The sequence below is a fragment of the Citrobacter farmeri genome (genome assembly GCF_019048065.1).
GTDB classification, from domain to species: Bacteria; Pseudomonadota; Gammaproteobacteria; order Enterobacterales; family Enterobacteriaceae; genus Citrobacter_A; species Citrobacter_A farmeri.
The window spans coordinates 4,082,479-4,311,225 of the sequence record NZ_CP077291.1; the positions used below are offsets into that span (position 1 = coordinate 4,082,479).

Annotated in this window: 237 protein-coding genes, 3 tRNA genes, 1 other RNA gene and 2 pseudogenes (2 of these 243 cut by a window edge); 105 read left to right on the top strand and 138 right to left on the bottom strand. The window is 53.0% G+C overall.

Annotation, left to right across the window (positions count from 1 at the left end; genetic code table 11):
- Window positions 1-532 carry the 3' portion of a glycerol-3-phosphate 1-O-acyltransferase PlsY gene (gene plsY, locus I6L53_RS19105; RefSeq protein WP_042324298.1) on the top strand. It extends 86 nt beyond the left edge of the window, so 532 of the gene's 618 nt are visible here — the last part of the coding sequence; its start codon lies beyond the left edge, outside the window; the stop codon is at window positions 530-532.
- A 33-nt stretch (window positions 533-565) separates the two neighbouring features.
- Here plsY and ttdR read toward each other — a convergent pair whose 3' ends face one another.
- On the bottom strand, window positions 566-1,498 hold the full coding sequence (gene ttdR, locus I6L53_RS19110) for an L-tartrate utilization transcriptional activator TtdR (RefSeq protein WP_042324300.1): 933 nt from the start codon (window positions 1,496-1,498) through the stop codon (window positions 566-568).
- Between the two features lie 211 nt (window positions 1,499-1,709).
- On the opposite strand from ttdR, the gene ttdA reads away from it, so the two are divergent.
- The 10 genes from ttdA to ureG all read left to right on the top strand — a co-directional run bounded on the left by ttdA (window position 1,710) and on the right by ureG (window position 9,791).
- Complete coding sequence (gene ttdA / locus I6L53_RS19115) at window positions 1,710-2,621, top strand: L(+)-tartrate dehydratase subunit alpha (protein WP_094464815.1); 912 nt, start codon at window positions 1,710-1,712, stop codon at window positions 2,619-2,621.
- The gene (ttdB, locus tag I6L53_RS19120) at window positions 2,618-3,223 is read left to right on the top strand and encodes a L(+)-tartrate dehydratase subunit beta (protein ID WP_042324302.1); all 606 of its coding nucleotides are present in this window, start codon (window positions 2,618-2,620) and stop codon (window positions 3,221-3,223) included. The genes ttdA and ttdB overlap by 4 nt, the downstream gene beginning before the upstream one ends.
- Window positions 3,224-3,271: 48 nt before the next feature.
- Complete coding sequence (locus tag I6L53_RS19125) at window positions 3,272-4,735, top strand: anion permease (RefSeq protein ID WP_042324304.1); 1,464 nt, start codon at window positions 3,272-3,274, stop codon at window positions 4,733-4,735.
- 123 nt (window positions 4,736-4,858) lie between these two features.
- Window positions 4,859-5,683 carry an urease accessory protein UreD gene (locus I6L53_RS19130; RefSeq protein WP_232231106.1) on the top strand — a complete coding sequence of 275 codons (825 nt, stop codon included), beginning with the start codon at window positions 4,859-4,861 and terminating at the stop codon, window positions 5,681-5,683.
- A gap of 10 nt (window positions 5,684-5,693) precedes the next feature.
- A complete protein-coding gene (locus tag I6L53_RS19135; RefSeq protein ID WP_042324306.1) occupies window positions 5,694-5,996 on the top strand; it encodes an urease subunit gamma in 303 nt (100 codons plus the stop codon).
- 9 nt (window positions 5,997-6,005) lie between these two features.
- Window positions 6,006-6,326 carry an urease subunit beta gene (locus I6L53_RS19140; RefSeq protein WP_042324308.1) on the top strand — a complete coding sequence of 107 codons (321 nt, stop codon included), beginning with the start codon at window positions 6,006-6,008 and terminating at the stop codon, window positions 6,324-6,326.
- Window positions 6,319-8,022, top strand: a complete 1,704-nt coding sequence (gene ureC, locus I6L53_RS19145; RefSeq protein WP_042324310.1) for an urease subunit alpha — start codon at window positions 6,319-6,321, stop codon at window positions 8,020-8,022. Before I6L53_RS19140 ends, ureC begins: the two co-directional genes overlap by 8 nt.
- Window positions 8,023-8,031: 9 nt before the next feature.
- Window positions 8,032-8,490, top strand: a complete 459-nt coding sequence (ureE, locus tag I6L53_RS19150; RefSeq protein WP_042324312.1) for an urease accessory protein UreE — start codon at window positions 8,032-8,034, stop codon at window positions 8,488-8,490.
- On the top strand, window positions 8,490-9,164 hold the full coding sequence (locus tag I6L53_RS19155; RefSeq protein WP_042324314.1) for an urease accessory protein UreF: 675 nt from the start codon (window positions 8,490-8,492) through the stop codon (window positions 9,162-9,164). The genes ureE and I6L53_RS19155 overlap by 1 nt, the downstream gene beginning before the upstream one ends.
- A gap of 9 nt (window positions 9,165-9,173) precedes the next feature.
- Window positions 9,174-9,791, top strand: coding sequence for an urease accessory protein UreG (ureG, locus tag I6L53_RS19160; RefSeq protein WP_042324316.1), 618 nt, complete (start codon window positions 9,174-9,176; stop codon window positions 9,789-9,791).
- A 72-nt stretch (window positions 9,792-9,863) separates the two neighbouring features.
- On the opposite strand, the gene tsaD is transcribed toward ureG, so the two are convergent.
- Complete coding sequence (tsaD, locus tag I6L53_RS19165) at window positions 9,864-10,877, bottom strand: tRNA (adenosine(37)-N6)-threonylcarbamoyltransferase complex transferase subunit TsaD (protein WP_042324318.1); 1,014 nt, start codon at window positions 10,875-10,877, stop codon at window positions 9,864-9,866.
- 227 nt (window positions 10,878-11,104) lie between these two features.
- Between tsaD and rpsU the strand changes: the two genes are divergently transcribed.
- The 5 genes from rpsU to I6L53_RS19190 all read left to right on the top strand — a co-directional run bounded on the left by rpsU (window position 11,105) and on the right by I6L53_RS19190 (window position 18,418).
- The gene (rpsU, locus tag I6L53_RS19170) at window positions 11,105-11,320 is read left to right on the top strand and encodes a 30S ribosomal protein S21 (protein ID WP_001144069.1); all 216 of its coding nucleotides are present in this window, start codon (window positions 11,105-11,107) and stop codon (window positions 11,318-11,320) included.
- A gap of 115 nt (window positions 11,321-11,435) precedes the next feature.
- Complete coding sequence (gene dnaG, locus I6L53_RS19175) at window positions 11,436-13,181, top strand: DNA primase (protein ID WP_042324320.1); 1,746 nt, start codon at window positions 11,436-11,438, stop codon at window positions 13,179-13,181.
- A 170-nt stretch (window positions 13,182-13,351) separates the two neighbouring features.
- Window positions 13,352-15,199, top strand: coding sequence for an RNA polymerase sigma factor RpoD (rpoD, locus tag I6L53_RS19180; protein ID WP_042324322.1), 1,848 nt, complete (start codon window positions 13,352-13,354; stop codon window positions 15,197-15,199).
- Window positions 15,200-15,360: 161 nt separating this feature from the next.
- Window positions 15,361-16,410, top strand: a complete 1,050-nt coding sequence (gene yncE, locus I6L53_RS19185; RefSeq protein WP_042324324.1) for a 7-bladed beta-propeller protein YncE — start codon at window positions 15,361-15,363, stop codon at window positions 16,408-16,410.
- 10 nt (window positions 16,411-16,420) lie between these two features.
- The gene (locus tag I6L53_RS19190; RefSeq protein ID WP_042324326.1) at window positions 16,421-18,418 is read left to right on the top strand and encodes a TonB-dependent receptor domain-containing protein; all 1,998 of its coding nucleotides are present in this window, start codon (window positions 16,421-16,423) and stop codon (window positions 18,416-18,418) included.
- Between the two features lie 30 nt (window positions 18,419-18,448).
- Here I6L53_RS19190 and mug read toward each other — a convergent pair whose 3' ends face one another.
- The gene (mug, locus tag I6L53_RS19195) at window positions 18,449-18,955 is read right to left on the bottom strand and encodes a G/U mismatch-specific DNA glycosylase (RefSeq protein ID WP_042324328.1); all 507 of its coding nucleotides are present in this window, start codon (window positions 18,953-18,955) and stop codon (window positions 18,449-18,451) included.
- 124 nt (window positions 18,956-19,079) lie between these two features.
- On the opposite strand from mug, the gene I6L53_RS19200 reads away from it, so the two are divergent.
- Window positions 19,080-19,155, top strand: a tRNA-Ile gene (locus tag I6L53_RS19200).
- Between the two features lie 157 nt (window positions 19,156-19,312).
- Here the strand turns inward: I6L53_RS19200 and I6L53_RS19205 are convergent.
- From I6L53_RS19205 to I6L53_RS19245, 9 genes are all read right to left on the bottom strand, one after another.
- Window positions 19,313-19,531, bottom strand: a complete 219-nt coding sequence (locus I6L53_RS19205) for a DNA-binding transcriptional regulator (RefSeq protein ID WP_042324329.1) — start codon at window positions 19,529-19,531, stop codon at window positions 19,313-19,315.
- Between the two features lie 66 nt (window positions 19,532-19,597).
- Window positions 19,598-20,767, bottom strand: coding sequence for a phage late control D family protein (locus I6L53_RS19210; RefSeq protein ID WP_072015754.1), 1,170 nt, complete (start codon window positions 20,765-20,767; stop codon window positions 19,598-19,600).
- Window positions 20,764-21,249, bottom strand: coding sequence for a phage tail protein (locus I6L53_RS19215; RefSeq protein ID WP_042324331.1), 486 nt, complete (start codon window positions 21,247-21,249; stop codon window positions 20,764-20,766). Before I6L53_RS19215 ends, I6L53_RS19210 begins: the two co-directional genes overlap by 4 nt.
- 14 nt (window positions 21,250-21,263) lie before the next feature.
- Entirely contained in the window at window positions 21,264-23,708 is a 2,445-nt protein-coding gene (locus tag I6L53_RS19220; protein WP_042324334.1) for a phage tail tape measure protein, read from the bottom strand.
- Window positions 23,701-23,820: a GpE family phage tail protein gene (locus I6L53_RS19225; RefSeq protein ID WP_001630833.1), complete on the bottom strand. Its 120-nt coding sequence runs from the start codon at window positions 23,818-23,820 to the stop codon at window positions 23,701-23,703. The genes I6L53_RS19220 and I6L53_RS19225 overlap by 8 nt, the downstream gene beginning before the upstream one ends.
- A 32-nt stretch (window positions 23,821-23,852) precedes the next feature.
- Window positions 23,853-24,188: a phage tail assembly protein gene (locus tag I6L53_RS19230; protein ID WP_032448432.1), complete on the bottom strand. Its 336-nt coding sequence runs from the start codon at window positions 24,186-24,188 to the stop codon at window positions 23,853-23,855.
- Between the two features lie 63 nt (window positions 24,189-24,251).
- Window positions 24,252-24,770: a phage major tail tube protein gene (locus I6L53_RS19235; RefSeq protein ID WP_042324336.1), complete on the bottom strand. Its 519-nt coding sequence runs from the start codon at window positions 24,768-24,770 to the stop codon at window positions 24,252-24,254.
- A gap of 15 nt (window positions 24,771-24,785) precedes the next feature.
- Window positions 24,786-25,964 (bottom strand): phage tail sheath protein, encoded by a 1,179-nt coding sequence (locus tag I6L53_RS19240; RefSeq protein ID WP_042324338.1) that lies wholly within the window; start codon window positions 25,962-25,964, stop codon window positions 24,786-24,788.
- A 97-nt stretch (window positions 25,965-26,061) separates the two neighbouring features.
- Window positions 26,062-26,616, bottom strand: coding sequence for a recombinase family protein (locus I6L53_RS19245; RefSeq protein WP_042324340.1), 555 nt, complete (start codon window positions 26,614-26,616; stop codon window positions 26,062-26,064).
- A gap of 215 nt (window positions 26,617-26,831) precedes the next feature.
- Here I6L53_RS19245 and I6L53_RS23850 point away from each other — a divergent pair, with 215 nt between their 5' ends.
- Together I6L53_RS23850 and I6L53_RS19250 are read left to right on the top strand one after the other, a co-directional pair.
- Complete coding sequence (locus I6L53_RS23850) at window positions 26,832-27,032, top strand: gp53-like domain-containing protein (RefSeq protein WP_420914405.1); 201 nt, start codon at window positions 26,832-26,834, stop codon at window positions 27,030-27,032.
- Entirely contained in the window at window positions 27,022-27,453 is a 432-nt protein-coding gene (locus I6L53_RS19250; RefSeq protein WP_042326298.1) for a tail fiber assembly protein, read from the top strand. Before I6L53_RS23850 ends, I6L53_RS19250 begins: the two co-directional genes overlap by 11 nt.
- Here I6L53_RS19250 and I6L53_RS19255 read toward each other — a convergent pair.
- From I6L53_RS19255 to I6L53_RS19280, 6 genes are read right to left on the bottom strand one after another with little or no spacing between them, the layout of a single operon-like run.
- Complete coding sequence (locus tag I6L53_RS19255) at window positions 27,425-27,847, bottom strand: tail fiber assembly protein (protein WP_052425435.1); 423 nt, start codon at window positions 27,845-27,847, stop codon at window positions 27,425-27,427. The two genes, I6L53_RS19250 and I6L53_RS19255, sit on opposite strands and share 29 nt — an antisense overlap.
- 1 nt (window position 27,848) lies before the next feature.
- The gene (locus I6L53_RS19260; protein WP_247751667.1) at window positions 27,849-28,799 is read right to left on the bottom strand and encodes a phage tail protein; all 951 of its coding nucleotides are present in this window, start codon (window positions 28,797-28,799) and stop codon (window positions 27,849-27,851) included.
- Complete coding sequence (locus I6L53_RS19265; protein ID WP_042325392.1) at window positions 28,796-29,404, bottom strand: phage tail protein I; 609 nt, start codon at window positions 29,402-29,404, stop codon at window positions 28,796-28,798. Before I6L53_RS19265 ends, I6L53_RS19260 begins: the two co-directional genes overlap by 4 nt.
- A complete protein-coding gene (locus I6L53_RS19270; protein WP_042325390.1) occupies window positions 29,397-30,305 on the bottom strand; it encodes a baseplate assembly protein in 909 nt (302 codons plus the stop codon). Before I6L53_RS19270 ends, I6L53_RS19265 begins: the two co-directional genes overlap by 8 nt.
- A gap of 6 nt (window positions 30,306-30,311) precedes the next feature.
- Window positions 30,312-30,659 carry a GPW/gp25 family protein gene (locus I6L53_RS19275; RefSeq protein WP_042325387.1) on the bottom strand — a complete coding sequence of 116 codons (348 nt, stop codon included), beginning with the start codon at window positions 30,657-30,659 and terminating at the stop codon, window positions 30,312-30,314.
- Complete coding sequence (locus I6L53_RS19280; RefSeq protein WP_042325385.1) at window positions 30,656-31,297, bottom strand: phage baseplate assembly protein V; 642 nt, start codon at window positions 31,295-31,297, stop codon at window positions 30,656-30,658. Before I6L53_RS19280 ends, I6L53_RS19275 begins: the two co-directional genes overlap by 4 nt.
- A gap of 319 nt (window positions 31,298-31,616) precedes the next feature.
- On the opposite strand from I6L53_RS19280, the gene I6L53_RS19285 reads away from it, so the two are divergent.
- Complete coding sequence (locus tag I6L53_RS19285) at window positions 31,617-32,471, top strand: trypsin-like serine peptidase (protein WP_198034317.1); 855 nt, start codon at window positions 31,617-31,619, stop codon at window positions 32,469-32,471.
- A gap of 219 nt (window positions 32,472-32,690) precedes the next feature.
- Here I6L53_RS19285 and I6L53_RS19290 read toward each other — a convergent pair whose 3' ends face one another.
- The 11 genes from I6L53_RS19290 to I6L53_RS19335 form a co-directional block, all read right to left on the bottom strand.
- Window positions 32,691-33,137 carry a phage virion morphogenesis protein gene (locus tag I6L53_RS19290; protein ID WP_042325381.1) on the bottom strand — a complete coding sequence of 149 codons (447 nt, stop codon included), beginning with the start codon at window positions 33,135-33,137 and terminating at the stop codon, window positions 32,691-32,693.
- Window positions 33,130-33,597, bottom strand: a complete 468-nt coding sequence (locus I6L53_RS19295) for a phage tail protein (RefSeq protein ID WP_042325379.1) — start codon at window positions 33,595-33,597, stop codon at window positions 33,130-33,132. Before I6L53_RS19295 ends, I6L53_RS19290 begins: the two co-directional genes overlap by 8 nt.
- Window positions 33,560-33,820 carry an Rz1-like lysis system protein LysC gene (gene lysC, locus I6L53_RS19300; RefSeq protein WP_232231115.1) on the bottom strand — a complete coding sequence of 87 codons (261 nt, stop codon included), beginning with the start codon at window positions 33,818-33,820 and terminating at the stop codon, window positions 33,560-33,562. Before lysC ends, I6L53_RS19295 begins: the two co-directional genes overlap by 38 nt.
- Window positions 33,705-34,118, bottom strand: coding sequence for an Rz-like lysis system protein LysB (lysB, locus tag I6L53_RS23670; protein WP_042325375.1), 414 nt, complete (start codon window positions 34,116-34,118; stop codon window positions 33,705-33,707). Before lysB ends, lysC begins: the two co-directional genes overlap by 116 nt.
- On the bottom strand, window positions 34,115-34,624 hold the full coding sequence (locus I6L53_RS19305; RefSeq protein WP_042325373.1) for a lysozyme: 510 nt from the start codon (window positions 34,622-34,624) through the stop codon (window positions 34,115-34,117). The genes lysB and I6L53_RS19305 overlap by 4 nt, the downstream gene beginning before the upstream one ends.
- Window positions 34,608-34,829 (bottom strand): phage holin family protein, encoded by a 222-nt coding sequence (locus I6L53_RS19310; protein WP_001437784.1) that lies wholly within the window; start codon window positions 34,827-34,829, stop codon window positions 34,608-34,610. The genes I6L53_RS19305 and I6L53_RS19310 overlap by 17 nt, the downstream gene beginning before the upstream one ends.
- On the bottom strand, window positions 34,820-35,023 hold the full coding sequence (locus tag I6L53_RS19315; protein ID WP_042325371.1) for a tail protein X: 204 nt from the start codon (window positions 35,021-35,023) through the stop codon (window positions 34,820-34,822). Before I6L53_RS19315 ends, I6L53_RS19310 begins: the two co-directional genes overlap by 10 nt.
- A complete protein-coding gene (locus tag I6L53_RS19320; protein ID WP_042325368.1) occupies window positions 35,023-35,532 on the bottom strand; it encodes a head completion/stabilization protein in 510 nt (169 codons plus the stop codon). The genes I6L53_RS19315 and I6L53_RS19320 overlap by 1 nt, the downstream gene beginning before the upstream one ends.
- A 93-nt stretch (window positions 35,533-35,625) precedes the next feature.
- Entirely contained in the window at window positions 35,626-36,375 is a 750-nt protein-coding gene (locus I6L53_RS19325; protein ID WP_042325366.1) for a phage terminase small subunit, read from the bottom strand.
- A gap of 4 nt (window positions 36,376-36,379) precedes the next feature.
- A complete protein-coding gene (locus I6L53_RS19330) occupies window positions 36,380-37,447 on the bottom strand; it encodes a phage major capsid protein, P2 family (protein WP_042325364.1) in 1,068 nt (355 codons plus the stop codon).
- Window positions 37,448-37,521: 74 nt separating this feature from the next.
- On the bottom strand, window positions 37,522-38,376 hold the full coding sequence (locus I6L53_RS19335) for a GPO family capsid scaffolding protein (protein WP_042325362.1): 855 nt from the start codon (window positions 38,374-38,376) through the stop codon (window positions 37,522-37,524).
- Window positions 38,377-38,541: 165 nt separating this feature from the next.
- On the opposite strand from I6L53_RS19335, the gene I6L53_RS19340 reads away from it, so the two are divergent.
- Window positions 38,542-40,311 carry a terminase ATPase subunit family protein gene (locus I6L53_RS19340; protein ID WP_042325360.1) on the top strand — a complete coding sequence of 590 codons (1,770 nt, stop codon included), beginning with the start codon at window positions 38,542-38,544 and terminating at the stop codon, window positions 40,309-40,311.
- Window positions 40,311-41,357 (top strand): phage portal protein, encoded by a 1,047-nt coding sequence (locus I6L53_RS19345; RefSeq protein ID WP_042325357.1) that lies wholly within the window; start codon window positions 40,311-40,313, stop codon window positions 41,355-41,357. Before I6L53_RS19340 ends, I6L53_RS19345 begins: the two co-directional genes overlap by 1 nt.
- Before the next feature lie 340 nt (window positions 41,358-41,697).
- Here the strand turns inward: I6L53_RS19345 and I6L53_RS19350 are convergent, their stop codons facing one another.
- The 9 genes from I6L53_RS19350 to I6L53_RS19390 form a co-directional block, all read right to left on the bottom strand.
- The gene (locus tag I6L53_RS19350; protein ID WP_042325356.1) at window positions 41,698-42,558 is read right to left on the bottom strand and encodes a DNA adenine methylase; all 861 of its coding nucleotides are present in this window, start codon (window positions 42,556-42,558) and stop codon (window positions 41,698-41,700) included.
- 83 nt (window positions 42,559-42,641) lie between these two features.
- On the bottom strand, window positions 42,642-44,198 hold the full coding sequence (locus tag I6L53_RS19355) for a hypothetical protein (protein ID WP_217124956.1): 1,557 nt from the start codon (window positions 44,196-44,198) through the stop codon (window positions 42,642-42,644).
- Window positions 44,199-44,939: 741 nt separating this feature from the next.
- Window positions 44,940-47,063, bottom strand: coding sequence for a replication endonuclease (locus tag I6L53_RS19360; protein ID WP_042325339.1), 2,124 nt, complete (start codon window positions 47,061-47,063; stop codon window positions 44,940-44,942).
- 94 nt (window positions 47,064-47,157) lie between these two features.
- Window positions 47,158-47,379, bottom strand: a complete 222-nt coding sequence (locus I6L53_RS19365; protein ID WP_042325323.1) for a TraR/DksA family transcriptional regulator — start codon at window positions 47,377-47,379, stop codon at window positions 47,158-47,160.
- On the bottom strand, window positions 47,379-47,612 hold the full coding sequence (locus I6L53_RS19370; RefSeq protein WP_042325321.1) for a DUF2732 family protein: 234 nt from the start codon (window positions 47,610-47,612) through the stop codon (window positions 47,379-47,381). The genes I6L53_RS19365 and I6L53_RS19370 overlap by 1 nt, the downstream gene beginning before the upstream one ends.
- A 67-nt stretch (window positions 47,613-47,679) precedes the next feature.
- Window positions 47,680-48,018 (bottom strand): DUF5347 domain-containing protein, encoded by a 339-nt coding sequence (locus I6L53_RS19375; protein WP_000963463.1) that lies wholly within the window; start codon window positions 48,016-48,018, stop codon window positions 47,680-47,682.
- On the bottom strand, window positions 47,982-48,182 hold the full coding sequence (locus tag I6L53_RS19380; RefSeq protein WP_042325319.1) for a phage filamentation protein Fil family protein: 201 nt from the start codon (window positions 48,180-48,182) through the stop codon (window positions 47,982-47,984). Before I6L53_RS19380 ends, I6L53_RS19375 begins: the two co-directional genes overlap by 37 nt.
- A 7-nt stretch (window positions 48,183-48,189) precedes the next feature.
- Complete coding sequence (locus tag I6L53_RS19385) at window positions 48,190-48,699, bottom strand: phage regulatory CII family protein (RefSeq protein WP_042325316.1); 510 nt, start codon at window positions 48,697-48,699, stop codon at window positions 48,190-48,192.
- 20 nt (window positions 48,700-48,719) lie between these two features.
- Window positions 48,720-48,995, bottom strand: coding sequence for a hypothetical protein (locus I6L53_RS19390; RefSeq protein ID WP_023327785.1), 276 nt, complete (start codon window positions 48,993-48,995; stop codon window positions 48,720-48,722).
- 132 nt (window positions 48,996-49,127) lie between these two features.
- Between I6L53_RS19390 and I6L53_RS19395 the strand changes: the two genes are divergently transcribed.
- From I6L53_RS19395 to I6L53_RS19410, 4 genes are all read left to right on the top strand, one after another.
- Window positions 49,128-49,703, top strand: a complete 576-nt coding sequence (locus I6L53_RS19395; protein WP_042325313.1) for a phage repressor protein CI — start codon at window positions 49,128-49,130, stop codon at window positions 49,701-49,703.
- Window positions 49,704-50,102: 399 nt separating this feature from the next.
- The gene (locus I6L53_RS23855; RefSeq protein ID WP_369451130.1) at window positions 50,103-50,318 is read left to right on the top strand and encodes a WYL domain-containing protein; all 216 of its coding nucleotides are present in this window, start codon (window positions 50,103-50,105) and stop codon (window positions 50,316-50,318) included.
- Window positions 50,319-50,327: 9 nt separating this feature from the next.
- Window positions 50,328-51,356, top strand: a complete 1,029-nt coding sequence (locus I6L53_RS19405) for a phage integrase (protein ID WP_042325309.1) — start codon at window positions 50,328-50,330, stop codon at window positions 51,354-51,356.
- 15 nt (window positions 51,357-51,371) lie between these two features.
- Window positions 51,372-52,388 carry an FRG domain-containing protein gene (locus I6L53_RS19410; protein ID WP_042325307.1) on the top strand — a complete coding sequence of 339 codons (1,017 nt, stop codon included), beginning with the start codon at window positions 51,372-51,374 and terminating at the stop codon, window positions 52,386-52,388.
- Between the two features lie 611 nt (window positions 52,389-52,999).
- Here the strand turns inward: I6L53_RS19410 and I6L53_RS19415 are convergent.
- Genes I6L53_RS19415 through I6L53_RS19425 form a run of 3 tightly spaced genes read right to left on the bottom strand, consistent with a single transcriptional unit; the run spans window position 53,000 to window position 54,215 of the window.
- Entirely contained in the window at window positions 53,000-53,257 is a 258-nt protein-coding gene (locus I6L53_RS19415; RefSeq protein WP_042325301.1) for a hypothetical protein, read from the bottom strand.
- The gene (locus I6L53_RS19420; RefSeq protein WP_042325299.1) at window positions 53,257-53,736 is read right to left on the bottom strand and encodes a DUF2778 domain-containing protein; all 480 of its coding nucleotides are present in this window, start codon (window positions 53,734-53,736) and stop codon (window positions 53,257-53,259) included. The genes I6L53_RS19415 and I6L53_RS19420 overlap by 1 nt, the downstream gene beginning before the upstream one ends.
- The gene (locus I6L53_RS19425) at window positions 53,733-54,215 is read right to left on the bottom strand and encodes an Hcp family type VI secretion system effector (protein WP_042325296.1); all 483 of its coding nucleotides are present in this window, start codon (window positions 54,213-54,215) and stop codon (window positions 53,733-53,735) included. Before I6L53_RS19425 ends, I6L53_RS19420 begins: the two co-directional genes overlap by 4 nt.
- A 450-nt stretch (window positions 54,216-54,665) precedes the next feature.
- Between I6L53_RS19425 and I6L53_RS19430 the strand changes: the two are divergent.
- Window positions 54,666-54,779 (top strand): annotated as a pseudogene (locus I6L53_RS19430) (transposase); the annotation flags it as partial.
- A gap of 185 nt (window positions 54,780-54,964) precedes the next feature.
- Here the strand turns inward: I6L53_RS19430 and I6L53_RS19435 are convergent.
- Together I6L53_RS19435 and I6L53_RS19440 are read right to left on the bottom strand one after the other, a co-directional pair.
- The gene (locus I6L53_RS19435) at window positions 54,965-55,303 is read right to left on the bottom strand and encodes a DUF1889 family protein (protein WP_072015773.1); all 339 of its coding nucleotides are present in this window, start codon (window positions 55,301-55,303) and stop codon (window positions 54,965-54,967) included.
- An 85-nt stretch (window positions 55,304-55,388) separates the two neighbouring features.
- Window positions 55,389-56,153: a siderophore-interacting protein gene (locus I6L53_RS19440; protein ID WP_094465820.1), complete on the bottom strand. Its 765-nt coding sequence runs from the start codon at window positions 56,151-56,153 to the stop codon at window positions 55,389-55,391.
- A gap of 230 nt (window positions 56,154-56,383) precedes the next feature.
- Between I6L53_RS19440 and I6L53_RS19445 the strand changes: the two genes are divergently transcribed.
- The gene (locus tag I6L53_RS19445) at window positions 56,384-56,935 is read left to right on the top strand and encodes a PadR family transcriptional regulator (RefSeq protein ID WP_042325291.1); all 552 of its coding nucleotides are present in this window, start codon (window positions 56,384-56,386) and stop codon (window positions 56,933-56,935) included.
- Here I6L53_RS19445 and I6L53_RS19450 read toward each other — a convergent pair.
- The gene (locus I6L53_RS19450) at window positions 56,932-58,497 is read right to left on the bottom strand and encodes a methyl-accepting chemotaxis protein (RefSeq protein ID WP_042325289.1); all 1,566 of its coding nucleotides are present in this window, start codon (window positions 58,495-58,497) and stop codon (window positions 56,932-56,934) included. The two genes, I6L53_RS19445 and I6L53_RS19450, sit on opposite strands and share 4 nt — an antisense overlap.
- A gap of 310 nt (window positions 58,498-58,807) precedes the next feature.
- On the bottom strand, window positions 58,808-60,328 hold the full coding sequence (locus I6L53_RS19455; RefSeq protein ID WP_042325287.1) for a methyl-accepting chemotaxis protein: 1,521 nt from the start codon (window positions 60,326-60,328) through the stop codon (window positions 58,808-58,810).
- Window positions 60,329-60,758: 430 nt separating this feature from the next.
- On the opposite strand from I6L53_RS19455, the gene ygjG reads away from it, so the two are divergent.
- The gene (gene ygjG, locus I6L53_RS19460; RefSeq protein WP_167382378.1) at window positions 60,759-62,138 is read left to right on the top strand and encodes a putrescine aminotransferase; all 1,380 of its coding nucleotides are present in this window, start codon (window positions 60,759-60,761) and stop codon (window positions 62,136-62,138) included.
- A 43-nt stretch (window positions 62,139-62,181) separates the two neighbouring features.
- Here ygjG and I6L53_RS19465 read toward each other — a convergent pair.
- The 6 genes and pseudogenes from I6L53_RS19465 to I6L53_RS19490 form a co-directional block, all read right to left on the bottom strand.
- Window positions 62,182-62,349, bottom strand: a pseudogene (locus I6L53_RS19465) (tRNA-binding protein); the annotation flags it as partial.
- A 44-nt stretch (window positions 62,350-62,393) separates the two neighbouring features.
- On the bottom strand, window positions 62,394-63,452 hold the full coding sequence (locus I6L53_RS19470; RefSeq protein WP_042325284.1) for a glycoside hydrolase family 130 protein: 1,059 nt from the start codon (window positions 63,450-63,452) through the stop codon (window positions 62,394-62,396).
- Entirely contained in the window at window positions 63,433-65,019 is a 1,587-nt protein-coding gene (locus I6L53_RS19475) for an alpha-glucosidase (RefSeq protein ID WP_042325283.1), read from the bottom strand. Before I6L53_RS19475 ends, I6L53_RS19470 begins: the two co-directional genes overlap by 20 nt.
- Before the next feature lie 11 nt (window positions 65,020-65,030).
- Window positions 65,031-65,858 (bottom strand): carbohydrate ABC transporter permease, encoded by an 828-nt coding sequence (locus I6L53_RS19480; RefSeq protein WP_042325281.1) that lies wholly within the window; start codon window positions 65,856-65,858, stop codon window positions 65,031-65,033.
- Window positions 65,859-66,725: a carbohydrate ABC transporter permease gene (locus tag I6L53_RS19485; protein WP_042325279.1), complete on the bottom strand. Its 867-nt coding sequence runs from the start codon at window positions 66,723-66,725 to the stop codon at window positions 65,859-65,861. It abuts the gene before it with no gap.
- Between the two features lie 9 nt (window positions 66,726-66,734).
- Entirely contained in the window at window positions 66,735-68,024 is a 1,290-nt protein-coding gene (locus I6L53_RS19490; protein WP_042325277.1) for an ABC transporter substrate-binding protein, read from the bottom strand.
- A 172-nt stretch (window positions 68,025-68,196) separates the two neighbouring features.
- Between I6L53_RS19490 and I6L53_RS19495 the strand changes: the two genes are divergently transcribed.
- The 4 genes from I6L53_RS19495 (at window position 68,197) to I6L53_RS19510 (ending at window position 73,914) form a co-directional block, all read left to right on the top strand.
- A complete protein-coding gene (locus I6L53_RS19495; RefSeq protein WP_042325276.1) occupies window positions 68,197-69,273 on the top strand; it encodes a LacI family DNA-binding transcriptional regulator in 1,077 nt (358 codons plus the stop codon).
- A gap of 29 nt (window positions 69,274-69,302) precedes the next feature.
- Window positions 69,303-70,691 (top strand): phosphohexomutase domain-containing protein, encoded by a 1,389-nt coding sequence (locus I6L53_RS19500; RefSeq protein WP_042325274.1) that lies wholly within the window; start codon window positions 69,303-69,305, stop codon window positions 70,689-70,691.
- Window positions 70,688-71,758 (top strand): ABC transporter ATP-binding protein, encoded by a 1,071-nt coding sequence (locus tag I6L53_RS19505; RefSeq protein ID WP_042325272.1) that lies wholly within the window; start codon window positions 70,688-70,690, stop codon window positions 71,756-71,758. The genes I6L53_RS19500 and I6L53_RS19505 overlap by 4 nt, the downstream gene beginning before the upstream one ends.
- Window positions 71,759-71,895: 137 nt before the next feature.
- Entirely contained in the window at window positions 71,896-73,914 is a 2,019-nt protein-coding gene (locus I6L53_RS19510; RefSeq protein ID WP_042325270.1) for an oxidoreductase, read from the top strand.
- A 56-nt stretch (window positions 73,915-73,970) separates the two neighbouring features.
- Here I6L53_RS19510 and I6L53_RS19515 read toward each other — a convergent pair whose 3' ends face one another.
- The 3 genes from I6L53_RS19515 to rlmG form a co-directional block, all read right to left on the bottom strand.
- Window positions 73,971-74,387 (bottom strand): helix-turn-helix domain-containing protein, encoded by a 417-nt coding sequence (locus I6L53_RS19515; protein WP_042325268.1) that lies wholly within the window; start codon window positions 74,385-74,387, stop codon window positions 73,971-73,973.
- Window positions 74,384-74,698 carry a type II toxin-antitoxin system HigB family toxin gene (locus I6L53_RS19520; RefSeq protein ID WP_042325266.1) on the bottom strand — a complete coding sequence of 105 codons (315 nt, stop codon included), beginning with the start codon at window positions 74,696-74,698 and terminating at the stop codon, window positions 74,384-74,386. The genes I6L53_RS19515 and I6L53_RS19520 overlap by 4 nt, the downstream gene beginning before the upstream one ends.
- Window positions 74,699-74,913: 215 nt before the next feature.
- Window positions 74,914-76,050 carry a 23S rRNA (guanine(1835)-N(2))-methyltransferase RlmG gene (gene rlmG / locus I6L53_RS19525; protein WP_042325264.1) on the bottom strand — a complete coding sequence of 379 codons (1,137 nt, stop codon included), beginning with the start codon at window positions 76,048-76,050 and terminating at the stop codon, window positions 74,914-74,916.
- Window positions 76,051-76,136: 86 nt separating this feature from the next.
- Between rlmG and I6L53_RS19530 the strand changes: the two genes are divergently transcribed.
- From I6L53_RS19530 to sstT, 4 genes are all read left to right on the top strand, one after another.
- Entirely contained in the window at window positions 76,137-76,640 is a 504-nt protein-coding gene (locus tag I6L53_RS19530) for a M48 metallopeptidase family protein (RefSeq protein ID WP_042325262.1), read from the top strand.
- Window positions 76,641-76,709: 69 nt separating this feature from the next.
- A complete protein-coding gene (locus I6L53_RS19535) occupies window positions 76,710-77,708 on the top strand; it encodes a Gfo/Idh/MocA family protein (RefSeq protein WP_042325259.1) in 999 nt (332 codons plus the stop codon).
- Window positions 77,709-77,978: 270 nt separating this feature from the next.
- On the top strand, window positions 77,979-78,944 hold the full coding sequence (locus I6L53_RS19540; RefSeq protein ID WP_042325257.1) for a TerC family protein: 966 nt from the start codon (window positions 77,979-77,981) through the stop codon (window positions 78,942-78,944).
- A gap of 252 nt (window positions 78,945-79,196) precedes the next feature.
- Entirely contained in the window at window positions 79,197-80,441 is a 1,245-nt protein-coding gene (gene sstT / locus I6L53_RS19545) for a serine/threonine transporter SstT (protein WP_042325255.1), read from the top strand.
- A gap of 16 nt (window positions 80,442-80,457) precedes the next feature.
- On the opposite strand, the gene I6L53_RS19550 is transcribed toward sstT, so the two are convergent.
- The 3 genes from I6L53_RS19550 to uxaC all read right to left on the bottom strand — a co-directional run bounded on the left by I6L53_RS19550 (window position 80,458) and on the right by uxaC (window position 84,084).
- On the bottom strand, window positions 80,458-81,012 hold the full coding sequence (locus tag I6L53_RS19550; protein WP_042325253.1) for a YgjV family protein: 555 nt from the start codon (window positions 81,010-81,012) through the stop codon (window positions 80,458-80,460).
- Window positions 81,013-81,169: 157 nt separating this feature from the next.
- Window positions 81,170-82,657 (bottom strand): UxaA family hydrolase, encoded by a 1,488-nt coding sequence (locus I6L53_RS19555; RefSeq protein ID WP_042325251.1) that lies wholly within the window; start codon window positions 82,655-82,657, stop codon window positions 81,170-81,172.
- A gap of 14 nt (window positions 82,658-82,671) precedes the next feature.
- A complete protein-coding gene (gene uxaC, locus I6L53_RS19560; protein ID WP_042325248.1) occupies window positions 82,672-84,084 on the bottom strand; it encodes a glucuronate isomerase in 1,413 nt (470 codons plus the stop codon).
- A gap of 470 nt (window positions 84,085-84,554) precedes the next feature.
- Between uxaC and I6L53_RS19565 the strand changes: the two genes are divergently transcribed.
- The 11 genes from I6L53_RS19565 (at window position 84,555) to I6L53_RS19615 (ending at window position 91,949) form a co-directional block, all read left to right on the top strand.
- Window positions 84,555-85,856, top strand: a complete 1,302-nt coding sequence (locus I6L53_RS19565) for an MFS transporter (RefSeq protein WP_042325335.1) — start codon at window positions 84,555-84,557, stop codon at window positions 85,854-85,856.
- A 137-nt stretch (window positions 85,857-85,993) separates the two neighbouring features.
- Window positions 85,994-86,770, top strand: a complete 777-nt coding sequence (gene exuR, locus I6L53_RS19570) for a transcriptional regulator ExuR (protein WP_042325246.1) — start codon at window positions 85,994-85,996, stop codon at window positions 86,768-86,770.
- 338 nt (window positions 86,771-87,108) lie between these two features.
- On the top strand, window positions 87,109-87,771 hold the full coding sequence (gene yqjA / locus I6L53_RS19575) for a DedA family general envelope maintenance protein YqjA (protein ID WP_042325244.1): 663 nt from the start codon (window positions 87,109-87,111) through the stop codon (window positions 87,769-87,771).
- A 3-nt stretch (window positions 87,772-87,774) separates the two neighbouring features.
- Entirely contained in the window at window positions 87,775-88,158 is a 384-nt protein-coding gene (mzrA, locus tag I6L53_RS19580) for an EnvZ/OmpR regulon moderator MzrA (protein ID WP_042325243.1), read from the top strand.
- Window positions 88,159-88,306: 148 nt separating this feature from the next.
- Window positions 88,307-88,675, top strand: coding sequence for a DUF1090 domain-containing protein (locus I6L53_RS19585; RefSeq protein WP_042325241.1), 369 nt, complete (start codon window positions 88,307-88,309; stop codon window positions 88,673-88,675).
- Between the two features lie 33 nt (window positions 88,676-88,708).
- Window positions 88,709-89,014, top strand: a complete 306-nt coding sequence (locus I6L53_RS19590; protein ID WP_042325238.1) for an ElaB/YgaM/YqjD family protein — start codon at window positions 88,709-88,711, stop codon at window positions 89,012-89,014.
- Between the two features lie 2 nt (window positions 89,015-89,016).
- The gene (locus I6L53_RS19595; RefSeq protein WP_042325334.1) at window positions 89,017-89,421 is read left to right on the top strand and encodes a phage holin family protein; all 405 of its coding nucleotides are present in this window, start codon (window positions 89,017-89,019) and stop codon (window positions 89,419-89,421) included.
- Window positions 89,411-89,704 (top strand): YqjK-like family protein, encoded by a 294-nt coding sequence (locus I6L53_RS19600; RefSeq protein WP_042325236.1) that lies wholly within the window; start codon window positions 89,411-89,413, stop codon window positions 89,702-89,704. Before I6L53_RS19595 ends, I6L53_RS19600 begins: the two co-directional genes overlap by 11 nt.
- Window positions 89,705-90,002: 298 nt before the next feature.
- Window positions 90,003-90,395 carry a DoxX family protein gene (locus I6L53_RS19605; RefSeq protein ID WP_040073926.1) on the top strand — a complete coding sequence of 131 codons (393 nt, stop codon included), beginning with the start codon at window positions 90,003-90,005 and terminating at the stop codon, window positions 90,393-90,395.
- Window positions 90,396-90,464: 69 nt separating this feature from the next.
- Window positions 90,465-91,454 (top strand): glutathione S-transferase family protein, encoded by a 990-nt coding sequence (locus tag I6L53_RS19610; RefSeq protein WP_042325233.1) that lies wholly within the window; start codon window positions 90,465-90,467, stop codon window positions 91,452-91,454.
- A gap of 123 nt (window positions 91,455-91,577) precedes the next feature.
- Complete coding sequence (locus I6L53_RS19615) at window positions 91,578-91,949, top strand: DUF805 domain-containing protein (RefSeq protein WP_042325231.1); 372 nt, start codon at window positions 91,578-91,580, stop codon at window positions 91,947-91,949.
- 57 nt (window positions 91,950-92,006) lie between these two features.
- Here I6L53_RS19615 and yhaJ read toward each other — a convergent pair whose 3' ends face one another.
- Window positions 92,007-92,903 (bottom strand): DNA-binding transcriptional regulator YhaJ, encoded by an 897-nt coding sequence (gene yhaJ / locus I6L53_RS19620; protein ID WP_042325229.1) that lies wholly within the window; start codon window positions 92,901-92,903, stop codon window positions 92,007-92,009.
- Window positions 92,904-93,007: 104 nt separating this feature from the next.
- On the opposite strand from yhaJ, the gene I6L53_RS19625 reads away from it, so the two are divergent.
- Window positions 93,008-93,709, top strand: a complete 702-nt coding sequence (locus tag I6L53_RS19625; protein WP_042325226.1) for a pirin family protein — start codon at window positions 93,008-93,010, stop codon at window positions 93,707-93,709.
- Between the two features lie 18 nt (window positions 93,710-93,727).
- A complete protein-coding gene (locus I6L53_RS19630; RefSeq protein ID WP_042325225.1) occupies window positions 93,728-93,889 on the top strand; it encodes a hypothetical protein in 162 nt (53 codons plus the stop codon).
- A gap of 101 nt (window positions 93,890-93,990) precedes the next feature.
- On the opposite strand, the gene I6L53_RS19635 is transcribed toward I6L53_RS19630, so the two are convergent.
- From I6L53_RS19635 to garP, 13 genes are all read right to left on the bottom strand, one after another.
- Window positions 93,991-95,304 carry an L-cysteine desulfidase family protein gene (locus tag I6L53_RS19635; RefSeq protein ID WP_042325224.1) on the bottom strand — a complete coding sequence of 438 codons (1,314 nt, stop codon included), beginning with the start codon at window positions 95,302-95,304 and terminating at the stop codon, window positions 93,991-93,993.
- Between the two features lie 21 nt (window positions 95,305-95,325).
- Entirely contained in the window at window positions 95,326-96,657 is a 1,332-nt protein-coding gene (locus I6L53_RS19640) for an SLC5/6 family protein (RefSeq protein ID WP_042325222.1), read from the bottom strand.
- 370 nt (window positions 96,658-97,027) lie between these two features.
- Window positions 97,028-98,392, bottom strand: coding sequence for an L-serine ammonia-lyase (gene tdcG, locus I6L53_RS19645; protein WP_042325220.1), 1,365 nt, complete (start codon window positions 98,390-98,392; stop codon window positions 97,028-97,030).
- Between the two features lie 85 nt (window positions 98,393-98,477).
- Window positions 98,478-100,772, bottom strand: coding sequence for a formate C-acetyltransferase (gene pflB / locus I6L53_RS19650; protein WP_042325218.1), 2,295 nt, complete (start codon window positions 100,770-100,772; stop codon window positions 98,478-98,480).
- Between the two features lie 33 nt (window positions 100,773-100,805).
- On the bottom strand, window positions 100,806-102,014 hold the full coding sequence (gene tdcD / locus I6L53_RS19655) for a propionate kinase (RefSeq protein ID WP_042325216.1): 1,209 nt from the start codon (window positions 102,012-102,014) through the stop codon (window positions 100,806-100,808).
- Between the two features lie 31 nt (window positions 102,015-102,045).
- Window positions 102,046-103,377, bottom strand: a complete 1,332-nt coding sequence (gene tdcC, locus I6L53_RS19660; protein WP_042325213.1) for a threonine/serine transporter TdcC — start codon at window positions 103,375-103,377, stop codon at window positions 102,046-102,048.
- Window positions 103,378-103,411: 34 nt separating this feature from the next.
- Window positions 103,412-104,401 (bottom strand): bifunctional threonine ammonia-lyase/L-serine ammonia-lyase TdcB, encoded by a 990-nt coding sequence (tdcB, locus tag I6L53_RS19665; protein ID WP_042325211.1) that lies wholly within the window; start codon window positions 104,399-104,401, stop codon window positions 103,412-103,414.
- Window positions 104,402-104,500: 99 nt separating this feature from the next.
- Entirely contained in the window at window positions 104,501-105,439 is a 939-nt protein-coding gene (gene tdcA / locus I6L53_RS19670; protein ID WP_042325209.1) for a transcriptional regulator TdcA, read from the bottom strand.
- 766 nt (window positions 105,440-106,205) lie between these two features.
- Window positions 106,206-106,582, bottom strand: an RNA gene (gene rnpB / locus I6L53_RS19675) — RNase P RNA component class A.
- Window positions 106,583-106,614: 32 nt separating this feature from the next.
- A complete protein-coding gene (gene garK / locus I6L53_RS19680) occupies window positions 106,615-107,760 on the bottom strand; it encodes a glycerate 2-kinase (protein ID WP_042325207.1) in 1,146 nt (381 codons plus the stop codon).
- A 97-nt stretch (window positions 107,761-107,857) separates the two neighbouring features.
- Entirely contained in the window at window positions 107,858-108,748 is an 891-nt protein-coding gene (garR, locus tag I6L53_RS19685) for a 2-hydroxy-3-oxopropionate reductase (RefSeq protein WP_042325204.1), read from the bottom strand.
- A 29-nt stretch (window positions 108,749-108,777) separates the two neighbouring features.
- The gene (gene garL, locus I6L53_RS19690) at window positions 108,778-109,548 is read right to left on the bottom strand and encodes a 2-dehydro-3-deoxyglucarate aldolase (protein WP_042325203.1); all 771 of its coding nucleotides are present in this window, start codon (window positions 109,546-109,548) and stop codon (window positions 108,778-108,780) included.
- Between the two features lie 28 nt (window positions 109,549-109,576).
- Entirely contained in the window at window positions 109,577-110,911 is a 1,335-nt protein-coding gene (gene garP / locus I6L53_RS19695) for a galactarate/glucarate/glycerate transporter GarP (RefSeq protein ID WP_042325201.1), read from the bottom strand.
- Between the two features lie 381 nt (window positions 110,912-111,292).
- Here garP and garD point away from each other — a divergent pair, with 381 nt between their 5' ends.
- From garD to I6L53_RS19730, 7 genes are all read left to right on the top strand, one after another.
- Window positions 111,293-112,864 (top strand): galactarate dehydratase, encoded by a 1,572-nt coding sequence (gene garD, locus I6L53_RS19700; RefSeq protein ID WP_042325198.1) that lies wholly within the window; start codon window positions 111,293-111,295, stop codon window positions 112,862-112,864.
- Between the two features lie 355 nt (window positions 112,865-113,219).
- Window positions 113,220-114,479, top strand: a complete 1,260-nt coding sequence (locus I6L53_RS19705; RefSeq protein ID WP_042325196.1) for an ABC transporter substrate-binding protein — start codon at window positions 113,220-113,222, stop codon at window positions 114,477-114,479.
- Between the two features lie 80 nt (window positions 114,480-114,559).
- The gene (locus tag I6L53_RS19710; protein WP_042325194.1) at window positions 114,560-115,504 is read left to right on the top strand and encodes a carbohydrate ABC transporter permease; all 945 of its coding nucleotides are present in this window, start codon (window positions 114,560-114,562) and stop codon (window positions 115,502-115,504) included.
- Window positions 115,505-115,514: 10 nt separating this feature from the next.
- Window positions 115,515-116,339, top strand: coding sequence for a carbohydrate ABC transporter permease (locus I6L53_RS19715; protein WP_042325191.1), 825 nt, complete (start codon window positions 115,515-115,517; stop codon window positions 116,337-116,339).
- An 11-nt stretch (window positions 116,340-116,350) separates the two neighbouring features.
- Complete coding sequence (locus I6L53_RS19720; RefSeq protein ID WP_042325189.1) at window positions 116,351-117,463, top strand: ABC transporter ATP-binding protein; 1,113 nt, start codon at window positions 116,351-116,353, stop codon at window positions 117,461-117,463.
- Between the two features lie 102 nt (window positions 117,464-117,565).
- Window positions 117,566-118,822: a Gfo/Idh/MocA family protein gene (locus I6L53_RS19725; protein WP_042325188.1), complete on the top strand. Its 1,257-nt coding sequence runs from the start codon at window positions 117,566-117,568 to the stop codon at window positions 118,820-118,822.
- A gap of 18 nt (window positions 118,823-118,840) precedes the next feature.
- Window positions 118,841-119,761: an ROK family protein gene (locus I6L53_RS19730; protein WP_042325185.1), complete on the top strand. Its 921-nt coding sequence runs from the start codon at window positions 118,841-118,843 to the stop codon at window positions 119,759-119,761.
- Window positions 119,762-119,800: 39 nt separating this feature from the next.
- Here I6L53_RS19730 and agaR read toward each other — a convergent pair whose 3' ends face one another.
- Together agaR and I6L53_RS19740 are read right to left on the bottom strand one after the other, a co-directional pair.
- Window positions 119,801-120,571, bottom strand: coding sequence for a transcriptional repressor AgaR (agaR, locus tag I6L53_RS19735; RefSeq protein ID WP_042325183.1), 771 nt, complete (start codon window positions 120,569-120,571; stop codon window positions 119,801-119,803).
- Between the two features lie 320 nt (window positions 120,572-120,891).
- Window positions 120,892-121,695, bottom strand: coding sequence for a DeoR family transcriptional regulator (locus tag I6L53_RS19740; RefSeq protein WP_042325181.1), 804 nt, complete (start codon window positions 121,693-121,695; stop codon window positions 120,892-120,894).
- Between the two features lie 269 nt (window positions 121,696-121,964).
- Here I6L53_RS19740 and kbaZ point away from each other — a divergent pair, with 269 nt between their 5' ends.
- The 12 genes from kbaZ (at window position 121,965) to I6L53_RS19800 (ending at window position 132,390) form a co-directional block, all read left to right on the top strand.
- On the top strand, window positions 121,965-123,242 hold the full coding sequence (gene kbaZ, locus I6L53_RS19745; RefSeq protein WP_042325331.1) for a tagatose-bisphosphate aldolase subunit KbaZ: 1,278 nt from the start codon (window positions 121,965-121,967) through the stop codon (window positions 123,240-123,242).
- 19 nt (window positions 123,243-123,261) lie between these two features.
- Window positions 123,262-123,735 (top strand): PTS N-acetylgalactosamine transporter subunit IIB, encoded by a 474-nt coding sequence (gene agaV, locus I6L53_RS19750; RefSeq protein ID WP_042325179.1) that lies wholly within the window; start codon window positions 123,262-123,264, stop codon window positions 123,733-123,735.
- Between the two features lie 10 nt (window positions 123,736-123,745).
- Window positions 123,746-124,525, top strand: a complete 780-nt coding sequence (gene agaW, locus I6L53_RS19755) for a PTS N-acetylgalactosamine transporter subunit IIC (RefSeq protein ID WP_042325177.1) — start codon at window positions 123,746-123,748, stop codon at window positions 124,523-124,525.
- Window positions 124,515-125,393, top strand: coding sequence for a PTS N-acetylgalactosamine transporter subunit IID (gene agaE, locus I6L53_RS19760; RefSeq protein WP_042325175.1), 879 nt, complete (start codon window positions 124,515-124,517; stop codon window positions 125,391-125,393). The genes agaW and agaE overlap by 11 nt, the downstream gene beginning before the upstream one ends.
- A gap of 16 nt (window positions 125,394-125,409) precedes the next feature.
- Window positions 125,410-125,844: a PTS galactosamine/N-acetylgalactosamine transporter subunit IIA gene (agaF, locus tag I6L53_RS19765; RefSeq protein WP_042325173.1), complete on the top strand. Its 435-nt coding sequence runs from the start codon at window positions 125,410-125,412 to the stop codon at window positions 125,842-125,844.
- Window positions 125,841-126,974, top strand: coding sequence for an N-acetylglucosamine-6-phosphate deacetylase (gene nagA / locus I6L53_RS19770; RefSeq protein WP_042325172.1), 1,134 nt, complete (start codon window positions 125,841-125,843; stop codon window positions 126,972-126,974). Before agaF ends, nagA begins: the two co-directional genes overlap by 4 nt.
- Before the next feature lie 293 nt (window positions 126,975-127,267).
- Entirely contained in the window at window positions 127,268-128,422 is a 1,155-nt protein-coding gene (locus tag I6L53_RS19775; protein ID WP_042325169.1) for an AgaS family sugar isomerase, read from the top strand.
- A gap of 12 nt (window positions 128,423-128,434) precedes the next feature.
- Window positions 128,435-129,310, top strand: coding sequence for a tagatose-bisphosphate aldolase subunit KbaY (gene kbaY / locus I6L53_RS19780; protein ID WP_042325167.1), 876 nt, complete (start codon window positions 128,435-128,437; stop codon window positions 129,308-129,310).
- A gap of 188 nt (window positions 129,311-129,498) precedes the next feature.
- Window positions 129,499-129,975, top strand: coding sequence for a PTS galactosamine transporter subunit IIB (agaB, locus tag I6L53_RS19785; RefSeq protein ID WP_042325165.1), 477 nt, complete (start codon window positions 129,499-129,501; stop codon window positions 129,973-129,975).
- Between the two features lie 54 nt (window positions 129,976-130,029).
- A complete protein-coding gene (gene agaC, locus I6L53_RS19790; protein ID WP_042325164.1) occupies window positions 130,030-130,836 on the top strand; it encodes a PTS galactosamine transporter subunit IIC in 807 nt (268 codons plus the stop codon).
- Window positions 130,826-131,617: a PTS galactosamine transporter subunit IID gene (gene agaD, locus I6L53_RS19795; RefSeq protein ID WP_042325161.1), complete on the top strand. Its 792-nt coding sequence runs from the start codon at window positions 130,826-130,828 to the stop codon at window positions 131,615-131,617. The genes agaC and agaD overlap by 11 nt, the downstream gene beginning before the upstream one ends.
- Before the next feature lie 53 nt (window positions 131,618-131,670).
- Complete coding sequence (locus I6L53_RS19800) at window positions 131,671-132,390, top strand: galactosamine-6-phosphate isomerase (RefSeq protein ID WP_042325158.1); 720 nt, start codon at window positions 131,671-131,673, stop codon at window positions 132,388-132,390.
- Between the two features lie 52 nt (window positions 132,391-132,442).
- Here the strand turns inward: I6L53_RS19800 and rsmI are convergent, their stop codons facing one another.
- On the bottom strand, window positions 132,443-133,303 hold the full coding sequence (gene rsmI, locus I6L53_RS19805; protein ID WP_042325157.1) for a 16S rRNA (cytidine(1402)-2'-O)-methyltransferase: 861 nt from the start codon (window positions 133,301-133,303) through the stop codon (window positions 132,443-132,445).
- Window positions 133,304-133,367: 64 nt separating this feature from the next.
- Between rsmI and I6L53_RS19810 the strand changes: the two genes are divergently transcribed.
- The 4 genes from I6L53_RS19810 to dolP are packed head-to-tail and all read left to right on the top strand — an operon-like array spanning window position 133,368 to window position 136,971.
- Window positions 133,368-135,422, top strand: coding sequence for a penicillin-binding protein activator (locus I6L53_RS19810; RefSeq protein ID WP_042325155.1), 2,055 nt, complete (start codon window positions 133,368-133,370; stop codon window positions 135,420-135,422).
- Window positions 135,380-135,775, top strand: coding sequence for a YraN family protein (locus tag I6L53_RS19815; RefSeq protein ID WP_042325153.1), 396 nt, complete (start codon window positions 135,380-135,382; stop codon window positions 135,773-135,775). Before I6L53_RS19810 ends, I6L53_RS19815 begins: the two co-directional genes overlap by 43 nt.
- Window positions 135,776-135,795: 20 nt before the next feature.
- On the top strand, window positions 135,796-136,386 hold the full coding sequence (gene diaA / locus I6L53_RS19820) for a DnaA initiator-associating protein DiaA (protein WP_042325150.1): 591 nt from the start codon (window positions 135,796-135,798) through the stop codon (window positions 136,384-136,386).
- A 9-nt stretch (window positions 136,387-136,395) separates the two neighbouring features.
- Complete coding sequence (gene dolP / locus I6L53_RS19825; protein WP_042325148.1) at window positions 136,396-136,971, top strand: division/outer membrane stress-associated lipid-binding lipoprotein; 576 nt, start codon at window positions 136,396-136,398, stop codon at window positions 136,969-136,971.
- Between the two features lie 134 nt (window positions 136,972-137,105).
- Here dolP and I6L53_RS19830 read toward each other — a convergent pair whose 3' ends face one another.
- Entirely contained in the window at window positions 137,106-138,143 is a 1,038-nt protein-coding gene (locus I6L53_RS19830) for a permease (RefSeq protein WP_042325146.1), read from the bottom strand.
- 69 nt (window positions 138,144-138,212) lie between these two features.
- Window positions 138,213-138,854 (bottom strand): NAD(P)H-binding protein, encoded by a 642-nt coding sequence (locus I6L53_RS19835; RefSeq protein WP_042325144.1) that lies wholly within the window; start codon window positions 138,852-138,854, stop codon window positions 138,213-138,215.
- A gap of 128 nt (window positions 138,855-138,982) precedes the next feature.
- Between I6L53_RS19835 and yhbO the strand changes: the two genes are divergently transcribed.
- A complete protein-coding gene (gene yhbO / locus I6L53_RS19840; RefSeq protein WP_042325142.1) occupies window positions 138,983-139,501 on the top strand; it encodes a protein/nucleic acid deglycase in 519 nt (172 codons plus the stop codon).
- Here the strand turns inward: yhbO and I6L53_RS19845 are convergent.
- Window positions 139,481-139,924: a YhbP family protein gene (locus tag I6L53_RS19845; protein WP_042325140.1), complete on the bottom strand. Its 444-nt coding sequence runs from the start codon at window positions 139,922-139,924 to the stop codon at window positions 139,481-139,483. The two genes, yhbO and I6L53_RS19845, sit on opposite strands and share 21 nt — an antisense overlap.
- 52 nt (window positions 139,925-139,976) lie before the next feature.
- On the opposite strand from I6L53_RS19845, the gene I6L53_RS19850 reads away from it, so the two are divergent.
- Window positions 139,977-140,279 (top strand): GIY-YIG nuclease family protein, encoded by a 303-nt coding sequence (locus I6L53_RS19850; RefSeq protein ID WP_042325138.1) that lies wholly within the window; start codon window positions 139,977-139,979, stop codon window positions 140,277-140,279.
- On the opposite strand, the gene I6L53_RS19855 is transcribed toward I6L53_RS19850, so the two are convergent.
- Window positions 140,266-140,769 (bottom strand): GNAT family N-acetyltransferase, encoded by a 504-nt coding sequence (locus I6L53_RS19855; protein WP_042325136.1) that lies wholly within the window; start codon window positions 140,767-140,769, stop codon window positions 140,266-140,268. The genes I6L53_RS19850 and I6L53_RS19855 overlap by 14 nt on opposite strands.
- Entirely contained in the window at window positions 140,763-141,287 is a 525-nt protein-coding gene (gene ubiT / locus I6L53_RS19860; protein WP_042325135.1) for a ubiquinone anaerobic biosynthesis accessory factor UbiT, read from the bottom strand. Before ubiT ends, I6L53_RS19855 begins: the two co-directional genes overlap by 7 nt.
- Window positions 141,288-141,507: 220 nt before the next feature.
- On the opposite strand from ubiT, the gene ubiU reads away from it, so the two are divergent.
- The 3 genes from ubiU (at window position 141,508) to I6L53_RS19875 (ending at window position 144,478) form a co-directional block, all read left to right on the top strand.
- Entirely contained in the window at window positions 141,508-142,503 is a 996-nt protein-coding gene (gene ubiU, locus I6L53_RS19865; RefSeq protein WP_042325132.1) for a ubiquinone anaerobic biosynthesis protein UbiU, read from the top strand.
- A gap of 8 nt (window positions 142,504-142,511) precedes the next feature.
- A complete protein-coding gene (locus tag I6L53_RS19870; RefSeq protein WP_042325130.1) occupies window positions 142,512-143,390 on the top strand; it encodes a U32 family peptidase in 879 nt (292 codons plus the stop codon).
- An 80-nt stretch (window positions 143,391-143,470) separates the two neighbouring features.
- On the top strand, window positions 143,471-144,478 hold the full coding sequence (locus I6L53_RS19875; protein ID WP_042325129.1) for a luciferase-like monooxygenase: 1,008 nt from the start codon (window positions 143,471-143,473) through the stop codon (window positions 144,476-144,478).
- 85 nt (window positions 144,479-144,563) lie between these two features.
- Here the strand turns inward: I6L53_RS19875 and mtr are convergent, their stop codons facing one another.
- The 12 genes from mtr to I6L53_RS19935 form a co-directional block, all read right to left on the bottom strand.
- Entirely contained in the window at window positions 144,564-145,808 is a 1,245-nt protein-coding gene (gene mtr / locus I6L53_RS19880) for a tryptophan permease (RefSeq protein ID WP_042325127.1), read from the bottom strand.
- Window positions 145,809-145,951: 143 nt separating this feature from the next.
- Window positions 145,952-147,829 (bottom strand): ATP-dependent RNA helicase DeaD, encoded by a 1,878-nt coding sequence (gene deaD, locus I6L53_RS19885; RefSeq protein ID WP_042325125.1) that lies wholly within the window; start codon window positions 147,827-147,829, stop codon window positions 145,952-145,954.
- Window positions 147,822-147,902, bottom strand: a complete 81-nt coding sequence (gene yrbN, locus I6L53_RS19890) for a protein YrbN (RefSeq protein ID WP_010723222.1) — start codon at window positions 147,900-147,902, stop codon at window positions 147,822-147,824. The genes deaD and yrbN overlap by 8 nt, the downstream gene beginning before the upstream one ends.
- Before the next feature lie 106 nt (window positions 147,903-148,008).
- Entirely contained in the window at window positions 148,009-148,893 is an 885-nt protein-coding gene (gene nlpI / locus I6L53_RS19895) for a lipoprotein NlpI (protein WP_042325123.1), read from the bottom strand.
- 108 nt (window positions 148,894-149,001) lie between these two features.
- Window positions 149,002-151,137, bottom strand: coding sequence for a polyribonucleotide nucleotidyltransferase (gene pnp, locus I6L53_RS19900; RefSeq protein ID WP_042325120.1), 2,136 nt, complete (start codon window positions 151,135-151,137; stop codon window positions 149,002-149,004).
- A 244-nt stretch (window positions 151,138-151,381) separates the two neighbouring features.
- The gene (gene rpsO, locus I6L53_RS19905; protein WP_000059465.1) at window positions 151,382-151,651 is read right to left on the bottom strand and encodes a 30S ribosomal protein S15; all 270 of its coding nucleotides are present in this window, start codon (window positions 151,649-151,651) and stop codon (window positions 151,382-151,384) included.
- 149 nt (window positions 151,652-151,800) lie between these two features.
- Window positions 151,801-152,745: a tRNA pseudouridine(55) synthase TruB gene (truB, locus tag I6L53_RS19910; protein ID WP_042325118.1), complete on the bottom strand. Its 945-nt coding sequence runs from the start codon at window positions 152,743-152,745 to the stop codon at window positions 151,801-151,803.
- Window positions 152,745-153,146, bottom strand: a complete 402-nt coding sequence (gene rbfA / locus I6L53_RS19915; RefSeq protein ID WP_042325117.1) for a 30S ribosome-binding factor RbfA — start codon at window positions 153,144-153,146, stop codon at window positions 152,745-152,747. The genes truB and rbfA overlap by 1 nt, the downstream gene beginning before the upstream one ends.
- 147 nt (window positions 153,147-153,293) lie before the next feature.
- A complete protein-coding gene (gene infB / locus I6L53_RS19920) occupies window positions 153,294-155,984 on the bottom strand; it encodes a translation initiation factor IF-2 (protein ID WP_042325114.1) in 2,691 nt (896 codons plus the stop codon).
- A 24-nt stretch (window positions 155,985-156,008) separates the two neighbouring features.
- Complete coding sequence (gene nusA, locus I6L53_RS19925) at window positions 156,009-157,496, bottom strand: transcription termination factor NusA (RefSeq protein ID WP_042325113.1); 1,488 nt, start codon at window positions 157,494-157,496, stop codon at window positions 156,009-156,011.
- Between the two features lie 27 nt (window positions 157,497-157,523).
- On the bottom strand, window positions 157,524-157,976 hold the full coding sequence (gene rimP, locus I6L53_RS19930; protein ID WP_043001756.1) for a ribosome maturation factor RimP: 453 nt from the start codon (window positions 157,974-157,976) through the stop codon (window positions 157,524-157,526).
- A 207-nt stretch (window positions 157,977-158,183) separates the two neighbouring features.
- Window positions 158,184-158,260, bottom strand: a tRNA-Met gene (locus tag I6L53_RS19935).
- Between the two features lie 298 nt (window positions 158,261-158,558).
- Here I6L53_RS19935 and argG point away from each other — a divergent pair.
- Window positions 158,559-159,902, top strand: coding sequence for an argininosuccinate synthase (argG, locus tag I6L53_RS19940; protein WP_042325110.1), 1,344 nt, complete (start codon window positions 158,559-158,561; stop codon window positions 159,900-159,902).
- 59 nt (window positions 159,903-159,961) lie between these two features.
- On the opposite strand, the gene I6L53_RS19945 is transcribed toward argG, so the two are convergent.
- From I6L53_RS19945 to rlmE, 13 genes are all read right to left on the bottom strand, one after another.
- Window positions 159,962-160,642, bottom strand: a complete 681-nt coding sequence (locus tag I6L53_RS19945; protein ID WP_042325107.1) for an oligogalacturonate-specific porin KdgM family protein — start codon at window positions 160,640-160,642, stop codon at window positions 159,962-159,964.
- A gap of 183 nt (window positions 160,643-160,825) precedes the next feature.
- Window positions 160,826-161,521 (bottom strand): RraA family protein, encoded by a 696-nt coding sequence (locus I6L53_RS19950; RefSeq protein ID WP_042325105.1) that lies wholly within the window; start codon window positions 161,519-161,521, stop codon window positions 160,826-160,828.
- Between the two features lie 14 nt (window positions 161,522-161,535).
- Complete coding sequence (gene dctA, locus I6L53_RS19955; RefSeq protein ID WP_042325104.1) at window positions 161,536-162,834, bottom strand: C4-dicarboxylate transporter DctA; 1,299 nt, start codon at window positions 162,832-162,834, stop codon at window positions 161,536-161,538.
- An 84-nt stretch (window positions 162,835-162,918) separates the two neighbouring features.
- Entirely contained in the window at window positions 162,919-163,800 is an 882-nt protein-coding gene (locus I6L53_RS19960) for an amidohydrolase family protein (protein WP_042325102.1), read from the bottom strand.
- Window positions 163,801-163,826: 26 nt separating this feature from the next.
- Window positions 163,827-164,552, bottom strand: a complete 726-nt coding sequence (locus I6L53_RS19965) for a PIG-L deacetylase family protein (RefSeq protein WP_042325100.1) — start codon at window positions 164,550-164,552, stop codon at window positions 163,827-163,829.
- Between the two features lie 28 nt (window positions 164,553-164,580).
- A complete protein-coding gene (locus I6L53_RS19970; RefSeq protein WP_042325098.1) occupies window positions 164,581-165,636 on the bottom strand; it encodes a 4-oxalomesaconate tautomerase in 1,056 nt (351 codons plus the stop codon).
- Between the two features lie 160 nt (window positions 165,637-165,796).
- Window positions 165,797-166,696, bottom strand: a complete 900-nt coding sequence (locus I6L53_RS19975; RefSeq protein ID WP_042325096.1) for a LysR family transcriptional regulator — start codon at window positions 166,694-166,696, stop codon at window positions 165,797-165,799.
- 167 nt (window positions 166,697-166,863) lie between these two features.
- A tRNA-Leu gene (locus I6L53_RS19980) sits at window positions 166,864-166,950 on the bottom strand.
- Between the two features lie 9 nt (window positions 166,951-166,959).
- On the bottom strand, window positions 166,960-167,292 hold the full coding sequence (gene secG / locus I6L53_RS19985; RefSeq protein WP_042325094.1) for a preprotein translocase subunit SecG: 333 nt from the start codon (window positions 167,290-167,292) through the stop codon (window positions 166,960-166,962).
- Between the two features lie 226 nt (window positions 167,293-167,518).
- Window positions 167,519-168,856 carry a phosphoglucosamine mutase gene (gene glmM, locus I6L53_RS19990; RefSeq protein ID WP_042325092.1) on the bottom strand — a complete coding sequence of 446 codons (1,338 nt, stop codon included), beginning with the start codon at window positions 168,854-168,856 and terminating at the stop codon, window positions 167,519-167,521.
- A complete protein-coding gene (folP, locus tag I6L53_RS19995) occupies window positions 168,849-169,697 on the bottom strand; it encodes a dihydropteroate synthase (RefSeq protein WP_042325089.1) in 849 nt (282 codons plus the stop codon). Before folP ends, glmM begins: the two co-directional genes overlap by 8 nt.
- 88 nt (window positions 169,698-169,785) lie before the next feature.
- On the bottom strand, window positions 169,786-171,717 hold the full coding sequence (ftsH, locus tag I6L53_RS20000; protein ID WP_042325087.1) for an ATP-dependent zinc metalloprotease FtsH: 1,932 nt from the start codon (window positions 171,715-171,717) through the stop codon (window positions 169,786-169,788).
- Window positions 171,718-171,816: 99 nt separating this feature from the next.
- Entirely contained in the window at window positions 171,817-172,446 is a 630-nt protein-coding gene (rlmE, locus tag I6L53_RS20005) for a 23S rRNA (uridine(2552)-2'-O)-methyltransferase RlmE (RefSeq protein WP_042291855.1), read from the bottom strand.
- 126 nt (window positions 172,447-172,572) lie between these two features.
- On the opposite strand from rlmE, the gene yhbY reads away from it, so the two are divergent.
- A complete protein-coding gene (yhbY, locus tag I6L53_RS20010; protein ID WP_042325329.1) occupies window positions 172,573-172,866 on the top strand; it encodes a ribosome assembly RNA-binding protein YhbY in 294 nt (97 codons plus the stop codon).
- 145 nt (window positions 172,867-173,011) lie between these two features.
- Here the strand turns inward: yhbY and greA are convergent, their stop codons facing one another.
- Window positions 173,012-173,488, bottom strand: coding sequence for a transcription elongation factor GreA (gene greA, locus I6L53_RS20015; protein ID WP_042325084.1), 477 nt, complete (start codon window positions 173,486-173,488; stop codon window positions 173,012-173,014).
- A 246-nt stretch (window positions 173,489-173,734) separates the two neighbouring features.
- Here greA and dacB point away from each other — a divergent pair, with 246 nt between their 5' ends.
- Window positions 173,735-175,168: a serine-type D-Ala-D-Ala carboxypeptidase gene (gene dacB, locus I6L53_RS20020; RefSeq protein ID WP_042325082.1), complete on the top strand. Its 1,434-nt coding sequence runs from the start codon at window positions 173,735-173,737 to the stop codon at window positions 175,166-175,168.
- Between the two features lie 93 nt (window positions 175,169-175,261).
- On the opposite strand, the gene cgtA is transcribed toward dacB, so the two are convergent.
- The 4 genes from cgtA to rplU form a co-directional block, all read right to left on the bottom strand.
- Window positions 175,262-176,434: an Obg family GTPase CgtA gene (cgtA, locus tag I6L53_RS20025; RefSeq protein ID WP_042325080.1), complete on the bottom strand. Its 1,173-nt coding sequence runs from the start codon at window positions 176,432-176,434 to the stop codon at window positions 175,262-175,264.
- A 15-nt stretch (window positions 176,435-176,449) separates the two neighbouring features.
- Window positions 176,450-177,415, bottom strand: coding sequence for a DMT family transporter (locus I6L53_RS20030; RefSeq protein WP_042325078.1), 966 nt, complete (start codon window positions 177,413-177,415; stop codon window positions 176,450-176,452).
- Between the two features lie 129 nt (window positions 177,416-177,544).
- Window positions 177,545-177,802: a 50S ribosomal protein L27 gene (gene rpmA / locus I6L53_RS20035; protein WP_003861831.1), complete on the bottom strand. Its 258-nt coding sequence runs from the start codon at window positions 177,800-177,802 to the stop codon at window positions 177,545-177,547.
- A 19-nt stretch (window positions 177,803-177,821) separates the two neighbouring features.
- Window positions 177,822-178,133: a 50S ribosomal protein L21 gene (rplU, locus tag I6L53_RS20040; protein ID WP_042325074.1), complete on the bottom strand. Its 312-nt coding sequence runs from the start codon at window positions 178,131-178,133 to the stop codon at window positions 177,822-177,824.
- Window positions 178,134-178,391: 258 nt separating this feature from the next.
- Between rplU and ispB the strand changes: the two genes are divergently transcribed.
- Together ispB and sfsB are read left to right on the top strand one after the other, a co-directional pair.
- The gene (gene ispB / locus I6L53_RS20045) at window positions 178,392-179,363 is read left to right on the top strand and encodes an octaprenyl diphosphate synthase (protein WP_042325071.1); all 972 of its coding nucleotides are present in this window, start codon (window positions 178,392-178,394) and stop codon (window positions 179,361-179,363) included.
- 227 nt (window positions 179,364-179,590) lie between these two features.
- Entirely contained in the window at window positions 179,591-179,878 is a 288-nt protein-coding gene (gene sfsB / locus I6L53_RS20050; RefSeq protein ID WP_042325069.1) for a DNA-binding transcriptional regulator SfsB, read from the top strand.
- Between the two features lie 54 nt (window positions 179,879-179,932).
- Here the strand turns inward: sfsB and murA are convergent, their stop codons facing one another.
- From murA to mlaF, 7 genes are all read right to left on the bottom strand, one after another.
- Window positions 179,933-181,192, bottom strand: coding sequence for a UDP-N-acetylglucosamine 1-carboxyvinyltransferase (gene murA / locus I6L53_RS20055; RefSeq protein ID WP_042325067.1), 1,260 nt, complete (start codon window positions 181,190-181,192; stop codon window positions 179,933-179,935).
- A gap of 52 nt (window positions 181,193-181,244) precedes the next feature.
- Window positions 181,245-181,499 carry a BolA family iron metabolism protein IbaG gene (ibaG, locus tag I6L53_RS20060; RefSeq protein WP_042325065.1) on the bottom strand — a complete coding sequence of 85 codons (255 nt, stop codon included), beginning with the start codon at window positions 181,497-181,499 and terminating at the stop codon, window positions 181,245-181,247.
- A gap of 123 nt (window positions 181,500-181,622) precedes the next feature.
- The gene (mlaB, locus tag I6L53_RS20065; RefSeq protein ID WP_042325064.1) at window positions 181,623-181,919 is read right to left on the bottom strand and encodes a lipid asymmetry maintenance protein MlaB; all 297 of its coding nucleotides are present in this window, start codon (window positions 181,917-181,919) and stop codon (window positions 181,623-181,625) included.
- Window positions 181,919-182,554: a phospholipid-binding protein MlaC gene (mlaC, locus tag I6L53_RS20070; RefSeq protein ID WP_042325061.1), complete on the bottom strand. Its 636-nt coding sequence runs from the start codon at window positions 182,552-182,554 to the stop codon at window positions 181,919-181,921. The genes mlaB and mlaC overlap by 1 nt, the downstream gene beginning before the upstream one ends.
- Before the next feature lie 18 nt (window positions 182,555-182,572).
- The gene (gene mlaD / locus I6L53_RS20075; RefSeq protein WP_042325059.1) at window positions 182,573-183,130 is read right to left on the bottom strand and encodes an outer membrane lipid asymmetry maintenance protein MlaD; all 558 of its coding nucleotides are present in this window, start codon (window positions 183,128-183,130) and stop codon (window positions 182,573-182,575) included.
- Window positions 183,131-183,134: 4 nt separating this feature from the next.
- A complete protein-coding gene (gene mlaE, locus I6L53_RS20080) occupies window positions 183,135-183,917 on the bottom strand; it encodes a lipid asymmetry maintenance ABC transporter permease subunit MlaE (RefSeq protein WP_042325057.1) in 783 nt (260 codons plus the stop codon).
- 7 nt (window positions 183,918-183,924) lie between these two features.
- On the bottom strand, window positions 183,925-184,737 hold the full coding sequence (gene mlaF / locus I6L53_RS20085; protein ID WP_042325055.1) for a phospholipid ABC transporter ATP-binding protein MlaF: 813 nt from the start codon (window positions 184,735-184,737) through the stop codon (window positions 183,925-183,927).
- A gap of 207 nt (window positions 184,738-184,944) precedes the next feature.
- Here mlaF and I6L53_RS20090 point away from each other — a divergent pair, with 207 nt between their 5' ends.
- The 12 genes from I6L53_RS20090 (at window position 184,945) to yrbL (ending at window position 193,723) form a co-directional block, all read left to right on the top strand.
- Window positions 184,945-185,922 (top strand): calcium/sodium antiporter, encoded by a 978-nt coding sequence (locus tag I6L53_RS20090; RefSeq protein WP_042325053.1) that lies wholly within the window; start codon window positions 184,945-184,947, stop codon window positions 185,920-185,922.
- 14 nt (window positions 185,923-185,936) lie between these two features.
- Window positions 185,937-186,923 (top strand): arabinose-5-phosphate isomerase KdsD, encoded by a 987-nt coding sequence (kdsD, locus tag I6L53_RS20095; RefSeq protein WP_042325051.1) that lies wholly within the window; start codon window positions 185,937-185,939, stop codon window positions 186,921-186,923.
- A gap of 20 nt (window positions 186,924-186,943) precedes the next feature.
- Window positions 186,944-187,510 carry a 3-deoxy-manno-octulosonate-8-phosphatase KdsC gene (kdsC, locus tag I6L53_RS20100; RefSeq protein ID WP_042325049.1) on the top strand — a complete coding sequence of 189 codons (567 nt, stop codon included), beginning with the start codon at window positions 186,944-186,946 and terminating at the stop codon, window positions 187,508-187,510.
- The gene (gene lptC, locus I6L53_RS20105; RefSeq protein ID WP_042325047.1) at window positions 187,507-188,082 is read left to right on the top strand and encodes an LPS export ABC transporter periplasmic protein LptC; all 576 of its coding nucleotides are present in this window, start codon (window positions 187,507-187,509) and stop codon (window positions 188,080-188,082) included. Before kdsC ends, lptC begins: the two co-directional genes overlap by 4 nt.
- A complete protein-coding gene (gene lptA, locus I6L53_RS20110) occupies window positions 188,051-188,605 on the top strand; it encodes a lipopolysaccharide ABC transporter substrate-binding protein LptA (protein WP_042325045.1) in 555 nt (184 codons plus the stop codon). Before lptC ends, lptA begins: the two co-directional genes overlap by 32 nt.
- Window positions 188,606-188,611: 6 nt before the next feature.
- The gene (gene lptB / locus I6L53_RS20115) at window positions 188,612-189,337 is read left to right on the top strand and encodes an LPS export ABC transporter ATP-binding protein (protein WP_042325043.1); all 726 of its coding nucleotides are present in this window, start codon (window positions 188,612-188,614) and stop codon (window positions 189,335-189,337) included.
- Window positions 189,338-189,384: 47 nt separating this feature from the next.
- Window positions 189,385-190,818, top strand: a complete 1,434-nt coding sequence (gene rpoN, locus I6L53_RS20120; protein WP_042325041.1) for an RNA polymerase factor sigma-54 — start codon at window positions 189,385-189,387, stop codon at window positions 190,816-190,818.
- A 22-nt stretch (window positions 190,819-190,840) separates the two neighbouring features.
- Window positions 190,841-191,128 (top strand): ribosome hibernation promoting factor, encoded by a 288-nt coding sequence (hpf, locus tag I6L53_RS20125; protein ID WP_042325038.1) that lies wholly within the window; start codon window positions 190,841-190,843, stop codon window positions 191,126-191,128.
- 115 nt (window positions 191,129-191,243) lie between these two features.
- On the top strand, window positions 191,244-191,735 hold the full coding sequence (gene ptsN, locus I6L53_RS20130) for a PTS IIA-like nitrogen regulatory protein PtsN (protein ID WP_042325036.1): 492 nt from the start codon (window positions 191,244-191,246) through the stop codon (window positions 191,733-191,735).
- Between the two features lie 33 nt (window positions 191,736-191,768).
- Complete coding sequence (gene rapZ / locus I6L53_RS20135; RefSeq protein WP_042291907.1) at window positions 191,769-192,623, top strand: RNase adapter RapZ; 855 nt, start codon at window positions 191,769-191,771, stop codon at window positions 192,621-192,623.
- Window positions 192,620-192,892, top strand: coding sequence for a PTS phosphocarrier protein NPr (gene npr / locus I6L53_RS20140; protein WP_042325034.1), 273 nt, complete (start codon window positions 192,620-192,622; stop codon window positions 192,890-192,892). The genes rapZ and npr overlap by 4 nt, the downstream gene beginning before the upstream one ends.
- 198 nt (window positions 192,893-193,090) lie before the next feature.
- The gene (gene yrbL / locus I6L53_RS20145; RefSeq protein ID WP_042325032.1) at window positions 193,091-193,723 is read left to right on the top strand and encodes a PhoP regulatory network protein YrbL; all 633 of its coding nucleotides are present in this window, start codon (window positions 193,091-193,093) and stop codon (window positions 193,721-193,723) included.
- A gap of 7 nt (window positions 193,724-193,730) precedes the next feature.
- Here the strand turns inward: yrbL and mtgA are convergent, their stop codons facing one another.
- The 4 genes from mtgA to mnmL all read right to left on the bottom strand — a co-directional run bounded on the left by mtgA (window position 193,731) and on the right by mnmL (window position 198,688).
- Window positions 193,731-194,450: a monofunctional biosynthetic peptidoglycan transglycosylase gene (gene mtgA / locus I6L53_RS20150; RefSeq protein WP_042325031.1), complete on the bottom strand. Its 720-nt coding sequence runs from the start codon at window positions 194,448-194,450 to the stop codon at window positions 193,731-193,733.
- Window positions 194,447-195,100, bottom strand: a complete 654-nt coding sequence (gene elbB, locus I6L53_RS20155; protein WP_042325029.1) for an isoprenoid biosynthesis glyoxalase ElbB — start codon at window positions 195,098-195,100, stop codon at window positions 194,447-194,449. Before elbB ends, mtgA begins: the two co-directional genes overlap by 4 nt.
- Window positions 195,101-195,328: 228 nt before the next feature.
- Window positions 195,329-197,665: an aerobic respiration two-component sensor histidine kinase ArcB gene (gene arcB, locus I6L53_RS20160; RefSeq protein WP_042325027.1), complete on the bottom strand. Its 2,337-nt coding sequence runs from the start codon at window positions 197,663-197,665 to the stop codon at window positions 195,329-195,331.
- A gap of 93 nt (window positions 197,666-197,758) precedes the next feature.
- Window positions 197,759-198,688, bottom strand: a complete 930-nt coding sequence (gene mnmL / locus I6L53_RS20165; protein ID WP_042325327.1) for a tRNA modification radical SAM protein MnmL/YtqA — start codon at window positions 198,686-198,688, stop codon at window positions 197,759-197,761.
- A 686-nt stretch (window positions 198,689-199,374) separates the two neighbouring features.
- On the opposite strand from mnmL, the gene gltB reads away from it, so the two are divergent.
- The 3 genes from gltB to I6L53_RS20180 all read left to right on the top strand — a co-directional run bounded on the left by gltB (window position 199,375) and on the right by I6L53_RS20180 (window position 206,576).
- On the top strand, window positions 199,375-203,835 hold the full coding sequence (gene gltB, locus I6L53_RS20170) for a glutamate synthase large subunit (RefSeq protein ID WP_042325025.1): 4,461 nt from the start codon (window positions 199,375-199,377) through the stop codon (window positions 203,833-203,835).
- Between the two features lie 12 nt (window positions 203,836-203,847).
- Window positions 203,848-205,266 carry a glutamate synthase subunit GltD gene (gene gltD, locus I6L53_RS20175; protein ID WP_042325023.1) on the top strand — a complete coding sequence of 473 codons (1,419 nt, stop codon included), beginning with the start codon at window positions 203,848-203,850 and terminating at the stop codon, window positions 205,264-205,266.
- A gap of 212 nt (window positions 205,267-205,478) precedes the next feature.
- The gene (locus I6L53_RS20180) at window positions 205,479-206,576 is read left to right on the top strand and encodes a PDDEXK nuclease domain-containing protein (RefSeq protein ID WP_094464743.1); all 1,098 of its coding nucleotides are present in this window, start codon (window positions 205,479-205,481) and stop codon (window positions 206,574-206,576) included.
- A 55-nt stretch (window positions 206,577-206,631) separates the two neighbouring features.
- Here I6L53_RS20180 and nanQ read toward each other — a convergent pair whose 3' ends face one another.
- The 8 genes from nanQ to sspA all read right to left on the bottom strand — a co-directional run bounded on the left by nanQ (window position 206,632) and on the right by sspA (window position 213,387).
- A complete protein-coding gene (gene nanQ, locus I6L53_RS20185) occupies window positions 206,632-207,099 on the bottom strand; it encodes an N-acetylneuraminate anomerase (protein ID WP_042325020.1) in 468 nt (155 codons plus the stop codon).
- Window positions 207,096-207,971, bottom strand: a complete 876-nt coding sequence (nanK, locus tag I6L53_RS20190) for an N-acetylmannosamine kinase (RefSeq protein ID WP_042325017.1) — start codon at window positions 207,969-207,971, stop codon at window positions 207,096-207,098. The genes nanQ and nanK overlap by 4 nt, the downstream gene beginning before the upstream one ends.
- Window positions 207,968-208,657, bottom strand: a complete 690-nt coding sequence (locus tag I6L53_RS20195; RefSeq protein WP_042325015.1) for an N-acetylmannosamine-6-phosphate 2-epimerase — start codon at window positions 208,655-208,657, stop codon at window positions 207,968-207,970. Before I6L53_RS20195 ends, nanK begins: the two co-directional genes overlap by 4 nt.
- Before the next feature lie 47 nt (window positions 208,658-208,704).
- On the bottom strand, window positions 208,705-210,195 hold the full coding sequence (locus I6L53_RS20200; RefSeq protein ID WP_042325013.1) for an MFS transporter: 1,491 nt from the start codon (window positions 210,193-210,195) through the stop codon (window positions 208,705-208,707).
- A 117-nt stretch (window positions 210,196-210,312) separates the two neighbouring features.
- A complete protein-coding gene (nanA, locus tag I6L53_RS20205; RefSeq protein WP_042325011.1) occupies window positions 210,313-211,206 on the bottom strand; it encodes an N-acetylneuraminate lyase in 894 nt (297 codons plus the stop codon).
- A 133-nt stretch (window positions 211,207-211,339) separates the two neighbouring features.
- Window positions 211,340-212,131 (bottom strand): transcriptional regulator NanR, encoded by a 792-nt coding sequence (gene nanR / locus I6L53_RS20210; RefSeq protein WP_084196672.1) that lies wholly within the window; start codon window positions 212,129-212,131, stop codon window positions 211,340-211,342.
- A 111-nt stretch (window positions 212,132-212,242) separates the two neighbouring features.
- A complete protein-coding gene (sspB, locus tag I6L53_RS20215) occupies window positions 212,243-212,743 on the bottom strand; it encodes a ClpXP protease specificity-enhancing factor (RefSeq protein ID WP_042325007.1) in 501 nt (166 codons plus the stop codon).
- A 5-nt stretch (window positions 212,744-212,748) separates the two neighbouring features.
- Complete coding sequence (sspA, locus tag I6L53_RS20220) at window positions 212,749-213,387, bottom strand: stringent starvation protein SspA (protein ID WP_042325005.1); 639 nt, start codon at window positions 213,385-213,387, stop codon at window positions 212,749-212,751.
- 113 nt (window positions 213,388-213,500) lie between these two features.
- Here sspA and I6L53_RS20225 point away from each other — a divergent pair, with 113 nt between their 5' ends.
- Window positions 213,501-213,695 (top strand): hypothetical protein, encoded by a 195-nt coding sequence (locus tag I6L53_RS20225; RefSeq protein WP_094464740.1) that lies wholly within the window; start codon window positions 213,501-213,503, stop codon window positions 213,693-213,695.
- Here I6L53_RS20225 and rpsI read toward each other — a convergent pair.
- From rpsI to zapE, 3 genes are all read right to left on the bottom strand, one after another.
- On the bottom strand, window positions 213,692-214,084 hold the full coding sequence (rpsI, locus tag I6L53_RS20230; protein WP_000829818.1) for a 30S ribosomal protein S9: 393 nt from the start codon (window positions 214,082-214,084) through the stop codon (window positions 213,692-213,694). The genes I6L53_RS20225 and rpsI overlap by 4 nt on opposite strands.
- A 15-nt stretch (window positions 214,085-214,099) precedes the next feature.
- Window positions 214,100-214,528 carry a 50S ribosomal protein L13 gene (gene rplM, locus I6L53_RS20235; protein ID WP_042325003.1) on the bottom strand — a complete coding sequence of 143 codons (429 nt, stop codon included), beginning with the start codon at window positions 214,526-214,528 and terminating at the stop codon, window positions 214,100-214,102.
- Between the two features lie 231 nt (window positions 214,529-214,759).
- Window positions 214,760-215,887 (bottom strand): cell division protein ZapE, encoded by a 1,128-nt coding sequence (gene zapE / locus I6L53_RS20240; protein WP_042325001.1) that lies wholly within the window; start codon window positions 215,885-215,887, stop codon window positions 214,760-214,762.
- Between the two features lie 192 nt (window positions 215,888-216,079).
- Between zapE and zapG the strand changes: the two genes are divergently transcribed.
- From zapG to degS, 3 genes are all read left to right on the top strand, one after another.
- Window positions 216,080-216,478, top strand: coding sequence for a Z-ring associated protein ZapG (gene zapG, locus I6L53_RS20245; RefSeq protein ID WP_042324999.1), 399 nt, complete (start codon window positions 216,080-216,082; stop codon window positions 216,476-216,478).
- Window positions 216,479-216,646: 168 nt separating this feature from the next.
- A complete protein-coding gene (degQ, locus tag I6L53_RS20250; RefSeq protein ID WP_042324997.1) occupies window positions 216,647-218,014 on the top strand; it encodes a serine endoprotease DegQ in 1,368 nt (455 codons plus the stop codon).
- A 90-nt stretch (window positions 218,015-218,104) separates the two neighbouring features.
- Complete coding sequence (degS, locus tag I6L53_RS20255; RefSeq protein WP_042324996.1) at window positions 218,105-219,172, top strand: outer membrane-stress sensor serine endopeptidase DegS; 1,068 nt, start codon at window positions 218,105-218,107, stop codon at window positions 219,170-219,172.
- Between the two features lie 67 nt (window positions 219,173-219,239).
- Here the strand turns inward: degS and mdh are convergent, their stop codons facing one another.
- Window positions 219,240-220,178: a malate dehydrogenase gene (gene mdh / locus I6L53_RS20260; RefSeq protein ID WP_042324994.1), complete on the bottom strand. Its 939-nt coding sequence runs from the start codon at window positions 220,176-220,178 to the stop codon at window positions 219,240-219,242.
- Between the two features lie 415 nt (window positions 220,179-220,593).
- On the opposite strand from mdh, the gene argR reads away from it, so the two are divergent.
- Window positions 220,594-221,064: a transcriptional regulator ArgR gene (argR, locus tag I6L53_RS20265; protein WP_042324992.1), complete on the top strand. Its 471-nt coding sequence runs from the start codon at window positions 220,594-220,596 to the stop codon at window positions 221,062-221,064.
- A 366-nt stretch (window positions 221,065-221,430) separates the two neighbouring features.
- Entirely contained in the window at window positions 221,431-221,694 is a 264-nt protein-coding gene (yhcN, locus tag I6L53_RS20270) for a peroxide/acid stress response protein YhcN (RefSeq protein WP_042324990.1), read from the top strand.
- Between the two features lie 57 nt (window positions 221,695-221,751).
- Here the strand turns inward: yhcN and I6L53_RS20275 are convergent, their stop codons facing one another.
- From I6L53_RS20275 to aaeX, 5 genes are all read right to left on the bottom strand, one after another.
- Window positions 221,752-222,024, bottom strand: a complete 273-nt coding sequence (locus I6L53_RS20275) for a barstar family protein (RefSeq protein WP_042324989.1) — start codon at window positions 222,022-222,024, stop codon at window positions 221,752-221,754.
- 29 nt (window positions 222,025-222,053) lie between these two features.
- Window positions 222,054-223,502: an NAD-dependent succinate-semialdehyde dehydrogenase gene (locus I6L53_RS20280; protein ID WP_042324987.1), complete on the bottom strand. Its 1,449-nt coding sequence runs from the start codon at window positions 223,500-223,502 to the stop codon at window positions 222,054-222,056.
- 89 nt (window positions 223,503-223,591) lie between these two features.
- Window positions 223,592-225,559: a p-hydroxybenzoic acid efflux pump subunit AaeB gene (gene aaeB / locus I6L53_RS20285; RefSeq protein ID WP_042324985.1), complete on the bottom strand. Its 1,968-nt coding sequence runs from the start codon at window positions 225,557-225,559 to the stop codon at window positions 223,592-223,594.
- Between the two features lie 5 nt (window positions 225,560-225,564).
- Entirely contained in the window at window positions 225,565-226,497 is a 933-nt protein-coding gene (aaeA, locus tag I6L53_RS20290; protein WP_042324982.1) for a p-hydroxybenzoic acid efflux pump subunit AaeA, read from the bottom strand.
- Between the two features lie 7 nt (window positions 226,498-226,504).
- Window positions 226,505-226,708 (bottom strand): p-hydroxybenzoic acid efflux pump operon protein AaeX, encoded by a 204-nt coding sequence (gene aaeX / locus I6L53_RS20295; protein WP_000051841.1) that lies wholly within the window; start codon window positions 226,706-226,708, stop codon window positions 226,505-226,507.
- A 181-nt stretch (window positions 226,709-226,889) separates the two neighbouring features.
- Here aaeX and aaeR point away from each other — a divergent pair, with 181 nt between their 5' ends.
- Complete coding sequence (aaeR, locus tag I6L53_RS20300; RefSeq protein ID WP_042324980.1) at window positions 226,890-227,822, top strand: HTH-type transcriptional activator AaeR; 933 nt, start codon at window positions 226,890-226,892, stop codon at window positions 227,820-227,822.
- Window positions 227,823-227,862: 40 nt separating this feature from the next.
- Here aaeR and tldD read toward each other — a convergent pair whose 3' ends face one another.
- Window positions 227,863-228,747: the 3' portion of a metalloprotease TldD gene (gene tldD / locus I6L53_RS20305; protein WP_042324978.1), read on the bottom strand. The gene runs 561 nt beyond the window's last position; only the last 885 of its 1,446 coding nucleotides appear in the window; the start codon falls outside the window, past its right edge; the stop codon is at window positions 227,863-227,865.

A 228,747-nucleotide genomic window follows, 5' to 3' on the forward strand; every position in this document is an offset into this window, starting at 1 on the left:
CTTACCCGACCCGCGTAGCAGCGGCTCTGGTAATCCTGGCGCGACCAACGTGTTACGAATCGGTGGCAAAGGAGCAGCCGTAGCGGTCCTGATTTTCGACGTCCTGAAAGGGATGTTGCCCGTCTGGGGCGCGTATGCGCTGGGCGTCAGCCCGTTCTGGCTGGGTCTTATCGCCATCGCCGCCTGTCTGGGTCATATCTGGCCAGTATTCTTCGGTTTCAAAGGTGGGAAAGGTGTGGCGACGGCCTTTGGCGCTATCGCCCCTATCGGCTGGGATCTCACCGGCGTGATGGCGGGTACCTGGTTGCTCACCGTCCTGTTGAGCGGCTACTCATCGCTGGGCGCGATTGTCAGCGCGTTGATTGCACCATTCTATGTCTGGTGGTTCAAACCGCAGTTCACCTTCCCGGTCTCCATGCTCTCATGCCTGATTTTGCTGCGTCATCATGACAACATCCAGCGCCTGTGGCGCCGCCAGGAGACAAAAATCTGGACCAAACTGCGCAAAAGACGCGAGAAAGATCCCGAGTAAGATTGGCCGGAAAATGGCGTTGTCCGCCCCGGCCTACAGCACCTGATAGCCTTCGTCCGGCCTGCCTAATCGCTGCTGACACCATGCCGCCAGAAATTCTACGCAGACTCTGAGCTTCACGCTGCGATATAGCGGCTCCTGATAAACCGCCCAGATGTTGGCGCTTTGCGCGTACTCCGGCAACACCCGCACCAGTTTGCCGCTCGCCAGAAACGGTTGCACATCCCACTCTGAACGCAGCATGATGCCTTTACCTTCCAGCGCCCATTGCAGGACGACTTCACCGCTGTTGGAAGAGAGATGTCCGCTCACTTTGACCGATTTTTTCGTCGTGCCATTTCCCAGTTCCCATATTCCGTGAGTCATGTCACGCTCTTTTGTCACCAGACAATCGTGGTGACTTAATTCCTGCAAGGTTTTGGGTTCAGGATATTTTTGCAAATATCCGGGGGAGGCACACAATATCCTTTTATTCTTTGTTAACAAATGCGCAATATAATAATCCGGGATGTCATCGTTAATACGAATATCAAGATCGATATTATCCTGAACCAAATCAATTTGCCGATCAAAGAGTTCAAAATGGACCTGTAACTCAGGATAATTGCGCATCAGTTCGGTAATAGCGGGCGCAATGTGACTGCGGCCAAACCCGAAGCTACACCCAATACGAATCATCCCTTCCGGGCGCGTTTTGATTTGCGTCACGTCATCTATCAGGCGCTGATATTGGGTGAGGATCGTCAGCGCCTGTTCATAACAGCGTTGACCACTTTCCGTCAGCGCCACACCGCGTGCCGAGCGGTTAAGCAGCGTGGTGGCGAGCGTAGTTTCCAGGATCTGGATGCGTTTCGTCACAAAGGCAGGCGTTTGTCCGAGCGCGCATGCCGCTGCGCTAAAACTGCCCGTATGGACAATTTCAACCAGCACCTGGAGGTCTTTGGCTAAGGGCCAGTTTTTGAGCATTTTTTGGGTTATCCATGAACTTGATACCTGAAGTGTAATTCGCAATCTAAGGTTAATCTCTGCCTTTGCTCAATTTTCATCATCTTTCTTCGGCATCATTCACGAACTGTTAATTGCATATACACAGTGGCAAATAATATAAAACCACACATTTAATGGTAGTTTGTGAGGGAGAATTTATTTCCAGACAAATAAAAGAACTGGAGTTAACATGATGAGCAATCAAAATAATCAAAATGCGGTTAATACGCTGACGGAAATAGTCGCCAACTTTACCGCCATGATATCCACCCGTATGCCCGACGATGTGGTGGACAAATTAAAACAGCTGCGGGACGCCGAAACATCAAAGATGGGGCAAATCATCTACCACACGATGTTCGACAACATGCAAAAGGCTATCGATCTTAACCGTCCGGCCTGCCAGGACACCGGTGAGATCATGTTCTTCGTGAAGGTCGGTTCCCGCTTCCCGCTGTTGGGTGAGTTGCAAAGCATTCTCAAGCAAGCGGTGGAAGACGCCACGGTGAAGGCACCGCTGCGCCATAACGCAGTAGAAATTTTTGACGAAGTGAATACCGGTAAAAACACCGGTAGCGGCGTACCGTGGGTAACCTGGGATATTGTGCCCGACGGCGATGACGCGGAAATTGAAGTCTACATGGCCGGTGGTGGCTGCACGCTGCCGGGGCGTTCCAAAGTACTGATGCCTTCCGAAGGCTACGAAGGCGTCGTGAAATTCGTCTTTGAGAACATCTCGACGCTGGCCGTCAACGCCTGTCCGCCAGTACTGGTCGGCGTGGGGATTGCCACCTCCGTTGAAACCGCCGCCGTATTGTCGCGCAAAGCGGTACTGCGCCCGATCGGCTCCCGCCATCCGAATCCCAAAGCGGCGGAACTTGAGTTGCGTCTGGAAGAGGGGCTGAACCGGCTGGGTATTGGTCCTCAAGGGCTCACCGGCAACAGTTCCGTGATGGGCGTACATATCGAATCCGCCGCGCGTCACCCGTCCACCATTGGCGTCGCCGTCTCCACCGGCTGCTGGGCGCACCGTCGCGGTACGCTGCTGGTCCATTCTGACCTCTCCTTCGAAAACCTGTCTCACACCCGGAGCGCGTTATGAAAAAGATCCTCACAACCCCGATCAAAGCCGAAGACCTGGAAGACATCCGCGTTGGCGATGTGATCTATCTGACCGGTACGCTGGTGACCTGCCGCGACGTTTGCCATCGCCGACTGATCGAACTGAAGCGCCCGATCCCCTACGACCTCAACGGCAAAGCGATTTTCCATGCCGGCCCCATCGTGCGTAAAAACGGTGAAAAATGGGAGATGGTTTCCGTCGGCCCGACCACCAGTATGCGTATGGAAGCCTTTGAAAAAGAGTTCATTGAGCAAACAGGCGTCAAACTGGTGGTGGGTAAAGGCGGCATGGGGCCGCTGACGGAAGAAGGCTGCCAGAAATTCAAGGCGCTGCACGTGATCTTCCCGGCAGGCTGTGCGGTGCTGGCCGCCACCCAGGTGGAAGAGATCGAAGAGGTGCACTGGATGGAGCTCGGCATGCCGGAATCGCTGTGGGTTTGCCGGGTGAAAGAGTTCGGTCCACTGATTGTCTCTATCGACACCCACGGCAACAACCTGATCGCCGAAAACAAAAAACAGTTCGCCGAGCGTCGCGGCCCCATCGTCGACGAAATCTGCGAACACGTGCATTACATCAAATAACCCTTCCGGAGAGGCCTGCGCCTCTCCCTCTTTCGCAGGGATACGACAATGGCACCTTTATCTGGTTGGTGGCGATATCTGGCTCCGCTGATGGTCATCGCCATTATTGCTGTTTTGCCCGTCCCCACCGGTCTTGAGAGCCACACCTGGCTCTACTTTGCGGTCTTTACCGGCGTCATCGTGGGGCTCATTCTGGAACCTGTACCCGGCGCAGTCGTGGCGATGATTGGGATATCGATTATCGCGGTCCTCTCACCGTGGCTGCTGTTCAGCCCGGAACAGCTCGCCCAGGACGGTTTCAAATTTACCTCCAAAGCGCTGTCGTGGGCGGTTTCAGGTTTTTCCAACTCGGTGATCTGGCTGATTTTCGCCGCCTTTATGTTTGGTACCGGGTATGAAAAAACCGGTCTCGGTCGGCGTATCGCACTGATGCTGGTGAAAAAAATGGGGCATCGCACGCTGTTTCTCGGTTACGCGGTGATGTTCTCCGAGCTAATCCTCGCTCCTGTTACCCCCTCTAACTCCGCACGCGGCGCAGGGATCATCTACCCGATTATCCGCAACCTGCCGCCGCTCTATAACTCACAACCCAACGATCCCAGCGCCCGTTCCATTGGTTCTTACATTATGTGGATGGGGATCACCGCCGACTGTGTGACCAGCGCCATTTTTCTGACGGCGATGGCACCGAACCTGCTGCTAATTGGCCTGATGAAGACCGCCTCCCATACGGCGCTCAGTTGGGGCGACTGGTTCTTAGGCATGTTGCCACTGAGCATTTTGCTGGTTCTGCTGGTGCCGTGGCTCGCCTATGTGCTGTATCCGCCCGTGCTGAAGTCGGGCGATCAGGTGCCGCGCTGGGCGGAATCGGAACTGAAGGAGATGGGGCCGCTCTGCTCGCGTGAGAAAAAGATGCTGGTGCTGATGGTCGGCGCGCTGGTGCTGTGGATCTTCGGTGGAGACTATATCGACGCAGCCATGGTCGGTTACAGCGTCGTCGCTCTGATGCTGGTGCTACGTATCATCTCCTGGGATGACATCATCAGTAATAAATCGGCGTGGAACGTCTTCTTCTGGCTGGCCTCGCTCATCACCCTCGCAACCGGACTAAACAACACCGGCTTTATCACCTGGTTTGGCAAGCTACTGGCCAGCGGGTTAAGCGGCTACTCACCGGTGATGGTGATGATCGCGCTGATCGTGGTGTTCTGGCTGCTGCGTTACTTTTTTGCCAGTGCAACAGCCTACACTTCCGCGCTGGCCCCCATGATGATCGCTGCCGCGCTGGCGATGCCGGAAATTCCCTTACCGGTATTCTGCCTGATGGTTGGTGCGGCTATTGGTCTGGGCAGCATTCTCACCCCGTATGCGACCGGTCCAAGCCCTATCTACTATGGTAGCGGTTATCTTCCGACGGTTGATTACTGGCGGCTGGGGGCAATTTTCGGCCTGATTTTCCTGGTGCTGCTGCTGGCGACCGGGCTTATCTGGATGCCTCTCGTTTTGCTTTAACCTCGTTGGGGCGGCAGGGCTGTCGCCCCCTTTTTCCATAAGCGTCTCATATGACCGTTTTCCCGCCGGGCTGAGGCATACTTTTTGCTATGCAAACACCCTCACGCTAAGAAGGGAAACGCTCTGGATACCGTTGCGCACAAGACACCGACTCGGGGCTGGCAGGCCGAACTCGACCTGCGGTTTAGCCATACCGCGCACAAAACGGTGCTCACCCGCGCACGCCACGTTGGCCCCCTGACGGTTCAACGACCGTTTTATCCGCAAGACGATGTTTGCCACCTCTATTTACTCCACCCACCCGGCGGGATTGTCGGCGGTGATGAGCTACAGATTTCCGTCACGCTGGACGAAAACAGCCATGTATTAATCACCATGCCCGGTGCGAGCAAATTTTATCGCAGCGCGGGCCCGCAGGCACAACTGCACCAGACGTTTACGCTGGCCCCGAACGCGACGCTGGAATGGCTGCCGCAGGATACGATCCTGTTCCCCGGTGCCAACGCCAATCTCCGTTCCGTATTTCATCTCTCCGCCGAAAGCCGCCTGCTCGGTTGGGATCTGCTCTGCTTCGGGCGACCGGTCATGCATGAGACGTTCAGCCACGGCGCGCTACATAACCGTCTGGAGATTTGGCGTGATGGGCACCCGCTGCTCATTGAACGCCTGGCGCTGAGAGATGGGGATCTCTCGGCCATCGCCAGTCAACCGTGGTGCGGCACCCTGCTCTGTTATCCGGCCACGGAACAGATGCAGGACGGTGTGCGCGAACGTCTGGCTCCGCTCGGCGATTACGCCGGCGCAACGCTCGTCGACTCGCTGCTGACGGTCCGTTTTCTGGCAGAGGACAACCTGATTGTTCAGCGCGTCATGCGCGAAATCTGGCAGTTTTTGCGCCCGCTGTTAACCCAAAAGCCACCGCACCTGCCGCGTATCTGGCAAACCTAAGAGACTCCCTATGGAACTGACTCCCAGAGAAAAAGACAAGCTGTTGCTCTTTACCGCCGCGCTGGTCGCGGAGCGCCGGCTTGCGCGCGGGCTGAAGCTGAATTACCCGGAATCGGTGGCGCTCATCAGCGCATTCATCATGGAAGGGGCGCGCGACGGCAAAAGCGTCGCCACACTGATGGAGGATGGCCGCCACGTCCTGAACCGTGAGCAGGTGATGGAAGGCGTTCCGGAGATGATCCCGGACATCCAGGTTGAAGCGACCTTTCCGGACGGTTCGAAGCTGGTCACCGTCCACAGTCCGATCGTCTAAGGAGAAACCATGATTCCAGGTGAATACCGGATCGCGGCAGGCAATATCGCGATCAATGCAGGGCGCGATACGCGCACGATCGTGGTGGAGAACCATGGCGATCGCCCTGTCCAGGTGGGATCGCACTACCACTTTTACGAGGTCAACCCGGCGCTCCGCTTTGCCCGCGAATCTGCGCTGGGCTTTCGTCTGAATATTCCGGCGGGGACAGCGGTACGTTTTGAGCCGGGGCAAAAGCGGGAGGTCGAACTGGTACGCGTGGCGGGCGCACAGCGTATTTTTGGCTTTCGCGGCGACGTCATGGGTGAACTGGAGGTGAAGCATGGCTGAAATTTCCCGGCAGGCTTACGCCGACATGTTCGGGCCAACCATCGGCGATAAAGTGCGTCTGGCGGACACGGATCTGTGGATCGAAGTGGAAAATGACTTAACCACCTATGGTGAAGAGGTGAAATTCGGTGGCGGTAAAGTGATCCGCGACGGCATGGGCCAGGGGCAAATGCCGTCTCAGGAATGCGTGGATCTGGTGATCACCAATGCGCTGATTGTCGATCACTGGGGGATCGTCAAAGCGGATATTGGCATTAAAGACGGCAGGATCTTTGCGATTGGCAAAGCCGGGAATCCGGATATTCAGCCTGACGTGACGATCCCCATCGGCGTCGCCACCGAAGCGATCGCCGGCGAAGGCAAGATCGTGACGGCGGGCGGCGTGGATACCCATATTCACTGGATCTGTCCGCAACAGGCGGAAGAGGCGCTGGTCTCCGGCGTGACGACAATGATTGGCGGCGGCACCGGACCGGCTGCTGGCACCAACGCCACCACCTGCACGCCAGGGCCGTGGTATATCGCCCGGATGCTACAGGCGGCGGACACGTTACCCGTTAATATCGGCCTGCTGGGCAAAGGCAATGGCTCCCATCCCGATGCGCTGCGCGAGCAGATTGCCGCCGGTGCTATCGGCCTGAAAATCCACGAAGACTGGGGCGCGACGCCTGCGGCTATCGACTGCGCGTTGACCGTAGCCGATGAGATGGACATTCAGGTAGCGCTGCACAGCGATACCCTGAACGAATCGGGCTTTGTCGAAGATACGCTGGCAGCGATTGGCGATCGCACCATTCACACCTTTCACACCGAAGGGGCCGGCGGCGGGCATGCTCCCGATATCATCACCGCCTGCGCGCATGCCAATATTCTTCCCTCCTCCACCAACCCGACGCTGCCCTATACCGTCAACACCATTGATGAGCATCTCGACATGCTGATGGTCTGCCACCACCTGGATCCCGATATCGCCGAGGATGTTGCCTTTGCCGAATCACGGATCCGTCGGGAGACCATCGCCGCCGAAGACGTGTTGCATGACATTGGCGCGTTTTCGCTTACCTCGTCAGACTCACAAGCAATGGGACGCGTGGGGGAAGTGATCCTGCGCACCTGGCAAGTGGCGCACCGGATGAAGGTGCAACGCGGCCCGTTAGCGGAAGAAACGGGTGATAACGATAATCTGCGCGTGAAGCGTTATATCGCCAAGTACACCATTAACCCGGCGCTGACCCACGGTATCGCGCACGAAGTGGGTTCCATTGAGGCCGGGAAACTGGCGGACCTGGTGCTCTGGTCTCCCGCCTTTTTCGGCGTGAAGCCAGCCACAATCGTTAAGGGCGGTATGATCGCCTGCGCGCCGATGGGTGACATCAATGCCTCCATCCCCACGCCGCAGCCGGTGCATTATCGCCTGATGTTTGGGGCGCTCGGCGCGGCGCGTCATCACTCCCGACTGACTTTTCTTTCGCAGGCGTCTGTGGAAAACGGCGTCGCGCAACGACTCAATTTGCAAAGCCAAACCGCCGTGGTGAAAGGCTGCCGGACGGTGAAAAAAGCCGACATGATCCACAACAGCCTGCAACCCAATATCACCGTGGATGCCCAGACCTATGAGGTCCGTATCGACGGCGAACTCATCACCAGCGAACCCGCTGACGTTCTGCCGATGGCGCAGCGTTACTTTTTATTTTGAGGAGCTGAGATGCTGTTATTGACACAACGCGTTGACACCCCAGCGCAGATCACCGCCACGCTGACGCTGCCGATTGACATCCGCGTGAAGAGTCGGGCGAAAGTACAACTCAATGACGGGCGCGAAGCGGGGCTGATGCTGCCCCGTGGCCTGCTACTGCGCGGCGGCGATTGCCTTAGCACGGAGGACGGTGCTGAAGTGGTGGAAATTATCGCCGCCAGCGAGGCGGTGTCGGTGGTGCGCTGTGCCGATCCGTTCCTGCTCGCGAAAGCCTGTTATCACCTCGGCAACCGCCACGTTCCGCTGCAAATTCTGCCGGACGAACTGCGCTATCACCACGATCATGTGCTGGACACGATGCTGCGCCAGTTCAGTCTGCAGGTGACGTTTGCGCATCTGCCGTTTGAACCCGAGGCCGGGGCGTATGCCAGTGAATCCCACGGCCATCACCACAGCCATGCGCACTGATGCGTAATGCACAGCAGCAGTTGCGTCTACTACAACTCGCCAGCAGCAGCCTGCCGGTGGGCTCCTTTACCTGGTCCCAGGGGCTCGAGTGGGCGGTAGAAACCGGCTGGGTGAACAGCGTGGACGCGTTTGCGCACTGGCAGTCCCGGCAGATGGAGAATAACGTTTTCACCGTCGACCTGCCGCTGTTCGCCCGGCTGTACCACGCTTGCGAGCAGGATGATATTAACGCCGCGCGACGCTGGACGGCGTATCTGCTGGCCTGTCGGGAAACCCGCGAGCTGCGGGAAGAAGAGCGCAGCCGGGGGGCGGCGTTCACCCGACTGGTTGTGGACTGGCATCCAGAGTGCCCGCAGACATGGCGCACGCTCTTTGCCGACAGTCAGCTCTGCGGTATGGCCTGGCTGGGCGTGCAGTGGCGCATTCCGCTGCCCGACCTGGCCTTAACGTTCGGATACAGTTGGATTGAGAGTGCGGTGATGGCCGGTGTCAAACTGGTGCCATTTGGCCAGCAGGCGGCCCAGCGGCTGATTATTACGCTTTGCTCGCAGTATGCTGAGGGCATGGCGCAGGCGCTGGCGTGCCCGGACGACCGGCTGGGCTCCGCGACGCCGCTGGCAGCCATCGCCTCTGCTCGCCATGAAACCCAATATTGCCGTTTATTTCGCTCCTGAGGAGAAACAATGAGTGAGTACAAACATCCCCTGCGCGTTGGCGTAGGCGGCCCGGTCGGTTCCGGTAAAACCGCCCTACTGGAAGCGTTATGCAAAGCGATGCGCGACCGCTGGCAACTGGCGGTAGTCACCAACGATATCTACACCAAAGAGGATCAGCGCATTCTCACCGAAGCTGGCGCGCTGGCACCGGAACGCATTGTCGGCGTAGAAACCGGCGGCTGTCCGCACACCGCCATTCGCGAAGATGCCTCGATGAATCTGGCCGCGGTGGAAGCGTTAAGCGAAAAATTCGGCAATCTGGATCTGATTTTTGTCGAAAGCGGCGGCGACAACCTGAGCGCCACCTTCAGCCCGGAACTGGCGGATCTGACGATCTACGTGATCGACGTGGCCGAAGGGGAAAAGATCCCGCGCAAAGGCGGACCGGGGATCACCAAATCGGATTTCCTGGTCATCAACAAAACCGATCTCGCCCCCTATGTGGGCGCGTCGCTGGAGGTCATGGAACGCGACACGCTGCGCATGCGTGGCGAGCGCCCGTGGACGTTTACCAATTTAAAATCGGGTGACGGTCTGGCGACAATTATTGCGTTTCTGGAAGACAGAGGAATGTTGCGGGTGTAATGCGGTGTCTTGCCGGGTCTACGGTTTTGTCGGCCCGGAAAGCGCAGCGCCACCGGGCCGGAAAGAAAGCGCTTATGCCGCAGGCAGCTCCGCCAACGGCCAGCGCGGACGTACGGTCACGCCGAGATCCGCCGTGGCACCCGCTTTAAAGCGCACCATACCGGCATAGGCAATCATCGCCCCGTTATCGGTACAAAACTCAGGGCGGGCATAGAACACGTCGCCACGACGTTTTTGCATCATCTCCGCCAGCTTCGCCCGCAGCGTGCGGTTGGCGCTGACGCCGCCCGCCATCACCAGACGCGTAAAACCGGTCTGATCCAGCGCACGTTTGCACTTGATCATTAGCGTATCCACCACCGCGTCCTCAAATGCCCGGGCGATATCGGCACGAGTTTGATCATCGTCGCCGTTATTGCGAATCGTATTCGCCGCGAAGGTTTTCAACCCGGAGAAGCTGAAATCCAGCCCCGGACGATCGGTCATCGGCCGCGGAAAGACAAAACGCCCGGCGGTGCCCTGCGATGCCATTTTCGACAACATCGGACCGCCTGGATAGTCGAGCCCCAGCAGCTTGGCAGTTTTATCGAATGCTTCACCGGCTGCGTCGTCAATCGATTCACCGAGCAACGCATACTGCCCAACGCCCGTCACGCTGATAAGCTGGGTATGCCCTCCCGAGACCAACAGCGCCACAAAGGGGAATTCTGGCGGGTTATCTTCCAGCATGGGTGCCAGCAGATGTCCTTCCATATGGTGTACAGGGATGGCGGGCACATTCCATGCAAACGCCAGCGAACGTCCAACGGTTGCGCCGACGAGCAGCGCGCCGACCAGCCCCGGTCCTGCGGTATACGCCACCGCATCAATCTCTTTCGCACTCAGCCCCGCCTCTTTCAGCGCCGCCTGGATCAGCGGCACCGTTTTGCGGACATGATCGCGGGAGGCCAGTTCAGGTACGACCCCGCCGTAGTCAGCGTGTAATTTCACCTGACTATACAATTGGTTGGCTAACAGACCTTTTTCGTCGTCGTAAATGGCGATGCCGGTTTCATCGCAGGATGTTTCAATTCCCAGTACACGCATGACTTGTTTCTACCTCACGTTATTACCGCGCAGTGTAGGTCGAATGCGGGTAGATGTATACCCTCGCGCCCGATTTCGTGTATACTCTCCCCCCTTATAAAAGTCCCTTTCAAAATCGCATCGGTGCTTTACAAAGCAGCAGCAATTGCAGTAAAATTCCGCACCATTTTGAAATAAGCTGGCGCTGATGCCAGCGGCAAACCGAATTTATCAAAGGTGAGAGTTACATGCCGGTAATTAAAGTACGTGAAAACGAGCCGTTCGACGTAGCACTGCGTCGCTTCAAGCGTTCCTGCGAGAAAGCAGGCGTTCTGGCGGAAGTTCGTCGTCGTGAGTTCTATGAAAAACCGACTACCGAACGCAAACGCGCTAAAGCTTCTGCTGTGAAACGTCACGCGAAGAAACTGGCTCGCGAAAACGCACGCCGCACTCGTCTGTACTAATCTCTGTCGGGGGCTGAGGCTCTCGATTCAGACCGAGTTGTAGTTGTAAGGCCGTGCTTCCGAAAGGAATGCGCGGCTTATTTTCGTTTATAGTCATCAGAAAAAACAGGGGCTTATGGCTGGACGAATACCTCGCGTATTTATCAATGACCTGCTGGCAAGAACCGACATCGTCGATCTCATCGACGCGCGGGTAAAGCTGAAAAAGCAGGGCAAGAATTATCACGCGTGCTGTCCGTTCCATAACGAAAAGACCCCTTCTTTCACCGTGAACGGTGAGAAACAGTTTTATCACTGCTTTGGATGCGGTGCGCACGGCAACGCTATCGACTTCCTGATGAACTACGACAAGCTCGAGTTCGTGGAAACCGTCGAAGAACTGGCGGCTATGCATAACCTTGATGTCCCGTTTGAAGCAGGTACAGGCCCCACTCAGATTGAGCGCCATCAACGGCAAAGCCTTTATCAATTGATGGATGGCCTGAACACGTTTTATCAGCAATCTCTGATACAACCCGCCGCTACCCCTGCGCGCCAGTATCTGGAAAAGCGAGGACTCAGTAGTGAAGTGATCGCGCGTTTTGCTATTGGCTTTGCGCCCCCCGGTTGGGACAACGTCCTGAAACGGTTTGGCGGCAATAGCGAAAATCGCCAGTCACTGGTGGATGCAGGCATGTTGGTCACCAACGATCAGGGACGCAGTTACGATCGCTTCCGCGAACGGGTGATGTTTCCCATTCGCGACAAGCGTGGTCGGGTGATAGGTTTTGGCGGTCGTGTGCTGGGCGATGCGTTGCCAAAGTACCTCAACTCCCCGGAAACCGATATTTTTCATAAAGGCCGCCAGTTATATGGCCTTTATGAAGCGCAACAGGATAACGCCAATCCGCCACGTCTGTTAGTGGTGGAAGGTTATATGGATGTGGTGGCGCTGGCGCAATATGGCATTAACTATGCTGTGGCTTCGCTGGGCACCTCAACGACGGCCGATCACATCCAGCTCCTGTTCCGCGCCACGAACAACGTCATTTGCTGTTATGACGGTGACCGTGCAGGACGAGATGCTGCCTGGCGCGCACTGGAAACCGCACTGCCGTACATGACGGATGGTCGTCAGTTACGCTTTATGTTTTTACCTGATGGCGAAGACCCCGACACGCTGGTGCGTAAAGAGGGGAAAGAGGCATTCGAAGCCCGGATGGAGCAGGCCCTGCCACTCTCCGCGTTTTTGTTTAATAGCCTGCTGCCACAGGTGGACCTGAGCACTCCGGACGGGCGCGCGCAGTTGAGTACGCTGGCGCTGCCGCTCATCACGCAGGTTCCGGGTGAAACATTACGCATTTATCTGCGGCAGGAGTTAGGCAACAAGCTCGGCATTCTGGATGACAGCCAGCTTGAACGATTAATGCCAAAATTGTCCGAAAGTGGGGCTTCCCGACCCGCTCCGCAGCTAAAACGCACGACCATGCGTATACTGATAGGACTGCTGGTGCAAAATCCGGAACTGGCGCCGCTGGTGCCACCGTTAAGCGGTCTGGACCAGAACAGGCTGCCTGGGCTTGGCTTATTCACAGAACTGGTCAACACTTGTTTGTCCCAGCCAGGACTAACCACCGGACAGCTTTTAGAACACTATCGTGGCACAAATGATGCGGCCACCCTTGAAAAATTGTCGATGTGGGACGATATAGCAGATAAGGATATTGCTGAAAAAACCTTCACCGACTCACTCAACCATATGTTTGATTCGATGCTTGAGCTGCGCCAGGAAGAGCTAATCGCTCGCGAGCGCACACACGGTTTAAGCAGCGAAGAACGCCGGGAGCTCTGGACGCTGAACCAGGAACTGGCGAAGAAATGAATTGAAACAGACAAAAGTATTTAACGGCTTAAGTGCCGAATAGCGATCGGGAAGCCCCCGACAGCCGCACTGAGAGGCAGCGGCACAAATATAAGTACGCCCTCGCTTTAAATGTTGGCAGCAACGGCTTGCTGACTCTAATCAAACGAATTAAGTGTGGATACCGTCTTATGGAGCAAAACCCGCAGTCACAGCTGAAGCTTCTTGTCACCCGTGGTAAGGAGCAAGGCTATCTGACCTATGCCGAGGTCAATGACCATCTGCCGGAAGATATCGTCGATTCAGATCAGATCGAAGATATCATCCAAATGATCAACGACATGGGTATTCAGGTGATGGAAGAAGCGCCGGATGCCGATGATCTGCTGCTTGCCGAAAACACCACCAGTACCGACGAAGACGCGGAAGAAGCGGCTGCGCAAGTTCTGTCCAGCGTAGAGTCTGAAATCGGTCGTACCACCGACCCGGTTCGCATGTACATGCGTGAAATGGGTACCGTTGAACTGTTGACCCGCGAAGGCGAAATCGATATTGCGAAACGCATTGAGGACGGGATCAACCAGGTTCAGTGCTCCGTTGCTGAATATCCTGAAGCCATTACCTATCTGCTTGAGCAATACGATCGCGTTGAAGCTGAAGAAGCCCGTCTGTCCGATTTGATCACCGGTTTTGTCGATCCGAACGCGGAAGAAGATTTGGCCCCTACCGCCACTCACGTTGGCTCTGAGTTATCTCAGGAAGACATGGATGACGATGAGGACGAAGACGAAGAAGACAGCGACGACGACAGCAGCGATGACGACAACAGCATCGATCCTGAGCTGGCGCGCGAGAAGTTCGGCGAACTGCGTACACAGTACGAAGTCACGCGTGACACTATTAAAGCGAAAGGTCGTAGCCACGCCGATGCCCAGGCTGAGATCCTGAAGCTGTCTGAAGTGTTCAAGCAGTTCCGTCTGGTACCGAAGCAGTTTGACTACCTCGTGAACAGTATGCGCGTCATGATGGACAGGGTTCGTACCCAGGAACGTCTGATCATGAAGCTCTGCGTTGAGCAGTGCAAAATGCCGAAGAAAAACTTCATCACCCTGTTCACCGGCAATGAAACCAGCGAAACCTGGTTCAACGCGGCTATCGCGATGAACAAGCCATGGTCCGAAAAACTGCACGATGTGGCGGATGACGTTCACCGTGGCCTGCAGAAACTGCGTCAGATTGAAGAAGAAACCGGCCTGACTATCGAGCAGGTAAAAGATATCAACCGTCGCATGTCCATCGGCGAAGCGAAAGCGCGTCGTGCGAAGAAAGAGATGGTTGAAGCAAACTTACGTCTGGTTATCTCTATCGCCAAAAAATACACCAACCGTGGTTTGCAGTTCCTGGATCTGATCCAGGAAGGCAACATTGGTCTGATGAAAGCGGTCGATAAGTTTGAATACCGTCGTGGTTACAAGTTCTCCACCTATGCAACCTGGTGGATCCGTCAGGCGATCACCCGCTCTATCGCGGATCAGGCGCGCACCATCCGTATTCCGGTGCATATGATTGAGACGATCAACAAGCTCAACCGTATCTCCCGCCAGATGCTGCAAGAGATGGGTCGCGAGCCGACGCCAGAAGAACTGGCTGAACGCATGCTGATGCCGGAAGACAAGATCCGTAAAGTGCTGAAGATCGCCAAAGAGCCGATCTCCATGGAAACCCCGATCGGTGACGATGAAGATTCGCATCTGGGTGATTTCATCGAGGATACCACCCTCGAGCTGCCGCTGGATTCTGCCACAACGGAAAGCCTGCGTGCGGCAACGCATGACGTGTTGGCAGGCCTGACCGCCCGTGAAGCGAAAGTCCTGCGTATGCGTTTCGGTATCGATATGAACACCGACCACACGCTGGAAGAAGTGGGTAAACAATTTGACGTTACCCGCGAACGTATTCGTCAGATCGAAGCGAAGGCGCTGCGTAAACTGCGCCATCCTAGCCGCTCTGAAGTGCTGCGTAGCTTCCTGGACGACTAATCAGTCCTCGATAATAAAGCTCCCTCCGGGGAGCTTTTTTTTTGGAATTTTCCGCAAAGTACGAAAATTGGTAGGGTAAATCGCCCGCACACCCAATTGCAAATGATATTTATTTTCATTATCATTTTTTCTTTTCGTAAACTACTGTAAAGAAAAATTACATGACTATTAAAATATTAATGCAAAAATCCCTCTGCGCGCTCGCGATATCTCTGGCATTTTACACAGTCTCAGCCTTCGCAAAGGACTTCTCTGAAGATCAGTTCCCTTCCCAACCGCTTGGACACGGCGTTTACGAGCTGGCCTATGACGCTGGCAAAAACGCGGTTTATGCTGCTTCCGCCCCCTCTTTCGATAAGGACAAAACAGCCGGGGTCGTTTTTCAGCTCGCAGCCGACTCCCTGAAAATTAACACGCGGATCGCCACCCAGCGCCGCCCCTTTGCCGTCGCCCTGGATGAGCAAAATCATATTCTCTGGTTGGGTAATGCGCTGGATGGCTCAGTGACCCTGCTGGACACTCGTACTCACAAAGAAGTGAAAACCCTTCAGCTTGCCGATTCAGAGAATCAGGCTCATGTCCGTGAAGTGGTCCTCGATAAGAAACATCAGCGGCTCTATGTTTCTGGTATTGGTAGTGAAGGCAAAGGCACACTGTGGGTTGTCGACACGCAAAACCAGACGCTTGCACAAACCCTGAAAGGAATGGATCCGGTCGGCTTTGCCGTTGACGAAGCAGGCGACAAGGTTTACGCCGTGACCGGGAAAGGCGAGCTGATCACCCTGGATGGCAAAACGTCGCAGGTTATTTCCCGCGTGCAGGTTGACCCGTCTGAAGCAAAACATTACTTCCTGAATATCGCCCTGAACACCTCCAAAGGCGTAGGTTTTATCGCTGATACCAACACCGCTGACGTGCTGGTTGTTCAGCTCGATGCCGGTAAGTTAGTTCATCGCGTTCCAACACCAAACTCCATTGCCGCCGTCTACAACCCGGCGCGTAACGAAGTGTACGTCACCCATCGCAATGCCCGTCAGATAAGCGTTATCGATGCCAGCACATACAACCTGAAGCACACCATCAAAACGGCCGCTATGCCAAACAGTATGGTGCTTTCTCCTGACAACAAAACGCTCTATGTCAGCGTGAAGCTGGATGAAAAAGTCCCCCAGGCTGACTATGTACTCAAACTCGATTTAACCCAATTCTGAGGATTGCGTTGTGATTAACCAGACACGTACGGCGCTGGCGATTTCGCTTGCCTTCACCAGCCTTCCTGCGGCCGTTTTCGCCGAGGAGACAACCCCTGCTAATGAAGATCAGCTTGTGGTCACCGCCACCGGTTTCGCCCAGGAGCGTCGCGAGGCGCCTGCAACCATTTCCGTTATCGGCGAGAAAGAGCTGAATACCCGTTCTAACCAGAACGTGACTGAAGCGCTTCGTGAGATGCCCGGTGTATTAGTGGGGAATGGTAACGGGAGCCTTGCCACAGGTGATGTGCAGATGCGCGGCATGGACTCAACGTATACCTCCTACATGGTCAACGGCATCAAACAAGGGACCCGCGAGTCCCGCCCTTACGGCCACCATATCGGCACCGAAGCGGCTTTCCTGCCGCCGCTTGCTGCTATCGAGCGCATCGAGGTGATCCGTGGGCCGATGTCCTCCCTGTATGGTTCCGATTCCATTGGCGGCGTAGTTAACGTCATCACTAAGAAAGGCTACAACCTGGATAAATGGACCGGGGTGCTGGAGGATAACTACTTCCTTCAGGAAAAAAGTGAGTACGGTAATACCAACCAGACCAATGTCTTTTTGATGGGACCGCTCATTCCAGGCAAAGTTGGCGTGAGCGTGGCAGCAGATTACCTTGATCGCCGTGACGACGACAGCAAGAACGATGAGCGCTTTGTTAAGCACCAGGCTGGCAACCTGGACGCCACTATTAATATGGCGCCGACCGACACTCAGCTGTGGGATTTGAACGTCGTCAAAGGACATCAGGTAAAATCACACAACGATAAAGCCTGGCAATGGGACTTTGACAGGGACGCCGCATCTCTATCCCAGCACGCGTGGTACGGCGATGACCTATTGGAAGTGAAGAACTTCATCAGCTACGAAAACGCCAAAACCGAATACCGCGTTCCGGGCATGAGTTCGCAGTTTATCAAGCAGCGAAACTATGAGGCCAACAGCGCGAACACCTTTACCCTTGGCGATCATAAGCTGACGCTTGGGATCAACTTCACCCGCAATGAGCTGGATGATACGTTCGGTATCGCAGACAAAGAGGTCCCGGGGATCACCCCGGTCAGCGAAATCAACCGCAACGGCTGGGCCGTGTTCGCCGAAGACGCGTGGATGATGGTACCGGACTTCACTCTAACCACTTCGGCACGCCTCGACCACGATAGCTACTTTGGCTACCACGTGACACCGAAGCTCTACGGGAACTGGACGATTGATGAAAGCTGGGCGCTGAAAGGCGGTGTATCGGCGGGCTATAAAAAGCCAGACCTGCGTGAGAACAACGAAGGCTTCACCAGCGTCTATGGCTCCTATCCTTATTCCTATATAGGGATCGGTAACGATGACCTGAAGCCAGAACAGAGCGTTAACACCGAGCTGGGCGTCTACTGGCAACAGGATGCGCTGGCACTGGATGCCACCGTGTTCTTCACCAAATTTAAAGACAAGATCAGCGACTACACCATCTGTACCGCAACTGCCACGCAGAAGTGTATTTACAACGGTTATGAAGCTGAAGAGGTTTCCCAGTATTTCAACGTCAGCGATGCGGAAATCTATGGTCTGGAGTTGAACGGCGACTGGCAGGTCACACCAGCACTGAAGGCTAACGCAAACTATACGTACACCCATAGCGAGCAAAAAAGCGGTCAGTATAAGGGAGAGGCGCTGAACGAATTCCCGAGCAGTATGGCCAACCTGTCACTGACGTGGAATGCGCTCAATGACCTGGAGCTGTGGACCACAACCAGCTGGCGCAGCAATACGCCAAACACCGGTAAATCGACCTCAACCGAGGCCTATGCGCTGGTCGATTTAGGCGCTCGTTATCATCTCAATAAGAGCATCACGCTGATGGCGGGGGTTTATAACCTGTTCGATGTAAACCCGATTTACAAAACGTCCTATAACCAGTCTTCAATTCTGGAAGGACGCCGCTACAACATGGGGGCTCGATTCGAGTTTTAAGGGTTATGCCGGAGCGTCACGCTCCGGCAGTTACAATCCGCGGACGATCAGCGCCTCATCGAGTTCACGATACGCTTCAACCAGCTTGTCCAGCGTCGCTCTGTTCAATCCACTCGGATTCGGCAACACCCACACCTGCGTAACGCCAATCATGATGCTCTGCTTGCCCCACTTCGTTCCACGCTGACTGAACGCCTGCTCGTAGGCCTGCTTACCAAGGATTGCCAGAGCAGCCGGCTGATAATCGTCTATTTTCTTGATCAACTCCCGCCCGCCGCTACGCAGTTCATGCAGATTTACCTCCGTTGCCTGCACCGTCGGACGCTCGACCAACATAGTGATCCCGCAGCGCGTATCCAGAAGGTGTTGCTCTTCTTCGGGCTTCAGCAACCTGTCAGTAAACCCCGCCTGATGGATAATCTTCCAGAAGCGATTTCCCGGATGGGCAAAGTGAAAACCGGTGTGTGCCGAGGACTTCCCCGGATTAATTCCGCAAAACACCACCCGCAGACCAGGGGCCAAAATATCGTTGATCATGTTTACTCCGATCGATCCAACTTCCGGGAAGTATAACGGATTGATTATGCGTTGTTTATAAAAACAGCAGGCAGGTGTGAATGGCTGGATCGCTACGGGGAGTTACTTTATAATTCACCGCCACGGCCCCTTAGCTCAGTGGTTAGAGCAGGCGACTCATAATCGCTTGGTCGCTGGTTCAAGTCCAGCAGGGGCCACCAAACTTTAGTTTTAAAATCATATAATTAAGCCACTCAAAAGAGTGGCTTTTTTGTCACCTCATTTTTGAGTGGCGATAGAATGGCGGTGAATTTTTTACCGTCACTTTGCTGAAGGCATAAAAAAACCCGCACGCGGCGGGCATTTAGCGAAAATTTATCAGAGCCACAATGGCCGCTGACCACCGACAGCCGGGTGCGGCGGTGCCGGGTCGATGGATCCCGGAGTAACAATAAAGCGCTCTATCGTTTCCATTGTCATAAATGTACAACTACAGTTGATGTTCTGGCACTGGTGGTAGCGCTCTTTCGTATTTTCAGTTAGATAGCGGCTTGTTCGCGCATGTGCAGCATGATGGCACTTCGGACAATGAAACATAACCCACCCCTTATTCTCAATTCGTGAATCAATGATAATCACCAATTCACTTTTTGTGAATATATTTTATTCATCATTTGATTCTGCACTGTACTCCACATCAGATAGCTTAACCTCAAGCTCTAAGCCCGTCGTGAAGCCGCTATTATTTAGATTGTGAGTTACCTTACTGATTAACCATGATTGCTCGTCTATGACACGCTTAAAGCCCGACACGCGCACCGGTGTTTCAGGGAATAAATCAGCCCTACCAAGCGCCAGCGTAATTGAAAACTCCGCAACGCCTCGCTGCAGCTTATCCCACTTTGCCTGAGCTGCGCGCATCGCCTGCGCCTTGGAAGCGTAGACCGTCGTCAGCGCCAGCACGTTATCGGCCTCACCGGCCATATACTCGCCCTCGCGCGCCTCCGGCTCTTTTTTGGCCTTTGTCTTTTTGCTAACCGGCTTTGCTTTCGGGTGCTCCAGTGCGCGCAGGTGCTTCTCTTTTGGCTTACGTTTCAGCGTTACTTTCTGCTTTTGCAGCTTCGGGTCTTTGGTGTGCAACCATTTTGCTGTTACGCCGGTGTAAGCCCCACGGTCAGCAATGGCAAACTGATGACGGTCGCCATCGCTGCGGGTCAGGGTCATTTGCGGGACGGGTTTGCCGCTGGCCGTCATTGCACTACCGGCTTTCAGAAACAGGAGTTTACCCGCTTTCACTGACACCGCCGCCCCATTGCGGTCAGCCAGCCGGGTCAGAAATACGGCGTCGGACTCCTGCGATTGGTCGATATGCGGTACCGGTATTTTTTTCAGTGAATCCGCGACACTGGCCGTCAGTTTATTGCGCTTTGCAATGGTGCTGACCAGCTCACCGAGGGTGGTGTCGTGCCACGATTCTTCACGCCGTGAATTGAGCGTTCCGCGAAAGTCTGCACTACGCGCGCGAATGGTCAGGGTATCAGGCGCACCCCGATGCTCAATCTCATCGACCGTGAAATCGCCCTTATTCAGAAGCGCCGAATCCTGCCAGCCAAGCCACAGCGTCAGCACCGCCCCGCGCATGGGTAGCTCGACTTTTCCATCGGTGTCGTCGAGCTCAATGTCGAGCTGGTCAGCCTCAAAACCCCGGTTGTCGGTCATGGTGAGAGAAATCAGCCGGTCACTAAAATTACTGGTAATGTCCTGGCTGTTCAGTGTCAGCATAAACGCCGGTGAAAGGCTGGTACCGGCATCAATAGTCATACCCGTTATCATGCTGTCAGCCCCCCGAGCGCACCCTGCAGCTTATCAGTGAGATTACCGGCAGAGCCTAGAAGCTCGCTTGCCTGCTTATTCAGGTCGCCAAACATTGCCGTCAGTGATTCGTCGACCCGTTTCAGCGAAAGGGTGAAATCAATCTTTCTGGCCGCGCCGTCGCTGAAAAACTCGGTATGCGTAGTCGACAACTTATCGACGATATACATCCCGAAGATATTGCCGGTTCCCTCAATCAGCGGCCACGCTCTGCCCTCGTCGGCCATCAACTCAACAGCCAGCAGTGATATACGACCGCCGGTAATAGCAGGGTAAAGCGTACCGGCAAGCTGGATCGCGTTTTCGCCCTCGCCGAGAAACTGATACGCAGGCGGTTTACCTACCCGGTCATTGGACGCCCAGCGGTAATCCTTCGAGTGTTGCATCGACTGATAAGGCATGGTGCGGCGTTCAAACACGAACATTCCAAGCGCAAGCATCATCGTTTTATTCCTCCTCAGTAGTCGTGGGTCATACTGGCACGCTGACGGGCGCGTTTATCACGCTCAACCTGTTCGAGCGTGTCACGTAACTGTCGGTCGAGTTGATGCCCCGGCGAAACGCCACCCGGCAGATTGATGTTGTATTCGCTTTTACTCTGGTCGATATAAGAGCGTCCCGCCGGTGCGGTAACGGGCTGGTAAGCCTGATAACCGCCATAGGTGCTGGTAGCCGGAATGTAGGAATTACCCTGCGTGGCGGCGTTGGTTTTGGCGGCGGTCTGGTCGAGACTGTCCGACTCTTTGTTGATGATGCCGAGCTTTTCGAGAAGCCAGTTGACACCGCTGCGCAGCTTGTTAAAAACATTGAGCGGAGCCATCAAGGCCGAGGCCAGTGCCTGACCAAAAATAACGCCGACATTTTTGCAGCTATCAAGCGTCTCCTGCGTGGCCTTGACCGGTGCAATCAGGTCTTTAAACCATTGCCAGACTCCGCGCAGCTTCTCACCGATGCCGTCAAAAATAGGTGCCAGTGGAGCGAACATTTCCCCGACAGGTGCAAAGGCACTCATGATGCCCTCAATCAACCCTGAGAAAAATGCGCTAATGGGTTCCCAGTATTTGCGGATGAGTAGCGCCCCGGCCACAATCGCCGCACCGACGGCCAGAATCGGCCAGGTAATCGCGCCCAGTGCCGTCACAATGGCACCACCTGTGACAGTAAAGACCGTCCCCAACAAGCCAGCAGCGGCAATAATGGCATTAATACCCATAACAACCGGCCACGCAACGAGGCCAATGCCGCCGATGACACCAATCAGTGCCAGCGCGCCACCGGCAATAATGCCGATAGTTGTCGCCAGACCTTTGTTTTTCTGGATCCAGCCGTCGAGCTTTAACACGTATTGTGTGGCGGTTTGGGTGAGTTTACGCAGCGAGCCCTCTTGCTGGTCAAAAAGGTCGGTACCGACAGCCTCATAAGCCGATTGGAACTCTTTAAAGTCGCCGCCGAGGTTATCCTGCATAACCTTAACCAGTTCCCCGGTTTTACCGTCTGACGCTTTCAGCGCGGCGGTTAGCTGGTCGAGCTTGCCGCTGGCCGCAGCCGCCATCAGCACATTAGCCGATGAGCTGGCTTCCTCGCCGAATATCGTTTTCATGTATTCGGCCTGCTGCCCGGTGCCGAGATTGTTGCGCTTAAAGCTGGCCTGCATTTCTTTCAAGATGGTAAATATCGGACGCGTATTGCCTTTGCTGTCTGAGGTTTTGACGCCCAACTCTTTGAGGGCATCCCATGCCTTGCCAGTCGGAGCCTGCAGGCGACTTAATACTGCACGGCTCCCGGTACCGGCCATCGAGCCTGTGATTTTTGCATCATGCAGAGCGCCCACCATTGCGGCAGTTTCTTCAATGCTGACACCGGCATTTTTTGCCACCGGTGCGGCATAGGTCATCGCATCACTGAGGCCGTCAAAGTCGGCAGCGGTTTTATTCATCACCGTAGACAGCACGTCGCCAATATGCGCAACCTTGTCATTGGATAGCTGAAACGCGGAGCGCATCCCCATCAGTAACGCGGCGTTTTCTTCCATTGTGCGACGGTTAGCAAGCGCCATATTCAGCGTGACTGGCGTTGTTGCCTGAATAGCGGCGGCATCACCACCACCTTTTGCGATAATAATCTGCGCACTGGCAGCATCGTCGGCAGAGGCGGCAGTGTTGTCGCCGAGCTGGCGCGCCTGTTTGCGTAACGCCTGCATTTCTGGCGACTGCTTATCGACCCCGAGCACAGCCTGCAGCTCGGAATTTTTCTGCGCAAAGTCGTAACCGGGCATCAGTAATTTAGCCCCGGCCATCGTTCCCGCCGTCGCGATACCGACCCCGGCAGCACCTGCTGCTGCCATGTTACCGGCAAGCTCCTTGCCTGACTGGTATCGGGCTTTCACCCGGCTTAATTTCGCCTGCTGCGCACTGACGCGTGCCAGTGCCTCACGCTGACGGTTAAGCTGCGCCGTCGTTTCACTGATGGAGGTTTTGAGCCGACGCTCATCGGCAGAGAGGGTACGGGTATTGATACCGGCCTGCATCAGCTCAGAGCGCTGACGCTGTACCGACGTTCTCAGGCCGTTGTATTTCGTCTGCAGCTCAGAGGCGGCACGCTTTGCCGCATCGAGTGCCTGCGCCTGCGCGCGGGTCGGACTGGTGGTGTTTTTAAACTGCACGGCCAGCTCACCGGCCTCGCGTTTCGCTTTCTCAAGCGACTGACTGGTCACGGCCAGTTGCGCGCTTGCCTTACGAAAGCCGTCGATTTTTGACGCCTGACCATTCAGGTCACGCAGCCCTTTTTGTGTGTCGCGAATATCACCCGACAGGGATTTACTCGCGGTCTGGATAGATTTAAGCGGTCTGGTCGCCTGGTCGACCGCTTTCAGCAAAACCTCAAGCCTCAGGTTATTACTCATTGTGGTTTCCGCTACGCTGCAGCGCCTTTTCGCGCCATGTGATGAGCTCTGTCAGGCTCAGGGAATAGAGCTCTGATGGCGACCAGTGGAATATCACTGCGATATCCGCCATCAGGTCATCGGTCGACAGGTCAGTCGGAAAGTCTATTCCGCCGAAGCCGGTGACAAAAAACCAATCACCTTAGCGGCCAGCGACAGCATATCGGGCAGGTTCATCGCGGTTAGTTCCTGTGCCGTTAGCGCGGGATAAGTCATGCGGGGCAGCACTTTAATCAGCGCATCGACTTCGGACTGCGCAACCGCCGCCAGACTGACGCCTCGCAGGGTACCGGCGTTCGGCTCAATCAGGGTGACTTTATCAATCGTCTGACCGGCGCGCTTAATCGGCTTGTCGAGGGTCACGACGTTCGGGTTTACGGTGTCAATTTCATTGCCAGCCGTATCAACAAATTCAGCGGTTTTGCGTGGTGCTTTTGCCATGATGTTTTTCTCTGCTCTGAAAGGGAGTTAATAACCGGACAGCAATGCTGACCGGTCAGGGAATTACAGCCCGATTGCGCGGCGGTGCTGTTCCAGACGGTCGACGCCGTTCACCTTCTCGACCATGTTGACGGTGTCGATTTCGATGATGTCGCTACCATCAATCGTGAGGCGGTAATAGGTGCAAATGGTCGACAGTTTGGTCGAGGTGTTTTCACCCTGCTTATTCTCGCCGCCGTCGATTTCTTTATGACGGCCACGCATGACCACCTCGACCGCCACGATTTCGCCGGTGTCGTCGCGCTGGTAAGAGCCAGCAAAGCGCAGCGGCACGGCATCAGCACCCGGCGCGGCGTACTGAGCCCACAGCGCCACATCAGGCAGACCACCGACAGCCCACTCGACGGTGAGTGCATCGTCGTCGAGGCCGAGGTCAATCGGTGCCGCGCCATTCATGCCGCCACCGCGATAGTTTTCGAGCTTGCGGGTCAGCTTCGGCAGCGTCACGGATTCAACAACGCCCATGTAGCTGAGGCCATCATTGAACATGTTCAGATATTTGAGTTTGCGGGGTAGTGCCATGTTGTCTCAGGCTCCTTAGCTGTTGACCGATTCGGCCAGATTCACCAGATATTTATCGGTGATACGCTGGCGCAGGGTCAGGCTTTCCAGTGGGGGAACCGGCGTATAGTCGTAGTCGATATACAGTTTTCCGGCCTTGAGGGTTTCCTTATCGTTCGATTCCTCGTCGAACCAGCATTCACCGTCCACGATGTAGCCATTTGATTTCAGCTCGCGGAATTTGGCGTTAATACCGTCGACAATGTCACGGATAAGCGATGCGGTGATGGGTTTATCGACCGCCCACATGTGCGCCTCAGCCATTGTGTCGGCCAGCACCTGCGCGGTACGGGTGTAGTTCTCAAACAGAAAAAGCGGGTCATCAGAGCAGGTGCGGTTACCCCAGAAGCGGAAACCATCCTTACGCACCAGAGTCGTGACCCCTGCCTCGTTGAGCAGGTCAGCATCGGTGCCGGATGCCTGCAAATCCCAGAAGACTGACGCACTGATGCCGGTGACACCCTGCACGCCGACGTTAGACAGCGTTTTGTGCCAGCCGATAGTCTGGTCGATGTAGGCACGCAGACCGAGTGCGCGAGCGGTGGCGTATGCCGTCGCGGTGGCGTTCGCGGTGGTATCCCATGCGAGGAAGTCAGGCCAGATGACCATCAGTTCGCGCTGGCTGAAATTCTCGCGATAGGCCATCGCCTCGGAAATGGTTTTACAGCCCCACGCACTGACATAACAAAATGCGCGTAGTTTGATAGCGGCTGACGCAAGTGCGACCGCCACCTCTTGCGTATCGAGACCCGGCACACCGAGAATGCGCGGCTTAACACCGGTGACCGCTTCGGCAGTCAACAGCGCCTTAATGCCAGTGTATTTACCATTCTCATCAGTGCCGCCGATGACGTTGGAAATAGTCTGCGCTTCCGCGTCCTCTCCGGTACCTTCGGCAACGCGTACGACTACAGTGACGGGTTTTGACTGGTCGGCGATAGCCTGCAGGGAAGCAGACAGCGTGCCTTTTTTACCGGCTTTCGCAATGGCGCTCTGCACATTGGTAATCAGTACCGGCTCATTGAGGGGAAATGTCGCGGCATCCGCATCGCTGGCCGTACAAACCATGCCGACAATTGCGGTTGCAACAGTGGAAATGACGCGGGTGCCGTCGTTAATTTCGAGCACCTGCACGCCGTGGTGAAAATCACTCATCCGGTTAACTCCGTGGTTAGTGGGCGAGTGTTATTGTCCCGTCAGGTCTGATAATGGGCTATTTGTCATCGTTCGCTAAGGGTTGGCACAACGACAGTCAGTTCGTCGACGCGGGAAATTTCTTGTACAGCGTAGATACTCCAACATCAAAAATCAGTGCTACACGTTTGCGTGATTCTCCGGCAGCAATCAACCGACCAGCCTGAGCCCACTCATCCATCGTTAACTTTGGTCGTCTTCCTCCAATTCGCCCCTGAGCGCGAGCTGCAGCCAGCCCGGCGCGAGTCCTCTCGACAATCAGTTCGCGTTCCATTTCTGCGAGAGCCCCCATGATATGAAAGAAAAAACGCCCCATCGGTGTCGAAGTGTCAATACTGTCGGTAAGGCTTCGAAAATTAACACCTCGCTGGCGAAGCTCCTCAGTCATTGAAACAAGGTGCCGCATGCTACGTCCAAGCCTGTCGAGCTTCCACACAACGAGTGTGTCGCCCTGATTAAGTCGCCTGAGCGCCCGGTTCAATCCTGGTCTGTTTGTTGATTTTCCGCTGATTTTATCTTCAAAAATAAGCTCACATCCTGAGCGCTCAAGCGCATCACGTTGCAAAGCCGTGTTCTGGTCATTTGTTGATACGCGCACATACCCAATAAGCATGGTTTTTCATTCCGTTAAAATGAGAAATCATGCCATCAGACTGATAAATATGCATTTTCAAAAACGTTCAATTGGGAGAAGCGGCAAGACGGGATGTCGGAACCGGCGCAAATCAGATCCCGGACATGGATAGTTTTTTGTGTAGTCTTGCGAGTAATGGGTATATGAAGTTCCCCGGCGGGTTAATTGTACAGTGGGCTAACGCCGGGCCATTGATGGGTAATAGTTCCGCTCTTTTGTCATTCCCGATCCCTTTTCCTAACCAGTTGTTGGTGGCGGTGCCCTACACCGGCTCAACCGTTGCCGCTCAAAATCTCGGAGTGTCAGTTAAATACGAGACAAGGCAATCAGTAACTTTATTCGCGTCCACGACCTCAACATCAACTTCATGCGGAGCAATCTCAATTGGATACTAAATTTTTTTATAGCTCGTCGGAGAACAGTTTTTATCCTGCTGATTTGCTGGAGAACTATGAAGCGGCAGGAACGTTACCCGATGACCTGATCGGTGTTGATGAGGATATTTTTTTGAAATTTACTCAGACGCCACCGGAAGGGAAAATACGTATTTGCGGAGAGAATGGACAACCCGCATGGGGGGATGTTCCTCCCCCAACAAATGAGGATATAGTGGCGGTCGTAGAAGCCAGAAAATTAAGCTTAAAGGCTCAAGCGGACTCTGAAATCGCCTGGCGACAGGATGCGGTTGATGCCGGTATCGCGACGGATGAGGAAACCGCCGCGCTTTCTGAATGGAAAAAATACCGGGTCTTGCTGATGCGTGTCGATACGGCAAAACCCGTATGGCCTACACCTCCGGGGGAACAGGCCAGCTAACATGCTCAGGGTCGGTTGTCACATCAACCGATTTCACATCGTTTTTATATGCCAGCCACGCCGACAATGTTGCTTTGTTGGCGTCGCTGATTTCTCCCAGCATTAATTCTGTACGCCAGTCGAGCATGGTTATATCAGCATGAGCCAGCAATTGCTGGCGAACTTGCTCAGCAGCAGCAATCCGTTCTTCACGTGTCAGAGGTGAAATATCTACCCATGCTGGGTGACCGTTTTTGCACCCCAATTGCTTTCCTTCTGGAGCACCGAAATTATATTTATCTCTGACAGAATCAGAGACCTCGATAACATCCGCTGGTAAATTTCCGTATCTCTGGTATTCATCCTTCATTTCTGATGGATAAAACCCTAATGTCGTAGGCGAAAATAAGTACATTTTATTTTCCTATGGCGATGAAGAAAGAACGGTTAGCGCTGCCGATATTGTATTTCGCATAAAATCGGGTCAGGCTGATATTGTCGTAAGATATTCCTGCAAACTGCCCAACGGTTGCCGCCGTGGTCGATATCATCACTCCTGGCACTACCGCGATAACTTCTTTTAAAAAGGGAACAGGGAAATTCACATATGCGCCATTTGAGTCAAAATTTGCATTAAATGCCTGAACGATATGCCCCGATGGGAGTTTCAGCCAATTATTACCGAAAGCGAAATTGCTCATATCAGGTATCTCGTTTTCACCGATTCCCACATCCCGTTTTGCCGCTTCTCCCAATTGAAGGTTTTTGAGAACCTCGGCCACCAATCCGGCATCGGCCATTTCTTTTAGTGCATTCTCAATCAGCGGGTATTGCGTATGCGGATTATCAACATTGACATGCTTTTTCATCAGGTCATCAGCATAGGTTTTCACCTCGATAACCTTATCGTCGACATACTTACGAGTTGCCAGCACAACCGACGGGTCGATTTTCAGGGTGATTGACGATGTGCTCGACACAATCAGAATCATGCGAATGGTTTGCGTGCGGCCGCTCCCCTCCTGCAGTTGCGGCTTGTAGGTCTCCGGGCAGTTCGCCACGGCAATCAGGATGCCGTCGTCATCGTAGAGACCAATCTCGCGGATCCAGAAACCTCCCTCATTCTCGGGAATAATCTGTTCTGCGATAATCTGGCTGGTATTGTCCGGGTCAACGGTCAGCAGGTTCAGCGGCGCGATGCGCTTCTGGTTGATGAGCTTCGTCTGCGCCGGGTCAGGGGTCGGCAACGTACCATTCGCGTCACCGACCGCCATCTGCGTCAGGTTCAGCTTAGTACCGAGTGCCGCCGCGTTCGCCAGCCGCGCCGCGCCCTGATTGGTCAGAATGGCAAAATATTTTGCGGTCATGCGTTCACTCTCAGGTTATCAATCAAATGGATGGCCGAGGCCGGGTAATATTCACCGCCGACGACAATTTCCTCGGGGGTGTAGGGGTAAACAGTCAGCGCGTCGCCGTCGTAACATCCCGCGCCGACATACAGCTCGCCGGTTGAGTTCAGGCTGATAGCCAGCCCGGTCAGGTGACGACTTGCTGGTTTGGCATCTTCAATCAGGCGCTCAAGCTCCTGATACATTTCGTCAGTGATGCCACTGTCGAGCACGCCGACAACAAGGCGGAATGTGCCTGGCTCCTCGTCGAGCTGCCACCACTCGCGCACCTCAATCAGAAAACCGAGCGGCTCAACCACCCGACGCAATGCGCTGATGGTGCCTTTGTGCTGATGGACGAAAAACGAGGACGCACAGACGCTGCGTTTTGTCGCCTCCGGCCACTTCTCATCCCACCGGTCGACCGACAGCGCCCACGCCAGATACGGCAGCAGGTTTACCGGACAGGTGCGCCAGTTCCAGAGGGTGCGCAGCAGTATCGGCACGCGCTGAATCTCAGAGAGCGCGGCAGCGGCAGCAACCTCCAGCGGTGATGAGCCAACGGGTAACAGCCGGTCACTCATCCGAACCCCCGATAGTTATCTGGTACTCGGTGCAGTTCGACGCCTGCGACTTACTCAGCACAATATCGGCCTGCGGCGATGCCAGCTCGACGCGCTGCACCCCTTCAACATGCAGCGCCGCATAAATGGCTGACAGGCGAATATCTCGCCCGAGTCGGTGCTGCGCACTGATGTAGCTCTGCAGCTTCTGCTCTGATGCCTGCCTGATGGGCTCAGACTCGGGGCCTGGGTAAACATAGAGTGTTGCGTCAATCTGGTACGGCACAATCTCGGCTGACTGGACGGTCACCCGGTCGGCCACCGGACGCACATCTTCGGCATTCAGCGCTTTATCAACAATCGCCAGTAAATCAGGGCTGGCGGTTCCGTCACCCTCTCGGGATAACACCGTAATCGTCACGCAGGCTGGCGACGGGCTTGCGACCGAAACGTCAGCGACCCTCCCGTCGGCGCTGCGACCGTGATACTCATATGCTCCGACCGGCCCCGCCACGCTCAAGCCCTCAAATGCCTGTTGCGTGCGCAGACGCAGGTCGGTATCTGATTCCATAACGGCAGGCGTCGGCGGGATGGTGGTGTCATCCGCCGGGGTGATGGTCAGGCGCTCGGTATTGTTGTTCCCGGCCACGACGTCGAGGTCGTTACCGGCGGAATAGGCCAGCGTTACCGCCTGCGCGGCTTCGTTCACCCGTTGACGCCAGATAACTTCACGGTAGGCATTTTCCTGCAGCAGCTTAACAATCGGCTCTGACTCAAGCGTCAGCGTCCGGGCAACGGCCTCCTGCTGGTCTTCGGGATAGAGCGAAATCAGCGTCGCAATGCGTTCCGCAAGGATGTTTTCATAGTCCAGTTCCTCAACCACATCGGGAACGGGTAACTGACTCAAGTCAACGGTTGCCATAGTGATTTAACTCAGTGAAACAGTGGTTGAAACTGACGCACCTGTATCGGTACGCATCCCGATAATATCGACATACATTTCGCCAGCGTCGCCGGTCTCAAAGCTAATGGCGGTAAGCCTGATGCGCGGTTCCCATTTCTGGATAGCCGAATAGCACGCCACCATAATTTGCAGCCTGAGCGCCGGGTTTTGCGGCATATCAATCAGCGCCGACAAGAGTGAGCCATATTCACGACGCATCACTCGCGAGCCGACCGGCGTCAGCAGAATGTCGCGCATGCTCTGGCTGATATGTTCGGTGTCGCTGATACCGAGGCCGGTATTGCGGTTCATACCCTGATAGCGCGCTGTCATTGAATCCCCCTTGTCCAGCTTCCACCGCTCTGCACATTGCCGTGGTCGTGGTCATCCACCTGCACGCCGTTCGAGATAAATTTCCCGCCGGTGTGCTCGATGTTCCCCGACATCTTCCCGCCTTTTTTAACTTCGAGCGTGCCGGTGGTCAGCTTGTTGGTACACACCACCTCGGGTGTATCGAGGGTTATGCGGGTTTCAGCCCTGACCAGCACCACCGGCACGGTGGCGGTAATAGAGTCTGACGCAGTGACGTCAGCGGTTTTGATACCGGATACAGTGAGCGCCCCGTTTTCTGGCTCGTACTCGATAATCGCCCCGTCAGGAAAGGCTACGTGAAAGGCATCAGGCGAGGCCGACGGCGCAGGATGGTCATCAGAGAAAATGCCAGGCAGCACAAAGGCGGTGTCCAGCTCGCCACCAATGGCAAGAATGAGCACCTGCTCACCAACGGAAGGTGCCCACCACACCCGCGAGCGACCGGCACGACAGGTCAGCCAGTTAAGCCAGGTGGTTTGCATCCCGCCGGTCTGGACGCGACAAAGCCCCTCAACGGATTCGACGTCGGTCACAATGCCTGTGCGGATAAGGTTGCGGATCGCCCGAGCGATTTCCTGCAGAGAAGTTAAATTGTTCATGGGGAAAGGATGCCGCTGGGCAAAGCCAGCGGCAATCGAGCGGGGTTTGGTGGACGATGAAACAACGATCATGCCCTGAATTTTAATCAACCACTTTTGCAAACAAAGTTCGACAAAAGTGGTAACTAACGTTGTATGTTGAGCTTAAGTTTCTAAAATTGCGTACACTATTGATTCAAGCCTCAACTGAACTTACATTAAAGTCATCTGAGCAGGAAATAAAGAACAAGAAGCCGAATGGGAAGGCATTCCTTTAAAAAAACACTTGCAGCACCATTCAATAACCCAAAAACTTCAGTTTTTAAAACAAGGATTACTCATGAACTCTACTGATTTTGATTCGTACATAAGTAATTTAATGGCTGAGTCAGGAGTCAAAAGTACACTAGAAATATTGACTATGAAGTCTCTTTTCATCGAGATGTTCTTTGATGAGCAGAAACTTAGCTCGGGAACAGCTTTTTTAGCGGCAAATGATACAACTTCTCACTGCGCCTTGATAACAAACAGGCATAACGTTACTGGGAGAAATCAAGATACAGATGAATGTCTTAGCAAGTTGTGCGCAACCCCAAACTACATTGTTATACATTTCCACAAAGGTGATTCACTTGGAGAGTGGCACAAAGTTAAATTACCATTATATAGAGATGACGGCACACCATATTGGATTGAGGACCCACTTCTCGGCGCTAAAGCAGATGTAATTGCTTTAAACCTAAAATGGGGAAGAGATGTTAACAAATTTGCATACTACATGAAAAATACCTTAGACCGAGACAACTTATATGTTGGGCCGTCAGATACAGTTAGTGTGATAGGATTTCCATTTGGGATAAGTAGCTCTGGAAAATATCCTGTATGGGCTACTGGTTTTATGGCTCAAGAATTACTTTTGATTACAAAGGAAAATCCAGTCTTTTTAATTGACTGCAGGGCAAGGCAAGGTCAGTCAGGTTCACCAGTAGTTGCTTACCGCGCAGGTGGATATAGAAAAATCGATGAAAACAAAATTAGCTCAGTTCTATCCGGCACACCGAAATGGGAGTTTTTAGGAATTTATAGCGGACGCATTAATAATGAATCAGATTTAGGAAGGGTATGGCATGCTTCTGTCATTGAGAGGATTTTAAATGCGGCAGAGAAAGACTATCAAGATAGACTTGCAAAATAAAAAGAGAAAAAGCCGGATTGATTTTACTTAAAGCACGAATGGAAGCCTTTATCACAATACATGATTAAGGCTTCCATTCCAGCAATTATTTCAACCATCAAAAAAAACAACATAAAAATCATTAATGATTTCACAATGGCATTGCAAACACTATTTCTCGACCAAAGCATTAATAGCAAACCCATTATACCAACAGTGTTATTTACCATATTAAATTACTCATTTAATATATTCGATAATAATCCCTTCAATTAGCTGCTTATCGCTTTGACCAATTCCAAGCAATTGCCGCTCCGCATACTCCACGTCTTGGCTGTTTGGGTTTGGCCGGTCTTTGAGCCCGTACTGATGCACCCGCGCCATGCGCTGCACCTTGCCAGTAAACTCCACCACCGCCGCACTGTCGCTGCCTTTGGCTTTCATAAAGCGATTAGTGCGCAGTCTGGCAAACATTTCGCGCTTAATGCGGCCTTTCTTGCTCCGCACCGGCTGGCGTTTTCGCGCGGCATACGGTGTGCCGTCGGGTGCCTGCTGGCGCCTGATGCGCTGTTGCTGACTGGTGCGCAGCTTTTTCGCAATATTCGCCGCCATTTGCCGACGCGCTGCCGGTGACAGGCTGGCAATCAGACCGGCAAGGCGTTCCTGCAGCACGGTTAACTCACTCATCCCACTGACTCACTAACTCACCGTTTGCATACATAGCAACCGGGCGCGTCACCAGCTCAGGCAGCGGCGGCTCTGGCGCATAACTGACATGCAGCGCACCGTCAACCTCTTTGACGAGCGTGCGCTCGGTGAGCCTCAGGCTGATACTGATATCGAGCGAATCGTCGTTATTGATATCAATAATCCAGGTGAATCCTTTTTCCCGCCCGTCGTCGGTGGTCATAATGTCCGGCTGATGTTCGCGCAGCCACGCCTGCACTGGCACGAATATCAAATCGAGGTCGCCGGTAAAGTCGGTCACCACCACGTTAAGCACGTACACCTTTTCAAACGACAGCGAGCTCGCCAGTCGGGAATCGGTATGGCCGTTGTCGGCAAACAGGCGCAGCATATCGGGGTTATTTCGAAGCTGCGGCACGGCGTTAATCAGCGCTTTGCGCAGGCTTTTGTGCTTCTGCATCGAGCTCATCCTGACAGTGTTTGACGGTTTTGACCTGTAGCGCGCAGGCGGTCAGCGCACCCTCAAGACGGCGGAGATCCGCGCTCAGGTCACCATTGGTTTTCGGGTCACTTCCCGGCATCGGGCAAAGGCTCACCCTCGGGCATCCACTGACCACAATCACCGGCGCTGGCGCAGGCGGTGCGGGTGTGCAACCGACGCACAACATCAGGCAGAGCAGCATTATGCCAGCGGCGAAAGGCTTCATTTTCATTAAGTAACCTCGTTATCGTCTGCTCACGGCGGCTGGCCCCTGCGCTTGCCTTTGCGAGCTGTTCGCGCAGTGCCACCTGCGCGGATTCATTACGTCGGGCAAGCTGACCGGAAACACTGAGCTGATTTTTCAGCATGCCAATCGTCGTCCTTTGTTCGCTCGCGACGCGGTTTGCCGTCTCAAAGGAGCGGGATAAATTGCCGTTCTCATGGCGCAACCACAGCAGCCCGAGCACGGCCAACACTAACAGCACGGCTAACACTTTCATCTCACCCCCTTCAGGCAATAAGCACGCTCGCGCTGACGTCGATTTTCAAGACCGGTGCTACGCTCCCCGTTGACGTACACCCAGCGGGTGAGCTGGTCGCATGCCTGCCGCCACTGATGACGCTTGATGTAAGAAACCAGCGTCGAGCGACAGGCCGCGCCGGTGCCGACGTTAAAAGAGAAACTGACCAGCGCGTCGTAAACCGGCTGCGGCATGGTGACCGGCACGCAGACTGCGAGACGGCGCTCGGTGTTCAGCACGTCAGCGACCAGATTTGCCGCCGCTTCGCGCTCGGTGATATCGCTTTTCGGCACCACCCCGGCAGTGTGGCCGATGCCTGACGTCCACACGCCCGCGCTGCACTGGTAAGGTGTCAGGCGACACCCTTCGAGGTCGGCAATCAGTGCCAGACCATCAGGCGAGGTATTCAGCAGACGAAAATCAGGCATCAGTGCTGCCAGCGCCAGCACTACGGCCACACTGCAACGTTTAACGATTGAGCTCACGGGTCACCCCTTTGTCGATTCCCATTTCGGTCAGATAGCGAAAGGTTTTACGCCGGTACCAGAAATTCACCGCCGCCGTGAAAATGGCGCACAGACTACCCACATACAGCGCCAGTTTTTCGGGCGACATAGCCCCGAAATACGCCAGCCCCACAGCCAGCCAGTAGGCGATAAACGTGGTAATTTTTTCCATACTCAGTCCCATAGGTTCAGGGTCTCCGCCGTGGGTGATGTTTCAACGTCTGGCAGGTCAATCGCCGTGCCATGCGGCAGAATGACACCCAGCTCAGACAGACCGGGATTAGCCTGCAGCACCGTCTCGACCACGCCCTCAGTGCGCCCGTAATACCGGGCGCAAAGCGCGTCGAGGGTGTCGCCCTGCATCGCGTAGACTTTCATCAGAGCTGACCCACGATACAGCGCGGCTTATCCTGCAGGCGCGAGACCGACCAGCGCATATCCCGCCACAGGTCATCAATGGTGGTTTCGACGCTGTCGGCTTTTTTGTCACCCTTGCCGGTGGCCTCAACCCCGCGATAACGCTCATACAGGGTGGCGGTCGCCATCGCCGTCACGGCGCTGAGGTAGTGGAAAACGCGCACATTCTCGCCGTCGATTTCCTCGGCGTCAGGCACGTCGGCTAGTTGCTTAAACCCGGCGGCAATCTGGCGCAGCCGGTAGTCGTAAAGCTCCGCATTGGTTTCCGCCATGCCGATTTTGATGGCGTTGCGCAGACGCGCATCGGAAACCGTCTGCTCAAGGCGCATCAGCTCGCGCACCCGCTTCGGATCCACATCAGGGAAAAAGAACGTGTTTTTAATCACTGCGTCGCCCTTCTCCGGTGCGGGAATCACCACGCCCGGTACGTCCTGCGGTTCGTCGGGCTGATTCAGTATTACTGTCGTCATGACAACCTCATTAGGTTGGGCGGTGGACGCCGGTCGCCGTCAGGGTCAAAACCCGCTTTGACCGGCGTGCCGCCCGGCTCGGGGAGCGTTCAGTTAACCGGCGATTTTTACCGCCTTTGGTGGACGTCCGCGCTGAGCCGCCGGTTTGGAGGCAGGTTTGCGCGTGCGCGGTTTAGTCGTTTTGCGGGTTACCGCCTCTGGCTTTGGCTTCAATGCGCGCTCCAGCCGCTCAATCTCTTTGCGTACACCGGCATTGCGGTCGAGCTGCATCGCACGCTGAAACTGCGCCAGCGCTTCGGCGTTCTGACCGACATCGCGCAGGGTCAGGCCGGTCACCTTATGCAGACGGGCGCGCACCATATCGGGAACGTCAGCGCCGTCGGTCAGGCTGAGGGTGGTCAGCAGTAATGCGAGGTCGACAGGCTCACCGGCATCGCGCAGGCGCAGTGCGGCAAGCGCCACCTCCTCAACCAGCATGTAAGGCGTGGTGCGGCGATGGTCTGAGGTGAGGCCGTATTTCAGCGCGTAGGGAGCAATCTCCAGCGCGCCAGCAACGTCACCGGCATCGAGACGCCACAGCATGACGGTCATCAGAATGTCATCCTGCGCACCACGGCCATCAGCCAGCACACCGGCAACCCACGGCGCATAGAACGGCAACAGCTCACGCTTTTTCGCGGCTTTCAGTTCGTTTGAACGAATGGTTTTTAACGTGCGGCGGTCATCGGCCAGCTTTACCAGCATCTGCTCGTAGGCGGTTGCGTGGCGCAGCGGGGCTTGTTCCCGCTGCGCGGCTTGAGAGGCCGAGACCCGCATCATGTGACGCTGTGCGGGGCTCGTCATGGGCTTACTCTCCGCTTTCCGGTGCTGCAGGTGCGGTGAAATCGCCCAGGGTGATGTTTTCCAGCAGACACCCGGCGGCATACGCCTCGACCACATAGTCGATGTTCATCGACTCGTAGTTTTCCACGCGGTCTTTTTTCGGGTTCTCATCAATGCTGCGGCGGTGGCTCTCATCCATGAAGTAGATAGAGAGGTTTTCCAGCGTGGTCACGAATACCGCATTCGCCGGGAAGTACGGCACGCGCACGGCTGGCAGGTTGCCGATGCGCTTCTGGCTGATGATGATATCCGCCGCGAGCGACTCAGTGTTTTCCTGCTGTTTGTTGACCAGTGGGAAATATTTGTCGGCCAGCAGCTTACGGCCAACGATGGCAACGAGTTTCGGGTCATCCTGATAAATCTCGTCAATCAGGGTGTTGGTACCGTCCATCACCAGCGCGTCGAGGTTCTCATAGTCGCCGTTCTTACCGACGCGAATCACGTCAGAAATAACGCTACCGTCCTCAGCGGTGATTTTGCTCATCACGCGCGCCGGTGCTTCGTTGCGGTACTTCTGCAGCCAGCCGACGGCCACATCCTGCAGCATCGGGTTTTTGCTGCGGTCTGAGGTATCAGCGCGGGTGATACCGTTGAACCCGGCCATGATGAAATCCAGTGCCTGACGCTGGACAATGGCGTCGCGGATGCGGCGCTGGAAGTCCTGAAAACGCGCCCACAGGTCGAGGCGTTTATAGGTCAGGTGGAAGTCAAAGTTAATCTGATTGCACTCGTACTTGTTGGACTCAAGCGCGGTGAAATCTGCGGTCTGGCGCTCGTTGTCGCCCGAGGTGTCGGTCGTGCTGGCGATGGTGCCGGTCACACCGACGCCGATTTTCTCGCCCTTCATTTCTGCGACCGGCAGAATGTTAATCGTCTGCAAGAATGCGGATGACGCCTGCACGGTGTTCATCAGCGTTTGCGTAACGGACGGCTCGACGGTGAATTTCTTGCTGACGTCATCAACGCTGATGCCGTTCAGTTTGGCGAGCTGGGTCAGATAGGCATTGAACTTAAAACGGGTTTCCTGACGCATAGTATTTCCTGTTTGAATTAATCGGTTAGTCACAGCATCGGGCGGGGTTGCCGCCCGGTTTCGGCTGCGGTATATCAGCAGTCGGTCAGCAGCTCATCGCCGCCACCGCCGCTGGCTTTTGTGCGTCGCGGCTGGCTGAAACTTTCGGTTTTGTCGAGGGTGGTTTTCAGGGCGGAAAATGCCTGGCTGGTTTCTTCAACCTTGCCGGTCAGTTCCTGTTTGAAAGTGGCAAACGCGGTTTCCATATCGGAAATGCGCTTATCCTGCGCGGTCAGATTAGTTTGCACATGCTCGCTGACGGTGGTCACCGCTTCATGCACATCATTCAGGCGCGCATCGTCGCTGACCTGCTTACGGCTGAAAATGGCTTTCACCTTATCGGCCAGGCTGTTGAGCACCGTGTCTGGAACGTCTTCAAATTCCAGCTCGGCCAGCGTGGCAACGGAAAAGACGTTTTCAGGGTTGGCCTTAAAGCGCTGCAGCGGGTTGTGCTTCGCGTTGCGACAAAATTCGAGGTATTCAGTGCCGAGGCTCGCCGGGTCATCGGTGACAGCAAGGCCGACGAGGTAGCATTTGCCTGTATTGGCAAAATTCGGCTGAATCTCCATTGAGGTGTAGACCTTCTGCAATTTTTTATTCATCGCAATCAGGTCGTCGGTCGGGGTGATTCTGGCGAACAACGCCCATTTGCCGTTAAGCGCAGAATCGTCGTCAATCTTCTCGGCTTTCAGTTCGACCACATCGCCTAAGCGTTTGAAGTCGCCATCGGGAAAGAGGCCGCGAATGTGCTCAAGGTTAATGCGGCAACCGTAGACGCGAGGGTCAAACGATTCGGCAATTTCATGAATATCATTACCGCTGATAATGCGACCGTCGCAGGTGTCACCCTCGACGCCGATGCGAAAGAATTTTGAGACTTTTTTTGCCATTGTCAGGAGTCCTGAGGTTGGGGTTACTGGTCAACGCCAGTTTCCAGACTCAGGACACACCAGACCACCAATGACGACTGGACAACCGCCCACACAACAGCACCTTAGCGAATCACCGACGGCCATTAAGTAGCCTTGCCCTGAATCCACTACGGCGAGGCATCAATGACCATTTCCACCGATACAACCTTGTTGCATGACCCGCGACGGCAGGCATCGCTGCTTTATTGGCAGGGTTTTTCCGTGCCACAGATTGCCGAAATGCTGCAGGTCAAGCGCCCGACCGTGCAGAGCTGGAAGCAGCGCGACGGCTGGGACGGCATCGCACCGATTTCCCGCGTCGAAAGCAGCCTTGAGGCCAGGCTGATTCAGCTCATCGCCAAGCCGCAAAAGTCAGGCGGCGACTTCAAAGAGATTGACCTGCTCGGGCGACAGATTGAGCGACTGGCGCGCGTTAACCGCTACAGCCAGACCGGCAACGAGGTCGACCTAAACCCCAATGTCGCCAACCGCAACAAGGGTGAGCGTAAGAAGCCGAAAAAGAACTTTTTCAGCGACGAGGCTATCGAAAAACTGGAGGCGCTATTTTTCGACCAGTCTTTCGAGTACCAGTTGCAGTGGTACCGCGCAGGGCTGGCGCACCGTATTCGCGATATTCTCAAATCCCGCCAGATTGGCGCGACGTTCTATTTCTCCCGCGAGGCGTTGCTGCGCGCGCTCAAGACCGGCCACAACCAGATATTTCTGTCGGCCAGTAAAACGCAGGCTTACGTGTTCCGCGAATACATCATCCAGTTTGCGCGACTGGTCGACGTTGACCTGACCGGTGACCCGATTGTCATCGGCAACAACGGCGCAAAGCTGATTTTTCTCGGTACCAATTCCAACACCGCGCAGAGCCATAACGGCGACCTGTATGTCGATGAAATATTCTGGATCCCGAATTTTCAGAAGCTGCGCAAAGTCGCGTCGGGCATGGCCTCGCAAAAGCACCTGCGCTCAACCTACTTTTCGACACCTTCCACGCTGGCGCACGGCGCTTACCCCTTCTGGTCTGGCGAGCTGTTCAACAAGGGGCGCAGCCGTATTGCCGACCGCATCGAAATCGACATCAGTCACAGCGCGCTCGCCGGTGGCCAGCTCTGCGATGATGGACAATGGCGGCAGATTGTCACCATTGAGGACGCCCTTGCGGGTGGCTGCACCCTGTTCGACCTCGACCAGCTCAAACGCGAAAACAGTGATGAGGACTTTAAGAACCTGTTTATGTGCGAGTTTGTCGACGATAAAGCGTCGGTATTCCCGTTCGAGGAGTTGCAGCGCTGCATGGTCGATGTGATGGAGGAATGGGAGGACTTTGCCCCGTTCGCCGACCATCCGTTCGGCTCTCGTCCTGTCTGGATTGGCTACGACCCGTCACACACCGGCGACAGTGCCGGGTGCGTCGTGCTCGCGCCGCCGGTGGTCTCCGGTGGCAAATTCCGCATGCTGGAGCGCCACCAGTGGAAAGGCATGGATTTTGCCGCGCAGGCCGAGGGCATCCGCAAACTGACCGAGAAATACAACGTCGAATACATCGGCATTGACGCAACCGGCCTCGGTCTCGGTGTGTTCCAGTTGGTGCGCTCATTTTACCCGGCGGCACGCGGCATCCGTTACACGCCTGAAATGAAAACCGCAATGGTGCTCAAGGCAAAAGACACTATTCGCCGTGGCTGTCTGGAGTACGACGCCGGGGCGACCGATGTCACGCAGTCGTTTATGTCCATCCGCAAAACCATGACCAGCAGTGGGCGCAGCGCCACCTATGAGGCCAGCCGCACCGAGGAAGCCAGTCACGCCGATATCGCATGGGCGACCATGCACGCTCTGTTAAATGAGCCGCTATCCGCCGGGAGCGGCATGCAGCCTAAATCTATTCTGGAGTTCAATTAATGGGTAAGCAAAAATCCCGCAAAGCCGCTACGCAGAAGGCCAGCAAGCCACAACAACTGACCGCCGGCGCACCGCCAAAAACAACAGCTTTCACCTTCGGCGAGCCAGTGCCGGTGCTCGATAAGCGCGACATTCTGGATTATGTCGAGTGCATCAGTAACGGTAAATGGTACGAGCCGCCGGTCAGCTTCTCCGGGCTGGCAAAGAGCCTGCGCTCTGCCGTGCATCACAGTTCACCGATTTACGTTAAGCGCAACGTGCTCGCGAGCACCTACATTCCGCACCCGTTGTTATCCCGTCAGGATTTCAGCCGCTTTGCGCTCGACTATCTGGTATTCGGCAACGCCTTTCTTGAGCAGCGCCACAGCGTCACCGGCCAGCTAATCAAGCTACTGGCCTCACCTGCCAAATACACCCGACGCGGGGTCGATGATTCGATATTCTGGTTTGTGGAAAACTTCACGCTTCCGCATGAGTTCGCGCCTGATACCGTGTTTCACCTACTGGAGCCCGACATTAATCAGGAAATTTACGGCCTGCCCGAATATCTCAGCGCGCTTAATTCCGCCTGGCTGAATGAATCCGCGACACTGTTCCGCCGCAAGTATTACCAGAACGGCGCGCACGCTGGTTACATCATGTATGTGACCGACCCGGCGCAGAGCGCGACCGACGTCGAATCGCTGCGCGAGGCGATGCGCAACTCGAAAGGGCTTGGCAACTTTAAGAACCTGTTTTTCTACGCCCCCGGTGGAAAACCGGACGGCATAAAAATCGTGCCACTGAGCGAGGTCGCCACAAAGGATGACTTTTTCAACATCAAGAAAGCCAGTGCCGCCGACCTGATGGACGCGCACCGCGTACCGTTCCAGCTTATGGGAGGCAAGCCCGAGAATATCGGCTCACTCGGTGACGTTGAGAAGGTGGCAAAGGTATTTGTGCGCAATGAGCTGTCACCGCTTCAGGACAGGTTCAGGGAGGTAAACGACTGGCTTGGCATGGAGGTCATCAGATTTAAAGAGTACAGCCTCGACAACCCGGAATAATCACCCCTCTAGCCGCCAGCATGGCGGCTTTTTCATACCCTGCCACCATCACGCCTCAGACACTCCACGCGCACACGACCACGCCAGACCACCAACGAGCCGACAGCGACCACGACAGCGCCATCACGACGCGCACAGACGGTTATTTTTAATATTACGCACCACCGCTGGCGCGCAATGCTTTCCCCGCCACGCCTGCCCGCTTTATAGGTCGGTTTTCATGCAACTGCATGAACAGGTCAGAGGCGCACCAGCGCTGGTGCGGATAGCCTCAGAAATAATTCAGAACTGCATGCAAATACATGCAGGTAATGCATGCACACCTTGCACGGCGGGAATGCTAAGCAGCCTTACCCAAATTAACGCTAGGGATTATTAATGAGTCAGAAAAAATCATCACTTCCTCACCGACCCTCTTGCTTTGTGCCGTATAACTCAACGAATATTCTGATTGCCTGAAAGCATCATAAATTTTCTTTATCTCTTCAGCGTTATCATATGATACAAGCCAATTTTTTATACCTGACTTACATAAGGCATTTCTCACGTTAACGTGGTCCTCATGTTCATAATAGTTTCTATATAAATCCTGCCCTTTGACATAATAAGGAGGGTCCAAATAAACTAGTAGATTATCGCTTCCAGACGTAAAATCTTTTATATTGGATAGTAATTTCGCCGCATCTAAATTGGTGGGTTTAATTCTATTCTTATAATTAGATATTGCTACTATCCTAGATATTAAATCTTCTTTATTGAATCGAACATCCATCTTCCAATCGCCTAACTGCTCCTTTCCGCCAATTACACCAGCTTTAAGAATACCAGAACGATTAGTTCTATTTAAAAAGAAAGCAGCAAATCCTAACTCCAATGGTGATTTAGCATTAGAGGAATTAATGATGTCCTTTTGCTGATACCATGTATCCATTGTAACCGAGCAAGTTTCAATCATTGAACAAAGAGCATCAGTATCATTAATAACCGAATGCCAAAAACTATACACAGCCGGATCCGCATCATTAATGATGACATTTCGCACGTATTCATTCATAACTAAATCAATAGCTATTGCAGCACCGCCAGCATATGGTTCGACATAATAACCATCTGTGATTGAATTTTCATCAAGCAAAGATTTCACATAGTAAGATAGCTTACCCTTACCTCCTGGATATCTGAGCGGTGTATAAAACCTCATATTTTACAATTCCTTAACAATAAAGAAAAATTTAAAGTCATTCTAGCACAATCCATGTGCTTTTTCCATTCAGTAACAATGAGTTACAAGGAAACAACCTTCCATATTGATTCAACCAATGGCTGGAAGTTATCCCACTCAGTATTCACAAACTCTTTTGAAGGTATCAGATTAGCATTGTGAACATATTGCTGTAACGAAGAACCTGCATTTGTCATTTGCTTAGAATAACTCAAAATAGCGGATTTTTGTGCGCCACTCATTACTTTCTTTTCAAATAAATCATTTGAAACCAATACAACCTTATCATGTAATCCTGGTGTTCTTTTAGGGTTTTTATTGTCTACAAAAACCAATTTATTAGTATCAAAATAGGTATTGAGGGATAGTTCAATAAAAACTCTCAGCATTACCGCAAGCGAGTTCTGATGCTCACTATGGGTCATCTTTTTCAACTCAGTAAAAATTCGATGACACCTTTTATGTTCGGTACCAAATTTTAATGATACCCCCATTGGGATCATATGATTACGGTTAATACCTGCAGGGTTTGTTTTTTTATTATCCTTTCCTTTTCCTGAGCCATCTGAGCCATCTGAGCCATCTGAGCCATCTGAGCCATCTGAGCCATCTGAGCCATCTGAGCCATCTGAGCCATCTGAGCCATTAGCATGGTGATCATTATATTTACTACCAAATTTGTTATCTCCAGAGCCATTAACATCTTTGGAACCTTCGGACCCATTATTATTTTTTTGTTCATCAGAATTATCAATGTCAGATAATTTAGGTGGTTCCAATAGACGCCATTCTTTTTCTAGTTGAGGTGAGTAAGATGTAAGTTGTAGCTCAGATATCAGATTTGCACGATCTTCTTTAAATCGAATCCTATTAACTGTGAATTCTGTTTTACCACTATCATCAGTTAAAATCATTACATTTAAAACTTTCTTCAGCTCACTAATAAAGCGAATTAAAGGCTGTGAACAAAAAAGAACGCCATCAACCCCATTAATATTCAAACTTTTTCTAAAGCTTGGATCTCCGATCAATCGATCAAGGTTAGTTATTTTAATTCTATTCTTTTCCTTAATTATCTTCTCGAAATGCTCTGGGAACAAATCAATAAAAGAATAAAGTTGATTAGCAAAAGACTCTTTACCGTTTCTTGCCATAAACCTTAGCTGTTCCGGAGTTGTCCAACCAACCCTTCCCGCACCCTCATTCTGGCCGGTATGCTTTAAATTTATCCAATGATTGTATTCTTCATTATCAAAAACGACACAATCAACATCTACTACCTTGGTTTTTCTAGATTTTTTTATTTTTTCAAATGTTGACTCATAGGTTTTATTTTGAGCTAGAGAAGGGTTTTCTATTAATTTCAATGCAGTAACTCTGCGATTACCTTCTTTTACAATAAAGCCTTTTTCAAGATCATCATTTTCAATGACAATCATACGTTCAGAGGGATCTACTCCTTTCTCAGCAATATCTCTCGCTAGCTTAATTAACTTTTGGCCTTGACTCTCAACCATAACCTTAATAGCCTCACGCTGTCCATCTGCGTTCTCACTAAATCGAGAGTTTTGTACATCAAGCATTAGATCATTTATTTTGATATTCTTGTACTGATACATTTCAGCATCCTCCATGCGATGAAAAGCTAAAGTAAAAAACTATATTACCATCAAACATAAAAATAGCGCCATTAGACCAGTCTACGCAGATTCTTAGCAGTAACAACTACCAATGTTGATTTTTTTAAACAAGGCAACTAGCTATCATTTCAGGAAGAGTACTAAAAGATCAATCATATGTGCCATAGGTATCGCTAAAGAATATTGTTTGAACCCAATGCCGCCGCAGGCTTCCGTGCGCTGGAAAAACACCCACCCACCCGACCCCCATCGCTCAAGAGACTAGCTACGATAAACAACCTAGAAATTCTGGTATTTTCCGCCCATTTCTAACGCCTCGTGATGCTCGTTGTTCAACCCCGGCAGCGCTGAAAGCAAGTTTCACCACTGCCGAGGTTTACGTTTGTAATACGGGGTCGTGCTTTGCACTGGCATCAATTTTTGGCGGGAATCACTGCGAACGCAACCGCGTAAGAACTATCGCTAATCAGATTCCCTCTCGCCATCTCCGCAATCAGAGCAAGGGCGATTTCCCGATCTCTTTCTCGGCAAGCCCCTTCCGTCGCCAAGCGTGCAATCATCTCCACCCGCTCCATTGTCACCTGCTCTTTTAGATCCTCGATCACAAGCCCACCCCGCAAATACTGTATATATAAACAGTATAATGAATTGATGAGTTATGGAAAGAAAAAAATTCACCCCATCATCCTTATGTCAATGAATTTACTAACTAAACGAAACTTATTGCTCTCTTATAGCGTTGAACCGCTGCAAGATTTCACGCGCCCTCTCTTGAGCCCTCCAGCCCTTAGGCGGGGCCACAGCAAACACCTCTCCAGAAGAAGAACCCTTACACCATTTACCGTTGTAGCATCCAACCCCACCGGTAATAAGGTGCAGAGCCTCCCCTCGGCTTATATCGATCCCCCGCATTAGCTTTATTTCCGTCATAGTATTTCTGATGGCCCTATCCTGGACCGCACTCCCATGTACAAACTTTGCTCTAGATTGGGGTTTTTCACGCCTGATCCGCTGCGTTAACTTTCTTTTTTCATTCCTGCTTAGAGGTTTTGATAAATCGAGCTCCGGCGGATCGTCTTCGGCTTCCGTACAGTTATTGACAGAACTCCGAGAGGGCGCAGAAGCGCCCTTAACGTCAACGGCCAAATCAACGGCACGCTTCGGAACAATTTTCCACTGGGTGAGCCGGGTTAAAATCGGGGTGCCTGCGCCGACGGTAGAATCGTACACGCCACGGATACAGACGGTTTCCTCACCATACTGATTAAACTCGGTGCGAGGCTCATACAACGTGCGCACCTGTAAATCATCGCGACGGACAAACGGACCACCCTGCGCATTAACATAACCAGCCCAGTCACCCGCGTCGGCGGCATCATGGACGACGGCAAACTCAACGCTCAGGCCGTGCGCAGTCTCGGTATCTGTGAGACGACGCAACTCACGGTAAACAGTCACCGGCGCACCTCCGATAAACTGAAACTGACGGATGTGCCATCGTGCCGCCCATGCTGAAACAGCGGGAGCTGTTTCTTTTAGTAGCTCACCGCTTTCGTCATCGGTTTCACCATTGAGAGCATAGCCGTCGATATTTTTGGAAATGTATTTAGCGACATAGCCCGTAGCGCTGCCCTTCTCCGGGTCAATGGCCTCGGCATGAAAGCGCGCTTTTTTGGCTTTATCGCTTCTCAGTTCGTGGTGGTCTTCCTCCCACGCATAATCACGGATGATGAGACGCACGCGCTCGACGTCTTCTGGCAACATGAACATAAGCATGTGCCAATGCGGCGTTCCGTCGTGATGGGGCTCGGCAACACGTATACCGAAAATGCGGATTTCTTCCCGGTGCAGCTTGGCGCGTATGCGTGCCCAAAGGCCGGTTAGATAGCTCTGCGTGTCCGACGGGCTGGCACCGTTCCATTTGCTGTTACGGTAGCCCGCTTTAGTTGTGGCGTGATATTTAGACGGTGCGGTTAGGGTGTAAAACTCCCCAACATAACCGAGCTCATTGCAGATATTTTCAAACCCACGGATGCGGGTCATCAACTCACAGCGGCGTATCGCAGGATTAGCGACAGAGCCGTCGAATTTATCGATAAGACTGATGCGGTTGCCATCTTCGTCTTCGAGATCCAAACCCTTGAGAAACTCACGCGTGCGACGCTTCTGCTCTCGCCAGTCGGTCACGCAATTTTTACTTGCGTAGGCGTGTCGTTTCTTGCTGACATTTCCGACGGCAATTTGCAGATGTTCGCGCCATACAGCCGCAATGCGACGCAGACGACCACGCCACCACGCATCGTTAAACATGCGAGCGATAGCCGGGGCGATTTCATCTTCACCAACATATTTTTTTGTCACCCGCTCCCAATGCGGCGGGGTAACGTTGAATTGCAGGGAAATAAAACCAGCGCGCATGTACCAGGTGTACAGCGTTTTGAGCTCACTAAATCCGGTGTCATCAATGTCGGCCAGTTCAGCACGAATGAAATTAGCGATATCAGCGGCCAGCAGGTCAATATCGGCTCGCGACATATCAGGGAGGCGGTTATATCTGGCAACCATATTGACCATGCGTGACGCCAGATATTGCATAAGCTCAGTATCAAAATGACCGCCAAAAACAGTGGCTGATACGTTGCTATTGATACCTGCACACTCGTATTTTTTTGCGACTAGTTCAAGACGTGGCAATGCCTTTTTGCAGAAGCTAATTAAAAAGGCATTGGCTCGTTGACTACCCTGATTTTGCTCCAGCACCGCAGCGGTACGATAAACACCAAAGCGTACACACTCGGGCTGGAGAGAAAGCACCTTTCTCGCATGCAGCAAAGCCGCGAACATACGGTCGCGGCGATGCTGTTGCTCATAGGTGAGATATGGGCTGGCTATTGCCGACCGTGGAGCACTCCACGGAAAAGCGAATTGAACAGCCAATTTATACCCCCCGATAGTGTTTTAATTTAAGCTCGGCGATTTGCTGGCAGGTCACGCAAAAAGCCACGCCCGGAATCGCAATACGGCGAGCTTCCGGGATTGGTGCGTCACATTCCTCACAGAGAAAACGGGATGGCGCAGCGATACGGCTGCGCGCGTTGTTGATGAGGCGTTCGCGGTCTTCCTGCTCGCGCAGTTGTGCCAAATCCATTGCGTCGGCCATTAGTGGATCTCCATAGCCTGATGGCGGTAAATTTCACTTTCCTGCAACAACAGTTCCAGCGCCTCGTTAATGTCGAGCTGGTTGGTTTTAATGTGGTTAGCCAGGTTAACCATGCGGCTTGCCATCACTTCCGCACGCGCGCGGCGCTCTTGCATCCGCGCATCCGTCAGCAACTGGTTAAGGCCTGACTTATCTACTGTGGTTTTAGTGGTACGAGTTGCGGTATTACACATAATTGACTCTCCTGATTTCGGGCAATAAGAAGCCCGGCGGGTTTACGCCATTAAATTTCTGTTTGGATTAATTCGGCATGGTTAGCCGTTTGGGAAATAAGCTCACTACTGCACGAAAATGATTCATCGCTGTAATAAGCGCCTTTTTCTCGTCAGTAGTCAGCTCACTTAATTCGAGCTCATGACGAGCCGCCGGTATTTTTGCCAGAAAGAAAATAGCGGCCAGCGCCCGATTATTTTCTTCAAATTGTGGGTCACGTTTATCGCGCATATCATCGACAAAACGCTCAACCTCTTTCCAGCTATCGCCCCAATATCTCGCGCGCAATTCAGCCACATGATTGAGACCGGCCAGACGTTCACCCGCTTTTAGCGGAACAGTCGCGGAAACAGCTTCGATAGCCATGATTCCCCCTGCTTTTGAGTAGAGAGGCCAGCCAGTAAATCAGCCTGTGAGCGGCTCGGGTGCCAGCGCTTACCGCCCTTACCTGCGATCCAACCGTGGCCGTAGTGCATACCGGGGCTTTGCTTAACGAGCAGAGACGCGAATGACGGTTCACTTTTCAGCATACGCACCTCAAATCAACCCGAATGATGCGCCAATACCGCTCATGGTATCGACCACGCTCGACATAGCTGGATTAGTCTGTAAGCGCGCATGCAGCGCCAATGCCGACAAAGACAACATTCGAATACCTGAGTTAACGCTTTCAATCATGTTGTGCTTACGGGCAGAGGTCAGGCGCTCATCAGAGGCCGCACCGCTCGCCAGCTCGCCGAGTTCACTCATTGCACGCATGACATAAGACTCCAATTTGTCTTTAGCCAGTTCATTAACCGGCACGCATGGCAGGCAATGAATTTGCGCCAGAAAACCATCAATGAGGGTTGAGTCTTCTGTCAGGTCAGTCAGCAGCCACAATTCAGGCGGCGTGAACAGGTGAGGCTGTTCCGGGTTGAGCTTGTTACGTAACGTTTGAACGTTCATACCCGCACGCTTGGCCAACTTCGCCATGTTGTGACGCTGCGCAAAAGCCCGGCATGCTTCGTCATAGTGGGGATGTTTGGAAATCTGAAAATCAAACATGTTGCATCCTTACAATTCACTTAAAGTGAATATGGATTCTCAATAATGAGCTGAAAACGAGCGTGCCCTAAAGCCTTACGCAGTTGTTCTTCTTTCCAGCGAGCGTAATAAATTCGGATAGGGCCGCCAGCTTTCTTACAACCTTTTCGGATGACACGTTTTTCGATTGGTACACGAGGTGTGTCGCCTGTCGTCCAACGGTAGGCAGTACGTTCGGAAACCCCCTCAAGTTCCGCGAATTGTTGAAGAGTAACTACAGGAGACGGGATTTTGATGATTGCGATTTCAGAAGCCATGTTGCATGATTCCCATTTTGACAATGTTTGCAATCAATGGCCTCTGTTTGCCAACTTCTGCCACTGGTTGCCCGAATTAGCAACGATACTAATACTCGTTTGAATATTAGTAAATACCCAAAGGAATAAATTTTGATACTTGATACTCATGTGAATAATGACGAGTTACTGGATAGAATTTGTCAAGTCTATGGTTTTACTCAAAAAATCCAGCTAGCTCGGCACTTTAATATTGCCGCCAGTTCCCTACAAAACCGTTACACGCGAGGCACTGTTTCTTATGATTTCGCCGTGCAGTGCGCACTAGAAACTGGAGCAAGCCTGCTATGGCTTCTTACGGGGCAAGGCTCTCAATATGATGGCAAACCGTCCCCAACGGATCCGAAAACGATAGACTCCTTCACTCTGAGTGATGGAAAACTCGAAGAAAATTCACCATTGAGTATTGACGCCGGTTTTTTTAGCAAGCAAATGTCAAAAGGTATTGCTGTTCGCGCCGATGGAAAGCTGCACTTCATAGAACAAGATGCCTCACTTTCTGATGGCCTTTGGTTGGTTGATATTGAGGGGGCTACCAGCATCAGAGAATTAACGCTCCTACCCGGCAAAAAGTTACACGTTGCGGGCGGAAAAGTACCGTTTGAGTGCGGGATAGATGAGATAAAAACGATTGGCCGTGTAGTGGGTGTATATAGTGAAATAAATTAAAAATAATAACTTATTGAAATAACCTAAGGAACGAGGTTGATTAATGGACATTATAATTACTATTTTATTTCTATGTCTGGCTATTTTCTCTGCAGTTGTTTACTTCAGGTCGCAGGGAAATTCGGTAATAAAATTTATCAAAGGTATCTTTGCATTTAGCATCATCTTTAGAGCTATTGATGTTTATAAAAATGAAGACCAAATAGCTGCATTTATTATGGTTGCGGTTGTTTTCTGTCTTTCTTATCGTCGATTTCAGCTTAATAAAGATGCTAACTCCCCTCTATCAGTAATAAAAACGAAAATCAACAATAATGATAAAGCGTTTAACCATGAAGAAATAAAGGTAATTTCATCAAAAAAGAAACTCATAAGCTCTGAAAAAATGAGCTTAAAAATATATCTTTTGGATATACCGATTCAAGCAACAACTCTACTTATAGAGAGGTTGACGTTAAAAATGTTGACGCAGACTACATTACTGGTTTCTGTCACTCACGCAGGCAGCTAAGGACTTTCCGCATAGACAGAATTGAAAATAGTGAAATTGTAGTTCGCAATACTGGCGAATTAATCAATGTTTATGACTGGATTGTCCAGCTATATGAGGAATGAGGTTAACTAATGACCGTGCGTAAAAATCCTGCTGGCGGTTGGATTTGTGAGCTCTACCCAAACGGTGCAAAAGGCAAACGTATCAGAAAGAAATTCGCTACTAAAGGCGAGGCACTGGCATTTGAACAGTACACCATTCAAAACCCGTGGCAGGAAGAAAAGGAGGACAGGCGCACGTTAAAAGAGCTGGTTGATTCATGGTATAGCGCTCATGGCATTACGCTGAAAGACGGCTTGAAACGTCAGTTAGCCATGCACCATGCTTTTGATTGTATGGGCGAACCACTCGCACGCGATTTCGATGCGCAGATGTTTTCCCGCTACCGGGAAAAACGGTTAAAAGGTGAGTATGCTCGTTCAAACCGAGTAAAAGAGGTATCGCCTCGCACGCTTAATCTTGAGCTGGCCTACTTCCGGGCAGTGTTCAATGAGCTAAACCGCCTCGGAGAATGGAAGGGTGAAAACCCACTGAAAAATATGCGCCCATTCCGCACAGAAGAAATGGAAATGGCCTGGCTAACTCACGACCAAATTTCGCAACTGCTCGGAGAGTGCAAACGACATGACCACCCTGATTTAGAAACCGTGGTAAAAATCTGTCTCGCCACTGGCGCACGATGGTCTGAGGCCGAGAGTCTGAGAAAAAGCCAGCTAGCGAAATACAAAATCACATACACCAACACGAAAGGCAGAAAAAACCGCACCGTCCCAATCAGCAAAGAGCTCTATGAGTCTCTGCCTGATAATAAAAAAGGCCGGTTGTTTAGTGATTGTTATGGCGCATTTCGATCTGCTCTGGAAAGAACAGGCATCGAATTACCCGCAGGACAACTTACACACGTCTTGCGCCACACCTTCGCCAGTCACTTTATGATGAATGGTGGCAATATTCTTGTCTTGCAACGCGTGCTTGGCCATACCGACATCAAAATGACGATGCGATATGCGCACTTCGCCCCTGATCATTTAGAAGATGCAGTTAGATTTAATCCTTTAAATGATATACATATCAACAGCCCAAAAAAAGCCAATTTTTAGTAAAAGGATAAGTGAATGTCCACATTAACAATTATAAATTGCAATACAGCAAAAGAATTCCTCAACCAATTAACACCTTGGAGCACCCCCTATGATTTAAATAATTACGTTTATCGAGGGCATTCTGACGAAGAATATTTACTACACCCAAACATCATGAGAAAAACAAATAATCTAGCTCTCATAAAAATCGCAAAGATGTATATTGTTAGCGGTGAGTATAAGGAAATAATTAATAAAGTAGGTGTTACTAATATTTCTCTTTTTCACAACACGATTGAATTGACTATATTGAGGCGATTTTATAGGTCTGCTAATGAAAATGGCCTATACGTTCCCATCTCTGACATCATGAGTAAGCAAATGGAGATTGATGGCTATATTGGTTTTGATGAACTAATGAAAGAATATGGCCACGACAAATGGCTTAATAAAGATTCATTCGAGATAGCAGCATTAGCACAACACTACGGACTACCAACAAGACTTATCGACTGGTCCTTTAATCAATATGTAGCATCATTTTTCGCAACTAATTTCACCTCTAAGCCTGATAACTCAAAAAAAATATCATTATGGATGTTAAACTATAATAAGCTCTCTAAACTGTTTGCATCTCCACACTCAGACGTTAGAATATTCAGCCCCCACTATCAATGGAATGAGAATGCAAAATCTCAAAAAGGGCTTTTTACCTACATTGAATCCACACTAAAAGAAAATGAGTTCAGTATGGTTTGTGATTATTTAAATGCTTGCAAAGAAACGGATTCCTTAATCAGTGATCATACATTCGACTCACTGCGTACAGACTACCGAACATTAGACATCGCATTGGATAATGCAATATCTAACTATAACAAAAACGATGGGAAAATAGACACAAAAGATATTCTTATAAAGTTAACATTACCTTGTAGCGAAGCAATCAAAGTAAATAAATATTTGAGAGAAATAAAAATTAGTGAGGCAACCATTTTTCCTGGCTATAGTGGTGTGGTTGAAGATTTAAAATCTGTACTGCGATTCTAACAAAAAAAGATCCTAGTGGCGATAAAGTGGCGGTAGAAATGGCGAACAATGGGTAATTACAGGCAAATAGTGGCAATCTATGTCAATGATAAACAAAGCAACCCATTGATTTCCGGTTGTTCCGGTAGGAACTCATAATCGCTTGGTCGCTGGTTCAAGTCCAGCAGGGGCCACCAGACACCGCAAGGGCTGGCGCTAAATGCGCTGGCACTTTGTTTTTCCGGGGATCTAACCTTCTGCATAAAACGTTCGCGCCGGCTGCATCCCCAGCGATCACCCGCTCCAGTTCGCGGCACAGGTAAGGTGTGAGTTCTTCGTTGTCCCTTTCGATAAGCGCGGCCACAATGATGGCTTTTTGCCTGGCTGAAATGCTCATGATTGTTCTTTGCCTCCACTCTGCAGTAATGCCCTACGCAAACAGGATCGCATCTCGCTCCGGATACGTAAAAAACCTTAGTATTTCTTAGTATGGAAAACTGCGAATTCGCAGTTTATGAAAACGCACAAAGCCAGTCACAGCAATGTGCTCAGGAGGGATTTGCAGTGAATTGCGAATTCGCAGGGGTGAAAGGCCCATAAACGGGCCTTGTTTTGTCATCTTCCGCGTCAGTTTAAACCGATCGCTTGCGTAATCTTTTCATTGCCAGAAACGCCACCAGCCACACCAGCAGGAAGGTTATTGCGGCACTGCCAAGTATTATCACGTTGCTGTAAATGTTATCCCACTCAGCACCGGGAACCGGGCCGGCGATGTTTTCGTATAGAGCAAATAGACCACCAGCAGGAACAAGCGCATACATCAGGATAAGCACCACAGCGTATACAGCGAAAGATAGCAGCCACATCAGGGCAATATGAATAGCTTTCATCAGTAAACCTGTACCGTGCCGTATCCGGCCAACGTTGCGCTTACCTGCATCGTAGGGGTTCTCAAAAGCGCCTCCCGCAGTACAGCAAAATGCGCCGTGCCAGGCAGCGTTATACAGCCTTCGCTAACGCCTTTATAGCCTGCCGGGTGTAACCGGAAATGGCCGCGCTCCACCTTGTCTATAAACGTCCAGTCATCAATTTTTCCATCCTCCCGATACAGCGCAAACCAGACCGATCGATCTGAACCGGTGTACTGCGTAGCTGCCCAATCCTGAATCATCGTTCTGAGGCCTCCAGACGGGCGGCTGACAATATAGTATTTGCCAGGCGGTAACGGGCCTGCATTCGGAACATTCACGGAGGCAGGGTTATTTCTGTGAGTACCCTCATAGCCTGAATACGCGGGAAAGAAACCAATACCGGGACAACTGAGGTTTGATAAACCGTTTCCGTTCAGCCTGAACGTACACTGGATCATCGTTCGTTCCATGAGTCAGAGAAAATGATATTCCCGTCGCAATGCTTCCAGGTGATTTTGTCGTAGCGGAGGGCGATCCCCTCGAGGTGATTGTGTTTCTCAGTGCTTTCGTTTTTGCAGTTGTGCATCAGCGGGCATACAGAAACAATTTTGACGCCTTCCAGCAGCATATTAAAGTATTCCACCTCCTGGCCTGCATCGTTAATTTTGTACCACTTAAATTCGGCGCTTTTGAGCGTCTGGCCGGTGGCAACGGCCTTGTAAAGATAGGGGCTGGAGTAATCAAACTCCTTTTCAAAATTGAGCGCGCTATGTACCCGCGTGCCGGTGATCTTGCCCGTATTATTGTCTGTAGGCAGGAACAAACCGTGACCGAACCCGAGCACCTCTATGCTTCCCTCGCGACCCCTTACATCAACACCGCCTTTAATATCCGCGCCGCCGTCGTCTTTAAGCCATAAATAAGCCGGTATAGCCATTTTATTAATTCCATTTAATTGAAAAATCAACCAAACCTTACAGCTACTGAATTTTAAAAAATGTAATTTTTTATAAGCACAGAAACCTCGATAAATTATTACTATGAATAATTCATATAAATAATTGCACTCAATCTATTAAGGGGCATGGAATCGCCAGGCATGCCTGCATAGCAGACGGCCCACCTCATCAAATTTTCACACCCGCGAAATTAAAAAAAGTAGGCTGACTCGATGGGCTGGCGGCGCGTCGGATGATGAGCAAAAAATAAACAACCCTCCATCATTGAAAATTCGCCACATTAAATAACAATAAGTTAAGCCGATGATGATGATGCCAATGAAATGCAAAAAACCAGTCGTTTTCCGCGCGAACGTCGCCTCGTGGATGGGCGATGCCCCGGAGTACATTTAGTAATTTAGTGGCTCAACTTGAGCCGCTATTATCGTACCGGTGCGGTAAAAGAGCATGTTACTAAGTGGCAAAACCGGCAGTTGGATGCGCTGTATGCCATTGTTTATATGGACTGCATTGTTGTAAAAGTTCGTCATGATGGGAAAGTTGCTTGAGGTTTAACTGCTTGTTTTTCCACACAAGATAGAAATAGTGATTTATCTTACCTAAACCACCTTGTCGCTGGTTCAAGTCCAGCAGGGGCCAGCAAATTCAATGAGTTACAACAGCGCGGAAATAAGAGAAAGGGATGCTCTTCCCTGGCTGGCAAGAGCATCAAGGCAAGTTGTTGGCTTCACGCGCGCTCAACTTCGACCAGCTCCTGAAGCTGCTCACGCATATACAATGAAAAATATTCAGGGTCTCTAATCAAAACCCGTTCACCGGCTTCAAACTTCTCAGCCCACTTAACCAGTTTTTGCGTAAACCCAGGGTTCCATCCCTCCCGCTCTCCTCGGGCAGTAATATCTGCAACACTCGCCGGACACCCTAATTCTTTCAAATACTTCAAAATTCCTTTCGCCGTGCTTTCATCCATAGGTTCAGGTGAAGAAGCCGAGGTGTTCATACCGTTAATGAAATCTAATGCTTTATCAATGACTGCAGGCATACTTTTATCCTTAAAATTTACCATGTAAAACACAAGACTACCCTATGACCTTAAACCGATTTCAGCAGCAAAGAAATCATTAAATTTCATTGTCCCGACGGCGCTCACTTTACTTGTTGTGCCAGTAAGCCGCCGCACGGACTAACTGCTGATCGAACGGTTCCTGCTCAAAGCGCTGGCTGAGGTTTTTCACCACTTTTCCTTCTCCGGTGATCCAGATGAAGTAATCTTCTTCCGGCACCTCAATCTGCGCCAGTCGCGAAGTAACCGCCTGCTCATCGTGTCCCAGCCATTCAATGGCAAACTCATCCAGATGCGCGAGGTAATCCTGATATGCTGGATCGGCAACACTCACCAGCGCGGTCACCGTCGGTTTTACCGGTAAGCGGCTCAGCGCCTCAAGACGACGCCGCAACGCTGGCATACCGGACTCATCACAAACATAGAGCTGGTAAGCGTAGTCTTCCGGCACCACCAGCGAACCACGTGGCCCGCCGATCGTCAGCGTATCGCCTGCGCGCGCTTTCATAGCCCAACCACTTGCCACACCGCCGTCGTGAATAAAGAAATCCAGCGCCAGCTCATGACGGGCTTCGTCGTACAGCGGCGTATAGTCACGAGACGCCGGACGTACGCCCTCCCCCCAGACAATGCCTTCCTCCGTCACTGTTGGCGGAACAAAATGGCTGCCAGGCTGCGGGAAAAACACCTTACTGTGATCGTCAAAACCACGCGAGCTAAAGCCTTCCAGCGCATCGCCGCCAAGAACAATGCGCTGGAAGCCCGTGCCAATACGTTCTACGCGCAGAACGGTAAGTTCGCGAAAGCGCAGTTCATTGCGTACGCGCTGAGGGTAACGTGAAGTTTTATCCATCATCTTTTGGCCTTTATGTGATAATCAGATATATCGAAATTAATTTTCAAATGATAATGATTGTTAATCACCGGGATTGCAAGTCATTTTTTGATAGCGCCTGAAAAGTGGCACCTGAAAATATTTAGTGTTTAAATTCATTAAGTTAAAAAACAAACCAATATTGAACTTGTCAAAATTCATGGTTTAGATATAAATTAGATATATCTAAAACACATCAGGAGAGTAACATGCGACATCATCAGGAAGGTTGCTGTAAAGGCGAAGGGCATCATCACGGCGGTTGCGAACATCGTCACGGCAGAGGCGGCGGACGGCGTCAGCGCTTTTTTGGTCATGGGGAGCTGCGTCTGGTGATTCTGGACATTCTTTCTCGCGAGGCCAGCCACGGCTATGAGCTGATCAAAGCCATCGAGAATCTGACGCAGGGCAACTATACGCCGAGTCCTGGCGTGATCTATCCAACCCTGGATTTCCTCCAGGATCAGGCCTTTATTACGATAAGCGAAGAGGATGGCGGACGTAAAAAAATCACTATTACCGACGGCGGCGCACAGTGGCTGGAGGAGAATCGTGAACATCTCGGTCACATCCAGGAACGCGTTAACGCACGCAATGTTGGATTTGAGTTGCGTAAGAACCCGCAGATGAAGCGAGCGCTGGAAAACTTCAAAGCGGTGTTGGATCTGAGGGTCAACCAGGGTGACATCAGCGACGCGCAGCTTAAAAAGATCATTGGCGTGATCGACCGCGCGGCGCTGGAAATCACTCAGCTTGATTAAGCAGGCAAGGCGTCACCTTCGCGAACGCGGAACACTTTCACCATCTCTTTTAAGTGTAACGCCTGCTCGTTCAGTGACGCCGCGGCCGCAACGGACTCCTCGACCAGACAGGAGTTCTGTTGCGTGGTGGCGTCAATCAGGCCAATCGCGCTGTTGATCTGCGAGATGCCATCCGTCTGCTCACGACTGGCCTGGCCAATTTCCCGCAGGATAACATCCATCTCCTCAACATTGTTTACCATACCGTTAATCAGGGCGTTAGCCTTCTCGACCAGTTGCATCCCTTCCTGAGTCTGACCGGTGGAATCCTCAATCAGATGACGGATCTCACTGGCAGAAGACGCGCTTTTCTGCGCCAGTTGGCGAACTTCTCCCGCCACCACGGCAAATCCACGGCCATGCTCACCGGCTCGCGCAGCCTCGACCGCCGCATTGAGCGCCAGAATATTGGTCTGGAAGGCAATAGAGTCAATCAGGTTGATGATGTCTGACATCCGGTTAGACGTTTCATTAATCACACGCATTTTCTGCGTCACCTGATTCATCATCTCACCATTGTTTTTTACGACGGTCGCCGCCCCCGCAGAGAGTTTCGTCGCTTCTCCGGTATGTTCGGCTGTGTTTTTAACCGTGGCGGTGATCTGCTCCATCGACGCGGCGGTCTGCTCGACGGAGCTCGCCTGTTCTTCGGTACGTGCAGCCAGATCCTGGTTTCCGGCGACAATCTGCGCCGCCGCGCTGGAAATATTCTCCGAGCCGTTCTGAACTTCCTGGACGATCTCCAGCAGACGAGTTTTCATTACCATCAGCGCGTGTAGCAGTTCGCCGGTCTCATCTTTCTGGGTGGTAATGATATTGCGGGTCAGGTCCCCCTCGGCGATTGCTTCGGCAAACTGCACTGCTTCATTCAGTGGCCGGGTGATGGAGCGCACGATATACCAGCCCATGATACAGCCCGCAGCAATACCGATGAGCGCCAGGGCGCTAAGCAGCGCCCGGTTCGTGTTAAAGTCGCTTTCCACCTGTGCGCCGGCGCGCAGCATCTGCCTGTCTTCAATGGCGATCAATGCCTGAACTTTAGCTTTATAGGCCTGCTGTACATTAACCGTTGTGGTCATCATCTCCTGCATCGCCGCCTGTCGGTTATGGTTTTGCAGTTCCTGCAGAATACGAAATCGGGAGGCGAGATACTGCTCACGCACGTCGCGGATCCCGGCAATGACATTTTTCGATTCGGCGTTTAGCGGCGCGGCGTTCAGTTCATCCAGCAACACCGTAATTTGCTGGCTGATGGTGTCGAGTTTTTTCTGTGACGTCTGGGCCCACTGTCCCTCTTCGTCCATCAGCATCAGTTGCTGCGTACTGACAAAATCCTGGAAATGATCGATGAGCTTGTTGGCTTTTACCGTGATGGGATAATCATTGGTAATGATGTTTTGCATACCGCTGTTGGCGCGGTCCAGGCTAAATAATGAAAGGCCCGAACTCACCATCATCAGTACAATAAACAATCCAAACGCGATAAATAATTTTGAGCGAATTTTCATGTTACGCAAAAACATATATTCTCCCTGGAGATAGTTTTCTTCAGACAGATTCCTTTATCGGTAACAATCTCACTAACTTTATGATATTGATCGCTTTTTATTATCAATAATTGCTGGTAAATAGTTTTTGACGATGGATAGAGGCAGACCGATCGTTATATAAACGATTTTTTATAATGCCTAAATAGCCAGAAGAGAGAAATTGAAAGAAGTTAATAAAATAGAGAAATAACCCGTAGGTAGTAATATTTAATATATCATTAACATTATTATTACAATAACGCTTACCGTTACAGGTAAGCGTTGATGAGGATAAAGGAAAGGGTTAGTGCAGCACCGTCACGGCATCTTCCAGACGGCTGGCGCGGTGTTTAACCATAGCGGACACCTGGGCGCTCTCTTCAACCAGTTCGGCGTTCTTTTGTGTAATGTGGTTAAGTTCATCCACCGCACGCGTCAGGCTGGTCAAGCCATCGGACTGTTCCAGCGTAGAATGGCTGATCTGCGCAATCAACTGGGTGACGTTCTGGACCTGAGAGACAATATCATCCATCGTGCGCCCCGCCGCATGGACCTGCTGGGCGCCAGACTGCACTTTATCCGCGCTGGCATCGATCAGCTTACGAATATCGTTCGCCGCACTGGCACTGCGGCTGGCCAGGTGGCGTACCTCACCCGCCACAACGGCAAACCCTTTCCCCTGCTCACCCGCCCTGGCCGCTTCAACCGCGGCGTTCAGCGCAAGGATATTCGTCTGGAAAGCGATATCGTTGATAAGCGTAGTGATGGTGCCGATGCGCTGCGTGCTGTTGGCGATGTCATCCATGGTTTTAATCACGGTGTCCATCGCTTCACCGCCCTGCGTCGCCGCGTTACTGGCCGCAATCGACAGCTTATCGGCGGCGGACGCGGTTTCTGAGTTTTGCTTAACCGACGCCGCCATTTGATTCATGGTGGTCACCGTCTGCTGCACATTATCGACCGTCTGGCGGGTATGCTTATTCAGATCGTCATTACCTTTCGCCAGCGTTTCGCTGCCGTTTCTGACGCTCGACACCTGGCTTGAAACATCATTGATTAGCCAGCGACACATCAGACCAAGCTGCCCGATGGCGCGCAGCGTCAGCCCCAGTTCGTCACTGCGATTAAGATGCGCCACGCTGTTCCGCTCTCCGGTCGCGACCTTCAGCGCTTGTTTTGCCACATTCTCAATCGGACGGACAATCTGCCACTCAAAAGTTGCCGTACCCAGCAGCATCACCAGCGCACACATCAACTGTGCGAACCCTAACGCGCCGGACAGATGCAGCGTCGCCGCCAGCACGCCATAAATGAGCACCATCACGCTGCGAACCCGCCAACGCACCGGCATTGCCGGCAGTTTCCCGAGCCATCCTTTACGCACCACCAGCCCCTTGTGGATCCGGCGCGAACAACGGCCTTCATTGAGTGCCTGATATAAAGGCTCAACGGCGGCGATCTCCGCGTCCGTCGCGCGGGTACGGATCGACATGTATCCCATCACGTTTCCCTCGCGTACCATCGGTACCGCGTTCGCCCGAACCCAGTAATGATCGCCATTTTTACGGCGGTTCTTGACGATGCCACTCCACGGCTCGCCCTGCTGCAGGGTGTACCACATGTCGGCAAAGGCCGCTTTCGGCATATCCGGATGACGCACCAGGTTATGAGGCTGCGCCAGCAATTCATTGAGTGAGTAACCGCTGATATTGACGAACGTATCGTTGGCGTGCGTGATATTGCTGTGAAGATCGGTAGTCGACATGAGGGTCGTATCGTCATCCAGCGGTGTATTTTGCTGGGTAACGTAGCGCTGAGAAGACATAGTCGCGTCCTGTGCTAGTTATCTGGTTGTTAACTTTTTGTCAGATGTTATTTCGGCGCTAACAGATTTATCTTTAGATGTTAAATTTGATTTAGATCGCAATTTGCGATTAAACCTCACGATTTGTACGAATTCTAATTGATTGATTTAAAATACTTTCATAATGAAACTATAAAATCACCCTGAGTGATACGCACTGTAATTGCACAATTTTCGCACTATTTCGGCGCAGTCGCCCCTTCTGAAGCCACTCTCGTGCGATCTTTGCCCTGCACAAAAACGCATCAACTGTTAACAAATAAGATTAAATGTTGCACAACAACTATTCTCCCTGGTGTTTATCCCGATTTTCATTAGCGCCGCCGGGATGGCGCAATCCCTGCAATACTTAAATCGGTATCATGTGATACGCGAGCCCCGGGAGCATATTTTGAACAGGTTACCTTCCAGCGCATCGGCTTTGGCCTGTAGCGCACACGCACTGAATCTCATTGAGAAGCGAACGCTTGATCATGAGGAGATGAAAGCACTTAACCGAGAGGTGATTGATTACTTCAAAGAGCATGTTAATCCGGGGTTTTTAGAGTATCGCAAATCTGTTACCGCCGGCGGGGATTACGGAGCCGTAGAGTGGCAAGCGGGAGGTCTGAATACGCTTGTCGACACCCAGGGACAGGAGTTTGTCGACTGCCTGGGAGGTTTTGGCATTTTCAACGTGGGGCACCGTAATCCAGTTGTGGTTTCCGCCGTACAGAATCAACTCGCGAAACAACCTTTGCATAGTCAGGAACTGCTTGACCCATTGCGGGCCATGCTGGCAAAAACCCTTGCCGCCCTGGCCCCCGGAAAACTGAAATACAGCTTCTTTTGCAACAGTGGTACGGAATCGGTCGAAGCGGCGCTAAAACTGGCGAAGGCCTACCAGTCACCGCGCGGCAAATTTACCTTTATCGCTACCAGTGGCGCGTTCCACGGTAAGTCGCTGGGCGCGCTGTCCGCCACCGCTAAATCCACTTTCCGCAAGCCGTTTATGCCGCTGCTCCCGGGCTTCCGTCACGTTCCGTTCGGGAATATTGAGGCCATGCGTACCGCGCTCAGCGAATGCAAAAAAACGGGAGATGATGTGGCGGCGGTGATCCTGGAACCCATCCAGGGTGAAGGTGGCGTGATCCTGCCGCCGCAGGGCTATCTTACCGCCGTGCGTAAACTCTGCGACGAGTTTGGCGCGCTGATGATCCTCGATGAGGTCCAGACCGGTATGGGGCGAACCGGCAAAATGTTTGCCTGCGAACATGAGAACGTGCAGCCTGACATTCTCTGCCTGGCAAAAGCGCTGGGAGGCGGCGTGATGCCGATTGGCGCAACGATCGCCACCGAAGAGGTCTTTTCTGTACTGTTCGATAACCCGTTCCTGCACACCACCACCTTTGGCGGTAACCCGCTGGCCTGTGCGGCCGCGCTGGCGACCATCAATGTGTTGCTGGAGCAGAACCTGCCAGCGCAGGCGGAACAGAAAGGCGATATCCTGTTGGACGGTTTTCGTCAGCTGGCGCGGGAGTACCCCGATCTGGTGCAGGACGCGCGCGGGAAAGGGATGCTGATGGCAATCGAGTTTGTCGACAACGAAACGGGCTACCGTTTCGCCAGCGAGATGTTCCGCCAGCGGGTGCTGGTTGCCGGGACGCTCAATAACTCGAAAACGATCCGCATCGAACCGCCGCTCACCCTTACCATCGAGCAGTGCGAACTGGTGCTGAAGTCGGCGCGTAAAGCCCTGGCGGCACTGCGGGTGAGTGTGGAAGAGATGTAAACAAAATGCCGGGTGACGCTTTGCTTACCCGGCATTATTTTGCCTATACGATCCGTACCCCCGCAGGCATTAAACGCTCCGGCGTGAGCAGAACACTTTCGTCCCCGTCATCCGTCTCTGCGCAAAGCAGCATGCACTCCGACGTTTCACCTCGCATTTTGGCCTTCTGGAGATTGCACAGCACGGCCACCGTTTTTCCCCGCAGTTCATCCCTTTGCCCTTATTCGCTATCGCCCGCCTCAACGTCGTCGCACACTACGCCAGCCCAAGATGCTGCCAGAGCGCGTCCATCGGCATGGTCGCCAGCGCGGTACATTCGTCCGCCGCGCCGTACCAGACGTGCAGCGTGTTATTACGAATCAACGCCCCGCAGGTAAAAACCACATTGCCGAAAAAGCCTTCCCGCTCATAAATTGCCGTCGGCTCCAACAACGGCACCGGCGATTTGGCGAGAATCTTCGTAGGATCGTCGAGATCGAGTAGCAACGCCCCCAGACAGTACCGCTGTCCGGCATCCACCCCGTGATAAATCTCCAGCCAGCCGCGATCGGTTTTGATCAGCGGCGCGCCGCCGCCGGACTTACGTGAATCCCATTCGTCCCCGGAACGCCCCAGCAGATGTCGGTGATTGCCCCAGTGCAGCATATCTGGCGACTCACAGATCCAGATCTCCGGATGTCCAAAGTGACACGGTGCGGGACGCGTCAGCGCCATGTAGTGTCCGCCGATCTTTTCCGGAAAGAAACAAACGTCGCGGTTATCCGGACAAAGAATTAGCCCCCGTTTTTCCACGGTGATGAAATCACGGGTGGTCGCCAGCGCGGTGGTGATCCCCAGTGAAGAAACCGCCGAATAGTTGATATACCAAAGGCCATCTATCCGAGTAATACGCGCGTCCTCGCAACCAAACTCCTCGTAGCGACTGTCGGCAATAATAAATGGCTGCGAATCAATGGCGTAATGCACGCCGTCGACGCTGCGAGCCAGGCGCAAATGGGACATTGAGGTTAACCAGACCTGCGCCGGATCGCTTTTGAGCACGATGGTGCGCGGGTCGCAAAAATCGAAGCGATCGTCGCTGCGCTCGAAAGTTTTGGTGGATTGCCGCCAACCTTCAGCCTGCTGCTCCAGCAGCGGAACCACAATCTGCTGCGGATTATCGTTGATCACGCTTTCCGCGACGCGCAGCAGCAGAATAATTTCGCCGTTACATTCGGTGACGCCGGTATTAAAGACACATTCAACTTTGCGCCCCGGCAAGGAAGGCACCACATCTTTCGGGGTAATAAGCGGATTACCGCTGTGTCTGTTCATGAACGCTCCTTTTCATCACAATTTGATTTTTGTCCAGCCACTGGCCGTCAATGCCGTACAGCACTCCGGCAGGAATATCCCACCAGGGATTCCGTACCGGCGCGCCAAAATTGATTGCTACCCACACGGACTCCTGCACTGTTTCGCGGGTGAACCACACGCAACTCTCCGTCAACCCAAGTTCACTGGACGCCCCTTCGCAGAGGGCCGGAGTGGCTGCCCGCAGCGCGATGAGCGCCTGATATTGTCGCCATAAGGACGTTGGCGCTTGCCGCTGACGTTCAGCGTTGATGAGTGGATAGTCCTCGCAAACGGGCATCCACGGGGCAACGGTAGAAAAGCCGGCAAAGGGCGCGTCGGACCACAGCAGTGGCGCACGCGAACCGTCGCGAGAATGTTCCACCGCCTGCGCCAGCGCCTGAACCTCATTCGCGCCTTGCTGTAACGCGGTTTGGTAATGAGTTTTGGCCTGAATATCGAAGAGTTGTTCTACGGTAAGTGGAGAATAATTCGGCATACCCAGCTCTTCGCCCTGATAAATAAACGGCACCCCACGTGCGGTAAGCTGTAATACCAACACCGCCAATGCGCGCGCGGTATCACGCGAACCTTCGCCAAAGCGACCGATCATGCGCGGCATATCATGGCTGGAGAAAAACAGGGTAGGCAGCCCGGACTGCTGCGCCTGCGTGGCGTTAATCGCTTCGCACAATCGAGCAATATCAAAGGTTTTTTGGCTGCCGATATTGAAGTTAAACACCACGTCCATCAGCTCGGGGCTTTGATAACGCGCCAGAACATCCAGTGCCTCGCTGCCAATTTCACCAATTAAAAAGTTCTCCCCCTGCTGGCGCACATAGCGACATAACCGACGTAACGTCTCGAGAATGCCCGGCTGGTTGATATCGAAATTGTGCTGCTGCTCGCCATTTACCTGCGGGTTATCCGGGCCGATGCCGTCGGTGGTCAGGAAGTTGATAACGTCAAAGCGGAAACCGTCGACGCCTTGCGCTTTCCAGAAATCAACAACCCGGTAGATCTCCCGCTCCACGTCAGGGTTCGCCCAGTTGAGATCGACCTGCTCGGGGGCAAACTTGTGATAGTAAAACTCCCCGGTATCCGGCTCGGCGGTCCAGGCGCTGCCGGAGAAAAATGACTGCCAGTTATTCGGCTGCTTGCTGAACAGGAAGTAGTCGCGATAGCGGCTCGCCGGATTGTTCCACGCGTCACGAAACCACGGATGTGCCGACGAAACGTGGTTAATCACCAGATCGATAATCACGCGAATTCCGCAGGCATGGCAACGCGCCACCACCTTACGAAAATCCTCAAGCGTGCCAAAACGCGCGTCAACCGCGCAGTAATCGCTAATGTCGTAACCGTTGTCCACCAGCGGCGAAGGATAAAACGGTGTGATCCAGATGGCGCCGACGCCCAGTTCGTGAAGGTAATCCACCTTCGACAGCAGGCCAGGAAAATCGCCCATGCCGTCACCGTTACCATCGCAAAACGAGGGTAGATAGATTTGGTAGCAGGTACACGCCTGCCACCAGGGTTGCTTGTTCACCGGTTCATTCCTTATTTCAGTGATAACGACATGCCCTGCAGGAAGTATTTGCGAAAGAGGATAAATAGCACCACCACCGGCAGCATCTGCACCACTGCCCCAGCCATTACCGGACCAGGATAGATGCCGTAAGATTTGCTGAAAGTTGCCAGTAGCACCGAGAACGGCATCTTTTCGACGTCGCGCATAACGATCAGCGGCCAGAGGAAGTTGTCCCACGAGCTGGAGAAGGTAAACAGTGCGACGATCGCCAGAATGGATTTGTTCAACGGCATCATCACGTGGCGCAAAATGCCCCACAATCCAGCGTGGTCGAGGCGCGCGGCATACAGATAGTCGTTTGGCGTACCTTTAAAGCTCTGCGATACCATAAAGATCCCCCATGCGCTCATGGCATACGGCAGGATCATCGCGCTGTAGTTATTCACCATACCCAGTTCGCGCATCAGCACAAATTGCGGAATGATAAACATAAAGACCGGAAAAACCATTTGAACGATCAGTAGGTTACGAAACGCATTTTTGCCGCGGAACTCGGTTTTCGCCAGCGCGTAGCCCACCAGCATGGAGGTGACAGTGACGCAGAAGGTTATGGCGAAAGAGACATACAGCGAGTTAAACAGCGTACGTAAGAAAGGCTTGTCGGCACGGTTGCTGTTATCAAACAGGAAGATGTAGTTTTCCAGCGTCAGATGACCGGAGAACAGACCGGTAGTGTAGATCTCCGCCGTCGGTTTCAACGACGAAACAGTCATCCAGATAAAAGGATAGAGCCAGCTTAACGCCAGAATAAACATTACCGCGTGAATCACCAGGCTCAGGAGAGTGAGTTTTTTCATTCACACAATCTCGATATTTTTTTCAAACAGTTTACGGAACAGCCAAATCGCCACGAAACTGCAACCCGCAACAATAATGGACATGGTGGCAGCCCATGTTGGTTTCATATTCTGGAAAGCGGCTTCATACATCACTACCATCGGACTGGTGGTGCTATTCAGGGGGCCACCGCCGGTAATTAAATAGGGCTCGGTGAAGATGCTGAAAGCCACGGTAATCGCCAGCACCATAACCATGACAATTTGCGGATTCATCATCGGCAGCGTTATTGCCCAGCCCTGTTTAAAACGCCCTGTTTTATCGAGTATCGCCGCGCTGTAAATATCGCTAGGAATCGCCTGCATCCCTGAATAAAGAATGAGTCCATAATAGCCGACAAATTTCCAGGTCACGATCAACGCAATGGAAAGCATCGCGCAATCCGGGTTAGTAAACCACGGGACGGAAATACCAAAATGTGCACGTAAAAACTGGTTCACTGGACCATATTCGCTAAACAATTTAGAAAAGACGATGGAATACGCCACCCCGGAAGAAATATTGGCGAGTAAAAAACTCAGCGCAATAAATCCCTTGCCATATTTAATGCGTCGTAATCCCGCTGCAAATAAAAGTGAAGCAGCAAAAACAATTGGGATGTACCACATCAAAAAGCGACAAATATTCCACATCGACGTCCAGAATAGTTTATCGTTCACTACACCAGTCAGGTTTTGCAGCCCCGAGAACCGGGGTGTTCCAATAAATTGCCACTGAGTCACGCTCAGCACCGCCAGCCAGGCCAGCGGATAAAACCAGAACAGCAATGAATAACCGATCCAGGTGGAGGCCAGCAGACCTCCGGTACGGGAATCATATCCAGCCATCACGCCCCCTTATTGCGCCATCAGAGCGTTAACTTCCTGCTGTGACTGGTCCAGCGCTTTTGCCGGGGCTTCGTTGTTGAAAATCACCCGTTCAAGCATTTGCGTCATACTGCGCTGAATTTCTGTAGTTTGCGTGGTCGCCACCGGCGGCAGGGCCACATCGACGTAAGAAGCAATATCTTTTTCCAGAGGATTTTTCACAAAATACTCAGTAAACAGCGGATTACTCATCAAGTCGGCACGTGCGGGCGGCATACCAGTCAGTTCAAGCCAGGTGCGGTCATGCCCGGCGTTACCAAAGACCCATTGCATAAACGCCCAAGCCTCAGCTTTGTGCTTGCTGGAGCTGAACATCACCATGCCCTTGCTGTCGCCGAAGGTGTGTGGATGGGCAGTGCCGTTTTCAGTCAGCATCGGGCCAATCTGAATGGTTTTTAGCACCTCCGGATACTGTTTCCGGTAACGGGCAAGATCCCACGGTCCGCGGGCAGAGGCCAGAACCTGACCGGTCGCCAGCGGATCGTCAGCGGAGGTGAAGTCGTAGCTGCTCCACTTGCCGTTAAACACTCTCCCCATAAATATCAGCACCGACTGACCGTCCGGGTTATTAAAAGCTGCTTTTTTATCAGCAATATAAGTTTTACCACCGCTTTGCGCGTAGTACAGGGGAATAAAGTCGAACCAGCGTTCCCACCAGTTCTTACCGGCGGTGAGCTGCATCACGTAACCGTGGTTATCAGCCGCCCGACGCTCCGCCAGTTGATAAAGCTCGTCATAGCGGGTCGGTGCATGGTCGAAACCGTACTTTTTCAGCAGGTCGCTGCGCCACCACCAGACGATAGGATTAACGTATATCGGCAGGACGTTCTGCTGACCGTTGAGCTTCCAGGCGGGGAGAAGCGACGTCATCTGGCGCGTTTTCACCAGGTCATCAAAGCCGGGCATTTTGGAAAGATCCTCAATTTGCCCGACATCCACCAGTTGACTTGCGAAGCCAATAAAAATATTGCTGGAAATATCCGGTTCGGTTCCAGAAGCCAACGCGTTCATAATCGCTTCCTCCGAACTGTTGGCGGCAGGTATAGGGGTAAATTGCACGGGAGTATGGGCGGGGTCTTTATTCCACTCCGTTATCATTTTATTCCAGAAGGCTTCTTCATTTTCGTTAGGTGCCACCCACATTTTTATCGGTGTTTTCCCCCCAACCTGTCCATCTTTTTTCTCATCAGGCCCACAGCCAGAAATATATAGGCTAAGTAATATTGATACTGTCAATTTAGCAACCGCTGCAACTTTCACGATATATCTCCCTAACTCTCAATAAGTGTTATTGGCTTACCGCTACCCTGCTTTTGAATGTTGCGTACGCTAACACCCCTTATTTATGTTTAACGTTAAACAAATCACAAAACTATTTTTGTTTAACGATAAACTCAGCCACCAACATCAGGAAAGAATAAATATAAATATCATGAATATTAAAAACAAAAATATACCGCCAGATAAATATAATAAAAGGCAAACCGCAAAAATAACCATTAAATCATTAGCCAAGGAAATGGGAATATCCCATACTACAATCTCAAACGCATGGAATAACCCAGAGAAACTCTCCGTCGAATTGCGTGAACGCATTTTATGTTATGCCCGGGAAATGGGTTTTCAGGGGCCGGACCGGCTGGCCCGCGCGCTACGCACCGGCAAGTCAGACACCATTGGCGTTATCTTCAACGATTCGATGAGTTACGTGTTTATCGACCCGCACGACATAAAACTGATGCGCGGCATCGCCGTTCGCTGTGAAGAGCAGAATATTAATCTCGTGCTAATCCCCCTGCAAAAAGGAGCCGCTAACGCAACGCCATCGCTGACCACGCTGGTCGATGGTTATATTCTGAATGCAACCCATAATAGCGCCGCCATTATTCAGCAGACGCTGGCTCGCCATCTTCCGGTGGTCACGCTTGATTTTGAATTGCCGGAATACAGCAGCGTGTCGATTGATAACGCCAGCGCGATGCAGGATATCACCCGCTATTTGCTCGATAAAGGTCACCGTCATTTCGGCATTATCGCCTTCTCCTCGCGCCCCGGCGCGCAGGGGATGCGTCATCTGGTACGCGCGGTCACTGGCGATAACACACTGATGCTGACGCGCGTCAACGCCTGTCGCTCCGTCTTCCGTGAACAGGGTATTCCGCTTTCTACCTGCTGGCTGTATGAAACGCAGCATGATGAACAGCACGGTGAACTGGCCGCCGAGGCGCTGCTGAGTACCCATCCCGAGATCAGCGCGCTCATTTGCTTATCCGATCGCTTCGCTCTGGGCGCCGTTAACTACTGCCAGCGCCAGCATCTCGCTATTCCACAGCAGGTGGCCATCAGCGGTTTCGACAACATCATTCCCGATGCCAACGGTATTGGCCTCACCACCATTGCCCAGAACGCGGAACGCAAAGGCGAAATCGCCGTGGAATTACTCCTCAATAACGGGCCCGTAATCCATCACGTGCTGGAATACCAGTTGATCGTGCGGGAAACGGCCTGAGCGTATCTTACTTAATCGAGGGTGGGATTATGGATGAACTGACCTGTTTTAAAGCTTATGACATACGTGGTGAAGTGGGCGTCGATCTCACGCCGGAGATCACCTTTCGTATTGGCTGCGCCTATGCCACGTGGCTGCATCCGAGACGCGTGGTGATCGGCGGCGATATCCGCCTGAGCTCCGAAACGTTGAAAGCGGCGCTGGCCGAAGGGCTGACCGCCAGCGGCGTCGACGTTATCGACATTGGGCTGTCGGGTACTGAGGAGATCTACTTCGCCACCCGCGAGCTACGGGCTGACGGCGGTATCCAGGTCACCGCCAGTCATAACCCCGCACAATACAACGGAATGAAGCTGGTGCGCGAAGAAGCGCGCCCTGTCAGTAATGACAACGGGTTGCTGGCAATCAAAGCGTTGGCTGAACACAATATTTTTCCTCCTGCGGCGCATCGCGGCGTGGTGATCCCTTACGACAATCGTCCGGCTTGGGTTCACTGCCTGACGCGCTTTCTTCATCGTCCTCCGGCTCGCCCGCTGCGGATCGTGACCAATGCCGGGCACGGCACCGCTGGCCCGGCATTGGATGCGCTGGCGGAAAGCCTGGCGCAGGCAGGCGTGCAGGCAGATTTTATTCGTCTGTACCATAAGCCGGACGGCCATTTCCCGGCTGGTGTGCCGAACCCGATGCTGCCGGAAAATCGGCAGGCGACGCGCCAGGCGGTAATTGCGCATCAGGCCGATTTCGGGATCGCCTGGGACGGTGATTTCGACCGCTGTTTTTTCTTTGATGAACAGGGGGCATTTATCGAAAGCTACTATCTGGTCGGGCTGTTCGCACACCACTTCCTGCAACGTTTTCCCTCCAGCACGGTGATTCTCGACCCGCGGCTGACCTGGAACACGCTGGAAATAGTGACCCGCTGCGGCGGTCATCCCATCATCAGTAAAACCGGCCATGCCTTTATCAAAGCGCGTATGCGTGAAGAGGACGCCATCTACGGCGGAGAAATGAGCGGGCACCACTACTTCCGCGATTTTGGTTACTGCGATAGCGGGATGATCCCGCTGGTGCTGATGCTGCAAATTATTGGTAACAGCAATCGACCGCTATCCTGCTGGATTGCCGACGCCCGGGCGCGCTTCCCGGTCTCAGGCGAGATCAACCTGACCGTTGACGATCCAGCGGCGATCCAGAAAGCGGTCATTACACACTATCAATCCGCCTCGCCTGAACGCGACGACTGCGATGGTATAAGCCTGGCCTTCACCGACTGGCGCTTCAATTTACGCGCCTCTAATACCGAGCCCCTGCTGCGGCTCAACGTAGAGACACGGGGCGATGCCGCCCTGCTTACGCAAAAAACCGATGAAGTATTGACGTTGATTACCGCTCAATCCGGCGCTAAGGAGACGCTATGACCACCCTTTCCCTCAGGAATATTCATAAAAAATATGACAAGACCACCATCATTGAAAATCTCTCGCTGGAGATCGCCTTCGGGGAATTTATCGTTCTGGTCGGCCCGTCGGGCTGCGGTAAATCCACGCTGCTGCGCATGATTGCTGGGCTGGAAACCCCTGACGGCGGCACACTGATGATGGGTGATATCGACGTCACCCACCTGGCGGCAGGTAAACGCAACCTCTCAATGGTGTTTCAGTCCTATGCCCTCTATCCGCATATGACGGTGCGGGAAAATCTCTCTTTTGGCCTGCGAAATATCCGCACACCGGCGGCTGAAATTGCCCGACGGATAGAGCATGCCGCCGCGATGCTCAAGCTAGACGAGATGCTGGATCGGCTTCCGCAAAATCTCTCCGGCGGCCAGCGCCAGCGCGTGGCGATTGGGCGCTCCATCGTTCAGCAGCCGGAGCTTTTTCTGTTCGACGAACCGCTGTCGAACCTGGACGCCGCGCTGCGCGTGGAGATGCGCCAGGAGATCCTGCAGCTCCATCACACGCTGAAAAACACCATGATCTACGTCACCCACGATCAGGTGGAGGCAATGACGCTCGCAGACCGCATCGTGGTGCTCTATAAGGGAAAAATTGAACAGGTAGGGACGCCGCTCGAACTGTATAACACGCCGGCGAATCTCTTTGTCGCCGAATTTATCGGCACACCTAAAATCAATATCCTGCCCGCCGTCTGGCGGCAGGGCATGCTGCATCTTGCCGATGATCTTCGCTTTCCGCTTTCACGCCAGCCGATAGGCGCACGTGACGGCGACAAGATGTTCGTGGCGATCCGTCCGGAACATATGCAATACCAACAACCAGGCGACTTTAGCCTGAACGGACGAACCCGTCTTTGCGAACTACAGGGTGACTCTACGCTGGTATGGCTGGAGGTGGCAGGGCAATCGCTATGTCTGAAATCCTTCCAGCAGTTGAGTTTCCCGGCGCAAAGCGCATTAACTCTGACCGTGCAGGAGCAACATCTTCATCTGTTTGATTCGATAGGAAAACGTGTGACTTTCGCCTGATCCGCGCCCCCGGCAACGGGGGCTTTTTTTGAATCCCATCACAATCATCGCATTCCCCTTTTCCCTTTTACCTGCCGACAGCTAAATTAGTAACTCATCCGACCACATAACAATAATTTTACATACTGGACAATCTTATGAGCTATCCGTCGCTGTTCGCCCCGCTTGATCTCGGCTTTACCCAGCTTAAAAACCGCGTGCTGATGGGTTCAATGCACACCGGGCTGGAAGAGTATCCTGACGGCGCTGAACGCCTGGCCGCCTTCTATGCTGAGCGCGCCCGGCATGGCGTTGCGCTGATTGTCACTGGCGGTATTGCACCCGCCCAGTCGGGTGTGGGGATGGAAGGTGGTGCCACGCTCAATGATGCCCGCCAGGTGGCACATCATCGCGTCATTACCGATGCTGTTCACAACGAAGGCGGGAAAATAGCGCTACAGATCCTGCACACCGGGCGTTACAGCTATCAGCCACAACTGGTAGCCCCTTCAGCGATTCAGGCACCCATCAACCGGTTTACCCCGCACGCCCTGAATCACGAAGAAATTCTGCAACTGATTGAGGACTTCGCCCGCTGCGCCCAACTGGCGCGGGAAGCTGGCTACGACGGCGTCGAAATCATGGGTTCAGAAGGCTATTTGATTAACGAGTTTCTTGCCCTGCGCACCAATCAGCGCGACGACGACTGGGGGGGCGATTACGCCAACCGCATGCGCTTTGCGGTCGAGGTAGTACGCGCAGTCCGCCAGCGGGTGGGGAACGACTTTATTATTATCTACCGCCTGTCGATGCTCGATCTGGTGGAAAACGGCGGCACCTTTGCAGAAACCGTGCAACTGGCGCAGGCCATTGAAGCCGCAGGCGCAACTCTCATCAACACCGGAATTGGCTGGCACGAAGCGCGCATTCCCACCATTGCCACGCCGGTGCCGCGCGGTGCCTTTAGTTGGGTCACGCGTAAACTGAAAGGCCACGTTTCGCTGCCGCTGGTCACCACCAATCGCATTAACGATCCGCAGGTGGCCGATGAGATTCTGGCGCGCGGCGATGCTGATATGGTGTCAATGGCGCGTCCGTTCCTCGCGGATGCCGAGCTATTATCGAAAGCACAGTCAGGGCGTGCCGATGAAATTAACACCTGCATCGGCTGTAATCAGGCGTGCCTGGATCAAATCTTCGTCGGCAAAGTGACCTCATGCCTGGTCAATCCTCGCGCCTGTCATGAAACCAAAATGCCTGTTGTTCCGGCTTCCACAATAAAAAATCTGGCTGTCGTCGGCGCGGGTCCGGCGGGCCTTGCCTTTGCCATCAATGCGGCGGCACGCGGTCATCATATCACCCTCTTTGATGCGCAGGGCGAGATCGGCGGGCAGTTTAATATTGCCAAACAGATCCCCGGTAAAGAGGAGTTTTATGAAACGCTCCGCTATTACCGTCGGATGATCGATGTCACTGGCGTCACCCTGAAACTCAATCATTATGTCGCAGCAGACGATCTGCTGGCATTCGATGAGGTGATCCTCGCCAGCGGGATCGAGCCGCGCACGCCGCCGATCGACGGCATCGATCATCCGAAGGTTTTAACCTATCTCGATGTCCTGCGCGACAAAACCCCGGTGGGAAACCGCGTGGCGATCGTTGGCTGCGGCGGGATCGGCTTTGATACCGCGATGTACCTGAGTCAGCCCGGCGAACCCACCAGCCAGAGCATTGCCGATTTTTGTGTGGAATGGGGTATCGATACCAGCCTGCAACAGGCGGGTGGGTTACGTCCGGAAGGCCCGCATCTGGCTCGCAGCCCACGCCAGATAGTGATGCTCCAGCGTAAGGCCAGCAAACCCGGCGAGGGACTGGGAAAAACCACCGGCTGGATCCATCGCACCACATTGCTTTCACGCGGTGTGAAGATGATCCCGGCAGTCAGCTATCAGAAGATCGACGATATCGGCCTGCACGTCTTGATCGGGGGCGAAGCGCGAACGCTGGAGGTCGATAACGTCATTATTTGTGCGGGTCAAGAGCCACGTCGTGAGCTGGCCGAACCGCTGCATGCGGCGGGAAAAACCGTGCACGTTATTGGCGGCTGTGATGTGGCGATGGAACTGGATGCTCGCCGGGCCATTGCCCAGGGCACCCGTCTGGCGCTGGCGATTTAACGCGTTGCCCGGCCACGCTGTGCGTGCCGGGCGGCAAATCGTAAGAAGCAGAGGCTTCAATCAATAAACAGCGCGGGTGATATACCAAACCGCGCGGCTAATTTCTTCGCATGTTCCAGTGTTAGCTTTCTCTGCCCATTTAACACGCGCGATACCATCGACTTGCTGCCTATCTCCGGAAGGTCTGTCATGTTCAATCCGTGTTGATCCATCAAAACACGGATGATCGATACTCCGGCAGGCATTGTTTCCAGTAACGCATTAAACTCCGCAAATTCCGGCGCTGATTTTTCCCAGGCAGTGATTTTGGCGCAAACGAGATCCAGCAATGGGTTATCAGGATCGTTAAGCAACAGATGATCGATAAAAAGCATCGCATCTGCGTACTGTTCTTCGTTATGGATCCCCGCTAAAAAAGGCGCAACAGCCGTCAGCTTTTCACCTGCTTTCAGGATTTCTGAAATCACCATCATTTTTTCCCCTTGGTACGATGCATTGCGGTGAAAGCGTCATATTCTTTATGTGTAAACACATGTCGTATATAGCATTTTTGCGAGGTGAAAAAGAGTAAGACCACCACACGTAACGCATTTCGGCCAATGTTGATCACATAGTGTTTATCAAGATATTTAAAATTATCCAGAGAAGGAAAAACCGCTTTCAAAGCCGCAGGGGTTCTAAAGCAACCCTTAGAGAGGACATTCCCCAGCGCGATCAACTCCGGTGTATGCTGCGGATATTTTTCAGCAGCATCTCGCAATGCTTTCAGTGTTATCAGGTGCATTCTTCATCACATCCATTGACAAATTGGCGGTATCATAACACGGGTTGCCACAATGGCAACTCGCAGTATTAAACGAATCTGCCTGACGTTACACCAGAAATAGTTGAAAGCCTTTTAACACAGTATTCAGAGGAAGGAGGAATGTTGCGTTTGCGGGCACCGTTCCAGAAAAAAGCCCGGCCACGCTGTGGGTACCGGGCATGGGGGATATTCTTTTAGCGACGGCGGCCGACTTTCACCGCTTTGAGCACCACAAACTTATTGTTGGTGGCGACGGTAGCGCAGTTGCCGAAGATCTTCTTCAGCTTGTGGAAGTAGTCGAGATGACGGTTGGCGACAATATACAGTTCACCGTTGATCTTCAGGCAGCGACGGGCGTGGTGGAACATTTCCCAGGCAATGTTATCCGTCAGCGCATGCTTCTGATGGAACGGCGGGTTGCACAGTACGGCATTAAAGCGGAAAGGCTCAACCCCGGACAGGGCGTTGTTAATCATAAATTCGCAGCGATCGATAGCCTCAGGCAGGTTAGTTTCTACATTCAGGCGACTGGAAGCGACCGCCATCGGAGATTCATCCACAAAGACTACATTAGCCTGCGGATTTTTTTCCAACAGCGTCAGGCCAATCACCCCGTTGCCACAGCCGAGATCGACAATTTCCCCTTCCAGATTCTCAGGCAGGTGCTGCATAAAAAAGCGCGCGCCAATATCCAGCCCGGTGCGGGAGAAGACGTTGGCATGGTTGTGGATGGTCCAGTCGGTACCTTCCAGTTTCCAGCTTAGTGTCTCCGGTGCTTCGGCCAGAGCCGGTTCACTGAAAGTGCAATTGATGAGACGCGCCTTTTTCCACGCCAGCGTGGTGGTCGTTGGACCGAGCACTTTCTCAAACAATTCCAGCGTGGAGTTATGGATATCACGCGCTTTCGCGCCAGCAATAATACGAGTTTGTGGGGTCACCACTTTTCGCAGCGCGCGCAGCTGTTGCTCAAGCAGAGCCAGCGTTTTTGGCACTTTGATGAGCACCACGCCCGGCGCCTGCGGATACTCCGCAGTGCTGTCGAGAAACTTGACGCTGGACTCCGCGATATCGTTATGGCGCAGGTTTTCCCGCGTTGCCAGCTCGCTTAAATAAGAATCGCCAATGCTGTACGGCGACTGCTCCGCCAGCGCGCAGCTCAGCGCACCGAAGGTATCATTCAGGATCAGCACCGGGCCGCGAATTTCCGTATCGTCCAACTGTTGCAGCAGATAGTCATCTGCCGCTTCCCACGCCAGCAGCGGGTTAACGTCGTCCGTTTCCGGGAAACGTTTTAGTGTCAGTGAACGGAAACCGTTGTCTGTGTGGCTCATCGGCCCTCCTGAATGGTAAAATTTCGGTGTATCCCGTAAAAGGGTGCGTGAGTATACCTTAATTTTGTTGATTGGCGTGGACAGAGATGAATGAACTGAACTACCTCCAGGGCTACCCGGAGAACCTGCTTTCACAGGTACGCACGCTGATTGCCGAGCAGCGGCTGGGTGCGGTACTGGAAAAACGCTATCCAGGAACGCATGATTTCGCGACGGATAAAGCGCTGTGGCAATACACCCAGGATCTGAAAAGCCAGTTTCTGCGTAATGCCCCGCCTATCAACAAAGTGATGTACGACAATAAGATCCACGTACTGAAAAATGCACTCGGCCTGCACACGGCGGTTTCTCGCGTGCAGGGCGGCAAGCTAAAAGCGAAAGCCGAGATCCGCGTTGCCACCGTGTTTCGCAACGCGCCGGAACCCTTTTTACGGATGATCGTTGTACACGAACTGGCACATCTGAAGGAAAAAGAGCACAACAAAGCGTTTTATCAACTTTGCTGCCACATGGAACCGCACTATCACCAACTGGAATTTGATACGCGCCTCTGGTTGACGCAGTTGTCGTTAAAGGAAACTGCGCAGTAGCGCACTGGCTTTGTCATAAAGGCGTGCTAAATTGACGAAAGAATCCCTTTATGGAGCCTGAAGGCATTTATGATACGTTTCGCAGTGATTGGCACAAACTGGATCACCCGTCAGTTTGTGGATGCCGCCCATGAGACCGGCAAATATAAGTTAACCGCAGTCTATTCCCGCAGCCTCGAACAAGCGCAAACCTTCGCCAATGATTACCTCGTCGAGCATTTGTTTACCTCGCTGGACGCAATGGCGCAAAGCGATGCGATTGATGCGGTGTACATTGCCAGCCCGAACGCGTTGCACTTTCCCCAGACCCAACTGTTTCTGAGCCATAAAAAGCACGTGATCTGCGAGAAACCGCTGGCGTCGAATCTGGCCGAAGTGGAAGCCGCCATCGCCTGCGCGCGAGAGAATCAGGTGGTGCTCTATGAAGCCTTTAAAACGGCCAGTCTGCCTAACTTCCTGCTGCTACAGCAGTCGCTGCCGAAAGTCGGTAAGGTGCGCAAAGCATTCCTCAATTACTGCCAGTACTCGTCGCGCTATCAGCGCTATCTTGATGGCGAAAACCCAAACACGTTTAATCCGGCTTTCTCCAACGGCTCGATCATGGACATCGGTTTCTACTGCCTGGCTTCTGCCGTGGCGCTGTGGGGAGAACCGCACAGCGTACGGGCCTCTGCCAGTCTGTTGGAGAGCGGCGTCGATGCCCACGGCGTGGTGGTGATGGACTACGGTGATTTCAGCGTCACCCTCCAGCATTCTAAAGTGAGCGACTCCGTTATCGACAGCGAAATCCAGGGCGAATCCGGATCGCTGGTGATCGAAAAAATCTCCGAATGCCAGAAGGTCTGCTTCGTTCCACGCGGCGGGAAAACCCAGGACCTCACCCAACCACAGCACATTAATACTATGCTGTATGAGGCACAGGCGTTTGCAGAACTGGTGGACGCCAATGAAGTGAATCACCCCGGATTGTCCAACAGTCGCATTACGGCAAAACTGCTGACCGAGATTCGTCGCCAGACCGGCGTCATTTTCCCGGCAGACGATGTCAGCCGTGCAGCCACTGCGTAAAACATTGTAAAACAGATGTTACAGGCCATTGACGGAAGGCGTGGCCTGTCATATTTTGTTACCTGCAAAGGGGAGTAACTTCATTGTCGGTCGATCGTCATTACGATGTGTGAGAAACCACATCCGGTCACCGGGCAACGAAAAAGGAATGCGTTAACGCATTCTTTTTTTGTTGTAAGTGAGACCTTGCCGGAAGGCGAGGTCTATGCATAAAAAAGCAGCGGCTGACGTCTTCCGACGTTGGCCTTTTTTTATGCGTAAGGAATATTTATGAATACTGTCGGCACACCGTTGTTATGGGGCGGATTCGCTGTTGTTGTGGTGATTATGCTGGCTATCGACCTCTTTTTGCAGGGGCGTCGTGGCGTACATACGATGACCATGAAGCAAGCGGCGGCCTGGTCTCTGGTCTGGGTCACGCTCTCGTTGTTGTTTAACGCTGCGTTCTGGTGGTACCTGGTACAAACCGAAGGCCGCGCCGTCGCCGACCCGCAGGCGCTGGCGTTCCTCACCGGTTATCTGATCGAAAAATCCCTCGCCGTCGATAACGTCTTTGTCTGGCTGATGCTGTTCAGCTACTTCTCTGTGCCGCCAGCCCTGCAGCGTCGGGTACTGGTGTACGGCGTGTTGGGTGCAATCATCCTGCGTACGGTCATGATTTTTGCTGGCACCTGGCTTATCACCCAGTTCGACTGGATCCTGTACCTGTTTGGCGCGTTCCTCCTGTTTACCGGGGTGAAAATGGCGCTGGCGAAAGAAGACGATTCCGGAATCGGCGACAGACCGCTGGTGCGCTGGTTGCGTGGACATCTGCGCATGACCGATACCATCGAAAACGAACATTTCTTTGTGCGTAAAAATGGACTGTTGTATGTCACGCCGTTGATGCTGGTGCTGATTCTGGTGGAACTGAGCGACGTTATTTTCGCGGTCGACAGTATCCCGGCTATTTTTGCCGTCACCACCGACCCGTTCATCGTACTGACCTCAAACTTGTTCGCGATCCTGGGTCTGCGTGCGATGTACTTCCTGCTGTCAGGGGTTGCAGAGCGGTTCTCAATGCTGAAATACGGTCTGGCGGTGATCCTGGTATTTATCGGCATTAAGATGCTGATCGTCGACTTCTACCATATCCCGATTGCGATTTCGCTGGGCGTGGTGTTTGGCATCCTGGTCGTGACGCTACTGATCAATGCCTGGGTCAACTATCAGCATGATAAGAAACAGCAGGCGTAATTCTGTCGAGCCGGGCGGCGCTAGCGCGTCCCCGGCCAATAGATAATCCGGCGTCTGCTTTTTGTAGAACATGTCACATCATTGTTAATGTTAAGTTGCAAAACATGACCACAGCATAAAATCCAGCATATTTCACTTCCCGAAGCGTTATCTTTCCTTATACTCAACCAGGCAAACACTTTGTTACATCCGGAAAGAGACGTCCACAGAACGTCCAAAGGATGCGCAATAACACAATGAAAGGATGAAGAAATGACTACGCAACGTTCTCCGGGGCTGATGCAGCGTTTGGCCCAGGGAAGCCTGGTAAAACAAATTTTGGTGGGTCTCGTACTGGGGATCATACTGGCATCGATTTCAAAACCGGCGGCTATTGCCGTGGGTTTGCTCGGCACACTGTTCGTCGGCGCGTTAAAAGCCGTTGCCCCTGTGCTGGTTCTGATGCTGGTGATGGCGTCGATCGCTAACCATCAACACGGGCAAAAAACCAGCATTCGCCCGATTCTGTTTCTCTATCTGTTGGGGACATTTTCTGCCGCGCTCGCCGCGGTGGTCTTCAGTTTCGCTTTCCCTTCAACGCTGCATCTGACCACCAGCGCAAATGATATCGTGCCGCCGTCAGGCATCGTGGAAGTCCTGCGCGGTCTGCTGATGAGCATGGTTTCCAACCCCATTGATGCACTGCTGAATGCCAACTATATCGGCATCCTGGTATGGGCGGTCGGCCTTGGTTTTGCTCTGCGTCACGGCAACGACACCACCAAAAATCTGATCAATGACATGTCGAACGCCGTCACCTTTATGGTGAAACTGGTGATTCGATTTGCCCCGATCGGTATTTTTGGTCTGGTCTCTTCCACGCTGGCGACCACCGGGTTCGCGACGCTGTGGGGCTACGCGCAACTGCTGGTCGTGCTGGTCGGCTGTATGGCGCTGGTCGCGCTGGTTATCAACCCGCTGCTGGTGTTCTGGAAAATTCGTCGCAACCCATATCCGCTGGTCTTTGCCTGCCTGCGTGAAAGCGGCGTCTACGCCTTCTTCACCCGCAGTTCTGCGGCGAATATTCCGGTGAATATGGCGCTGTGTGAAAAGCTGAATCTGGATCGCGATACCTATTCCGTTTCTATCCCGCTGGGTGCCACCATCAATATGGCAGGCGCGGCGATCACCATTACGGTGTTAACGCTGGCTGCGGTGAATACGTTGGGGATCCCGGTGGATCTGCCCACCGCGCTGCTGCTGAGCGTCGTCGCTTCTCTGTGTGCCTGTGGCGCATCGGGTGTGGCGGGCGGCTCGCTGCTGCTGATCCCGCTGGCCTGTAATATGTTTGGTATCCCTAACGATATCGCCATGCAGGTGGTTGCCGTTGGCTTTATCATCGGCGTGTTGCAGGATTCCTGTGAAACCGCGCTGAATTCGTCAACTGACGTCCTGTTTACCGCTGCGGCCTGTCAGGCTGAAGACGAACGTCTGGCGAATAACCCTCTGCGCAACTAAGCGCCTGCCCCTTCCGTCATCTGGCGGAAGGGTTCTCTTCCTGCACGCTTTTCTCAATTTTGAACGGATCGATTCCCCGGCGTTTCATCCGCCAGAAACGGATAATGTTCAGCCCGTTCATCACCAGAAAACTGCCTTCAATCAGCGTACCGCCGATCGATCCCAGCCAGAAGTTATGCACCACCCAGCAGGCTGTCGCACACCACATCACACAGCGTACCGTTAATCCTTTACAGCGGAACAGCGCCCAGGTGCTGGCGAGCGTGCCGATGACAGGCAGAATTTCCATCGCGTGCTGTAGCTTCGACAGCCCAAGCACCAGCGTGAGGATAATAAACAGTGCCATTACCCACAGTTTACGGGTGCGCATGGAAACCAGAGTGCGCACGGTATTGAGTTCTGCGCTCATCCCGGCGGGCCAGGCGCCCATCAGAAAGAAGTGTACGCCTATCGTGGCGCTATAAACGGCAAGCTGGAGTCGGAAGCGGCGCTCATCGCGGTTGAAAAACGTGGTAATGCCAATCAGAAACGCGAGAACACCGACGCCCTGAGCCAGCCAATACGCGGTCATGGGAGATCCTTGTCAGGAAATACAAAAACAAACGACGCTTCATCATATGAAACGTCGTTTTTAAAATCCAGACTCACGCGATTACCCGAAAGATTCCGTATCACAGCAAGGTGACCCGTTTCGTCATCCCCGCGGGAACGCGAAAGATAATGGGTAATTACAATGTGACGCCACTTTTGAAGATAGCCAGTTCGCGGAAATCATTGCGTTCGTTGCAGGTCTGCTTGCCATTAGCAAAATCAACGATGGTATCCACGAACTCATCCAGCAGTTGTGGCATCGCTTTGCCGTGGATCAACTGACCAGCATCAAAGTCGATCCAGTGCTTTTTCTTCGCGGCCAGTTCGCTGTTAGTGGCGATTTTCACCGTCGGCACAAACCCGCCGTATGGGGTACCGCGACCGGTGCTGAATAACACCATATGACAACCCGCGCCTGCCAGCGCACTGGTGGCAACCGCATCATTACCCGGCGCGCTCAGCAGATTCAGCCCGTGGGTTTTCAGACGCTCGCCGTAGCGCAACACGTCAACCACCTGGCTGGAGCCCGCCTTCTGCGTGCAGCCCAGCGACTTATCTTCCAGCGTGGTGATCCCACCGGCTTTGTTACCCGGCGAGGGGTTCTCGTAAATCGGCTGGTTATGGGCAATAAAGTACTGCTTGAAGTCATTGACCATGGCGACCAGTTTGCCGAACGTCTCTTCGTCGCGACAGTGGCTCATTAACAGTTGCTCGGCACCGAACATCTCCGGCACTTCAGTCAGAACGGTGGTACCGCCGTTGGCAATCATATAGTCAGAGAAGCGGCCAAGCATCGGGTTTGCGGTGATCCCGGAGAGCCCGTCAGAACCGCCACACTCCAGACCAAACTTCAGCTCGCTCAGTTTCCCCGGCTCGCGCTTGTCGTGACGCATCACATCGTAAAGCTGATGGAGGTGCTCAAGCCCGGCCTCCACTTCATCGTCCTGATGCTGACAAATCATAAAGTGCACACGTTCAGGATCGAAATCGCCCAGCGTTTCGCGGAAGGCATCCACCTGATTATTTTCACATCCCAGGCCAATCACCAGCACGGCACCCGCATTCGGATGACGGACCATGTTTTGCAGCATAGTACGGGTATTGATGTGATCATCACCCAGTTGCGAGCAGCCGTAGGTGTGGCTGAACAGGAAGACACCGTCGGTGCCCTCCGCATCGTTAGTCTCTTTCAGGAAACGGTTCTGGATCTGGCGCGCAATCCCGTTGACGCAGCCCACGGTAGGCAGGATCCAGAGTTCGTTTCGTACCCCGACTTCCCCACTGGCGCGACGATAAATCTGCACGTCGCGATCCGCTGGTTGGGCAGGAAGATCCTGAAAATCAGGTTGATAGCTATACTCATCCAAATCGCTCAGATTGGTGCGAGTATTGTGGGCGTGAATATGTTCACCCGCCGCAATGTCCGCCAGCGCATGGCCGATAGGCTGGCCATACTTAATCACGTACGTTCCCTTCCTGATGTCACTTAAGGCAAATTTGTGTCCGCGAGTGACATCCTGGCGAAGCGTTACGGTGTGGTTATCCACTGTGACTTCCGTTCCCTGCGCCAAATCAGCCAGCGCGACCGCAACGTTATCCTGTACATGGATTTTGATGTATTGCATATCAACCCCGGACCTTAGTTCAGTTCAATGGCGAAGTAGTCACGCGCATTGTTAAAGCAAATATTTTTCACCATCTCACCCAGCAGTTGAATATCCGCCGGGGCTTCACCGGCCTGCACCCAGCGACCAATCATCTGGCACAGAATGCGGCGGAAGTACTCATGACGGGTGTACGAGAGGAAGCTGCGACTGTCGGTGAGCATGCCGACAAAACGGCTCAACAGGCCCAGTTGCGCCAGTTGGGTCATCTGACGTTCCATGCCATCTTTCTGATCGTTGAACCACCAGCCGGAACCGAACTGCATTTTGCCCGGCATTCCTTCCCCCTGGAAGTTGCCGATCATCGTCCCCAGCACTTCGTTATCGCGCGGGTTCAGGCAGTAGAGGATGGTTTTCGGCAACAGGTTCTCTTCATTCTGCTTGCTGAGCAGTTTTGACAGCTCTTCAGCCATCGGACGGTCATTGATGGAGTCAAAACCCACATCCGGCCCCAGCAGCTTGAACTGACGCAGGTTGTTATTGCGCAGCGCGCCAATGTGGTACTGCTGTACCCAACCACGACGCGCATATTCCGCGCCCAGGAACACCAGTACCGCAGTTTTGAACTGCGCCACTTCATGTTCGTTCAGCGTCTCACCCGCCAGGCGGCGTGCCAGAATGGTATCCAGTTCGGCCTCGCTGGCCTCAGCAAACAGCACCACGTCCAGCGCGTGGTCAGACACTTTGCAGCCATGCGCCGCGAAGTGATCCAGACGTTTAGTCAGCGCGCTTTGCAGATCGGTAAAGCGACGAATGTCGGTGTCAGACACTTCACCCAGTTTTGCCATGTAATCGTTAAAGGTCGCCTGCTCGATATTGAAGGCTTTATCCGGACGCCAGCTCGGCAAAACTTTCACGGAGAAGCTGCTGTCTTTCGCGACCGTTGCGTGATGCTCCAGCGTATCGATCGGATCGTCAGTCGTGCCGACCATTTTCACGTTCATCTGCTGCATGATGCCGCGCGCGGAAAATTTATCCTGCGCCAGCAACTCGTTGCACTGATTCCAGATCTCGTCCGCCGTTGACGGAGAAAGCAGCTTGCCCGTCACGCCAAACGGACGACGCAGTTCAAGGTGTGTCCAGTGGTATAACGGGTTGCCGATAGTATGCGGAACGGTCGCCGCCCACGCGTCAAACTTCTCGCGGTCAGAAGCGTCGCCGGTACACAGGCGCTCGGCAACACCGTTGGTGCGCATCGCACGCCATTTGTAATGGTCACCTTTCAGCCAGATGTCATACAGGTTATTGAATCGGTAGTCTTCGGCGATTTGCTGCGGCGGCAGATGGCAATGGTAATCGAAGATAGGCTGGTCTTTGGCGTAATCATGATACAGACGGCGGGCAAATTCAGTATCAAGTAGAAAATCTTCTGTCATAAACGGGGTCATTTTCGTCTTCCTCTCAACGAGTGCGTCTGATTGCTTATGTAGCGATGCTGACAAAGTTATCACACCAATTTCCACAGGCTGTAGATATTTTCGTGAGATAGATCAATAAATGCTGACAAATTATTTACCCTCAAAGAGGTAAACATCGCTCCAGACCGCGCCAGCCCTGGCGTCGCCAAATCGAAATAATGACCATGCTAAGATTCACACTTTTGTGATGGCACTCACCTTTTAAAGTTGTATGACAAGTTATCTTTCTGCCGTCGCGATACATAAGCAGACGGAATGCAAAATTACCGATGATTCATCATCGGATTAACCGGTACGGAAACCGAATTAGCAAAATTTATTTATGGCAACGTTCGGGCGAACCGGCTTTTAGTGGTTACCCCGTCGTAAACAGCATCCTCTGCCCCAGGCAGGAAGATGACCGCGATCCTTGCGGAAATAACAAAACGATGAGGTTTTACATGCGTAAAATTAAAGGGTTACGTTGGTACATGATTGCACTGGTGACGCTTGGCACCGTGCTGGGTTACCTGACGCGTAACACTGTGGCGGCAGCTGCGCCAACTCTGATGGAAGAGTTGCACATCTCCACCCAACAGTACTCCTATATCATCGCAGCCTATTCTGCTGCTTACACTGTCATGCAACCTGTTGCCGGCTATGTGCTGGACATACTCGGTACCAAAATAGGCTACGCAATGTTTGCCGTGCTATGGGCCGTTTTCTGTGGCGCGACCGCGCTGGCAGGAAGCTGGGGTGGCCTGGCGCTGGCTCGTGGCGCGGTCGGTGCGGCAGAAGCCGCGATGATCCCGGCGGGTCTGAAAGCCAGTTCCGAATGGTTCCCGGCGAAAGAGCGCTCCATTGCGGTCGGCTACTTTAACGTCGGTTCCTCTATCGGTGCGATGATTGCCCCGCCGCTGGTTGTCTGGGCGATCGTGATGCACAGTTGGCAGATGGCCTTCATCATCTCTGGCGTCCTGAGCTTCGTCTGGGCAATGTCCTGGCTTGTCTTCTATAAGCACCCGCGTGACCAGAAAAAACTGACGGACGAAGAACGCGACTACATTATTAATGGTCAGGAAGCACAGCACAAAAACAGCACCAAAAAGAAAATGTCACTCGTACAGATCCTGCGTAACCGCCAGTTCTGGGGTATCGCTCTGCCACGCTTCCTTGCAGAGCCAGCCTGGGGGACATTTAACGCCTGGATCCCGCTGTTCATGTTCAAAGTCTATGGCTTTAACCTGAAAGAAATTGCAATGTTCGCCTGGATGCCGATGCTGTTTGCCGACCTGGGTTGCATCGTGGGCGGTTACCTGCCTCCGCTGTTCCAGCGCTGGTTCGGCGTCAACCTGATTGTCTCACGTAAAATGGTCGTCACACTGGGTGCCGTACTGATGATTGGCCCAGGGATGATCGGTCTGTTCACCAGCCCGTACATCGCCATTATGCTGCTGTGTATTGGTGGTTTTGCTCACCAGGCGCTGTCCGGTGCGCTGATTACCCTCTCTTCTGACGTCTTTGGTCGTAACGAAGTGGCAACGGCGAACGGGCTGACCGGGATGTCCGCCTGGCTGGCAAGCACCTTGTTTGCCCTGGTGGTTGGTGCGCTGGCAGACACCATTGGCTTCAGCCCGCTGTTTGCAGTACTGGCCGTGTTCGACCTGTTGGGGGCGCTGGTTATCTGGACCGTGCTGCAAAACAAACCGGCCAGTGACGTCGACTCCGGCCCGCAGTTCGATAAACCGGCGGCGCAAAGTTAGCCTGCCGACGGATATCGCCTAAGCAAACCAGGCCGCCTGCAGGCACTCGCAGGCGGCTTTTTCGTTTCTGCGTGTAGAGCCAACCTCGTGAAAGTGGTATAACAAATACAGTCTGCCGTATCATGCCTGGAGTGCATATGGAAATCACTGAACCACGACGTTTATATCAACAACTTGCTGCTGATCTAAAAGAGCGCATCGAACAGGGCGTTTACCTGGTGGGCGACAAATTGCCTGCAGAGCGTTTTATTGCCGATGAAAAAAATGTCAGCCGTACCGTGGTTCGTGAAGCCATCATCATGCTGGAAGTCGAAGGATTTGTTGAGGTCCGTAAAGGTTCCGGCATTCATGTGATTTCCAATCAGCCGCGCCACCAGCAGGCTACTGACGAGTCGCTGGAATTTGCCAACTACGGGCCTTTTGAATTGCTCCAGGCGCGCCAGCTTATCGAAAGCAATATTGCGGAATTTGCCGCCACCCAGGTCACCAAACAGGACATCATGAAACTGATGGAGATCCAGGAACAGGCGCGCAATGAAAAATGTTTCCGTGATTCCGAATGGGATCTGCAATTCCACATTCAGGTGGCGTTAGCCACGCAGAACTCCGCGCTGGCCGCTATCGTGGAAAAAATGTGGACTCAGCGCAGTCACAACCCGTACTGGAAGAAACTGCACGAACACATTGATTCGCGCACCGTGGATAACTGGTGTGACGATCACGATCAAATCCTTAAAGCGCTGATCCGCAAAGACCCGCATGCGGCAAAACTGGCGATGTGGCAGCATCTCGAGAATACAAAAATCATGCTGTTCAATGAAACCAGCGACGATTTTGAATTTAATGCTGACCGTTACCTGTTTGCCGAAAATCCGGTGGTTCATCTCGATACGGCGGCTAACGCAACAAAATAAAATTTATTGATTCGACAGGCGCGCCGCTGCGCCTGTCAGTAAGCGAAAGGTATAAAGTGTCAGCCTGTGTAAATCCTCTCGCCACCCTCTCCTGCGATCAGCAAAATCACACTTCACGGACGTGTAATTTCTATAACGGACTACGTTGACCTTTGTTACAATTAGATGCAATTCGAATTTATGTTTGTTAGTGCTTGCTTACTTTATAACTTTTAACAGGGAATAGTTCAGGCCGCGGCTTTGCGCCGTCCGCACACCATGCAAAACATTAACAATGATGCGGCGTAGCAAACTTCTGAACCCGGCGTGACGTTAACCAATTCGACCTGGAATACTGAATGGAACTTTTGACTCAATTACTGCATGCCCTGTGGGCGCAGGATTTTGAAACACTGGCCAATCCTTCCATGATTGGCATGCTGTATTTTGTTTTATTTATGATTCTGTTTCTGGAGAACGGGTTGCTGCCAGCCGCCTTTTTGCCTGGTGACAGCTTGCTGGTTTTAGTGGGGGTGCTGATTGCTAAAGGCGCAATGGGCTTTCCGCAAACCATTCTGTTACTGACCGTGGCGGCAAGCCTCGGTTGCTGGTTGAGTTATATTCAGGGTCGATGGCTGGGCAATACCCGCATCGTACAAAACTGGTTATCGCACCTGCCCGCCCACTATCACCAACGCGCCCACCATTTGTTCCATAAACATGGCCTTTCCGCCCTGCTTATTGGCCGTTTTATCGCGTTTGTTCGTACCTTGCTGCCGACTATCGCTGGCTTATCCGGCCTGAATAATGCCCGCTTCCAATTTTTCAACTGGATGAGCGGGTTGCTGTGGGTGCTGATTTTGACCAGCCTGGGTTATTTGTTGGGGAAAACGCCGGTATTTCTGAAGTATGAAGATCAGTTGATGTCTTGCCTGATGCTGTTACCCGTTGTGCTGCTGGTGTTTGGCCTGGGCGGTTCACTGGTCGTCCTGTGGAAAAAGAAATACGGGAATCGAGGGTAAGGAATGCTGAAACCGCGCATAACGCTTAAACAACTGGCCTGGAGTACCGCCTTTCTGCTGGCGCTAAGCGCCATGCTGTTAGCCTGGTCAGCGGTTCGTCAGCAGGAATCGACGCTGGCGATCCGAGCCATCCACCAGGGGGCAAGCATGCCGGACGGTTTCTCGATCTGGCATCACCTCGACGCTAACGGTATTCGTTTTAAAAGCATTACTCCGAAGAATGACACTCTGCTCATCACTTTCGATTCCAGCGCCCAAAGTGCCGCAGCCAAAGCGGTACTCGACAAAACGCTGCCGCACGGTTACATCATTGCCCAACAGGATGATAACAATCAGGCCGTCCAGTGGTTGTCACGTTTACGTGATACTTCACATCGGGTAGGGTAATCTCCAGGAATCCGAATCATATCACCCACTTTGGTGATTTCAGCGATTAATGTCTATGATTAATGAGTCGATGGGTTAACCCTGTCGCTTTATCACTGGATCATCGTTCCTGAATTCATGGGAACGAGTCACAATGGAAGGTTCAAGAATGAAATACCGCATCGCTTTCGCAGTTTCCCTTTTCGCTCTCAGTGCCGGCAGCTATGCCAACACCCTCTGTCAGGAGAAAGAGCAGGATATTCAACGGGAAATCAGCTACGCCGAAAAGCACAATAACCAAAACCGTATCAATGGGTTGAAAAAAGCGCTCAGCGAAGTCAGGGCCCACTGTACTGACAGCAAGCTGCGTGCCGATCATCAGGAAAAAATTGCTGAACAGAAAGAAGAGATCGCCGAGCGTCAGCGCGATCTCGCTGAAGCGAAGCAAAAAGGCGATGCGGACAAAATTGCCAAACGCGAGCGCAAGCTGGCTGAAGCCCGGGCTGAACTGAAAGAGCTTGAGGCTCGCGACTACTAAGCATCAGTACCACTTACTCACCTGGAGAAAACTATGTCGAAAGAAAACACATCGGAACATCTGCGCGCTGAGTTGAAATCCCTGGCCGATACGCTGGAAGAGGTGCTGAACTCCTCTGGTGATAAATCGAAGGAAGAGTTGAGTAAGATCCGCAGCAAAGCCGAGCGTGCGCTGAAAGAGAGCCGCTATCGCCTCGGTGAAACGGGCGATGCCATTGCTAAGCAGACACGTGAAGCCGCTGCGCGTGCTGACGACTATGTGCGCGAAAATCCGTGGACCGGCGTCGGGATTGGTGCAGCGGTAGGCGTTGTGCTGGGCGTCCTGCTGTCGCGTCGTTAATGATGGCGGATCCTCATCACGCACAAGGGCCCGGGAAAAGCGTTCTGGGAATCGGGCAGCGGATTGTCACTATCCTCGTTGAGATGGTGGAAACCCGGTTGCGTCTGGCCGTGGTCGAGCTGGAAGAAGAAAAGGCGAACCTTTTTCAGCTTCTGCTGATGCTGGGACTCACCATGCTCTTTGCTGCATTTGGTTTGATGAGCCTGATGGTGTTAATCATCTGGGCCGTTGACCCGCAGTATCGGCTCAATGCGATGATCGCTACCACGGTCGTTTTGCTGGCTCTGGCACTTATTGGCGGGATATGGACGCTGCGCAAAGCGCGGCGCTCCACATTGTTACGTCATACCCGCCATGAACTGGCAAATGACCGGCAATTGCTCGAGGAGGAGAGTCGTGAGCGGTAAAGTCGAACGTGCACAACGTAAGGCCCGACTGCTTCGTGAGATCCAACAGCAACGGCTGGATCTTTCAGCCAGTCGTCGTGACTGGCTGGAAGCCACGGGCGCTTACGATCGTGGCTGGAACACGCTGCTCAGCTTGCGCTCATGGGCGCTGGTCGGCAGCAGCGTGATGGCGGTCTGGACAATTCGCCACCCTAACCTGCTCGTGCGCTGGGCAAGGCGTGGGGTCGGCCTCTGGAGCGCGTGGCGGCTGATCAAAAAGACGTTGCGCTCGCCTGTCGCCTGATGGCGCTTCGCTTATCAGGCCTACGCACTCGACCTCCTCCTACTTCGCCTGATGGCGCTTCTCTTATCCGACTCTCGCACTCAATATGTAGGCCGGATAAGGCGTAGCCGCCATCCGGCAACTGCAATATCGCGCCACTACAAAATCAAAATTTTTGAAAAATATTGACAGTTTTCCTTGCTAACAATTCTCATTCTGCACGCTTATGATTCTCTCCATCGACAGCAATGACGCGGAACCTCGCGAAATTGCGCTAAAAAACAAAATCAGTAGTCTGTGTGGTTTCCTGGAGAGAAGAATGAAAAAATTAGAAGATGTTGGTGTACTGGTAGCGCGTATTCTGATGCCAATCCTGTTTATTACCGCAGGTTGGGGAAAAATCACTGGTTACGCAGGCACCCAACAGTATATGGAAGCGATGGGCGTTCCGGGATTCCTGCTGCCACTGACCATTTTGCTTGAGTTTGGCGGCGGTCTGGCGATTCTGTTCGGTTTCCTGACCCGTACCACCGCGCTGTTTACCGCAGGCTTCACGCTGCTGACCGCGTTTATCTTCCACAGTAACTTTGCTGAAGGTGTTAACTCACTGATGTTCATGAAAAACCTGACCATTGCTGGCGGCTTCCTGCTGCTGGGTATCACCGGTCCGGGCGCATTCAGCATCGACCGCGTACTGAACAAAAAGTGGTAAGCACTCTATAATGAATGAAAAGAACGAGGGGATTTTCTCCTCGTTTTTGCTATCTGAGGGAAAGAAATCATGGGACAACTGATCGACGGCGTCTGGCATGACACCTGGTATGACACCAAATCTACCGGGGGAAAATTTCAACGTTCTGTATCGGCATTCCGTAACTGGCTCACTGCGGATGGCACACCCGGCCCTTCTGGTGAGGGGGGTTTTGCGGCAGAAAAAGACCGCTATCACCTGTATGTTTCACTCGCCTGTCCGTGGGCGCATCGGACGTTAATTCTGCGTAAGCTCAAGGGACTGGAGCCGTTTATCTCCGTCTCGGTTGTGCATCCATTGATGCTGGAAAATGGCTGGACCTTTGACGATGATTTCCCGGCGGCCACGGGTGATACCTTATATCAGCACGACTTTCTGTATCAGCTTTACCTGCACGCCGATCCCCATTACAGCGGTCGCGTCACCGTTCCAGTCTTGTGGGATAAAAAGAACCATACGATTGTCAGCAATGAATCCGCTGAAATCATCCGCATGTTCAATACGGCGTTTGATGCGCTGGGTGCAAAAGCCGGGGACTACTATCCCCCTGAGCTACGCAATAAGATCGACGAACTGAACAGCTGGATTTATGACAACGTTAACAATGGCGTTTATAAAGCAGGCTTTGCCACCAGTCAGCAAGCCTATGATGATGCCGTAGAAAACGTCTTTACCGCGCTGGCGCGACTGGAGCAGATCCTCGGTCAGCATCGCTATCTGACGGGCAACCGCCTGACCGAGGCGGATATTCGTTTATGGACAACGCTCGTCCGCTTTGATCCGGTGTATGTCACACATTTCAAATGCGACAAGCATCGCATCAGCGACTATCTCAACCTGTATGGTTTCCTGCGTGATATTTATCAGCTGCCGGGCATCGCGGAAACGGTCAACTTTGAGCATATTCGCAACCACTATTTCCGCAGCCATAAGACCATTAATCCGACGGGCATTATTTCCATTGGTCCGTGGCAGGATCTCGACGAACCCCACGGGCGTGACAGCCGTTTCGCTGAATGAATCCAGGCACCCTTCAGGGTGCCTTATTAATTCCCCATTCAAATATTTACCACCTAATCATTCGCAACTATTCTTATTTTGATTGCTTCTAAAACAAGTGATTGTCATAAGGTTGAGACGAAAATGGACTGGTATATAAACGTTTTATGCAATTACGTCGGCTTCGGCGGTCGGGCCCGCCGCAAAGAGTTCTGGATGTTTATGCTGGTCAACATCATCTTCGCGTTCGTACTGGGCGTTCTGGATAAGATGCTTGGCTGGCAGCGTGCCGGAGGAGAAGGGGTACTGACGACGATTTACGCGATCCTCGTCTTTTTACCCAACTGGGCCGTTCAGTTCCGACGACTGCACGATACCAATCGAACCGCGTGGTGGCTGGTATTATTATTGATTCCCGTCATCGGCTGGCTGGTGATCATCCTCTTTAGCTGTCAGGACGGCACGCCCGGCGAAAACCGTTTCGGACCCGACCCTAAACAAAATGAAAGGCGTTGAGCGGCTTCGGGGCAATCAGTTTGCCCCGAATATGATAATCCGGAAGAAAATCGACGCTTACTTCCTGGCAAACAGTTTTGGAATTTCACGCAGACACCAGGCTTTGGCTTCGCCCATACTGTCTCGCCGCCAGGCCATAATGATGTCAATCTCGCTGGTCGATTCCGGACTGACCACGCGCAGTCGCCCTTCGGCAATATCCTGTTCCACCAGCGGATAAGGCATCGTCGCTACCCCTAATCCTGCCAGTAGCGCCTGACGCTTATCTTCGATGGTGCTGACGGTGAGCCGCGCTTGTTTATCCAGCAGTTGTACGGTTAATACCGGACGTTCACGCGCAGTATCCGCGACCGCGACGCCGCGATACTTCACACGCGTCACTTCCGAGAGCGGTTCTGGCTCCTGATGAATCGGGTGATCCGGCGCAGCAACATAGACGTTCATCAGGGTATACAGCTTGCGGGAGTTAATTTCAGACGACGAGCGAAAGTGCATGTCCGGAGCAACCACGATATCCGCCCTGCCCTGTTCCAGCCGCTCCCATGCCCCGGCCAGCACCTCGGTTATCACCGAAAGCTGCGTATTGGCTTTGAGGGCCAGTTTATCGATAAGCGGGAAAAAGGCCGGGGTTGGCACCAGCGCCTCGGTCACAATCGTCAGATGCGTCTCCCACCCTCGCGCCAGCGCCTCGGCGTCCGTGGTGAGCTTATCAGCCGCCTCCAGCAAGACGCGTCCTCTTTCCAGCAGCATGCGCCCAACGTTAGTAAATTTTGTACGATGCCCGGAGCGGTCAAACAGCACCACATCCAACTCTTCTTCCAGCTTCTGCATGGTGTAGCTGAGTGCAGACGGCACGCGTCCCAGTTCATCTGCTGCCGCAGCAAAACTACCGCGGCGATCTATCGCGTCCATTACGCGTAATGCCTCAAGCGTTAATGCCCTTTCTTTGGCCATATCGTTCTCATTCAGGAAATTTGAACATACCGGGCAGAATATCTGGCTAACAATGCAGCGTCCAGCCCCTTAACATAAAAGGAAGTAAAGAGAGGTCAAGAACTATGATTACTACCCGAACAGCCAAACAATGCGGACAAGCAGACTACGGATGGCTGCAGGCCCGTTATACCTTCTCCTTTGGACACTACTTCGACCCGAAACTGCTGGGCTACGCGTCGCTGCGCGTGCTCAATCAGGAAGTGCTGGCGCCCGGCGCGTCCTTCCAGCCGCGCACCTGGCCAAAGGTGGACGTGCTCAACCTGATTCTTGAGGGCGTTGCTGAGTATCGTGACAGTGAAGGCAACCATGTGCAGGCCCAGGCGGGTGAAGCATTGCTGCTCGCGGCCCAGCCGGGTATCAGCTACAGCGAGCACAATGTCAGCAAAGACAAACCGCTTACGCGTATGCAGCTGTGGCTCGACGCCTGTCCTGAGCGCGAGAATGCCCTGGTGCAAAAGACGAAACTGACAAAGGCTAAACAGCAGTTGATCGCTTCACCCGACGGCGAGAACGGCAGCCTGCAACTGCGCCAGCAGGCGTGGGTACACCAGATCGAGCTGAATCAAGGCGAGTCGCTGAGTTTTCAGCTCCACGGTCCGCGTGCCTATTTGCAGTCGATTCACGGCACCTTTCACGCGGTGACCCACGATGAAACACGTGAATCGCTAACCTGCGGCGACGGCGCTTTTATTCGTGACGAAGCTAACATAACGCTCGTTGCCGATACGCCATTGCGTGCTTTGCTGATAGATTTGCCGGTGTAATGGGTAATGGAGTTGCATATGAGCAAGAAAGCGAAAAAACAGGCCCCGACCGTCAAATCCGACGTTGCACAGACGCCTCCCGCCCCTCGTGCTTTTGGCTACGAGGAGATGTTGACTGAGCTGGAAGCGATTGTTTCCGATGCCGAAGTTCGGTTAGCCGAAGAGGACGAAATCGCCTGAGGCCCGTTGCCGGATGACAGCGCAATCGCCTTATCCGGCCTACAAACGTGTTTTACCGTAGGCCCGATTAGCGAAGCGCCATCGGGCACTCAGACATCCGCTTAATGCGCTTTACGGGCCATGATCTCGATGATCTGTTTGTCCGTTTGCTGCATTGAATGACATGCCAGCGCGCACAGGTTGGCAATAGACTGCTCCACATTGTGCGCCACAATCCCCTCGTTACCCGTGACCGACGTATCGTCCAGCGCCATCAACACCGCCTTCCACGCCGCAGAGGCACTGGTGGACACTTTCATCGCGCAACTGTTGGATGCCCCATCACAAATCATTCCACTTACATCACCAATCATGCTGCTGATCGCCATCGAAATCGTGCTATAGCGCCCTTCGTCTACCAGCCAGGCCATCCCTGCTGCTGCGCCCATCGCAGCCGTCGTTGCCGCGCACAGCGCCGACAGACGCGGAAGCTGATGGTGTATATAGATAGCACTCAGATGAGAAAGCATCAGCGCACGCGCCAGTTTCTCTTCGTCCGCGCCAAAGTGCTCGGCGACAACCATCACCGGCACCGTGGCGGTGATCCCCTGATTACCGGAACCGGAGTTACTCATGGCAGGCAGCGTCGCGCCGCCCATGCGCGCATCCGACGCCGCGCTGGTCCGGATGAGGATCGCCGTCGAGAGATCGTTCGCCAGCAGACCGCGAGCACACTGCTTTTCCATCGTCGCGCCGATGTGCAGCCCCCAGTTTCCCCGCAGCCCTTCCTGTGACAATGCGCCGTTGAGTCGGGCGGCGTCGAGAATAAAACGGATGGCGTTAAACGGCACCGTATTCACAAACGCCAGAATCTCTTCCAGCGAGGTCTCAGAAAGCACCGCCAGCGGCGATTCCTGCGTCTCACCGCTGGCGCTCGCTTGCTGAGAAAACTTCACGCCGTTATGGGTTTCGATACGCACAATATGGGTATGACCGCCGACAATGGTGACGCACGCCCAGCCGTCATGGCTATAGACCTTCGCCCGGGAAAACAGGATGTCGTCACACGGTTGCTGCAACATCACTGATACCTTACCGGCTTTCAGCATCGCCTTCGCATCGGCAATCGCCTGTGCGGAGGCATCTTTCAACACCTCCAGTCCGGCACCGGGGTCTCCACCCAGCGCCCCCAACGCAGCGGCGATAGGCAACCCGACCATGCCGGTTCCCGGCACCGTCACCCCCAATCCGTTTTTCATCAGATTGGGCGAGACCCAGGCATCGATTCGCTCCACCGACCCCTTCAGTTCAGAGGCCGCCACCGCCGCAGCCAGCGCAAGGGAAACGGGTTCCGTACAGCCCAGCGCCGGTTTCACCTCCTCCTGTACTGCGCGGATGAAACGTGACCACAACGGATTTTTTATCGTCTCAGACATAACAACAACCTTCAGGATAAATCAGGAAAAAGCCAGGAACGGAGATACGCACAGCAGCAAACCGGTGACGATAATCAGATACAGCGACGCCCCTTTGTATTTGTGCAGTGCAGGAACTTTGTAGACCAGCCAGGCGGGGATCAAACATCCCACCATGCCGAAAATAGGGCTACAAATCGATGTAAAACTCAGAACCGGCGCGTTGAGCACAATAGCGCTCCAGGCCAGTAAAATGGCAAACAGCATGATGCCGCGCTGCACCAGCGTTTCATTGATCTTCTCAGCAGGCAGCTTGCGGCGCAGGATGTTCATCGCAATCCCCTGCGTCGCTTCGCGGAAACCTAAGTAGACGCCAAAGAACGCAGTCATCACGGCGAAAATGTTCAGGATGACACTCACGACTTTCACCCAACCGGCACCTGCGCCGCTGATGAACTGCGCGGCAATCGCCAGGGCGGAAATATTCTGCTCATAGGCTTTAACCGCTTCATCGTGTCCCATGGCCAGCGTAAAGGAGACGGCGTAGAAGAAGACGGTGACAAACAAAATGCCGAAGGCAATGTTCATGGCGCGTAGCGCTTTGTGACGTGCAACCTCGACGGATTTCTCACGGGAGCGGTAGGAGATCACCATCGGGCTCAGCGTCTGGATAAACAGGATCGAGGTCAGGGTAAACGGCAACGTGATAATCGCGTTCTTCACCAGCAACGCCATCGGCGGTAATGCACCAATATTGTACAGATGCCACATGCCAACCATCGACACACCCAGTGCCGCCACGACCAGCAGTTTAGTCAGCACCATACCGGTAGAGATTTTGAACAGCAGTTTCTCACCGCGCGAGGAGATAGCAACGAGGATGCAGATCAGCACCAGGCCATAGAAGGGATTATCGGACAGGAGTCCCTCTGTCACGCCAAAGGTATGCAGATAGGAGGCGCTGTCGTTGGTGATGGCCGTGGAATAGACGAACATCCAGATGACCAGCATCACGAAGTACAGCGCACCTAACAGAATGCCCCAGTTTTTCCCCAGATATCCGCTGATAACGCTGGGATAGTCTTTACATTCCGGGGATTCCGCCAGCGTATTGATAAACAAACGCTGAAACAGATACATGGCGGGATAACCAATAATCGATGAGAGCAAGAAGACCCACAGTCCCATCAAACCAACCTGAACCGGGAGAAAAACAATCCCCGCGCCAATCGCCATTCCAATACTCATAATGACCCAACCGGTGTCGGTACTGTCGAATTTAATCGCTTCCCGCCACTCACTCTCTGTCATGCCAGCCCGGCGCGCCGGGGCGCTGGCGTCGAGAATGACACTACTGTTCGTTGCCGTTTCCATAAAATTCTCGCTCATTATGTAGGGTACGTTTTTATTTTTTGTCGTGCCGCATCAAGGCGATACGCGGTACGGGATATGCAGGCGAGTCATTAGAATGGAAAAAAGCATACGCTCAGGTTCAGAGAAAAACGTCACAAAATAACCCTGACATTTTCTAAAAGTTAAGAAATTTTTTCTATCAAAAAATGATATTGTGTTATTTATTTCTAAATTTGAAAGAGATCACAACAAAAAAGAACACCAACGTGTGCTTTTAGATGACTGACAATGGATGAAATACCCGATGGCGCAAGCTGATCGGGCCTACAAACGGTGAACGTGTAGGCCGGATAAGGCGACAGCCGTCATCCGGCAAGCTTTCTGGCGTTAGCTAACTGCACACCACTTTGATCGCCAGGCCGCCGCGCGATGTTTCGCGATACTTATCATTCATGTCCTTACCCGTCTCGTACATGGTCTCGATGACCTTATCCAGCGAGACGCGCGGTTCGGAGGTACGGCGTAGTGCCATGCGTGCGGCGTTAACGGCTTTAACCGCGTTGATCGCATTGCGTTCAATACAGGGAATCTGCACCTGCCCGGCCACCGGGTCACAGGTCAGGCCAAGGTTATGCTCCATCGCGATTTCCGCCGCGATACAAACCTGTGCCGGACTGCCGCCCAGCAGTTCAGTCAACCCCGCTGCGGCCATTGAACTGGCCACGCCGATTTCGCCCTGACAACCGACTTCCGCCCCGGAAATTGACGCATTCATTTTGTACAGCGCTCCAATGGCTCCGGCCGCCAGCAGGTAGCGGGCAATGGAATTAGCATTCAACGGGCGACGGAATTTATCGTAATAGGCCAGCACTGCCGGAATAATGCCGCATGCACCGTTGGTTGGCGCAGTGACCACACGACCGCCTGCCGCATTCTCCTCACTCACGGCGAGCGCAAACATGTTGATCCAGTCGATGACGTTCATCGGATCGCTGGAGAGACTGTCACTGGAGACCAACAGACGGCGTAACGCCACCGCGCGACGCGGCACATTCAGCGGACCGGGTAAAACCCCTTCGGTATTCATCCCGCGCTCAATACCCCCCTGCATTACCTCCCAGATCTGCGCGAACCCGGCATCAATCTCCGCCTTACTGCGCAGCGCCAGTTCGTTTTGCATCATCAGTCCGGAGACCGAAAGACCGTTGTGCTCGCACAGTTTCAGCAATTCTCTGGCGGAATGAAAATCATAAGGGACCGGCGTTTCCACGTCGTGCGCCTGACCAAAGCGTTCTTCCTCAACGATAAACCCGCCGCCAATCGAGTAGTAGGTTTTACTCAGTAGCCTCTCCTGGTTTTCCCAGGCGGTGATCCGCATTCCGTTCTCATGCCGTGGCAGCGTCTCTTCATGAAAAACAATGCTGTCGGCAACCGGGAAATCAACGACATGCGTACCTTCAGCGACCGGCAAGCGGCCAGTACGGGCAACCTCGCCAATAAACGCGGGGATGGCGTCAATGTTGACGCTTTGCGGACTGTTTCCGGCCAGCCCCATCATAATGGCGGTATCGGTCGCATGGCCTTTTCCCGTCAGCGACAGTGAACCATACAGATCAACCGACATGCGCGTCGTGCGCGATAAGCGTCCACTGCTGACCAGTTGATCGATAAAGCGTTTTCCTGCGTTCATCGGCCCTACGGTATGGGAGCTGGAAGGACCAATGCCAGGTTTGAAAATATCGAATGCGCTAATCATTTTTACACCCTCGGACTCGTTCAGTGGAGACCAGGTCTTCATACGCATAATGAATCGGGGCGATCCGCAGACCGCCCCGATAACGTTACATCGCCTGGGTGAAAGTACGCGAAATGACGTCCTGCTGCTGCTCACGGGTGAGCGCGTTGAAGCGCACAGCGTAGCCGGAGACACGGATCGTCAGATTCGGATAGTTTTCCGGATGTTCAATGGCATCCAGTAACATTTCCTTGTTCATTACGTTAACGTTCAGGTGCTGCCCACCTTCCACGTGTGCTTCATGGTGGAAGTAACCATCCAGCAACCCGACAAGGTTGGTTTTCCGCACCGGATCCTCTTTCCCAAGTGCCGCAGGCACAATCGAGAAGGTGTACGAAATCCCGTCTTTCGCGTAGGTGAACGGTAGTTTCGCTACAGAGGTCAGCGAGGCGACAGCCCCTTTGCGGTCACGCCCGTGCATCGGGTTAGCACCCGGCGCGAATGGCGTTCCGGCGCGACGTCCGTCCGGGGTATTGCCGGTTTTCTGCCCGTACACCACGTTGGAGGTGATAGTCAGAATCGACTGTGTCGGTACCGCGTTCCGGTAGGTCGGTAACACTTTAATTTTCTTCATAAAGCGTTCGACCAGATCGCAGGCGATGCTGTCCACGCGCTCGTCGTTATTGCCGTATTGCGGATATTCCCCTTCAATCACAAAATCGACCGCCAGCCCGTTGTGGTCGCGCACCGGTTTCACCGTCGCGTACTTGATTGCCGAGAGCGAATCCGCCGCTACCGACAGCCCGGCAATCCCGCACGCCATCGTGCGATAGACGTCGCGATCGTGCAGCGCCATCAGCGATGCTTCGTAGCTGTACTTGTCGTGCATGTAGTGGATGATGTTCAGTGCGCTGATGTACTGCACCGCCAGCCAGTCCATAAAGTGGTCCAGACTGTCCATCACGGTGTCGTAATCCAGCACGTCGTCCAGCAGCGGCGCGGTTTTCGGCCCCACCTGGATTTTCAGCTTCTCATCCACACCACCGTTGATCGCATAAAGCAGCGTTTTGGCGAGGTTGGCGCGCGCACCAAAGAACTGCATCTGCTTCCCGATCACCATCGGGCTCACACAGCAGGCAATCGCGTAGTCATCGCTGTTGAAGTCGGTACGCATCAGATCGTCGTTTTCATATTGCAGCGACGAGGTGACGATGGAGACCTGCGCGGCATACTTTTTAAACGCAATCGGCAACGCTTCTGACCACAGTACGGTGAGGTTTGGTTCCGGAGCCGGTCCCATCGTGTGCAGCGTGTGCAGGTAACGGAAAGCGTTTTTGGTCACCAGCGTACGACCATCCAACCCCATCCCGCCGATCACTTCCGTCGCCCAGATCGGGTCGCCGGAGAACAGCGTGTCAAATTCCGGCGTACGCAGGAAACGCACCATGCGGATCTTCATGATGAAGTGGTCGATCAGCTCCTGCGCCTGTTGCTCTGTCAGGATCCCGGCGTTGAAGTCGCGCTCAATGTAGATATCAAGGAACGATGCAGTGCGGCCCAGCGACATCGCGCCGCCGTTTTGTGATTTCACTGCCGCCAGATAGGCAAAGTAGACCCACTGTACCGCCTCCTGCGCGTTACGCGCTGGACGAGAGATATCACAGCCATATTTCGCCGCCATCTCCTGCATTTGCAGCAGTGCGCGACGGTGCTCAGCCAGCTCTTCACGCAGGCGAATCGTGGCTTCCAGACTCTGTCCCCATTCCAGATTCGACTGGAGATCGGCAAACTGCAGTTCACGTTCACGCACCAGATAGCGGATACCGTACAGTGCCACGCGACGGTAGTCACCGATGATACGTCCACGACCATAGCCGTCCGGCAAACCAGTCAACACGCCGGATTTACGGCAGCGCAGCATGTCCGGGGAATAGGCGTCAAAAACGCCCTGGTTGTGCGTTTTACGCAGTTCAGTGAACAGGTACTCGAAGTTCGGGTCCATTTCACGACCATACGCATCGAACGAGCTTTTGATCATGTTGACGCCGCCAAACGGGTGCAGCGCGCGCTTCAGCGGTTTATCCGTTTGCAGACCGACGATCTTCTCCAGTTCTTGTTCAATGTAACCCGCATCGTGTGCGGTAATGGTGGTGGCAATATTGGTGTCGAAATCGACTGGCGCATGCGTCGCGTTTTCGATACGAATGCCCGCCATTACTTTTTCCCACAATGCGGTGGTTGCAGGCGTTGCATCAGCAAGGAAGGATTCATCCCCTTCATAAGGCGTATAGTTGTGCTGAATAAAATCACGGACATTAATTTCTTCTTTCCAGTCCGTACCCTTAAAACCACGCCATGCTTCGGCATACAGCATATCGCTGGTATCGATATCTACCTTCATGAAAAATAATCTCTCTACAGAACAACAAATAAATTAGGCGTATTCCACGGCTGCGTTAATGCGGCCTAATTGAATCGCATCGAGCGCAATCATTTTTTCTTCGTTCGTTGGGATCACGGCGCAAATAACCCGGCTGTCCTGGGTTGAAATAATGCGCTCGCCATGAGAATTCGACAGGTTATTTCGATCGCTGTCGATACTTACACCCAGCACCGCCAGATGTTCAACCACCAGACGACGAATTAATACCGAGTTCTCGCCAATACCACCGGTGAAAATAATGCCGTCCAGACGGTGTAACGAAGCTGCATGTCCGGCAATATGACGGGCAATTCGGTGTACAAACGTTTTAATCGCCAGCTGTGCGCGCTCATGCCCTTCATGCCAGGCTTTTTCCAGCACCCGCAGGTCAGACGACAGGCCAGAAATCCCAAGCAAACCGGACTCTTTATTCACTACCCGCTCCAGATCGCTCAGAGTCTGATGGGTTTCACTGGCTACCCACGCCATCGCGCCGAAGTCCACATCGCCGCTGCGCGTGCCCATCATCAGTCCTTCCAGCGGCGTCATCCCCATGGAGGTGTCGACACTGTGACCATTACGGACAGCGCAAATTGACGCACCGTTGCCGAGATGGGCAATCACCAGGCCGGAGTCCTGTTCGGACAGCGCTAACAGCTCATGTGCACGTTGAGAAACATAGCGGTGCGACGTGCCGTGAAAACCGTAGCGCCGCACGCCCAGTTCTTCAAAGTACTTCCACGGCAGACCATACAGGTAAGCCTCAGGCGCCATGGTCTGGTGGAAACTGGTATCAAATACCGCCACTTGTGTAACGCCAGGGAAAAGATGCTGTGCGGATTCAATCCCGCTCAGGTTCGCGTAATTATGTAACGGTGCCAGGGGTGAAACACGGCGAATATTATCAATAACCTCATCGGTAATAATCGCTGACTCCGTAAAGATATTTCCACCGTGAGCAATACGGTGGCCAATTAAGGCCACGCTGTCATTTAAATTACGTTTTTCCAGTTCAAAAGCAATCGCCTTTAATGCGCCTTCGTAGCTGTGGTGAGCCAGTGTGACTGGCTCACCTCCATTTACAGATAAGAACGCATTTTCCGAGTTAATACCATCCGCAATACCTGCCATTAATACGTCGCAGTTATTTGCATCCAGTACTGAAAACTTAATTGAAGACGAACCACAATTAATCACCAGAACTATCGGAAATTCATTCATTTCACTACTCCGCTCATCCTGAGCATAAGGATTAAAACAGTTTGTACACGATGTTCAGAATGGTCAGCAGACCGATGACGGTGACAAACACGTTATCCAGACGACCACGGTATTTTGCCAGCGACGGAGCCTTACGGATGGCGTACATCGGCAGCAGGCACAGCAGCGAGGCAATAATCGGTGCACCCATTGCTTCAATCAGGTCCAGAATGTTCGGGTTGGCGTAGGCCACAACCCAGGTGGAGCCCATGATGAAGATCATGCTGATGGTGTTGAGCTTACCCATGGAGACTTTGGTCTTATCGCCCTTATAACCAAACTTCAGCACCAGACCGTTCAGCCCTTCCAGCGTTCCCAGGTAGTGGCCGAAGAAGGATTTGAAAATGGCAACCAGCGCAATAATAGAGGCACCATATTCCAGCACGGTGGCAAACGTCGATTTCGTACCGGACAGGGAAGCGAAATGGTTTGCCAGATAAGACAGTACCGGAATGTTCTGCGCTTTCGCATCTGCCATGTTTGCCGGAGAGAGCGTGAACAGGCAGCTAAAGGCAAAGAACATGACCACAGCCACCATCAGCATGCTGGCGCGAGAGATGATCTGAGAACATTTCTGCTCGGTGTATTCACGACCAAAATCTTTCTCGTATTCTTCACGTTTTGAGACCACGAAAGACGAGACGATCGGCGAGAAGTTGAACGAGAACACCATGATGGAGATCCCCAGCCACACGGTGACCAGAATGCCATCATGACCGGTAAGCGCGATATTACTGAGATCAACCTGATCGATCACCGCAGAGTTCCAGTAAGGGATCAGCGACAGCGAGATCAGCACCAGGCTGGCAATGAACGGCCATACCAGGTAGCTCATCACTTTAACCATCAGGTCCTTACCAAACCAGATAACGAACGCCATCAGCAGCAGCAGGAACAGGGCCACAAAGCCGCGGTTCAGCGCCGGCATCTGCAGCTGGTTTTCCCAGAACGTCATGAACGTGTTGGTAATAGTAACGCCATAGATCCACAGCAGCGGACAAATCGCGAAGAAATAGAGGAACGTGATAACCACGCCACCCGTCTTACCAAAGTGCTCTTCTACCGTTTCAGTGATGTTGCCGGACGGGTTTGACCCGGACAGACACAAACGCGCCAGCGCGCGGTGGCAATAAAAGGCGATGGGGTACGCCAGTACCAACATCAAAAGAATGGGGATTAAGCCGCCAAACCCTGCGCGGATGGGGAAGAACAACACCCCGGCGCCGATGGCAGTACCAAATAAACCCAGTGTCCAGGTGGTGTCTGATTTACGCCAGGACGACTGTTTTGTCTGGCTGGATACAATGCTGTCAGTAGTACTCATATCCTATCCTCAACGAAGAGATTAATAGCCGGATTTACGCGTCAGCTAAACCCGTAATTTGCGATACACGAGAAAGATCGATATTTCCGCCAGAAATAATGCTGACCGTTTTTCTGTTCTGGATATAGCCGTCTAATTTCCCGCTTAATAAAGCAGCACATGCCAGTGCACCTGCACCTTCTGTCACCACTTTATTGCGTTGAATTAAAGCAATCATGCTGTTGCGAATTTCGTCTTCGCTGACGAGAACAATGTCATCCACTAATTCACGCACAATTTCGTAGGTTAATTTACCCGGGCGGGAAACGTCACAACCGTCCGCCAGGGTGCCGGTCGTTCGGTGCGTGGTTATTTCTCCAGCCTGGTAAGACGCCGCCATGCCGTGCACGTTTTCAGACTGCACGCCAATCACTTTAATAGTCGGGTTAATTGATTTAATGGCGATAGCAATACCTGCAATTAAACCGCCACCGCCGATAGGAACAATCACGTTATCGACGTCATACAGATCTTCCATAATTTCCAGACCGATGGTGCCCTGGCCGGCAATCACTTTCGGATCGTCATATGGCGGAATAAAAATACGCCCTTCCATTTCGACAATCTCACTGACCTTGGCAATAGTGTCGTTAAAATTGTCACCGTGCAGTACCACTTCCGCTGAGTAGTCGCAGGTGGCGGCCACTTTCGACTTCGGTGCGCCCTTCGGCATCACCACTTTGCCATCAATACCCAACATCGCGCAGGAGAGGGAAACCCCTTGTGCGTGGTTACCCGCTGAACAGGCCACAACGCCTTTGCGTTTTTCTGCATCCGTCAATGAGCTGAGCTTGTTAAATGCGCCACGAATTTTAAATGAACCCGTACGCTGCATGTTTTCAAATTTAAGGAATATTTCCCCTTTGCACCGCTCACTAAAATAGTTGGAGCGAGGCATGCCTGTTTTATATATTTTCCCCGCCAGTCTTTTTTTTGCTTCGAGGATATCTTCAATGGCAACCGGGAGATCGTAAGTAATGTGCATTGTAACCTCTTACCTGATAGTAAAGTAATAGATAGCCGTAACCAACGTCTGATATAAAGAACGATGGTATGAATTAAGGATTAAATTAAATTTAATCGGTTAGTTGATTTCAATTAATTGCTTTCGTCTGCAACCTTTATAAGATGAATACTCTTTGGCTAATTCAACCAAAACAGATGCGGCTTTTTTAATACGATAGTTTTTTGACCATATTGCGGCATAGCGCGCAATGGGTAACGATTCTTCTACAGGGAGAGTAATAAACTGGTTTGAACCAAATGGTGCGGCCATATCGCACGGAATCACTGTCAGAAAATCAGCATTGAGAACAAGATTATAAATGGTCACAACCGAGTCGGTTTTAACGATGTTTTCGATGCTGATGCCATTTCTTTGCAGGGTGGTGAGGAGTTCGCTGTAGTAGCCCATATTCGTTTGTGGCAACACCCACTGTTCGTTCTGCAACGATTCCAGCGTGGTGGTGCCGGTGCATGTTCGGGACTTATTCGCCACCAGCACGAACTCCGACTCAAAGAGCGGCTCGACGTGCAGATCCTGCAATTTCATTTCGTCGCTGAGCGTACCAATCGCGAAGTCCAGTCGCCCGTCGCGGATCGCCGGCAGAAATGAGGAGAGTTGCGCCTCATACATGGAGACCTGCGATTTTGGGTAGACCTCTTTAAACTTCTGGATCATATCGGACATAAAGGTAAAACCAATCAGCGAAGGAAACCCGAATGAGATATCAACCACCGTGTTGTCGGTCATGCTGTTCATCTCATTCACCATGTTCTTCATCTCACGGGTGATGGATTCGGACCAGGAGAGTAAAACCTGTCCGGCATGGGTTAAGGTGACACCGGTATTTTTGCGAACCACCAACTCAACACCGAAATAAGCTTCAATATCGTTAATAATTTTACTAACAGCCGGTTGAGTTAACCCTAATTCTTTTGCCGCAGAACCGATAGAACCGCTTCTGATTACTTCCTGAAAGACCACCAACTGCTGTGTTTTAGGGAGAGCGAACGTATTCATATCGACCTGCGTTAATAACTTTGTTGACGGCGTGAAGTGTAACAAATTACGTGAAGCAGGATATGTGCGACTACTCACAAATTGCCTTCACCTATATTTCAAGTGGTTATTATAAAATAAATAAACCACTTAAATTCAATTAGTTACATAAATACCATGTCACTTTAGTCTGATTTTTGTCAAAAAAAGAGGGGGGGATAACAATATTTTATGGCGATAACACAGGTTATTTTTACATCACGTTTAAAAATGAGGAATGACGATATTTCAAGCAATTATCGAGCAGTTAATGGTCAAGTTTTTCATTAAATTTAATAAGTAATTTATCAAATATAATTATATTTGGCACGTAAGTTGGGTTAAATAACGTTATACATCACGTTTTTTTGCCTTATTTGTTTATAAAGAAACATTGAATTTATCATTAATTAAATATATACACACAAATAATTATCATTAACAACAATATATTAACACTGGCATTTTTCGTTTTTTCAGAGTGTAATTTTACCTAAGAGAACGTTTGCTTTTCATTTCTCCCGACAAACAAACCAATGGCAGCGTTTTGTGTTGCCGCTCACAGAACCAGAAATCTCTTATTTGCGAGCAGCTCAAAACCATGCCGGATGGCGATGCTATCGCATCTTATCCGGCCTACAGGAGCGGAGACAACGTTCGCAGGCCTGATAAGCGAAGCGCCGTCAGGCAACAGCGCTGTAGCAGCCTGTAAAAGCAAAAACCCGCCGAAGCGGGTTTTTACATTAGAAGGTGAAGCTGACCGATAAGCCGGGTTCTGTCGTGGACAGTCATTCATCTAGGCCAGCAATCGCTCACTGGCTCAAGCAGCCTACCCGGGTTCAGTACGGGCCGTACCTTATGAACCCCTATTTGGCCTTGCTCCGGGTGGAGTTTACCGTGCCACGGACTGTTACCAGCCGCGCGGTGCGCTCTTACCGCACCCTTTCACCCTTACCTGATCCCACTTGCGTGGGCCATCGGCGGTTTGCTCTCTGTTGCACTGGTCGTGGGTTTCCCCCCCAGGCGTTACCTGGCACCCTGCCCTATGGAGCCCGGACTTTCCTCCCCTCCGCCTGTCTCCCCCGAAAGGGACGACGACGAAGCGGCGACTGTCTGGTCAGCTTCGGCGCGCAGTATAGTGGGTTTGCACGTCCTTGTCACCCTACGCTGCGCATTCCCACCGCCAGCGTCGCCGCAATGTTTCGCGATGCCCGGTAAATATTGTCAAATGCGCCGCGAAAAGCCTCTTCCAGAGTCCCAATACTGGTCAATACGCTGAAGACAGCATCGATTCCATATTGATGCACCACGCCGACATCCCGCGTCAGACTGCCGGCAATACCAATCACCGGTTTGTGATACTTCTTCGCTACGTTCGCCACGCCAATCGGCACTTTGCCGTGAATGCTCTGGCTGTCGATACGTCCTTCACCGGTAACAACCAGCGTACAGTCGTGAATATGTTCTTCCAGATTGAGCGCCTGGGTGACGATCTCAATCCCGCTTTTCAACTCCGCGCCGAGGAATGCCATCAGCGCCGCTCCCATGCCGCCCGCCGCGCCTGCGCCAGGCACATTCTGCACATCCACACCCAGCGATTTTTTAATGATGCCCGCGTAGTGAGCCAGATTGCGGTCCAGTTCGAGAATCAGCGCCTCCGTCGCCCCCTTTTGCGGCCCAAAGATCCGCGAGGCGCCCAGTTCACCCACCAGCGGATTAGTCACATCACAGGCGACGCGGATAGCACAGTTTTTTATGCGCGGATCGAGACCAGACACATCGATGGTATTGAGACTGTTCAGGCTGCCACCGCCGTAGCCAATTTCAGTTCCGTTGGCATCACACAGCTTCGCCCCCAGCGCCTGAACCATCCCGGCTCCGCCGTCATTGGTCGCACTCCCGCCAATGCCGATAATAATATTGCTCGCCCCACTGTCCAGCGCCTGCAAAATAAGCTCCCCGGTGCCGCGAGAAGTGGTAATCAGTGGATTACGTTTTTCAGGAGGTACCAGCGCCAGTCCGCTGGCTGCCGCCATTTCAATAAACGCGGTCCTTCCATCGCCTGACATGCCCCAGTTGGCATTCACTTTTTCACCCAGCGGTCCGGTCACCAGAGCGGAATGTGCAGAACCGTGCGTGGCGGCAATCATGGCTTCAACCGTTCCCTCACCACCATCGGCGACCGGAACAGAAACATACTTCGCATCGGGGAAAATTTCCCGAAATCCTTTTTCTATCGCCTGAGCTACCTCAGTAGCAGAAAGGCTTTCTTTATAAGAGTCTGGGGCAATTACGATTTTCATGATGATCGCCTGTTACTGCACAACGCCGGATGGCGTTTTACTTATCCGGCCTACAATCCAGGCCCGGATCGCGACGCGTCATCCGGGCACAAGGTCATTAGCGAGTGACTTCCACTTTCGCCAGTTTTTCGTAATAGCATGCCAGCGCACTGTGGTCAGCGGTTCCCAGGCCGTCAGCACGCAGCGCCTGCATCATCTCCATGACCGCCGCGGTCAGCGGAAGCTGAGCACCAACACCGTGAGACGTATCCAGCGCATTAGCCAGATCTTTAATATGCAAATCGATACGGAAACCCGGCTTGAAGTTACGGTCCATTACCATCGGTGCTTTCGCATCCAGTACGGTACTGCCTGCCAGGCCACCACGGATCGCCTGATAGACCAGATCCGGGTTGACGCCGGCTTTCGTCGCCAGCGTCAATGCTTCAGACATCGCCGCAATGTTCAGCGCGACAATCACCTGGTTTGCCAGCTTGGTGACATTACCCGCGCCGATATCACCGGTATGAACAACGGAACCCGCCATTGCCTTCAGTAAATCGTAGTACTTATCGAAAATCGCTTTGTCGCCGCCAACCATTACCGATAACGTGCCGTCAATCGCCTTCGGCTCACCGCCACTCACCGGCGCGTCCAGCATATCGATGCCTTTGGCTTTCAGCGCATCGCTGATCTCACGGCTCGCCAGCGGTGCGATGGAGCTCATATCGATCAACACCGTCCCCGGTTTCGCCCCTTCAATAATGCCGCCTTCGCCCAGCGCAACCTCTTTCACATGCGGAGAGTTCGGCAGCATGGTGATGATGACATCACACTGCTCAGCAATCGCTTTGGCGTTAGAAGCGGTTTCTGCACCTGCCGCGATAACATCAGCGATCGCTTCAGGATTACGGTCAGAAACCACCAGCGAGTAACCTGCTTTCAGGAGGTTTTTACTCATTGGTTTACCCATGATACCCAGGCCAATAAAACCAACTTTCATCGTCATATCATTTATCTCTCTTGTTTCGGTGGTGGTTATTTCTTAAAGGCGTCAGCCAGTTTCTGCGTGGCAGAACGGAACACGCCCAGGTCGCTGCCGACGGCAACAAACGTGGCGCCCCATTCCAGATAGCGACGCGCGTCAGCATCAACCGGAGCCAGAATGCCGCTCGGTTTGCCGTGCGCTTTCGCGCGGGCAAAGATGTGCTGAATGGCTTTCTGAACCTCAGGATGAGACGCATTGCCGAGATGGCCTAACGCCGCAGCCAGATCGCTTGGGCCAACGAAAATGCCGTCGACGCCTGCGGTAGCAGCGATAGCATCGACGTTATCCACGCCCTGCTGGCTCTCAATCTGCACAATGATGGTGATGTTCTTGTTGGACTGCGCGAAGTAATCCGGGACGGTGCCAAACATGTTGGCGCGATGCGATACGGACACTCCGCGGATCCCTTCCGGCGGATAGCGCGTCGACGCGACAGCATTCACTGCCTCTTCTTCCGTTTCAACAAACGGGATCAGGAAGTTGTAAAACCCAATATCCAGCAGACGCTTGATAATGACCGGCTCATTGGTTGGTACACGCACAACCGGCGCGCTGGCACTGCCTTTCAGCGCCATTAACTGCGGAATAAAGGTGGAGACATCGTTTGGCGCATGTTCGCCATCCAGCACCAGCCAGTCGAAGCCCGCCAACCCTAAAACTTCAGTGCTGATTGGGCTTGCCAACGCTGACCAACAGCCAATCTGAATCTGATGTGCAGCCAGCGCTGCTTTGAATTTGTTCGGGAAGATGTCGTTATTCATCGCTTTTACCTTGTCACTTAACCGTTAATTATTTCTGCAGTTCCATACGTTTAATGTCACCGACAATAAACAGGTAGCACACCATTGCCATCAGCGCGGAACAGCCAACGAATACCAGCGCAGCGTTGAAGGAGTGCAGTTCACTTACCAGGTAACCGATAACCAGTGGCGTTACGATGGATGCCACATTGCCAAAGACGTTAAATACCCCGCCACACAGACCAACAATCTCCTTCGGTGCGGTATCCGAGATTACAGGCCAGCCCAGTGCGCCAAATCCTTTACCAAAGAAGGCCAGCGCCATCAGCGTCACCACCAGCGCGGTGTTGTCGGTGTAGTTGCACAGAATGATGGTAGAAGCCAGCAGCATTCCCAGCACAATCGGCAGCTTACGTGCAACGGTGATAGAAAAACCGCGCTTAATCAGATAATCCGAGAACACACCGCCCAGTACGCCACCGGCGAAACCACACAGTGCCGGAATCGAAGCCACCAGACCCACCTTCAGGATCGACATCCCTTTTTCCTGCACCAGGTAAATCGGGAACCAGGTCAGGAAGAACCAGGTGATAGTGTTGATGAAATACTGGCCGAAGAACACGCCGAGCATCATGCGGTTGGTCAATAACTGCTTGATGTAATGTAGTTTCGGACCACTGGCCACTGCGGTGCCAGGTTTTTTGTGGTCCATATCCACGACCGCACCGTTTTCAGAGATGAACTTCAACTCTTCTGCGGACATCCGCGGGTGATCGGTGGGGTTATGAATCAGTTTGACCCACAGCGCCGTCAGGACAAACCCGATTACGCCCATCACAGTAAAGACGTGCTCCCAGCCCCAGGCAAAGGTCAACCAACCAAGCAACGGTGAGAACAGAGCCAGTGAAAAATACTGGGCTGAGTTAAAGATTGCCGACGCGGTTCCACGTTCTTTGGTCGGGAACCAGGCCGCGACGATACGGGCGTTTGCCGGGAACGAAGGCGCTTCCGAGAAACCCAGCATAAAGCGCATAAAAAACATGGAGACCCCCGCCCAGGCCAGCGGGAACATATCCACGAAGCCTTGCAGGAAGGTGAACAGCGACCAGAAGAACAGGCTGTATGTATAAACTTTTTTCGAACCAAACTTATCGAGCAGCCAGCCGCCGGGGATTTGCATCAGCAGGTAGGCCCAGCCAAATGCAGAGAAGATGTAACCCATCGACACGGCACTCAACTGCAACTCTTTGGCGACTTCGGTTCCGGCAATAGACAGCGTCGCCCGATCCGCGTAGTTAACCGCAGTGACAATAAAAATTATCAGCAGAATTAAATAGCGGGTATGCGTACCTTTCTTTTTTTCTTCAACTGTATCCAGGATCATTTTATTTACCTCAGAAACTTAAGCAGACGTATTTATTATTATTTATTGATGACAGGTACTATCGCTTATTAATTAATGCAGATACGCATTTCGTGATTCAGTATAATCAGGCGGGAAGTATTAAGCATTGTGCAGATGCTCACTAAGAATGCTTATTTCAAATAATATCTTGAGCATATGCACATAACGCTGGGCGCTGATGCACATATTTACGCTTTACTGCCCCTGATAGCAGGGCTTTCACCATAACGAGTGATCTGGATCACATTCTTAATTTTGAACTCCTGACATCCTTATTTCACGACAGGACATTCTTATTTTAATAATCGGATTCGTTGAACCCTCTATATTAATATCACCCCGGCTGGAGAATACTGGACAATGGCCAACATCGAAATCAGACAAGAATCGCCGAGCGCATTTTATATAAAGGTCCACGAGACAGATAATGTGGCGATCATTGTTAATGACAATGGTTTAAAAGCCGGGACGCGATTCCCGGATGGACTGGAGCTTATTGAGCATATTCCACAGGGACATAAAGTCGCGCTGGTGGATATTCCGGTTCATGGTGAAATCGTACGTTATGGTGAAGTGATCGGCTACGCCGTGCGCGACATTCCACGTGGAAGCTGGATTGATGAATCCATGGTTGAGCTGCCGAAAGCCCCACCGTTGAACACCCTACCGCTGGCGACCAAAGTACCGGAACCACTGCCGCCGCTGGAAGGCTATACCTTTGAAGGCTACCGCAACGCCGATGGTAGCGTCGGCACCAAGAATCTGCTCGGCATTACTACCAGCGTACACTGCGTGGCGGGCGTGGTTGATTACGTCGTTAAAATCATTGAGCGCGATCTGCTGCCCAAATACCCGAACGTTGATGGCGTGGTCGGACTTAATCACCTCTACGGTTGCGGCGTGGCCATTAACGCCCCGGCAGCCGTGGTGCCAATCCGCACCATTCATAACATCTCACTGAACCCAAACTTTGGCGGCGAAGTGATGGTCATTGGTCTGGGTTGCGAAAAACTGCAGCCGGAACGTTTACTGGAAGGCACTGACGATGTGCAAAGTATTCCGGTCGATAGCGCCAGCATCGTCAGCCTTCAGGACGAAAAGCACGTGGGCTTTCGTTCCATGGTCGATGATATCCTCCAGGTCGCTGAACGCCATCTGGCTAAGCTGAACCTGCGCCAGCGCGAAACCTGTCCGGCCTCTGAGCTGGTCGTCGGCATGCAGTGCGGCGGCAGCGATGCGTTTTCCGGCGTGACGGCGAACCCGGCGGTGGGCTATGCCTCTGACCTGCTGGTACGCTGCGGTGCCACGGTGATGTTCTCTGAAGTCACCGAAGTGCGTGATGCGATTCATCTGCTGACCCCGCGCACTATCAACGAAGAGGTGGGTAAACGTCTGCTGGAAGAGATGGCCTGGTACGACAACTATCTCGATATGGGGAAAACTGACCGCAGCGCTAACCCCTCTCCGGGTAACAAAAAGGGCGGTCTGGCGAACGTGGTGGAAAAAGCGCTGGGCTCAATTGCCAAATCCGGCAAAAGCGCGATTGTCGAAGTGCTCTCGCCGGGCCAGCGCCCGACCAAACGCGGTCTGATTTATGCCGCGACGCCAGCCAGCGATTTTGTTTGCGGCACACAACAGGTGGCTTCCGGGATCACCGTCCAGGTATTCACTACGGGTCGAGGTACCCCGTATGGCCTGATGGCCGTGCCGGTGATCAAGATGGCGACGCGTACCGAACTGGCAAACCGCTGGTACGACTTAATGGATATCAATGCGGGCACCATCGCCACAGGCGAAGAGACGATTGAGGAAGTCGGTCAGAAACTGTTCGAATTTATTCTCGATGTCGCCAGCGGCCGTAAGAAAACGTTCTCCGATCAATGGGGACTCCACAACCAACTGGCAGTGTTTAACCCGGCCCCCGTGACCTGATATTTTCGAAACGAAAGCAACTGAGAAAACGGGGAATACTCCCCGTTTTTTTCCCATCCCCCGAAACATAAAGTGATAATGCTCGCAGTTTTGAAGGTTAATTTTTCACTCACCTTTTTTCGATTTCCGCCGGTAGAAAAATCCTAAGCCGTTGAAAGGAAGAGCAACACCTGATGTCTCCCTTTTCCCCCTCTTTTCGTTTTGATAAAAGAGAAACCTACCGAAAGCGCCTGCGGTTTTAATGCGATAAATCCCTCATTTTTCCCCCTTTGACTTTCCTCCTTGTTAAACAGAATATTCAATGGCTTCTGTAATTTACCTCACCGACATTCTGACCCGAATAAAGAGGGAAGTTATGTATACCTTAAATAAGAATAATGTCGCCCTGGCATGCCTTTTTTCCTGTTTACTGGCGGCACCGGCTATCGCCAGTGCTGAAGGCCAGACGACAGATAACCCCGTTAAATTACGCTACACGCTGTGGGATAGAAATCAACTCCCCGGCGAGCAGCAGCTGGTTAATGAGTTTGAAAAAAATAACCCCGGCGTGAAAGTTGAAATCGAGTTAACGCCTTATGATCAATATTTCATAAAGCTCAGTTCAGCGGTCGGCGGAAATGTGGCGCCGGATGTTTTCTGGATGAATATGCCGAATTTCCAGCAGTACGTTAAGAACAGTATGTTGGAACCTCTGACCCCTTATTTAAAAGATAAATCATCGCCGCACCTTGATGACTTTGTGAAAAGTTCCGTCGATGCTTATCAGTATCAGTCAGAACAATATGCCATTCCCCGTGATATTGACGCCATTGCGGTCTGGTATAACAAAAAAATGTTTGATCAGGCGGGCGTAGCTTATCCTGATAAAAACTGGACGTGGGACGATTTAAAACAAAAATCGGAACAGTTACGTAAAAATCTGGATCAACATTCTTATCCGCTCGCGATGGACCTCGGCAGCGGTCAGGACAGCTACTTTAACCTGCTGCTCCAGGCCGACACGCAGATTGTCCTGCCGGAGGGAAAAACCGATGTCGCCAGTGATAATGCGATCGCGATGTATCGCGACGTTCAGGGGATGCTGAAGGCAGGATTGCTCCAGCCGCCCGGCGAAATGAAAGCCGCCGATGTCTTCCAGTCCAACCGGGTCGCAATGATCTACGCGGGCTCGTGGTGGGCGCTGCCGTTCTCGCAAAACGAACTGATTAACGATCATGTCGGCGTGGTCCCGATGCCCAAAATGGCAGAGCAAGCTGGCGTCTCGCATAGTCTGGCATTCGCCATGTCGGCCAAAAGCCAACACAAAGAAGCGGCCTGGAAATTCATTGAGTTTATGAGTTCTGAGCATGCCCAGCAAACGCTGGCCGCGGGCAAAGTGGTAATTCCGGCCAATCAGAAAGTCGCCAAAGCGTGGGCTGAAGGCTTTAAGAATGTCGATGTTTCCGCCTATATCGATTCACTGGCGTTTTCTCATAAATATCCCACTGCCGGTTCCAATACCGCGAAATGGAATAGCATTCTCAACGATGGACTGAAGAAAGTCTGGATGGGGAATGATCCAGAACAAGTGATGCCTGGTGTTGCAAAACGCGTTGAGCGTGAAATGCAGAAATAATATTGAGGGAGCCCAACTCCCTCTCGCCTCTCCTGCGTTAACCCATTTATTGTTTGTAAAGTGAGCATCCCGGAGTCTGCATGAGCTATTCAGATGAAGCGACATCTCCGCCGTTATCGGCCAGGGAACCCAATAAAAAATCCCTGACCCGACTGGAAAAAGAAGAACGTTTCTGGGGGTGGATAATGATTCTGCCTCTACTGGCGGGATTAGTTATTTTTTACTTTACGCCGTTCTTCCAGAACGTATTTTACAGTTTTACCGATCTGGGTGAATTTCAGATCTGGACGACAATCAGTCTGGATAATTACATTAATTTATTCAGCGATGATGAATTTCGCTCAGCCATATTTAATACGCTGGCCTACGTCTTTATTTGTGTACCGGTGATCACGGTACTGTCTTTGCTGCTGGCCATTGGTTTAAATCAGGCGATTCGCGGTCAATGGTTGTTCCGTACGCTGTTATTTCTTCCCGCCGTCACGATGCCTGCCGCCATTGCGATGGTCTGGCAATGGTTGATGAACCGTAATTTCGGTTTGCTCAATCAGATCCTGGCCTATTTCGATATCCCCGCCATCGGCTGGCTGTCAGACCCGGATATTGTCCGCCTGAGCGCTTCACTGGTCATTATCTGGTCCGCAATCGCCCTGAAGATGATCATTCTGCTCGCCGGGTTGCAGGGGATCCCGAAGCAGATTTATGAAGCCATGTCTCTGGATGGCATCAGTAAACTGCGCGGCTTCTGGTCGATTACCCTGCCGCTAATGATCCCCACGCTGTTCTTTGTTCTGGTGATCTCGTTTATCGAAACGCTGCAAATCTTCGATGTGGTGTATCTGCTGTTTGGCAGTGCTTCCATGGTGGACGAGCAGACCATGACCATCGCTTATCTCTTTTATAAATATGCCTTTATCTACCATGAAAAAGGGTACGCCTCAGCGATTGCCGTGGTGATTTTCGTTATCACGATGGTACTGACCCTGCTGCAAATATGGATAGGCAAACGGCTTAAAGCACAGTAAGGCAATCACTATGTTCATGACAAAACGTGATAAATGGCTGATTTACGGCCTGATGATCCTGGCGACGCTGGTCACGGTGGTTCCCTTTCTCTGGATGATCATCACCTCGTTTAAAACCCAGGCGGAAAGTATTGCCTTTCCGCCGATCCTGCTGCCCGCCAGGCCAGGGTTCCAGGCATACGATAAGATCTTACATGAGATGCCCTTTGGCAGCTTTTACTTTAACTCGATCGTCTCCACGCTGGTTATCGTCATCTTACAGACGCTGATTGCCGCGATGGCGGCATATGGCTTCTCCCGCCTGCGTTTTAAAGGGCGCGATATCCTCTTTATGCTCTGTATTTCGATTCTGATGGTCCCCGGACAGATCTTTCTGATCCCGCAATTTTTAACGATCGAAAAAATTGGCCTGCTGAACTCAATCCCAGGCCTGGTGCTGCCTGGGTTATTTAGTATTTATAGCGCCTTTTTATTGCGTCAGTTTTTTCTGTCCGTCCCGAAAGAACTGGAAGAGGCGGCAATTATGGATGGCTATAACCATTTAACGATCTTTTTCAAAATCATGCTGCCACTGATTAAACCCGGGCTTATCGCCTGCGTCATTATTAACGGGTTGTGGAGCTGGAATAATTTAATGTGGCCGCTCATCGTCAATACCTCGATGGACAAAATGACGCTGCCAGTAGGGCTGGCCTCGCTTTCCGGCCGTTCAGGGGTGGAGTACCCCATGCTCATGGCGGGGGCGTTACTCGCGATTATCCCCATGTTGTTACTTTATATTTTCTTCCAGCGCTATTTCATTCGTGGCATCGCCGGTGCCGGAATTAAAGGATAAGGGGCATTGTTATGTCAGGCATTCAATTACAGTCAGTAGGCAAAATCTATCCGAATGGCTTTCAGGCGATTCATGGTGTTGACCTTGAAATTCACGATGGCGAATTTATGGTTTTTGTCGGGCCATCCGGTTGCGCAAAATCAACGCTACTGCGCATGATCGCCGGACTGGAAGATATTACTCATGGTCATATTTCAATTGGCGAACGATGCGTCAACGATCTACTGCCAAAAGAACGTGGCGTGGCAATGGTCTTTCAAAATTACGCCCTCTATCCCCACATGACGATCTACAAAAATATGGCGTTCAGCCTGCAAGGCAAAATGAACAAGCAGGAGATTGATGTGCGCGTACGGGATGCCGCGCGCAAACTGGAAATCGAAACGCTACTCGACAAAAAGCCCGGTCAACTTTCAGGAGGTCAGTGCCAGCGCGTTGCCGTTGGCAGGGCCATTGTTCGTAAGCCGGAAGTGTTTTTGTTTGATGAGCCGTTGTCCAATCTCGATGCCAAACTGCGCGTGTCGATGCGCGTACGCCTGACGGAGCTTCATCGCCAGTTGCGTCAAGAAGGAGTGAACGCAACGATGGTGTATGTCACCCACGATCAGATTGAAGCGATGACCATGGGGGACCGCATTTGTGTGCTCAATGGCGGACGGATCATGCAGGTCGACACGCCGGGCAATATCTACCATCAGCCAAAAAATAAATTCGTGGCGGGTTTCATTGGCAATCCAGCAATGAATATTCATCTTCTGGCCCTCGATCCCGATACCCACGGACTCCGTCTGGATGACGCGCTGACCTTGCCTTTAACCGCACGACTCGTCTCCCAACTGGCGAATTATCCGCATGACAGCGTCTGGTTTGGCATCCGGCCAGAGGCGATTCAGTTGGCGCAGCACAACGATCCCGCGGCGTTCGACGCCAGGATCACCAACGTGGAAAGAATGGGCAATGAAGATCTCCTGCATTTCGATATCGGCGCACAGCAAATGATCCTGCGAGTCAATTCGTCACCGGACTGGAGCCCACTTCCCGGCGAATCGATCAAGGTGAAATTCAACCTGGAAGCCGCCTTTTTATTCGATAAGCAGGATGAAGAAAATTTAGCCCGCTCCTGATGTCACGAACATCGGCAGGCGCAAAAAATATCAGTTTATTTTTTATATGCCCCACCGTGCAGAACAACGCGTATTCAGGCGAGGGCAAAATGAGAGGTTTATATGTGTGCAAAGAAAGTGACCGTATTAGTGGTTGGCGCTGGCGCGCGCGGCGAAATATATTCTCGCTACGCGCTTGAACATCCGGATCGCATGCAGGTTGTCGGTGTGGCCGAACCCAGAGAGGCGTACCGCCAACAATTTGTCGCTCAGCATAAGATTGACCAGGAAAACATCTTTAGTGACTGGAAAGAGGCAGCGGCCCGCCCGCGAATGGCAGACGTCGTGCTGATCTGCACTCAGGATACGATGCACAAAGCGCCCGCCGTCGCGTTTGCCGACCTCGGCTATCATATCTTACTGGAAAAGCCGATCGCCCCCACGCCGGAAGATTGTCGCACCATCATTGCGGCGGTGAAGCGCAACAACGTTTTATTAGGTGTCGCTCACGTTCTGCGTTACACCCGCTACACGCAAAAACTCAAATCCCTGCTCGACAGTAGGGTGATTGGCGATATCGTCAGCATGCAGCATCTCGAGCCCGTAGGTTACTGGCACCAGGCGCACTCCTTCGTTCGCGGTAACTGGCGTAATGAAGAGGAATCTTCGTTTATGCTGTTACAAAAATCCTGCCACGATATGGACTGGATCCGCTACATCATGGGCGACCACTGCCAGGACGTGACCTCATTTGGCAGCCTGAGCCATTTCGTAAAGGAGAACCAACCGGCAGGCGCCGCCGACCGCTGCCTGGATTGTCAGGTTGAGGCGACCTGTCCCTGGTCAGCCTGCAAAATTTATCTCGGCGAGGATCACAAATGCACGCCGCATTTCCGTCGCGTGCTGACGGCGGATCCCACAGAGGAAAACGTCCGCCAGGCGCTGCGCGAGGGCCCGTATGGTCGCTGCGTTTATCGCTGTGATAATGACGTGGTGGATCATCAGGTAGTGAACTTACGCTTCGCCCATCAGCAAACGGTCACCTTCACCATGACCGCCTTTACCCGTATGGAAGATCGAAAGACGCGGCTTTTCGGAACGAAAGGTTATCTCGAGGGCAATGGCGAGCAGATCCGGGTGTTTGATTTTCTGACGGATAACGAGACGGTCTACGAAATCGATGAGATTGCCGCAGGCACGCAGACCCAGATGGGAGGTCATGGCGGAGGTGACTACTATCTGATGGATCGCTTTATACACGCCGTGATGGCGGGCGATCAAAATATGATTCTCTCCGGCCCGGATGAATCCCTGGAGAGTCACTTAATGGTCTTTGCCGCAGAGCGCGCTCGCAAGGAAAACTGTCTGGTTACACTGTGAAGTTCGAGGAGATGTGGCATGTTTTACGGTGTTGATATTGGCGGCACAAAAACTGAAATTGTCGCCTTTGATAAGGAAATGCAGGTCTGCTGGCGTAAGCGCGTGGCCACGCCGGTTCAGGATTACGAACTCTTTCTCTCGACCTTTACGTCGCTTATCGATACAGCCGACTGGGCTACAGGCATGCAAGGCAAAATCGGCATTGGCATGCCCGGATTGATGGACAGGCAGACCGGAAAACTGCTGTCGTCAAACGTCCCCTGCCTGACCGGACGTCAGGTGATGAACGATCTGGCGCATCGACTCAACCGCTCGGTGGCGCTGGATAATGACTGCTGCTGCTTCGCGCTGTCGGAAGCGCATACTCATCAGGCTCGTCAGTTCTCACGAATTTATGGTGCGATCATCGGCACCGGCATGGGGGGTGGACTGGTGATTGACGGGCAGTTGTATCGTGGGCGCAACCGGATGGCCAGCGAGTTTGGCCATCTACCGCTACCCGCCACCTTTATGCGTCGCTATAACCTGCCAGAGATCAAGTGCGGCTGCGGCCTGCAGGGCTGTCTGGAGCGCTACCAGTCCGGGCCAGGTTTACTCTGGCTGCATAAGCACTTCAGCGGTGAGCAGCTAAAAATGGAGACGTTGCTGGAAAACTACCGTCATGGCAATGCCAGCGCCGTCGCCACCGTTGAGGCGTGGATTGATATGCTGGGCTGTACGCTGGCGCAACTGCAGCTCATTCTGGACGTCGACGCCTTTGTTCTGGGCGGCGGCGTCTCCAACATTGAGGAAATTTACACCTTACTGCCGGGTGCGATGTCGCGCTACCTGTTCCCCGGACTGGCACCCGCGAACGTCTTCCCTGCCGTACATGGCGCCTCAAGCGGTGTACGCGGTGCCGCGCTGTTGTTGGTCGAACAAGATGCGCTGATGCACTAAGACATCGCCGGCAAAACGCGCTTTTGCCGGCGATAGCACTTATTCATCCACGATAACGACATCCACTCCCATCTGGCTGAGCGCCTGATGGTAATGCTCCGGGATACCGCTGTCGGTAATCACCCGATCAATGCCGTTGATTTCACTGATCATGCAAAAACTCTTGCGGCCAAACTTACTGGAATCCGCCACCACCGTAACCTCCTGTGCCACCTGGCACATCACCTGATTAAGATGCGCTTCTCCCGGGTGTGGCGTGGTGATCCCGGCTTCCAGACAAAATCCATCGACGCCCAAAAAGAGCTTATCAAACCGATACTGTCTGAGCTGATGTTCCGCTGAAGGGCCATACAACGAGTAAACGCTCTGCCTGACATTTCCCCCCAGGATCATGACATCCACCCGTTCAAAATTGGCGAGTTCCCAGGCAATGTTAAGCGCATTGGTCATCACCACCAGATCGCGGCGATTTTTCAGCAGGGGAGGAATAAGCGTGGTGGTCGAGCCGGAGTCGAGAATCAACGTGTCACCATCTTTTACAAAGCTGGCCGCTTTTTCTGCAATGCGCGATTTCACATCGCGATTCAGTCGATCTTTGTCCTGTAAGGGACGATCGAGGGCAAAATGCTGATTTAACACGGCTCCGCCATAGGAGCGCATAACGCAGCCTTTCTGCTCGAGATAACGTAAGTCATTGCGGATGGTGACGCTTGAGACACCGAAATGCACGCTTAGTGGTTCGACACGAACGCTGCCTTGATCGCATAACAGGTCAATTATTTGCTCGCGACGTCTTAAGTTATCCAGCATTGCTTTTGCTCCATTGCATATTGTTATGTTTTAGCGATTCATCGCTTTCGTTTTCTTTTTAATATATTAAATCAGAAGACTTAAAGCGAATTTGTGAACACCTCCGCAGCGCTGATTTTGCAAAAAAAGCCCCTTTTTCTTTCGTTTTATCTAAATCGAAAATGAAAAATACGAAAGATCGAAAAGCGTGCAGGAAAGGAGAGCGGGAGAAAGAACGAAAAGTCAGTGAAAAAACGAAAGCGGGTTCGGCGAAAACCCGCTGACGTTTTTCTTTTTGCTTAATTGAAGGACATCACATTTTTGAATTTTAACGACGCGGCCTAAACGATAATGACCTCAACGCCGCTACGATGAAACTCAGCCAGGCTCTCTTGCGGGATGCCTTCATCGACGATGATGGTATGAATACGCTGGGTATCAATAATTTTATGCAGGCTTGAGCGGTTAAATTTACTGGAGTCGGTGACCACGATAATCCGTTCCGCCACTTCACACATCCGGCGATTCAATCGGGCTTCGTCTTCGTTATGGGTGCTGACGCCCCGCTCTAAATCAATGGCATCAACGCCCAGAAACAGCATATCGAAGTGATAATTCTGCAACGATTGCTCGGCCTGGTCGCCGTAAAACGACTGCGACTGACGACGCAGATGGCCACCGGTCATCAACAATTCCACACCATCCGCTTCCAGTAAGGCATTGGCAACGTTCATCCCGTTGGTCATCGCAATCACATCAGTATGCTGACGCATCAGGCGCGCGATCTCATACGTCGTGGTGCCAGAGTCCAGGATCACACGGTGGCCCGGTTTGATAAGCTCCACCGCCGCTTTGGCGATGCTGCGTTTCACTGCCGTATTCAGCGAGCTTTTATCTTCGACGGAAGGCTCCGCGCCCGGCGTATTGCTGTCGCAAATCAGCGCACCACCATAGGCGCGAACGGCGATCCCCTGCTTTTCCAGGAACGCCAGATCGTTGCGGATCGTCACCGTGGAAACGCCAAACAATCCCGAAAGATCGCTCACCTGCACGCTTCCTAGCTGCCGCAACCGCTGGATAATCTGCTCACGCCTTTCGCTGGTGCCTGACACCCGCTTGTCTCCAGAAGCATCGGTATTGCTCATAAGAAATCCTTTGGCTAATTCTTTCGTTTCATTTCGTTTCGCCTATTAACGCCTTTCTTTTGTCGGAATGCAAGCCGAAAAAAGCCGCTCAGAAGGGCGAAAACGGTGGCTGAATGCTTTCATTATGTTTCTTTTGTGAAACAGATCGGAAAACTATTATCTTTCGTTTTATTTTTATAGGACCATGATGCAGTATCAACTGAAACAAAACGAAAGATTGCAAGTCGCAGTTACCTGACCTGGAGAGGAAAGTGAAACATCTGACTGATATGGTGGAGCAGCATAAACGAGGTAAGGCAAACGGAATTTACGCCGTTTGTTCCGCGCATCCGCTGGTGCTGGAATCCGCAATACGTTACGCACAGGCAAATCAGTCGCCGCTGCTGATTGAAGCAACCTCGAATCAGGTTGACCAGTTTGGCGGCTACACAGGCATGACCCCAGCCGATTTTCGCCATTTTGTCTGCCAACTGGCCGACTCGCTTGATTTCCCTCAGGAGCAACTGATTCTGGGGGGAGACCACCTCGGTCCGAACCGTTGGCAAAATCTGGCCGCAGAACCGGCAATGGCCAATGCCGACGAACTGATCAGGAGCTATGTCGCCGCCGGATTCAAAAAAATCCACCTTGATTGCAGCATGTCCTGCCAGGGCGATCCCGTGCCTTTGACCGATGCCATTGTCGCGGAACGTGCCGCGCGTCTGGCGAAGATTGCTGAAGAGACCTGCATTGCCCATTTTGGCGAGTCGGATCTGGTGTATGTGATTGGCACTGAAGTGCCGGTACCGGGCGGTGCCCATGAGACGTTGACCGAACTGGCGGTGACCACGCCCGACGCGGCACGCGCAACGCTGGAAGCCCATCGCCACGCCTTTGAAAAACAGGGGCTCAATGCCATCTGGCCGCGCATTATCGCGCTGGTGGTGCAACCCGGTGTTGAGTTCGACCATACCCACATCATTGATTACCAACCGCAAAAAGCCATCGCGTTAAGCAAGATGGTGGAAGCGTATGACACGCTGGTTTTTGAGGCACACTCCACGGACTACCAAACACCGCAGTCGCTGCGCCAGTTAGTGAAAGATCACTTTGCCATCCTGAAAGTCGGTCCGGCCCTGACCTTCGCCCTGCGCGAAGCGCTGTTTTCGCTGGCCGCCATTGAAGAAGAGTTGCTCCCGGCAAAAGCCTGTTCCGACCTGCGTCATGTCCTTGAGAGCGTCATGCTCGATCGCCCGGAATATTGGCAGAGCCACTACCATGGCGATGGCAACACCCGTCGCCTGGCGCGCGGCTACAGCTATTCCGATCGTGTTCGTTACTACTGGCCGGACAGCCAGATTGATGACGCGTTTGAACGACTGGTGCGCAATCTGGCGGATGAGCCGATTCCCCTGCCGCTCATTAGCCAGTACATGCCGTTACAGTACGTAAAAGTGCGCGAGGGAGATCTCACTGCCACACCGCGAGAACTCATCATCAACCACATTCAGGACATACTGCAGCAGTACCATGCCGCCTGCCAGGGCGTAACGTCCCAGAACGGATAACAAAAAAGAGGAATACGCTATGCCAAATATTGTACTCAGCCGTATCGACGAAAGGCTCATTCATGGCCAGGTCGGGGTGCAGTGGGTCGGATTTGCGGGGGCAAATCTGGTACTGGTCGCCAACGATGAGGTGGCCGAAGACACCGTGCAACAGAACCTGATGGAGATGGTGCTGGCGGAAGGGATCGCCGTGCGTTTCTGGTCACTACAAAAAGTGATCGACAACATTCACCGCGCCGCTGACCGGCAGAAAATTTTGCTGGTCTGCAAGTCTCCCACCGATTTCCTCAGGCTGGTCGAAGGTGGGGTGCCGGTTACACGCATCAACGTAGGAAATATGCACTACGCCAATGGCAAGCAGCAGGTTGCCAAAACGGTCTCTGTCGACTCGACCGATATTGCGGCGTTTAACGGCCTGAAAGCCGCCGGGGTGGAATGTTTCGTTCAGGGCGTTCCAACAGAACCCGCGCAGGATCTCTTTAAACTCATCTGAGGCCTTCACCATGGAAATTAGTCTGTTACAGGCTTTTGCATTAGGTATCCTCGCCTTTATTGCTGGCCTGGATATGTTCAACGGATTAACACATATGCACCGCCCGGTGGTGCTTGGGCCGCTGGTCGGTCTGATTCTGGGCGATCTGCATACCGGTATTTTAACCGGCGGTACGCTGGAACTGGTGTGGATGGGACTCGCACCGCTGGCAGGCGCACAACCGCCAAACGTCATTATCGGTACCATCGTGGGCACGACATTCGCCATTACAACAGGGGTGAAACCGGATGTCGCCGTGGGCGTTGCCGTGCCGTTTGCCGTGGCAGTACAGATGGGGATTACGTTCCTGTTCTCCGTAATGTCTGGGGTGATGTCCCGCTGCGATCGCATGGCGGCAAATGCCGACACCGCCGGCATTGAACGGGTCAACTATCTGGCGCTGCTGGCGCTCGGCATTTTCTATTTCCTGTGTACGTTCCTGCCGATTTACTTCGGCGCGGAACACGCGAAAACCGCGATTGATGTCCTGCCGGAACGTCTGATTGACGGTCTCGGCGTCGCGGGCGGTATCATGCCAGCCATCGGCTTTGCCGTACTGCTGAAAATCATGATGAAAAACGTCTATATCCCTTACTTTATCATCGGTTTCGTGGGGGCCGCCTGGCTCAAGCTGCCGGTGCTGGCTATTGCCGCTGCGGCGTTGGCCATGGCGCTGATCGACCTGTTGCGTAAATCTCCAGAACCGACCCAACCTGCGGCCCAGAAAGAGGAATTCGAAGATGGCATCTAATCAACAAACTCTTCCGTCTGTTTCCGACAGCGAAGAAACGCTGCTTTCCGGCGTGAACGAAAACATCTATGAAGATCAGAGTATTGGCGCAGAGCTAACCAAAAAAGATATCAACCGGGTAGCCTGGCGTTCCATGCTGTTGCAGGCGTCGTTTAACTACGAACGTATGCAGGCTTCCGGTTGGCTGTACGGTCTGCTGCCTGCGCTGAAAAAGATCCATACGAATAAACGCGACCTGGCGCGCGCCATGAAGGGCCACATGGGTTTCTTCAATACCCACCCCTTCCTGGTGACGTTTGTCATCGGCATTATCCTGGCGATGGAGCGCTCAAAGCAGGACGTTAACAGTATTCAGAGCACCAAAATCGCCGTTGGTGCTCCGCTCGGCGGGATTGGCGATGCGATGTTCTGGCTGACGCTGTTGCCGATTTGCGGCGGTATCGGGGCCAGTCTGGCCTTGCAGGGTTCCATCCTCGGTGCGGTAGTCTTTATTGTGCTGTTTAACGTGGTCCATCTGGGTCTGCGTTTTGGTCTGGCGCACTATGCTTACCGTATGGGGGTCGCCGCCATTCCACTCATCAAGGCCAATACGAAGAAAGTGGGCCATGCGGCGTCTATCGTCGGGATGACGGTGATTGGCGCGCTCGTCGCGACGTATGTGCGTCTGAACACTACGCTCGAAATCAAGGCGGGTGATGCCGTCGTCAAGCTCCAGGCTGACGTTATCGACAAGCTGATGCCCGCCTTTTTACCGTTGGTCTATACCCTGACGATGTTCTGGTTAGTCCGCCGCGGCTGGAGTCCACTACGTCTCATCGGTATCACCGTGGTGCTGGGTGTCGTCGGTAAATTCTGTCACTTCCTGTAAAGCAAAGAGGTCTTCGATGTTAGGTATTATTTTGACGGGGCACGGTGGGTTTGCCAGCGGTATGGAAAAAGCGATGAAACAGATCCTCGGCGAGCAGTCGCAGTTTATCGCCATCGACTTTCCGGAAACCTCCACTACCGCGCTGCTCACCTCACAGCTTGAGCAGGCGATTGAGCAACTGGACGGTGAGGAAGATATCGTTTTCCTGACCGACCTGCTCGGCGGCACACCGTTTCGCGTCGCCTCAACGCTTGCGATGCTAAAACCAGGCCGGGAAGTGATCACCGGCACTAACCTGCAACTGCTGCTGGAAATGGTGCTGGATCGCGAAGGACTCAGCAGTGAAGCATTTCGTGTGCAGGCGCTGGAATGCGGGCATCGCGGCCTGACCAGTCTGGTGGATGAGCTGGGCCGTTGCCGCGAGGAGCACCCCATCGAGGAAGGAATATGACGCAGGTTTTGCGTGCCAGACGTCTGCTCACCGAACAGGGGTGGCTGGACGATCACCAGTTGCGCGTTGAAGAAGGGCTCATCACGGCAATCGAGCCGATTCCGGCGGGCATCACCGCGCGCGATGCCGAGCTACTGTGTCCCGCCTACATCGACACCCACGTCCACGGTGGCGCGGGGGTCGACGTGATGGACGATGAACCAGATGCGCTCGACAAGTTGGCGATGCACAAAGCACGGGAAGGGGTTGCCAGTTGGCTCCCCACCACCGTCACCGCGCCGCTAAAGACGATTCACCGCGCGCTGGAGCGCATTGCTCAACGCTATCATTCCGGTGGGCCTGGAGCACAGGTGCTGGGAAGTTATCTGGAAGGACCGTACTTCACGCCGCAGAATAAGGGTGCCCATCCCCCGGAACTGTTTCGGGAGCTGGACCTCGCGGAGCTGGATGAGCTGATTGCCATTTCTCGACAGACTCTGCGCGTGGTTGCGCTGGCTCCGGAAAAACCGGGAGCATTGCAGGCGATTAGCCATCTCAGACAGCAGGGTGTGCGGGTAATGTTGGGGCATAGCGCGGCAAGCTGGGCACAAACCCGGGCCGCCTTTGACGCCGGCGCAGACGGACTCGTGCACTGCTACAACGGCATGACCGGACTTCATCACCGGGAGCCCGGGATGGTCGGCGCAGGACTCACTGACCCGCGCGCGTGGCTGGAACTTATCGCCGATGGGCACCATGTCCATCCGGCAGCCATGAAACTCTGTTGCTGCTGTGCAAAAGAGAGGCTGGTGCTGATAACCGATGCGATGCAGGCTGCCGGTATGCCAGACGGAAACTACACGTTGTGCGGTGAAAAGGTCGAAATGCACGGAGGAATCGTGCGCACCGCATCCGGTAGCCTGGCGGGCAGCACGTTGTCGGTTGATGCGGCAGTGCGCAATATGGTCGAACTGACCGGGATCGCCCCTGAGGATGCGATCCATATGGCGTCGCTTCATCCAGCGCGTCTGCTGGGGATCGAGAGCCACTCAGGATCGTTAGCCCCAGGCAAACGCGCCAGCACGATCGCCCTCGATAGCGGACTTCATTTACAACAGATTTGGATTCAGGGTCAGCACCTCCCCCTTTGACCTTTTTTCTCCCAGGCCTTCGTTCATCAATCGCAAGGCCTTTCTTTTCCTTTCGATTAAGAAAACCCTCACGCCTGGATGATGGCTGAGAATCATTACAGATCAATAAGATAAAAAACCTCTCTGAACAATCGATCACACTTTTCGTTTTATTTCATTTTGCATCATTGAACTTTCGATTTCTTTCCTATAAATTTTAATCAATCGATCATGTGAACAAGTGAAACGAAACGAAAGATAGCGACATTTTGCCAGCGTCTGATGTGGAATTCACAAGACTAAGGACTTACGTTATGCCTGAAACCTATACCCCTGCTGCTGCAACAACCGGAACCTGGACCGAAGAAGAGATCCGCCAGCAGCCTGCCAGTTGGATCCGCTCGCTAACGAACATCGACGCGATGCGAACCGCGATCGACAACTTTCTTGCCCCCCTGCTTCGTAAAGACGATCTGCGGATCGTCCTGACCGGAGCGGGTACCTCGGCATTCATTGGCGAGATCATCGCCCCCTGGCTTGCCAGCCACACCGGACAAAACATCAGCGCAATACCGACCACCGATCTGGTCACCAATCCGATGGATTATCTGAATCCGGCGCATCCGCTGCTGCTGGTCTCGTTTGCCCGTTCCGGCAACAGCCCGGAAAGCGTTGCCGCAGTGGAACTGGCAAACCAGTTCGTTCCTGAGTGCTATCACCTTTCGATCACCTGCAATGAAGCAGGTAGCCTGTACCAGACCGCCGTTGCAAGCGATAACGCCTTTGCCCTGCTGATGCCGGCAGAAACGCACGATCGCGGTTTTGCGATGACCAGCAGTATTACCACCATGATGGCCAGTTGCCTGGCGGTGTTCGCACCGAAAATCTTCAACAGCCAAACCTTCCGCGATGTCGCGGATCGCTGCCAGACGATCCTGTCATCACTGGGTGATTTCAGCCACGGCGTATTTGGCAACGGTGCCTGGAAACGGATCGTCTATCTCGGAAGCGGTGGATTACAGGGGGCTGCGCGTGAATCAGCTCTGAAAGTACTCGAGCTGACCGCCGGTAAGCTGGCGGCATTTTACGACTCGCCAACGGGCTTCCGCCACGGCCCGAAATCCCTGGTGGATAACGAAACGCTGATCGTGGTGTATATCTCCAGCCATCCTTACACACGGCAGTACGATCTCGATCTGCTGGCGGAGTTGCGTCGCGACGATCAAGCAATGCGCGTTGTCGCTGTTGCGGCCGAAAGCGATTCCATCATTGAAGCTGGTCCGCACATCCTGTTGCCACCTGCACGTCATTTTATCGATAGTGAGCTGGCATTCTGCTACCTGATGTATGCCCAGGTCTTTGCGCTCACTCAGTCCATCCATGTCGGTAATACGCCGGATACTCCCTCCCGCAGCGGTACAGTCAACCGCGTCGTGCAGGGCGTCGTTATTCATCCGTGGCAGGCTTAAGAGGATCCGATCATGAGTATCATTTCCACGAAGTATCTCCTGCAAGATGCCCAGGCAAAAGGCTACGCCGTACCGGCCTTCAACATCCATAATGCCGAGACGATCCAGGCGATCCTCGAAGTGTGTAGCGAAATGCAATCACCGGTGATCCTCGCCGGTACACCAGGCACCTTCAAGCATATCGCGCTGGAGGAGCTTTACGCGCTGTGCACCGCCTACTCCACCACCTACGGCATGCCGCTGGCGCTGCATCTCGATCATCATGAATCGCTGGACGACATTCGCCATAAAGTAAACGCCGGGGTACGCAGTGCCATGATCGACGGTAGCCACTTCCCGTTTGAGGAAAACGTGAAGCTGGTGAAATCGGTGGTGGATTTTTGCCACGCCCGCGATTGCAGCGTAGAAGCAGAGTTAGGACGACTGGGTGGCGTTGAAGACGACATGAGCGTTGATGCAGAAAGCGCCTTTCTGACCGATCCGCAGGAGGCCAAACGCTTTGTTGAGCTGACCGGCGTCGACAGCCTCGCCGTCGCCATCGGCACCGCACACGGCCTTTACACCAAAAAACCGAAAATCGACTTCCAGCGTCTGGCTGAAATCCGTGAAGTGGTAGATATTCCGCTGGTGCTGCACGGCGCAAGCGATGTGCCTGATGACTATGTGCGCCGCACGATAGAGCTGGGCGTCTGTAAGGTTAACGTCGCCACCGAACTGAAAATTGCCTTCGCCGATGCCGTGAAAGCGTGGTTTGCTGATAACCCACAGGGAAACGATCCACGTTACTACATGCGTGTCGGTATGGATGCGATGAAAGAAGTGGTGAGAAGTAAAATCACGGTTTGCGGATCGGCTAACAAATTAGTGGCTGATTCCGATTTAATTTAAAGTCGTCCTGTTTCAACATCATATTCAGAAGCGTTATCTGATTTATATCAGGTAGCGCTTTCTGACCAAATAGCGGAGGAAAATAACGCCAACACATCACGCTGAATAAATTTATGAATGCGATACGGTAAAAATAATATATTTCAACAAGTTCTGTCATTCAATTATTTTATGGTGAGGATTTAAGTATGAGCAGTCCAAATATCCTGTTAACGCGTATTGATAACCGACTGGTACATGGTCAGGTGGGCGTCACCTGGACATCGACAATCGGTGCCAATCTGCTGGTCGTCGTGGATGATGATGTCGCTCAGGATGAGATTCAGCAGAAATTAATGGGCATCACCGCAGAAACCTACGGTTTCGGTATCCGTTTCTTTTCTATAGAAAAAACGATCAACGTCATCGGTAAGGCCGCGCCACACCAGAAGATATTCCTGATTTGCCGCACGCCACAAACGGTCAGAAAGCTGCTCGAAGGCGGTATTACGCTTAACGACGTGAACGTGGGCAACATGCACTTCTCGGAAGGCAAAAAGCAGATCAGCAGTAAAGTTTATGTCAATGAACAGGATCTTCAGGACCTGCAGTTCATTAAGAAACACGGCGTAAACATTTTTATTCAGGATGTCCCTGGCGATCAAAAAGAAACGATCCCGGAGTAAATAACAAGCCAATGTTTTCATATTAAAGGGACTTATTTACATGAGGTGTTTAAAATGCATGAAATAACGCTTTTACAAGGGATATCCCTCGCTGCATTAGTCTTCTTTCTGGGAATCGATTTTTGGCTGGAAGCCTTGTTTTTATTCAGACCAATTATTGTGTGTACGCTCACTGGCGCCATTCTTGGCGACATTCATATTGGTTTGATTACGGGCGGTTTGACCGAGCTGGCTTTTGCCGGCTTGACGCCCGCCGGCGGCGTCCAGCCGCCAAACCCCATTATGGCGGGGCTAATGACCACGGTGATCGCCTGGTCTACCGGCGTGGATGCCAAAACCGCCATCGGTCTCGGCTTGCCGTTCAGCCTGCTGATGCAATACGTGATTCTGTTTTTCTATTCCGCCTTCTCTCTGTTTATGTCCCGGGCCGACAATTGCGCTAAAGAAGCTAATACCAGCGCATTTGCACGTCTGAACTGGCTGACAACGCTGATTGTCGCCTGCTCATACGCCATTATCGCGTTTCTGTGTACCTATCTGGCGCAAGGTGCCATGCAGGCGCTGGTGAAAGCCATGCCGGCCTGGCTGACTCATGGTTTCGAAGTTGCGGGCGGTATTCTGCCTGCCGTCGGTTTTGGTTTGCTACTGCGTGTGATGTTCAAAGCGCAGTACATTCCTTACCTGATTGCTGGCTTCCTCTTTGTCTGCTACATCCAGGTCAACAACTTACTCCCGGTCGCGGTCCTCGGCGCGGGCTTCGCCGTGTACGAATTTTTCAATGCCAAAGCCAAACAGCAGGCACAACCCCAGCCTGTCGCCCGTAAAAATGATGATGAAGAGGATTACAGCAATGGGATCTGAAATCAGTAAAAAAGACATTACCCGTCTTGGCTTCCGCTCTTCCCTTCTTCAGGCGAGCTTTAACTATGAAAGGATGCAGGCGGGCGGCTTTACCTGGGCGATGCTGCCGATTCTGAAAAAAATCTATAAAGATGATAAGCCGGGTCTGAGTGCGGCCATGAAAGATCATCTGGAATTTATCAATACTCATCCGAACCTCGTCGGTTTCCTGATGGGCTTACTGATCTCAATGGAAGAGAAAGGAGAAAACCGCGACACCATTAAAGGTCTGAAAGTGGCGCTGTTTGGTCCCATCGCCGGGATTGGCGATGCCATTTTCTGGTTCACCTTACTGCCGATTATGGCGGGGATCTGCTCCTCTTTCGCCAGCCAGGGCAATTTACTGGGCCCGATTCTGTTCTTCGCCGTCTATTTAATGATCTTTTTCCTGCGCGTCGGCTGGACTCACGTCGGCTATTCGGTCGGGGTAAAAGCCATTGATAAGGTGAGGGAAAATTCGCAGATGATCGCCCGTTCGGCGACGATCCTTGGGATCACGGTGATTGGCGGTCTGATCGCCTCCTACGTCCATATCGATGTCGTGACCTCTTTTGCCATCGACAGTACGCACAACGTGGCCCTGCAAAAGGATTTCTTTGATAAGGTCTTCCCGAACATTTTACCGATGGGCTACACGCTGCTGATGTACTACCTGTTGCGGGTGAAAAAAGCGCATCCGGTATTGCTAATCGGTGTCACCTTTGTGCTTTCTATCGTCTCTTCCGCACTCGGTATTTTGTAAACCGCACGGGGCGCGACTTTGCGTGCGCCCCTCGCCAAAAGGATGGCTGACAAATGCAATGCATACAGTACTGCGACCATTATGACGCACTCAGCGATCGTGCCAGCGAACGGTTAATTCAGGTAATACAAGACAAACCTGACGCGACGATCTGCCTGGCGACGGGTGCGACGCCTGAACTGACCTATCGTTTCCTGGTCGAGAAAATACAGCAACGTCACGTTGATATCCGCAACGTGACCTTTGTGAAGCTCGATGAGTGGGTGGGAATCCCCTTACACACGCCGGGCACCTGCGAATCATTCCTGCAACAGCATATCATGCAACCACTTGGCCTGCGCCCGGAACAGCTGATTGGTTTTCAGTCAGAAAATATCGACGAAGCGGAGTGTGAGCGCGTGACGGATTTGATTGCCAGCCGGGGCGGTCTCGATTTATGCGTATTGGGCATCGGCAAGAATGGTCATCTGGGGCTGAACGAACCGGGAAGCGCGCTGGAACCGTTTTGCCATATCAGCAGGCTTGATGAGCAAACGCGTCACCACGACATGCTTAAATCGGCCGGTCGTCCCGTAACGCACGGCATCACGCTGGGACTGAAGGAGATCCTCAATGCAAAGGAAATTCTGCTGCTGATTGCCGGAGAAGGAAAACAGGACGCTGTTGATAAATACCTGACCACGGCCGTGACGACCGCGATTCCGGCCTCGTTTCTGTGGCTGCATGACAATACGACATGTTTACTGGATGGCTCGCGTTACTCTGATCGGTAACATCCCATCTCATTCTGACACGCTGCAGTATTTCTGCAGCGTGTTTCCCGGATTACCCTTGCTGCTCCAGCGCATATTTGTACAGCGCGTTCTTTTTCACGCCGTGGATTTCCGCCGCCAGCGCCGCGGCTTTCTTTAGCGGCAACTCGGCCTGTAACAACGCGAGGGTGCGCAGGGCATCGGCGGGCAGTTCATCTTCCTGCGCTTTGTGCCCTTCCACAATCAGCACCATCTCGCCTTTACGCCGGTTTTCGTCCTCTTTAACCCACGCCAGCAGTTCCCCCACCGGTGCGCCATGAATCGTCTCCCAGGTTTTGGTCAGCTCACGCGCCAGCACCACATAGCGGGATCCGCCCCACACCGCGACCATATCTTCCAGGCTGTCCAGCAGGCGATGAGTGGATTCATAGAAAATCAACGTGCGCGGTTCGGTTTCGATCGCTTTCAGCGCGTCGCGACGTCCTTTTGATTTGGCGGGTAAAAAGCCTTCATAGCAGAAGCGATCGGACGGCAACCCCGCCGCACTTAATGCAGCAATCGCCGCACAGGGCCCCGGCAACGGTACGACACGGATGCCCTGCTCACGACAGGTACGCACCAGGTGGTAACCCGGATCGTTAATCAGCGGCGTCCCGGCATCAGAAACCAGCGCGATGTTCTGGCCTTCTTTCAACTTCGCCACCAGCGTTTCTGCTTTTTGCTGCTCATTATGATCGTGCAGGGCGAACAACCGGGCATTTATCGCGAAATGCTGCAATAATAATCCGGTATGACGAGTATCTTCAGCGGCAATTAAATCAACAGCTTGTAACACTTCGAGCGCACGCTGGGTAATATCAGACAAATTCCCGATAGGTGTAGGTACAATAAAGAGTTGGCCGCGAGAATTATCCGCCGATTCGTGTTGTGTCATTGTGTCGTCCGTATTGCCGATTTAATATTGAGCATTGCGTATAAAAAATATCACTGGATACAGTATGGTACCCTTAACATTCTCTTGTTTAAAAGCCGCGCGCTGTCTGCCTGTCGTTCTGGCAGCCCTTATTTTCGCCGGCTGCGGCACCCAGTCCCCCGATCAGAGCACTGCCCATATGCAGGGCACAGCACAAGCTGATTCCGGCTTTTATCTGCAACAGATGCAGCAAAGCGCAAATGATAGCAAGACCAACTGGCAATTACTCGCCATTCGTGCACTGCTGAAAGAAGGCAAAAGCCAGCAGGCTATCGACCTGTTTAACCAACTGCCGCAGGATCTGAATGATACCCAGCGCCGGGAACAGTCGCTGCTGGCCGTGGAAAGTAAACTGGCCCAGAAAGATTTCGCCGGAGCACAGGCCCTGCTGGAAAAGCTTACCCCATCTGATTTTGAGAAAAATCAGCAGGCCCGCTACTGGCAGGCGCAGATTGACGCCAGCCAGGGCCGCCCGTCACTCTCGCTGCTGCGCGCCCTGATTGCGCAGGAACCCCTGCTTGGCGAGAAGGATAAGCAGAAAAATATGGACGCCACCTGGCAAGCGTTGTCTGCAATGACGCAGGAGCAGGCACAGGCGCTGGTGATCAATGCGGATGAAAACGTACTGCAGGGCTGGCTGGATCTACAACGCGTCTGGTTTGATAATCGCAGCGATCCGGACATGATGAAAGCAGGCATTGCCGACTGGCAAAAACGCTACCCGCAAAATCCGGGTGCGAAACTGCTGCCAACCCAACTGGTCAACGTGCAGAGCTTTAAACCCGCCTCGACCAGTAAAATCGCCCTGCTGCTGCCGCTGAACGGTCAGGCGGCCGTATTTGGTCGCACCATTCAACAGGGCTTTGAAGCAGCCAAAAATCTTGGTACGCAACCTGTCGACGCGCAGCCCGCCGCACAACCGGCAAACGTCGCCGCTCCAACGCCAACAGACCCGCAGCCGCAGACGACTGATGGCGTCGCCAGTCCTTCCCAGGCATCAGTGAGCGATTTAACCCACGACGAGCAGGCCGAACAGCCAGCCGCCGTCAGCACGTCGCAGGCAACGCCTGTGCAACCAGCCGCAACCAGCGCGGCGGCAAATCCTTCCGCGGAGCTGAAAATTTATGATACCAGCGCCCAACCGCTCGATCAGATCCTGACGCAGGTTCAGCAGGACGGCGCGAGTATCGTGGTCGGTCCGCTGCTGAAAAACAACGTCGACGAACTGGTCAAAAGCAACACTCCGCTGAACGTACTGGCGCTTAACCAGCCGGAATCGGTGCAGAGCCGGGCAAACATCTGTTACTTCGCCCTCTCACCGGAAGATGAAGCGCGTGATGCGGCGCGCCATATCCGTGAACAGGGTAAACAGTCGCCGCTGCTGCTGATCCCACGTAGCGCGCTGGGCGATCGTGTTGCTAACGCCTTTGCCCAGGAGTGGCAAAAACTGGGTGGCAGTACAGTGCTGCAACAGAAATTTGGCTCGACGGCGGAACTGCGTATGGGCGTCAACGGCGGTTCCGGGATAGCGTTAACCGGTAGCCCTATTGCTGCCAGCACACCGTCTCAACCCGGCGTTACCATTGGCAATTTAACCATTCCGGCACCGCCAACGGATGCCCAGATTAGCGGCAACGGTGGTCGCGTGGATGCCGTGTATATTCTGGCAACACCGAATGAGATCGCCTTCATCAAGCCGATGATCGCCATGCGCAACGGTAGCCAGAGTGGTGCAACGCTGTACGCGAGTTCGCGTAGCGCGCAGGGGAATGCTGGCCCGGACTTCCGTCTGGAAATGGATGGCCTGCAGTACAGCGAGATCCCTATGCTGGCAGGCGCGAATCCGTCGCTGATGCAACAGGCGCTGGCTGCAGTGCATAACGACTACTCGCTGGCGCGCATGTACGCAATGGGCGTGGACGCCTGGTCGCTGGCGAACCATTTCTCCCAGATGCGTCAGGTGCAGGGCTTCGAAATTAATGGGAATACCGGCGCGCTGACCGCCAGTCAGGACTGTGTGATTAACAGGAAGTTATCATGGCTCCAGTACCAACAAGGGCAGATTGTCCCCGCCAGTTAACGAGCAAACAGGCCGGTGACGCGTGGGAAACCACCGCACGTCGCTGGCTGGAGCGCAAGGGACTGCATTTTATCGCCGCCAACGTGCATGAACGCGGCGGCGAGATCGATCTGATCATGCGTGATGGCAAGTCGACCGTCTTCATTGAGGTCCGCTACCGACGCTCTGCAACGTTTGGTAGTGCCGCTGCCAGTGTGACACGCAGCAAGCAGCGTAAATTATTACAGGCTGCCCGCTTGTGGCTCGCGCGCCACAATGGGAGTTTTGATACTGTGGATTGCCGGTTCGATGTGTTAGCCTTCACCGGAAATGATGTTGAGTGGTTCAGGAACGCTTTTACCGACTGCTCATAATTGAAGATTTAAGGATTAGCGTGTTAGACAGAATTAAAGTCTGCTTTACCGAAAGCATTCAAACTCAAATTGCAGCGGCAGAAGCCCTCCCGGATGCTATCTCTCGCGCCGCCGTGACGCTGGTTCATTCACTGCTCAATGGCAACAAAATTCTCTGTTGTGGTAATGGGACATCCGCCGCCAACGCACAGCATTTTGCTGCCAGCATGATCAACCGCTTTGAAACAGAACGCCCCAGTTTACCTGCGATTGCACTAAATACGGATAATGTGGTCTTAACAGCGATTGCTAACGACCGTCTGCATGATGAAGTGTATGCAAAACAGGTTCGGGCGTTAGGTCATGCGGGCGATGTCTTACTGGCCATCTCGACGCGCGGCAACAGCCGCGATATTGTTAAGGCCGTGGAAGCCGCCGTCACGCGAGATATGACGATTGTGGCATTGACCGGGTATGACGGGGGGGAACTGGCTGGACTATTAGGGCCACAGGATGTTGAGATCCGTATCCCTTCGCATCATAGCGCGCGCATTCAGGAAATGCATATGCTGACGGTAAACTGCCTGTGCGATCTGATCGATAACACGCTTTTCCCTCACCAGGATGATTAAGGAGTACACATGAAGGCTTTATCGCCAATCGCAGTCCTTATTTCTGCTCTGCTGTTGCAAGGTTGTGTGGCCGCTGCTGTTGTGGGTACCGCCGCCGTTGGCACCAAAGCAGCAACAGACCCACGTAGCGTAGGCACTCAGGTAGACGATGGAACCCTGGAAGTGCGCGTCAACAGCGCGCTGTCGAAAGATGCACAGATCAAGAAAGAAACACGCATTAACGTGACGGCTTATCAGGGTAAAGTGTTACTGGTCGGTCAGTCGCCGAATAGTGAGCTCTCCTCACGGGCTAAACAAATTGCAATGGGTGTCGATGGCGCCACCGAGGTCTATAACGAGATCCGTCAGGGTCAGCCGATTGGCATGGGCACCGCGTCAAATGACACCTGGATCACCACCAAAGTGCGCTCTCAGCTACTGACCAGCGACCAGGTTAAATCATCAAACGTGAAAGTGACGACCGAAAACGGCGAAGTGTTCCTGTTAGGTCTGGTGACCGAACGTGAAGCGAAAGCGGCTGCGGATATCGCCAGCCGGGTCAGCGGCGTGAAGCGCGTGACCACGGCGTTTACCTTCATCAAGTAATCCCCCAAGGCCTGATTAGGCGCTTTAGCGTCGACATCAGGCCATATGTGCCGGATGGCGGCGTGACCGCCTTATCCGGCCTACAGAGTGTATTATTGTAGGCCGGGCAAGCGAAGCGCCCCCGGCATTCCTTTTTATACCAGCGCAATACTTCCTACTATCACGCCAGAGACCACCACCAGCACTGCCGTTAACCACAATGCTTTTGCCGGGAACGCTTTACGCAGCATAATGAGCGACGGCAGGCTAACCGCGGGTAAGGTCATCAGCAGTGCAAGCGCAGGCGCAGTGCCCATCCCTGCCAGCATCATTGTCTGCACAATCGGGATTTCTGCCGCCGTCGGGATCACAAACAAACAACCCGCTACCGCCAGCGCAATCACCCACAGCAGGCTATTATCGATCGCACCATCCGCATGCGGAAACAGCCAGACGCGCGCAGCGCCCAGTACCAGCACCGCCAGGATGTAGACCGGAATAGTACTCCAGAACAGCGTCCACAGCGCACGCCCCCAGCGGACAAAGAACCCGTCCTGCGCATCTGGTTGCGTGATTTCTACCGGCAACTCAGTTTGTGGAGGCTCTTTCACCCATTTTTGCACCAGCGTCGCCACCACCAGCACCATTGCCAGTCCGGCAACCAGACGAATCGCCGCGAAATGCCAGCCGAGGACAAAGCCCATAAATACCAGCGTCGCCGGGTTTAACAGGGGATTCCCCATCCAGAATGCCAGCGCCCCACCCATCGAAACCTGCTGGCGACGCATCCCCGCCGCCACCGGTGCGGCGCAGCAGGTACACATCATGCCGGGCAGAGAGAAAAGCGTGCCAAATAACGTGCCGCGAAAACGCGCTTGCCCGAGCGTACGTAACAGCCAGTCGCGCGGGATCAGAACCTGAATCAGCGAGCCAAGGATCACCCCCAATACTGCGGCCTTCCAGACTGCAATGAAATAGACCATCGCATAGTCCCAGGCCGCCTGCCACGGGTTCGCATCGGCCTGCGCCAGAATGGATTTACCGATACTGTGAGTATCTGCGGCAATGAAGGCTTTCCCGTAATAAGGCTGCCATTTCACGTACCAGAGACCGACGATGACAACAAGAAAGAAAAGAGCGGGCTTCCACCATTGAAACGGTGTTGCCGCCTGAGATGAAGACTGACCAGCCATAGCATTCCCCAGGGAGTGTAAGAGTAATAAGCCGGAGAATACTACGCCTTTGGGAAATGTTTGGAAATGCTATATTGACGCCGCCTTCTCCCGCAGCTGAGACGAGGTCAGGATCGTCACACCTTCATGTTCAGGTGACAGCGCATCAGCCAGCATTGCGCGCGCTACGTCCCGCGCGTCAATCGACTTCCAGTTGCCTGGCAACAACCGGAAAAACGGCGCAAAAAGAGTTTCAGTGAACCGATGTCTGTTGCGGTCACCAAGCAGCATCGACGGACGCGCAATCGTCAACTTCGGCCACGCTTGCGCGATCAGCGCCTCTTCCATTTCCCCTTTTACACGATTGTAGAAAAACGGCGAACGGGCGTTGGCCCCCATCGAACTCACCACCAGCATATGCTGAGCGCCCAGACGGCGGCCGGTCAAGGCGGTGTCGACCACCAGCGTATAGTCGGCATGAATAAATGCCTCTTTGCTGCCAGCTTCGCGCCGGGTCGTACCCAGACAGCAAAAAACGATATCGACAGGATCGGTAACCTGCGCCAGCGCATCGCTCAATTGCGGATCGTAGGGATTATAGACGCCAGGCATGTCCGCCAGCGGACGTCGCGTCGGGGCTGCAATTGAATGGATCTTCGGTTCATTAAGCAGCATCCGCAGCAAATGCCCGCCAACCAACCCGGTCGCCCCGGTAATCAGTACCTGATTCATCCTCACTCCTTTCCAGAATAGTCCGCCTTGCGCCCTCAGTCTCATCGACCAGGCTTATTAGTTCACAGTGTAATTATCCATCATCATGGAAAAATTGCCTTATCCAATGCCACTATCGCGGAGGACGTATGAGTAAGAAGATTGCCGTTTTGATCACTGACGAGTTTGAGGATTCAGAATTCACCTCACCTGCAGCAGAATTTCGCCAGGCCGGGCATGAGGTCATTACGATTGAAAAACAGGCAGGTAAAACGGTGAAAGGCAAAAAAGGCGAGGCCAGCGTCACCATAGATAAAGCGATTGATGAGGTCCGGCCTGCTGATTTTGATGCCCTGCTGTTACCGGGAGGTCATTCACCGGATTACCTGCGCGGTGACGATCGCTTCGTCACCTTTACACGCGACTTCGTGAATACGGGTAAACCCGTCTTCGCCATCTGCCACGGGCCACAGTTGCTGATCAGTGCCGATGTTATTCGCGGTCGTAAACTCACAGCGGTGAAACCGATCATTATCGATGTGAAAAATGCGGGTGCGGAATTTTACGATCAGGAGGTGGTGGTTGATAAAGACCAACTGGTTACCAGTCGTACCCCCGACGATCTGCCAGCGTTCAATCGGGAAGCATTACGTATCCTTGGTGCCTGACTGACGTAGCCACACCAGCTTTTTGCCAAAGCCCAGGGTATTGTCGGTGAACTTGAGTTCATCCAGGCGGATTTCCCATACCGGCGCGGACAGCATCCTGGCGACTGGAAAGCGGCGAAGATAGGCCTGTCGCGCCGCGTCGCTTTCTTCGCCTGCCAGTTGACGGATCTCGCCTGTAAACTGCACACCGCGAATCAATGCGACCGTTTTTGGTTGGCCGTTTACTGTTCCGGCAACGGGCGCTCGCGGGCCTGACATCTGCGCATGACGCGTTTTCTCTTCCGTCAGCAGATAAAAAACCACCTTTTTGGCGTCGAAGAGATAAAACGCATTTGCACACCACAGTTCGCCTTCACGGTGCACGCACCAGGTCACAACATGTTGTTTCGCCAGCCAACGACTGATTGCAGTGAGTGTTTCCATCTCGGTTCTCTTTTATACTGGATGCCAGAAACGTAACACGCCGAAGGCCATGATGACACCCTGGTATCTTTATCTGATCCGCACCGCCGATAACGCCCTGTATACCGGGATCACGACCGACGTGGCGCGCCGCTACCAACAGCATCAAAGTGGTAAAGGCGCGAAGGCGCTACGGGGAAAAGGGGAGTTGACGCTGGCGTTTTCCGCACCGGTTGGCGATCGTTCACTGGCGCTACGCGCTGAATACCGGGTTAAAAGACTCACCAAGCGGCAGAAAGAACGGCTTGTCGCAGAAGGCGAAGGGTTTGCAGCGTTACTGAACGACCTGCAAACCACGGCGCTTAAAAACGATTAAAGTGATCGTGATACTCGACCAGTCCCGTGACGCCGTTTAGCGCGTCTTCCGCTAAACGATGTACCTGGAACGCACTTTCGGTGCCCGGCCAGCGGCAATGCAGATCGTAATGGGCGGCCAGCTCGAAACCAAAGCGGCTGTACAGTGCCGGATCGCCCAGGGTGACCACGGCGGCATAGCCAAATTCGTTGAGTGAATCCAGTCCTTCGTAGACCAACTGGCGCGCCAGGCCTTGCCCACGGTAGTTTTCATCAACTGCCAGCGGTGCCATGCCGACCCACTGCAAATCTTCACCCTGCACGTCAACAGGACTGAATGCCACGTAGCCCACCACCTGACCTTCATCGTCGGTGGCGACCAGACCGAGCGTCAGAAAACCATCTTCACGCAGGGAGTGTACCAGTTCCGCTTCCGCATCGCTTTCGAATGAACGACGCAGCAGGGCATCAATACCGGGTGCATCAATGGGAATTTCTACTCGAATCAGCATGGTTCACCTACCGATGTCTGTTTGGTTTCTGGCGAGTATTTCATGCCCGCCTCAACAAAATCCGCCAGTTGCAGCAGCATAACGCGCAACGCTTTGGGCATCTGCTCCAGCTCAATGGCATCCATCAGGTTCTTCACATACAACCCTAACTCCGTATCCCCTTCAATCACCAGGCGGCGCTGGAAGAAGAGCGTATCCGGATCCTGCTTACGCGCGGCGATCATCAGCAGATCGCTGGCGTCGGCGCTAAAACTCACGTCGGCTTGCGCGTCCTCGCTGACGATCAGTTTGTCATTCTCAACCGAGGTATACCACTTCAGGCCGATATCACGAACCGTAATGCTTAACCAACGGCCTTCAAGGAACTCCAGCTCCCCGTCAGCGAGGGCCTGGCGAAATTGCCAGCTCAGAACCTGTTCCAGAACCTGGCGTTGCAGTGCAAAGGGCGTCAATTTAACTGGCACACTCATCAGAGAAGGACCGAAATGTACTAAGCGTGAACGCAGCTTATCTAACACGAGCTTTACTCCCTGTTTCAATTATCCTGCTATTTTGCCATATCAGATAAACGACATAGCGGCGTAAATCAACAATTACGTGCGAAATCCCTACCTCTTTATTACTGATATCAATACGACTTTAACTGCCTTAAATCAAAAATTGTCGCAGCAAGGTTAACTAAAATCCTTGTTCGTTAACAATTATGCGTCCCAGGCGGCGCAATCTTCAGGATAAATTATGGAGCTGCTCTGCCCTGCCGGAAATCTCCCGGCGCTTAAGGCGGCCATCGAAAACGGCGCTGATGCCGTTTATATCGGGCTTAAAGATGATACTAACGCCCGCCACTTCGCCGGCCTTAACTTTACCGAGAAGAAATTGCAGGAAGCGGTGAGTTTTGTCCATCAACACCGCCGTAAATTACACATCGCAATTAACACATTTGCGCATCCGGATGGTTATGCCCGCTGGCAGCGTGCGGTGGATATGGCTGCGCAACTGGGAGCGGATGCGCTGATCCTCGCCGATCTCGCCATGCTTGAGTATGCCGCAGTTCGTTACCCGCATATTGAGCGCCATGTCTCTGTTCAGGCTTCGGCTACCAATGAAGAAGCGATCAACTTTTATCACCGCAATTTCGATGTTGCTCGCGTCGTCCTGCCGCGCGTGCTCTCGATCCATCAGGTGAAACAGCTTGCCCGCGCAACGCCGGTGCCGCTGGAGGTTTTTGCTTTCGGCAGTCTGTGCATTATGGCCGAAGGCCGCTGTTACCTCTCGTCCTGGCTGACCGGTGAATCCCCCAATACGGTAGGGGCCTGTTCCCCTGCCCGCTTTGTGCGCTGGCAACAGACGCCGCAGGGACTGGAATCACGCCTCAATGAAGTACTGATCGACCGCTATCAGGACGGGGAAAACGCGGGCTATCCGACGCTGTGTAAAGGTCGCTATCTGGTCGACGGCGAGCGTTATCACGTGCTGGAAGAACCCACCAGCCTGAACACGCTGGAACTCCTGCCGGAACTGCTGGCGGCGAATATTGCCTCGGTGAAAATCGAAGGCCGTCAACGCAGCCCAGCCTATGTCAGCCAGGTCGCAAAAGTGTGGCGTCAGGCGATCGACCGCTGTATGGCCGACCCGCAGAACTATGCGCCGCAGGCCGCCTGGATGGAGACGCTCGGCGCGATGTCCGAAGGCACTCAGACGACGCTTGGCGCGTATCACCGTAAATGGCAGTGAGAAAAGCAATGAAATACTCCTTAGGGCCGGTGCTTTACTACTGGCCGAAAGAAACGCTGGAAGACTTTTATCAGCAGGCTGCCACCAGCAGCGCTGATGTCATCTATCTCGGCGAAGCGGTATGTAGCAAACGCCGCGCCACCAAAGTCGGCGACTGGCTGGATATGGCTAAATCGCTCGCCGGTAGCGGTAAGCAGGTGGTGCTTTCGACGCTGGCGCTGGTGCAAGCCTCTTCTGAGCTGAACGAACTGAAGCGCTATGTCGAAAACGGAGACTTTCTGCTGGAGGCCAGCGATCTTGGCGTGGTGAATATGTGCGCCGACCGCAAGCTACCGTTCGTCGCCGGACACGCGCTGAACTGCTACAACGCAGTCACGCTGCGCCTGCTGCTCAAGCAGGGGATGGTGCGCTGGTGCATGCCGGTGGAGCTTTCCCGCGACTGGCTGGCGAACCTGCTCAATCAGTGTGATGAACTGGGGATTCGTCAGCAGTTTGAAGTGGAAGTCCTGAGCTATGGGCACCTGCCGCTGGCTTACTCCGCACGCTGCTTTACCGCCCGCTCGGAAGATCGTCCGAAAGATGAGTGCGAAACCTGCTGCATCAAGTACCCTAATGGCCGCGACGTGCTCTCCCAGGAAAATCAACAGGTGTTCGTCCTCAATGGCATTCAGACCATGAGCGGCTATATCTACAACCTCGGCAATGAACTGACGTCAATGCAGGGGCTGGTGGATATCGTGCGCCTGTCACCGCTGGGAACGGAGACATTCGCGATGCTCGACGCCTTCCGCGCCAATGAAACGGGATGCGCCCCACTGCCACTCACCGCGCACAGCGACTGCAATGGCTACTGGAAACGCCTGGCCGGACTCGAGCTGCAGTTCTGATAAATAGCTCACTTTGTTAACAACATTAACTAATCTTTAATGCAGTATGAAAAGATTAACTGGTAACAAAGTGAGCCGTTATGACTGACAAAACCATTCCTTTCTCGGTGCTGGATCTGGCACCGATTCCTGACGGATCCTCAGCTAAAGAGGCGTTCACGCACTCGCTGGATCTCGCGCGCCTCGCGGAAAAACGAGGCTATCACCGCTACTGGCTGGCGGAACATCACAACATGACCGGTATCGCCAGCGCGGCCACCTCAGTGCTGATTGGCTATCTCGCCGCGAACACCCGGACTTTACATCTCGGTTCCGGCGGCGTCATGCTCCCCAACCACTCACCGCTGGTGATCGCCGAACAGTTCGGTACGCTGAATACGCTCTATCCCGGACGTATCGATCTCGGCTTAGGACGCGCGCCGGGCAGCGACCAGCCGACGATGCGGGCGCTGCGCCGCCATATGGGCAGCGATATCGATAACTTCCCTCGCGACGTCGCTGAACTGGTGGACTGGTTTGATGCGCGCGATCCCAATCCGCAGGTACGCCCGGTGCCTGGCTACGGCGAGAAGATCCCGGTCTGGCTGTTAGGCTCCAGCCTCTATAGCGCGCAGTTAGCCGCACAGCTTGGCCTGCCGTTCGCTTTTGCCTCCCACTTCGCGCCGGATATGCTGTTCCAGGCGCTACATCTGTACCGCACTCAGTTCAGGCCGTCAACGCGGCTGGAAAAACCGTACGCAATGGTGTGTATCAATATCATTGCCGCCGACAGTAACCGTGATGCGGAGTATCTGTTCACCTCGATGCAGCAAGCGTTCGTGAAGTTGCGGCGTGGCGAAACAGGCCAACTCCCGGCGCCGATTCAAAATATAGAGCAGTTCTGGTCGCCGTCAGAACAGTACGGCGTACAACAGGCACTCAGTATGTCGTTGGTCGGGGATAAAGCGAAAGTACGCCACGGGCTGGAGTCTATTCTGCGTGAAACCCAGGCCGACGAGATCATGGTTAACGGGCAGATTTTTGACCATCAGGCGCGTTTGCATTCGTTTGAACTGGCGATGCAGGTGAAAGAAGAGTTGGTGGGGTAGCCTTTTTGCCGGATGGCGGCTTCGCCTTATCCGGCCTACGCGATCCCTGTAGGCCCGGTAAGCGTAGCGCCACCGGGCCACAAGGTTACTGGTATACAGGCAGCAAATTAAAACTCGACAGGATGTGTACCAGCGCGTTACCCACACCGAAAACCAGAATCAGGACAATCATCGGCTTACCACCCCAGACACGGAATTTCGGGCTACCGAAGCGCTGGCGTGATTTGCGTGCCAACAGCGCCGGTACAATCGCGGCCCAGATAGTCGCCGCCAGTCCTGCGTAGCCAATGGCATACAGGAATCCGTTCGGCCACAACAGCCCCCCGACGATCGGCGGAGCAAAGGTGAGCAGCGCGGTTTTGAAGCGTCCCTGCGCCGAATCGTCAAAACTAAACAGATCCGCCAGATAGTCAAACAGTCCCAGCGTGACGCCAAGGAACGAACTCGCCACCGCGAAGTTAGAGAACACCACCAGCAGTAGATCCAGACTACGGCTGTTCAGCACACCGCTCAGCGCCTGTACCAGCACATCAATATTGCCGCCCTTCTGCGCAATGCCGATAAACGCCGGACGTGGAATGTTCCCCATCGTCCCCAGCAACCAGACGGTGTAAAGCACTAGCGCCAGCAGCGTCCCGTAAACCAGGCACTTCACAATAGTACGAGGGTCTTTACCGTAGTATTTCATCAGGCTCGGGACGTTACCGTGATAGCCAAATGACGCCAGACAGAACGGCAGTGTCATCAGCAGGTACGGCGTATAAGAGGCGTTACTTTCCGCGACGTTAAACAGCGTTGTCGGCGCAACGTGTCCAAGCAGACTGCCAAAGGTCAGGAAGAAAGTAATCACCTTCGCACCCAGCACGATCGCCGTCATACGGCTCACCGCTTTGGTACTCAGCCACACCACAAACGCCACCAACAGCGCAAAACCAAAACCGGCCGCACGGGCAGGCACGTTCAGCGACATCTCGCTGAACGTATGGTGCAGAATCGAACCGCTCGCCGAAATATAGGCGTAGGTCAGGATATAGAGCACAAAGGCAATAGAGATACCGTTGACCACGTTCCAGCCTTTGCCCAGCAGGTCTTTGGTGATGGTGTCGAAGCTTGAGCCAATCCGGTAGTTAAGGTTTGCTTCAAGAATCATCAAACCGGAATGCAGCATGCAGAACCAGGTAAAGACCAGCGCCGCCATTGACCAGAAAAACCAGCTACCTGCCATAACCACCGGCAGAGAGAACATCCCTGCGCCAATAATGGTGCCGCCGATAATCACCACGCCGCCGAGCAGCGAAGGTGATGTCTGGGTGGTGGTTAGTGTTGCCATTTAGCGATTTCTCCAGCGAATAATATTGTGACCGCATTTTAGTGTGTTGCACTGTACCAGTACAATAGTACAAATGAAATAAAAAAAGCCCCGATGATTTTATCGGGGCTGTATCTATTACTTTACGTCAGTAAACGAAAGGTTTACGCGTCACGACGACGGCTGGTACCGTCTTCACGACGTGGCGCACGGCTACCTTCACGACGTTCACCGCTGAAACGACGACCATCACCACGGCCACCTTCACGACGCTCACCGCCGAAACCGCGACCACCTTCACGACGCTCACCGCCGAAGCTACGACCACCGCCACGACGTTCAGTGTGCGGCTGTGCATCGCCCACCAACTGCATATTCATCGGTTTGTTGAGGATGCGGGTACGCGTAAAGTGCTGCAATACTTCACCCGGCATACCTTTCGGCAGTTCGATGGTGGAGTGCGAAGCGAACAGCTTGATGTTACCAATGTAACGGCTGCTGATGTCGCCTTCGTTGGCGATCGCGCCAACGATATGACGAACTTCAACACCGTCATCGCGGCCCACTTCAATGCGATACAGCTGCATATCGCCAACATCGCGACGTTCACGACGCGGACGGTCTTCACGGTCGCCACGCGGAGCGCGATCGTTGCGGTCACGAGGACCACGATCGTCACGATCGCGGAATTCACGCTTCGGACGCATCGGCGCATCTGGCGGCAGAATCAGCGGACGTTCGCCCTGGGCCATCTTCAGCAGAGCGGCAGCCAGGGTTTCGATATCCAGCTCTTCGTCTTCCGCAGTCGGCTGCAGTTTAGCCAGCAGCGCACGGTACTGATCCAGATCGCTGCTTTCCAACTGCTGCTGTACTTTGGCCGCAAATTTTTCCAGACGGCGTTTGCCCAGCAGTTCTGCGTTCGGCAGTTCAACTTCCGGAATGGTCAGCTTCATGGTGCGTTCGATGTTACGCAGCAGACGACGCTCGCGGTTCTCAACGAACAGCAGCGCACGGCCTGCACGACCCGCACGACCGGTACGACCGATACGGTGAACGTAAGACTCTGAATCCATCGGGATATCGTAGTTTACTACCAGGCTGATACGCTCAACGTCCAGGCCACGGGCCGCAACGTCGGTGGCAATCAGGATATCCAGACGACCATCTTTCAGACGCTCCAGGGTCTGCTCACGCAGCGCCTGGTTCATGTCGCCGTTCAGCGCGGCACTGTTATAGCCGCTACGCTCCAGCGCTTCAGCCACTTCCAGCGTCGCGTTTTTGGTACGAACGAAGATAATCGCCGCATCAAAATCTTCCGCTTCCAGGAAACGCACCAGCGCTTCATTCTTACGCATGCCCCAGACAGTCCAGTAGCTCTGGCTGATGTCCGGACGGGTAGTGACGCTGGACTGAATGCGCACTTCCTGCGGTTCTTTCATGAAACGACGGGTAATGCGACGAATCGCTTCCGGCATGGTGGCAGAGAACAGAGCGGTCTGATGACCCTCCGGGATCTGCGCCATGATGGTTTCAACGTCTTCGATGAAGCCCATACGCAGCATTTCATCGGCTTCGTCCAGTACCAGACCGCTCAGGCGAGACAGGTCCAGGGTACCGCGTTTTAAGTGATCAAGCAGACGACCCGGCGTACCGACGACGATCTGCGGCCCTTGACGCAGGGCGCGTAACTGCACGTCATAACGCTGGCCGCCGTAAAGGGCAACCACGTTCACGCCGCGCATGTGTTTAGAGAAATCCGTCATGGCTTCGGCTACCTGAACCGCCAGTTCGCGGGTCGGTGCCAGCACCAGAATCTGAGGTGCCTTCAGCTCAGGATCAAGATTGTTGAGCAGCGGTAAAGAGAACGCTGCGGTTTTGCCGCTACCGGTCTGGGCCATACCCAGAACATCGCGACCGCCCAGCAGATGCGGAATGCACTCTGCCTGGATTGGAGATGGTTTTTCGTAACCCAGATCGTTAAGGGCTTCAAGGATAGGAGCCTTCAGGCCCAGATCTGCAAAAGTGGTTTCGAATTCAGCCATGTAGTACGTGTGCCTCAAAATTAATGGCGGCCAGTCTACATAACTCATCATGAAATTGATCTGCAATTTTCATTGAAAAGTGTGAACCGGCTCAAAGTAGGTGTATTAACGAACAACAACGCCCTCACCCGTGAAGGTGATGGCAATCAAAAAAGATTACGGGCTGATGTGTACGTCAGCTATTGCTGGTCCGATTCTGCCAGGTCATCTTGGTCCTGGCCCAGGAGCGATAATTCCAACAATGCATATCGGTGCTCAACAAAGTTATGAACGTTGTTAGCCACCGCCAGTTTGAACAATGCCGTAGCGTTGTCCAAATCCCCCAGACTTAGGTAGTACTTACCTAAATAGAAGTTGGTTTCACTGAGATGCTCAGCGAGCGAGGTGTTATCCGTTGCGTCCGCCTTGAGCTTTTCCATTAGCGTTGCTTCGCTAATGTTGCCCAGGTAGAACTCGACAATGTTCCATCCCCATTGTTCTTTATCCGATTTCTCGAAGCGCTGTTTCAGCGCAACTTTCGCCTGCTTCTCATCGAGCTTCTGCTCAGCGAGATAAAGCCACAGGCTGCGGAAAGGATCATTGGGATCGTCTTGATAAAACGCCAGCAGATCATCTTGCGCTAACTTGTCGCGACCGCCGTAATACAATGCGATACCGCGATTTAAGTGCGCGTAGTTGTAAGTTGGATCAAGCTCAAGTACAGAATCAAACGCTTCATAGGCAGCATCAAAATTGCCTGCCTGCGTTAAATAAATGCCTAAGTAATTGAATACTTCAGGCATATCAGGTCGGATTGCCAACGCTTGTGAAAAATCATTTCGCGCTAATGCCCTCAGACCGAGACTATCATACAACACTCCGCGCTCATATAAAAGCTGTGCGCGTTCGTCATCGGTTAAAGCCCGACTGGCAAGAATTTGTTCCATGCGTGCCAGAATCACTTCCTGCTGCAAAGTCGGTTGCAATGGTACTGCGAGGACTTCACTCTTACGCCAGGCGGAATTACTGCATCCAGCCAGCGTGAGTGCTGTTGCCACGAAACACCAGCGCAAAAAAGGCTTCATTTCCCACTCCCGAAGACAACGATTAATTGAACGTCCTGTTCCCCGGTTGCTAACAAGGCGTCCTGCCAGGTTAAAAGCCCTCCGCAACGCGGAGGGCAAATGGCAACCTTACTCGCCCTGCTGGCTAGCCGGAGCTTCCGGTGCAGCCGCTGGCTGAGATTGTTCAGTTGCTTCTTTAATGCTCAGACGTACGCGGCCCTGGCGATCAACTTCCAGAACTTTAACCGGTACTTCCTGGCCCATCTGCAGGTAATCGGTCACTTTCTCTACGCGCTTATCCGCGATCTGCGAGATGTGAACCAGACCTTCTTTACCGCCGCCGATGGCAACAAATGCGCCAAAGTCAACGATACGGGTCACTTTACCATTGTAGATACGACCAACTTCGATTTCTGCCGTGATCTCTTCGATACGACGGATAGCGTGTTTCGCTTTCTCACCGTCGGTCGCCGCGATCTTCACAGTACCGTCATCTTCGATTTCGATGGTGGTGCCGGTTTCTTCGGTCAACGCACGGATCACAGAACCACCCTTGCCGATCACGTCTTTGATCTTGTCCGGGTTGATCTTGATGGTGTGGATACGCGGAGCAAACTGAGAAATGTCGCCGCGCGGCGCGTTGATCGCCTGTTCCATCACGCCCAGGATGTGCAGACGCGCACCTTTAGCCTGGTTCAGTGCAACCTGCATGATCTCTTTGGTGATACCTTCAATTTTGATATCCATCTGCAGAGCAGAGATACCGTCGCGGGAACCCGCCACTTTGAAGTCCATATCGCCGAGGTGGTCTTCGTCGCCCAAGATGTCAGACAGTACGACAAAGTTGTCGCCTTCTTTCACCAGACCCATTGCGATACCCGCAACGGCGGCTTTGATCGGCACACCTGCGTCCATCAGCGCCAGAGAAGCGCCACAGACGGAAGCCATGGAAGAAGAACCGTTAGATTCGGTGATTTCAGACACCACACGTACGGTGTACGGGAATTTGTCCATTTCTGGCATAACAGCCAGAACGCCGCGCTTCGCCAGACGACCGTGACCAATTTCACGACGCTTCGGAGAACCGACCATGCCGGTTTCGCCAACGGAGTACGGAGGGAAGTTGTAGTGGAACAGGAAGCTGTCAGTACGCTCGCCCATCAGTTCATCAAGAACCTGTGCGTCACGTGCAGTTCCCAGCGTTGCAGTAACCAGCGCCTGAGTTTCACCACGGGTGAACAGTGCAGAACCGTGAGTACGCGGCAGTACGCCAGTGCGCACGTCCAGACCACGGATCATGTCTTTTTCACGGCCATCGATGCGCGGCTCGCCAGCCAGTACACGGCTACGAACAACGTTTTTCTCGATTGCGTGCAGGATTTCACCCAGTTCATTAGCGTCCAGGGTTTCGTCTTCAGCAACCAGCGTCGCGATGGTTTCAGATTTGATCACGTCAACCTGAGCATAACGCTCTTGTTTATCGGTGATACGGTAAGCATCGCTCAGGCGAGATTCAGCAAGCGCAGCAACGCGCGCGTTCAGCGCTTCGTTTACAGCTTCCGGCTGCCAGTCCCAACGCGGTTTACCGGCTTCTTTCACCAGATCGTTGATCGCCTGGATAACCACCTGCTGCTGATCGTGACCGAACACCACGGCGCCCAGCATTTGATCTTCACTCAGCAGTTCCGCTTCGGATTCAACCATCAGTACGGCAGCTTCGGTACCAGCTACCACCAGATCCAGCTTGCTCTCTTTCAGCTCGTCCTGAGTCGGGTTCAGTACGTACTGGTCATTGATATAACCAACACGTGCCGCACCGATTGGGCCGTTGAACGGAATACCAGACAGAGACAGTGCAGCAGAGGCACCGATCATCGCCACGATATCCGGGTTAACCTGTGGGTTAACGGAAACGACGGTTGCGATAACCTGAACTTCGTTCACGAAACCTTCCGGAAACAGCGGACGAACCGGGCGGTCAATCAGACGCGCGATCAGGGTTTCGCCTTCGCTTGGACGGCCTTCACGACGGAAGAAGCTACCTGGGATACGGCCAGCAGCGTAGGTACGCTCCTGATAGTTAACGGTCAGCGGGAAGAAGTCCTGACCCGGCTTCGCTTTTTTCTGGCCAACAACGGTAACGAATACCGCGGTGTCGTCCATGCTAACCATAACAGCGGCAGTAGCCTGACGGGCCATCATGCCGGTTTCCAGCGTGACGGTATGCTGACCGTACTGGAATTTACGAACGATCGGATTAAGCAAAATAATATCCTTTCAAATTTTTGGCGACACAGACTGAATCGCCGTTAATACCCGATCTTCTGCGCATCCTCGCGACTAATGACAACCCTAACCCATACGATATTGGGTAAAGCCTCTCATTAGCCGCGCGAACCTCTGCAACGGAAGATCATTCATAGCAACAATACAATAGTTTCCAGTGAATTGCTGCCATCTGCTTGAAAAAAGGGGCCATGAAGGCCCCCTTTTACGAAACTCGCAAGAATTAGCGACGCAGACCCAGACGCTCAATCAGCGCGGTGTAGCGTGCAACATCTTTACGTTTCAGGTAGTCGAGCAGTTTACGACGCTGAGAAACCATGCGCAGCAGACCACGACGGCTGTGGTGATCTTTTTTGTGCTCTGCAAAGTGGCCCTGCAGGTGGTTAATCTGTGCAGTCAACAGAGCAACCTGAACATCGGTAGAACCGGTGTCGTTTGCATCACGACCGAACTCAGAAACGATTTTAGCTGTAGCTTCAGTACTTAGAGACATTTTAAAACTCCAAAGTATTAAGTATGAAAGGACGCCGATCTCTAATTCAGCGTTCCCAGTGTACGCCGTGCGAACTGTTAAAAAATTCACGCAACGTTAAGCGGCAGTATTCTACTCGTAGCGCCTTCTTATCGCAAGACGAACCCGCGCTACGCCGGATACTCCACCACTAATCGGCGAGGCGCTACGCGACCTTCGTCGTCGATCTCGCCCATACCGATAAATTTACCATCATCACCTTCCGTAACACGAACCAGTCCCTCCAGCGGTGCGCCGTTCGTGCGAACTGGGTTACCGTTTTTGAAGTAAACTGAAGAGGTTAACGGCAAATTAACAATGGGATAGTCCGAAGCCGGACTGTCCATTGGCATCAGCAGCGGATCAAGCAACTGTGCTGCTGGTATCCCCTGTTGTTCCGCCTGTTCGACCAATTCACGCAGATGTTCCAGCGTGACCATACGATCCACCGGATATTTGCTAACCGTCAGACGACGAAGGAAGATCACATGGGCGCCACATCCCAGCTTCTCACCTAAATCGTCAATAATGGTGCGAATATAAGTGCCTTTCGAGCAGTGAACTTCCAGCTCCAGCTCATCTCCTTCATGGCGGATGAACAGCAGCTCGTAAACGGTAATTGGTCGGGCTTCGCGCGGCACGTCAATGCCCTGACGCGCGTATTCGTACAGTTTTTTACCCTGATACTTTAGCGCCGAATACATCGACGGCACCTGCTCAATATCGCCGCGGAAAGTATCCAGCGCGGCAGCCAACTGTTCAGGGGTGAAGGTGACCGGGCGCTCCTGCACGATTTGCCCATCGGCATCGGAGGTGTCTGTACGCTGCCCCAGACGGGCAATCACCCGATAACGCTTATCGGAATCCAACAGATACTGCGAAAACTTGGTCGCTTCCCCGAGGCAGATCGGCAGCATACCCGTCGCTAACGGATCCAGCGCCCCGGTATGCCCGGCGCGGTTGGCGTTATAGATGCGTTTCACTTTTTGCAGTACGTCATTGCTGGACATGCCCTGCGGCTTATCCAGCAGCAGGACACCGTGAATGTCGCGACCACGACGACGAGGACGACTCATTAGTCCTCCTTGCTGTCGTCCGGGTTTACACGACGTTCTTCATCATGTTTAACCACGTTGGTCACCAGGTTGGACATGCGCATCCCTTCCACCAGCGAGTTATCGTAGAAGAAGGTCAGTTCCGGCACGATACGCAGACGCATCGCTTTACCCAGCAGGCTTCGGATGAAGCCAGACGCTTCCTGTAACGCTTTGATGCCCGCTTTGATCGCGTTTTCATCTTTGTCATTCAGGAAGGTGACATACACTTTGGCATACGCCAGATCGCGTGACATTTCGACACCCGAAACGGTGGTCATCATGCCCAGACGCGGGTCTTTAATTTCGCGCTGCAGGATGATTGCGATCTCTTTTTGCATCTCCTGTCCCACGCGCTGCGGGCGACCAAATTCTTTCGCCATAATAAATTCTCCAGACAAAAAAGGGGCCCTAAGCCCCTTTTAAAAATTATTGCCGGGTGGCGCTTTGAAGCCTGATGACGCTTCGCTTATCAGACCTACAACCCGGACGTAGGCCCGGTAAACGCAGTGCCACCGGGCATACGAAGATTATGCGATGGTACGCTGAATCTCGATGATCTCGAACACTTCGATCATATCGCCAACGCGAACGTCGTTGTAGTTCTTCACGCCGATACCACATTCCATACCGTTACGGACTTCGTTAACGTCATCTTTGAAGCGGCGCAGGGATTCCAGCTCGCCTTCATAGATAACCACGTTGTCACGCAGTACGCGGATTGGGTTGTGACGCTTAATCGTCCCTTCGGTAACCATACAGCCCGCGATGGCACCAAATTTCGGCGATTTAAACACATCACGTACTTCAGCCAGACCGATGATCTGCTGTTTCAGTTCCGGAGACAGCATACCGCTCATCGCCGCTTTCACTTCGTCGATCAGGTTATAGATGACGGAGTAGTAACGCAGATCCAGGCTTTCAGATTCAATCACTTTACGTGCAGAGGCATCCGCACGAACGTTGAAGCCAACCAGAATTGCGTTGGACGCCGCAGCCAGGGTCGCGTCGGTTTCGGTGATACCACCGACACCAGAACCGATGATCTTCACTTTCACTTCGTCAGTAGACAGTTTCAGCAAGGAGTCGGAGATCGCTTCCACAGAACCCTGAACGTCGGCCTTCAGCACGATGTTCACTTCGTGAACTTCGCCTTCGGTCATGTTGGCGAACATGTTCTCGAGTTTAGATTTCTGCTGACGTGCCAGTTTCACTTCACGGAATTTGCCCTGACGATACAGTGCAACTTCACGTGCTTTCTTCTCGTCACGTACCACGGTCACTTCGTCACCGGCTGCCGGAACACCGGACAGACCCAGGATTTCCACCGGAATGGACGGACCCGCTTCCAGCACTTCCTGACCCAGTTCGTTACGCATCGCACGAACGCGACCGTATTCGAAGCCGCACAGTACGATGTCGCCTTTATGCAGCGTGCCTTCACGCACCAGTACGGTGGCAACCGGGCCACGACCTTTATCCAGGAAGGATTCGATGACCGCACCGCTTGCCATCCCTTTACGTACGGCTTTCAGTTCCAGAACTTCGGCCTGCAGCAGGATTGCATCCAGCAGGTCGTCGATACCGGTACCTGCTTTTGCAGACACGTGCACGAACTGGCTCTCACCGCCCCACTCTTCCGGCAGGATGCCGTACTGGGACAGCTCGTTTTTAACGCGATCCGGATCGGCTTCCGGCTTATCGATTTTGTTCACTGCAACCACAACCGGCACACCCGCCGCTTTCGCGTGCTGGATAGCTTCGATGGTCTGCGGCATCACGCCGTCGTCTGCTGCAACAACCAGAACCACGATATCCGTTGCCTGCGCACCACGAGCACGCATAGAGGTAAACGCGGCGTGACCCGGGGTGTCCAGGAAGGTGATCATACCGTTGTCGGTTTCAACATGGTAAGCACCGATGTGCTGGGTAATGCCGCCCGCTTCACCAGAGGCCACTTTCGTTGAACGAATGTAGTCCAGCAGAGACGTTTTACCGTGGTCAACGTGACCCATGATGGTCACGACCGGTGCGCGCGGTTCAGCCGCAGCACCTGTGTCACGGTCGCTCATTACCGCTTCTTCCAGCTCGTTCTCACGACGCAGGATGACTTTGTGGCCCATCTCTTCGGCAACCAGTTGTGCGGTTTCCTGGTCGATCACCTGGTTGATGGTCGCCATTGCGCCCAGCTTCATCATCGCTTTGATGACCTGAGAGCCTTTAACCGCCATCTTGTTCGCCAGATCGCCAACGGTGATGGTTTCGCCAATCACAACGTCACGGTTAACCGCCTGCGCTGGCTTCTGGAAGCCCTGCTGTAGTGCGGAACCTTTACGCTGTTTGCCACCTTTACCACCGCGAACCGCAGCACGTGCTTCTTCACGGTCGGCTTTAGATTCAGCGTGCTTGTTGCCTTTCTTCGCCGGACGCGCCGCTTTCGTGTTGCGGCCACGGCCACGGCCGCCTTCCACTTCACGATCGTTTTCGTCTTCGGCCTGGCGAGCGTGCTGAGAAGTGGTGACGTGATAATCGCTCTTATCTTCTTCCACTTTTTCCTGCTCGGCCCACACGCCTGCGTTCTCTTCCGCCATACGGCGAGCTTCTTCCGCAACGCGGCGCGCTTCTTCTTCAAGCTTGCGACGTGCTTCTTCTTCCGCTTTACGCTTCAGCTCTGCAGCTTCATTCTCACGGCGGGCTTTCTCGGCCTGGGCGGTTTTGGTCATATCGTCAGTCTGTTGATTGCTCACTTTGTCTTTTTCCGCAGCTTCACGTTTCGCTTTATCAGCGGCGTCACGCTTAGCTTGTTCTGCGGCCTCACGGTCAGCTTTTTGTTGCGCCTCGCGTTTGGCCATTTCTTCTGCCTCACGACGGGCTTGCTCTTCCGCTTCACGCTGCGCTTGCTCTTCCGCAGCAAGGCGTTCGGCCTCTTGCGGATCACGTTTCACAAAGGTGCGCTTCTTGCGGACTTCGATTTGTACCGATTTGCTTTTTCCACCGGTACCTGGAATGTTCAGGGTGCTACGCGTTTTACGCTGCAGCGTCAGCTTATCCGGGCCAGAACCATTTTCACGGTTCAGGTGCGCCAGTAAAGTCTGTTTTTCTTGCGCGGACACAGAGTCATCAGCAGACTTCGGGATACCGGCATCAGCAAATTGCTGTACCAGGCGATCCACGGAGGTCTGTATCTCTGCGGCCAGCGTTTTTACGGTTACATCTGTCATGCTGTTCCTTCCTGCTACAGTTTATTACGCTTCGTCGCCGAACCAGCAAATATTACGGGCAGCCATAATCAGCTCACCGGCTTTTTCGTCGGTCAACCCTTCGATATCAGCCAGATCATCAATGCCCTGTTCGGCGAGATCTTCCAGCGTACAAACACCACGGGCAGCCAGTTTGAATGCCATATCGCGATCTAATCCTTCCAGATTCAGCAGATCGTCAGCCGGTTTGTTATCACCGAGGCTTTCTTCCTGGGCCAGTGCCAGAGTGGTCAGTGCGTTTTTAGCACGCTCGCGCAGTGCTTCAACGGTTGGCTCATCAAGGCCGTCGATTTCCAGCAGCTCTTTCATTGGCACATAGGCCAGTTCTTCCAGGGTTGCGAACCCTTCTTCAACCAGAACTGTGGCGAACTCTTCATCAATATCGAGATATTTGGTGAAGGTATCGATCGCGGCATGGGCTTCAGCCTGATGTTTAGCCTGGAGGTCATCAACGGTCATCACGTTGAGTTCCCAGCCGCTTAATTGCGAAGCCAGGCGGACGTTCTGACCATTACGTCCAATTGCTTGCGCCAGGTTACCGGCTTCAACGGCGATATCCATGGTGTGCTTATCTTCATCCACCACGATAGACGCAACGTCAGCAGGCGCCATAGCGTTAATCACGAACTGCGCCGGGTTGTCATCCCACAGGACGATATCGATGCGCTCACCGCCCAGTTCGGTCGAGACCGCCTGCACGCGCGCGCCGCGCATACCAACACACGCACCGACCGGGTCGATTCGCTTGTCGTTGGTTTTCACCGCGATTTTCGCACGAGAACCAGGATCACGAGCAGCGGCTTTAATTTCAATGACTTCTTCGCCAATTTCCGGCACTTCAATGCGGAACAGTTCGATCAGCATTTCCGGTTTAGAACGGGTGACGAACAGTTGCGCACCGCGCGCTTCCGGACGAACAGAGTAGAGAACGCCACGGATACGGTCACCAGGGCGGAAGTTTTCACGCGGCAGCATATCTTCACGCAGGATCACAGCTTCAGCATTGCTGCCCAGATCCAGAGAGATGTTGTCGCGATTCACTTTCTTCACCACGCCAGTGATGATTTCACCTTCGTGTTCACGGAACTGATCGACAACCATCGCGCGTTCAGCTTCACGAACCTTCTGCACGATAACCTGTTTTGCCGTCTGGGTAGTGATACGGTCAAAGGTCACAGATTCAATCTGATCTTCAACGTAATCGCCCAGGTTCAGGCTTTCATCTTCAAAACGTGCGGCTTCCAGCGTGATTTCTTTCGTCGGCTGGGTCACTTCTTCAACGATCACCCAGCGACGGAAGGTGTCAAAATCACCGCTTTTACGATCGATTTCTACGCGAACGTCAATCTCTTGTTCATATTTTTTCTTTGTCGCTGTAGCCAGCGCACTTTCCAACGCTTCAAAAATTTTCTCGCGTGGCAGCGCTTTCTCATTGGATACGGCTTCAACAACAGCCAAAATTTCTTTGTTCATCGCGGGCTTTTCACCTCATCCAGACTGTTAAAAGTGGGGAACCAGGTTCGCCTTCTGGATATTACTCAGCGCGAACACTTCATCTTTTCCTTCGACTGTGACAGTGATCATTTCACCATCTACCGCTTTGATAACGCCCTGCCATTTACGGCGGTTCTGTACCGCCATGCGGAGTACCAGCGAAACTTCTTCACCCAGGAAACGCACATAGTGTTCAGCAGTGAACATTGGGCGGTCGAGACCCGGTGAGGAGACTTCCAGGTTGTAAGCCACAGTAATAGGATCTTCGACGTCCAGTACTGCGCTCACCTGATGGCTCACATCAGCACAATCATCAACATTGATGCCATCTTCACTATCAATATAGATGCGCAGTGTGGATGTGCGACCGCGAATAAATTCGATGCCGACCAGCTCATAACCTAAGGCTTCAACTGGTGCTGTAATCATCTCTGTTAATTTTTGCTCTAATGTGGACAAGCCCACCCCCAAGACATAAAAAAAGGGCCTAAAGCCCAGTTATTCTGTAGTCAGATAACAAAAAACCCCGATAAATCGGGGCTTTAGATAACTGAACCCTATAACCGCAACTGCGGTCTGGAGAACCTTCCGAAAGAATTTTTTTCAAATCCAGCTACGAAGGCCATAGTCTTCACAGTATATTTGAAAAAGAACTCTAAGGGAAAGTGGTTGCGGGGGCCGGATTTGAACCGACGACCTTCGGGTTATGAGCCCGACGAGCTACCAGGCTGCTCCACCCCGCGCCTGAAACGTGGCAAATTTTACTCGTTTTGGGTAAAAGATGCAAATACTGTTGGGATTTGGTACCGAGGACGGGACGTAAAATCTGCGCGTATTATATTGATTAACTCCCCATTGTGTCAACCTTGTTAACAACATAACCTGATGCGTCGTCATCTGCGTTATTTGTGGAAAAAAACACGAAACTCTTCCTGTCTCCGTAAAAAGATGATTAAATGAAAACTCATTTATTTTGCATAAACATGCATTGAAAGAAGAAAGCCGATCTCACCATCAGTCTATCAAGCAGGGTTTTATTTTATGACGACGATTCTCAAGCATCTCCCGGTAGGTCAACGTATTGGTATCGCTTTTTCCGGCGGTTTGGACACCAGCGCGGCGCTGCTGTGGATGCGACAAAAAGGGGCTGTCCCATATGCATATACTGCGAACCTGGGTCAACCAGACGAGGAGGACTATGATGAGATCCCCCGTCGCGCAATGGAATACGGTGCAGAGAACGCTCGCCTGATCGACTGCCGTAAACAGCTTGTTACTGAAGGCATCGCCGCGATTCAGTGCGGTGCATTCCATAACACGACTGGCGGGCTCACCTATTTCAATACCACGCCGCTGGGCCGTGCGGTCACCGGCACTATGCTGGTTGCGGCGATGAAAGAAGACGGCGTCAATATCTGGGGTGACGGCAGCACCTATAAAGGAAACGACATCGAGCGTTTCTATCGCTATGGTTTGCTGACCAACGCCGAACTACAGATTTACAAACCATGGCTGGATACCGACTTTATTGATGAACTGGGCGGTCGCCACGAGATGTCCGAGTTTATGATCGCCTGTGGATTCGACTACAAAATGTCCGTCGAAAAAGCCTACTCCACGGACTCCAACATGCTCGGCGCAACGCACGAAGCTAAAGACCTCGAATTCCTGAACTCCAGCGTCAAAATAGTCAATCCGATCATGGGCGTGAAGTTCTGGGATGAGAATGTGAAGATCGCGGCGGAAGAAGTCACCGTTCGTTTCGAACAGGGCCACCCGGTCGCGCTGAATGGTAAAACGTTCAGTGACGATGTGGAAATGATGCTGGAAGCGAACCGTATCGGCGGACGTCACGGTCTGGGGATGAGTGACCAGATTGAAAACCGTATCATTGAAGCCAAAAGCCGTGGCATTTACGAAGCCCCGGGAATGGCGTTGCTGCATATCGCCTATGAGCGTCTGCTGACGGGTATTCACAACGAAGATACCATTGAGCAGTATCACGCTCACGGTCGCCAACTGGGTCGCCTGCTGTATCAGGGCCGTTGGTTCGACTCTCAGGCACTGATGCTGCGTGATGGGCTGCAGCGTTGGGTCGCCAGCCAGATTACCGGTGAAGTGACTCTTGAGTTACGCCGCGGCAACGACTACTCGATCCTGAATACCGTGTCCGACAACCTGACCTATAAGCCAGAACGTCTGACCATGGAAAAAGGTGACTCCGTGTTCTCACCAGACGATCGTATTGGGCAATTGACCATGCGTAACCTGGATATCACCGATACCCGCGAGAAGCTGTTTGGTTATGCGCAGTCTGGCCTGCTTTCAGCCTCTTCGACAACAGGCTTGCCCCAGGTCGAAAACCTGGAAAACAAAGCGAAGTAATGGGTTGAAAATCTAAAAAGGCCGCGAAAGCGGCCTTTTTTTGGGTCGTGTCACCGACATCAGAATGTATATTGCAACCCTAAGCGATATCGACTTTCGCGATCGTCTCGTAGCGGAGATACCGAAACATTTCCCACCTCGACATAAGGCGTCCATTGCGCAGAGGCTTTCCATGCAATCCGCCCATTATATTCATAATCCTCTTTCTTATTATCATACTTGATTGCGTCGCTGTGCTTATAGACGTAATTGGTTTCAAAGGTGAGCGTGTTCCACCGATATCCCAGCCAGATATCACCACGGTTAATATGTTCATCATCTTTGCCCGCGCTGGTATCCCGCGCATACTCATAACGATAACGTGCGGAAAGATATAACCCCGAATCAAAGTTATACCAGCCACGTAAGTACGGTTTATAGATTGTTTTAGATGATGTCGTTTCGAATTCTACCCCAGGCTGTAAATCGATCACCGGGGTCAATTTGTACGTGTAGTTGAGCGAATATTCACTACCGTTATCGACAATATCTGAGAACGGTTTATCCGTTGAATCTCCACCCGATTTAAATTTCCCTTCAACAAAGAATCCCACACCATTCGCAAACCGATGCGAAACCTGAATCCTGTCGCGGTGAACTTTATTGTCGTCGAGATACTCATGCCTGAAATCAAGCATGAGCGCAGTTGAAGAAAATGCTGTCGAGAATAAAAAGAGGCTTAATACAATATTCCTTTTCATAATATTACCCTGTGATATTTATTTTAAAAAATCCCAATTTCTGAATTGGTTGCAGGGGAAATACGCAGCCGTAATGAAACCGTTGCCAGATAACATCAATAACGCTATTGACTCACGTTCTTAAACGAGCAGACGTATTAATCTTTATTCTATAAGGAGACGTTTCCTTTACAGCAATAACCACTAATGCCAGATATCTTCAATAATTTCACATTGCTTATTGGCAAGCTCCCTATCCACCCAACTGCGGTCAGCATTACCCGCTCGGGTTGCCAGCAGTTTTTTACTGTCAAACAACTGATATTTTTCAGCTTCTGCCAGAAGTGCTTGCGCATCCTGTCGGGCAATGACAATAACGCCATCACCATCGCCAACAATGACATCTCCCGGCATGACTGACATACCGCCGCAGGATATCGGCACATTAATCTCCCCCGGTCCGTCCTTAAAGGGTCCCGCAGGTGTACTTCCCGTCGCGTAAACCGGAAATTCCATCGCCTGAATACTGTACAAATCACGGACAGGGCCATCCAGAACGATCCCGCAAGCCTTGCGCGTGTGGGCATACGTAATCATGATTTCCCCCATCAATGCCTGGCTATTACCGCCATCATTGGAGACGACCAGCACATCGCCAGGTGTAAGGATATTTAATGCCTTATGAATCATTAAGTTATCACCAGCACGGACTTTCACTGTCAATGCCACGCCAACCATGTTGTCTTTACATGGCAAAGACAGTCGACGGATAGTACTGTTCATTGCGCTGAGTCTTCCCATGCAGTCGGCAATATTCGCTGTCGGGATGGCTTTAAATGCAGCAATCAGCTCCGGGTCCGGAAGACGACGCTGAGTAAAGACTCTGAATCCATTGCTCATACTATTTCCTCCTTTTATTTGAGTGTCTCAGAGCGATATTCCACCGCTGTATTTTTTGACTGTGTAGTAAGCGTCTGACGCATTTGTTCTTTATCAAGAACGCCGTCCCATGCAGACACCACGATGGCGGCAATACCGTTGCCGATCAGGTTGACAATCGCCAGTCCGGTTCCGACAAAACGATGGATACCCAGAATAAGAACCATCCCCGCGACAGGCACGACGGGCAAAACAATCAGGGTACTGGTTAACATGACAAATGCCGCTCCCGTTACGCCTGCTGCGCCTTTCGAGGTCAACATCGCGACAAGGATCAAGATCATCTGGCTGGAGAAGGAAAGCTCCGTATTCGTCGCCTGCGCGATAAACAGGATGGCCATCGTCATATACAGGTTGGTACCATTAAGATTGAACGAATATCCTGACGGTACGACCAGCGCCACCACCGGTTTTGGGCATCCCATTCGCTCTACTTTTTCCATCAGGTGAGGCAAGACGACCGATGAAGAGCCCGTCCCCAGAATGATCAACAGTTCTTCTTTGATATACCGGAGATAAGCAAACAGGCTGAAACGGCAGACGCTGGCGACAGCACCATAAATGACTATCACAAAAATAATCAGCAGCAGATAGAAGCCGAAGACCATTTTGACCAGCGGAATCAATGACGCAAGTCCATAGGCGCCGATGGTATACGCAATGGCACCAAATGCTCCAATTGACGACAGTTTGGAGATCAGATGCACATTATGGAAAAAGACGCGGGACGCACTTTCAACAAACTGAAATACCGGACGCCCTTTATCACCGATGGCTGACAAAGAATAACCAAACAGAATAGATACCATCAGAATTGCCAGCACATTACCCGTAGAGAAGGCGCTAACAAAGGTTGATGGGATAATATTCATCACGAAAGTCACCACGTTCACATTTTTGGCGCTCTCGGTATATTTGTTTATCGCTGAGGTATCCAGAGTGGAAAGCTCAACATTAAATCCGGCGCCAGGCTGGATAATATGACCGCCAATCAGACCGATAATTAAGGCGACAATCGACATGACCGCAAAATAGATCAATGCCTTACCACCCACCCGGCCCAGCTCTTTCATATCGCGCATCCCGGCAATGCCGGTGACGACGGTACAAAAAATGATCGGGCCAATGATCATTGCTATCAACTTAATAAAACCATCACCTAATGGCTTCATTTCCACTGCCAGATCCGGAAAGAAATAGCCAAGAGACACACCAATCACAATCCCTACTATTACCTGAAAATAAAGTTCTTTATAAAATGGTTTACTAGTCATTTTATTCACCTCCACATTTCGATGTGGCTTCAGTAACCTCTGAACACTCAATCCGTATAAAAAGTCAAAGGCCTCAGGTCGAGCTTATGCTTCCACAGGCGCAAATCCATAGAGACGGACGGGGTTTTCGACAAGCAGTTTGCGGCGCATGTGCTCATCCTCACAGAAATCCAGCATCAGATTGACCAGTTCACCGTCGTTAGGCATGTCGTTACTGATATTGGGATGGGGCCAGTCGGTTCCCCATAGCACCCGATCCGGAGCGGTTTCAATCAATGCGCGGGCAAAAGGAATGGCATCATTGAACGGTCGCACACCGGCAGATATACGCTCCGAGCCGCTGACTTTCACCCATGCAAACGGATTGTCTCGCATGAGATGCAGTAACTGCTGGAAGGGCTTTTGCTCAAGACCTGATGCGGTTTTTGCGCGCCCCATGTGATCGATAATGAACGGGATATCAATTTTGCTAATCACGTCGGAATAGGTAACGATATCCTGCGCGTCCAGATGCAGCACGACATGCCAGCCCAGGTCTTTAACACGGTGCAGAACCGAGAAAAAACGAGGGAGATCGGGGGCCCCACCAAGGTGCTGAACGAAGTTAAAACGAACCCCTCGCACCCCACCAGTATGGAGCCGCTCCAGTTCGGCATCACTTTCATCGCCATTGACCATGGCAACGCCGAGATAACGTCCTTCACTTCGGGCGATAGCATCCAGCATCGCGCGGTTATCAGTACCATGGCAACTGGCCTGGACAATCACGGCCCGGCTGATACCCAGCCAGTCATGCAGCGCCATCAGCTTTTCGAACGGCGCATCTTCCGGGGTGTATTTTCGGTTCGGCCCGTAAGGGAAGATGCTACCAGGACCAAAAACATGGCAATGTGCATCACACGCACCGGGCGGTAATATCTCCCGCGGTTTAATCGGATTGGGATCGGGTGATTTGCAGCTTTTCATGGGGCCTCCTTGGGCATTATTTTTCATCAAGAAAACTGAGCGGTAACCTGCGGGAAAATGCGCTGATAACCTTCGGCGTATTTGATTTTCAAATCTGAATTTCTTGACGCCTGCACGCCGCGCTGCAACGCGACTCGGGTGTAGTACTCCCAGAGGTGTTCCTGCGCTGCCATGGACTCCATCGCTTCACGCTTGGTTTGCCATACTTCGCTGATATCCAACAGCACTTCTGGCTTCCATTCACATTGCTCCGGTTGATGGGGCTCAAACAGAAAGACGGGCGGTGCGCCAATCACGGGCTTTTCAGGATCGTGGCCGTGCGCCTGGGCGACAATTCGGGCTTCCTGAGCGATATGCGTCGCCATTGGGTGGTCGAAGTTGTAGGGATCTTTCAACGAATGTGTCAGCACAAACTCAGGTTTGAGTTCACGATACAGATCAGCGAGGGCGAACAGAACGTCATCACTGACCCGCATGGGATAGTCACCGACGTCCATAAAATGAATTGTTCTGGCCCCCAGGATTTCGGCAGCCTTACGCGCTTCCTTCTCCCTTTCCTGTTTTACGGTGGTCATCTCCATGCCAGGCTGACGCCAGAGTTTGGCGGATTCACCGCGTTCGCCAAACGACAGACACACAATGTGCATGTCCCAGCCACGAGCGGCATATAGTGCAATGGCACCGCCAGCACGCCAGACAAAATCAGCGGAGTGAGCACTGACGATCAACGCCGTTTTAGGTTGCGTATTCATATTTCTTCCTTCTGTGAGAGCTAACGAATCAAGGAACCAGCACGTCGCCACGCATGATCAACCGCGCCGTTCGCATCAATGCGGCCTGCGCCACAGAGCCATCCTCATTCAGGCGCAGATACACCGTTAATTCACCTGAAGGATGCTCGATAGACAGGCGTTGTTCTGTGCCACCGGAAAGTTGCGATACCGCGTGAGCGACGGAACCCGGCATAACTGCAGCGGTAGCAACGGTGACGGCACCGAGGACACCAATGGCGGCATGGCAGGTATGAGGGATGAATGTTCTGGTGCAGAGCGCACCGCCAGATTGCGATCTGGCAACCATACTGATTTTAGGCACCGACTTATTGGCGACATCAGAGATCCCCATCAGCTTGCCGGCTTTTAAGCGCAGGTTTTCAATACGTGTCGCCAGCGCGTTATTCGCATTAAGCTGATCTTTCGTTTCATAGCCCGTTATTCCCATATCGCTGGCAGCCACAATAATGACCGGCATGCCGTTATCGATGCAGGTCACCCGGATGCCGTCAATGACATCACACAGTTTGCCCGTGGGGAGTAAGGCACCGCAGACCGAACCTTCCGTATCAAGGAAATTCTGCAATACCGGAGCGGAGGTTCCTGGTACGCCGTCAATACTGACATCCCCTTCGTAACAGGGATGTCCACCGGGAGTTTGTAGCGTCACTTCAGCGATCATGTTGGTATTGAGTGTACGGATGCGCAGCACCGTTTGATCGCCCTGCGCGGTAATCAGACCCGCCTCCAGCGCTGCCGGACCAGCCGCGGCCAACATGTTCCCGCAATTGGGCGTGGTATCCACATGTTGTTCGTTGATGGAGACCTGAGCAAACAAAAAGTTGATATCGGCCTCAGCATCGGGGGCCAGCGAGATAATGCCGACTTTACTCGTCAGCGTCGTGGCGCCGCCAAGACCATCAATTTGTCTTTCATCAGGGGAGCCCATCACTGACAGAATTAAACGATCGCGTTCGGCAATCTCTTCCGGCAGATCTTTCGCCAGGAAAAACGGTCCTCTTGATGTGCCACCGCGCATAAACCAGCAGGGTAATGTCTTCATGATCTTCTCGCTTCGTCATAACCATCAGGTCTGTGAGAACTAAGCTAACAACGAAGATGACTATGAAAAAGATGCAAACGGTCATAGCTGAATTGCATTTTTTGCATAGCAGCAGGAAGAGTGACTTAGTGATACCCGTGCATATCTGGCAAGATAAGATTCAGGACAGACGCTGACTGATAATCCGTTGCTGCAGGAGCAGTTCCATCGTCCGCTGGGCGAGAGAAGAGAAATGATGCTGGTTTGATGTGGCCAGGATGACCCGGTTCAGAATAGGAGGGGTAATGGGGACGGCAGTCAATCCTTCGGGACGGTAATCGACTTCCAGGGAATTCGCGGGTAATACCGCATAGCCAAATCCTCTGGACACCAGTCCCAGCATAGAGGGAACCGTATCGATTTCAAGGACGACATTCAGACTGACATCATGACGGGCGCATTCTATTTCGACCAGATTGCGCAACATTTGCTGTCGGTTAGGGATAATGAGGGGATAGGTGCTGAGTTCACGCAGCGGAATATTCATGTTGCTGGCAACAGGTGAATGACTCGGCGCGATAAGACATAATTTTTCAGTCCAGAGATGCTGATATTTCAGGCTACGTTCAGGAGAGGGGTTATAAAGTATCGCAATATCCAGTTCCCCCAAAATTAAACGTTTTTGCAGCCAGTACGTCAGGTTCTCGGTAATCGCCAGGGAACAGTCAGGAAATTCAGCAAGAAAATCGGTGACCAGCCCCACGGTTAAGAGTTTCCCCAATGTAGGAGGCATACCAACCGTCACTTTGCCCTGGTATATGCCGTCACCGGTACTTAATGCCTGCTCGGCGATTTCAACCTGTCGCAGAATACCTTTACCATGCTCCAGCAGTTGTCGACCTGCTGCGGTCAGCGTCACGCCGCGACCGTTACGTTTAAGCAATGTTTTCCCCAGTTCCAGTTCTAACTGGCGTACCTGTCGGCTGACCATCGACTGAGACTGGTCAAGAGTCTGAGCTGCCTGGCTGAAACTGCTTTGCTCCGCTACCCGGATAAAGCTGCGTAATTTCTTTAAATCCACACATCCCTCCTGGCCGGTATGTCATGTCATTCTGAACAAGAAGATAAAGACTTAAAGCTAAAAATAAAAACAATAAAATAGAATAATAGAGAGTGCGGGGATAAACAGTCACTACGCGGGTTTTAGATACAAAAATGGACGTCTGTTGACGTCCATTTTCTAAATATTGGTACCGAGGACGGGACTTGAACCCGTAAGCCCTATTGGGCACTACCACCTCAAGGTAGCGTGTCTACCAATTCCACCACCTCGGCACTGAGATCTTATTGCGGGATATCGCTGGTCGGCTTAGCCGGAGCAGCTGGCTGAGGCTGTTCGGTTTTCGCCGGCGCACTCAGATTTTCCCACTCACTTCCTTTATTGGTTTTGTTACTGTTGATATTGCCCAGCACCAGGCTGATGATAAAGAACAACGTCGCCAGCACAGCCGTCATACGGGTCATGAAGTTACCGGAACCACTTGAACCAAACAACGTCGCGGAAGCGCCTGCTCCGAAGGAGGCTCCCATATCAGCGCCTTTACCTTGCTGCAGCATGATCAGACCCACAAGGCCAATTGCCACAATAAGGAAAACTACCAAAAGAGCTTCGTACATAATCAACCTGTTCCTTGCGGAGTTGCCGCATACCAATGCTTCTAACCAATAAAGCGGGATTTTTACTGTTTCCCACTGAAGCGGGTGTGAATACTAACCAAAGCGAATGACCTTCGCAAGGGCAATTTTAGTGCATTGTATCAACTGCGGAAAAAAACAGCAAAAGCCGGGTTTCCCTTTACTAAAAAGGCAGCAAATGCCGCCTTTTTATGCAGTTAAGTCTGCCTTACACCGCTTTGACCGCATCCGCGATGCGATGGGCAAACTCGGTCACCTGCGCTTCATCTTCGCCTTCAACCATCACGCGAATTAACGGCTCGGTGCCCGATTTGCGCAACAATACGCGCCCACGATTCCCCAGCGATGACTCCACTTCCGCAGTCACCGCTTTCACCGTATCATTTTCCAGCGGGTCGCCGCTGCCTGCGGTGTACCGCACATTCACCAGAATCTGCGGGAACATTTTCATGCCGCTGCACAGATCGTGAAGGCTCATGTGGTTACGTACCATCGCGGCCAACACTTGCAGACCAGCAACAATGCCATCACCGGTAGTGGTTTTATCCAGCAGAATGACGTGACCGGAGTTTTCCGCCCCGATACGCCAGCCTTTTTCCTGCATTTTTTCCAGCACATAGCGATCACCGACTTTCGCGCGGGTAAACGGAATGCCGAGTTGCTTCAGTGCCAGTTCCAGACCCATGTTGCTCATCAGCGTCCCGACAGCACCACCGCGCAGTTGTCCCTGACGCAGGGCTTCACGGGCGATGATATACATGATCTGATCGCCATCGACTTTATTACCGTCATGATCAACCATGATCACACGGTCACCGTCGCCATCCAGCGCGATACCCAGATCGGCTTTTTCCGCGACCACGAGAGCCTGCAAGGCACGCACATCGGTGGCGCCGACCTCTTCGTTAATGTTCACACCATTTGGCTCACAGCCAATAGTAATCACCTTCGCACCCAGTTCGCGCAGCACGTTCGGCGCAATATGGTAGGTTGCGCCATTGGCGCAATCCACCACGATCTTCAATTCGTTCAGGCTCAATTCGTTCGGGAATGTACCTTTGCAAAATTCAATATAGCGCCCTGCCGCATCGACTATACGGCTGGCTTTACCGAGTTCAGCGGAATCCACACAGGTGATCTCTTTTTCCATCTCGGCCTCAATGGCCTCTTCGACGGCATCGGGCAGTTTGGTCCCGTCGATGGAAAAGAATTTGATACCGTTGTCATAGAACGGGTTATGCGATGCGGAGATCACAATCCCGGCTTCGGCGCGGAAGGTGCGCGTCAGATAAGCGACCGCAGGCGTTGGCATCGGCCCCGTAAACGACGCGGACAACCCTGCTGCCGCCAGACCAGCTTCAAGTGCTGACTCCAGCATGTAACCGGAAATACGGGTGTCTTTGCCGATGATGATTTTACGCGAGCCGTGGCGAGCCAGGACCTTACCGGCCGCCCAACCCAGCTTCAGCACAAAATCAGGCGTAATCGGCGCATCGCCCACGCGTCCACGGATCCCATCGGTTCCAAAATATTTACGGTTACTCATAGCGTTTGTTTTCCTTTGCGGACAATGTGGCTTCTACCACACGCATCGCTTCTACGGTTTCTTTGACGTCATGCACACGAATGATCTGCGCCCCCTGCATAGCAGCAATGACCGCACAGGCAAGGCTACCGCTCAGACGCTCTGATGGCCCCACATTGAGCAGTTGGCCCACCATCGATTTACGTGACATTCCCACCAGCACCGGCAGGTTAAAATGGTGAAACTCAGCCAGTCGCGCCAGTAATGTATAGTTGTGGGAGAGATTTTTACCGAAACCGAATCCCGGGTCGAGCAACAATTTCTCTTTTGCGATGCCGGCCCTTTCACAACGTGCTATTTGCTCAATAAAGTAGCGATTTACATCCGCAAACACGTCTTCATATTTTGGCGACTCCTGCATGGTCTTCGGCTGCCCCTGCATATGCATCAGACATACCGGCAAACCGGTTTCCGCCGCCGCCTCCAGCGCACCTGGTTCAGAGAGCGAGCGAATGTCGTTAATGATGTGAGCGCCCACTCTTGCTGACTCGCGGATCACCTCAGGCTTTGAGGTATCGACAGAAATCCAGACTTCAAAACGTTGGGCTATCGCCTCAACTACCGGGATAACACGCGCCAGTTCCTCTTCCACACTCACATCCGCCGCACCGGGGCGAGTAGACTCACCGCCGACATCAATGATGGTCGCTCCAGCATTAATCATCAGATTGGCATGTTTCACCGCTTCAATCAGCGTGTTATGCGCTCCACCATCTGAGAAGGAGTCCGGCGTGACGTTAAGGATCCCCATCACATGAGGATGGCTGAGATCCAGTGAGGTGCCCTGGGCATAGAGTTTCATGATGTTATCCCTGGTATGAATTGATAAGAAAAAACCCTGGAGCAAGCCCCAGGGTTTTCAATAAAACGCAGTCATCTACAACAGTAACTTATTTGTCGCCTAACTGCTCTGACATGGTATTACCTGGGTTCGGCGTGCGCGGTTCATCCACCGGGCGCGGCGCACGAGGTGTGCCATTGTTGTCAGAATTGTTAGAGCCCGGTTCTTCCCAGCCAGCTGGCGGGCGAACATCGCGGCGAGCCATCAGGTCATCAATCTGCGGCGCATCAATGGTCTCATATTTCATGAGCGCATCTTTCATCGCGTGCAGGATGTCCATGTTGTCATTCAGGAGCTGACGCGCACGATTGTAGTTACGCTCAATCAGTGCTTTCACTTCCTGGTCGATGATACGCGCGGTTTCATCGGACATATGTTTCGCTTTTGCCACGCTACGACCGAGGAATACTTCACCCTCTTCTTCCGCGTACAACAGCGGACCGAGTTTGTCGGAGAAGCCCCACTGGGTCACCATGTTACGTGCCAGGTTGGTTGCAACCTTAATGTCGTTCGACGCACCGGTAGAAACATGTTCAACACCGTAGATGATCTCTTCTGCCAGGCGGCCACCGTACAGCGTGGAGATCTGGCTTTCCAGTTTCTGACGGCTGGCGCTGATCGCGTCGCCTTCAGGCAGGAAGAAGGTCACACCCAACGCACGTCCGCGCGGGATAATCGTTACTTTATGTACCGGATCGTGTTCCGGCACCAGGCGACCGATAATCGCGTGGCCAGCTTCGTGGTAAGCGGTCGATTCTTTCTGCGCTTCCGTCATCACCATAGAGCGACGTTCCGCACCCATCATGATTTTGTCTTTCGCTTTTTCGAACTCAACCATCGACACGACACGCTTGTTGCCACGAGCAGCGAACAACGCGGCTTCGTTCACCAGGTTTGCCAGATCTGCACCGGAGAAACCCGGCGTACCACGAGCAATGATTGCCGCGTCAATATCCGGCGCCAACGGTACACGACGCATATGCACTTTCAGGATCTGTTCACGACCACGCACATCCGGCAAGCCGACCACAACCTGACGGTCGAAACGGCCTGGACGCAACAGCGCAGGGTCAAGAACGTCCGGACGGTTGGTTGCCGCGATAACGATGATACCTTCGTTACCTTCGAAACCATCCATCTCAACCAGCATCTGGTTCAGGGTCTGTTCACGTTCATCGTGACCGCCACCCAAACCTGCACCACGTTGGCGACCTACGGCATCGATTTCATCGATGAAGATAATGCATGGTGCTGCTTTCTTGGCCTGTTCGAACATGTCACGCACACGAGATGCACCGACACCGACAAACATTTCCACAAAGTCAGAACCAGAAATCGTAAAGAATGGAACCTTCGCTTCACCTGCAATGGCTTTCGCCAGCAAGGTTTTACCGGTACCCGGAGGACCGACCATCAGGACGCCTTTCGGGATTTTACCGCCCAGCTTCTGGAAGCGGCTCGGCTCGCGCAGGTATTCAACCAGTTCCGCCACCTCTTCTTTCGCTTCGTCACAGCCTGCGACGTCGGCGAAAGTGGTTTTGATCTGATCTTCCGTCAGCATGCGCGCTTTGCTCTTACCGAACGACATAGCGCCTTTGCCACCGCCGCCCTGCATCTGACGCATAAAGAAGATCCAGACACCGATCAACAGCAGCATCGGGAACCAGGAAATGAAGATAGAAGCCAGCAGGCTCGGTTCTTCTGGTGGTTCACCAACAACCTTGACGTTCTTAGTCAGCAGGTTATCAAGCAGCTTCGGATCGTTTACCGGAATGTAAGTCGTGTAACGGTTACTATCTTTCTTGGTAACGTTGATCTCACGTCCGTTGATACGTGCTTCACGAACCTGGTCGTTGTTGACCTCTTGCAGGAAGGTAGAGTAATCCACCTTACGGCCATTAGACTCGCTGGGCCCAAAGCTCTGGAATACTGACATCAGCACAACGGCAATGACCAGCCAGAGTATTAGGTTTTTCGCCATGTCACTCAAGGGATTAACCTCTTATTACAACTGTGTTAAAAACAGCGTCAGGATACTCTATATCCAGCGTCTTTCAAACTTTCGTCTGAAATCGACCAGTTATGGTTTACGCCCGGTCGCTACAATATACACTTCACGCGAACGTGCGCGAGAAGAGTCCGGTTTACGAACTTTCACCTTCGTAAACAGGGAGCGAATTTCCCTTAGATACTCATCGAAACCTTCGCCCTGGAACACCTTCACAACAAAACTGCCACCCGGCGCTAGCACATCACGACACATTTCTAACGCCAGTTCCACCAGATACATGGCACGGGGGATGTCCACCGCCGGTGTTCCGCTCATGTTTGGTGCCATATCTGACATGACAACCTGGACTTTACTATCACCCACGCGTTCCAGCAGCGCCTTCATGACAAGTTCATCACGAAAATCGCCCTGAAGAAAGTCCACACCAACGATAGGATCCATAGGTAAAAGATCGCAAGCGATGATACGGCCTTTGCCGCCAATCTGCGAGACCACATACTGTGACCAGCCTCCTGGCGCGGCACCGAGATCGACTACCGTCATCCCCGGCTTAAAAAGTTTGTCACTTTGCTGTATTTCATCAAGTTTAAACCAGGCACGGGAACGCAACCCCTTTTTCTGTGCCTCTTGAACATATTTATCGCTAAAGTGTTCCTGAAGCCAGCGACTTGAGCTGGCAGAACGCTTCTTACCTGTCATTTAACTTTCCCATCGGGGCAGAACATCGTTGCCATATGGCGTAAATTTCCACGCACTATTTGGCGATATATGGGAGATGGCGGTAGAATGACCCGTTTTCAATCCCAACGTAAGCAAAAATATACGATGAATCTGAGTACTAAACAAAAACAGCACCTGAAAGGTCTGGCACATCCGCTCAAGCCGGTCGTTATGCTTGGCAATAATGGTTTGACCGAAGGGGTACTGGCCGAGATTGAACAAGCGTTAGAGCACCATGAACTTATCAAGGTGAAAGTCGCGTCTGAAGATCGCGATACAAAAACCTTGATCGTGGACGCTATCGTGCGCGAAACCGGCGCCTGTAATGTACAGGTCATCGGTAAAATGCTGGTGCTTTATCGCCCGAGTAAAGAACGCAAAATCTCGCTGCCACGCTAAGAATATCCTAAAGTCGAACACAAAACCTGTGTAAAACGAGGGATTTCCTACGAGCAGGAGAGCAAAATGCCACGCTCTCTTCGTTGATAAAAGGCCGCTATGCGGCCTTTTTCCTTTCTTTACAATACATCAACATCTTGAGCACTTACAGGTATTCTACCTTAGTGACCTCATATTCCACTTCGCCACCCGGGGTTTTGATCACCACGACGTCGTCCTGTTCTTTGCCAATCAGGCCACGTGCAATCGGCGAGTTAACGGAAATCAGGTTCTGTTTGAAGTCCGCTTCATCATCACCCACAATGCGCCAGGTCTGCTCTTCGTCGTTATCGAGATTCAAAACGGTGACCGTCGCGCCAAAGACAACGCGACCGTTATTCGGCATTTTGGTGACATCGATGACCTGCGCATTCGACAGCTTCGCTTCGATGTCTTTGATACGACCTTCGCAGAAACCCTGCTGTTCACGCGCCGCGTGATATTCCGCATTCTCTTTCAGATCGCCATGCTCACGCGCTTCGGCGATAGAGGCGATAATTTCAGGGCGGCGCACAGATTTCAGAAAATCCAGCTCTTCGCGTAATTTTTCTGCACCACGTAAGGTCATCGGAATCGCTTGCATTTGTTATACCTCTTGAACATTCCTGTAGGGGGCGATCGCTCCGCCCCGGCTGTTAAGCCTGCCCCGATATGGTGTCATACCCGGACCAGAAGCAAAAAAATACCGACCCGGACGCAAGGTCCAGGTCAGCTACAATTCTTAATTTGATACTCATTTTACCCTGGAGTTCCCTATGGGTCATCGTTTACTTTCCAGGGCATTGCGCCGTAGTATGACGGCTTGTTTCCAGGTTGTTAGCGCGAGATTATGCGATTTTCCAGATTTATCATCGGATTGACCACCAGTGTAGCGTTCAGCGTCCAGGCCGCGAACGTTGACGAGTACATCAACCAGCTCCCTGCCGGAGCTAACCTTGCCCTCATGGTTCAGAAGGTCGGCACCCCGACTCCCGCGATTGATTATCATAGTCAGCAAATGGCCCTTCCTGCCAGTACGCAGAAAGTGATTACCGCGCTGGCGGCATTAATTCAACTAGGCCCGGACTTCCGCTTTACCACGACGCTGGAGACCAAAGGCAGCGTTGATGCGGGTGTTCTGAAAGGTGACTTAGTTGCACGATTTGGTGCCGATCCGACGCTAAAACGCCAGGATATTCGGAATATGGTGGCGAACCTGAAAAAATCAGGCGTCACTAAAATTAGCGGAAACGTCCTTATTGATACCTCTGTTTTTGCCAGCCACGACAAAGCGCCAGGGTGGCCCTGGAACGACATGACCCAGTGCTTCAGCGCGCCGCCTGCCGCTGCGATTGTCGACAGGAACTGCTTCTCAATTTCGCTCTACAGTGCGCAAAAAGCGAACGATTTAGCCTATATTCGCGTGGCGTCTTACTACCCTGTCACCATGTTCAGCCAGGTTCGCACCCTCGCACGCGGCTCGGCAGAGGCGCAATATTGTGAGCTGGACGTGGTTCCGGGCGATTTAAACCGCTTCACGCTGACCGGCTGTCTGCCGCAGCGCGCTGACCCTCTTCCGCTGGCATTTGCCATTCAGGACGGTGCAAGTTATGCCGGCGCGATCCTGAAAGATGAGTTAAAACAAGCTGGTATCACCTACAGTGGGACATTATTGCGCCAGACGCAGGTCAATGAGCCAGGTACCGTTGTGGCTAGCAAACAGTCTGCACCGCTGCACGACCTGCTTAAGATTATGCTGAAAAAGTCGGATAACATGATTGCCGATACCGTCTTCCGGATGATTGGCCATGCGCGGTTCAATGTGCCGGGAACGTGGCGTGCTGGATCTGATGCCGTACGGCAAATCCTGCGCCAGCAAGCGGGAGTAGATATTGGCAACACGATTATTGCCGACGGCTCCGGCCTGTCGCGCCATAACCTGATATCCCCTGCCACGATGATGCAGGTACTGCAATACATCGCGCAGCACGACAACGAACTGAACTTCATCTCAATGCTGCCGCTGGCAGGCTATGACGGCTCTCTGCAGTACCGTGCGGGTCTGCATCAGGCGGGCGTCGACGGTAAGGTCTCGGCGAAAACAGGGTCATTGCAGGGTGTATACAACCTGGCGGGCTTTATTACTACCGCAAGCGGGCAGCGGATGGCGTTTGTGCAGTATCTGTCGGGTTATGCGGTAGAACCTGCCGATCAACGTAACCGTCGCATTCCGCTGGTTCGCTTTGAAAGCCGGTTGTACAAAGATATTTATCAGAATAACTAGGTGGGTATTTTGCCGAGTGGCGCTGGCGCTTACCCGGCCTACAGATGATGTATGCCCGGTAAGCGCTAGTGCCACCGGGCATTGAAACGGAAATTAACGCTTATAGATGAACTCGACGCCTTCTTCGTCGTCTTCGTCCCAGTCGTCATCCCAGTCGTCTTCGGCTTCTTCTTCCACTTCCGCGATTTGCTGGCGATGATAATCATCCCACATGAACTCGACTTTCTCTGGCTGCTTCGCTTCTTCCGCCTGAGTAATCGGGTTCTCGATGATAAAGGTCATCACATCCCAGCAGAGATCTTTCACGCCCAACTGGCTGGCGGCAGAGATCAGATAATATTTATCTTCCCAGCCCAGCGCCTGCGCGATAGCTTTGGCTTTCTCTTCCGCTTCGGCTTTATCCAGCAAATCGATCTTGTTAAACACTAACCAGCGCGGTTTGGCAGCCAGATCCTGACTGTATTTTTCCAGCTCGCCAATGATGATCCGCGCATTCTCAACCGGATCGGAACCGTCGATCGGATCGATATCGATAAGGTGCAGCAGTACGCGGCAGCGTTCCAGATGTTTCAGGAAGCGGATCCCCAGACCGGCACCTTCCGCAGCGCCTTCAATCAGCCCCGGGATGTCCGCGACCACAAAGCTCTTTTCGTTATCCATACGGACAACGCCGAGACTCGGCACCAGCGTAGTAAACGGATAATCCGCAACTTTAGGCTTCGCCGCAGAGACCGCGCGGATAAAGGTAGATTTACCGGCATTTGGCATCCCCAGCATGCCCACATCCGCCAGCAGCATCAATTCCAGCAACAGGTCACGCTTGTCACCCGGCGTTCCCATCGTTTTCTGACGCGGCGTGCGGTTGACTGAAGATTTAAAACGGGTGTTACCCAGACCGTGCCAGCCGCCTTTTGCGACCATCAGACGCTGACCGTGTTTGGTCATGTCACCCATGGTTTCGCCCGTGCCCTGGTCTATCACACGCGTACCTACCGGTACTTTTATAGTGACATCTTTCCCACGTTTACCGGTACAATCACGGCTGGCGCCATTCTGACCACGCTCTGCGCGGAAAGATTTCTCAAAACGGTAGTCGATCAGGGTGTTCAGGTTTTCGTCGGCTTCCATCCAGACGTCACCCCCATCACCACCGTCGCCGCCGTCCGGGCCGCCTTTCGGGATATATTTCTCACGGCGGAAGCTTACGCAACCATTACCGCCATCGCCTGCAACGACCAGAATCGTTGCTTCATCAACAAACTTCATTTTACTCTCCGTAAATCATTCGCCTGAGCGGGGCTGCGATACCACCGATTCATGCTTACGTAATCCGCCCCAAATACGATGACCAATGGCGGAGTACATCGCGCCCGCAACCACGACAAACGCACCGAGATAACCCAGAAGGTTTAACATCGGTCTGGCGAAGAAATCGGGCCAGGCCATAGATAAAAGATCTGAAAATAACAGCGTAAACAGCGGCGTGAGCGTGATTAACGCACTCACCTGAGCTGCCTGCCAACGCGCCATCGCTTCCGCCAGGGCGCCATATCCTACCAGCGTATTCAGCCCACAGAAAATCAAACAGGCAAGCTGCCAGTGACTGAGCTGAGCTATCACGCCGGGCTTCGCCAGCGGCAATAGCGCTATCGTACATAAAGTGTACAGTAAAAACAGGATCTGCGGTGATGCCAGACGCCGCAATAACACCTTTTGCGCGACGCCATAACTCACCCAGACCATCGCCGCACCGACGCCAAAAATGACGCCCCAGGTGTAATCAGTCAGTTTGGTAAAAATTTCGATCAGACTGGTGTTGAAGAACATCACCAGCCCGCTCAACAGCATTATCGCGCCAACAATCTGCGTACCGCGCATTTTCTCTTTAAGGATAAATACGCTCGCGACCATCATACCTACTGGTGACAGTTGGCCGATCACCTGCGAAGCCGTTGGGCTTAAATACTGCAGGGAAGAGCTGAACAGGATGAAGTTCCCAAAGAGTCCAGCGGTGGCAATCGCCAACAGGATCAGCCAGCGCGACTTACGAAAAATTCGCAGCGGCGGAAGCTTGCGCTTCGCGGCCAGAATCGCCCCGAGGCCAACACTGGCGATTAAAAAACGGTAAAACACGATGGTAGGAGGTTCCATCACCTCCAGCACCTGCTTCATAGCGATTGGCAAAGCCCCCCAACACACCGCGGTTGTGAGCGCCAAAAGAATACCAATGCCAGCCTGCTGCTTCATGCCCGTTTTCCCTGCAAGAGCTCGTTATCCGCTGCAAAGCGGTTTCACGAGCATATTTACCGGTCGTCGAATGTAAAAAGCCCCGCAACAGGGTGCGGGGCTTTTATCCGTTACCGGACCACGAAAAACTTACTCAGCAACGATGCTGATGTATTTACGGTTGTTCGGGCCTTTAACTTCAAATTTCACTTTACCGTCTGCTTTAGCAAACAGAGTGTGGTCACGACCGCAACCTACGTTAGTACCAGCGTGGAACTTGGTGCCACGTTGACGAACGATGATGCTACCCGCCAGAACGGATTCGCCACCGAAACGCTTAACGCCCAGGCGTTTAGCTTCTGAATCGCGACCGTTACGAGTTGAGCCGCCAGCCTTTTTATGTGCCATTTAAATCTCTCCTCAGGTCTTAGGCGCTGATGCCAGTAATTTTCACATCAGTGAACCACTGACGATGGCCCTGCTGCTTACGATAGTGTTTACGACGACGAAACTTAACGATTTTAACTTTCTCGCCACGACCGTGAGCAACAACTTCAGCTTTGATAACGCCGCCATCAACGAAAGGAACGCCGATTTTGACTTCTTCACCGTTTGCGATCATCAGAACTTCAGCGAATTCGATAGATTCGCCAGTTGCGATGTCCAGCTTTTCCAGGCGAACGGTCTGACCTTCGCTTACTCGGTGTTGTTTACCACCACTTTGGAAAACCGCGTACATAAAAAACTCCGCTTCCGCGCACACCTTTTCAATGATTCAGAGTGCGCTATAAATATTCACAATAGGGCGCGAATATTACGCAAAACGTGAGCCTTTGACAAGTGCTACAGTCAATACATGAAGAAAAAAAACACAACGTGTATGGTAACGTTTATCTGTGGCGTTTTTTCAGTACAATCAGCATATATTTCTAACCCTAAACCCTAAGTTACCTTGCCACATGATGAGGTAAACGGGGCGAAAAGCCCGGCTTTTGCGATGAATTTAGAAAAAATCAATGAGTTAACCGCGCAAGATATGGCGGGTGTCAATGCGACAATCCTTGAACAGCTTAATTCCGACGTTCAACTGATCAATCAGTTAGGCTATTACATAGTGAGTGGGGGCGGTAAACGCATTCGCCCGATGATTGCCGTACTCGCGGCGCGCGCCGTTGGCTATCAGGGAAATGCCCATGTCACGATCGCGGCATTGATCGAATTTATCCACACCGCCACTCTGCTTCATGACGATGTCGTGGATGAATCTGATATGCGTCGGGGCAAAGCCACGGCGAACGCCGCGTTTGGCAATGCTGCCAGCGTGCTGGTTGGCGATTTTATCTATACCCGAGCTTTCCAGATGATGACCAGCCTCGGTTCGCTGAAGGTGCTGGAAGTGATGTCTGAAGCCGTGAACGTTATTGCTGAAGGAGAAGTCCTGCAGTTAATGAACGTTAACGACCCGGACATTACGGAAGAAAGCTATATGCGCGTAATCTACAGTAAGACGGCACGACTGTTTGAAGCGGCAGCGCAGTGTTCCGGTCTTCTCGCAGGTTGTAGTGAAGCCGAGGAAAAAGGGTTGCAGGACTACGGTCGTTATCTGGGAACGGCTTTCCAGTTGATTGACGATCTGTTGGATTACAACGCCGACGGCGAACAGCTTGGTAAAAATGTCGGTGATGACCTGAACGAAGGTAAACCTACGTTACCGCTGCTGCATGCGATGCGTAATGGCACACCTGAGCAGGCGAAAATGATTCGTCACGCCATTGAACAAGGAAACGGTCGACACCTCCTGGAGCCAGTACTGGAAGCGATGAACGCCTGTGGTTCACTGGAATGGACACGCCAGCGCGCAGAAGAAGAGGCTGACAAAGCCATCGCTGCACTGCAGGTACTTCCTGATTCCCTATGGCGCGATGCGCTGACAGGCCTGGCGCATATTGCCGTACAGCGTGACCGCTAATGACGACACAATCATCCCGCCATACCGCGCGGGATGATTCATAAAAATTCCAATAAAACCCACACGACCTCTCTATCTCATTGCAATTCATGCAATAAATCTTAATAAATTCCGAATATTTAAACTACTTACACGAACATATTAGAACACTAATTCTCTGAGCGTATAGTGTCTTCTGCAAGTTGATTGTGCAAATCAACGATGAATGACCATGAGCGAGGGGATAAATGGAGAGCAAACTCATTGACTGGCATCCAGCCGATATCATTGCTGGATTACGTAAAAAAGGAACATCAATGGCTGCCGAATCGCGCAGACATGGATTAAGTTCCTCCACACTGGCAAACGCCTTAACCCGGCCATGGCCAAAAGGCGAGCTGATCATAGCGAAAGCGCTCGGAACGGACCCCTGGGTGATCTGGCCGTCACGCTACCATGATGCGAAAACACATGAATTTATCGACAGGACGCGTCTGATGCGGGCGGCGCGGCGGGAAAAGCAGGATGTAAAGTAACTCGCGAAGCAGTGGCCCCGACATAACGCATCGGGGCTACTCAATGGCGCACAATTATTCGGCTTTCACGCGCTCGATGTTAGCGCCCAGCGCGCGCAATTTATCTTCGATGCGTTCATAACCGCGATCGATATGATATATACGATCAACGACCGTCGTCCCTTCCGCAATACATCCCGCCAGTACCAGGCTGGCAGAAGCACGCAGATCCGTCGCCATCACCTGCGCGCCGGAGAGCTTATCGACACCGTGACAAATGACGGTATTGCTTTCGATTTCCGCATGAGCCCCCATACGGCTCAGTTCAGGCACGTGCATAAAACGGTTTTCAAACACGGTTTCCGTGATGAATCCAGTCCCTTCCGCCACCAGGTTCAACAGCGTGAACTGGGCCTGCATGTCCGTCGGGAATGCCGGATGTGGGGCGGTACGCACATTGACCGCTTTCGGACGTTTGCCATGCATATCGAGGCTGATCCAGTCTTCACCCACTTCAATATCTGCACCGGCATCGCGCAGTTTCGCCAGTACCGCGTCCAGTGTATCCGGCTGCGCGTTACGGCAGATAATTTTGCCGCGAGAAATCGCCGCGGCCACCAGGAAAGTCCCGGTTTCGATACGGTCAGGCAACACGCGATAGACACCGCCACCCAGGCGTTCTACACCTTCGATAGTGATACGATCGGTACCCTGACCGGTAATTTTCGCCCCCAGCGCAATCAGGAAGTTGGCGGTATCAACAATTTCCGGTTCACGTGCGGCGTTTTCAATGATGGTGGTACCTTCCGCCAGCGTCGCGGCACACATGATTGTCACCGTTGCGCCAACGCTGACTTTATCCATGACGATATGCGCGCCCTTCAGACGACCATCAACGGAAGCTTTCACATAGCCTTCTTCCAGCGTGATCGTCGCACCCAGTTGCTCCAGGCCGGTGATATGCAGGTCAACCGGACGCGCGCCAATCGTGCAACCACCAGGCAGAGAAACCTGCCCCTGACCAAAACGGGCAACCAACGGCCCCAGCGCCCAAATCGAAGCACGCATGGTTTTCACCAGGTCATACGGTGCGCAGAAGACATTAACTTCACGGGCGTCAATGTGTACGGAGCCATTGCGTTCCACTTTCGCACCAAGCTGGCTCAGCAGCTTCATCGAGGTATCAACGTCCTTCAGCTTCGGGACGTTCTGGATCTCTACCGGCTCTTCCGCCAGCAACGCCGCAAAAAGGATCGGCAGAGCGGCGTTTTTCGCGCCAGAAATTGTGACTTCGCCCTGGAGCCGGGTAGGCCCCTGTACACGAAATTTATCCATGATGTTGTTCTCAGTTAAAATTCATCGTCGTTACCGGTGTGTCACCCGTAACTCAAAAACCGTTTAGTTTACGATCGCGCGCCCACTCGGCGGGGGTATACGCTTTGATCGACAGGGCATGAATGCGGTTATCCGCAATGTATTCCATCAGCGGCGCATAAACCGACTGCTGCTTCTTCACCCGGCTCATGCCGTCAAACATCTCACCCACGGCAATAACCTGAAAGTGACTGCCATCGCCAGAGACGTGGACTTCCTGGAGTGAGAGTGCGTTCATCAGCACGCTCTGAATTTCATTATTTTCCATGGGCTCTTCATTCGTCAGATTGTGAAAACAGCCCAACATCTTAGAGCAAAGTTGCGCTGTCATAAATAAGCAAAAAGCCTCGCGGGTAAATCCGGCGAGGCTGTAGATAATAACGTACTGATATTACTGACGCGGGAGCACGTCAGCAGGCAAGTTATAGAGTTCCGCCAGAGTAAAGACTTTGTCATCCACTCCCTTCAGAGACACGTTGTTGCCCTGTTTTTTCGCCAGACTAATGAGATGGACCAGCAGCGCCAGTCCCCCCGTATCCACTCGGGAAACCTGACTAAGATCGATACAGGTCACGCCAGTCATCGCTTCAACGCGAGCATCCCATAAAGGATTCAGCACGTCCTGGTCCAGTTCGCCAACGAGAGCCAGCCTGTCACCGTCACGAGTCCAGTTAAGTGACTGAGTCATTACTTCTTCTCTTCCAGCGTGATTTTCTGCTGTGCGATAGATTTCAGTTGCGCCGTCAGGCCATCGATCCCTTTAGTACGCAGCAGATCGCTCCACTCGTTCTGTTTAGTGGTGATCATGCTGACGCCTTCGGCGATCATGTCATAGGCCTGCCAGTGACCCGTCTGGGTATTTTTACGCCACTGGAAGTCCAGACGTACCGGAGGACGGCCGTTTGGATCGAGAATCGTCACGCGGATCGGAACGATGGTCGCGTCGCCCAACGGTTGTTCCGGAGCAATCTGGTAGGTCTGACCGTGATACATCGCCAGCGCCTGGCCGTAGGCCTGTTTCAGATACTCACGAAACGCGGCGAAATAGGCTTCACGCTGAGCCGGAGTGGCCTCTTTGTAGTAACGCCCCAATACCAGTGCGCCAGCGTATTTCACCTGGACGTACGGCAGCAGCTCCTGGTCAACCACATCACGCAGATAGTCCGGATTCGAACGGATTTTTGGCTGTTCGTTTTTCAGGCGGTCGAAGGTTTTCTGCGCCGCTTCATCCATCAACTTGTAAGGGTTGGTTTGATCGGCTGCAATGGCGGTGCTCAGCGGTGCAATCACCAGCAGAGCCACCATCATTAAACGCTTAAGCATAATTCGATTCTCCTGAGATTAATTCGTTGTGCCCGCAGGCCCAGTCGCTTCATTATGGCCTTCGGTCGGCGCCGACGCATCGCCAGAATTCTTATTGTCATCGCCTTTACTGTTGCTGTTGTAAAGGAACTGACCAATCATATCTTCCAGCACCATCGCGGATTTGGTGTCCTGGATTGTGCCGCCATCTTTGAGGATAGACGTTCCCAGCTCAGGATCTTCAAAACCGACGTTCAGCGCCAGATACTGTTCCCCCAGCAGACCAGACGTCCGGATGCTCAGCGAACTGGTATCCGGGATGTGGTTATAGCGCTCTTCGATGTCCAGCGTCACGCGCGGTAAATAGGTCTTCGGATCCAGGGAGATATCCGCCACGCGCCCCACCACGACACCACCGATGCGCACTGGCGAACGCACTTTCAGGCCGCCGATATTATCGAAAGTCGCGTAAATCGTGTAGGTCGGTTCCGTGCGCATAGAGGTTACGTTGGCCGCCTTCAGGCAGACGAACAGCGCGGCCAGCAACGCAGCTAACAAGAAGATCCCCACCCAAATTTCATTTTTTTTCGTTTGCATGAACTCAATTCCCAAACATCAATGCGGTCAGTACAAAGTCCAGACCCAGAACGGCCAGCGACGAATGCACAACAGTGCGTGTGGTTGCCCGGCTAATTCCCGCCGACGTCGGAATCGCATCATACCCATTGAACAATGCAATCCAGGTTACCGTAATGGCGAACACCACGCTTTTAATCAAACAGTTGACCAGATCCAGACGCCAGTCGACGGCATTTTGCATCGCGGACCAAAAGAAGCCAGCATCAATCCCCTTCCAGCTTACGCCGACCAGAGAACCGCCCCAGATCCCAACGGCTACAAACAAAATCGTCAACAGCGGCAGCGAAATCACGCCAGCCCAGAAACGCGGGGAGATCACTCGACGCAGTGGGTCGACGGCCATCATTTCCATACTGGAAAGCTGCTCCGTCGCGCGCATCAGGCCAATTTCAGCGGTTAGTGCGGAGCCCGCACGTCCGGCAAACAGCAACGCGGCGACGACCGGACCGAGTTCACGCAGCAGCGACAACGCCACTAACATCCCCAGACTGGTTTCCGCACTATAGGTGGTGAGTACCAGATAACCCTGCAACCCCAGCACCATGCCGATAAACACGCCAGAAACAATAATGATCAGCATCGACAGGACGCCCACATTATAAAGCTGGCGCACCAGCAGCGGCGCGTGTTTACGAAATTCCGGTTTGCCGACCAGCGCATTGAACAACATTAACCCAGCGCGCCCGAACGTTCTGAGGGTTTTAATCCCCTTATGTCCCAGCGTCGCCAGTGCATTTAACAGCATGAGTGGCTTAACTCCCTGTTCCGAGTAAATCAGAGTGATAATCGCCCGCAGGATAGCGGAACGGGACTGGCCCGTCTGCAATGCCATCCAGGAACTGACGTACGCGCGGGTCGTCATTCTCTTGCAGCGCCTGTGCGCTGCCGTGGGCCACAATCTTTTTGTCCGCCATAATATAGGCGTGATCGGCAATACTCAGAACCTCCGGCACATCGTGAGAGACCACGACGCAGGTCACGCCCAGCGCGCTGTTTAATTCTGAAATCAGTTTGACCAGCACACCCATGGTGATCGGATCCTGACCGACAAACGGTTCATCAAACATAATGAGATCCGGTTCCAGCGCAATGGCGCGCGCTAACGCCGCGCGGCGAGCCATCCCTCCGGACAGTTCTGAAGGCATGAGTTTTGCTGCCCCGCGCAGACCGACGGCCTCCAGTTTCATCATCACCGTACTTTTCAATAACGACGGAGGCAGCGTGGTATGTTCGCGTAGCGGATAGGCCACGTTATCAAATACGTTCATGTCAGTGAACAGCGCCCCTGACTGAAACAGCATACTCATCCGTTTACGTACCGTGTAGAGGCGCGAACGAGACATGTCAGGAATGTTCTCACCATCAAACAGGATCTCTCCCTTGTCTGGTTGAATTTGTCCGCCAATCAGGCGCAACAGCGTCGTTTTACCGATCCCCGATGGTCCCATGATCGCGGTGATCCTGCCACGCGGTACGGTCAGAGAGATGTTATCGAAAATGCAGCGATCGCCGCGCGTAAAGCTGACATCGCGCATATCGACTAAATTCGCCACAGACTGACCCATTGATTCATCCTTCGTGTTGCTTGTTGATCTCAGCATGGCGTGGAATTTAGCCATGAACCCAACATATTTACAGAATATTACCCGCGCTGGTTAGCGAAAGCTGGCATTTGTTTTACTTTTTAGCCGCATAAAGTCAAAATTAAGACTTCGTTACGGTTTCCAGACATCCCGGTGGACCGGCGAGTATACCTGAAGAAAGGACTTTAGATGCTTTTAGCAACGGCGCTGTTAATTATTGGTTTATTATTGGTCGTCTACGGCGCCGACCGCCTGGTATTTGCCGCGTCAATCCTCTGCCGAACCTTCGGGATCCCGCCGCTGATTATTGGTATGACGGTAGTCAGTATAGGCACATCTCTGCCAGAAATTATTGTTTCTGTCGCTGCCTCCCTGCACGGGCAGTTAGATTTAGCCGTCGGCACCGCGCTCGGCTCCAACATTACCAACATTCTGTTGATCCTCGGACTTGCCGCGCTGATCCACCCTTTTACCGTGCATTCCGATATTCTGCGTCGCGAATTACCGTTAATGTTACTGGTTAGCGTCGTAGCCGGATCCGTACTGTATGACGGACAACTCAGCCGCAGCGATGGTATCTTTCTTTTACTGTTAGCCGTGTTATGGCTGCTTTTCATTGTTAAAATCGCTCGTCTCGCCGAGCGCCAGGGCAATGACAGCCTCACCCGGGAACAGGTTGCTGAATTGCCGCGCGAAGGCGGACTGCCGGTGGCGTTTTTATGGCTGGGCATTGCGCTGATTATCATGCCAATGGCCACCCGAATGGTGGTGGATAACGCCACCGTGATTGCCAATTACTTCGCGATGAGCGAACTGACGATTGGCCTGACGGTGATCGCGATTGGCACCAGTCTGCCTGAACTGGCAACCGCTATCGCTGGCGTGCGTAAAGGTGAGAACGATATCGCGGTGGGCAACATCATCGGCGCGAACATTTTTAACCTCACCATAGTCCTCGGCCTCCCCGCCCTGATTACGCCGGGTGATGTGAACCCGTTGGCGTTCAGCCGTGACTATAGCGTGATGCTGCTGGTGAGCATCATCTTTGCATTACTCTGCTGGCGGCGTCCCCGCCAGTCCGGTCGCGGCGCGGGCATGCTGTTGACCGGCGGTTTTATCGTATGGCTGGCGATGTTGTATTGGCTATCGCCGCTTCTCGTTGGATAACTGGAAACAGACATATGTCGCACTTAGCGTTACAACCGGGTTTTGACTTTCAGCAAGCCGGCAAAGAGGTTCTGGCGATTGAACGTGAAGGCCTGGCGGAGCTCGATCAGTACATCAACCAGGATTTCACTCTCGCCTGTGAAAAAATGTTCAACTGCACCGGCAAAGTGGTGGTGATGGGCATGGGGAAATCGGGGCATATTGGCCGAAAAATGGCCGCGACCTTTGCCAGCACCGGTACCTCTTCGTTCTTCGTTCATCCGGGCGAAGCCGCTCACGGCGATCTGGGGATGGTGACTTCGCAGGATGTGGTGATAGCCATCTCCAACTCCGGAGAATCCAGCGAGATCGCGGCTCTTATTCCGGTCCTTAAGCGACTGCAGGTTCAGCTTATTTGCATCACCGGTCGACCAGAAAGCAGCATGGCACGTGCTGCGGATGTCCATCTGTGTGTTAAAGTACCGCAAGAAGCCTGTCCGCTTGGGCTGGCACCGACAAGCAGCACCACCGCCACATTAGTGATGGGCGATGCGCTGGCGGTGGCGTTATTAAAGGCACGCGGCTTTACCGCAGAGGATTTTGCCCTGTCGCATCCGGGCGGTGCGCTGGGACGTAAACTGCTGTTGCGCGTTAACGATATTATGCATACGGGCGATGAAATCCCGCATGTCACCAAAGATGCCAGCCTGCGCGATGCGCTGCTGGAAATCACCCGCAAGAACCTCGGGATGACCGTGATTTGCGATGATGCGATGAAGATCGACGGTATCTTCACCGACGGTGATTTACGTCGCGTCTTTGATATGGGCGTTGACGTACGCCAACTCGGCATTGCCGACGTGATGACGCCTGGGGGAATTCGTGTGCGTCCAGGAATTCTGGCGGTTGATGCCCTGAACTTAATGCAGTCCCGCCACATCACCTCCGTGATGGTTGCCGATGGCGACCAGTTACTCGGTGTGTTACATATGCATGATCTCCTGCGTGCAGGCGTTGTGTAGAAATTCAAGGATAAAGAGAAATGAGCAAAGCAGGTGCGTCGCTTGCGACCTGTTATGGACCCGTCAGCGCGGACGTCATCGCCAAAGCAGAGAATATCCGTCTGCTGATTCTGGATGTCGATGGCGTACTGTCGGATGGCCTGATTTATATGGGCAACAACGGTGAAGAACTGAAGGCTTTCAACGTCCGTGACGGTTACGGGATTCGTTGTGCGCTAACGTCTGACATCGACGTCGCCATCATTACCGGACGAAAGGCTAAACTAGTAGAAGATAGGTGTGCCACGCTGGGGATCACGCATCTGTATCAGGGGCAGTCGGACAAGCTGGTTGCCTTTCACGATCTGCTGGCAAAACTGGCGATTGCGCCAGAAAACGTGGCCTACGTCGGTGACGATCTGATTGACTGGCCGGTAATGGAAAAAATTGGCCTGAGCATTGCCGTTGCGGATGCGCATCCGTTACTGCTGCCGCGCGCGGATTACGTCACGACAATCGCGGGCGGACGCGGTGCGGTACGAGAAGTCTGTGATTTATTATTACTGGCGCAGGGTAAGCTTGATGAGGCCAAAGGGCAATCGATATGAGTAAAGCCAGACGTTGGGTTATCATTCTACTGTCGTTGGCCGTGCTGGTGCTGATTGGTATTAACCTGGCCGATAAAGACGACACGGCTCAGGTGGTAGTGAATACGAGCGATCCGACTTATAAAAGCGAGCACACGGACACCGTTGTCTATAGCCCGGAAGGCGCACTGAGCTATCGCTTGATCGCTCAACATGTTGAATATTATTCCGATCAGGCCGTTTCGTGGTTCACGCAACCCGTGTTAACGACGTTTGATAAGGACAAAATCCCGACGTGGTCAATCAAAGCTGATAAAGCCAAGCTGACTGAGGATCGGATGCTGTATCTTTATGGTCACGTTGAAGTCAACGCGCTGGTGCCTGACGCTCAACTTCGCAGAATTACCACCGATAACGCGCAGATCAATCTGGTGACGCAGGATGTTACCTCTGAAGACCTCGTCACGTTATACGGAACAACATTTAACTCCAGCGGACTGAAAATGCGCGGCAACTTACGCAGCAAGAACGCCGAGCTGATTGAAAAGGTTAGAACCTCCTATGAAATTCAAAACAAACAAACTCAGCCTTAATCTTGTGCTTGCCAGCTCACTTCTGGCCGCCAGTATTCCGGCATTCGCCGTCACCGGTGATACCGAACAGCCGATCCACATTGAATCGGACCAGCAGTCTCTGGATATGCAGGGGAACGTCGTGACCTTCACCGGCAATGTCATTGTGACCCAGGGCACGATCAAAATTAACGCCGATAAAGTGGTCGTTACCCGTCCTGGCGGTGAGGAGGGCAAAGAGGTCATTGACGGCTTCGGCAACCCGGCCACCTTCTATCAAATGCAGGACAATGGTAAGCCGGTGAAAGGCCACGCGTCGAAAATGCATTATGAGCTGGCGAAAGACTTTGTCGTGCTCACCGGTAATGCGTACCTGGAACAGCTCGACAGCAACATCACCGGGGACAAAATTACCTATCTGGTGAAAGAGCAGAAAATGCAGGCCTTCAGTGAGAAAGGCAAGCGTGTGACGACCGTTCTGGTCCCGTCGCAACTGCAGGACAAAAACAAAAACCAGGCCCCGGCTCAGAAGAAGAGTAACTAATTCGCTATGGCAACATTAACTGCAAAGAATCTGGCGAAGGCCTACAAAGGCCGCCGCGTCGTGGAAGATGTCAGCCTGACCGTCAACTCGGGCGAGATTGTCGGTCTGCTTGGGCCGAACGGTGCGGGTAAAACCACCACCTTCTACATGGTCGTCGGTATTGTGCCGCGTGATGCCGGTAACATCATCATTGATGATGAAGACATTAGCCTGTTACCGCTGCACGCCCGCGCGCGCCGTGGGATTGGCTATCTGCCGCAGGAGGCGTCGATTTTCCGCCGTCTGAGCGTATTCGATAACCTGATGGCCGTGCTGCAAATCCGTGACGATCTCTCTAGCGAACAGCGTGAAGACCGTGCAAACGAGCTGATGGAAGAGTTCCACATCGAGCATCTGCGCGACAACATGGGTCAGTCGCTCTCCGGGGGGGAACGTCGTCGTGTGGAAATCGCCCGCGCGCTGGCGGCCAATCCGAAGTTTATCCTGCTGGATGAACCGTTTGCTGGTGTTGACCCCATTTCCGTTATCGATATCAAGCGCATTATTGAGCATCTGCGTGACAGCGGTCTCGGCGTGTTGATTACCGATCATAACGTCCGCGAAACGCTGGCCGTGTGTGAGCGGGCCTACATCGTGAGCCAGGGACACCTGATCGCGCACGGTACGCCAACAGAAATCCTGCAGGACGAACACGTTAAGCGCGTATACCTTGGGGAAGACTTCAGACTCTGATAGGGTAGAAGTTTGCGACGTCATAGCGGGAGAAAACGACTCTGAACATGAAGCAAGGTTTGCAACTCAGGCTGAGCCAACAACTGGCGATGACGCCGCAACTACAACAGGCGATCCGTCTGTTGCAGTTGTCCACGCTGGAACTGCAGCAGGAACTCCAGCAGGCGCTGGAAAGTAATCCGCTGCTGGAGCAAACCGATCTTCACGACGAAGTTGATACCCACGAAACGCAGGACAGTGAATCGCTGGATACCGCCGACGCCCTCGAACAAAAAGAGATGCCGGAAGAGTTACCGCTCGACGCCAGCTGGGATGAAATCTACACCGCCGGGACGCCGTCGGGCACCAGCGGTGATTACATCGACGATGAGCTGCCTGTTTATCAGGGTGAAACCACGCAGACCCTACAGGATTACCTGATGTGGCAGGTGGAACTCACCCCTTTTTCTGATACCGACCGCGCGATCGCTACCTCTATTGTTGATGCCGTTGATGATACCGGCTATCTCACCGTTTCGCTGGATGACATCCTCGAAAGCATGGGCAATGAAGACGTGGGGCTTGATGAGGTCGAAGCCGTTCTCAAACGTATTCAGCGGTTTGATCCCGTTGGTGTGGCGGCAAAAGATCTGCGTGATTGTCTGCTAATCCAGCTCTCGCAGTTCGACAAAGCGACGCCTTTCCTTGAAGAAGCCCGGCAGATCATCAGCGATCATCTCGATCTGCTGGCGAACCACGACTTCCGCACCCTGATGCGCGTCACTCGCCTCAAAGAAGAGGTGCTCAAAGAGGCGGTCAATCTGATTCAGTCGCTCGATCCTCGCCCCGGCCAGTCGATCCAGACCGGTGAACCAGAATACGTGATCCCGGATGTGCTGGTACGTAAGCATAACGGGCACTGGACGGTCGAGCTCAACGGCGACAGCGTTCCACGCCTGCAGATCAATCAACACTATGCCGCAATGTGCAACGGTGGGCGCAATGACGCCGACAGCCAGTACATCCGCAGTAATTTGCAGGACGCGAAATGGCTGATTAAGAGTCTGGAGAGCCGCAACGATACCCTGCTGCGCGTCAGCCGTTGTATCGTTGAGCAGCAACAAGCCTTCTTTGAGCAAGGCGAAGAGTTTATGAAACCGATGGTACTGGCGGATATCGCCCAGGCCGTCGAGATGCATGAGTCGACCATTTCTCGTGTGACCACGCAGAAGTATCTGCACAGTCCGCGCGGCATTTTTGAACTGAAGTATTTTTTCTCCAGCCATGTGAATACCGAGGGGGGTGGCGAAGCTTCCTCCACGGCGATCCGCGCACTGGTGAAGAAGTTGATTGCGGCGGAAAACCCCGCGAAGCCCCTGAGCGACAGCAAGCTAACATCGATGCTGTCGGAACAAGGCATCATGGTGGCACGCCGCACCGTTGCGAAGTACCGAGAGTCTTTATCCATTCCGCCGTCAAACCAGCGCAAACAACTGGTGTGACCCAACCGATAAGGAAGACACTATGCAGCTCAACATCACTGGAAACAACGTCGAGATCACAGAAGCCCTGCGTGACTTTTTGAATACCAAGTTCGCCAAACTCGAACAGTATTTTGACAGGATTAATCAGGTCTATATTGTGTTAAAAGTGGAGAAAGTCACCCACATCTCGGATGCAACACTGCATGTAAACGGTGGCGAAATTCACGCCAGCGCGGAAGGTCAGGATATGTACGCGGCCATTGATGGCCTGATTGATAAGCTGGCAAGACAACTCACTAAGCACAAAGATAAATTGAAACAACACTAATTGTCCGGGCAGTTAGCGGGTGCAGGACGGCCTGTTGTGCAGAACAACAGGCCATTTGTACAGTTAGCGCTCCGAACTTGTCCCGCCGCTGCGGGGCAGGTTCTTAGGTGAAATTATGATAAATAACGATACGACTCTACAACTGAGCAGTGTACTTAACCAGGAATGTACGCGCAGTGCCGTTCACTGCCAGAGTAAAAAACGCGCGCTGGAAATCATCAGTGAACTGGCGGCAAAACAGCTCAGTTTACCGCCGCAGGTTGTTTTTGAAGCGATCCTGACGCGCGAAAAAATGGGCAGTACCGGCATCGGCAATGGGATCGCTATTCCGCACGGTAAGCTGGAAGAAGATACCTTGCGCGCCGTCGGCGTGTTTGTGCAACTGGAAACGCCAATCGCCTTCGACGCGATTGATAATCAACCCGTTGATCTGCTTTTTGCCCTGCTGGTGCCTGCGGATCAAACCAAAACGCATCTGCATACGTTATCGCTGGTGGCTAAGCGTCTGGCGGATAAAACTATCTGCCGTCGACTACGCGCCGCACAGAGCGATGAAGAATTGTATCAAATCATCACTGACACTGAAGGCGGTCAGGATGAAGCGTAACTCCCCTTTTGCCGTGGTGAGGAGAAACAGTACATGGTACTGATGATCGTCAGCGGTCGTTCAGGGTCAGGTAAATCTGTCGCCCTGCGCGCGCTGGAAGATATGGGCTTTTACTGCGTGGATAACCTCCCCGTCGTGCTGTTACCCGATCTGGCTCGCACGCTTGCCGAGCGCCAGATTTCGGCAGCCGTCAGCATTGACGTACGCAACATGCCAGAGTCGCCAGAAATTTTTGAACAGGCAATGAACAACCTGCCCGATGCGTTCTCGCCGCAACTGCTGTTTCTTGATGCCGATCGCAACACGTTGATTCGTCGCTATAGCGATACGCGTCGTTTGCACCCTCTTTCCAGCAAGAACCTGTCGCTGGAAAGCGCTATCGATCAGGAGAGCGACCTGCTGGAACCGTTGCGTTCTCGCGCCGACCTGATTGTCGACACCTCTGAAATGTCGGTGCATGAACTGGCAGAAATGCTGCGAACTCGCCTGTTGGGTAAACGCGAGCGTGAACTGACCATGGTGTTTGAATCCTTCGGCTTTAAGCACGGGATCCCTATCGATGCCGATTACGTCTTCGACGTACGATTCCTGCCGAACCCGCACTGGGACCCGAAATTACGCCCGATGACGGGTCTCGATAAACCCGTTGCCGCCTTTCTCGACAGACACACAGAAGTACACAATTTTATCTACCAGACTCGCAGCTATCTTGAGCTATGGTTACCCATGCTGGAAACCAACAACCGTAGCTATCTGACCGTTGCTATCGGTTGTACCGGCGGGAAACACCGTTCGGTGTATATTGCAGAACAGCTGGCAGACTACTTCCGCTCGCGCGGTAAAAACGTACAGTCACGCCATCGTACGCTGGAAAAACGCAAAACATGACCGTGAAGCAAACTGTTGAAATCACGAACAAGCTGGGCATGCATGCCCGGCCAGCAATGAAGCTCTTTGAATTAATGCAGGGATTTGATGCGGAAGTCCTGCTACGAAATGATGAAGGCACCGAAGCGGAAGCCAACAGCGTCATCGCATTGCTGATGCTCGACTCCGCCAAAGGCCGACAAATTGAGATCGAAGCCTCGGGTCCACAAGAGGTTGAAGCGCTGGCCGCCGTCATCGCCCTTTTCAATTCAGGATTCGACGAAGACTAAGCGTTCACGTCTGACGAGTATCTTCACAGAAAACGCCATCCGGCGTTTTTTTTATTTTTGCCCCCTTAACTGTACAATTCGTGCGCTTTTTCACTTAAGTGTTACCTTAAGAAAACCTTAAGACAAGTCGTTTAGGTTTCATTTAACTTGCGTGTTCATACTGGATTATTGTCAGTAAATATTTCCAGGATATCACTCATGATTCGTTTATCAGCAGAGACTCCCCTGGGCACCGGACGACATCGTAAGTGTTATGCGCATCCGGATGATGCTCAGCGTTGTATTAAGATTGTTTACAACAGTGGCCAGGGTGGCGATAAAGAGACACAGCGCGAACTGAAGTACTATGCGCACCTCTCTCGCTACCTGAAAGACTGGAGTGGTATTCCGCGCTATTACGGCACGGTAGAGACCGACTGCGGAACGGGTTACGTTTACGATGTGATTGCCGATTACGATGGCAAGCCGTCCATCACTCTCACCGAATTTGCCAAACAATGTCGCTATGAAGATGACTTTACCGTGCTACGTCAGCTGCTGAAGACGCTAAAACGCTACCTGCGTGACAACCATATCGTCACCATGACGCTGAAACCGCAGAACGTACTCTGTCACCGTATCAGCGAATCGGAAGTGGTGCCGGTGGTTTGCGATAACATTGGCGAAGGGACGTTAATCCCGCTGGCGACCTGGTCAAAATGGTTCTGCCGTCGTAAGCAGGAAAGATTGTGGCAGCGTTTTATCGCCCAACCGGTACTCGCCGTCGCGCTGGAAAAAGATGCCCAACCGAAAGAACACGGCGGGTTGTCGCTCTCTTCACGCGAGGCGTAATGCCGACTTAATGCAGGTGGTGGCGAGTCATAAACGACTCCCCACCCAACTGCCGCATTTGACGCAGTATCCACGCCTGACGGCTACGCACATAGCCCGAGGGTGCAGCGGCCTTAAAACGCAGAGGATTAGGCAACACGGCAGCAAGCAGGGCCGCTTCTGACTGGGTTAATCGGCTGGCCGGTTTGCCAAAATAGCGCTGTGCGGCGGCTTCGACGCCAAATACACCCTCACCAAATTCCGCGATGTTCAGGTAAACCGTCAGGATCCGCTTCTTGCTCCAGACAGTCTCGACACCAACGGTAAGTCCGGCTTCCAGCCCTTTTCGCAGCCAGCTACGCCCCTCCCAGAGAAAGAGGTTCTTAACGGTTTGCTGTGACAATGTCGACGCGCCGCGAATGCGGTTTTCATTACGTTCGTTATGTGACAGCGCCTTCTCAATAGCGGCGACGTCAAAACCCCAGTGATCCGGGAAGGTCTGGTCTTCAGCGGCAATCACCGCGAGCCCCATCCACGGTGAGATCTCATCCATACTCACCCAGTCGGAATGCGCAACATAGCCAAAATCGCCCTGTAGCCAGGCACCGATCTGCCGCTCCACCATCACCGCCGAAAAGGGAACGGGCACCACGCTGAACAGCGCAATGCCGCCTCCCCAGAACACGGCGAGGATGATGACAACACGCAACATCACCCGCCGCAGAAAGGCGAAAACCCCTTTTTTCATTCCGCCAGAACCAGCACTCGTGATACCAGTTTTTCGATACCCATTGCAGCCTGAGCGATATCCTGCGCCAGCATATAGGCAGGCGTCGTGACGATTTTATTGTCTTCATCAACGACGATATCGTCGACCGGGCACGGCACATGCTCCGCCCCCATCTCTTCCAGCACTTCTGCCGTATCAATATCGGTCCCGATCGTCAAACGCAGCGGGAAGTCGAAGATTTTCGGTAACATGGCCGGGGCGATACACATAAAACCCAGCGGCTTGCCAGACTGGTGCATCGCTAACGCGAGACCCGCTAAATCAGGATCAACCCGGCATTCACTGCCCTGACTGGCAAAGTTGCTTAAATTTTTAGCCGCACCAAAACCCCCGGGAACAATCAGCGCATCCAGATCTGCTGAGACAGCCTGAGAAAGCGGACGAATATTGCCGCGCGTAATGCGAGCCGCTTCAATCAGTACATTGCGGGATTCCGCCATCGGCTCGCCTGTCAGATGATTAATCACATCGGCCTGCGCTTTGTCGGGCGCGAAGCAGACGGCCTGCGCGCCGCTACGCGCAATGGCCAGCAGTGTCAGTACGGCTTCATGAATTTCAGCACCGTCATACACACCGCATCCACTAAGAACAACGCCAATTTTTTTCATTCAAATGTCCTTTTCACCACTGTATGCAGCACATTAATAATTGTGATTAAAATGCTACGCTTCACACATTTAACTGATTCATGTAACAAAGCATTTAAGATTTGCTATCTTAACTGCGTGCGGCCCGAATTTGAGCGCTGCGCCTTTTCAATGACAATTATAACTTACGGCGCAGCCACGATTTCCCTGGTGTTGGCGCAGTATTCGCGCACCCCGGTCAAACCGGGGTCATTTTTTTCCAGCGTTTGCCACCCAGGCTTTCAACACCGCAACGTCGTGTTGCCACTCCTGCTTCATCTCTTCAATCCATTCGCCAACGTTATCTTCCCATGCAGGAAGATCGGGTGACTGGATCTGCTGCCCCAGTTGTTGCAGATGACGAAGGCCAACAGAGCCGGCAGCCCCTTTAATTTTGTGCCCTTCTTCAACCACACCTTTCTTATCACGCGCGGTCAGATTGGATTCCAGAACGCTTAAATAGCCAGGCATCATCTTCTCGAACACTGCCAGCCCATCGGTAATCAGTTTCGGCCCCACCAGCTCTATGTACTGTTCCAGCATCGGAATATCTAATAGCGCTTGCGATTTACTGCTCTCTTCAGATTTCACCGTGCACTCCTCTTCGTCTTGGGTATCCCAGTACTTCTTAATCATGGCGGTTAACGCCGGTACCGACAGCGGCTTGCTCAGCACGTCATCCATACCCGCATCCAGATACTCTTTTTTATCTTTCAGAACGTTCGCCGTGAGCGCCACCAGCGGCGGCAGATCTTCACGCGCATAGCGCTGGGTGAGTTCGCGCGAAATATCGAGGCCGGTCATATCCGGCAACTGAATATCCAATAACACCAGATCATATTCACCCGGAGTGAACATCTCGAGCGCCGCTTTCCCGGTCATGGCAACATCCACGCTATTGCCGAGTTTTTCCAGCACCGAGCGTGCCACAATGACGTTCAGTTCGATATCTTCCACCAACAGGACGTTCAACGCCGGTAGTGGCAAATCATCATCTTCAAATGCATCTTCAACTTCTTCCGCCACCGCGGGTGCATTGACGGTCAGGGTAAAGATCGAGCCTTTGCCGGGCTGACTTGCCACGGTGATATCCCCGCCCATATTTTTCGCCAGACGACGCGAGACCGCCAGACCGATCCCCGTACCGGTCGCCGGTTTTCCGCCGTGGCTGTCTTTCACCTGATAATACATAGCGAAGATTTTGTCCTGCTCGTCCTGCGGAATGCCGATGCCGGAGTCTTCCACTTCAAAGTGCAGAATGCTGCCTGCGTCATAACGTACGCGCACGGTTACCTGACCCTGCTGGGTAAATTTCACCGCGTTGCTAATCAGGTTCCACAGGATCTGCCGCAGGCGCGTTCCGTCAGTCACGACTTTATGCGGTAGCGGCAAGGTCGGGTCGAGTACAAAACGCAACCCTTTCTGCTGCGCCTGCAGGCCGGAGAGGTTCTCCAGATCGGCCATAAAGCTGGTGAAATCCACCGGCTGATTATCCAGTTGAACCTTACGCCGTTCCATCTTATCCATGTCAATGATATCGTTAAAGATATTCCCCAGCGTCACCGCGGAAACATGAATAGTTTTCAGGTATTTTTCCTGCTCGGTCGTCAGGTCAGTGTCCAGCAGAATGCGGCTCAGGCCGACGATTCCGTTCAGTGGCGTACGCAGTTCGTGGCTGATGGTGGAAATAAAGGTGGTTTTATCGCGACTGGCGCGTTCAAGCGCATCCTGATAGCGCTTGCGCTCGGTAATATCACGACCAAACCCCATCAGGCCATGACGTTTCCCCACGCGATCGTAATAAGGCACTTTGCGGATTTCAAAACAGGCTTTGCGTCCGTCCGGATAATCGAGCCATTGCTCATAGGTCAGCGACACGTTATGGCGGAAAACTTTTTCGTCAGTCTCAATGACCTTTTCGGCCGCTTCCGGCGAGTACACATCGGCAGGCTTTAAATGCACCAGTTGTTTTTCGCTTTTGCCGGTGAGCAATTCCATTGCCCGGTTGCAGCCGGAAAACTCTTTATCTTCATTGCGATAAAAAACCAGATCCGGTGAGGCATCCAGAAAGGAACGTAAGAAGGAGGATTGCTGTTCAAGCTGAATCTGCGCCTCTTCGCGCTCTTTGATCTCAACTTTAAGCTGCTCAAACGTTGACTGGCGTTCCGCCTCCGCCTTTTCGCGGTCGGCAATCTCCTGATTCAGCTGCGAAATATTATCTTTCAGTTGGACATTAAGCTTGAGGTCGCGCTCGCGCATCTCCTCCAGCTTTTGCACCAGTCGGGATAACCGCTGACGGGACTCTTCCAGTTGCTCCACCACCACCGACAAAAAATAGACCGCCCAGGGAGTGATTAACAAACCAAAGAAAATGGAGCGAATGACATCGATCTGTTCGACCCGACCATGCAGCACCATGGTGACCGCCATTTGCACCACTATTGCCAGCACAACGAGCGCTAACGCCAGCAACAGCGAAAAGCGCACCAGACCCAACTTCATCATCAGGTCCACATAGTACTGCGCCAGCATACGAATTTGCTTCATCAGGGATTTCCTTTACGACAACCTGGCACAATAATACTCAATTCTGCGCAAGACGTTTGAGAATGTGCAAGAAATCCATAGGCCCGTCATAGTTCAGGCGTCAGGCGGAACCCATGGCCGTCCGAGCGCAGAGCCCTGTACGCCATGTGCATTCAGATAACGATCCAGTTCGACCATCCCGGTCCAGCGGTTTTCACACCACAGCGGGGCCAGTAGCGTAGGGCGGCGTGCGCTGGCGGAAATACGATGATAAATCACCTCCGGCGGGGTATGGCGGATCATCTCGCCTGCAGTTTGCGTGTAGTCCTCCAGTTCAATCCCGTTCAGACGCCCTGCTTCCCAGGCCCTTGCCATAATGCTGCCCTTCACGATGTGCAACGGGTGCAGTTTGATGCCATCCACTCCCGTTGCGACCACCCGTTCAAGCGTTTGCAGGCATTCCGTCTGCCCTTCTCCTGGCAGACCGACAATAAGGTGCGAGCAGACTTTCAGGCCGCGCTCACGTGCAAGGCGAGTTGTGCGCTGATAGCAGGCAAAATCGTGTCCACGATTGATACGATGCAGGGTTTTATCATGTGCGGTTTGCAATCCCAGCTCCAGCCACACTTCATAGCCCTGATCTTTATACTCACAGAGCAGGTCGAGAACCGCATCCGGTACACAGTCGGGGCGCGTTCCGACACACAAACCTACGATGCTGGCCTGACTGACGGCCTGCTGATACATCGAGCGCAGCACCTGCACTTCAGCAAAGGTACTGGTATAAGCCTGGAAGTAGGCCAGATAACGTTTCGCCCGATTAACCAGATGGGCCTGATGCGCGAGCTGTTCGGCGATCGAATGATGCTGCTGCGCTTCATCCGCAAAAGAGGCAACATTACAGAAGGTGCAGCCGCCGCGCCCGATGGTGCCATCGCGATTTGGGCAGCTAAATCCGCCGTGGAGCGTCAGTTTATGAACTTTTTGCCCATAACGACGAGAAAGATCCCCACCAAACATATTGACTAATTTCTGTAACTGCATAATCTGATAGACCGCGCCTTGAAAAGAGGCCAAAGCCTGCCATTTTTAGCCCTTGTCGGCGATGACCTGGATCAATCGCCCCGGCAGGCTTTTATCAATTGCATACCCAGTCAAAATAAACGATATTTCATTCACAACTCAGCCAATTACTTTTCCTTATCTCCGGTCATTTTTTTTATCTTCTGACGTCGATTGCACAAAAACAGTATCATGAAACGTCATACCGCAACAAACCAGCATGAAACACTGCATATAACAATGAATAAAGTGGAGACATGCGCTAACTGGCGGTTATGACAGTGAGACAGATCACACTCCCCGCTTCGTTTCCAGTACGTTAATTCAATGTCAAAATGATATTATTTTTAATATTTTCATCAAGATATATGCTCTGTAGCACATTATCAGAGAAATAAGATTGCCATTTGACCTGTGTGTGGATTCCCGATAACGTGGAAATCCGCTGGAAGCTTTCTGGATGAGCGGTGTGCTCATCATATTTATGCAGTAATTGAGATTCCCTCTGACAGCAAGTCCTCAAACTTGTTTGACCTAAGCGAAATGGATAAAGAGGGCGAATGCGAGGTAAGCGTATAACACGCAAACCCCGTCGCCATGCTCTTGGTGTGCCCGTGCGCAAACGGTATCGGAAGGGTGTCTCGCAGAGCCTGGGGAGGTTCACTGATATGTTGTACGATAAATCCCTTGAGAAGGATAACTGTGGTTTCGGCCTGATCGCCCACATAGAAGGCGAACCTAGCCACAAGGTAGTGCGTACCGCCATACACGCACTGGCCCGAATGCAGCACCGTGGCGCAATCCTCGCAGATGGTAAAACGGGCGATGGTTGTGGTCTGCTGTTGCAAAAACCTGACCGCTTTTTCCGCATCGTTGCCGAAGAGCGCGGCTGGCGTTTAGCCAAAAACTACGCGGTCGGTATGATCTTCCTGAACAAAGATCCTGAACTGGCCGCGGCGTCTCGCCGTATTGTCGAAGAAGAGCTTCAGCAGGAAACCCTGTCAATTGTTGGCTGGCGCGATGTACCAACCAACGAAGGTGTACTGGGTGAAATCGCCCTCTCCTCCCTGCCACGTATTGAACAAATTTTCGTGAATGCCCCTGCGGGCTGGCGTCCGCGCGATATGGAACGTCGTCTGTTCATCGCCCGTCGCCGTATTGAAAAACGACTGCAGGAAGACAAAGACTTCTACGTCTGTAGCCTGTCAAACCTGGTCAACATCTATAAAGGTCTGTGTATGCCGGCGGATCTGCCGCGCTTCTACCTGGACCTCGCGGACCTGCGCCTGGAATCAGCCATCTGTCTGTTCCACCAGCGCTTCTCTACCAACACCGTGCCGCGCTGGCCGCTGGCTCAGCCGTTCCGCTACCTGGCGCACAACGGTGAGATCAACACCATTACTGGTAACCGCCAGTGGGCTCGCGCCCGTACCTATAAATTTCAAACCCCACTGATCCCGGATCTGCACGACGCCGCGCCGTTTGTCAACGAAACCGGCTCCGATTCCAGTTCTATGGATAACATGCTGGAACTGCTGTTGGCGGGCGGGATGGACATCATCCGCGCCATGCGCCTGCTGGTGCCGCCAGCCTGGCAGAACAACCCGGACATGGATCCGGATCTGCGCGCCTTCTTTGACTTTAACTCCATGCACATGGAGCCGTGGGACGGCCCGGCGGGTATCGTGATGTCCGACGGGCGTTTTGCCGCCTGTAACCTCGACCGTAACGGTCTGCGTCCGGCGCGTTATGTCATCACTAAAGACAAGCTGATCACCTGCGCGTCTGAAGTGGGGATCTGGGATTACCAACCTGACGAAGTCGTCGAAAAGGGCCGTGTCGGCCCCGGCGAACTGATGGTTATCGACACCCGCGGCGGCTGCATTCTGCATTCTGCCGAAACGGACGACGACCTGAAAAGCCGCCATCCGTATAAAGAATGGATGGAAAAAAACGTCCGCCGTCTGGTGCCGTTTGAAGATCTGGCTGACGATCAGGTTGGCCAGCGAGAACTGGACGATGATACGCTCGCCAGCTACCAGAAACAGTTTAACTACAGCGCAGAAGAGCTGGACTCCGTTCTCCGCGTACTCGGTGAAAACGGTCAGGAAGCGGTCGGTTCAATGGGTGATGATACCCCGTTTGCCGTACTTTCCAGCCAACCGCGCATTATTTACGACTACTTCCGCCAGCAGTTTGCCCAGGTGACTAACCCACCTATCGATCCGCTGCGTGAAGCGCACGTCATGTCGCTGGCGACCAGCATCGGTCGCGAAATGAACGTCTTCTGCGAAGCGGAAGGCCAGGCGCACCGTCTGAGTTTTAAATCGCCGATTCTGCTGTACTCCGATTTCCAACAGCTCACCACAATGAAAGAAGAGCACTATCGCGCCGACCGGCTCGATATCACCTTCGATGCGACGCAAACCACGCTGGAAGAAACGGTTAAAGCGCTGTGCGATACCGCCGAGCAGATGGTACGCAGCGGCACCGTTCTGCTGGTGCTAACGGACCGTAATATCGGCAAGAATCGTCTGCCGGTACCGGCCCCGATGGCGGTCGGCGCAGTACAGACAAGACTGGTAGAACAGAACCTGCGCTGCGACGCCAACATCATTGTCGAAACCGCAAGTGCCCGTGACCCGCATCATTTCGCCGTGCTGCTGGGCTTTGGCGCGACGGCCATCTATCCGTACCTCGCGTACGAGACGCTGGGCCGTCTGATCGATACCCAGGCGATTGCTAAAAACTACCGTACCGTGATGCTGAACTACCGTAACGGCATCAATAAAGGGCTGTACAAAATCATGTCCAAAATGGGCATCTCGACCATTGCCTCCTACCGCTGCTCCAAACTGTTTGAAGCGGTGGGTCTGCACGATGATGTCGTTGCGCTGTGCTTCCAGGGCGTGGTCAGTCGTATCGGTGGCGCGGGCTTTGCCGACTTCCAGCAGGATCTGCTGAACCTGTCCAAACGTGCCTGGCTGGCGCGTAAACCGATTACGCAAGGTGGCCTGCTGAAGTATGTCCACGGCGGCGAATACCATGCCTACAACCCTGATGTAGTACGTACTCTGCAACAGGCAGTTCAGAGTGGTGAATACAGCGACTATCAGGAATACGCAAAACTGGTTAACGAACGTCCCGCGACGACGCTGCGCGATCTGCTGGCAATTAATCCCGGCGACAACGCGGTCAGCATCGAGGAAGTCGAACCGGCGAGCGAACTGTTCAAACGTTTTGATACCGCGGCAATGTCGATCGGCGCACTGAGCCCGGAAGCGCATGAAGCGCTGGCCGAAGCGATGAACAGCATCGGCGGTAATTCTAACTCCGGCGAAGGCGGCGAAGACCCGGCGCGCTACGGCACCAATAAAGTGTCACGCATCAAACAGGTGGCATCCGGTCGTTTCGGCGTTACGCCGGCGTACCTGGTTAACGCCGACGTCATTCAGATTAAAGTCGCTCAGGGCGCGAAACCGGGCGAAGGCGGTCAGCTACCGGGTGATAAAGTGACTCCGTACATCGCCAAACTGCGCTACTCGGTACCGGGCGTGACGCTGATCTCCCCGCCACCGCACCACGATATCTACTCTATCGAGGATTTAGCACAGCTGATTTTCGACCTGAAGCAGGTTAACCCGAAAGCGATGATCTCCGTGAAGCTGGTGTCTGAACCCGGTGTCGGCACCATCGCCACCGGCGTAGCAAAAGCTTATGCGGATCTCATCACCATCGCCGGTTATGACGGCGGCACCGGTGCGAGTCCGCTCTCCTCGGTAAAATACGCGGGCTGTCCGTGGGAACTGGGCCTGGTGGAAACCCAGCAGGCGCTGGTCGCCAACGGCTTGCGTCACAAGATCCGTTTGCAGGTCGATGGCGGTCTGAAAACCGGCGTGGATATCATCAAGGCGGCGATCCTCGGTGCAGAAAGCTTCGGCTTCGGAACCGGTCCGATGGTCGCGCTGGGCTGTAAATACCTGCGTATTTGTCATCTGAACAACTGCGCAACCGGCGTGGCAACCCAGGATGACAAACTGCGTAAGAACCACTATCACGGTCTGCCGTTCAAAGTAACCAACTACTTTGAGTTCATCGCTCGCGAAACGCGCGAACTGATGGCGCAGCTTGGCGTGACGCGTCTGGTGGATCTGATTGGCCGTACCGACCTGCTGAAAGAACTGGATGGTTTTACTGCCAAACAGCAGAAGCTGGCGCTGTCCCGGCTGCTGGAAACCGCGGAGCCTAAGGCTGGCAAAGCGCTGTACTGCACCGAAAACAACCCGCCGTTTGATAATGGCGTGCTGAACGCGCAGTTGCTGCAACAGGCGAAGCCGTATGTCGACGATCGCCAGAGCAAAACCTTCTGGTTCGATATTCGCAATACCGATCGGTCCGTTGGCGCGTCGCTCTCGGGGTATATCGCTCAGACCCACGGCGATCAGGGGCTGGCCTCTGACCCGATTAAAGCGTACTTCAGCGGCACGGCAGGTCAGAGCTTCGGCGTCTGGAACGCGGGCGGCGTGGAACTGTATCTGACCGGCGATGCCAACGACTATGTCGGCAAAGGCATGGCAGGCGGCTTGCTGGCAGTACGTCCTCCGGTTGGTTCCGCTTTCCGCAGTCATGAGGCGAGCATCATCGGTAACACCTGCCTGTACGGTGCAACCGGTGGTCGTCTGTATGCCGCAGGACGTGCGGGTGAACGTTTCGGGGTGCGTAACTCCGGCGCAATCACCGTGGTGGAAGGAATTGGCGACAACGGGTGTGAATACATGACCGGCGGGATCGTCTGTATCCTCGGCAAAACGGGGGTGAACTTCGGCGCAGGCATGACGGGCGGGTTCGCCTACGTGCTGGACGAAGACGGCGAGTTCCGTAAACGTGTGAACCCGGAACTGGTCGAAGTGCTGGGCGTTGATGAACTGGCTATCCACGAAGAACATCTGCGTGGCCTGATCACCGAACACGTGCAGCATACCGGTTCACAGCGCGGAGAAGAGATTCTGGCCAACTGGTCAGCCTTCGCCAACAAATTCGCGCTGGTTAAACCGAAGTCCAGTGATGTGAAAGCACTGTTGGGTCACCGTAGTCGTAGCGCAGCAGAGCTGCGTGTGCAGGCGCAGTAAGGGGTAGCAGCAATGAGTCAGAACGTATACCAATTTATCGACCTGCAGCGCGTTGATCCGCCGAAAAAGCCGCTGAAGATCCGCAAAATCGAGTTTATTGAAATCTACGAGCCGTTTTCAGAAGGTCAGGCAAAAGCGCAGGCGGACCGCTGTCTCTCCTGCGGCAACCCGTACTGTGAGTGGAAATGCCCGGTTCATAATTACATTCCAAACTGGCTGAAGCTTGCCAATGAAGGACGAATCTTTGAAGCGGCGGAACTGTCTCACCAGACCAATACGCTGCCCGAAGTGTGCGGACGCGTGTGTCCACAGGACAGACTTTGTGAAGGTTCCTGTACGCTGAATGATGAGTTTGGTGCCGTCACCATCGGCAACATCGAACGTTATATCAATGATAAAGCGTTTGAAATGGGCTGGCGTCCGGATATGACCGGCGTTCGCCAGACCGACAAGCGGGTGGCGATCATCGGTGCCGGCCCGGCCGGACTGGCCTGTGCCGACGTGTTGACCCGCAACGGTGTAAAGGCCGTGGTGTTTGACAGGCATCCGGAGATCGGCGGCCTGCTGACCTTTGGCATTCCGGCCTTTAAGCTGGAAAAAGAGGTGATGACCCGCCGCCGTGAAATTTTCACCGGTATGGGAATCGAGTTCAAACTGAACGTGGAAGTGGGCCGTGACGTACAGCTCGACGACCTGCTGCAAGAGTACGATGCGGTATTCCTCGGCGTCGGCACCTATCAGTCCATGCGCGGCGGGCTGGAAAACGAAGATGCCGATGGCGTATTCGATGCCCTGCCGTTCCTGATCGCCAATACGAAGCAGATCATGGGCTTTGGTGAAACCACCGACGAGCCGTACGTCAATATGGAAGGTAAACGCGTGGTGGTGCTGGGCGGTGGCGATACCGCCATGGACTGCGTACGAACCTCCGTTCGTCAGGGCGCAACGCACGTCACCTGTGCCTATCGTCGCGACGAAGAGAACATGCCGGGCTCCCGCCGCGAAGTGAAAAACGCGCGCGAGGAAGGCGTGGAGTTCCAGTTCAACGTGCAGCCGTTGGGTGTGGAAGTTAATGCCAATGGCAAGGTCTGTGGCGTGAAAATGGCACGTACCGAAATGGGTGCGCCAGATGCGAAAGGCCGTCGCCGTGCGGAGATCGTACCGGGTTCCGAGCACATCGTACCGGCAGATGCCGTGGTCATGGCGTTCGGTTTCCGTCCCCACAGTATGGAATGGCTGGCAAAACACAGCGTCGAACTGGATTCTCAGGGACGTATCATCGCCCCGGAAGGTAGTGACAACGCCTTCCAGACCAGTAACCCGAAAATCTTCGCCGGTGGTGACATTGTGCGCGGTTCAGATCTGGTGGTGACCGCCATTGCCGAAGGTCGCAAAGCCGCTGATGGCATCATGAACTGGCTGGAAGTGTAGTAAACCTTTCTGACTCCCCTGCCCCGAGAAATCGCTCAGGGATGGGGAGTCACCCTTGTTCTTCACAATATCCCCCTCCATTCTTCGAAAGCGGCTCGCAAATTTCGCCGTAAGTGGATGTAATGGGCAGAGAAGAATTGACCGCATATCCCCTTAAGTATACTGATAGCGATATATTTTCAATCTGTGACTATCACGTCAGGGATAATATGATGGCAACAACATCAGCACAACACGCAGGCGAGTATCAGCAAATCCACGACGGCATTATCCATCTGTTGGATACCGCCAGGACGGAGACCGTCCGCAACATCAATGCGATCATGACGGCGACATACTGGGAAATAGGCCGGCGCATTGTCGAGTTTGAGCAGGGCGGTGAAGCGCGGGCAGCTTATGGTACTCAACTGATTGAGCAACTGTCCGTTGATTTAACCCGGCACTATAAACGAGGTTTCTCAACCGGAAACCTGCGTCAAATTAGAGCTTTTTATCTTTACTTTCAGCATATTGAAATTCACCAGACGGTGTCTGGTGAATCTATAAATCTCATACAACTCGCCAGGATATTCCCGCTGCCCTGGTCAGCTTATGTCCGGCTCCTGTCGGTTAAAAACGCCGATGCCCGCATCTTTTACGAGAAAGAGACATTACGCAACGGTTGGTCGGTACGACAACTCGATCGGCAAATCGCTTCTCAGTTTTATGAACGGGCACTGTTGTCTCATGACAAACCCGCGTTGCTGCAACAGGCAGAACCCACCGCGCCCGACGTCTTACCAGAACACGCAATACGCGATCCCTTTATTCTCGAATTCCTCGATCTAAAGGATGTGTATTCGGAATCCGATCTGGAAGAAGCACTGATAAATCATCTGATGGAGTTTATGCTTGAGCTCGGTGACGATTTCGCTTTTGTCAGCCGTCAGCGCCGATTACGCATTGACGATAGCTGGTTTCGCGTCGACCTGCTTTTCTTCCATCGCCGCCTGCGCTGTCTGTTAGTTGTTGACCTGAAAGTGGGCAAATTCAGCTATGCCGACGCAGGACAAATGAACATGTACCTGAACTACGCCAAAGAGCACTGGACAATGCCTGGGGAAAATCCGCCAGTCGGGTTAATCCTGTGTGCGGGGAAAGGGGCTGGAGAAGCCCACTACGCGCTGAACGGTTTACCGAATACTGTGATGGCAAGCGAGTACAAAGTGCAATTACCTGACGAAAAATTACTGGCAGATGAACTCATCCGTTCGCAAATAGCACTGACAGCGCAGAAAATTGAATCCTCAGAAACGTCTTTGATGGAATGATGAACGGACGGAATATAAAAACGTAAAACCGGATGGTGAAAACCATCCGGCTTTATCAGGCCGCTAACAGGCTGGCGCGAACCTTGACCACGACTTTCTTAATCTCTTTCGGCTCACCCACATTGCATCCCGGCTTGTGTGGTTCTCCTGGCATAAACACCGCGAACATACCCGGTTGCAGAGTAATGGTCTGGCAATCAGCAATCTCACGGCAAAGCTGATAATCCTCCTCGACATGCACCTCTTCACACTGGCGCGCGGAATCCACCACGCCGAACTGAATGCGCTCCTCCTCTGTCAGCAACAACTGGATATCAATGTACTGCGCGTGCAGTTCTGCTTTTTTTGCTGTGGGCGATTGCGTGGCAAACTGCATCACATTCATAAAGATATCGTCCCCGCGTAGCTCAACGCGCCCCGTGTCTTGCTCCTGCGGTCTGGCGGTCAACGCCAGCGTCAGCGCCTCTTCCAGCACGGGATGCAGACCGACAGCAGATAATGTACGAACGTCACCCAATATCATCCTTTCTCTCCTTGCGCTAACAACGCCGCGCCCAGTAGTCCCGCATCATGACGGTAATGTGCCGCGCTTAATTCAACGTGATAAACCGGGGGCATCTGTTCGAGACAGGCTCGGACCTGCGTCAGATACCCTTGCGCCAGTCCAACGCTGCCACCGACAACCACCCGTTGGCAATCGGTAACCGCTTTCGTATCGGCAATCAGTCGCGCCAGCACCTGCGCTGAGTATGCGACCAGACGGCTGGCTTGTTCATCGCCTTCTGCCGCGCGGGAGAAAATAGCTTTCGCATCACATCCGGCAAGCGTCCCTTGCGCTGCTGCTGCGATCCCGCGTCCCGACGCGATAGCCTCGACGCACCCCACCCGCCCACAGCCGCACACCGGCCCATTGGGATCCGCGAGGGTATGTCCCAGATGTCCGGCCAGACCGCCAGTGCCGGTGACTAACTGACCGCCGCTAACCACACCGCCACCGACCCCGGTTGAAACGGTGACAAACACCATATCGCGCGTATCATCAGCCATGGCGCAATACTCCGCCCATGCGGCGGCCTGTGCATCGTTGACCGCCAGCGTCGGCAAACGGGTGAGGGCCTCTAACGTCTGCACCAGCGGAAAGTGAAGCAACCCGCCCAGATTTCTCGGGTTAATTGCCAGCAGGTTACCTTCACGAATAATGCCCGTCGAAGCAATTGCCACCCGATGCGCTTGTGACTGTAACGGTTGCACCAGCGCTTTAAGCGCATCACGCAGTGCCTGAGACGTCTTACTGGCGGGGGTAGGCAGTTCTCGACGTTCGCGAATCTGCAAATTATCCTCTACCAGCGCGGCGGCGAGTTTCGTGCCGCCAATATCAATTGCCAGCGTCGTCATAGCACCGCCTTTTTCAGCGCCGCGTTATACCACTCGCAGATATGTTCCAGCCGGGTAATCGCAGATCCAACCGTTACCGCCCAGGCACCGTGCCGCATCGCTTCACCGGCCTGTGCCGGGGTGTTGTAGCGGCCTTCGGCAATCACCCGACAACCCGCTTCGCTCAGCGCTTTCACCAGCGCCAAATCGGGTGCTTCAGGCGTTTCTGCCGTAGTGTAACCAGAAAGCGTGGTGCCAATAATTTCAGCGCCAAGCGCCTGACAGGCCAGACCGTCCTTCAGCGAGGAGCAATCGGTCATTGCCAGCAACTGGTGATGATGAATACGGGCCAGCAATGCCTCAACCGGAACCGGACGCACACGGTCAGTCCCGTCAATAGCAATAATATCCGCACCGGCCTGGGCCAGCGCATCCACATCCTCCAGAAAAGCGGTGATGCGCACAGGAGAATCAGCAAGGTCGCGCTTGAGAATGCCAATTATCGGCACGGAAACTACGGCTCGCGTCGCCTTCAGATTCTCAACGCCTTCAATACGCAACGCGACGGCACCCGCCTGCTCTGCTGCCAGCGCCATTGCCGCCACAATCTCAGGCTTATCCAGTGGGCTGCAAGGAACCGGCTGGCAGGAGACTATCAGACCACCCTGCGCGACAATGTTTTTATCCAGTTGTGTAAGTAACGACATACTTCTTCCCTTACGAATGCTGCCCGGCACAAGACCGGGCAAGTGGATTAACTTTTGCTTTTGATTAAGGGGCTTTTATCACCACCGAACGGGATGGCACCGCTAAACGGTTTACCGTCGATAGCATCATGGGTACGCAGCGCCTCGGGTCGCAGCCAGCGCTGGACGCGAGACGGCATGTCCAGACCAATCAGCAGGATCACCACAAAGGTCAGGCTGAAAGAGAGCGATCCCAGTGCGGTGCCCAGATCCAGACGCTGAGCAATCAACGCCCCCAGGATCGGTGCCAACGCCCCGCCGAGTGCGCCGACGTTATAAGTGAAGCCCAGACCGGCCGCCCGCTGATCGGTATCGAAATAACCGCCAATCAATTTTGGCAAGATCCCGGAGATCCCTTGTCCCAGCATCTGCTGGAAAAACAGCAGAAAACCGAGAACCCAGACGTTAGTACCGCCTATCGCAAACACCGGAATGATCAGCACCTGTGAAGCCAGCAGACTGCACACATAAGCTTTACGGGTCCCCAGCCAGTCACCGAGGAAACCACCTACGCAGCAACCGACCGCGGCGCCAAAGCCGCTAAAGAAGAGCACGCGGGCCACGGTGGAAGGATCGTAAGCCAGCTCCGTTTTCAGATAAGTGGGCAACAACGCCTGAATCGGCCACGAGTAGAGGAAAGCAAACAGGACGACGACCATGAGCATAACGCCCGTCGGCCAGCGCTTGCCGCTGCTTTGCACCATGAAGCTGATAAAGATCACCGCACACAGCACACCCAGTACCGCGACAATCGCCGCATTTTGCAGGTCACCGGCAAAGCAGAACCACAGTGCCGTCGCCGCCGCTATCGTCATCAGCATATTGACGACGCGATGCTCACCCCGATAGAGAATATCAACCATCGTGCGTACCGGCGCTTTACCTGCATGCTTCTCTTTCCAGTCCTCCGCTTCCGGTATGTTTTTCCGCAGCCAGAGCGCGAAAATAATCGGCAGGATGCCAATGAAGAACAGCGCGCGCCATCCCCAGACGGGCACGACCAGACTGTAGACCTGAGCCGCAATCACGGCGCCAACAGAGAAGCCCGAGATCAGAAAACCACTGGCCTTATTACGCAGATGTTTTGGCCAGCTTTCAATTACATAGGTTGCACTGGAGCCATATTCACCCGCCATCCCCATGCCAATCACCAGTCGGGCGATAAACATGGTGGTGTAACCCGGCGCAAAACCGCAGGCCAGTGTCCCCATTGAGAACAGAATAATACTGGTGACCATTGCCAGACGGCGCCCATAACGGTCACCCATTGCGCCCAGCATTAACCCGCCAAACCAGCGGGAAATAAAAGCTGCCGAAATCAGACTCGCCGCCTGAACCGTCGTCAGCCCAAATTCGCCTTGCACTTCCGTCAGCACAAGGGCAATCAACACAAAATCAAAACCATCCAACAAATATCCCAGCCATGCGGCGGAAAATGCTCGCCATTGCGCCCGGTTGAGATGGCGATACCACGGGATGCTTTGGGTAGAAGTACTCATTTTACTCTCCCGACGATTTTTTTACTGTATTGCCGGATGGCGGCTTCGCCTTATCCGGCCTACATATCGTGTTGTGTTTTGTAGGCCGGATAAGCATCAGCGCCATCCGGCACCCCATCAGGAACGTTCCGCCATCAATTGTTCCGCCAGCGCTTTCAGTTCCGGCAGATATTTTTCATCTACAGGGGCAAACGGCTTGCGACACAGTGGTACAGAAATCACATCCATATAGTGCAGAACCGTTTTCAACCCGCGGAACACGCCAGCCTTAATCAGTAGATCGATAACCTTATTGCACTCTGTTTGCAGCTTTTGCGCCGTCCGGATGTCACCTTCTTTGAGTGCTTTTACCATTCCCAGATACCGCCAGCCCATGATGTTGTAAGTGCTGCCAATACCACCGTCCGCTCCGGCCAGCAGGCCAGAAGCGAAAATTTCGTCATAACCGTTATAGAGCACCAGATCCGGATGCGCGCGGCGGATCTGTTCCATCTGAAACAGATCGCCTGACGTTTGTTTCAGTGCGCCAACGCCTGGCAACGTCACCAGCGTGTTGATCTGATCCAGCGTTAACTTCACGCCACTCAACGCCGGAATGTTATAGACCACCATCGGCAGGCCATCTGCCGAATCAATGATGGCCCGGTAATGATCGCAGTGTTCCTCGAAGCTGAACGGATAGTAGAACGGCGTTACCGCAGAGACGGCATCAAAGCCGTAACGATGTGCTGCGCGAGCGAGCTGCTGGCTCTCGTGGGTGCTGACCGTTCCAACGTGAGCGATAAGCATCACTTTGCCCTTCGCCTCTTCCGCAACCACTTCCAGTACCTGCTCCCTTTCCGCACAACTCTGCACAAAGGCTTCGCCGGTAGAACCACCTACATACAACCCATCAATACCCTGAGCGATGTTGAAACGCACCAGTCGGCGCAGGCTCTCAATATCCAGTTTTTGCTGGTTATCGAAGGGGGTTAACAATGCTGGCATTACGCCTCGTAAATCTTTTGCCATAACGACCTCTGTCATGATTAGTGTTATCTGACTGCATACCTTTATACCTGTTATACCAGATCAAATAAGCAGCAGCACAATACAGAACGCTTATAGTGCGATCTGCTTCACTAAACGATCGTCAGGATCGCGATCACTTACGTGTTTTTGAATTTTTACCGAGAGCGTGCCAGGTGGCGGAAACGCTGTTGAGATGAGATTGCAAAGCGCGATCGGCTTCATCCGGGTCGCGCTGGCGGATGGCCTCCACGATGGCAATATGCTGCTGATAACTCACATTATTATGCTCGTAAAGCTCACGATCCGGCACGGTCGGGCGAGCGGCGATCAGCCAGTCCAGCAGCGCAACGTGGATCGCCATAAAGATCGGATTGCCGGGGATCTCCGCCAACACGCGATGAAAATCGACATCTGAACGAATGAACAGCGCATTGTCATCCAGCGACCGGCTGTTGATCTCCAGTGCTTTTGCCAGCAGATCGATTTGTTCGTCTGTCGCATTCTCAGCGGCATAACGCACGAGGCTGGACTCAAAGAACAGGCGCAACTGCTCGAAGTGGGCAATACCGTCTGGATGCGCGAGGAAATCTTTCGCCATTCCGGACAGTTCACCAATGATGGTATCCGCCGAAGGACGCGAAACGCGGGCGCGTTCGCCGTTGTTAATTTGCACCAGACCTTTACGCTTCAGCGCCGCCAGTGCCTCACGTACTGAAGGACGACCAACGTTGAAAAAGGCCATCAGTTCCCGCTCGGACGGCAACTGTTCCCCCTCGCCAAATTCACGGCGACGGATCATCTGCTCTAACTCTTCTTCGACCATTTCCGACAGCTTTTTACGCGCCAGCGGACGACGGCGAAGGCTACGCCCAATGGTAGCGGGAGAATCTTCTGCTTGCGAATCGAATGCGTTCATAAGACCTATTTGCGAGTCACGGTGACAAACAACAGCAGGCTCATCGTAACACAGGATTGGAAGGAGGGTGAAACCGTGGTCGGCACGATCAAAAACAGGCCTCACTGGGCCTGTTTTCATCTATTTAACAACACGTAATGCCGGTCGACCACCTCGCGGCGGCGGCGGATCGTCATCCGGGCTGTTGTCATCGTCATGATCCGGCTTGTCACCGTCAATGACTGACATAACGGTTTCGCTCTCTGTGCCAGATGTCACATCATCGTCATTAAGACTGGCAACATCCTCGTCATAGGCCGCTTCCGGTTCAAACATCGTTCCGGCACCGTTTTCACGCGCATAAATAGCCAGCACTGCTGCTAACGGCACAGAAACCTGACGCGGAACACCGCCAAAACGCGCATTAAAACGCACTTCGTCGTTAGCCAGCTCCAGATTCCCCACCGCACGCGGTGCAATGTTCAGGACAATCTGCCCGTCGCGTGCATATTCCATTGGAACATGCACACCAGGCAACGTCACATCCACCACCAGGTGCGGCGTGAGTTGGTTGTCCAGCAACCACTCATAGAAAGCACGCAGCAGATACGGACGACGTGGTGTTAGCTGTGACAAATCCATCAGTATTAACCCCGGCCAAGACGCATTTCGCGTTCAGCTTCGGTTAAAGACGCCAGGAAAGAATCACGCTCGAAGACGCGGGTCATGTAACCTTTCAACTCCTTCGCGCCCGCACCACTGAATTCAATGCCCAGTTGCGGCAGACGCCACAGCAGCGGTGCCAGGTAGCAATCCACCAGGCTGAATTCATCGCTCAGAAAATACGGTTTCTGACCGAATACCGGCGCAATCGCCTGCAGTTCTTCACGCAGTTGTTTGCGGGCAACGTCAGCTTCTGAAGCAGACCCGCTAACGATGACGTTCATCAGCGTATACCAGTCTTTTTCGATACGGTGCATGTACAGGCGGCTTTCACCACGTGCCACCGGGTAAACCGGCATCAATGGCGGATGAGGGAAACGCTCATCCAGGTATTCCATAATGATGCGAGATTCCCACAGGGTCAGCTCACGATCCACCAGTGTCGGGACGCTCTGATTCGGGTTGAGGTCAATCAGATCCTGCGGAGGATTGTCCTTTTCCACGTGCTCGATCTCGAAACTTACACCTTTCTCCGCCAACACAATGCGGACCTGATGGCTATAGATGTCAGTAGGACCAGAAAACAGCGTCATTACCGAACGTTTGTTGGCAGCGACAGCCATGAAAACCTCCAGGTATATTCAGAATTTTTACTGCTACCGGCCATCGCATGGCCAGTCAGAAGTGATGTCACCCACTTCGGAAAAGTCATCATCGTTCAAAAAGCAAACAAAAAATGAGCAATACCCGATATTTGGGCAGAAAATTGGATGATAGTTTACCAGATTTTGTGACCTTTGTGGTGAGTCGATTCTGGAAATGGGGAAAAAGAGGGTATTGTCAGCGGTTTACGCCAGATTTATTCATAAAAAAACCCGCCGAAGCGGGTTTTTTCGCCAACCGTAATCTGCCAGAGGCAGAAAACAATTAACGTTTGGAGAACTGCGGACGACGACGTGCTTTACGCAGGCCGACTTTCTTACGTTCAACCTGACGAGCATCACGAGTTACGAAGCCAGCTTTACGCAGTTCGGAACGCAGGGACTCATCGTACTCCATCAGAGCGCGGGTGATACCGTGACGGATCGCACCAGCCTGACCAGAGATACCACCACCTTTAACAGTGATGTACAGATCCAGTTTCTCAACCATGTCGACCAGTTCCAGCGGCTGACGAACTACCATGCGGGCAGTTTCACGACCGAAGTACTGTTCCAGAGAACGTTGGTTGATAACGATTTTGCCGTTGCCCGGTTTGATGAAAACGCGAGCTGCGGAACTTTTGCGGCGACCAGTGCCGTAGTATTGATTTTCAGCCATTGCCTATAATCCCGATTAGATGTCAAGAACTTGCGGTTGCTGTGCCGCGTGGTTGTGCTCGTTGCCAGCGTAAACTTTCAGTTTACGGAACATAGCACGACCCAGCGGGCCTTTTGGCAGCATGCCTTTAACCGCGATTTCAATCACACGCTCAGGACGGCGAGCAATCATCTCTTCAAAGGTCGCTTCTTTGATACCACCGATGTGGCCGGTGTGGTGATAGTACACTTTGTCAGTACGCTTGTTGCCGGTTACAGCAACTTTGTCAGCGTTCAGAACGATGATGTAATCACCGGTATCTACGTGCGGAGTGTATTCCGCTTTATGCTTACCGCGCAGGCGACGAGCCAGTTCAGTAGCCAGACGGCCCAGAGTTTTACCGGTCGCGTCAACAACGTACCAGTCGCGTTTTACGGTTTCTGGTTTAGCTGTAAAAGTTTTCATTAAAAGCTTACCCAATAAATAAGTTACACGTTGGTGAACACCCAAACGTTATGTCAGTTGAGGTTCACACGACAAAGTCCGGCAAACCTACCCCTTCGAATAGCCAATGCCAGCACACAAAAAGTTTTGGGAAAAAAACTTTCTTGTAACGTGGGGTCGCAAGATTATAGAGAAGTCGGGGTCAAAGATCGACCCCTAAATGTGATTTGCTCAACAGTTTGTTGGCAGCCATCAGGGCATGTGCTCTCGCTTCAGATACTCTTCGCTCTGCATCTCCTGCAAACGCGACAGACAGCGCTGAAATTCGAACTTCAGTCGCTCGCCCTGATACACCTCATAGAGAGGCACGGCGGCGCTCACCACCAGCTTGACGTGGCGCTCGTAAAATTCATCCACCAGCGCAATAAAACGGCGCGCTTCGCTTTCCATCAGCGGCGTCATCACCGGCACATCAAACAGCATTACCGTATGATATAACCGTGACAGCGCAATATAGTCGTGCTGGCTACGGGCATCGACACACAGGGTGTGAAATGATACCGCCAGCGTCTGGTTTTCTATGCCCATCGTCGGTAATGGACGGTGATTGATCTCCAGAACCGGTCCTTGCTGTTCACGTTTGACACCCGCCAACGCCAGCCAGAGGTTGTCCATCTGCTGCTGCGTTTCATTGTTCAGCGGGGAGAGCCACAAATGCGCCTGGGTCAATGTCCGCAGACGATAATCCACGCCGGCATCAACGTTCATGATGTCACAATGTTGTTTAATCGCATCGATCGCGGGAAGAAAACGCGTACGCTGTAACCCATTACGGTAGAGCTCATCAGGCGGAATGTTCGATGTCGCCACCAGCGTAATACCGCGCGCAAACAGCGCCTTCATCAGACCGCCGAGCAGCATGGCGTCGGTGATGTCAGAGACAAAAAACTCATCAAAGCACAGCACATCCGTCTCGGCCTTAAAACGGTCGGCCAGGATTTCAAGCGGATCGGTTTGCCCCTGGAGAGCAGTTAACTCCTCATGCACGCGCAGCATAAAGCGATGAAAATGCAGGCGCTGCTTACGCACGCCTGGCAGGCTATGGTAGAACAGGTCCATTAGCCAGGTTTTCCCTCGCCCTACGCCCCCCCACATGTATAAGCCTCGCACCGGAGCGTTGCGTGACTCTTCTTTTTTCCCCAGCAGCTTACCGACGCGAGCCATAAACCCTTTTGTTTCCGGGACAGCGGTTTTGTTCGAGGTCAACGCCTGGTAAATGATCTCCAGACGATTGACCGCTTCTTTTTGCACGTCGTCGGGCTGGTGAGTACCATCGTTAATGGCTTTTAGGTAACGCGATGTGGGGGTAAAGCTCTGCATGATGTTATTGTTATTCCTTGAAAATCGGTGTGCCGTCGTTCACGGTTGACGAAAAAAAGGCCGTTCTACACTACGCGATATAAAGACGGGATTCCACTTCTGCGGGATTAGCGGTTATAGTGGCAGTATCAGGCGCAGGCATGGAGCCTAAAGCCAACACCCTACGGAAACAAAAGACAACGGGAGATGTTCATGACCTGGGAATACGCGCTAATTGGGTTAGTCGTCGGCATCATCGTCGGTGCTGTAGCCATGCGTTTTGGCAACCGGAAACTACGTCAGCAACAAGCGTTGCAGTACGAACTGGAAAAGAATAAAGCCGAGCTGGAAGAGTATCGCGAAGAGTTGGTCAGCCATTTTGCCCGCAGCGCCGAGTTGCTGGACACCATGGCCCACGATTATCGCCAGCTGTATCAGCACATGGCGAAAAGCTCCAGCAGCCTGCTGCCGGAACTGTCAGCGGAATCTAACCCGTTCCGTAACCGTCTGGCCGAGTCTGAAGCCAGCAATGACCAGGCACCGGTACAAATGCCGCGTGACTATTCCGAAGGTGCATCCGGCCTGCTGCGTAGTGGTGCAAAGCGCGACTAATCGCACATCGTTAATATTTTTCCCGGGCGCAGCGATTGCGCCCACCTCTTATCTCCCGTCCCGACTATCATTTAATCATTATCCGCATTGTTAGCAGATTGAAAATTCAATAACATCAAACTGTTTTGAATCGTCTTTCCCTTTACTCAAGGTACGAGAGCAGGATCAATGAAAATACAAACCCAGCTGTTGAGTGCATTAGCGTTAAGTGTCGGGTTAACTCTCTCGGCGCCATTTCAGGCCATTGCGTCGATTCCAGGTCAGGTTCCCGGCCAGCCCGCGCTTCCCAGTCTCGCCCCGATGCTCGAAAAGGTGCTGCCTGCCGTCGTCAGCGTGAAGGTTGAAGGAACCGCGACCCAAACGCAGAAAGTCCCTGAAGAGTTTAAAAAATTCTTTGGTGATGACCTGCCAGAGCAGCAGGCGCAGCCGTTTGAAGGGCTAGGTTCCGGGGTTATTATCGACGCCGCGAAAGGCTATGTTCTGACCAATAATCACGTCATTAATCAGGCGCAGAAGATCAGCGTGCAGTTGAATGATGGGCGTGAATTCGAGGCTAAACTGATTGGCAGCGACGATCAAAGCGATATCGCCCTGCTGCAAATTCAAAACGCCAGCAAGTTGACGCAAATCGCTATCGCCGACTCGGATAAACTGCGCGTCGGTGATTTCGCCGTGGCAGTCGGTAACCCGTTTGGCCTCGGGCAAACCGCTACCTCCGGTATCGTTTCGGCGCTGGGGCGCAGCGGGTTGAATCTGGAAGGTCTGGAAAACTTTATTCAAACCGACGCCTCTATTAACCGTGGGAACTCAGGTGGCGCGCTGCTTAACCTGAACGGTGAGCTGATCGGTATTAACACGGCCATCCTTGCGCCTGGCGGCGGCAGCGTTGGAATCGGTTTTGCCATCCCCAGTAATATGGCCCAAATACTCGCGCAGCAACTGATTCAGTTTGGTGAAATCAAACGCGGTCTTCTGGGCATTAAAGGGACCGAAATGACTGCCGACATCGCCAAAGCGTTCAAGATGGACGTGCAGCGCGGAGCCTTTGTCAGCGAAGTGCTGCCGAACTCCGGCTCCGCCAAAGCGGGCATTAAGTCCGGCGATGTGATTACCAGCCTCAACGGTAAACCACTCAACAGTTTTGCCGAGCTGCGTTCCCGGATTGCCACCACAGAACCCGGCACCAAAGTGAAGCTTGGCCTGTTGCGTAACGGCAAGCCGCTGGAGGTGGAAGTAACGCTCGATACCAGCACCTCATCGTCTGCCAGCGCGGAGATGATCGCCCCGGCATTGCAGGGCGCGACACTAAGCGACGGTCAGCTCAAAGACGGCAGTAAAGGCATCAAAATTGACAGCGTTGAAAAGAGCAGTCCCGCCGCACAGGCTGGTCTACAGAAGGATGATGTGATCATCGGAGTCAACCGTGACCGGGTAAACTCTATCGCCGAAATGCGCAAAGTGCTGGAAGCCAAACCGTCCATTATCGCGCTACAGATCGTCCGCGGAAACGAAAGCATTTATCTGCTCCTGCGCTAAATCCAGTTAACCGGACATCAGCCTCGCGTGTGATGTCCGGTTAACTCGTGATATGCTGCTGCCGTTCCTTTTATTAATGACGCCTCCATCATGTTAGTGAAGCTCTTACGTTCGGTCGCAATTGGTTTGATTGTTGGCGCCATTCTTTTGGTCGCCATGCCTTCGCTTCGCAAAATCAACACACTTTCTGCGCCGCAATATGACAGTGCCGACGAGACGCCCGCCAGTTATAACTCAGCAGTACGTCGCGCGGCCCCCGCTGTGGTCAACGTCTATAACCGCAGTATGAACAGCACCGCGCATAATCAACTGGAAATCCGCACCCTGGGTTCCGGTGTGATTATGGATCAGCGCGGCTACATTATTACCAATAAGCATGTGATCAACGATGCCGATCAGATTATCGTCGCCTTACAGGATGGGCGAGTGTTTGAGGCGTTGCTGGTCGGCTCTGATACGTTGACCGATCTGGCGGTACTGAAAATCAACGCCACAGGCGGTCTGCCGACGATTCCGATCAATGCTGGACGTTCACCGCATATCGGCGACGTGGTACTGGCGATCGGTAACCCCTATAACCTTGGACAGACCATCACTCAGGGCATTATCAGCGCCACGGGGCGTATCGGCCTGAATCCAACCGGACGGCAGAACTTCCTGCAAACGGATGCCTCTATCAACCACGGTAACTCTGGCGGAGCACTGGTGAACTCGCTGGGCGAACTCATGGGCATAAACACCCTGTCGTTTGATAAAAGCAATGACGGCGAAACGCCGGAAGGGATCGGCTTTGCCATTCCGTTCCAGTTAGCGACCAAGATTATGGATAAGCTGATCCGCGATGGTCGTGTTATCCGTGGCTACATTGGGATTGGCGGTCGTGAAATCGCTCCACTGCACACCCAGGGCGGCGGTATGGATCAGATTCAGGGGATCGTCGTGAACGAAGTCGCGCCTGATGGTCCAGCGGCGCAAGCCGGTATTCAGGTTAACGATCTGATTATTTCCGTGAACAGCAGACCCGCGGTCTCCGCACTGGAAACCATGGACCAGGTGGCAGAGATTCGCCCTGGATCGGTGATTCCGGTGATTGTCATGCGTGATGATAAGCAACTGACGCTGCAGGTCACCATTCAGGAATACCCGGCAACCAATTGATTATTGGTCATCAGACAATAAAAAACCGGAGACATCGCTCCGGTTTTTTTATGGCTTCACGATTCGCTTACTTATTAACGAACTCTTCGCCCAGCTGAATATCTTTCTTCAGGGTATCCAGCATGCCTTCCAGCGCGCTCTGCTCGAATGCGCTCAGTTTGCCGATAGACTGACGCTCTTCCACGCCGTTTTTACCCAGCAGCAGCGGCTGAGAGAAGAAGCGCGCGTACTGGCCATCGCCTTCGACGTAAGCACATTCTACAACGCCTTTTTCGCCCTGCAGTGCGCGAACCAGTGAAAGACCGAAACGAGCAGCCGCCTGGCCCATAGACAGGGTTGCTGAGCCGCCACCCGCCTTCGCTTCAACCACTTCAGTACCTGCGTTCTGAATGCGCTTGGTCAGGTCAGCCACTTCCTGGTCAGTGAAACTCACGCCCGGGATCTGCGACAACAGCGGCAGAATGGTCACACCAGAGTGTCCGCCGATAACCGGAACTTCAACTTCAGTCGGCAGCTTACCTTTCAGTTCCGCTACAAAGGTGTTGGAGCGGATAATGTCCAGCGTGGTCACGCCAAACAGTTTATTTTTGTCGTAAACGCCCGCTTTTTTCAGTACTTCTGCGGCAATGGCGACGGTAGTGTTCACCGGGTTGGTGATGATACCGATGCAGGCTTTCGGACAGGTCGTCGCGATCTGCTGTACCAGGTTTTTCACGATGCCCGCATTGACGTTAAACAGGTCGGAACGGTCCATACCTGGTTTACGCGCCACACCTGCGGAGATCAGCACCACATCAGCACCGTGCAGTGCCGGGGTCGCGTCTTCACCGGAGAAGCCTTTGATTTTCACAGCAGTTGGGATATGGCTCAGGTCTACAGCCACACCGGGAGTCACTGGAGCGATGTCGTACAGGGAGAGTTCTGAACCTGAAGGCAGTTGGGTTTTTAACAGTAGTGCAAGCGCCTGGCCGATACCGCCAGCAGCGCCGAGGACTGCGACTTTCATCCTAAACTCCTTATTATATTGATAAACTAAGTGTTTGTTGCTCCGCGGCGGCGACGTTAAACCACAATTTCGATGAATACAATCACCCGTATTCAATTCTGTGTAGTCACGCGAATTTAGCTTTTATGCATTTAATTGACGTAATCCGAAGATGTCTGTGCAGTAGAGCAACTTTCCAACAGGTGGTGACAATATACCCTACTGCCAGCCCAAAACAACATCAATTTGATAACAATTAATTTACTTTTAAGCTTATTTGCGAGGCGTGACACAGGCATGTTTCTTGATAACGAAATTTGATAAAATTCCGCTCTTTCATAACATTATTTCAGCCTCCATTCGGGCAGACCGTTTGCATAAAAATTCATCTGTATGCATAATAATGTTGTTTCCACTCTCATACTACGGGTGACTTATGCGAAGCTCAGCTAAGCAAGAAGAATTAGTTAAAGCGTTCAAAGCGCTACTCAAAGAAGAAAAATTCAGCTCTCAGGGCGAAATTGTCCTCGCATTGCAGGATCAGGGCTTTGATAACATCAACCAGTCCAAAGTTTCACGCATGCTGACAAAGTTTGGGGCTGTTCGTACCCGCAACGCAAAAATGGAGATGGTGTACTGCCTCCCGGCTGAACTGGGCGTACCAACCACTTCCAGCCCGCTGAAAAACCTGGTTCTTGATATCGATTTTAACGATGCGGTGGTGGTCATCCACACAAGCCCTGGGGCGGCGCAGTTGATTGCCCGTCTGCTGGACTCTCTGGGCAAAGCAGAAGGTATTCTCGGTACCATCGCCGGGGATGACACCATTTTTACGACTCCGGCCAATGGCTTTACGGTGAAAGATCTCTACGAAGCCATTCTGGAGCTGTTCGAACAAGAGCTCTGACCCTCTTCCCCGTCGCCTATGGCGGCGGGGTAAAACCCTGCTTTAACGTCCACTTCCCGTTAATTTATCTGCCTGTTATTTAGCAAATAGTGCGTTTATCTGTCCAAAATCATTCATGTAGTGAATGTGCAAACGAAAAACCGCACAAATCGCAAAATTTCATATCCATATGATTTTATTAGATATAAATAAAACACCCTCACTTTTTAATTCCAGATAAGCATAAAAAATGAAATTTTTATTACTTATGCACCGGTGAAACAATTAGCGTGGTATTAATTTATCGCGTGATTAGTGTATACTTGATTTTGTGATGAGGGTCACGAAACGAAGACCCCCAATAATAAATTCGACGAGGTACTTATCATGAAAATCAAAACAACTGTTGCTGCGTTAAGCGTTCTCTCTGTTCTTTCTTTCGGCGCATTCGCCGCAGATTCTATCAGCGCAGAACAAGCACAAAATCGCGAAGCGATTGGCTCTGTCTCCGTAAGTGCAATCGGCTCTAGCCCAATGGACATGCATGAAATGCTGAACAAAAAAGCCCAGGAAAAAGGCGCATCAGCGTATCAGATCACCGAAGCCCGTAGCGGTGACACCTGGCATGCCACTGCCGAATTGTACAAATAAACCCTCGTCGTCTAGTCCGACGACCTTGCCCCCGACTGTCGGGGGCTTTTTTATCTCTCAATGACGGACATTAAAACGCAGTTGACCTTCCAGCTCTTCTTCCGCTTCATCAAACAACAAAATCAATGCGCCATAACGCCGACGTGACTTCTCGGGTAGGTGCACAAACTCGATCTCCAGCGGTAACGGCAGCGCTTCACTCATGATGATGTCCCACAGAGAGTCGAGGTCACTCACTTTTTCTTTGGCCAGGCCAAACATCCGCGCAAACTCACGGTAAAAATCGTCCTGATCCTCAATTTCATCAAAATCAAATGTATAGATATTCATCTATCGCCACCTTCCCGACATCGGTCTGACTACAGGCCGCCAATATGCAGGGTTTTCACTTCCAGAAATTCGTCTAACCCCAGCACCGATCCTTCACGTCCCAGCCCGGACTCTTTCACTCCGCCAAACGGTCCCAGCTCGGTGGACACCGCACATTCGTTTATCCCGATCATGCCGCTTTCAATGGCCTGGGAGACACGGAATACCCGCTGCAGGTTTTGCGTATAGAAGTAAGCGGCAAGGCCAAACGGCGTATTGTTCGCGCGCTGAATCACCTCTTCTTCATGAGTAAAGCGGAAGCAGGCGGCAACCGGACCGAATGTCTCTTCACTCGCCAGTTTCATGCCGTCGCTGCACTCGCCCAACACGGTAGGCTGCCAAAAGTTACCGCCGAGCGCGTGCGCTTTCCCGCCCGCCAGCACTTTCGCCCCTTTCGCGACGGCATCTTCAACGTGCTCACGCACTTTATCGACCGCAGAGGATTCGATCAGCGGCCCCACCATCACATCATCATCGAGACCATTACCCACCTTCAACGCCTGAACCGCATCGGCCAGTTTGCGGGTGAATTCATCGTAGACGCGCTCCTGGATATAAAAGCGGTTCACGCTGACGCACACCTGCCCGGCATTACGGAACTTATTGGCGATAGCGCCTTTCACCGCCGCATCGATGTCCGCGTCGTCAAACACGATATAAGGGGCATTGCCACCCAGTTCCATCGATACTTTTTTCATGGTCTCTGCGGCATTACGCACCAACGTTTTACCGACTGCCGTTGAGCCAGTGAACGAAATTTTGCGCACCTCATGGCTTGCCATGATGGCATCGCTGATCTCCGGCGTATTGCCCGCGACGGCGTTGAGCACGCCATCAGGCACCCCTGCTTTCTTCGCCAGCGTAAGCAGCGCAAAGGCACTCAGCGGCGTGTTATTGGCCGGTTTTATCACCCCGGTACAGCCCGCCGCCAGTGCCGGGCCGAGCTTACGGGTCAACATCGCCATCGGGAAATTCCACGGCGTGATTGCCGCCACCACGCCAATCGGTTCGCGGGTCGCCAGAATACGGGAGCCGGGTTTAATCGGCGGGATGATTTCGCCGTTGGCGCGCTTCGCCTGCTCGGCAAACCACTGAATAAAACTGGCAGCGTACTCAACCTCACCTTCGGCTTCTTTCAACGGTTTACCCTGTTCGGTGGTCATCAGCCGTCCCAGCCAGATTTTGTTTTCAATGATCAATTCATACCAGCGGTACAGAATCGCCGAGCGCTCTTTTGCCGTTTTTGCCCGCCAGGCTGGAAATGCCTTACTGGCCGCCGCAATGGCCTCCTCGGTCTGCTGTTTCCCCGCTTTCGCCACCTTTGCGATCGTCTCGCCAGTTGCCGGATTCAGCACATCAAAGGTGGTATCAAGCGTTTTCCATAGCCCATCAACCAGATATCCCGTCTGAAAAAGTTCGTTGTCCTGAAGCATTTGCATGGTGTTTTCTCCTTCTGATGTCCTGAGTTGCGCACATCGAATAAGTATAGCCATAAAAAAACCGACGCTTTTAGCGTCGGTTTTGAGGGTTAGCTGTCGGTTAACGCATGCTGGTACTTGTGCAACATGCCGGTCAACCGTTTCACTGGTTCGGTGACCTGCGGCGGCGCTTCCCAGACCCGCAGTTTTTCCTGATATACATCCAGTTCGTCTAATAGCTGACCAAAATAGCGTCGACGCTTATCATCATTCACGGCAGAAATGACGTGATCCGCCGTACGACGTAACTGTTTGTGGAACGCGGAGAGATCGTCGTTGACTGGAATCGGCGCATCCCGCAGGCGCTGATGCGCAATAATCATGGTCAACGCCAGGCGGAATTTCGGTAAATCCCCGGGGAATTTGTTCATCAACAGAAACAGTTGCTGATAGAGCGCCGGAAGATGATTCTCTTTGCGCCGCACCACGTTGGTGGTCATCGCCGACACCGCCGCAGAGACGAACTGGTTGAGCAGCACACGGCCCGTACGGTCGCGAGAGTTATCGCGCACAATCACAATCACCAGAAAAGCCAGTACGCAACCCACAATCTGCCCTAGCGCACTGTCCAGGAACTGGCTGAAGTGGAAGGTCATCGGGTTATCCAGCACGATGATGTTAATGGTACTGGCCAGCGCCCCCATAGAGCCCAACCGCCGCTTCTGTACTTCGATTCCCAGAAAGAACCCCAGCACCGCGAGGCTCAGGCAGAGCAACAGCATGCTTTGCTGGGTGTTGGGGAGGATCACCAGAAAATAGAGCGCCCCCAGCGGTAATGCGGCAAGCGTACCGTAAATAAAGTCAATGGCGACCATGCGCGGATTCGGCAGACGCATCGCCAGCGAGGTGACCACCGCAATCATCACCATCGCGCCGTTACCGGAGGTCCAGCCGGTCCACAGCCAGAACAGCGTCCCCAGCACGCAAGAAATCGTGGTGCGCCAGAAGTTCACCATTGCGTGATGACGCTCAGCAGATTCGACCTTCACCACCGGTTCATCCTGCAGCACTTCCTCTTCCGTGGCGCTGATTTTAGTATTGCTGATCACGCCACGCTTGAGCAGCAGATAACGCGTTGCCGCTCCGGCCCAGGTATACAGCGTAACGGGCGTTTCGCGCTCACCGGTCCATGCAATCACCCGACGCAGACGCTTAAGCTGTTTATGTACATCCTGCGCGGTTTCAACCGGCATAGCGAAGAACTCACGGAAGGTATCGGTGATCAGCTCAGGACGCGTATTCTGGATCAGATAGGTTTCACAGGACTGCGTAATCATGGTCAGCGACAGCGTATTGATCGCCTTCAGGCGGCGATTCGCCCGTGCCCAGCGGGAGGATTCCATGTTCAGGTTGCTACGCATTCCTTCCAGCGCGGTTGCCCGACGCACCAGCGAGCCCCAGGCCTTATCCACTTCTTCGCTGTCACCATGTTTAATACACAACTGCATCAGCTGGTACTGCGCCACCAGCAGGCTATCCAGCTCACGATCCACCTCTTGTTTGATCGATCGCGGAGAAAAAAGCAGATCCGCCATAATGGCGCAGACAATCCCAATCACAATCTCGCTACAGCGTTCTACGGCAAACTGCGGCGTCAGTAGCGGTTCGGTTTGAATAGTGATAACAATGATCAGCGCAGTGTAGCCCGATAGCCCCCAGGCATAGGAGTTCTCGACGCGTACCAGCGAGGAGATCCAGGTGCAAAAACCCGCCCAGATACAGCAGACCAGAATCATCAGTAGCGGTGCGCGGATCATCGCAATGATGATCGCCAGCGCCGCAATAGAACCGATAAACGTCCCGACGATGCGCAACATCCCTCGATAGCGAATCGCGCCGGAATACGGTTCGCCGCCGGCGGCAAAGGCCGGACCCGCCGCGACAATCGCGGCCGTCAGCACCGCCCAGCGCGGCGTTTCAAGCTGGAAATGAAAGCCAACAAATAGCGCGAGAACAATCGCGCAGGCCAGTTTGACCGCAAAGCGAATGTGCTGGTTGGCGATGGAAAAAATGCCCATCGCGATTAACCAAATTCGCGCAGACGGTGCGCCATTTTACGGAAGAACGAGTCATTATTTTCGTCACGATCCTGCTTGCCGGTGATCACAACCGTCGCGGTGGTGCCGGCTGGCCACAGGTTTTCCTGCTGATCGTCAAGCTGGATACGTACCGGAACGCGCTGTGCAAGGCGGACCCATTCCAGATTCGAATCGATGGTCGCCATGCCTTTGTCGTCGCGCGTGCTGCTGGCATTGGTGACCCCTGCCGCAATGCTATCGACTCTCCCTTTTAAAACCTTGTTGCTGCCCAGCGGGGTAATTTCTGCACGATAGCCAGGGCGGACGCCTTCCAGTTTGGTCTCTTCCATATAGGCCAGCACATAGAAGGAGTTCTGTTTCACCAGCGCCACGGCGGTAGAACCCCGGGTGATAAACTCACCGGTATAGACGTTCAGGTTGGTCACCCAACCATCCGCAGGGGCACGAATGACGGTACGTTCAAGATCTAACTTTGCGAGATCGCGGGTCGCCTGCGCTTTGGCAAGCTGATGTAATACGGTTTGCAAAACGTTGTTGGCCTGATCGATCTCTTCCCGAGACATCGCCTGGACGCCAAGACGATTACGACGACTGGCTTCCTGACGTTTCTCTTGCGCCAGCACCTGGTAATAGGCAACGTCGGCTTCAGCCTCTTCCAGCGCCTTTTGGTAGCGCGGTTGATCGATGGTGAACAGCACCTGATCTTTCTTCACCAGATCGTTATCGTGGACATTAACATGCGTGATAAGTCCGGCAACGTCCGGCGCGATGGCAACCACATCTGCGCTGAAGCGGGCGTCACGCGTCCAGGGTGATTCGGTGTAATAGACCCAGGTGCGGAAAATAGCGATGAACGCCAGGATGACCAGAACGAGGGTAATGGCCGTACGGGAGATTTTTCTTGTTAGTGTTTTCACTTCAACCTCAAACGAACAGGCGCGATATCAAGTAAAAGAGACAGCAATACAGCGCAGTATTAAACAGCGCCGGATGCCAGACAAAATCATAGATGCCCGTGGGCACCAGCACCCGGCGCACCAGCCAGAAAATCGCCAGTGACAGAAGCAATTCAAAGAATATCGGGGGGAAGGAAAGACCAAACACCACGATAACGGGAAACAGACTCATGTTGACCTTGATATTTTAGAGAGTGCAGGCGATGCAGTTTTCAGCTGATGTCGACGGAGAAGGGCAAGGAAAGCCAGGCGAGAGCGACACAGCCTTTATTTGGAATAATAATATATTACCGTAACTGTTATGCTGTTATCTATAATATGTGATCTAAATCACTTTTAAGCCAGAGTGAATAATGGAACGATTAAAACGCATGTCGGTGTTCGCCAAAGTGGTGGAATTTGGTTCCTTCACCGCCGCTGCCAGACGGTTACAAATGAGTGTTTCGTCGATCAGCCAGACGGTATCAAAACTGGAAGATGAACTGCAGGTCAAGCTACTGAACCGCAGCACGCGCAGCATTGGGCTTACCGAAGCGGGCAAAATTTATTATCAGGGCTGTCGACGTATGCTGCATGAAGTGCAGGATGTTCACGAGCAGCTTTACGCCTTTAACAACACGCCGATTGGTACGCTGCGCATTGGCTGTTCTTCAACCATGGCACAGAATGTCCTCGCAGGCATCACCGCTAAAATGCTCAAAGAGCATCCCGGCCTGACGGTCAATCTGGTCACCGGCATTCCTGCCCCCGATCTGATTGCCGACGGACTGGATGTCGTCATCCGCGTGGGCGCCCTGCAGGATTCCAGTCTGTTTTCACGCCGCCTGGGCGCGATGCCGATGGTGTTATGCGCAGCGAAAAGCTATCTCGCTCAATATGGCATACCGGAAAAACCGGCCGACCTCACCAACCACTCCTGGCTGGAATACAGCGTGCGCCCCGATAATGAGTTCGAGCTGATCGCTCCTGAAGGGATCTCCACGCGACTGATCCCACAGGGGCGATTCGTTACTAACGATCCGATGACCCTCAACCGCTGGCTGACCGCCGGCGCGGGGGTCGCCTATGTCCCGCTAATGTGGGTGATCAACGAGATCAATCGGGGCGAGCTTGAGATCTTACTGCCGCGCTATCAGTCCGATCCACGCCCGGTCTATGCGCTGTATACCGAAAAAGACAAACTGCCTCTGAAGGTGCAGGTGGTGATTAACTACCTGACTGAATATTTCGTCGACGTGGCGCAGATTTTTCAGGGAATGTACGGTCGGGGAAAAGAGAAAGCATGAGGAAGACATCCTCCCCCATGACGGGAGAGGATAGAGAGAATTACGCGGTACCGCCGACGGTCAGGTTGTCCACCTTCAGCGTTGGCTGACCCACGCCAACCGGCAGGCTCTGACCTTCTTTGCCGCAAACGCCAACACCGTTGTCCAGCTTCAGGTCGTTCCCGACCATCGAAATCTGCTGCATCGCTTCAATACCTGAACCAATCAGCGTGGCCCCTTTCACCGGCTTCGTCACTTTACCGTTTTCAATCAGATAGGCCTCTGAGGTAGAGAAGACAAATTTACCGGAGGTGATATCCACCTGACCACCGCCAAAGTTCGGCGCATAGATCCCGTACTCTACGGACCCTATGATCTCCTGCGGTGTGGATTTGCCCGGCAGCATATAGGTGTTGGTCATACGCGGCATCGGCAGATGTGCGTAAGACTCGCGGCGACCGTTTCCGGTCGGCGCAACGCCCATCAGGCGCGCGTTCAGTTTGTCCTGCATGTAACCTTTCAGAATGCCGTTTTCGATCAGGACGTTGTACTGACCAGGCGTACCTTCATCGTCAATGGCCACAGAACCCCGGCGATCCGCCATCGTGCCGTCATCGACAACGGTACACAGCTCAGAAGCCACCAGTTCACCCATATGGCCGCTAAAAACGGATGTACCGCGACGGTTAAAGTCCCCTTCCAGGCCATGGCCCACCGCTTCATGCAGCAACACGCCTGGCCAGCCAGCGCCCAATACGACGGGCAGCGTCCCGGCTGGTGCCGCGACTGCAGACAGGTTCACCAGCGCCATACGCACGGCCTCTTTCGCCCATACGTCAGCGCGGACGTCGCCATCCAGGTCCGCGAGGAAATAATCATAACCAAAACGCCCGCCGCCACCGCTGGCGCCGCGCTCACGTTTACCGTCTTCTTCCACCTGCACACT

Bases quoted from the DNA above. Each gene is read 5' to 3' on its own strand.
- I6L53_RS19310 (WP_001437784.1), bottom strand. From the start codon at position 34,829: ATGGGACTGAGTATGGAAAAAATTACCACGTTTATCGCCTACTGGCTG.
- I6L53_RS19245 (WP_042324340.1), bottom strand. From the start codon at position 26,616: ATGCTTATTGGGTATGTGCGCGTATCAACAAATGACCAGAACACGGCT.
- I6L53_RS19260 (WP_247751667.1), bottom strand. From the start codon at position 28,799: ATGACCGCAAAATATTTTGCCATTCTGACCAATCAGGGCGCGGCGCGG.
- mdh (WP_042324994.1), bottom strand. From the start codon at position 220,178: ATGAAAGTCGCAGTCCTCGGCGCTGCTGGCGGTATCGGCCAGGCGCTT.
- I6L53_RS19775 (WP_042325169.1), top strand. From the start codon at position 127,268: ATGCCTGAAACCTATACCCCTGCTGCTGCAACAACCGGAACCTGGACC.
- rpoD (WP_042324322.1), top strand. From the start codon at position 13,352: ATGGAGCAAAACCCGCAGTCACAGCTGAAGCTTCTTGTCACCCGTGGT.
- sspB (WP_042325007.1), bottom strand. From the start codon at position 212,743: ATGGATTTGTCACAGCTAACACCACGTCGTCCGTATCTGCTGCGTGCT.
- ureE (WP_042324312.1), top strand. From the start codon at position 8,032: ATGCTGTTATTGACACAACGCGTTGACACCCCAGCGCAGATCACCGCC.
- yrbN (WP_010723222.1), bottom strand. From the start codon at position 147,902: ATGAAAATTGCAGATCAATTTCATGATGAGTTATGTAGACTGGCCGCC.
- secG (WP_042325094.1), bottom strand. From the start codon at position 167,292: ATGTACGAAGCTCTTTTGGTAGTTTTCCTTATTGTGGCAATTGGCCTT.
- I6L53_RS19510 (WP_042325270.1), top strand. From the start codon at position 71,896: ATGAGCTATCCGTCGCTGTTCGCCCCGCTTGATCTCGGCTTTACCCAG.
- I6L53_RS19625 (WP_042325226.1), top strand. From the start codon at position 93,008: ATGATTACTACCCGAACAGCCAAACAATGCGGACAAGCAGACTACGGA.
- I6L53_RS19530 (WP_042325262.1), top strand. From the start codon at position 76,137: ATGAATGAACTGAACTACCTCCAGGGCTACCCGGAGAACCTGCTTTCA.
- mzrA (WP_042325243.1), top strand. From the start codon at position 87,775: ATGCTGAAACCGCGCATAACGCTTAAACAACTGGCCTGGAGTACCGCC.
- mnmL (WP_042325327.1), bottom strand. From the start codon at position 198,688: ATGCAGTTACAGAAATTAGTCAATATGTTTGGTGGGGATCTTTCTCGT.
- I6L53_RS19425 (WP_042325296.1), bottom strand. From the start codon at position 54,215: ATGGCTATACCGGCTTATTTATGGCTTAAAGACGACGGCGGCGCGGAT.
- I6L53_RS19415 (WP_042325301.1), bottom strand. From the start codon at position 53,257: ATGAAAGCTATTCATATTGCCCTGATGTGGCTGCTATCTTTCGCTGTA.
- I6L53_RS19640 (WP_042325222.1), bottom strand. From the start codon at position 96,657: ATGGAAACGGCAACGAACAGTAGTGTCATTCTCGACGCCAGCGCCCCG.
- mlaC (WP_042325061.1), bottom strand. From the start codon at position 182,554: ATGCTTAAGCGTTTAATGATGGTGGCTCTGCTGGTGATTGCACCGCTG.
- I6L53_RS19385 (WP_042325316.1), bottom strand. From the start codon at position 48,699: ATGTTTGATTTTCAGATTTCCAAACATCCCCACTATGACGAAGCATGC.
- rplM (WP_042325003.1), bottom strand. From the start codon at position 214,528: ATGAAAACTTTTACAGCTAAACCAGAAACCGTAAAACGCGACTGGTAC.
- agaE (WP_042325175.1), top strand. From the start codon at position 124,515: ATGGCATCTAATCAACAAACTCTTCCGTCTGTTTCCGACAGCGAAGAA.
- I6L53_RS19845 (WP_042325140.1), bottom strand. From the start codon at position 139,924: ATGGAAACACTCACTGCAATCAGTCGTTGGCTGGCGAAACAACATGTT.
- npr (WP_042325034.1), top strand. From the start codon at position 192,620: ATGACCGTGAAGCAAACTGTTGAAATCACGAACAAGCTGGGCATGCAT.
- exuR (WP_042325246.1), top strand. From the start codon at position 85,994: ATGGAAATCACTGAACCACGACGTTTATATCAACAACTTGCTGCTGAT.
- rplU (WP_042325074.1), bottom strand. From the start codon at position 178,133: ATGTACGCGGTTTTCCAAAGTGGTGGTAAACAACACCGAGTAAGCGAA.
- ibaG (WP_042325065.1), bottom strand. From the start codon at position 181,499: ATGGAAAATAATGAAATTCAGAGCGTGCTGATGAACGCACTCTCACTC.
- yhaJ (WP_042325229.1), bottom strand. From the start codon at position 92,903: ATGGCCAAAGAAAGGGCATTAACGCTTGAGGCATTACGCGTAATGGAC.
- agaD (WP_042325161.1), top strand. From the start codon at position 130,826: ATGGGATCTGAAATCAGTAAAAAAGACATTACCCGTCTTGGCTTCCGC.
- I6L53_RS19380 (WP_042325319.1), bottom strand. From the start codon at position 48,182: ATGCTGAAAAGTGAACCGTCATTCGCGTCTCTGCTCGTTAAGCAAAGC.
- yqjA (WP_042325244.1), top strand. From the start codon at position 87,109: ATGGAACTTTTGACTCAATTACTGCATGCCCTGTGGGCGCAGGATTTT.
- I6L53_RS20090 (WP_042325053.1), top strand. From the start codon at position 184,945: ATGCTTTTAGCAACGGCGCTGTTAATTATTGGTTTATTATTGGTCGTC.
- I6L53_RS19505 (WP_042325272.1), top strand. From the start codon at position 70,688: ATGACCACCCTTTCCCTCAGGAATATTCATAAAAAATATGACAAGACC.
- dctA (WP_042325104.1), bottom strand. From the start codon at position 162,834: ATGACTAGTAAACCATTTTATAAAGAACTTTATTTTCAGGTAATAGTA.
- I6L53_RS19210 (WP_072015754.1), bottom strand. From the start codon at position 20,767: ATGATAACGGGTATGACTATTGATGCCGGTACCAGCCTTTCACCGGCG.
- rbfA (WP_042325117.1), bottom strand. From the start codon at position 153,146: ATGGCGAAAGAATTTGGTCGCCCGCAGCGCGTGGGACAGGAGATGCAA.
- I6L53_RS20200 (WP_042325013.1), bottom strand. From the start codon at position 210,195: ATGAGTACTTCTACCCAAAGCATCCCGTGGTATCGCCATCTCAACCGG.
- I6L53_RS19835 (WP_042325144.1), bottom strand. From the start codon at position 138,854: ATGAATCAGGTACTGATTACCGGGGCGACCGGGTTGGTTGGCGGGCAT.
- nlpI (WP_042325123.1), bottom strand. From the start codon at position 148,893: ATGAAGCCTTTTTTGCGCTGGTGTTTCGTGGCAACAGCACTCACGCTG.
- mtr (WP_042325127.1), bottom strand. From the start codon at position 145,808: ATGGCAACACTAACCACCACCCAGACATCACCTTCGCTGCTCGGCGGC.
- I6L53_RS19290 (WP_042325381.1), bottom strand. From the start codon at position 33,137: ATGAGTGAGTTAACCGTGCTGCAGGAACGCCTTGCCGGTCTGATTGCC.
- zapG (WP_042324999.1), top strand. From the start codon at position 216,080: ATGACCTGGGAATACGCGCTAATTGGGTTAGTCGTCGGCATCATCGTC.
- garP (WP_042325201.1), bottom strand. From the start codon at position 110,911: ATGATCCTGGATACAGTTGAAGAAAAAAAGAAAGGTACGCATACCCGC.
- I6L53_RS19155 (WP_042324314.1), top strand. From the start codon at position 8,490: ATGCGTAATGCACAGCAGCAGTTGCGTCTACTACAACTCGCCAGCAGC.
- pflB (WP_042325218.1), bottom strand. From the start codon at position 100,772: ATGAAGGTAGATATCGATACCAGCGATATGCTGTATGCCGAAGCATGG.
- sfsB (WP_042325069.1), top strand. From the start codon at position 179,591: ATGGAGAGCAAACTCATTGACTGGCATCCAGCCGATATCATTGCTGGA.
- I6L53_RS19555 (WP_042325251.1), bottom strand. From the start codon at position 82,657: ATGCAATACATCAAAATCCATGTACAGGATAACGTTGCGGTCGCGCTG.
- I6L53_RS19960 (WP_042325102.1), bottom strand. From the start codon at position 163,800: ATGAAAAGCTGCAAATCACCCGATCCCAATCCGATTAAACCGCGGGAG.
- I6L53_RS19870 (WP_042325130.1), top strand. From the start codon at position 142,512: ATGAAATACTCCTTAGGGCCGGTGCTTTACTACTGGCCGAAAGAAACG.
- ureC (WP_042324310.1), top strand. From the start codon at position 6,319: ATGGCTGAAATTTCCCGGCAGGCTTACGCCGACATGTTCGGGCCAACC.
- aaeR (WP_042324980.1), top strand. From the start codon at position 226,890: ATGGAACGATTAAAACGCATGTCGGTGTTCGCCAAAGTGGTGGAATTT.
- I6L53_RS19470 (WP_042325284.1), bottom strand. From the start codon at position 63,452: ATGAACAGACACAGCGGTAATCCGCTTATTACCCCGAAAGATGTGGTG.
- I6L53_RS19355 (WP_217124956.1), bottom strand. From the start codon at position 44,198: ATGTATCAGTACAAGAATATCAAAATAAATGATCTAATGCTTGATGTA.
- garR (WP_042325204.1), bottom strand. From the start codon at position 108,748: ATGACGATGAAAGTTGGTTTTATTGGCCTGGGTATCATGGGTAAACCA.
- I6L53_RS19280 (WP_042325385.1), bottom strand. From the start codon at position 31,297: ATGAACAATTTAACTTCTCTGCAGGAAATCGCTCGGGCGATCCGCAAC.
- I6L53_RS19370 (WP_042325321.1), bottom strand. From the start codon at position 47,612: ATGTGTAATACCGCAACTCGTACCACTAAAACCACAGTAGATAAGTCA.
- I6L53_RS19495 (WP_042325276.1), top strand. From the start codon at position 68,197: ATGAATATTAAAAACAAAAATATACCGCCAGATAAATATAATAAAAGG.
- nanK (WP_042325017.1), bottom strand. From the start codon at position 207,971: ATGACGACGCTGGCAATTGATATTGGCGGCACGAAACTCGCCGCCGCG.
- I6L53_RS19710 (WP_042325194.1), top strand. From the start codon at position 114,560: ATGAGCTATTCAGATGAAGCGACATCTCCGCCGTTATCGGCCAGGGAA.
- I6L53_RS19450 (WP_042325289.1), bottom strand. From the start codon at position 58,497: ATGTTTTTGCGTAACATGAAAATTCGCTCAAAATTATTTATCGCGTTT.
- I6L53_RS19730 (WP_042325185.1), top strand. From the start codon at position 118,841: ATGTTTTACGGTGTTGATATTGGCGGCACAAAAACTGAAATTGTCGCC.
- agaV (WP_042325179.1), top strand. From the start codon at position 123,262: ATGCCAAATATTGTACTCAGCCGTATCGACGAAAGGCTCATTCATGGC.
- ptsN (WP_042325036.1), top strand. From the start codon at position 191,244: ATGATAAATAACGATACGACTCTACAACTGAGCAGTGTACTTAACCAG.
- I6L53_RS19205 (WP_042324329.1), bottom strand. From the start codon at position 19,531: ATGTTTCATTGTCCGAAGTGCCATCATGCTGCACATGCGCGAACAAGC.
- gltD (WP_042325023.1), top strand. From the start codon at position 203,848: ATGAGTCAGAACGTATACCAATTTATCGACCTGCAGCGCGTTGATCCG.
- I6L53_RS19610 (WP_042325233.1), top strand. From the start codon at position 90,465: ATGGGACAACTGATCGACGGCGTCTGGCATGACACCTGGTATGACACC.
- ttdR (WP_042324300.1), bottom strand. From the start codon at position 1,498: ATGCTCAAAAACTGGCCCTTAGCCAAAGACCTCCAGGTGCTGGTTGAA.
- I6L53_RS19330 (WP_042325364.1), bottom strand. From the start codon at position 37,447: ATGCGTCAGGAAACCCGTTTTAAGTTCAATGCCTATCTGACCCAGCTC.
- I6L53_RS20030 (WP_042325078.1), bottom strand. From the start codon at position 177,415: ATGAAGCAGCAGGCTGGCATTGGTATTCTTTTGGCGCTCACAACCGCG.
- kbaY (WP_042325167.1), top strand. From the start codon at position 128,435: ATGAGTATCATTTCCACGAAGTATCTCCTGCAAGATGCCCAGGCAAAA.
- nanQ (WP_042325020.1), bottom strand. From the start codon at position 207,099: ATGATATTGGGTGACGTTCGTACATTATCTGCTGTCGGTCTGCATCCC.
- tdcD (WP_042325216.1), bottom strand. From the start codon at position 102,014: ATGAATGAATTTCCGATAGTTCTGGTGATTAATTGTGGTTCGTCTTCA.
- agaB (WP_042325165.1), top strand. From the start codon at position 129,499: ATGAGCAGTCCAAATATCCTGTTAACGCGTATTGATAACCGACTGGTA.
- I6L53_RS19535 (WP_042325259.1), top strand. From the start codon at position 76,710: ATGATACGTTTCGCAGTGATTGGCACAAACTGGATCACCCGTCAGTTT.
- argG (WP_042325110.1), top strand. From the start codon at position 158,559: ATGACGACGATTCTCAAGCATCTCCCGGTAGGTCAACGTATTGGTATC.
- I6L53_RS19215 (WP_042324331.1), bottom strand. From the start codon at position 21,249: ATGATGCTTGCGCTTGGAATGTTCGTGTTTGAACGCCGCACCATGCCT.
- rlmG (WP_042325264.1), bottom strand. From the start codon at position 76,050: ATGAGCCACACAGACAACGGTTTCCGTTCACTGACACTAAAACGTTTC.
- dolP (WP_042325148.1), top strand. From the start codon at position 136,396: ATGAAGGCTTTATCGCCAATCGCAGTCCTTATTTCTGCTCTGCTGTTG.
- agaW (WP_042325177.1), top strand. From the start codon at position 123,746: ATGGAAATTAGTCTGTTACAGGCTTTTGCATTAGGTATCCTCGCCTTT.
- yhcN (WP_042324990.1), top strand. From the start codon at position 221,431: ATGAAAATCAAAACAACTGTTGCTGCGTTAAGCGTTCTCTCTGTTCTT.
- I6L53_RS19740 (WP_042325181.1), bottom strand. From the start codon at position 121,695: ATGAGCAATACCGATGCTTCTGGAGACAAGCGGGTGTCAGGCACCAGC.
- tdcA (WP_042325209.1), bottom strand. From the start codon at position 105,439: ATGAATACGTTCGCTCTCCCTAAAACACAGCAGTTGGTGGTCTTTCAG.
- rlmE (WP_042291855.1), bottom strand. From the start codon at position 172,446: ATGACAGGTAAGAAGCGTTCTGCCAGCTCAAGTCGCTGGCTTCAGGAA.
- I6L53_RS19235 (WP_042324336.1), bottom strand. From the start codon at position 24,770: ATGGCACTACCCCGCAAACTCAAATATCTGAACATGTTCAATGATGGC.
- folP (WP_042325089.1), bottom strand. From the start codon at position 169,697: ATGAAACTCTATGCCCAGGGCACCTCACTGGATCTCAGCCATCCTCAT.
- I6L53_RS19420 (WP_042325299.1), bottom strand. From the start codon at position 53,736: ATGATCCAGTGTACGTTCAGGCTGAACGGAAACGGTTTATCAAACCTC.
- I6L53_RS19590 (WP_042325238.1), top strand. From the start codon at position 88,709: ATGTCGAAAGAAAACACATCGGAACATCTGCGCGCTGAGTTGAAATCC.
- I6L53_RS19595 (WP_042325334.1), top strand. From the start codon at position 89,017: ATGGCGGATCCTCATCACGCACAAGGGCCCGGGAAAAGCGTTCTGGGA.
- aaeB (WP_042324985.1), bottom strand. From the start codon at position 225,559: ATGGGCATTTTTTCCATCGCCAACCAGCACATTCGCTTTGCGGTCAAA.
- uxaC (WP_042325248.1), bottom strand. From the start codon at position 84,084: ATGACCCCGTTTATGACAGAAGATTTTCTACTTGATACTGAATTTGCC.
- I6L53_RS20280 (WP_042324987.1), bottom strand. From the start codon at position 223,502: ATGCAAATGCTTCAGGACAACGAACTTTTTCAGACGGGATATCTGGTT.
- argR (WP_042324992.1), top strand. From the start codon at position 220,594: ATGCGAAGCTCAGCTAAGCAAGAAGAATTAGTTAAAGCGTTCAAAGCG.
- elbB (WP_042325029.1), bottom strand. From the start codon at position 195,100: ATGAAAAAAATTGGCGTTGTTCTTAGTGGATGCGGTGTGTATGACGGT.
- murA (WP_042325067.1), bottom strand. From the start codon at position 181,192: ATGGATAAATTTCGTGTACAGGGGCCTACCCGGCTCCAGGGCGAAGTC.
- mtgA (WP_042325031.1), bottom strand. From the start codon at position 194,450: ATGAAAAAAGGGGTTTTCGCCTTTCTGCGGCGGGTGATGTTGCGTGTT.
- I6L53_RS19565 (WP_042325335.1), top strand. From the start codon at position 84,555: ATGCGTAAAATTAAAGGGTTACGTTGGTACATGATTGCACTGGTGACG.
- mlaD (WP_042325059.1), bottom strand. From the start codon at position 183,130: ATGCAAACGAAAAAAAATGAAATTTGGGTGGGGATCTTCTTGTTAGCT.
- I6L53_RS20275 (WP_042324989.1), bottom strand. From the start codon at position 222,024: ATGAATATCTATACATTTGATTTTGATGAAATTGAGGATCAGGACGAT.
- I6L53_RS19295 (WP_042325379.1), bottom strand. From the start codon at position 33,597: ATGCAGAAGCACAAAAGCCTGCGCAAAGCGCTGATTAACGCCGTGCCG.
- ureG (WP_042324316.1), top strand. From the start codon at position 9,174: ATGAGTGAGTACAAACATCCCCTGCGCGTTGGCGTAGGCGGCCCGGTC.
- I6L53_RS19410 (WP_042325307.1), top strand. From the start codon at position 51,372: ATGTCCACATTAACAATTATAAATTGCAATACAGCAAAAGAATTCCTC.
- sstT (WP_042325255.1), top strand. From the start codon at position 79,197: ATGACTACGCAACGTTCTCCGGGGCTGATGCAGCGTTTGGCCCAGGGA.
- cgtA (WP_042325080.1), bottom strand. From the start codon at position 176,434: ATGAAGTTTGTTGATGAAGCAACGATTCTGGTCGTTGCAGGCGATGGC.
- I6L53_RS19230 (WP_032448432.1), bottom strand. From the start codon at position 24,188: ATGGCAAAAGCACCACGCAAAACCGCTGAATTTGTTGATACGGCTGGC.
- rapZ (WP_042291907.1), top strand. From the start codon at position 191,769: ATGGTACTGATGATCGTCAGCGGTCGTTCAGGGTCAGGTAAATCTGTC.
- I6L53_RS19360 (WP_042325339.1), bottom strand. From the start codon at position 47,063: ATGTTCGCGGCTTTGCTGCATGCGAGAAAGGTGCTTTCTCTCCAGCCC.
- tdcB (WP_042325211.1), bottom strand. From the start codon at position 104,401: ATGCACATTACTTACGATCTCCCGGTTGCCATTGAAGATATCCTCGAA.
- agaR (WP_042325183.1), bottom strand. From the start codon at position 120,571: ATGCTGGATAACTTAAGACGTCGCGAGCAAATAATTGACCTGTTATGC.
- hpf (WP_042325038.1), top strand. From the start codon at position 190,841: ATGCAGCTCAACATCACTGGAAACAACGTCGAGATCACAGAAGCCCTG.
- I6L53_RS19945 (WP_042325107.1), bottom strand. From the start codon at position 160,642: ATGAAAAGGAATATTGTATTAAGCCTCTTTTTATTCTCGACAGCATTT.
- zapE (WP_042325001.1), bottom strand. From the start codon at position 215,887: ATGCAGAGCTTTACCCCCACATCGCGTTACCTAAAAGCCATTAACGAT.
- I6L53_RS19800 (WP_042325158.1), top strand. From the start codon at position 131,671: ATGCAATGCATACAGTACTGCGACCATTATGACGCACTCAGCGATCGT.
- I6L53_RS19705 (WP_042325196.1), top strand. From the start codon at position 113,220: ATGTATACCTTAAATAAGAATAATGTCGCCCTGGCATGCCTTTTTTCC.
- I6L53_RS19830 (WP_042325146.1), bottom strand. From the start codon at position 138,143: ATGGCTGGTCAGTCTTCATCTCAGGCGGCAACACCGTTTCAATGGTGG.
- agaF (WP_042325173.1), top strand. From the start codon at position 125,410: ATGTTAGGTATTATTTTGACGGGGCACGGTGGGTTTGCCAGCGGTATG.
- I6L53_RS19500 (WP_042325274.1), top strand. From the start codon at position 69,303: ATGGATGAACTGACCTGTTTTAAAGCTTATGACATACGTGGTGAAGTG.
- infB (WP_042325114.1), bottom strand. From the start codon at position 155,984: ATGACAGATGTAACCGTAAAAACGCTGGCCGCAGAGATACAGACCTCC.
- aaeX (WP_000051841.1), bottom strand. From the start codon at position 226,708: ATGAGTCTGTTTCCCGTTATCGTGGTGTTTGGTCTTTCCTTCCCCCCG.
- I6L53_RS19375 (WP_000963463.1), bottom strand. From the start codon at position 48,018: ATGGCTATCGAAGCTGTTTCCGCGACTGTTCCGCTAAAAGCGGGTGAA.
- I6L53_RS19540 (WP_042325257.1), top strand. From the start codon at position 77,979: ATGAATACTGTCGGCACACCGTTGTTATGGGGCGGATTCGCTGTTGTT.
- yrbL (WP_042325032.1), top strand. From the start codon at position 193,091: ATGATTCGTTTATCAGCAGAGACTCCCCTGGGCACCGGACGACATCGT.
- I6L53_RS19390 (WP_023327785.1), bottom strand. From the start codon at position 48,995: ATGGCTTCTGAAATCGCAATCATCAAAATCCCGTCTCCTGTAGTTACT.
- I6L53_RS19970 (WP_042325098.1), bottom strand. From the start codon at position 165,636: ATGAAGACATTACCCTGCTGGTTTATGCGCGGTGGCACATCAAGAGGA.
- I6L53_RS19635 (WP_042325224.1), bottom strand. From the start codon at position 95,304: ATGTCTGAGACGATAAAAAATCCGTTGTGGTCACGTTTCATCCGCGCA.
- ttdB (WP_042324302.1), top strand. From the start codon at position 2,618: ATGAAAAAGATCCTCACAACCCCGATCAAAGCCGAAGACCTGGAAGAC.
- I6L53_RS19855 (WP_042325136.1), bottom strand. From the start codon at position 140,769: ATGCTGATTCGAGTAGAAATTCCCATTGATGCACCCGGTATTGATGCC.
- dnaG (WP_042324320.1), top strand. From the start codon at position 11,436: ATGGCTGGACGAATACCTCGCGTATTTATCAATGACCTGCTGGCAAGA.
- I6L53_RS19605 (WP_040073926.1), top strand. From the start codon at position 90,003: ATGAAAAAATTAGAAGATGTTGGTGTACTGGTAGCGCGTATTCTGATG.
- rpoN (WP_042325041.1), top strand. From the start codon at position 189,385: ATGAAGCAAGGTTTGCAACTCAGGCTGAGCCAACAACTGGCGATGACG.
- ispB (WP_042325071.1), top strand. From the start codon at position 178,392: ATGAATTTAGAAAAAATCAATGAGTTAACCGCGCAAGATATGGCGGGT.
- kdsC (WP_042325049.1), top strand. From the start codon at position 186,944: ATGAGCAAAGCAGGTGCGTCGCTTGCGACCTGTTATGGACCCGTCAGC.
- lysB (WP_042325375.1), bottom strand. From the start codon at position 34,118: ATGAAAGTGTTAGCCGTGCTGTTAGTGTTGGCCGTGCTCGGGCTGCTG.
- deaD (WP_042325125.1), bottom strand. From the start codon at position 147,829: ATGGCTGAATTCGAAACCACTTTTGCAGATCTGGGCCTGAAGGCTCCT.
- yhbO (WP_042325142.1), top strand. From the start codon at position 138,983: ATGAGTAAGAAGATTGCCGTTTTGATCACTGACGAGTTTGAGGATTCA.
- lysC (WP_232231115.1), bottom strand. From the start codon at position 33,820: ATGCTGCTCTGCCTGATGTTGTGCGTCGGTTGCACACCCGCACCGCCT.
- yhbY (WP_042325329.1), top strand. From the start codon at position 172,573: ATGAATCTGAGTACTAAACAAAAACAGCACCTGAAAGGTCTGGCACAT.
- tdcC (WP_042325213.1), bottom strand. From the start codon at position 103,377: ATGAGTACTACTGACAGCATTGTATCCAGCCAGACAAAACAGTCGTCC.
- I6L53_RS19135 (WP_042324306.1), top strand. From the start codon at position 5,694: ATGGAACTGACTCCCAGAGAAAAAGACAAGCTGTTGCTCTTTACCGCC.
- I6L53_RS19225 (WP_001630833.1), bottom strand. From the start codon at position 23,820: ATGGCGGATATCGCAGTGATATTCCACTGGTCGCCATCAGAGCTCTAT.
- nanA (WP_042325011.1), bottom strand. From the start codon at position 211,206: ATGGCAAAAGATTTACGAGGCGTAATGCCAGCATTGTTAACCCCCTTC.
- I6L53_RS19285 (WP_198034317.1), top strand. From the start codon at position 31,617: ATGAACTCTACTGATTTTGATTCGTACATAAGTAATTTAATGGCTGAG.
- I6L53_RS19950 (WP_042325105.1), bottom strand. From the start codon at position 161,521: ATGAGCAATGGATTCAGAGTCTTTACTCAGCGTCGTCTTCCGGACCCG.
- garD (WP_042325198.1), top strand. From the start codon at position 111,293: ATGGCCAACATCGAAATCAGACAAGAATCGCCGAGCGCATTTTATATA.
- ftsH (WP_042325087.1), bottom strand. From the start codon at position 171,717: ATGGCGAAAAACCTAATACTCTGGCTGGTCATTGCCGTTGTGCTGATG.
- degS (WP_042324996.1), top strand. From the start codon at position 218,105: ATGTTAGTGAAGCTCTTACGTTCGGTCGCAATTGGTTTGATTGTTGGC.
- I6L53_RS19615 (WP_042325231.1), top strand. From the start codon at position 91,578: ATGGACTGGTATATAAACGTTTTATGCAATTACGTCGGCTTCGGCGGT.
- I6L53_RS19550 (WP_042325253.1), bottom strand. From the start codon at position 81,012: ATGACCGCGTATTGGCTGGCTCAGGGCGTCGGTGTTCTCGCGTTTCTG.
- I6L53_RS19875 (WP_042325129.1), top strand. From the start codon at position 143,471: ATGACTGACAAAACCATTCCTTTCTCGGTGCTGGATCTGGCACCGATT.
- mlaE (WP_042325057.1), bottom strand. From the start codon at position 183,917: ATGCTGTTAAATGCACTGGCGACGCTGGGACATAAGGGGATTAAAACC.
- tdcG (WP_042325220.1), bottom strand. From the start codon at position 98,392: ATGATTAGCGCATTCGATATTTTCAAACCTGGCATTGGTCCTTCCAGC.
- dacB (WP_042325082.1), top strand. From the start codon at position 173,735: ATGCGATTTTCCAGATTTATCATCGGATTGACCACCAGTGTAGCGTTC.
- I6L53_RS19335 (WP_042325362.1), bottom strand. From the start codon at position 38,376: ATGGCAAAAAAAGTCTCAAAATTCTTTCGCATCGGCGTCGAGGGTGAC.
- kbaZ (WP_042325331.1), top strand. From the start codon at position 121,965: ATGGTGGAGCAGCATAAACGAGGTAAGGCAAACGGAATTTACGCCGTT.
- I6L53_RS20225 (WP_094464740.1), top strand. From the start codon at position 213,501: ATGAGCAATACCCGATATTTGGGCAGAAAATTGGATGATAGTTTACCA.
- I6L53_RS19585 (WP_042325241.1), top strand. From the start codon at position 88,307: ATGAAATACCGCATCGCTTTCGCAGTTTCCCTTTTCGCTCTCAGTGCC.
- I6L53_RS23850 (WP_420914405.1), top strand. From the start codon at position 26,832: ATGGGTAATAGTTCCGCTCTTTTGTCATTCCCGATCCCTTTTCCTAAC.
- mlaB (WP_042325064.1), bottom strand. From the start codon at position 181,919: ATGACTCAGTCACTTAACTGGACTCGTGACGGTGACAGGCTGGCTCTC.
- nagA (WP_042325172.1), top strand. From the start codon at position 125,841: ATGACGCAGGTTTTGCGTGCCAGACGTCTGCTCACCGAACAGGGGTGG.
- ttdA (WP_094464815.1), top strand. From the start codon at position 1,710: ATGATGAGCAATCAAAATAATCAAAATGCGGTTAATACGCTGACGGAA.
- rsmI (WP_042325157.1), bottom strand. From the start codon at position 133,303: ATGACACAACACGAATCGGCGGATAATTCTCGCGGCCAACTCTTTATT.
- garL (WP_042325203.1), bottom strand. From the start codon at position 109,548: ATGAATAACGACATCTTCCCGAACAAATTCAAAGCAGCGCTGGCTGCA.
- I6L53_RS19815 (WP_042325153.1), top strand. From the start codon at position 135,380: ATGGCTCCAGTACCAACAAGGGCAGATTGTCCCCGCCAGTTAACGAGC.
- I6L53_RS19220 (WP_042324334.1), bottom strand. From the start codon at position 23,708: ATGAGTAATAACCTGAGGCTTGAGGTTTTGCTGAAAGCGGTCGACCAG.
- nusA (WP_042325113.1), bottom strand. From the start codon at position 157,496: ATGAACAAAGAAATTTTGGCTGTTGTTGAAGCCGTATCCAATGAGAAA.
- greA (WP_042325084.1), bottom strand. From the start codon at position 173,488: ATGCAAGCGATTCCGATGACCTTACGTGGTGCAGAAAAATTACGCGAA.
- I6L53_RS19715 (WP_042325191.1), top strand. From the start codon at position 115,515: ATGTTCATGACAAAACGTGATAAATGGCTGATTTACGGCCTGATGATC.
- I6L53_RS19440 (WP_094465820.1), bottom strand. From the start codon at position 56,153: ATGGATAAAACTTCACGTTACCCTCAGCGCGTACGCAATGAACTGCGC.
- mug (WP_042324328.1), bottom strand. From the start codon at position 18,955: ATGATCAACGATATTTTGGCCCCTGGTCTGCGGGTGGTGTTTTGCGGA.
- I6L53_RS19725 (WP_042325188.1), top strand. From the start codon at position 117,566: ATGTGTGCAAAGAAAGTGACCGTATTAGTGGTTGGCGCTGGCGCGCGC.
- I6L53_RS19445 (WP_042325291.1), top strand. From the start codon at position 56,384: ATGCGACATCATCAGGAAGGTTGCTGTAAAGGCGAAGGGCATCATCAC.
- I6L53_RS19265 (WP_042325392.1), bottom strand. From the start codon at position 29,404: ATGAGTGACCGGCTGTTACCCGTTGGCTCATCACCGCTGGAGGTTGCT.
- I6L53_RS19435 (WP_072015773.1), bottom strand. From the start codon at position 55,303: ATGGTAAATTTTAAGGATAAAAGTATGCCTGCAGTCATTGATAAAGCA.
- I6L53_RS19125 (WP_042324304.1), top strand. From the start codon at position 3,272: ATGGCACCTTTATCTGGTTGGTGGCGATATCTGGCTCCGCTGATGGTC.
- I6L53_RS19365 (WP_042325323.1), bottom strand. From the start codon at position 47,379: ATGGCCGACGCAATGGATTTGGCACAACTGCGCGAGCAGGAAGACCGC.
- I6L53_RS19630 (WP_042325225.1), top strand. From the start codon at position 93,728: ATGAGCAAGAAAGCGAAAAAACAGGCCCCGACCGTCAAATCCGACGTT.
- I6L53_RS20180 (WP_094464743.1), top strand. From the start codon at position 205,479: ATGGCAACAACATCAGCACAACACGCAGGCGAGTATCAGCAAATCCAC.
- garK (WP_042325207.1), bottom strand. From the start codon at position 107,760: ATGAAAATCGTAATTGCCCCAGACTCTTATAAAGAAAGCCTTTCTGCT.
- glmM (WP_042325092.1), bottom strand. From the start codon at position 168,856: ATGAGTAACCGTAAATATTTTGGAACCGATGGGATCCGTGGACGCGTG.
- tsaD (WP_042324318.1), bottom strand. From the start codon at position 10,877: ATGCGTGTACTGGGAATTGAAACATCCTGCGATGAAACCGGCATCGCC.
- arcB (WP_042325027.1), bottom strand. From the start codon at position 197,665: ATGAAGCAAATTCGTATGCTGGCGCAGTACTATGTGGACCTGATGATG.
- yncE (WP_042324324.1), top strand. From the start codon at position 15,361: ATGACTATTAAAATATTAATGCAAAAATCCCTCTGCGCGCTCGCGATA.
- rpsI (WP_000829818.1), bottom strand. From the start codon at position 214,084: ATGGCTGAAAATCAATACTACGGCACTGGTCGCCGCAAAAGTTCCGCA.
- I6L53_RS19520 (WP_042325266.1), bottom strand. From the start codon at position 74,698: ATGCACCTGATAACACTGAAAGCATTGCGAGATGCTGCTGAAAAATAT.
- I6L53_RS19345 (WP_042325357.1), top strand. From the start codon at position 40,311: ATGGGTAAGCAAAAATCCCGCAAAGCCGCTACGCAGAAGGCCAGCAAG.
- truB (WP_042325118.1), bottom strand. From the start codon at position 152,745: ATGAGTCGTCCTCGTCGTCGTGGTCGCGACATTCACGGTGTCCTGCTG.
- agaC (WP_042325164.1), top strand. From the start codon at position 130,030: ATGCATGAAATAACGCTTTTACAAGGGATATCCCTCGCTGCATTAGTC.
- I6L53_RS19405 (WP_042325309.1), top strand. From the start codon at position 50,328: ATGACCGTGCGTAAAAATCCTGCTGGCGGTTGGATTTGTGAGCTCTAC.
- I6L53_RS19810 (WP_042325155.1), top strand. From the start codon at position 133,368: ATGGTACCCTTAACATTCTCTTGTTTAAAAGCCGCGCGCTGTCTGCCT.
- I6L53_RS19240 (WP_042324338.1), bottom strand. From the start codon at position 25,964: ATGAGTGATTTTCACCACGGCGTGCAGGTGCTCGAAATTAACGACGGC.
- ubiU (WP_042325132.1), top strand. From the start codon at position 141,508: ATGGAGCTGCTCTGCCCTGCCGGAAATCTCCCGGCGCTTAAGGCGGCC.
- kdsD (WP_042325051.1), top strand. From the start codon at position 185,937: ATGTCGCACTTAGCGTTACAACCGGGTTTTGACTTTCAGCAAGCCGGC.
- I6L53_RS19320 (WP_042325368.1), bottom strand. From the start codon at position 35,532: ATGACGACAGTAATACTGAATCAGCCCGACGAACCGCAGGACGTACCG.
- lptA (WP_042325045.1), top strand. From the start codon at position 188,051: ATGAAATTCAAAACAAACAAACTCAGCCTTAATCTTGTGCTTGCCAGC.
- sspA (WP_042325005.1), bottom strand. From the start codon at position 213,387: ATGGCTGTCGCTGCCAACAAACGTTCGGTAATGACGCTGTTTTCTGGT.
- I6L53_RS19515 (WP_042325268.1), bottom strand. From the start codon at position 74,387: ATGATGGTGATTTCAGAAATCCTGAAAGCAGGTGAAAAGCTGACGGCT.
- I6L53_RS20195 (WP_042325015.1), bottom strand. From the start codon at position 208,657: ATGTCGTTACTTACACAACTGGATAAAAACATTGTCGCGCAGGGTGGT.
- rpsO (WP_000059465.1), bottom strand. From the start codon at position 151,651: ATGTCTCTAAGTACTGAAGCTACAGCTAAAATCGTTTCTGAGTTCGGT.
- mlaF (WP_042325055.1), bottom strand. From the start codon at position 184,737: ATGGGTCAGTCTGTGGCGAATTTAGTCGATATGCGCGATGTCAGCTTT.
- degQ (WP_042324997.1), top strand. From the start codon at position 216,647: ATGAAAATACAAACCCAGCTGTTGAGTGCATTAGCGTTAAGTGTCGGG.
- I6L53_RS19340 (WP_042325360.1), top strand. From the start codon at position 38,542: ATGACCATTTCCACCGATACAACCTTGTTGCATGACCCGCGACGGCAG.
- I6L53_RS19255 (WP_052425435.1), bottom strand. From the start codon at position 27,847: ATGTACTTATTTTCGCCTACGACATTAGGGTTTTATCCATCAGAAATG.
- I6L53_RS19720 (WP_042325189.1), top strand. From the start codon at position 116,351: ATGTCAGGCATTCAATTACAGTCAGTAGGCAAAATCTATCCGAATGGC.
- I6L53_RS19480 (WP_042325281.1), bottom strand. From the start codon at position 65,858: ATGAAAAAACTCACTCTCCTGAGCCTGGTGATTCACGCGGTAATGTTT.
- I6L53_RS19315 (WP_042325371.1), bottom strand. From the start codon at position 35,023: ATGAAAGTCTACGCGATGCAGGGCGACACCCTCGACGCGCTTTGCGCC.
- I6L53_RS19455 (WP_042325287.1), bottom strand. From the start codon at position 60,328: ATGTCTTCTCAGCGCTACGTTACCCAGCAAAATACACCGCTGGATGAC.
- I6L53_RS19350 (WP_042325356.1), bottom strand. From the start codon at position 42,558: ATGAGGTTTTATACACCGCTCAGATATCCAGGAGGTAAGGGTAAGCTA.
- I6L53_RS19850 (WP_042325138.1), top strand. From the start codon at position 139,977: ATGACACCCTGGTATCTTTATCTGATCCGCACCGCCGATAACGCCCTG.
- rpmA (WP_003861831.1), bottom strand. From the start codon at position 177,802: ATGGCACATAAAAAGGCTGGCGGCTCAACTCGTAACGGTCGCGATTCA.
- lptC (WP_042325047.1), top strand. From the start codon at position 187,507: ATGAGTAAAGCCAGACGTTGGGTTATCATTCTACTGTCGTTGGCCGTG.
- gltB (WP_042325025.1), top strand. From the start codon at position 199,375: ATGTTGTACGATAAATCCCTTGAGAAGGATAACTGTGGTTTCGGCCTG.
- I6L53_RS19485 (WP_042325279.1), bottom strand. From the start codon at position 66,725: ATGGCTGGATATGATTCCCGTACCGGAGGTCTGCTGGCCTCCACCTGG.
- I6L53_RS19270 (WP_042325390.1), bottom strand. From the start codon at position 30,305: ATGGCAACCGTTGACTTGAGTCAGTTACCCGTTCCCGATGTGGTTGAG.
- I6L53_RS19965 (WP_042325100.1), bottom strand. From the start codon at position 164,552: ATGAATACGCAACCTAAAACGGCGTTGATCGTCAGTGCTCACTCCGCT.
- I6L53_RS19140 (WP_042324308.1), top strand. From the start codon at position 6,006: ATGATTCCAGGTGAATACCGGATCGCGGCAGGCAATATCGCGATCAAT.
- lptB (WP_042325043.1), top strand. From the start codon at position 188,612: ATGGCAACATTAACTGCAAAGAATCTGGCGAAGGCCTACAAAGGCCGC.
- I6L53_RS19275 (WP_042325387.1), bottom strand. From the start codon at position 30,659: ATGACAGCGCGCTATCAGGGTATGAACCGCAATACCGGCCTCGGTATC.
- rpsU (WP_001144069.1), top strand. From the start codon at position 11,105: ATGCCGGTAATTAAAGTACGTGAAAACGAGCCGTTCGACGTAGCACTG.
- I6L53_RS19325 (WP_042325366.1), bottom strand. From the start codon at position 36,375: ATGACGAGCCCCGCACAGCGTCACATGATGCGGGTCTCGGCCTCTCAA.